Consider the following 230,686-nt stretch of genomic DNA (forward strand, 5'->3'; position numbering starts at 1 on the left):
AATAAGACTTTGACTTAAATCTTGCTTATGCTTAATTTAAGTTTTTGGGAGCGGTTTAATTTTTCAACAATTTTTATTTTTTTAAAATTTTTTTAAAAAAAGAATTTTGTTATCAAGTAAACCAGAATCTTAGTCCCAATCCTGCGAATACTTCCCATCTAAATCCAATCCCATTATTCCAAATGTTCATTCCAAGTCCTGGTGCTATTCGTAAAAATATGTCGAATTTTTTCCTGAATACTGCAATATTTAAAGCCAATGGCAATCTTGCTCCAATGCTCATTGGTCCAGATCCCGATTTACTGCCTCCAAATCTTGAAAACCATATTGTTCCATATCCCCCTGCTCCAACTGAAAAATCCAAAATACTAGCAGCTCCTGGGAATGTATGTATGTAGAAAATATAGTCCAATGCTATAAACAGTGTTTTCCAATCTGAAAATAAATTATTTACTCCGCTGTAAAGACCAATGTCAAGATCAAAGTTTCCTATATTAATCTGTAGAGCAATTGGTAATGGAAGTATAATTCCTGCTCCAAATTTACCCCTTGCAAATTCTTTTGAATTAGAAAATCCTGAGATTGGGGCTAATAAAATAATAATTGACATAATAATTATTTTTGTTCTCATTGTTTTATTATCTCCTAAGTATAACATTCTAGCCTTTAAATCAATTTTAGTTCAATAATTTTTTTTTATCTAAAAAGTTAAAACTATATCTTAAGAGAGCCTTTTATTCCGATAGAAAAATTACCTTTTATTGGAAATATTAAATTTCCGTTGGGTAGTTGGCCAATAAAAATCGATGGTGTTGTTTTTATTATAATTTCAATAATGTCATAATAAGCTTCATATATTATTCCCAAGGGAAAGCCTATTCCGATTTTATAGGTAATCTCAGAAGAAACAGTTGTTAAATTTGGGTTTGTAATTTTGCCTATTTCAAAAAATATGCCAGACCCCAGGAAAAAGATAAAATTTGAATCTTTAATTCTTAAATTTAAGAACATATAGTCACAATATATTTTAAATAGCAATTCTATTGGTGATTTTGGAAAAAATTCTGAGACACTCAATATTGTTACTCCTATCCCAATATCAAAGTTATTAATGCTGAATTCTATTGCAGTAGGATAAGGTAGAATAAAACCAAATTTTATTTTAGTTTTTGTTTTTAAGCTTTCTATTTTTGGGCTAGTTATATTGTTTTTAGATTTTTCGTTTGTGAAAATATTCTCAACATTAAAAAATAATGTAATTATTATTAATAATTTGATTAATTTGTTTTTATTTTGCATTGTTAACTATTTTTATGTGAAATTTAATTCAATAAACTACAACTTTCTACCTTAAATTATAAGATAGAATTCTGCTAAAATTATATTTTTTATTGTTTATCGGAAATTAAATTTTATTAATTTCTAATTTGTATTTATGAATATATGAGGTAATATTAATCTTGATATTAGCATTCTATTTGCGATTTAAATTACATTTAAAGGGGCGTTTATGGGCACAGATTCAGATGTGCAAGATTCTTTAAGTCAGTATCTTTTATTTAGTTTGGACGAACTTTATGCTATTGAGATTAAATATGTTGTTGAGGTTTTAGAATATACTAAGATATCAAAAATCCCAAGAACTCCCAATTACATGGCAGGAATAATAAATAATAGGGGTAAAATTGTTCCAATAATTGATATTCGAAAACAATTTGGAATGAGCGATCGTGTTGTTGATGAGGATGAAAAAAAGAGAAATAAGGGAGTTAACATTTCAAATATTATTATATTAAATTTAGTTTACGAGGGAGATGAATTTAATCTTGGAATTTTAGTAGATTATGTCAATGAAGTTCTTGAATTAGATCCATTTAGTATTGATGATGCGCCTAAGATTGGATCAGGGTTTAATTCAAAATTCATTTCAGGAATTGGCAAGAGTAATGATAAGTTTATTATTATTTTAAATGTAGAAAATTTATTTGACGTTAAAGAGCTTTCTAAATTTAGAAATACAACAATATATGATCCCGAATATCAGCAGCAATAGGAGTTTTTAGTCATGATTTATAGGCCGGAAGGAGAGCTTGTAATAAATAGTATTTTCAAGGTAAAAGAAGATTTGTTGCATATTTTTAAAAAAATGAAAGAAGGGGATACTCTTACCATTGACCTTTCAAATGTTGAAAAAATAGATATTACTTTTATACAAATTTTGTATGCATCTAATAAATACGCTAAGAATAGAAATTTGTTTGTAAAAATTGAGTATCCATCCGATGAGGTTTTAAGTTCATTAATATATGGCGGGTTTTTAGTAGATATTGAAGATGTTGATAGCTTTGATTTGGGACTTAGTTTAGTTGGATTTTAGATTTAAGGAAAGCTTATGGATAGTAGTGATGTGATTGATAAATTTAAGAGTTCCTTTAAGGAAGAATCAATAGAAAATATTTCAGATATTGAGCAAGCACTTCTTAATCTTGAGGTAAGCTCAGATCAAGATATTATTAATTCTATTTTTAGAAATTTACATACCATAAAGGGAAGTTCTGGTATGTTTGGCTTTAATTTTACAGCATCGCTTGTCCACGAAATAGAAACAGTTCTTGATGTTATAAAAAATGGTAAGACTACTTTTAATCAGGCCGCTATTGATGCTACCTTGATGTCTGTTGATTTTATTAGAGAGCTTATTGAAGGTGATGAAGCAATTTCTGAGATCGACTTTGATAAGCGTAAACAGTTTTTGGTAAATGAAATTAAAAAGGTTCTTGAGATTTCTAATGAGGTTAAGGATGCTTTTCAAGAAGCTTTAGAAAATGATTCTTCAAAGTCTGATAACAGCTCGGTTTTGGAAGAGTCTGTTAAAATAAATTTAGACAATAAATTTGATGATGAGGCTTTAAAGTCTGAATTTAAAAGTTACAAAATTCTTTTTTTTCCAGCTAGGGGTATTTTGTTTCATGGGCACAAGCCTATAAATTTATTGAGTAAGTTGATTAATTTGGGTATTGGCTATGTTAAAGCCAAAGTAAACAACATTCCTGATTTAGAGCTTATTTCTCCTGATAATGTTTATGTTGATTGGGAGATAAGGCTAGATACAGAAGAGAATAGAGAGAGTATTGAAGATATTTTTACATTTTTAGATTCTCAATCAAAAATTGATATTCAAGAATTGGATAAATCTTTAGAGCCAGATGAATGCAATAATGTAGAGCTTAAAAATTTTAATTTATTGCGATTAGACAGAAGCAGCACAGATCCTGATAATTCTTCGTTTAAAAAATCGGAATTTATTGGGAAATCCTTTTTCAATGGAGATAAAAACAGATCTAATGTTCAAGATGATACTGCTAGAAGCAAGGTTAATATTGCTAGTATTAAGGTAGATTCTAAAAAGCTTGATCATTTGGTAAATCTTGTTGGAGAGCTTGTTACAATACAATCAAAACTTTCAAAAGAAGCTGAAAATAGGAATAGCAATATTTTAAATTCAATATCAGCAGAATTTTCTTTGCTTATTAATGAGCTTAGAGATTATACAACGGGGCTTAGAACAGTTCCTATTGAGATTTTGTTTGTAAAATTTCAAAGGATAGTAAAAGATCTGTCTAATAGCCTTGGTAAGTCAATTATTTATCATGCTTATGGAGGCGACACTGTTCTTGACAAGAGTATTATTGAAAAGCTAAATGAGCCTTTAGTTCATTTAATTCGCAACTCAATAGATCATGGAATTGAATCGTCTCAAGAGAGAGAAAGTTTAGGGAAAGATCCCAAAGGTATTATTAAGCTTTCAGCCTGTCAATCTGGAGATTCTGTTATTGTTATTATTGAAGATGATGGAAGAGGTCTTGATAAGAATAAAATAATTAAAAAAGCCATAGAGCGCAATATAATTTCTGACTCAGTTGCCAAAACTTTATCAGATATTGATGTTTATAATTTGATTTTTGAGCCTGGATTTTCAACTGCAAGCTCTGTTACTGATATATCAGGCCGTGGAGTTGGCATGGATGTTGTTAAAAAACAGGTTGAATCCTTAAGGGGAAATGTTGTGCTTGAAAGTGAATTTGGCAAATATACTAGAACTAAGTTAATTTTTCCATTGACTTTGGCTATTATTGAAGGTTGGCTTGTCAGAGTAAAAGATGAGCACTTTATTATTCCTCTTTCTAATGTTGAGTCTTGTTTGGAATCTAATAAGTTAATTTCTCAAATAGATGGAGTTGAAACTAAAAACAATGTAATGAATTATAGGGGCAGCATGATTAGTTATATTAGGCTTAGAGAGTTTTTTCAGGTTTCTAGTGAGAAGAGTTTAAATGAGCAAGTTGTTGTTGTAAGTACAAATAGCGGGAAAATGGGCATTGTGGTTGATGAGGTTTTGGGACAACATCAAACCGTTATAAAAGCTTTAGGTAAAATTTATTCTCGAGTAGAAGGGGTTTCTGGAGCTACTATACTTGGTGATGGAAGTTTGGCTTTAGTTGTTGATATAGATGCAATAACTAAACTTATAAAATAAAAAAATGAAAATAAGGATTTTTGGATTTAAAGGTTAAAAAATATTAAAATATAACAATGAAGATATTAGTAATTGATATTCAAGGTCTTATAAAGCAGATTTTTGTTAGGGCTTTTTCTAAAGATAATGATGTTGAGATATTAAATGCTGGTTTCAATTCTTTAAATCTTATTAATGTATTTTTACAAAAGTTTCCAGATTTAGTTATTATTGACGAGAATACAGCAAGATCTAATTTTGGGAATTCTTTAAATAATGTTCTTAATAACATATCTCTTCCGGTTGTATTTATTGCGCAAAATGAAATGTTTCCAAATTTTGGATGTCTTGAGCAAAGCAAGGAAAAGGTTAGATTAATAATAAATAAGCTTAATTTTAAGCTTACAGTTGATTTATTTCGCAGTAATTATTTAGCTTTAATAAAGCTAGAGCTGAAAAATCTAGGCAAAAATAAATTAATATCTTCTTTTGAAGTTAAAAGGATTCATGCACCCGATTTTTCTAGTAATTCTAAAGTAGAGTTAAGAAAAAATAGTTTAAATGATTCAAGTATAAGGAAAAGTTATAGAGTTTCTGATGTTATTAATTTTGCTCCCAAAAATGATCCAGATGTTATTATTAAATATCAAGGCCTTATCAATAAGCACAAAACTGGCAAAATTATTGTTGTAGGCTCTTCAACAGGCGGTACAGAGGCGCTGAGAATTTTTTTAAGGTCTTTTAAAAAAGATTCTCCCCCAATTATTATTGTTCAGCATATGCCGGGAGGATTTACAAGATCTTTTGCAAAAAACTTAAACAATGAGTTTAATATTGATATTAAAGAAGCTGAAGATGGAGACATTCTTCGTCCAGGTCTTGTAATAATTGCCAATGGAAGTTATCATTTGATTGTAAAATATAGTAGTGGAAATTATTTTGTAAGCTTATTAGATGGGCCTCTTGTTAGTAGGCATAAGCCTTCTGTGAATGTGCTTTTTAGGTCTGCGGCAATGTATGCAGGCTCTAATGCTATTGGAGTTATCCTTACAGGTATGGGAGATGATGGTGCTATTTGTATGCTTGAGATGAAAAAAAATGGTGCTTATACTATTGCCCAAGATCAAGAAACTTCTGTTGTTTTTGGTATGCCAATGGAAGCTATAAAAATAGGAGCTGTAGACAAAATCCTTCCTTTAAGCGAAATAGCTGATCATGTTCTGAGGAGATCTTAGCAATGGATAATGACAATAATGGGGTTTTTGATGTCAATGATTGTTTAGCAACATTATTTCATAAACTTGAAGCTTTTGATGAGAGCGCAAGGCATATTTATTCAAATTTAAGCAAATCAATTCCTAAATTAATAGAAAAAATTTCTAAAGATTCTAAGGATTTATCTTTTAGCATTGACTTGATTTCTAATCTTGATCTTGATAATGATGCTTCTTTGAATAATTTTATAGCTAAAATTATAGGGGCATTAGATGATTTTGTTGCTTACTTTAATTCTTCAACAACTTCTCTTGAATCTCAATTTAGCATAATACGAAGTAAGGTTAAAGACATAGAAATACTTGAAGATGTGATTGAAAGAATGAAAAAAAGTTCTCTTGATATGGAAATAATGTCTATTAATACGTTAACAGTTGCTATGAGAGCGGGTAAGGCTGGTGGAGCCTTTTCTTATATTACTAGTGAAATTAAGGTTTTAACCCAATCTATGATCAAGCAGGCAGATCAACTTACCAGCAAGGGGCGTGAAGTTAAAATTGGTTTAGATAGAGCTAAAAATCAAGTATATGAAAGCAATACGGCTGAAAATAAAATTCTTGAAGAATTTAGAGATAATTTAATGAAAAAAATAGATGCCTTTTCAGATGGAATAGGAGGCGTTATTGCTCTTTACGATGATATTTTAAAAGTTTTGTCAGAATTTAAGTTTAAACTTGTAAATTCTATTTCTTATCTTCAGTTCCAAGACAGGCTAACTCAATCTTTGCAACATTTAAATATTATGTATTCTAATATTGATGTTTTTAAATTTAGAGATATAAGCGAGATCCAAAAATTGAAAATTTTATCAGTTTTTACTGATACATCAAAAGTTATAGTAAAAGATGTTCTTGAAAAGCTTGAAAAAAATTATACTGTTTTTGAGAAATTTATTGACGCTTCTCTTAGTTCTATTCAAACTATTAATGATTTAAGATCTGATAATTCTTTATGCATAGATATTCCTAAAATAATAGAACAATTTTCTAGCATTTTGTCTGATCTGCTTAGAAGAATTGATGATGTTGAGAAGAATAATTCTAATTTTTTGAATTTATATTATGAACAGGTTAAGCTTATAAAATCATTAGAATTAATGTTTTCAAATATTTCAGCTATTTCTGCTAGGTTCCAAAATATTAATATAGCCTCAAAGATAGAAGTTGTTAAAAGATCAGAACTTAAAGCCATGGAGGGCAATATTTCAGAAATGTCTAAGATTATCAAAGAAATTGATTCTAATATTACCAAGGGAATAGAATTTTTAGATCAAATAATCTTTTTTCTTGAAAAAGTTGTTAAGGATTATGACAATAGATTTTATCTTGAAAAGAATTATTTTAATAAATTTAAAAAATTATTTATGGAAATTAAAAATGATATTCTTGATATTAAGAATATAGCTATTGATAATGTTTTGTCTTATGAAGTTTTTTCAATTGAATTTATGGAAATATTTGAAGAAATGAAATTAGAAGTCTACAATGTTAGAAATTTAAAAAATTCTCTTTTGGATATAGACAACTTTTTAAGCAATATGGAAAGCAAAATAAATTTCAATCTTAATCTAGAATTATCTAAAGTTGGAATTCAATCTATTGAGATTGAAGATAAAGAATTTGTTAATAGAATTGCTAATCGATTTACTTTATTTGTTCATAAAAAACACTTATTATCTTTGGTAGAAGAAGCTAAGGATGTTCATTCCTTTGATGAGGGTAGTGTAATTTTGTTTTAATTTTTATATACTTTTTGGGAGGGTTTTAGGAGAAAATTAGATGAAAAAAAGAATTTTGGTTATTGATGACAATAGAGCAATAAGGCAAAGCGTTGCTTATATTTTAGAGCAAAACGGTTTTGGAGTCTCAGAAGCAAAGGATGGTTTAGAAGGAGTTTTGAAGTTTAAAGAAGCAGTTGGGCAAGGAGATAAAGATTTTGATCTTGTTATTACAGATATTAACATGCCCAATTTAGACGGCATTGGTGTTATCAAGCAGATAAGAGAATTTGGCAGCTTTGTTCCTATACTTGTTCTTACCACTGAATCTGAACAATCTAAGGTTGATGAAGGTCGTAAAGCGGGTGCTACTGGTTGGCTTGTTAAGCCTTTTAATCCTGAAGCTTTAATGAAAACAATCTCAAAGATATTTTAATTTTATATTTGCAATTAATTTTTAGACTTTAAAGTTTTATTATATAAATTAAAATGATTTTCAATATGTTATCTTTTAGAATAAAGATAACATATTGAAATAATGTTAAATTTTCTTAGCCATAATGGTGTTTAAATTTTTATTAGCAATGCTTAATAATTTTAAAGTTTTTAAAAAAGTAATTAAAATACCGGTAGTCGGAGTCGAACCGACACGAAGTTGCCTTCACCAGATTTTGAGTCTGACGTGTCTACCAATTCCACCATACCGGCATTAACTTTTATTTTACTATAATAGTACCAAAAAAATCATTATTTTTGTTAAAAACTTTTTCTAAGTTTTTAATATCATTTCCATTTACTATGTAAAGGGTAAGCCCAAGTTTTGAAGAGAGTTTTGTTGCTATTGGGTCAAAAGGTAAATTTAAGCCCGGATTCCACTTTTGACCTACAATGTTTTGTAATTGTTCCCAATTTAATTTTTTAAAAGCTGTTGCGTTTTTAAATTTTTTTGGATCTTTATCATAAACCTGATTTACGTTTGTTATGTTTATAATATCTTTTTTATTAAATTTTTCTGCGAATTTTACAGCAATGTAATCTGTTGAAAATCCCGATTTCCATCCAGAAGCAATTAGTATTTTTCCTTTAAAAGAAAAATTTTTTAAGGGATTTGTCACAATTTTGTCTTTACAAAGAGGGTTCATTACTTTACACAGAAATTCTGCGTTTAACTTTGTTGACATTATTCCAATTTCATCAAGCTCACGAGCCTTAAAATCAGGGTTGATTTTTTTATAGGCGTCTTGGTATTCTCTTGCAACTCTTCCTCCACCAACTATTAAAATGATTTTTCTTTTTTCATTTTCTAGTAACCATTTAAAAACAAAGTTTTTAAAGTTTTTAATGAATTCTATGTTGATTTGATTTGAATTTATTACTCCTCCTCCAAGACTTATTATTTCAAGCATTCAAGCTCCTTATTTAGGCTAATGTTTTTTAAATTTTTTACTTTTAATAATATAGCAATTTCTGCTAAACTTTTCATTAAAAATGAGTTTGAAAAAATACAAACTTGTTAATTATATATTACAATTTAATTGTTATGCAAAAAATTAAAAGAATTTATTGTTAAGTGTTTTAGCTTTGATTTTGCTTAGCAGTTTTTATTTTGGAGGATATTGTGCATAAGTATAAAGTTTCTGTTATTATTTGTTTTTTTAATTCGGCTGAAACTCTTGATGCAATGATAAAGGATGCTGTTAATCAAACATTAAAAGATAAGGAAATTATATTAATTAATGATGGTTCTTACGATGGTAGTTTAGAAATAGCAGAAAAATATGCCAATAAGTACAGCTTTATTAAGATTTTTAGTCAAAAAAATATGGGACTTCCTGCTTCTAGAGAAAAGGGACTTTCTGAGGCTCAAGGGGAGTATGTTATTTATTGGGATAGTGATGATTCTGTAGAGAGCACTATGCTTGAAGTTCTATATAATAGGGCAAAAGCAGATAATTCTGATGTTGTTTGTTCTCAATTTTATGTTTATTTTCTTGCAATAAATGTAAAAAGAAAATCTCTACTTCCTTTTCCCAATTATCCATTAACAGGTAAGGAGGCGTTTAAAAATTTGCTTTTTACTGTTTATGCAACTTTTGGAAGGAAAAATTTTGTTGTTGGGACGCTATGGGATAAATTGATTAGACGAGAATTAATCTTAAAGAATAATATTCGTCAGCAAAATGTAGTATTTGAAGATATAGTTTTTGTTATGCAAATTTTTTTAAAAGCCGCTAAGGTTTCTTTTGTAAATAATTATTTTTATACTAATTTCCAAAGAATAGGAAGTATGAGTTCTTCTATTAGCGTTTTACATAAATCTAAATTATCTCTTAATATAATGGAAACTTTATTAAAAAAAGAAGGCATTTTTAACGAGTGTCAACATTTGTATAAAAAATTTTTCTTGCAATTTTATTATTTTATTTCTTTTAAGCAAATTTATATTATTAGTTGGAATATTCCCGACAAGCTTGTTTATAGTGCTTATAAAGAAAAGCTTATTTCTGTTCTTGATGAGATTAAAGGATTATCTGAATTTCAAGATTGTTATGAATATGCAAAAAGTTTTGGATTTAATGAAATTCAAATTTTGCCTAGAATTATGCTAAAAATTTGGAATTTTAGCTCAAGGCTTTATGTAAATTTTTCTATATTTATTTATAAGTTTTTTATAAAAAATTGAATTTATATTTTTGAGGTAATTATTTTTTTATATTTTGACCTTTAACATATTAAGGAGTGTTTATGGCTATTGAGGCTGTTAATGTAGAATTTTCCTATAGAAGAAAAGAAGTCTACTCAGATTTAAATTTAAACATTAAGATCCCTCAAGTCTATTTGCTTCTTGGCAAAAATGGAGTTGGAAAAACAACCTTGCTTAAACTTATAAGTGGGCTTTTAGAGCCCATAAAAGGGAAGGTTTTATTTAACTCTTTAGCAGCTTTTCCAAGAGATCCCTTGAATTTAGTTAATTTATTTTTTATTCCTGAAGAATTTTCACTTCCTAAATTGTCTTTAGCTGAATATAGCAAAGCTTTGTCTATATTTTATCCAAATTTTAATAAGGCAGATTTTAAAAAATATTTATCAGATTTTGATCTTGATATTTCTCTTGATCTATCTTCAGCTTCTTTTGGGCAGAAGAAAAAGAGTATTATTGCATTCTCTCTAGCTACAAATGTTTCTTGCTTGTTATTTGACGAGCCAACAAATAGTCTTGATATTGTTTCAAAAAATGTTTTTAGAAATATGCTTTCCAATTTAAAGGACAGAATCATTTTTATTACAGGTCACAATGTAAGGGATTTGGCAGGAGCTGTAGATTATTTAATTATTGTTGGGGAAAAGTTAATTCTTTTTTCCAATTCAATATCTTATATTAATAAAAATTATAAGATTAAAATTATCAGCGAATTGAATGGGAATGAATTATATTATGAAAAAAATAAGGATGGATTTAAGGCGCTTTATTTTGAGAGTAGTAATGGAGCTGAAGTTGTTGATATTGAATTTTTCTTTTTATATGTTACTAAAAATAAAAAGGAGAGGTAATAAAAGATGCTTAGCTTAAAAAAGATGTTTAGTTTAAAAAGATTTTTGAATTTATTTTATTTTGATTTTATTTATAATAAAAAATTCTATACTTTGTTAATAATTCAAATTTTAGGAATGATATTTATATCTTATTTGCTTGTTCGATTTTATTTCAATTTTTCAGCAACTGATTTTTTAAAATTTTTTGCTCCTAAAATTTTTATTTTAACCTTGATTATATCGATTTTTACTATGTGTGATTATTACAAAGTAATTCACGATCCGTTTAGAAATATTATTTATTTATCTTTGCCTGTTTCAACTTTTGAGCATTATTTTTTCAATTTAATTAAATATTTATTTGCATTGCCTTTGATTTTAATATTTTTTTATTATTTAGGGGTTAATATTTTTTTATTTCTAGATAGTGCATTCTTTTTAAGAGGCGAGAGTACTGCATTCTTAGAATTAAGATATTTTTCTGATTTTTTCTTTTTTCGTTATTTTAATTTTTTATCTATTTTCCCAATCTTTATGTTTTTTAGAATAGCTTTTAAAACGCATCCTTTTGTTAAATTTTTTATATTCTTTTTAGGGACCATTGTGTTATTGTTTTTTTTCACGTCTTTTCTTTATTGGGGTTTTAAATATGTGCCATGTTCTTCAGATTTAATTTTTTCTTTTGATAGATTTTTAGGCGGCCTTTTTTTTAAAATAGTTTATGGTTTGGGATTTTTTTTATATTTAGCTTCATATTTTAAGATAGTAGAGTTTGGAAGTATTAGAAAAAAAAGCAATTTGTTTGCTATTCTTGGATTTTTAGTTTTTTTGGCAATGTTTAATTATTACTATTTAACCAAGGGTTCATTATATTGTTTTGTTAATTATGATTAAAATAGTTTAAAAAATTTAAAACAAGGGCTTAGAAATAACTTTGTAGTTAAGTATTAATAATTTTTATTTTAGTTTAATGTTTTTGCTTTTTTAAAGCAAGTAAGTATTTTTTATTATGATTTCTTCTTAAGTGTAAGCTTAATTGGATTAAAATTTAAAGGTTTAATTTTGGGGTATACATGAAAAAAAACTTAAAAATTTTAGTAATAACAGGAGGCGTGATCTCTGGAATTGGCAAAGGAGTTACATCGGCAAGTATTGCAAGGTTATTTAGATATGATTTTAGGGTTACTCCAATTAAATGTGATGGGTATTTAAATACTGATCCTGGGACTATTAATCCTGTTGAGCACGGAGAAGTTTTTGTGCTTGATGATGGAGGAGAAGTTGATATGGACTTTGGTCATTATGAGAGGTTTTTAAATCTTAATGCAAAGTCTAGTTGGAACATTACAATGGGAAAAATATACAAAAAGATACTTGAAAATGAGCGAAAAGGCAAATATTTAGGAAGAACAGTTCAGCTTATTCCCCATGTTACTGATGAGATCAAGTCTACAATTTTTCAGATTGCAAGTTCTGAGAATAGCGATATGTTAATAATTGAAATTGGTGGAACCATAGGAGATATGGAAAATATTTTATTTATTGAGACAGTAAGACAAATAAGACAGGAGATTGGAAGTGGTAATATTGCTTTTATTCATTTAACCTATGTACCAAGCCCAGCTGGAATTAATGAGCAAAAGTCTAAGCCTACTCAACAGAGTGTTAAAACTTTAAATAAAGCAGGTATTTTTCCCGATTTAATTATTGCTAGAAGCTCTCAAGTATTGACAGATCAAATCAGAAAAAAAGTGGCAATGTTTTGCAATGTTGAGAGCACTTCTATTATTAATAATGTTGATGTTTCTACTATTTATGAAATTCCTATATCTTTTTACAAACAAGGTGTACATGAGATTTTAAGTTCTAAGTTGAATATTAAGGTTGATCCAAAAATAGAAGAGCTTTCAAAGCTTGTAGAAGTTATAAAATCTAATTTTTTTGCGCCTAAAAAAATTATTAATATTGCTATTTGTGGTAAATATGCTGAGCTTGATGATTCTTATGCATCAATTAGAGAGTCTTTGGTTCATGTTGCAGCCAATTTAGACTTGCTTATTAAAAGCACTTTAATTGATTCTAATGATTTAAATGAGAACTGTTTAAAAGAGTTTGATGGCATTATTGTTCCTGGCGGCTTTGGGGGAAAAGGATATAAGGGTAAAATTATGGCTATTAAATATGCGCGTGAGAATAATATTCCCTTTCTTGGAATTTGTCTTGGCTTGCAGCTTGCTATAATAGAATTTGCTCGTAATGTTTGTGGAATACTTGATGCTGATACGGAGGAAAATTTAGTAAAAGACAATCCTTTAAAAAATCCTGTTATTCATTTACTTCCTGAGCAAAAGGGAGTTAAAGATAAGGGCGCTACAATGAGGCTTGGGGGATATCCTGTGATTCTTAAAAAGAATACAATAGCTTTTGAGCTTTATGGCCAAGATCGGATAATTGAAAGATTTAGACATAGGTATGAAGTCAATAATGATTATATAGAGTTATTTGAAAAAAATGGACTTATAGTATCTGGATTTTCAAGTGATTTTAAAATAGCAAAATTAATAGAAATTCCTAAAAATAAATTTTTTGTAGCTTGCCAGTTTCATCCAGAACTTATTACAAGAATAGAAAATCCAGCTAAGCTTTTTTTAGGGTTAATTAAAGCTTGCATTTGAGTGTCTATTTGTTTACTAGTGGGTAGGCAGGTTTTTAAAATCAATGTTTGTAGTGTTCTCAAATTGCAGTATTTTATAGCTTAAAAATAATTTAGAGAATATGGTTAATAATATTATTATTAAAAAGTCAAAAAAAGCATTAGCCATTGTTAAATTAAATGGTCTTTTTTCATAGATTATATCGTTTATTACTTTGGGAAAGTTAAATGCAAGCCAGGTTATGCTAGATATTATTATTGCGGATAATATATTGTAATTTAAGTCTGTTAAGCTTCCAAGAGAGTTGTTAGTAAGAGTTATTAAATTGTTGAATAAATTGATAAGAGCGTTTATTAAAAAACTTTGTAATAAATGATTTAAAGCTAAAACAAAGATAACAATTATTTTGTATTGTTTTTTTTGAGTATTTAATGTGTTGGTACTGGCAACTATTTTTTTTAATAATATTTTTCGGTATATTATTTCTAATAATGTTTTAAATAAAGTCATGCTAACTATTAATATTGGATTAATATTTGAGAACATAAATTTGATTAACATAATTTTCCCTTTCATTTTAGGCAATGATTTAATTATAATTAGTATATAATAAAATATTTTGATTTCTTTAATAATATTCGGATTTCATTATATTTATATAATAGCTTTAATTTTTGGCAATTTTTATTGGGAGTATTGAATGAAAGAAGAAGACATTAGAAAAACAATTTTAATGAAAAGGCTAGTTAAATATTTTTTTGATGAGCTTAAGTATAGAATGAAGATTCCTTGTCTTAGAATAAGCAATAAAGAGATGAGCACCAAGTACATACTTCTCAATCTTTTCAGGAAAATTGCAAATCTTCCTTTTAATAAGCAATATGAGATAGAAGAGCAGTTTGCTCTTGAAGTTGGTGAGAGAGTTGTGCTTACAGATGCTGTTTTGATTAAAAGAATTGATCATGAAAGATGTGTTATTGTTGGGATTGTTGAAGCAAAAACGGACCAAGTTGATCTTGAGTATGAATTTAATAGATTTTTTCTTAAAGACAAAAAAATCAACGTTCTTTTTTGGCAACCCAAAAAAGTTATTCTCAAGCAAGATGATAAATTATTTGCAACAGAATCAGACGATATTTTTAATTTTGACAATGATTTTAACTTGCCAAAAGTTAAGGCTAAATTAGAAGAGTTTATAGATATTTTTTTAAGTTTTTTTTCTTACAGAGATGCTCTTTTTGAGTATAATGAGGTTAGTGGACGTTATTCTTGGGTAAAAAGAAAGTAAATTTAATTTAAAACTAGTTTTGAATTTTATTAAATGGGGAGAATGATTTGTATCTTTAGATGGTTTTATGGTTTAAGATGAAGGCTTAAATTTATTTCAAAGTGGTTAATTTTTACCATTTAAATGTAAAAATATTTTTTGTTTAGCAATGTATTTGATTTGATATTAAAGTTGAAATAATGTATCAAATTAAGTACTTTGGGGCTCTATTCAAAAAAAAGTTTTTATGGTAGAATCCCTTTATGAAAAAATTTTCGTTTTTTAAAAAAAATAAAAAAGTTTTTGATTCAAATCTTTTAAATGTTGTTAGTGATGACAAAAAAGATTTAAGTACTTATGAATATAAAGCTCCTGTTAAGGAAATGCTAAAGGGATTTTACCATACCAAAGCTTCCATTTCTGCTTTAAAAGTAGGATTTGAGTCATTACAAAGAATTTTGTTTTCTGGAATAGAAGATTTTGATCAAATATTTTCCACTCTTGTTGAGATGACAAATAATGCTCGTGATCAAATAGGCGTTATTTTTAGTGATCTTGGTAAAAATAATAAGGAAAAACTAAATCAAATATCTTCTGTTATTGTTGGAATTCAGGGAAGCTTAGAAACAATAAGTAATTTTCTGGGTGCTACCAATATGATTTCTCTTAATGCAAAGCTTGAGGCTGCAAGAGCTAAAGAATATGGTAAAGGATTTTCTGTTGTTGCAGATGAGATTAAGCGACTTTCTGATCAGGCAAAGGGTGTTATGAATATGATTTCTGTAAAGGAAATTGAGGAGGTTTCTAAAGATTTAATTTCTCATAACCTTAAGGATTTGCAGATTGATATTGATAAGTTCTTTGTCGAGATTCTTGAGCAGCTTAATTATCTTGAGAGCATATTTAAACGCTTTTCAAGAAGTCAAGAGGAATTTTCTTCTTTGGTTGAAAATCTTGAGAGCATAGATGCTAATATGGCTTATTATTCAAGGAGCTGTGATTCTTTGATTAGCTCTGATACTTTTATGCTGTCTAATGATGAATTTTTAAAAGAGCTAGAATTTATTCTCTCGGAGCAACTTTCTTGGATTAATAATTTGAGATTGCTAGTTGAAGGACAAAGGGCAATATTTATTCAGACAGATGCTTCCAAGCATGGGTTTGGATTATTTTATAAAGGATTATCTCCCAAGAATGATGCTATTAGGCAGTTATGGGAAGAAGTTTACATTCCTTATTTAAATATTAATAAGTTTGCAGCTGAAATTTTGATTATATTTAGGTTGGAGAATCGCAATGATAGTGCTTTAAGGCAAGCTAAAGATTTTTTGTCTCAAGCTGAGAGTTTGTCCGAAGAAATTGTCAGAAAACTTGAGCACATTAAAAAGATGGTAATTGAATTGGATAATCAAGGAATTAGTATTTTTTCTTGATTATTTTGATAAGATTTGTTGCAATGATTTAAATTAGAGATTTAAAATTATTATGGCTTTTTAAATTTTTATTTATTTGACTAGGGTTTGTTAAAAATCAAGTTTTATTTTGATAAAATAATTTTAGGTATGAGTTTTAGAGCTAGATTTATTCATCTTCATGTTCATTCAGATTATTCTCTTTTGGATGGAGCTGCAAAAATATCAGATATTATATCAAAAGCAAAAAAATGCAATATGTCACATATTGCATTAACAGATCATGGCAATCTTTTTGGAGCTATTAAATTTTATAAAGAAGCTAAAAAAGCAGGAATTAAGCCAATAATCGGTATTGAAGCTTATATGGCAAAAACTTCTAAGTTTTTAAAAAAACAGGACGATCTTGGAAAAATGTCTTACCATTTAATTTTGCTTGCCAAGAATGAGCTGGGTTATAAAAATTTATTAAAGTTGACAAGTATTTCTTATCTCGAGGGGTTTTATTATCGTCCAAGGATAGATAAAGAGGATCTTGAAAAATATTCAGAAGGCTTGATTTGTACTTCAGCTTGCATTGGGGGGCTAATTCCAAGACTTATTTTAGCCAATAGATTTGAAGATGCTAAGAATGAAATTCTTTGGTTTAAAAAGGTTTTTGGTAATGACTTTTATCTTGAGCTTCAAAGGCATGGCATTAAAGATCAAGACATTGTAAATGAAAGGCTTGTTGAATATTCTAGGGAACTTGGAGTTCCTTTAACAGTAGCTAATGATTCTCATTATGTTAACAGAGAAGATGCAGCTGCTCAAGACATTATTGTTTGCATTGGTACTGGTGCTAAGAAAAGCGATGAGAATAGATTAAAAATGGAAACCAATGAATTTTATATTAAATCTCAAGAAGAAATGTGTGAACTTTTTAATGATTTGCCTGAAGCTTTAGAAAATACTGTAAGGATTGCAGAAAAATGCGATGATTTTAAAATAACTTTTCCAGGTCCTATTTTACCTGATTATCAGATTCCTGTTGAATTTAATACTCTTGGTGAATATTTGGAATATCTCACTCTTGAAGGGTTGAAATTTAGATATAAAACTTTGACAAGCAAAATAAAAGATAGAGCTTTTTATGAATTGAGCGTAATAATTGGAATGGGTTTTGAAGGTTATTTTTTAATTGTTTGGGATTTTATTAAATTTGCTCACGATCACGATATCCCTGTTGGAGCTGGGCGTGGTTCTGGTGCTGGTTCAATTGTAGCTTATGCTCTTAGGATTACTGATATTGATCCTCTAAAATATAATTTACTTTTTGAGAGATTTTTAAATCCTGAGCGTATTTCTATGCCCGATTTTGATATTGATTTTTGTTTTGAAGGCAGAGATGAGATTATAAAATATGTTACCAATAAATATGGAGAAGATAAGGTAGCTCAAATAATTACTTTTGGAACCCTAAAGCCTAAGGCTGTAGTTAAGGATGTGGCTAGAGTTTTAGATATTCCATTTGCTGAATCAAATGAACTTACCAAGTTTATTCCTGATGGTCCCAAAGTTTCTTTAAAAGAGGTTTTAGATGATAATTCCTTGAAAGAATATTTTACTAGCAAGCTTGTTTATAAAGAATTAATGAATGCTGCATTGGTTCTTGAGGGAATGAATAGACATGCTTCAACTCATGCTGCAGGAATTGTAATTTCTAAAACCCCTTTAACTGACTATGTGCCTCTTTATAAGGATTATAAGCAAGGCTCTGTTTCTACTCAATACACAATGGATTTGCTTGAAGAATGTGGACTTGTTAAGATGGATTTTCTTGGTTTAAAAACATTAACTTTAATAAAAAATGCAGAAAATCTTATTAGAAGTGTAAATCCAGATTTTAAAATAAAAAATATTCCAGACAATGATGTTAAAACGTTTAAGATGCTAGGAGAAGGAAGAAGTGCATCTGTTTTTCAGTTTGAATCTGAGGGAATGCAGCAAATTCTAAAAGACGCAAAGCCTGATAGCATTGAAGATTTGATAGCCTTAAATGCTCTTTATAGGCCAGGTCCTATGCAATTTATTCCTCAATTTATTGCTGCTAAAAAAGGTGTTAAGAGAATTAAATATCCTCATCCAGATTTAAAGGAAGTTTTAAAACCAACTTATGGGGTTATTGTTTATCAAGAACAAGTAATGGAAGTTGCAAAAATAATTGGAGGCTTTTCTCTTGGCAAGGCTGATATTTTAAGACGTGCTATGGGTAAAAAGAAAGAAGACGAGATGAATGAAATGAAGGTCGACTTTTTAAGAGGTGCTATTGAGAAAGGATATGACAAAGAAATTGCTAGTGAAATTTTTGAACTTTTAAAGCCTTTTTCAGGGTATGGATTTAATAAATCGCATGCAGCAGCATATTCTTTAATAGCGTATCAAACTGCTTATCTTAAGGCTAATTACCCTGAATATTTTATGGCTGCTAATTTGACTAATGAAATTAATAATAATGATAAGCTTTCTTATTACATTGAAGAGTCAAAAGCTATAGGTATAAACGTGCTTAAGCCCGATATAAATCGATCATTTAGGGAATTTCGCGTAACTGATTCTGGAATTTCTTATGGGCTTAATGGGATTAAAAATCTTGGAGGAATTGTTGTTGATTTGATAATTGATGAGAGGGGAAAAAACGGCAAATATAGTTCTTTTGAGGATTTTATTAGACGTGTAGATGATAAAGTAATTAATAAGAAATTTTTAGAATCTGCAATAAAATCTGGACTTTTTGATAGTTTGGATCAAAATAGAAAAACTTTATTTGAAAATCTTGATCGTTTGATTGAAGTTGTTTCAGAAGATAAAAATAATAAAAAACTTGGTCAAAATAGTTTATTTGGTGCGCTTGAAAGTCAAGATCCAATTCAGCAAAGTTTTAATTATCAGACTTTTAAAGAGTATTCTTATTCTGAGCTTTTAGGATTTGAAAAAGAGCTTTTGGGATTTTACGTGTCAGGTCATCCTCTTGATCCTTATAAAAAGGCAATTGATAGTTTTTCTAGTTTAAATGTTTTAAAAGATCTTGCTGCCAAAAAAGATAGTATTGTTCAATTTGCCGGCATTTTAAATGCAGTAAAAATTATTCAAACCAAAAGAAATAACGCAAAAATGGCTTTTGGTGTTATAGAAGATTTTAAAGGTGCAATAGATATTGTAGTTTTTACAGAAATTTATGAAAGGTATAGGAATTTTTTACTTGAAGGCAATGTTATTGGGGTTATAGGTAGGCTTACGTTTAACAGAGATAAATTTTCAATTGTAGTTGAAAAAGTTATAAATATTGAGAGACTTTCCGAGGATAAAATAAATAATATTCATATTAAATTTTTAAATAATAAATTAAATGACTTACAATTACTTAATTCTTTGAAGGAAAGTATAAGCAATTTTGAGGACAATTCTGGATTTTCAAATGTTTATTTTTATTTAAGGGAAAATGGTAAGGATTTAAAATTAAAAATGAATTCAATTTTAAATTTTGTGCCAGATGAAGACAAGCTTGATAAGTTGAGAAAGTGCGCGATAGTTGAAGATGTTTGGGTTGATTAGGAGGTGCTGTGTTGGTTGTTTTAATAGAAATTTTAATGGTATTTTTGCAGATTTATAGGATTTTAATTTTAATTAGGATTCTTCTTAGTTGGCTTGTGTCTTCAGGAATTAATACCAATGTATTTTTCAGATTTGTACATATTGTCACAGAGCCATTTTTATCTTTTTTCAGAAGAATTCCTTTTTTTACATTTGGTATGTTTGATTTTTCTCCAATTGCAGCTTTAATAACTCTATCTATTTTTGAAAGAATGTTGACTTATGGGAATTATAAGCTTTCTACATTTATTATGTTATTCATTATTGAAGTTTGGGGGATATTTAGAAGCATTTTTATTGCTATAGTTTTCTTTTTATTGTTGAGATTGTTATTGTTGCTTTTGAATTTGTTCCAAGACTCAGACTTTTTTAAAACAGTCGATTCATTTTTGATTCCTTTATCTACTAGGATAAGTGGTTTAATTACTGATAAACATATGTCTTATGCTTTACGTTTGATTGTTGGGAGCGCTTTAATGGTAGCATTTATAATTATTATTGAACAAGTTTTATTTGCTATTGGCGTTTTAGTAAAATATTTACCTTTTTAGGAGATTAAAATGTTTTTACATGAGTTTGAATATGAACTTAAAGGTATAGGTGGTCTTGGTGAGAAAGGGTTTGAAAGGTTAAATAATTTGCAAATTTTTAATGTTAAAGATCTTATTGAGTTTTTTCCTATAAAATATGAGGATCGTCAAAATATGCAAACTTTTCCGGATTTTTCTAAGGTGAAAAGTTGCGACATGATGACTGTGTTCACTGTTGTAGGGCATAAAAAATTTGGGGATAGTTCTAAAAAAAATTTAAAGTTAACGGCAAGAAGTGTAAATGATGAGCCTTTTGAAATTCTACTTTTTAATAGGGCTTTTTTAGAGAATGTTTTTAAAATAGATAAAAAATTCTATATTTATTCTAAATTTACTTATAACGATTATAGTGGTTTATGGAGTTGTTCTAATTTTGACAGTGAAGTTTACAGTGAAAAGCCTGAAAGGTTTAAGAAAATTCTTCCGGTTTACTCTTTGACAGAGGGATTAACATCAAAGAAAATTTCATTATATGTAAGGGAAGCTCTTGAATATTTTTTTAAGTTTGGTCAAACAGATATTCCTAAATTTTTAATAAAAAAGTATTCTTTATTGTCGTTAAGCGATGCTTTAAAAGAAATTCACTTTCCAAGTTCATTAGAAATGCTTGAAAAGGCAAAAAAAACTTTAATTTACAGAGAAATTTTCTTGCTTCAGTTTTTTTCAAGGTATAGATCTTCTAAGGTTCTTTTCCGAGAAAAAAGGCATTTATCAAGAGATTTGCTTGAAAAAGTTGTTTCAAGTTTGCCCTTTGAACTTACAGAAGATCAAAAAATTTCTGTTGATGAGATATTCTCAGATCTTAACTCTTCTAAGCCAATGAATAGATTGCTTCAAGGTGATGTTGGGAGTGGTAAAACTCTTGTTGCCTTGCTTTCGGGGTTTCCTTTGATCGAAGCTGGGTATCAGGTGGCATTTATGGCGCCTACTGATCTTTTAGCTCGTCAACATTATGATAATTTATCTAACATATTGTCGTCTTTTAACATTTCGGTGACTCTTTTGACTGGTAGTTTAAAAAAGAAGGATAAGGAGCAAGCATTAGAAAGTATTAAAAATGGAACTTCTGGTTTAATAGTTGGAACACATGCTATTTTTTACGAAAGTACAGAATTTAAAAGATTAGCATATGTTATCATTGACGAGCAGCATAAATTTGGAGTTGTTCAAAGAGAAGAGCTTAAAAATAAAGGAGAAGGGGTGGATATGCTTTTAATGTCTGCAACGCCTATCCCCAGAAGTTTTGCGTTAACACTTTTTGGTGATCTTGAAATTTCGTTTATTAAAACTTTGCCTAAGGGGCGTTTGCCTATTACTACTTATTTAGCAAAGCATGGCAATGAAGATAAAGTTTATGAGTTTTTAAGAAAAGAGCTCTTAAAAGGTCATCAGGTTTATTTTGTTTATCCATTAATTTCATCTTCAGAAAAATTTGAATTAAAAGATGCTAATAATATGTGTTTAAAATTAAAAGAAGTGTTTAGCGAGTATGTTGTAGATATGCTTCATTCTAAGTTGCCATCCGATTTAAAAGAAGAAATTATGAAAAATTTTTATTCTAAAAAAGTAGATATTTTGGTGGCTACTAGTGTTATTGAGGTTGGAATTGATTGTCCAAATGCAACTTGTATGGTGGTAGAGCATGCCGAGCGTTTTGGGCTTTCTACTTTACATCAAATTAGAGGTCGTGTTGGTAGGAGTAATTTGCAATCTTTTTTCTTTTTACTCTATAAAGAGCCTTTAACAAGTGCTAGTAAATTTAGATTGAAAACTATAAAAGAAAATTTGGATGGATTTAAAATAGCAGAGGAAGATTTAAGGTTAAGAGGGCCAGGCAATTTATTTGGGCTTGAACAAGCAGGATATTTAAAATTAAAAATAGCTAATTTTGTTGATGATAGAGATGTCATAGTATTGATTAGAGAAGAACTTGATTTGTTTTTTTATGATAATTCTGCTTACGACAAGCTTGATATTGATTTGTTAGATAATCTTTTTTGCTCTTATTTGAATGCTGGAAGAAGTATTTAGTTTGCATATTTTTCAATTAGGTCAGTAAGATTTGTTTTGTTATGGCTCCAGAATTCAAGAAGCTTATGTTGTAAATTATTAAAATATTTTTTCTGAATAAAGCATGGCTTAGGTCCTATGTATAAGTAGTGCCAAGGCTCTGCTTTATATCCAGTTTCTATTTCATATCCTTTTGGGTATGAAATAGAAAATCCATATTTTAAAGAATTTTCATAAAGCCATTTTCCTTCTTTTGTATTTAGTAAATTATCATCTATATTTATAAAATCTATTGCTGTTCCCATATGATGTTGAGAGTGGCCTGGAATTGCTGATTGAGTTTCTGCAACTTTTCTTCCATAAGTTTTGACATTGTAATCAAATAAAAATTTTTGGTATTCTTGCGTTCTGTAAGCAGATTTGATTTTAATTTCAATTCCATTTTTTTTTGCATCTTTTATTAGTTGAATTAAATCTTCGATTAATATTCTTCTTACTTTAATAGTCTTTGCTCCAATATTTTTAAGCTCTTTAAAATCATCAATATTTATCAGATCAGGTATTTTATAATCCGCAGGAATTGGTATTTTTTTATTTATTAAAGTTAAGAGGTTACTTTTTTCTGCATCTACTAAAGGCTTTATTTCTTGTAAGAATTGAATAGGATTTTTTTCAATAAAATTTCTGCATTCCTTATTCATTGTTTTGGTAATCTTTAATAGTATTTTTAAATCTTTTTTTGAAATGTTGTTGGCTAATAAAGATAAGTTAATAAATATAAATAATAAAACATAAATTGATTTCATATTATTTAATTATAATATATTTTAGTATAATTAATAGTTAATTCTAAATAATGTATATTCTAGATTGGATTAAATTTAGTTAAAAGTAATAAATAAAGGAGATTGTATATAAGGAATATGATCAAAAAGTTTAAAGATTATGATCAGATAATAAAAGAGTTGTTTATTATAGCTATTCCCACAGCTTTTGAATCGCTTTTATTCCAAATGGTAACTTTTTTTGATAATTTTATGATCTCCTATTTGGGTTCTTTTCATGTTACAGGAGTTTCTTTGGCAAATAGAGTAACTTTTCTTTTTTTTATTATTGTGTTTGGACTTGGTACAGCTTTAAGTGCTTACGTGTCACAAGCAATTGCAAAAAAGAAGTTTCTTCAGATAAGGCAATCTTTTGCTTATATGTTATTAATTGGAACTACAATAGGAATGATTTTTTTTATATTTTCATTTTTTTTCCCAAAAAACATTATCAAACTATTTACAGCTAATCAGAATTCTTTAAATTTTGGATCAGAGTATTTAAAAATTATTTCATTGTCTTATGTTTTAATGGCATATTCTTTTTTATCGGCTATGGGGTTTAAGAGTGCTAAAGAAGTAAAAATACCTTTATATGTTACTTCTATTGTTGTTTTAATAAATATTGTTTTTAATTATATTTTTATTTTTGGTTTTAGCATGGGAATAAAAGGTGCTGCATATGCCACTGTGCTTGCTAGAATTGTTGAGTTTGTTTTTTATTTTTCATATAGCCTGATAAGCAATAATTCGTATTATCGGATTAAGTTTGGTGATTTTTTTGCTTCAAAGGTAGTTACTAGGGCTAATTTGAAACTGATTATACCTGTTTTGTCTCACGAGATTTTTTGGGTTTTGAGTATAACTATTTTACATGCATTTTATGCTCGTGTTGGGAGTATTGAATACGCTTCATTTGCTGTTGCATCAAATCTTTTTGACATTTGTTTTGTATTGCTTCATGGTATGGGACTTGCAACAGGGGTTGTTATTGGGCATTTAATGATTTATGATAAGAAACATGTAAGGTCGGTTGGATTTTTTTTATCTTTTTTAGGATTTCTTTTAGGTATTTTTGTAGTTATTTTGCTTATTGGAATATCAAGCTTTGCACCTTATATTTTTAGCAATTTAGATTCTCCCAAGCTTGTTAGTGTGTTTATTTATGTTTTTGCAAGTATTGTAGTTTTTAAAGCTTTTACGGCACAAGTTCTTGTTGGAGTTTTTAGGGCTAGTGGTATACCAAATGTTTGCTTTTTTATTGAATCAGGGGTAATTGTTTTTTATACGCTTCCAGTTGCCTATTTATTAGTGTTTTATACAAATTTAAGTTTGCCAATAGTGGTTTTTATTGTAAATGCTGAAGAGATTATTAAAAATGTATTTATCATAATAGAATTTTTCCACGATGATTGGATACGAGAGATTGATTATGAAGAGCTTGTTTGAGCATGAGATAGCATAATATATTTGGTTTTAATAAAAATTTTAATGATCTTAGTGAATCTAAAATTCATTCTGATTATGCTGATTTAAAAGTAATTTCTTTTGTTTTTATTGCAGGTTCTAATATTTGCTTTACAGAAATCTTGATTTTTTATTTGGAGAAATTTATGTATTCATTAAGTGCATCAAAAAAGGATAAAATTTATAAAGATCTTTTAAAAATTGCAATTCCAACTGCTATTGAGTTTTTTTTATTTAATTTTATTTCTCTTACAGATAATGCTATGGTTGCATATCTTGGCGATTATCCTGTTGCAGGAGTTTCTCTTGCAAATAAATTTTTTGAACTATTTGTTACTATTGGGTTTGCTATGGTAGGAGCTTACAATATAATCGCTACAAGGCAATACAATCAGGGCGATTTTAAGAGTTTTAGAAATACATTTTTTATTAGTATATTTACTATTATTTTATTTTCTTTGCCGTTTATATTTATTTCTAGAGTGAATCCTTTTTTTTTACTTAGATTAATTTCTAATGATGAGCAGGCAGTTTATTATGGGGCTATTTATTTAAACATAACTATTTTTTCTTTCGTACTTGCAATTATAAAAGGACTTATTGCCAATGCTCTTAAGGTTATTGAAATTGTTAAATTCCAAGTTTACATTTCTGTTTTTTCAGTGTTTTTAAATTTAATATTAAATTATGTTTTTATTTTTGTTTTTCATATGGGCGTAGTTGGAGCTGCTATTGCAACAACAGTTATTCGTGCCTTAGAGCTTGTTGTTTATCTTGTTTATACAGTGTTTAACAAGAATTCAATTTTAAATCTTAAGTTTGATGATTTAAATATTAATATTAAGCTGTTTGTTCAGTTAATTAAATTTTTTATTCCAATCCTTTTAAATGATTTTATTTGGTTTTTTGGATATCTTGTGTTGACGTCAATTTTTATAGGAATTGATATTCATAGATATGCTGCTTACAGTATATCTTTTTCTGTTTATTTTATTATCTTTAATATAATTAATTCCTTTTGTATTTCTTTAAATATTATGATGGGCTATGAAATGCATAATAGTAAAAAAGAAATCATGAAAGTTGCAATTTATTTAGGTAAAATTGGTTTAAAACTTGCTTTTTTAACATCTTTTGCATTGTTTGTGTTTTCATTTTTTGCTCCTTATATTTTTTATACATTAAAGTATTCTCAACTTATAGGAATTATTTTAAGATATTCTTCTGTTTCTGCCTTTTTTATGGCTCTTGCTTTTCAGTATCTTTTTGGATTTTTTAGAGCAGGAGCATCTCCAAGTTTTGGAGCTATTATGGAAGGTTCTGTAACTTTTATTTATACTATTCCTATTGCTTTTGTTTTAGCAAATTATACAAATTTGCCTTTTGAAATTGTTGTTTTTATTCCAGCCCTTGAGGATGCAATTAAACTTGCTATTTCGCTTCCTTATTTTTATAGTGAAAGGTGGATTAAATCTATTAAAACAGGCTAGTAGGTTTGATATAATCTTATTGTGCGTTTAGACGAAATTAAAAATTTAAATTTTTTGGTCATGGGCTTAGGTCTTAATGGAGGAGGAGTAGCTCTTTCTAGATTTTTATTAAAGCATGGGGCAAGGTTAGTAATTACTGATCTTAAAAGTGAGGCAGAATTAGCTTTAAGTATTGATTCTTTAAGGGATTTTGATAATCAAATTAGGTATGTTTTAGGTAAGCACGATATAAACGATTTTAAAAATGCTGATATTGTTGTTAAAAATCCCAGTGTTAAACCCAATAATGAATATTTAAAGCTTGCCAAACGAGTTGAAACGGATATTAGCTTATTTTTGATATTCAACAAGAATCCTATAATAGCAGTAACAGGCACCAAGGGTAAATCTACTCTTGTGTCTCTTTTGTATCAGGTTTTGAAAAAAAAATATCCAAGGGCAAAGCTTGGAGGAAATATTGGCTTGTCTCCTTTGAGTTTTTTTGATCAACTTGATGGAAGATCTCCTGTGATTTTGGAGCTTTCTTCTTGGCAATTGCAATCTTTAAATAATTTTAATCCTATCCTTAGTATTATTACAAATGTTTACAACGATCACCAAAACTATTATTTAAATTTTGATGACTATATTATTGATAAGTCAAAAATTTTTGTAAATCAAACTTCAGGAATTGTGATTATTCAGGACAAGGCTTATTACAAATATTTTTCAAAATTTAAATCAAAAGCCAAAGTTATTTTATTTTCTGAATTTAATCCTTGTGATTTTGATCAAGATATTTTTTATTGCAATAAGGGCAAAGTATATTTTAATGACAATTTGATTGGGAGTTTTTCTGAGTCGCAGTTTATGATTTCTAAGTTTATTGCTTTTTTTGTTTCGTATTATTTAAATATAGACCTTAATCATACTTCTCAGATTTTAAATAATTTTAAAGGCATTGAGCATAGATTAGAGTTTGTTAAATTAGTTCAAAATGTAATGTTTTATAACGATACAGCTTCAACTATTCCTGAGTCTACGGTTTTATCTGTTAAAAGTTTAAAAACAAATGATAACCACATTAACTTAATTGTTGGGGGAACTGATAAAGAACTTGATTTTTCAAGTTTTAGCAAGATAATAAATATTGTGAAAACTTGGATCTTGATAAAAGGTAGTGCAACTGTAAAAATTATTAAGATTTTAGAAAAAAGTAGCATACAGTATTTTGTATTTTATTCTTTAAGAGATGCAGTAAATTATTCTTTCAAGATTTCAAGTTCAGGCGACATTGTATTATTTTCCCCTGCTAGTGCTTCTTTTGAGCTTTTTAATAATGAGTTTGATAGAGGTTTGCAATTTAAAAATTTAGTTAATACGCTTGGTTAAATTTTTTTCCTTATTACTTTGTAATAAAAGTATCTGAGTTTCTCAAGATTTGCATAAATCTTATAAATAAAATTTTTATAAGTAAAATCATAACAGCCAATTCTGTGAATAATATTCCCTCCAAATCCTGTTTTAAAGCCAAAAAGACCATATAAAGGATGTTTTTTGTTTGCAATTGGGGAAATTCCTAATAAATCATATTCTTTTATTTCCATTTTTTTTAAAATTTGTATTGCTTTAAATTGCACTGCGTAATTAGGCATTAAATTTCTATATTCTTTGCTGGAGGCCCCGTAAAGATAGACGGCTTTTTCCTTGTAAATTCCCACTATTATGCCAGAAATAATTATGTTGTTGTAAAATGCGAGTATTAATTTTACTTGTGCATTTTTGTCTTGTTTGAATATTTTAATTAGGTTTTGTATATATTCTTCTGAGTGAATAGCAAATTTATCTCTTTTGCTAGTTTCTTTGTAAAGTTTGTAAAATTCATTTAAATGTTTAAATTTATCATCTATTATTATATTTAGATTTTTTTTTGTACTGAGCTTTATGTTGTATCTTGTTTTTTTTTTCATGTTAAGCAAAATATTCTCAAGAGAATTGTTTAAGTTTAATATTGTTGTGTTTGAAGGCTGTATGTCATCAAATGATTTTTTTAGGTATTTGATTTTAATTTTTAGTGGAAAGTATTTGTCATTCAGTGTTCTTTGATAGTAATACATTAAATCGAATCTTAAAAAAATTGTATTTTTATGTAAGTAGGGTTTTATTTTTGTGCTAAATTCTTTAATATTTTTACTTATTTTATCAATATTAATGTTTTCAAGAGTTTTGTTTGAGAATTCTGGATGTGGAATATATGCTAAGTAAAAATTTTTGAACAATCTTCTCTGCATTACAACAATTTTACCAAGAATATCACTTTCAAATGCTATGGCTTTCCAATTGCTGTTTTTTGTTGTTTTTATTAATGCCCACAGTTCGCTTTGAAGATAATTTTCTTCCATTTCTTTTGTTTCTATTTTTTTAATAGTCATTAATAGCTCTTAGCAAACTGTTCCATTTGGAATATCTTTAGACAATATTTTGTTCTTAGAATTTTCTAATATTAAGCTTATTCCGTTTATTTTAAGTTTTCCGTTTTCTGCCACTATATTGGCTTTTAAAAACTTATTTATGTCAATTTTAGGTGGGCAGATAAGATTTTTATTCTGATCGTTTTCAAGTATTATTCTCTCTCCAGCAATAGGATTTTTGATTGAATCTTCTACAATTATAACTTTAAAATTTTTATTTTTGTCCTCAGCAGCTATTAGCATTCCTTCAGATTTTATTCCCCTAAATTTTGCAGGCTTTAAATTATCTACTATTATTATGTGTTTTCCCAAAAGCTCTTCTTCTGTGTAATATCCTTCAAGACTGCTTACTATTTGTTTGTCCTTGTTAGTTCCGTCATCTAGTTTTAATATGAATAAGTTTTTAGCCTCGGAATTTCTTTCTATTTTATTTATTTTTACAACTCTTAGGAGTACTTTTTCTCTAAACAAGTTTTCTGCTTGTTCTTTTTCTATGGGCAAGTTTTCTGCTTGTTCTTTTTCTATGGGCAAGTTTTCTGCTTGTTCTTTTTCTTTCATATTTTTCTCTCCTGAATATTTTAGCTTTAAATTGTTAATTTTTTTTTGCTCTAGCTTATTAAATAGTATTTCTGTGAATTCAATTTTTTTAATTCCCGATTTAGTTCCAAGAATTTTGGTCGAAAATTGATAACTGTTGCCAAAGAATTGTTGTATCTTTTTACTTGTTTCGGGAATGAATGGCATCATTAAGATAGATAAGTCTCTGATTAGGTATATTAAGTTTGAGATTAATTCTTTTGTTTCTTGTGGAGAGTTGTCTTTTTTTTTCCATGGTTCGTTATCTTGAAATATTTTGTTTCCAAGGGACGAAATTTTAAGTATTTCTTTGAGTGCAGATTTTAGTTCTGTCTTTTTAAAAAGATTTAGTATTTTATTATATTTTGGTGTTATTTGTTTCCAAAATTTATTTTGAATTTCTATTGTTTCTATTACATCTCCAAAGAATTTTCTTTGAAATGTTAGTACTCTGTTGACAAGGTTTGAAAAATTATCAATCAGTTCTGTATTTACTCTTTCCATGAGATCTTGCCACATAAATTGAAAATCAGATTTTTCAGGTCTGTTATAATAGATATAGAATCGCCAAATATCAGAAGGGATTCCAGTAGTAATAGCATCGTTTCCAAAAATTCCTGTTCCTTCTGATTTTGAAAATTTAAGATTTTCGTAATTTAGGTACTCGCTTGATGAGAGTTGATTTAATATTGTCCAATTTTCTTTACTTCCAATTTTTATGCAAGGGAATATAATTGTATGAAACAATATATTGTCTTTCCCAATAAATTGTACAAGATTTACTTGATCATTGTTTTTCCACCAAGATTTCCAATTTTTGACAAGGTTTTTAGTAATTGAAATGTATCCTATTGGAGCATCAAACCACACATAAAATACTTTATTTTCATAACCCTTTTTAGGCACAGGAATTCCCCATTTCAGGTCTCTTGTAATTGCTCTTTCTTTAAGCCCATCTCTTAAAAAAGCTTTTGTCATTTTAAGGGCATTGGTATTCCAATTCTTACTAGTAGTTGTGTTTTTTATCCATTTTTCAAGTTTTGTTTTTATTTTGGGAAGATCTAAATAAAGATGATTGGTTTTTTTCAAAATAGGTTTGTTTTTACAAATGATGCATTTTGGATTTATTAGGTCTGTTGGATTTAAAAGCTTAGAACAGTTATCGCACTGATCTCCTTTAGCCATACTTTGGCATTCTGGGCATTCTCCTATTACATATCTATCAGCTAAGAACATTGAATCTTTATTGCAAAAAAACTGTTCAGTTTCTCGCTCTTTTATATAGCCATTTTTTTCTAATTGTAGGAAAAAATTTTGTACAATGTCTTGATGGTGCTTGTTAGTCGTGCGACCGAAGATATCAAATTCAATATTAAACCATTTGTAAATTGATTTATGTATTTCATAATATTTATTGCAAAGCTCTAAAGGGGTGATATTTTCAATTAAGGCTTTGGTTTCTGTGGCTGTTCCATATTCATCTGTTCCGCAGATATAAAGAGTTTCAATTCCTGCCATTTTCGAATATCTTGCAAAAGCATCAGCTGATAATACTTGCACTAAATTTCCAAGATGAGGTATGTTATTAACATAGGGTAGAGCAGCTGTAACCAGATTCATTTTTTTCATTCAGTTTCCCCTTTTTTTAAGCTATTAATATTGTAATACGGATAGGATATTTTTTTTCAATACCTTACAAAAATTCTTTTGAAAGTAATTCGGTTTTGACTTTTTTTTGTAAAAATGGTATAAGTGTTTTTTGACTATAAGGAGCACAAGTTTATGAATAATTTTTTAATAAAATTTTTTCTTTTTGTATTAGTTTTTTCAAACGGATATTTTGCTTTTTCTAAAAATATCAATGTTTTAATAATAACTGCTATGGACTCTGAGGTTGAGCAGATAAACAAGCTTATGTCTAATAAGGAAGAAATAGTGCTTAAGGAGTATGGTCTTAATAAAAAGATTTTAAAGGGGAAGTTATCTAATCGCAATGTTATGACTATTGTTTGTGGGGTTGGTAAGGTTAATGCAGGTATGTGGACTGGCTATATTTTGTCAAAATACAATATAAGTCATGTAATTAATTCTGGAGTTGCTGGTGGTGTTGTTAGTGCTAAATACAAAGATATTAAAGTTGGAGATGTGGTAGTGTCTTCAGAGGTTGCATATCATGATGTTGATCTGACTAAATTTGGATACAAGGTGGGACAGCTTACAGTATTGCCTCAAAAATTTAGTGCCAATAAGAGTTTAATTAATAAAGCTATAGAGGCCGTTAAATCAAGGGTTAAAGGCTCTAATGCATATTCAGGATTAATAGTCTCAGGAGATCAGTTTATTGGTCCAGCTTATATTAGTAAAATTATAGGAAATTTTAAAGATGTAATAGCTGTTGAGATGGAAGGTGCAGCAATAGGGCATGTTTCTTATATGTTTAATGTACCTTTTATAGTTATTAGGTCAATATCTGATATTGTAAATAAAGAAGAAAATGAAGTTGAATATAGTAAATTTTCTAAATTAGCTGCTTTTAATTCAGCTAAAGTTGTACAAGAAATTTTAAGAATTCTTTAGAAAATATTTAATTTTTATAATAGAAAATTATGCATGAGGAAAGATTTTTTATTTTAAAATGTCTTTTTTCATGCATTTATCAATTTATGTTGTAATATTTTTATAGAGTGTTTTCTTTAAAAGATTATGTTTTCAAGAAGGCAAAGATATTCGCAAAAGAGAATAAGCTTAAGGCCAATATAGTTTTTCCTGAAAGTAGTGATTCTAGAGTTTTGAAGGCAGCTGTTGTTGTTTTACAAAAAAATCTTGCAGATTCGATTATTTTGATAGGTAAAAAAGATCCTGTTATTAATTCTTTAAAAGAATTTTCTAATTGTAATAATATTTTAGAAAGAATAGAAGTTGTTGATCCTAATTTTTTTCCAGACATTGAAATGTATTTGGATGAATATTGGAGCTTGATAAAGCTAAAGGGAGCTACAAAGCAAAGTTTAAAGACTCAAGTTTTAGATGAGATTACTTTTGCTATGCTTATGGTAAGATTTGGTTATGCTAAATCTTGTGTTTGTGGGGCGATTTCAACTTCTGCTAAGGTTTTGTCTAATGCTTTAAGAATAATTCCCAAGTTGGAAGGTGTTAAGATTATATCATCTTTTATGATTATGGATACTTTAAGTATTGCTCGTAATGTTGATTTTTGTTTTGGACATAATGGAATTTTATTTTTTGCAGATTGTTCTGTAGTAATCAATCCTGATTCTTTAGAGCTTGCAGAAATTGCATTGCAAAGTGCCAAATCCTTTAAAGATATTTTAAATGCAAAGCCCAAGGTTGCTCTTTTGAGTTTTTCAACAAAAGGGTCTTCCAGCGCTAAAGAAACTGAAAAAGTAAAGAATGCTTTAAATATTGTTAAGAATAAAGAGAGGGATTTGCTTATTGATGGAGAACTTCAGCTTGATTCAGCCATAATAAAAGATGTTGCAGAGAAAAAATGTAGCGAATCTTTAGTAGCAGGTTCTGCGAATGTTTTAATATTTCCTAATTTAGATGCAGGGAATATTGGTTATAAATTAGTAGAGAGGTTTGCATTTGCTAAGGCTTACGGTCCTTTTTTACAGGGTTTTTCTAAACCCGTTAGCGATCTTTCAAGGGGCTGTTCTGTTGATGAAATTGTATTTGCAAGTGCTTTAATGATAAGCATTTAAAGTGTTGGAAATTTGTATAAATTCTTCAACAGAAATGTTTTCAGGTCTTTTGTCTAAATATTCTTTTAAAAAATTTTCTCTCAGAGCAGCTTTATTTGCGATGAAATTAATAATAGTGTTTTTTAATTTCTTTCTTCTGCTTGAAAATACAGTTCTAACCAATTTGTTGAATTCTTTGAAATCTTTTATGTTGTTTTTTTTAGGAATTAATTTTAGTGTTGTAGACTTAACTTTAGGGGTAGGATAAAAATTGTTTTCTCCTATTTCTAATATTTTAATTACCTTGAAGTGTGATTGTACTAAGACTGTAAATGAAGAATAGTTTTTGCTATTTATATTTGCAGTTATTCTGTCGGCTAATTCTTTTTGTACTGTGAATACCATTTCTTTTAAAAAATTTTCTTCAATTAATTTAGATATTACTTTTGATGCAATATTGTATGGCAAATTTGAAAATATTTTATCAATGTTTTTATTTTCGTTTTTGTATTTTTTTAAAAAATCTCCTTTTATCAATTTAAAGTTTTTTAATTTTCCAAATTTTTCATTTAATATTTCTGAATATTTTAAGTCAATTTCAAATGCGGTTAAAAGATTGGTTTTTTTTAATAAAATATCAGTCATTGCGCCAAGACCTGGGCCAATTTCCCATATTTTTTCATTTTCTTTTATATCTAAGCTTTCTATTATTTTTTTCCTCATGCTTTCGTTGATTAGATAGTTTTGTCCCCACAATTTTCTTGGAGCTATTTTTCTTTCTTTTAATGTTTGTTTTATGCTACTTATACTATTATAGTTGATGTTCATAGATAAGAGATATTACCATATTATTTTTCATAATGGCAGCTATTTTTAAATTATTTTGAATTTTTTTTAGTTTCGTTATTATAAATAATGTAAGTTATAAGGAGAATGCTCAATATTAAAAATATAGGTATTTGGTGGTGCTTGACTATAAAAAAATTGCTAAAAAATGTTGCTGTAATTTTTATTATTTGGAATATGTAGGCATTTATCAGGTCAAGGAAAAAAAATAAATTTAAGTTTGAAAAGTAAGTTATTAAGCTTAATATTATTATTAAGAAAATTAATATTAATGGAATAATTATTAAATTTGATAATACTGAGATTGGCGTTAGATTAAAATTGTTAACATAAATTACTGGTGAGGTGAATATTTGAATAAAAAATGTTGTAAGCATTGATGATGCTAGTCTGTTAAGACCGTATCTATTTTTTAGATGAACTGATGCTGATATTCCTATTGTTGCAAGATAGGAGAGTTGAAATCCTATTAAATTTAGTGTTTCGGGGAATGCAAAAGCATTTATTATAAAGCTAATAGACATACAGCTTATTAAATTAATTTTGCCATAAATTAGTTTGTATATTATAAGAGATTCTGTCATTAGAAATGCTCTTAGTGTTGAAGGTGTAAATCCAGTTAATATTAGATAATTTAATAAAATTATGCTTAGCATTAAATATTTTAATTTTTCATTTGTTATTATTAAAAGTAAATAATAACTTATTAAATAAAAATGTATTCCAGACACTACCAAAATGTGGGCAATCCCTGCATTTTGAAATAATGTTTTTTCATATTTTGTTATTTCTGATTTGATATTCAAAATTATTGTTTTTGAAAAATGAGAATAACTAAGATTTAATGTGGCAAAAAAATTATTTAAGGTATTTGTATATTTTTCTCTAAGCTTGGCAAAAAAGGGTCTTTTAATAAGTTTTATTTTTTTGTTTTCAATTTTAATGATATCTCCGATTTTGTAAATATTTTCAATATTTTTGAAGTCAAATTTGTATGTATTTGATTTATTGTCAATTGCTTCAACAATGGTTTTTGAATCTTTTTTAAAATTTTTAATGTTTGTTATTTGGTAAATATTTTCTTTTAATGTTTTAAAATTTAATCTAGCTTGAAAGCCTAATAGCAATATTGTGCAAAAAATAAAACCAAGTGCTAAGTGTTTGTTATTATTTATAATAACAAATAATGCTAGTATTGTGTTAAAATAAATTAAATTGAGTTTTAAATAGTATTGAATTGATAAATTAAGTGAAATAAGGACAAATATTAAAATCATTTATAATATTCCTATTTTTATTTAGAAATAATTATATTTTGAATTTTAATTTGTTTTGATTAATCAATTAATTCATTCGTTGACAATTAATAATTATTTAATTACAATACTTTATGCAATTGTTAAAAAATAAATATTTATTCAAGCGGGCTTTGCTTGATCTTTTTTTGGTCTACGCTGTTGTTTATCTGGCATCTCCTTTTGAAAATGTTAATTCAGAATTTTGGAATGTTGATAAAAACCATTTTTATTTTTGGATTTCAAGATCTTTTTTAATTATTTTTATAATTTATTTTTTTAAACTTATCAGTTCTTATGATGATTTTAGAGCAGAGTTTTTTATTCCTAAATTTAAATTTATTTTTATTTGGGAGTCTGTTTTAATTTTTATTAAAACAATATTGACCGCAATGATAGTCATTTTTTTAATAGCTTTTTTACTTGAATATCTGTTGCCGGAATCGGTACTTGTCTATTATTTTCAAAACAATGCTGGATTTAATTGGAAGATTAGCAGTAAAAAAGCATTTTTTTTAATGACTTTTACTTCTTTTTTTACAGGAGCTTTTGAAGAGTTGTTTTACAGGGCTTTTATTATTACCAAGTTTACACAAATGGGATTTCCTGTTGTAGTTACCGTTATTCTAAGCAGTATGTTTTTTGCTTATGGGCATTTATATTATGGAATTTTAGGATTTTTGGTTACATTTATATTAGGGGTATTTTTTGCTTTTACCTATTTAAGGTATAAAAATGTATATTATGTGATTTTTATACATAGTTTTTATAATATTATTGTTAGTAGTCTGTTGCTTTTTTTAAATTGATTTTAAATTGTTATGAGGGGGATTTATGAGAGATACTGTGCCTAAGCGCTTTAAAGAGGTGGTGGCTCTTTATAGCGAGCTTGATATTTTTATATATAAAGAGGGAGAGTCAAAAAGTTTTAAGAAGCAAATATACGCTGATTTTTGGAATGAGACAAAAAGAGTGGCTTCCGGGCTTTTGCATTGTGGCATTAAAAGGGGAGAGAAGGTTGTAATTATTTCTGATTCTAGAAGGGAATGGATAATAATTGACATTGCTACTTTAGGGTTAGGCTGCGTTGATGTTCCTAGGGGAAATGATTCTTCTGAGGATGAATTAACTTATATTATTAACCATTCTGAATCTACTTTTATTTTTGTTGAAAACAATAAGCAGCTTCACAAAGTTTTATCCAAAAAACATGATCTTAGATTGGTGAGATGTATTGTTGTTATTGATGATGATAAATCTTATGAAGAAAAAATGGGGAATATTACTGTATTTTCTTATAAAAAATTACTAGAACTTGGTGCTGAATATTTAAGAACTAATCCAAAATCATTTGATATGGAGATTGAAAAAGGTTCTTCAAAAGACATTGCAACTATAATATATACTTCTGGCACAACAGGCATGCCAAAGGGAGTAATGTTGAGGCATGAATCTTTTATTTTTCAATTAGATAGACTTTATGATTATCTTCCAACGCTTAAACCTGGCAAAATAATGATTTCTATTCTTCCCCTTTGGCATTCTTTTGAAAGGGCTTGTGAATATATAGTCGCTTTAAAGGGCATAGCAATTGCATATTCAAAGCCCATAGGTCCTGTTTTGTTAAAAGATTTTTTACTTTTAAATCCTCAAATGATTATTTCTGTGCCTAGAATTTGGGAGGGCATAAGAATGGGCATTATTAAAAAGGTGTCAGAATCTTTTATTAAGAAGCTTGTATTTGGAGGATTTTTAAAAATTGGAATTGTTTATGCAAAGCTTAAGGAGAGATTTTTAGGCCTTTCTCCTGTTTATAAAAAGACCAATTTGTTTATTTCGCTTTTTTCAAAAATATTTTTATTTATTGGGATTGTTTTAATTTTTCCTGTTAAATTATTGGGTGATATTTTAGTATTTAAAAAAATAAAAAATGCCCTTGGGCAAAATTTTGAATTTGGAGTTTCTGGTGGTGGGGCCTTGGTCGATTATGTTGATTATTTTTTCAAGACTGTGGGAATTAAAGTTCTTGAGGGCTACGGTCTTACTGAAACGGGTCCTATTTTAAGCGTTAGGCGCCTTAAGAGCCCTGTAGCAAGAACTGTAGGACCTATTTTGCCAGATGTTGAATACAAAGTAGTTGGAATTGATGGTAAGGTTTTGCCTTTTGGAGAAAAAGGTGAGCTTTGGATAAGGTCGCCACAAATAATGAGCGGTTACTTTAAGGATAAGGCTAAGACGAATGAAGTTTTAACAGAAGATGGTTGGTTTAACACTGGAGACTTAGTTAGATTAACAATTAATAATGAAATTTCAATTGTTGGTAGAAGCAAGGATACAATTGTTCTAAGAGGTGGAGAAAATATTGAGCCTGAGCCTCTTGAGAGAGTTTTGGGCAAATCTTTATTTATTGAAAATGTTATGATTGTTGGTCAAGATCAAAAATTTTTGGGGGCTATTATTGTGCCTAATTTTGATAATCTTGAAAAATGGGCAAATTCTAGTGGAGTGTCTTTTTCTTCTAAGGGTGATTTATTGGCCAATGAGGATGTTAACAAACTTTATTCTAAGCATATCTCAGACACTATTAACACTAAATTAGGTTTTAAAAATTTTGAAAAAATAGTAGGTTTTGTTTTACTTCAGGAGCCTTTTTCAATTGGGGAAGAGCTTACCAATACTCTTAAGTTAAAAAGATATTATATAACCAAAAAGTATGAAGATAAAATAAGATTAATTTTTAGCAAAAGTGACTTAGATTTAAACGGATATTAGACAAGAAAATATTACAAAATTTTCTTGTCTACATCTTTAACATATAAGGAATATTGAGTAGGTGCATGCAATTTTTTATTGTTTGTAATATGGCTTTTAAAAATTCGATTCTTGCGGCTGTTAAATCAGTATTGTTTATATCTATTACTTTAACTTCTTGGTAGTATGCGCTAAAATGCTTTGCAAGTGAGTATGAATAGCTGGCAAGTATTGAAGGGTTTAAATCTTTTGCTGCCTTGATTATATTTTCTTCTAATTCTGATATAATTTTAATAATTTCCCACTCTTTTTCATGTTTTAAAAGTTCAAAATCAATTTTTTCCATTATAGGAATAGAAAGTGCATTATATTTCTCAAGAATGCTATTAATTCTTGCTCCAACGTATTGAATATATGGTCCAGAATTTCCTGTGAAAGATAGACTTTCTTTTTTATTAAATACAATATCTTTATGTATAGCTGATTTTAGCAGATAATAGTGAATTGCTCCTAGTACAATATTTAAAGCATTTTTTTTAGCATTCTCTTTATTCTCAATTTTTTGTGTAATTTCAGGCATTATTGATTCCATTAGGTCTAAAATTAAATTATCTGCGTCAATTACATTGCCTTCTCTTGATTTCATTTTACCATCAATAAGATTAACCATTCCGTGTGACAAATGAATAAGTTTTTTGTTTTTAGAAATTCCCAATTTTTCTGATACAAAAAATAAACTTTTGAAGTGCTGAATTTGTTCGTTTCCAACTACATAAATCATTTCTTCAAAATTAAATTCTTTTCCTCTAACTGCTATATTTCCTAAATCTTGGGTAAGATAAATAGATGTTCCGTTTGATCTTAAGAGTACTTTTTGTTTTACTTTAGTGTCTGCTTTTTCGCCTGAGTCAAAGGGTAAGTCAATACATATTGCGCCATCTTCTCGTTTGTAACAAAATCCTTTTTCAAGCCCTTCTAACACGACATTTTTTCCAATTTCAAAAATTTCACTTTCAAGGTAAATTTTATCAAAGAAGGTGTTTGTAATTTTATATGTTTCTTTTATCCCTTCAATTGCCCATTTATTTAGTTTTTCCCAAAGTTCAATTGTGCTTGCATCTTTTTGTTCCCATTTTAAAAGCAGATTTTGAATTTCTTTTTCAGCATTTTCATTTTCTTGCGAGTATTCGTTGTATTTAACATAAAAATCGCCAATTAAATGGTCTCCTTTTTTAAAAGCTTTTTCAGGGGTAATGTCATTTCCAAATTTTTTATATGCAAGCATTGACTTGCAGATGTGAACCCCTCGGTCGTTTATTAAGTTTATTTTTGTAATTTTTGCACCTACAGCTTTTAATATTCTTGACAGACTTTCTCCTATTACGTCATTTCTAAGATGTCCCACATGCAGCGGTTTGTTTGTGTTTGGTGATGAAAATTCCAATATTATTTTTTTATTGTCTAGATATTTACTTGTTCCATAGGTATCTTTTTGGGTATTTACCATTTGTATTGTGTTGCTTATATATTCTTTTCTAGAAATTTTAATGTTTAAGTAAGGCCCTATAGCTTTAATTTCGTATTTAGCTTTAAGAGTTTTTATTATTTCTTCAGAGATAGTTGCAATAGGAAGTTTTAAGGTTTTGCTAAGCTCAAATATTAATATAGAAATATCTCCCAGATCACTTTTTGGAGGTTTTTGAATATTTATATTGATCTTATCTAGCTTTATGTTATTTGATAATGCTAGATTGGCAACTATAATACCAATTTCGTCTTTAATCTTTTTTTTAACACTTTTATTCATTTTTTTCCTCTTTAACGCTTTTATTCATTTTTTTCTCTTTAACACTTGTTATCATATTAATTAATAATAAAATTAAAGACGCTGCAATAAAAATGTTTGAGCTATGGGCTGACATTTTTATATTTATAAGCCCCTTTATTATAGAAATCTCTTTGTTAAAAAGTTTTAAATTCCCTGTGTTTAATATTTCTCTAATAAATGAGATTGTTAAGTTTAAGGTAATGAAAATTAAAATTGGAATTTTAGAATATTTAATTATCATTGATGGATTTTTTAGGATTTTGAAAGGCTCGTTTTTATGAAATGATATTATTATTGCTATTAAAATGGGTATTGAAAATTTAAATTCTTTGTATAAGGTTGGTGTTAAATATAGCATGAATAAGTAAGTTAGGCTAGTAAAAATTCCTATTATTAATAGATATATTCCTAATATATGGCTTTTATGTTTTTTCAGTTCTATTTGATTGATTATTAAGGCAGGAAGTATAATGCATATTGAAATCCAAACAGATATGATGCTAGCATCTAAAAAGTTTTTTGTATAAGCAAAAATAGGAAATAACATTAAATGGCTTTTAAGATATTTTTCAATATTATAAAATGTCTTTTTTTGCATATTATTTCCTTTTAGTCTATTTTATTTGGTTTTAAATTGATTTGTGCTTTCGCTAATTTCAGAAATATGGCTTGAGTTTGTAGTTCCTAAAACCTTAATACGCTCAATTGCTTCTACTAGTTTATTAATTTCTTCTTTTAAACCTTTCATTGAATTTGAGACCGTAATATTAATTTCTCCCAACAGTTTAATAGTGCTAATGATTTCTTTGTTGCCTCTAAACATATCATTTGAACCAATTTTCACTTCATATGTTATTTCCCGCATTGTATTTAAAGCCTTTAAAATTTCTTGGCTACCTATTGATTGCTCTTGCATTGTATGATTTATTTCTTCTATTACTTGAACAACTAGATTGATTGAATCGAATATTTGGTTGAAAGCTTTATTTGTTAATTCAGAGGTGTTTACGGTTTTGGTTATTGAGTCCATTATTTCGTTAATTGATGAAGCAACAGATTCTGATTGTGATGTCACTTGTTCTGCTAGGTCTTTTATTTCTTCTGCAACAATGGCAAATCCTTTTCCGGCCTCGCCAGCGTGAGATGCTTCAATTGCAGCGTTCATTGAGAGTAGGTTGGTTTGGCTTGCTATAGATGAAATTAAAGCGTTTGCTTCTTGTAATCTTGTTGAGTTTTTGAAAATCTCTTTAATTTGAGCAATAACTTCTTCTTGTTTTTTTCGCCCATCATCAGAGAATCTTTTTAGCTCTTCTGTGCTTTTTGCAGCTTTTTGAGTTATTTCTGTTATTGATTGTATTCCCCCTATCATTTCTTCGATAGCCGATGAGGATTGTTCAACGCTTGCGGCTTGAGTTTCAATTGAATTGTCAAGAGATGAAATATTCTTTGAAAGACTTTCAATTATGTTTGTTGTATTAGAGATGAATTCCACCTGTTTTTCTACTTCTTCTTGTGTTTTTTCTATGTATTGATTCGAATTTTTTATTGTATTATGAGTTTTGTTTATTTCGCTAAATAAATGGTCTCCGTTTTCTTTCAGTAGCTTTACTCGTTCTTGTAGTGAATTAATTACATTTTTTAGATTTTCAATAAAATGACCAAAAAGATTTATTGTTGAGCTTATTGAATCTTTACCTTTTGATTCAATTTTAAATGTTAAGTCGCCGTTTTTAACTTTTGGAATGACAACATTAAGTTTATCTATTTTTGATATTATTAAAGTTTTTATGGTTGATATCATTATTAATATAAAAATTATTACCAAAATAAATATAATGGAAAGTGAAACTAATCTCATATTTTTAAATTCTTTTGAAAATATGTTGTTATAATCTATTTTTATTCCTAAGTACCAATGGGATGTTGTGATCCTTGCTAAGGAGATTATTTCATTTGAATTGCTTGTATTGTAATTTGCTTTTCCTTGAGATAATGCATTTAGTATTTCAGTTAATGTTTTTAGGTTAAAACCAAATATGTGCTTTATATTTTTTAAAACTTCGTCTTTTCCTCCAAATGCATCGCCATTGTTGTTTATTAGGTATACATTAAAGTATTTTGATGAGTTTTGGCTACTTGCATTTTGCTCTAATAATGAGTTTTCCAAAAGCAGTAAAAGATATTCTTTTAGTTCTGCAATTTTTTCTGAAATGTCAGCATATAAAATAATATATCCAATATTAGATTTTTTTGAATCTGTTATTTTATATGCTATTGGAATATAAAAATTATTATTTATTTTTGCTAAACTGTTGTGAAGAATTGAAATTTGAAATGTAGTTATAGCTTTGCCCAGAAGCAATTCTTTTAAGCTTATATATTGACCGTTTCTTTTTTTTTCACTTGATGCAATTATGTATCCATCTTTGTTTGCATACTCTATTATTTTAATAAAGGACGGCAGTGTAATTAAAATTTTGTCAGATACTAAGTGCTCTTCACTTTTGTTATTCAGAATTGCAGATTTATAATCATATCTGGCTGTTAATACGCTTAAAGCTTTTATTATTTCTTTAGATTCATCAGAAAAGCTTTTAATCATTGCTTGGTTAATGAATTTTGTAAAGTCTTGAAGTTCTTTTGTTATGATTTTTTTATAACCCTGATCTAGTAGCAAAAAGGTTGTTGCAATAATGATTATTGTATATGCCAGAATTATAAAATTGAATTTATAAAAAAGGCTGGAGTTAAGTTTCTTTTTTTTCACTAAGTCTCCTCAAAGTTTTGTTTTTTGTAAAATTTTTAAAACATTAAATTTTTAGTATTCTATATGTTTTATTATATAATTATATATGCATGTAGCTAAATAATAAAATAATTATTTGCAAATATTTGAAGGATTTAGTCTTTAAGATTGAAGAAGAAAGGTCTAATTTGTCAATTGTTATTAGTAATTATTTATATATGATTTATGAAGGTGAAAGTTTTGTTTTAAGGCTTTAATCATACTAATGTTATATTTGGAGAGCTTTTATGACAGATGAGAATTTAATCGATGTTAATTTGAAAAACACTAAACGATTTCTTTATCTAGTTTTATTTGGATTCCTTTTTTTTAATTTTTTATTTATAGGCTATGCTTATATGAATCATAAAAATGAATATTTGGATCGCTTTAAATTTGATGCTAAGTTGTTTTTAAACAGTGTATCTACTGTTATTAAAGCTAAATATTCGGAATCCTCTAGGTTTCTTGAGGAGCTTGTAAAAGATAGTTATAGGTTTGGGATATTGGTAAATTCTTCAAAGAGCTTTCTTTTGTCTTCAAGTTTAAAATTGGGTGATGGCTTAGATGAAAATAGCGATTTGTTTTTAAAGTCAAGAGAATTTAGTGCTATAGATAAAATTTTTAAAACTATTCCTTTAGCAGAAGATTCACTTGAAGGCATATTTTATATTCCTATAGGAAAAAATGTTTTAATATCAAATTCAAATTTTTCATTTTTAGGTTTAAAAGATGTTAGATTGGATCCAATTTATTCTGTTCCTGTAGAAAAAAATTCTAAATATTATTCAAGATACATGATGATAGATGAGAAAATTTACTCTGTAGTAAGTTTTCCGGTTAGAGATTCTGTTGCAACATTGGGTGTTATAGGGATTTTAGTATGCTTTGATGAATCGTTAGATATTATTGAAAATCAGTTGTATTCTTCTCTTAAATTTAGCAGTAAGAATTATAATTTTTTTATGCTTGACAGAAATTATATGCCCATTTTTTTAAACTTTAACAATCTTCAGGATAAATCTTTTTCTACAGCTTATAGTGAGAATTTTTTTAACAAAGTTATAGCTTATGCTAAAAAAGATTCTTCTGTTTCTCAGTACACTTTTAATTATGAAAGAGATTTTTATTCTTTAAACTTTGTAAAAACCGATGATTTTTTGATTCAGGGGTTGATTTTAAATGTCAATTCCATTCCTATTATGTTTAAATCAAATTGGGTTATATTTTTTACATTTTTATTATTATCTTTTGCAATTATTTTTTATTTGTGTAATACTTTTGCTTTTTCATTAATTAATGATTTTAACAGAATTGTTGATTATCAAAAATTAAAAAGCGATCCTTTTAGTCTTGAGTCTCCCTTAGAGATTAAGTATTCTTCGTCTATTATTTCTTATATTAGTTCAAAGCTAGATAATCTGTCGTCTAAGAGTAACGAATCTTTTGAGAAGATAAAATTTTATTCTAAAGATTTAAATGAGTATTTGGAACAAATAGAAACTGCTATATTAAATACTGAGAGTATAGATTCTAGCATTTTAGCTTACGAACAGCTAAAAGATACTTTTTCTAGATTTGAAAAGTCAATTGTTGATATTTTAAAAGGCTTTGAATCTATTGCTGATCCGATTAATGATCACAATAAATATATATCAGAAATTTCTTCAAATTTTGAGGAAAATGTTAGTTTTTTCTATAGTATAGATAAAAATTTGGAAATTTTTAATAAAGTTGCCACTATAAATTCTACTGATATTGAAAATATTAAAAGTAAGGTTTTTGATTTAAATATTGTTTTTGAAAATGTGAATAAAAATTTTGCAGATCTTTTGTCTCAAACAAATAGTTTGCAAAGTGTAAATAAACTTTTAGTTTCAATTTCAGCCCAGACCAATATGCTTGCTATGAATGCAGCAATTGAAGCAGCAAAAGCAGGTGATGCAGGTAAAAGTTTTGCAGTTGTTGCTGAAGAGATTAGAAAGCTTGCTATTAATTCTGGAAAATATTCTAAAACCATTAAAGATGAACTTAAAACGGTTGACAGCATTATTGCAGTAATTAATTCAGAGATTGATACAATTTATAAAAATTTCATAGACATTCAAGATAATGTAGACAACAATTTTTCAAGACATGAGAAAGTAGATCTTACCCTTGCTAAGCATTTTAAAGAAATTGGCGAGTTTAAAGAAAGATATTTGTCTCACGATACTAAGATCAGAGATGCTAAAAATATATATAAAGAAATATTTAATAACCATTATTTTGTTAGTAGCAAGTTTAACAATTTTAGCCAAGATTTAAAAGAGTTTAAAGTTTCTAAGATGAATTTAGATGCGGTAAGCTCTCTTCAAGAATATTCATCTTTGGTGAAATCTTCTAAGGATAAGATATTAAAGACAAAGCAATTGATTCAAAAGATTAATGATGAGATTAAAGGTGTTCTTTTTTAGTTTTTTTGATTATTTGAATCCTATGTAAAGAACTTCTTCTTCAAGTAAAAGCCCGGTTTTCAAGTAGACCTCAGCTTTTACTTTTTCAATTAATCTTTTTATGTCATTTGCTGTTGCATTATTAATATTGATAATAAAGTTTCCATGATATTTAGATACTGTGGCGCCTCCAATGCTTAGTCCTTTGAGCTTGCACTCTTCAATTATTTGCCCGCTAGGCTTGAGAAATGCTTTATTGTTTTTAAAAGTGCTTCCACTACTTGGAAATAGATAGTGACCCCTATTTATTCTTGCTTGTTTATTTTTATTCATTTTTTCTTCAATAATTTTCTTATTATCTTTTTTTAAATTCAATTCAATTTTTAATATGAGAAAGTTTTTATTTTGAAAAGGTGATACTTTATACTTAAAGTCTTCTTTTTTAAATTCTTTGCAAATCGTTTTTCCTTTATCATTTATAAATGTAATTTTTTTCAGTATTTCAGAGATTTCATTTCCAAAGCATCTAGCATTCATCCATACAGCACCCCCTAGTGTCCCGGGTAGTCCATAGATAAATTCTAGACCACCTAAGCTGTTATCAAGCGCAATTTTACATAAATTTTCAAAATTTGCACCACATTCGGCAATAATTTTATTATCGTGAATTTCTATTTTGTTTAGATATCCGGTATATATTATTGGAAAATCAAGCTCTTTATCGTCATTGACTAAAATATTCGATCCTCCCCCAAGAATAAATAGTTTAATTTTTTCTTCTACTGCTGCTTTAAAAATATTTTCAGCTTCTTGAATATTTTTAGGGATGAGAAATAATTTCGAAATGTTTCCAATTTTATATGTTGTATAGTCAGCTAGATTTTTTGTTTGAGGCTTAATATTGATTTTTTTAAGAAAATTATTTAGGCTTTTAAGCATACGTACTTAATAATAAATTAGATTTTTTATTTTTTCAATTTTGATAAATGTATGATTTTAAAGTTATATAATACTAGAACAAAGGATTTTTCAGAATTAACAAATTTTGATAATGTTAAAGTGTATGCTTGCGGGCCTACTGTTTATAATTATGCTCACATTGGAAATTTTAGAACTTATATTTTTGGAGATTTATTAATTAAAACTTTAAGGTTTTTAGAGTATAAAGTTAATTATGCGATGAATATTACAGATATTGGGCATTTAACAGGTGATCTTGATGATGGAGAAGATAAAGTGGCTAAAACTGCAAGAGAGAAAGGTCTTACAGTTTGTGAGATTAGTGAATTTTTTACGAAAGCTTTTTTTGAGGATTGTAGAAAATTAAATATTGTATATCCTGATAAAGTTCTTATTGCAAGTAAACATATTCCCATCATGATAGAGGTTGTTAAAATTCTTGAAGAAAAAAAAATTACTTATTTTTCTAATGGTAATGTGTATTTTGATACTTCTTGTTTTAAAAGCTATGGTGAGATGGCTGGCATTAATTTGATTGATAAAGACATGACTTTACCCAGAGTTGATGTTGATAAATTTAAAAGGAATAATACCGATTTTGTTTTGTGGTTTACTAATTCTAAGTTTAAAGATCAGGAGATGAAATGGGATTCTCCTTGGGGATTTGGTTATCCTAGTTGGCACTTAGAGTGTGCTGCTATGAATTTGGAGCATTTCAAAGATACGCTTGATATTCATTTAGGAGGAGTTGATCATATTGGAGTTCACCATATAAATGAAATAGCAATAGCAGAGTGTTTTTTGAATAAGAAATGGTGTGATATCTTTGTTCATGGAGAATTTTTGATTATGGATTATAATAAGATGTCAAAGTCACATGGAAATTTTATTACGGTTAAAGACTTGGAAGATCAAAATTTTTCTCCTCTTGATTTTAGATATTTATGTTTGACATCACACTACAGGAACCAATTAAAATTTTCATTGAATAATCTTCAAGCAAGCAAGATTGCTAGAGAAAATTTGATAAGCAAGCTAAGTTATTTTTACAAGTCTTTAGATCTAGTTGATTTAAATATGCTTAATAAGGATTTAAAAAAGTTTAGTTTTAGTGTAGAAAAAGAATATTATGACTCTTTTGTAGAAAAAGTTTCTTTTGATTTAAATGTTTCTCAAGGATTGGCTTTGCTTTGGGAGATAATTAAATCTAAAAATCTAAGCTTTGTTTCAAAGCTTAGATTGGCTTTTATTTTTGATGAGATTATGTCACTTAATCTAAGAGAAGAAATTTTAAAAAATTTAGAAAATCATGATGTAGTTATTGATGAGAATATGAAAACTTTAATTGAAGAGAGAAGAATAGCTAAATGTGAAAAAAATTTTAAGCGTGCCGATGAGATTAGGGATTTTTTTGCCCAAAAAGGTTTTGTTTTGGTTGATACTAAGGAAGGAACCAAGGTTAAAAGAGGCTAGTATTTGGCTATTTTTTTAAAAAACAAGTATTTTTATTTAAGCTTAATTTTTATTATTTTTTTATTTTTATTTGTTTTTTCTGGATTTTTATTTTATTCAAAGCCAATTATTTATGACATATCTCCAATTCCCACCTCACACAAGGATATTATTGTTATTAAAGGAAACAATTTGGGCTACAGTACAGGAGAAATTAATATTAACAATAATTATTTGGTTAAAAGTAGCATTATTAGTTGGAATAACACTAAAATAGTTTTTAAAATTACAGACGAAGTAAATTCTGGACTTATTTTTATAAAAGGCGAAAGGGGTACTAGCAACGAACTTTTTCTTGTTATAAGCAGGCAAGTTCCTGTTAAGCTTAATAGGAAAAATATACCTTTTATTTTTTTAGAGGACAAAATAATCTTAAATGCAAATTCTTCAACTTTATTGCAGGGTATAAATTTGTTTTCACATTCTAGTGCTATTAAAATTTTTCTTGAAACTAAGGACAAACTTTATACAATTTTACCTCAAAATATTTTAGATGTTTCTGAGAATAGAGTAGAATTTATTTCTCCTAAAACTTTAAATTCTGGTGGGAATCTTTATGTTTTATTAGACAATATTCAAAGCAATAAAGTTCCGTTTTCTGTTAAAGATAATTTTTTTAAGTGGATTTTGACTGATTCAAAAGAGTTTAGAATAATTGAAGAGATTTGTTTTAGTCAAGATATTAATAATAATTTTGATTCAAACCCTGAAGATATTAATTTTAATATTTTTTATTTAAGGCCAATTGAGAATGAGCGTCAAAAGATTACAGAGCGCAGTAATGAGCATCTTGATTTTAATATTGGTAATTTATTTTTTAAAAACCTGAAGACAAATAAATTTATTTTTGAGACTAGAATGAAAACTTATAAACTTAATTTGGAATTTTTAGATGCCAAATATTTAGAAAGTATTGAGGTTAATAAAGATATTAACAATCAAGAGTACAAAACGTATGTTCAAGGCAAAAAAAAAGATTATTTATCTTACAATTCTGTTGATTTAATGTCGTTAGATTCTCTAATTTTATCTAAGGCTGCTGGGAATAATTCAGTTTATAAGTTGGCTAAAGCAATTATTGATGTTTTGACTTTAAATTTTAAAATTGTTGAGAATAATTTAAGTTTAAATGATTCTATTAAAGAAAGAAAAATTTCATCTAACAATTTAATAGTTCTTACGAATTTGTTATTTTTAAAGTACGAGATTCCACTGAGAAATATAGTTGGGCTTTATTATGATTCTAATTCTCTTAAATTGAATGAGCATTTTTGGTTTGAATTTTTTTTGACTGGGGTTGGTTTTGTATATTTTGATATAATAAATGCAGTATTATTTAAGGATAGCTCTAAGTATTTTTTAAATATGTCTGAGAACTATATTCAATATGGATGCAAAGAAGACTATGATAAAAATGAGTTTTTTGACGGATATTTAGATTCTGGGTTTTTAAAGTATAAAAGCTTGACAAACGGATCGTATTCTTTAATGCATAGGTTTGTTTTGGAGGATAATTTTTGATGAGAGATGATCAAATATTTAATTTAATTGAGAAAGAAAAATTAAGAGAAAAAGAACATATTGAGCTTATTGCGTCTGAAAATTTTACATCTTTAGAGATAAGGCAGGCTGTTGGGAGTATTTTAACCAATAAGTATGCTGAAGGATATCCTTTGAATCGATATTATGGTGGTTGTTCTTTTATTGATGAGATTGAAACTTTGGCAATTTCAAGAGCAAAAGAGCTTTTTGGTGCAAAATATGTTAATGTTCAGCCGCATAGCGGATCTCAGGCTAATATGGCTGCTATAATGGCTCTTATTAGCCCAGGTGACAGGATTCTTGGCATGCAATTATCTCATGGAGGACATTTAACTCATGGCAGCAGGGTAAATTTTTCTGGCATATTTTTTAACACCTATTTTTATGGTGTTTCTAGAGATTCTGAGCTAATTGATTATGATGAAGTTCTTAAAATAGCTAGAGATTGTAGACCAAATTTAATAATAGCTGGAGCTTCTTCTTATTCAAGAGAAATTGATTTTAAAAAATTTAGAGAAATAGCAGACGATGTTTCTGCTTATCTTTTGTGTGATATTGCGCATATTGCAGGCCTTATTGTTGCCGGTTTTCATAATTCTTCAATTGATGTGGCGCATCTTACTACAAGTACTACTCATAAAACTTTAAGAGGCCCAAGGGGCGGAATAATACTTTCTGGGAAGGATTTTGACAAATTAGTGAACTTTAATGGAAAAGAGAGGCCTTTGTTTAATGCTGTAAATTCTACAGTTTTTCCTGGAACTCAAGGAGGTCCTTTAGTTCATGTTATTGCGGGTAAGGCTATTGCATTCAAAGAGGCTCTTCAAGAAAATTTTAAAGAATACATTGCTAACGTAATAAAAAATACTAAAGTTATGGCTGAATATTTTAAATCGGAAGGATTTCGTATTGTTAGTGGAGGCACAGACAACCATTTGTTTTTAATTGATCTTAGTAGCTCGGATCTTACTGGTGCTGATGCTGAGAAATTGCTTGAGAGTGTAAATATTACTTTAAATAAAAATGCTATTCCTTTTGATAAAAAAAGTCCTTCTTTGGCTTCTGGCATTAGAATTGGGGGCGCTGCTATTACTTCTAGGGGTCTAAATGAAAGTGATTCTTTAAATGTTGCTAAATTTATTGTTAGAGCTTTAAAGGCAAAGTCTGATATTGAATTAAAACAAATAAAAAAGGAAGTTATAAAATTTATTAGAGACTTTGACATGCCTTAATTAAGTTTGGAGGTTATGATCAATAAATGCCAAGCCTAATTAGAATGTTTTTTTTAGTATTGTTGTTTATTTTTATTTTTAATCCTGTTTTAATAGCAATGCTTTTTATATTATTTCCTTTTATATTGATATTATTTAGTTTTTTAGGTGTTTTTAGAATATATTTTACAAGAGATTATTCATATTCTAGATCTAGAGAGTTTGAATTTTATAAACTTTCTTTTTTATTAATGGCTAAATTGCTATCTATTTTAGGAACTGTAACCGGAGAGCAGCTAAATTATGTCAATTTTATTATCAATTCTTTGAATTTGTCTGAACGTGGTAAATCAGAATTGTATACCATCTTTCATTCTGCTATTACTAAGAATAATAATGCTGATAAAATTTTGTATACCCTTAAGCTTGGCTATTTTCAGCATAAAGATCTTTTTATATGGCTTTTTGCTTCTCTTAAAGAAATTAACAGGCTTTCTAGGTATAAAAATTTAGAAGCTGAAAAGTTTATTTCTTATGTTGGTGTTTTTTTAGAACTTGAATCTGATGGTTATGAAGCTTATAAAGATATTAATATTAAAATTGTAAATCCCTATAGTGTTTTGGGGTTAACATATAGTGCTAGTGATGATGAGATTAAAAAGACGTATAAAAGCCTTGTTATAAAATATCATCCTGATAAGTTTGCAAATGATCCTGTAAGGCAAAAGGATGCAAATGATAAATTTATTAAAATTCAAAATGCTTATGAAAAGATTTGCAAAGAAAGAAATATAAGGTAATCAATTGATTAATTGGTCTTTTAAAGAAAAAAAGAAGGGCTTTAGCCCTTCTTTTAATGTTAGCTTCCGCTGTAGGCTATTTTGAATTGCAAGAAAGCACTGCCAATAGCTGCATTATTTGCGTTTTTATTGGCAAGTTCTATAATATTATTTGAATCCCATCCAAGAGAAATTGTTGTAAATCTTATTAGTTTTTCAAGGCTAAGTCCTGTTTTTAAATAAATTTTTGTAGCATCGCTTGAGAGTTTGTTAGAAGGCCCTAAAAGGTATGCTCCAATATAAGGTACTACATATGCTTCTGTTGAAATAGATGTTATTGGAATTGCATAATCAAGATATAAAGCCAAACCGAGCTTCATTGCGTCTTCAAATGTCAGATTAGGTATTGTAGCTTGTTTGCTTATTGAACTTTGTCCAGCTTGATTATTTTCATTAGTGCTTGAAATTACTGTAGGATAGTTTTCTACAGATTTTTGTCTTAAAATATCGTAAAGACCGATAGATGTTATCCATCCTAGTCCATTCATAATTCCCTTTTTGTTGTCTTCATAGCTTGAAATTTCAACATTTAAGCTTTGAAATGCATTTTCAGATATGGTTTTTAATCTTTTTTCTGTATCTTTAGATCTGTAAAGGTTTTGTCCATAACTTATTCCTAATGCAATCCCAGATTTTTTGTCTTGCTCTCCAAATAACCTTGTGCTGTAGGAATCAGATCCTTTAACTTTCCAGGATTCTTTTTCTCCGGTGTCTTTATTCCAAGCAAGTCCTATACTTGCTCCTGTTGAAAATGCAATGCCCAATTCTGTATTTTTGCTGAAATTAAGAGCATTTCCATTTGGATCAAATATATTCTCATCTTTTTTGCTAGGATCTGAGGATGTTCCTTTTTTGAAATTTGCTGCTTTTGATATGTGTCCAAATACAGAAAAATCGCTTGCAAAAGGATCTATTCCTAAATCAGTGCCCATTTGTAAAATAAGATATGTATTTTTATTGTTGATTTTTGTTAATCCGAGCTTATATTGAGCCCCAAAAGATGCTAAAATTGCAGAATTTGATAAAGTTGGACTCAATAAATCGTTGCCAACTACGGATTTATCTTTTAAAGAGTATGTTATTGATGAATTATTGAATGTTTCGTTTCCATAAGCTCCTGACAAGCCAAAATTTAATTCAAAAGGTATTTCTGCAACTACAGATTCAGTATCTTCGTTTTGATCAAGTAGATTTTTTATTGGCTTCCATGTTGCTTGAATTCCATAAAGTATTCCTTGATATGTTTTATTATATGGAGTGTCTTTGTCATTCTCTTGATTTCTGTTTCCAGTACCTGTTCCCCCTATTGCAAATGTAAGGTCGAGTTGTGGGAGTTTGTATCCCAATTGAATTGTTCCTATCTTTTTAGAAGTACCTCTTGCAAGAATTGTCCCTCTTACTATTCTATCATTGCTTGGGAATCCATAGTAAGTGCTTTTAAATCCAGTCATAGGCGCAAAACTAAATAAAGACTCTTTATTAAAGTCAAAATCTGTCATAGTACTTATTTTAATGAAAAAATCGTACATATTGATTTGGGCTGTTATATCTCCTACGTCAATTTTAAATTGATCGCCTTTTTTGCCTTCCGCTTTTAATACAAGATCTTCTACCTTAATGTAAGCTGAGAATGGATCGTCTTTGCCTAATTCGGGATTAGCTTCAAATGGTTTAAGCTTAATGGTAATTTTGCTTTTGTTTTCAAACCCAGGAACAAGCTCATCCATATCTAATCTGAATTCACTTGTGTTTTCAAATCCGAATGTCGGCATCCATGGGTTTATTTTAAATATATCTTTTTCCTTTAATGCGTCTGCTGCAAATATTGCTGCAGATGTAGTTAAAAATATAATTAATTTATATAAAATATGGCTTTTCATAATTATACCTTCCTGTTGTAACTATAAACTTTTATTAGTTCTAGTTATTAATTAAACGTATTAATAAATATATTATACATATGCTATTATATATAATATATTAACATATATATAATATTAAAATATTAGGTAAAAATTCAAGGCCATATTAGTATTTTGTAATTTTTAAATTATTCAAATCTATAAATAAGATTAATTTTAGTATAAATTAATCTTATTTATTTTAAATGATTAATTTATACTAAATAAACTAGCAATCCCGTTGCTAAAATGTAGAATAAGGCATAAATTATTGTTTTTGATAAAAGTTTGCCTTCTTGTCCAATTAATCCAGCAGTTGTTGTTGCTATTGTGATGTTTTGGGGAGAAATCATTTTTCCTCCAGTTGCTCCTGTTGTATTTGCTGCTGCAAGCCAGTAAGGATTTGCTCCAATATTTTCTGCCATTTGTGTTTGCAAAGGTCCAAAAAGAACATTTGAAACTGTGTCACTTCCTGTTAAAAATGTTCCAATAGCTCCAATTAGTGGACTAAATAATGGTCCAAATTTACCTGTTATTATTGATATTCCATTAGCAAGATCTCTTATCATTCCGCTGTGTGTCATTAATCTTGATATTGCAACAATGCATATTATTATAAATGAAGATAATGCCATTTTTTTCAAGGTTAGTGTAAATATTTTTAGCTGCTTTAATATTGGAACTCCTCGTATTGAATAGGATATTATTGTTGCAAGCACAATCAAGAAGCCTGGAGAGATAATCCATTTAAAGTGTAGAGGATTTGCTTCTGGATAAATACTAATAGTGCTTTGAAAAGTTTTTAGGTATTCGTGAATTTTGTTAAAAATAGGAGATACAAGCACTATAAATGTTACTATTAAAATATAGGGTGAGCATGCAATAATTCCTTTTGATAAGGGTATTATGTTTTTGCTTTGGCGGACATTAGTTTCTTTATTTTTAAAAAACTTTGCATAAACTATTGTTATTGTCATAGAAAGAATGCTTCCAAGGATTGCAGGAAGTTCTGGTCCCAAAGCTTTTGATATAAATACTTGAGATATTGCCATTGACATTCCTGAGAGTAGAGTAAGAAGGAATATTCCTTTTAATCCTTTAATGCCTCCTCCTGTAAGAATTACCAGTACAAAAGGTATTATTAAGGTTGGAAGTATTAGTTGGAATGCAATCTCAGATGAAACGATGTTGACATCCAAGTTAGTTGCTTGAGCTAAAGATATTATAGGAATTCCCACAGATCCATAAGCGGTTGATGAGGTATTCATTATTAAGCAGATTAAGCAGGCAAAAAATGGTTCAAATCCCATTGCTATTAATATTGATACGGGGATTGCAACAGCAGTTCCATATCCAGCAACTCCTTCTAAAAAATTTCCAAATCCCCATGCTACTAGCAAGACTATAATTCTTCTATCAGAAGATACGTTTGATAAAATATTTTTAATAGTTTCTATGTCTTTTTGATCTTCTGACATTTTGTATGTAAATATTGCAGCAATAATTACAGTTGCTATTGGCCATATTCCTATTAAGGCGCCTTCAAGCATTGCAAGGCTTGTGTTTACTATTCCCAAGTTTTTATAAAATATAACTATAGCAACAGTGGCTATCAATGATATGGGTATTACATAGTAAGCTGGCTTTTTTATTACTCCAAGTCCAATAATTATTAAGACTATTGGCATTAAAGCTGTTATAAAATCATAAGAATTCATAAAAAATGGCTCCTTTTTAATTGTATTATGATTAACAATCAATAAATAATATATAATTCTAATATTACAACATGAATAGTATCTGTGTTATTGAAAAATTACTATTAACTTTATTTTTAAATTTTTTCCTACTTTGTGATGACCTTTTTGCAGTTAATTTAGATGAGATTAATAAATTATCGAAGCATGCAAAATCAATAGTTTTAATGGATTTTGATACTAGGCGAATACTTTATTCTAAGAAGCCCAATTTGGTTTTTCCTCCAGCATCGCTTACAAAGATTGTTACAATTTATACAGCTTTAATTGAAGCTGAAAAGCGAAATATAAAATTAAAAAGCATAGTTCCTATTAGTGATTCTGCTTCATATTATAATGCACCTCCCAATTCTTCTTTAATGTTTTTGGAAAAGGGGCAAATTGTTAATTTTGAAGAGATTTTAAAGGGGCTTTCAGTTTCTTCGGGCAATGATGCTTCTATTGCAATTGCTGAGTTTGTAGTAGGCGATTTAAATAGCTTTGTTAATTTAATGAATATTAATGTTTTAAATTTAGGGCTTTTTAATATGCATTTTGTTGAACCTTCTGGATATAGCAGCGAGAATAAAATTACAGCACTAGACATGACTTTTTTTGTAAAATCTTATGTAGAGAAGTTTAGATTTATGCTCAATATTCATTCTTTAAAGTATTTTGTTTATCCAAAGAGTAAAAATTTAGGAACTGCTTTGTCATCAAAATTTTTAAACTTAAAACAACGAAATGCTAATTTATTAATATATGATTATCCTTATTCAGATGGTATTAAAACGGGATATATTAAGGAATCAGGCCTAAATCTCGTTGCTACTGCTAAAAAGGGTGAGAGAAGGTTGATAGCAGTTGTATTGGGGGTTGAAAAAGGAATTAATGGATTTGGAGAGAAGATGAGAGCTTTGATTGCAGAAAATTTATTTGAATATGGATTTAATGAATATTCTAAATTTCCTTTAATAGTAAAATTAAAAGAAAAAGTCTATAATGGTACAGTTGATACAGTTACTCTTTTTTCTAAAGAGCCTTTTTATTATCTTTTAACTAAAGATGAATTTGATAAAATTAATATAAGCTATACTGTTGATAAGTTGGTTGCCCCACTTGGTGGGGATGTGCCTGTTGGGAGGGCTGTGATTTTTTTAGAAAATGAAAAAGTAGGGGATGTTGCTTTGTTTAGTGGTAAAGTAAATAAATTAGGGTTTTGGCAAGGTCTTTATAAGAGTTTTATAAATTTTTTTTCAAGAGAGTATTAATTTTATGTTAAATCATTTTAATTTTAAATTAAAACGTGATGTTACAATAATAGTTCCTGGTGAAGCTTTTGTTTCAAATAAAAGAGTTATTTCTACAATTCTTGGTTCTTGTGTTGCTGTTGTGCTTTGCGATGAATCAAGCAATTTAATTGGAATGAATCATTATGTTCTGGTTAAGTCAGATCTTGACATATCTCCTGATCAAAGAGGAAGATATGGGATTTATGCTATTCCTATGTTAATAAATGCAATGTTAGAAAATGGCGCTAATAAAAGTAATCTCAAGGCTAAGCTTTTTGGAGGAACTAATTTTATAGCAAAAGGATCGGTTAAAGTGGGGCTTGAAAATTCAGAGTTTGCCGTTAATGCATTAAATAAGTATCGCATTCCAATTTTAGCTAAAGATTTTGATCAATCTAAGTCGCGAAAGATTTTTGCTTTTCCTGAAAACTTTAAAGTTATTGTGGAATATCCAGACGGAACAAAGGTTTTTTAATCTTGCCTGATGATGATTTTTTTAAAAATTCTCTCAATCAATTTCAATATGAAGCAGTTACTACTATTGAAGGCGCTCTTTTAATTATTGCTGGTGCTGGTAGTGGGAAAACAAGGGTTGTTACTCATAGGATAGCATATTTACTTTTAAAAGGTATTGCTCAGAAGGAAATTTTAGCCTTGACTTTTACCAATAAGGCTGCCAGTGAAATGAAAGACAGAATTAAAAAAATTTTAAAAAGTCCTCTTAGCAATCTTATGGTTTCAACTTTCCATGCTTTTGGGCTTTTCTTTTTAAAAGAAAATTATAAATTGTTAGGGTATAGAAAAAACTTCAGCATTTATGATGACAATGATAGGATATCTCTTCTTAAAGAGATTTTGCTTGATGAGGGTCTTTTGAATAAAAGAGTTTCTTTAAATTCACTTAGCAATGCTATTTCACTTTTAAAAAACGGCATTCTCACTCTTAATGAATTAAAAGAAGAAGATATAAATATTTTTAAGCTTTATGAAGAGCGATTAAGGCTTTATAATTCTTTTGATTTTGATGATTTGATTTTAAAGCCAAAAGAATTGTTAAGCAATAATTCTGATATTAGAAATAAATATTCTAAAAGATATAAGTATGTTTTGATTGACGAGTTTCAAGATACTTCTTTGATTCAATATAATTTTATTCGCCTTTTAATAAATCATAGTAATTTGTGTTGTGTTGGGGATGATGATCAATCGATATATTCTTGGCGTGGAGCCAATTATAATAATATTCTGCAATTTGAAAAAGATTACAACGTTAAAGAAATAAAGCTTGAACAAAATTATCGTTCTGCGAAAAATATTTTAGATGTTGCCAATTCTGTGATTTTAAATAATAAAAATAGAAAAGAAAAGACTTTGTGGTCTTCAAAGATGTGTAGCAAAGTTATAGATGTTTTTATATTTGAGGATGAAATTCAAGAATCTGAGTTTGTTGCAAGTCAAATTATAAAGCTTTCAAGGCTAGAAGGTTTTCAATCTAAAAAGATAGGAGTTCTCATGAGAACCAATGCTCTTTTTAAAAACGTTGAGATGATTTTTAGAAGACAGGGCATAAAATATAAAGTTTCGGGGGGAACATCTTTTTTCCAGAGAAAAGAAATAAAAGATATTATTTCTTATTTAAATGTAATAATAAACCCTAAAAGTGATTATGATCTTCTTAGAATCATTAATGTTCCCAGAAGGGGGATTGGTAAGGAATATTTGAAAAAAATTAGAGATATAGCAGATAAGAAGAGTTGTTGCATTTATGATGCTCTTTGTGACATTGCTTTTTCTTTTACAAATACTTCTAGTTACGACAAAACTTTAAATAAACAGGTAATTGAAAGCATAGAAGATTTTGTATCTTTTATTGAAGAGTATCAATATAAATTTAGTATAACAAAAAACACTTATTCTAATATAATCAAAGAAATGATAGAAAGTGTTGAATATTGGGGATTTTTAGTCAGTGAAAATCCCAATTCAATCAAAGTGGCTGAATATAAATATCAAAATATAGAAGGGTTTTTAAGTATAATTAAAAATTGGGAATCCAAACAATTTGGTGAGTTGAGAGATTTAAGCAGTTTTTTAAATTATATAGTTCTTCAATCTAACGAATTGAGTGAGGAATCTGAAAATATTAATATTAATTTAATGACAGTGCATTCTTCTAAAGGTTTAGAATTTGATTATGTATTTTTTATTGCTGTTGAAGACAATATTATTCCTCATCATAGAATTATTGAAGATAGTGAAGTTGGATTGGAAGAAGAGAGGCGAGTTTTTTATGTTGCATTAACTCGCGCAAAAGATTCTCTTGTTATTACTATGGCTAATAAGCGGAAAAAAGATAAGCAAATCTTTGATCAGCTGCCCTCAAGATTTATTTCAGAAATTCCTAAAGAATTTTTAAATTTTAATTATTATGCAGATTTTGTTGAAAACAAAGCCTAATCAGCATTATTAAATTTATTGAATGAATTTAAAGATTAATTTAGTATATTATATGATTAATTATAAATTAAATCTAAGTATATTTATGAATTTAATTTATTCAAAGGAAAGTTATTATGAGTATTGTAATTGATTTTTTTAAAGAGATATCAAAAATTCCAAGATGTTCAAAAAATGTTAAAGGAATTATTAATTTTATTAAGCAGAGAGCCAAAAAATTTGGTTATTCTTTTAAAGAAGACAGTGTTGGTAATATTGTGGTTCAGATAAAGTCAAATAATAATATTGATATGCATCCTATTATTTTACAATCTCATGTTGATATGGTTTGTGAAAAAAATGAATCCAGTTTACATAATTTTGAAACAGATCCAATTAAAATTGTTGAAGAGGATGGGTATCTTAAAGCAGCAGGAACTACTCTTGGAGCTGACAATGGGATTGGAGTAGCTATGATGCTTGGAATTATGAGTGAGGCCAATAGTTTCCCTCATCCCGATTTAGAACTTCTATTTACTGTTGATGAAGAAATAGGTTTAATAGGTGCTTTTGGTATTGATTCGAATTTATGTAGTGGTAAAAGCCTTATTAATCTTGATGGAGAGGAAGAAGGCTATTTTTTAGTTGGTTGTGCGGGATCAAGACTTGTAGAAATTGTTTTTTCTCCTAAGTATAGCCTTTCAACAAAGAAAACAAAGGTAGAAATTTTGTTTAAAGGGCTTAAAGGTGGCCATTCTGGGGCAGATATTCATTTGGATTTGGCAAATTCTTTAAAATTAATGTTTTTTGCTCTTTTTGAAATTAAAGCAAGTCTTGATTTTGAGATTGAAGGCATTTTTGGTGGGGACAGTAGCAATGCAATTCCAAATGAAGCTAAAGCTTTAATCTTTATAGATGATAGTGATTATGATTTATTAAATAAAGAGCTTAAATTTTTTGCACTTAAAGTTAAAAGCATATATTCTCTTGAAGATGAATTTGATATTGTTGTTAATAAAAAAGAATTTTCACCAGTTGAAGTTCTTGATGAAAATAGTAAGAACAAGCTTTTAAATATGGGAATGGGATTTTTACATGGAGTTCAAAAAGTAGAAAATTATGAAAATAAGCTTATAAAGACTTCTTTAAATTTTTCAAGTCTTTTCAAAATGCAAGGTGACTATATTTTTACTTTTTTAATAAGATCTTTATTAGATTTAGAGAAAGAGTATGTTTGCAATCATTTGCAATCAATAAGTGATTTATCAGGAGCTAATTTGCGTGTAATTTATGACTATCCTTCTTGGAAGTCTGATAAGAATAGTAATCTTTTAAAACACCTTCAAGACGTTTATAAAGAGATGTATTTTAAAGATGCTAATGTTTCCTTAATACATGCAGGGCTTGAAACGGGCATAATATCTTCTAGGTTGGGGGGCATAGAATCTGTTACTCTTGGGCCTTGGATTGAATGGCCTCATACTACTAGAGAAAGAGTAAATATTTCTTCAACTATTAGAGTTTATGATTTTTTGAAAAAAAGCTTAGAAAGATTTTAAAAATTTTAGTTTTAAAAAATTTAATGTTTTATTATAAATTTTTTAATAAAAGTCTTATAGCTTTTATTATTTTTATCTTTTATTGACTTAGGAATTAAATATTTATAAAATATTATAATAATTATAGTCACTAGTTATTGGTGGTTGTAGCTCAGTTGGTAGAGCGTCGGGTTGTGGTTCCGAATGTCGCGGGTTCAAGCCCCGTCAATCACCCTTTAATCAATTTTATTTCTAACTGCATTCATAGCTCAATTGGATAGAGCGGCGGACTTCGAATCCGAAGGTTGCAGGTTCGACTCCTGCTGAGTGCGAAATTGTTATTTATTTAGTAGATTAGGCATACTTGCAAAAGCTTTTAAGTTTTTGTATACTAGTTTGAGTATGAAGTATGCAGGAGTGGTGGAATTGGCAGACACGCTAGACTTAGGATCTAGTGCCTTTGGCGTGTGGGTTCGACTCCCACCTTCTGTAAAAGTGCGAAAGTAACTCAGGGGTAGAGTGTCACCTTGCCAAGGTGAAAGTCGCGGGTTCAAATCCCGTCTTTCGCTTTTTGATTAATAATTATCAATAAGGTTTAATTGAGGCATTAACAGTGATTTTGAGTAAAGATATTAAGCTTCTTCCAGGTTCAAAAGTTGAGGTTGTCATTAGAGTTTCAAAAAGTGTTATTCAGGAAAAATATAATTCATTATTGCAAGATTATTCTTCCCGACTTAAGATTCAAGGTTTTAGAATTGGAAAAGTTCCTATTAGTATTATTGAAAATAAATATTCTGAAGGTTTAAGAGCTTCTGTTTTAGAAGAAGTGATTAATAATTCTCTTAAAGAATTTTTCAAAGAAGAGTTCAAAATGCCTTTAAGCTATGCTCCTCCTACTATAAAGGAAAAGAATTTAAGATTAAATCTTGATAAAGATTTTGAATTTACTTTTGTATATGAGACTTATCCTGAATTTAAAATTCCAAGTTTTGATGATATTGATATTAAAGTGGAGATCCCTGAAGTTTTTATTGATGATTCTGATATTGATAATGAGATTAAGAATCTTCAAATAGAAAATTCAATTATCATTGAAGATGAGGAAGGAGTTGTCAAGAAAGATAGCATTGTTAAAGTTGATTTTGTTGAGCTTGATGACCTTTCAAATGAGATAGTATCAACAAAAAGGCAAGACTTTGTTTTTACGGTTGGAAAATCTGAGACCTATTATGATTTTGAGAAAGATGTAATTGGCATGAGAATAAATGAGGAGAGAGTTATAGAAAAATCTTATGTTGTGGATTACAAATTTGAAAAGCTTGCAGGTTCTTCAAGAAAATTGAAGATTAAGATTAAGAGTATTAAAAAAAGAGATCTCCCTTTAATAGATGATGAATTTGCAAAAGATATTAGCGACAGATATAATACGCTAGATGATCTTAAAAACTTTATAAGATCTGATCTTTTAAACTTTATTGAAGAAAAAAAAGAAACTTTAAAGCTAAATAAATTTTTTTCTACTATTTCTGAAAAATTAGAAATAGACATCCCCCATTCAATGATTGAGGCTGAAATTGAAATTGCCTTTAAGGATGCCAAAAGGCAAAATAAAAATAATATTAGCCTTGAGGAGTTTAAGAGTATGTTTTATTCTTCAGGATCTGTTGGTAGCGATAATTTAAAAGATGAGATTATTAGCAATTTGAAATCTAAGTTGATAATTCAGAAAATGGTAGATTTAGACCCAATTGAAGTTACTGAGAGTGACGTTGAGAATGAGATTGCTAGACAGTCTGAGAATTCAGGTGTAAGCTATGAGGAAATTAAAAAATTTTATGAAGATCAAAATCTGGTTTCTTATTTAAAGGATGATATCAAAAGGGAAAGAGTTAAGAAAAAAATTTTGGAAAATCTTAAAGAAGTAAAGGGTAAACAAGTTTCTTTTAAAGATTTTGTTAATTATAAAATTTGTGAGTAATAAAAATGGAATTTATGTATAATTTAATACCTACTGTGATAGAGAATACGGGGAATTATGAGAGAGTATTTGATATATATTCAAGATTGCTTAGAGAGCGTATAATATTTTTGAGTGGTGAGATTAATGATCCTAAGGCGGATACTGTGATTGCTCAACTTTTGTTTTTAGAATCAGAAGATTCAAACAAAGACATTTGTCTTTATTTGAATTCTCCAGGAGGTAGTATTACTGCAGGTCTTGCGATTTATGATACTATGCAATATATAAAACCCGATGTAAGGACAATTTGCATTGGGCAAGCTGCTTCAATGGGAGCTTTTTTGCTTGCTGGTGGCGCCAAGGGCAAAAGAGAATCTTTGGCTTACTCTAGAATAATGATTCACCAGCCTTGGGGCGGAATAAGTGGTCAGGCTAGCGATATTAATATACAGGCTAATGAAATTTTAAGGCTTAAAAAATTAATAATAGATATTATGTCTAATCAGATAGGGGTTGATAAGGAAAAACTGGCTCTTGATATGGAAAGAGATTATTTTATGACTTCAAGTGATGCTCTTAAATATGGTCTTATTGATAGTATCTTAGTAAGGGAGTAGTTTTATTTTCGGTAAAAGTTTTTATGGCAAGAGTAAAAGGTCAAAAAGTAAAAGAGTGTTCTTTTTGTGGACTTAGCGTTGCTGAGCTTGGTGGCAATGTTGTTATATCTAATGGAGTAGCGATTTGTCCGGAATGTTCTAAAATATGTCACAATCTTTTTAAAGAAAAGTTGTGTAAGCCGCTAGATTCTAAGTCCAATGATTTGCCAACTCCTAAACAACTTAAAGATCATTTAGACATGCATGTTGTTGGGCAAGAAGATGCAAAAAAAGTTTTATCTGTGGCTGTTTATAATCATTATAAAAGAATATTAAAAAATAATAAATATGATAATGGCATTGAGATTGAAAAATCTAATATACTTTTGGTTGGTCCTACGGGCAGTGGTAAAACTTTGCTTGCAAAAACGTTGGCTGCAGAGATGAATGTGCCATTTGCAATAGCAGATGCTACAACTTTGACAGAAGCAGGGTATGTTGGTGAAGATGTAGAAAATATTTTGCTTAAATTAATACATGCTGCTCATGGGGATGTTAGCCTTGCTGAGAAAGGGATTATTTATATAGATGAGATAGATAAAATTGCTAAAAAAAATGAAAACGTCTCAATAACAAGAGATGTTTCTGGAGAAGGGGTTCAGCAGGCTTTGTTAAAGATAATTGAAGGTACCATTGCCAATGTTCCTCCAAGAGGCGGTAGAAAGCATCCTTATGAGGATACTATTGAAATTAATACTCAAAATATACTCTTTATATGTGGTGGTGCTTTTGTTGGGCTTGAAAATATTATTAAGAATCGGATAAATAAAAGTTCTATTGGGTTTTCAGCAATTGAAAAAAAGAATATAAGAGGAGATACTTCATTAAAGTATTTAGAAATGGAAGATTTGATTAAATTTGGCTTAATACCAGAGTTTGTTGGCAGACTTCCTGTGCATTCGTATCTTGAAAAGTTAAATAAAGAAGATTTGTTGAAAATATTGGTTGATCCTCAAAATTCTATTGTTAAGCAGTATTATCATATGTTTAAAATGGATAATGTTGAATTGGTATTTGAAAAAGATGCTTTAGAATCAATTGTAGATGAAGCCATTTTAAAAAATACTGGAGCAAGAGGCCTTAGATCTATTTTAGAGGGTCTTCTTAAAGATGTTATGTTTGAGGTTCCTTCAATTAGTAAGGCTAAGAAGGTTATTGTTACAAAAGAATCTGTTTTAAATGCAGATATTAACCCATTAATTTTGGTTGGAAATGCAATTAAAAAGCCTTGGGCAAAAGAGTTATATGAAATCAATCTTAAATATGATAAAAAATAAAAAAGAAGATCTTCCAATTGTTATTTTAAAAGAAAATGTTCTTTTCCCAAATATTACATTGTGGGTAACCTTTGATAATGAATATGTAATTAATTCCATAGCTCAATCCATGTTAGAGGAAAGATTGATTTTATTTGCTTATCCAAATGAGTCTAATTATGATGATTCTAATAGGGGGGGAGTTAAAAACTTATGTTCTGTAGGCACTTATTCTAAACTTATCCAGGTTATAAAGGTCAGTAAAAATGTAATAAAAGTTTTGGTTGAGTGCCAAAGTAGGGTTCTTATAGGCAGTGTTTCAAAAAAAAATGATTATTTGAGAGCTAAAGTTACTTTTGTGCCTGATGCTGATGGATTAAACAGAGAGCTTTTCACTTACTCTAAATTTTTAAAAGAAACTTATGAAGCTTACAAAAATTCTTTATCTTTAAAATCTTATGATAGTGATAATGAGCCAATTAATTATTTTGAGAATCCAAGCAAGCTTGTAGATATTATAGCCTCTAATTCAAACTTGGAAAGCAGCATAAAATTAGAGCTTTTGCAAGAGCTAAATGTTAAAACTAGAATAGAAAAGTTAATTGTTAATTTAAACATTGAAATTGACCTTTTAGATCTTAAAAAAGATATTAATTCTAAAGTTAGAGCTAAGTTGGATAAGGGGCAGAGGGATTATTTTCTTTCTGAGCAAGTTAAAGAGATACAAAAAAGATTAGGCAAAGATGAAAACGATTATATTGACAGGTTAAATTTCAAAGATATTCCAGAAGATATTAAATCCAAGATTAAAAAAGAAATTTCTAGATTGTCTAAAATGCAGATGAATTCTCCTGATGCTAATATTATTAGAAGTTATATAGAATTAATATTAGATCTTCCATGGAATGAAAACACTGTTATGAAAAATCATTTAAGCGAGATTGAGTTTATCTTAAGAAATTCTCATTATGGTATGGATGAAGCAAAAGAAAAGATAATAAATTTTTTAGCTGTTTATCAAATTAATTCTAAGGTCAAAGCTCCTATTTTATGCCTTGTTGGACCTCCTGGTATTGGTAAAACATCTCTTGTGGAATCTGTTGCAAGATCGCTTTCTAGAGAATTTGTTAAAATATCTCTTGGTGGCTTAAGAGATGAAGCAGAAATTAGGGGACACAGAAGAACTTATGTTGGCTCTCTTCCAGGTGTTTTTATTAGTGCAATGAAAAGATCAGGCAAATCCAATCCCGTTATTCTTCTTGATGAAATAGATAAAATTAATAGTAGTTATAAAGGAAATCCCGAATCTGCTCTTTTAGAAGTTTTAGATCCCGAGCAAAATTATAAATTTATAGATCATTATTTAGAAATTCCTTATGATCTTTCTAATGTTTTATTTGTTACAACAGCTAATTCTCTTAATGGCATGTCAAAGCCGCTTCTAGATAGAATGGAAATAATTAAAGTTGAGGGTTATTCTTATATTGAAAAGTTAGAGATTGCTAAGATTTTTCTGATTCCAAGCATAATTAAAGAGAGTTTTTTAGATAAAGTTTATATAAGAATAGAAGACGATGTTATTTTGAATTTAATTAGAAACTATACTATGGAATCTGGCGTAAGGGGGCTAAAGAGAGTTTTAACTAATTTGATTAGGAAACTTGTAAGGGAATTGCTTTATGAGTATTCTAAAGACCAAATCATCAAAGGCAATTTTTATTCGCCAAGTTCTTTGATACATGGAAATAATTCGCTTTTTACTCATGATCCTGATATTCCAGGTATTTATAAAATAATCAATATTAATAATTATTATAATTATGTTGATACTGAGTATAACTTGGATTTGATTAAGATTGATTCTTCTGGATTTGTTTATGGGCTTGCTTGGACAAATTATGGTGGTACGGTTCTTCCTGTTGAGGCAACTAAGTTTGAGAAAAAAGGAGACATTATTCTAACAGGTAGTCTTGGGGCTATTATGAAAGAGAGCGCACAGCTTGCATATTCTATAGTTAAGACCTATTCTTCTAAACTTAATTTTGATGTAAAGGAAAGCCCTGAAATTCATTTGCACTTTCCAGAAGGAGCAACGCCAAAAGATGGACCTTCTGCTGGTATTACCATTGCAACAGCAATTGCTTCAATACTGTCTGACAAGAAAGTTCCTTTAGATCTTGCAATGACTGGTGAGGTGACTTTAAAGGGCTTTGTTCTTCCTGTGGGCGGCATTAAAGAAAAGGTTTTAGCAGCCTATAGAAACGGTATAAGCAAAGTTATTTTGCCCAAAGACAATAAAAAAGATTATTCTAAGCTTCCAGAAGAAGTTAAGGATAATATAGATGTTAAGTTTGTCTCCAGCTTGGAAGAAGTTTTTGATTATTTGAATATTATTTAAAAATTTACATATTTAAATTTATATTTTAGGAGTAGATATATGAAAGATGGAGTTAGAAAGCCTTCAGGCAGCAGGGTATCTTTTAGTGCTCAGCCCAATGTTAAAGGCTTGAGAAAGAATAACAGCTTTTCTTGTTTTGCTAAGAGTAATTTGGGAAAAAATTTTTTAAAAGGTAAAAAAAAGGGTAAATAAAAAAAGTGGCTTTAATTGGCCACTTTTTGTTTTTTTAATAATGCAGAAATAAAAGATATGTTATGCTCTCTTAGAATAATACTCAACAACCATTTGTTCATTGGCAAGTGTAGGTATCTCGTCTCTTGATGGGGCATGCTTTACTTTTATGTTTAAATCGTCAGCGTTTACTTCTATCCAAGTTGGTAAATTTCTAAGAGACGAAGTTTTTTCTATATTTGATCTTATTAATTTTTTTAGACTATCTTTCTCTTTTATTTGAATTTGATCATTTGCTCTTAGTATTATTGAAGGTATTGTAACTCTTCTTCCATTTAATATAATAATACCGTGAGAAACTATTTGCCTTGCGTGTGCTCTTGAGATGGCAAATCCAGCTCTATATACAACATTGTCAATTCTTCTCTCAAGTATTGAGAGCAAATTGTCACCGGTAACACCGTGATGTTTTTTTGCTTCTTTAAAAGCGTTGGTTAGCTGTCGTTCGCTTACACCATAAGTAAACTTTATCTTTTGTTTTTCTATCAATTGTTTTCCATATTCTGTAATTTTAGCTTTTCTGGCTTTTCCATGCATTCCGGGAGGATGTGGCTTTTTTTTAAGGATTTTGTCATATTTTGGCTGCTCAAAAATGTTGATACCAAATCTCCTTACCAGCTTGCCTTTAGCTATTTGTTTTCTATTCATCAATTCCTCGCATATTAAAAATAAAGCATAGCAGGGATAGGACTCGAACCTATGACCTTCGGGTTATGAGCCCGACGAGCTACCAACTGCTCTACCCTGCGTCTTATAGTTTAAAATGTTAGCATAATTTTATTATGAGTGTCAATTATTTGTTTATTATTAATTTAATTAGAAATTTAATTAGACTAAGAAATATACATCATTTATTTCTTTGTATTCTTGTTTTATGATTTTTCTAATATCTTGTGTTTTATTTATAAAATTTTTAAAGTCATTTTCTGAATTTAAATTTATTTTGATATAAAGCACAAGTTTGTTGCCCTGATTGTGAAAATTAAGTGTTTTAAAGTTTATATGTGAATTTTTCAATGTGTCTTTTACGCTTCTTTTGAGATCTATATTTTGCCTTGAGAGCAAATTGTTTGCGTTATTTATTATTACGTTAAGTCCTTCTTTTATTATGATAAAGCCAATGAATATAGACATAATTTTGTCAAAGCCACTCCACATGTAAGTTGCAAGTAGTAAACTCAGTGTAATTCCACCATGTGAGAATATACAGTTTTTATCAGCTGAAGCTAGCGCCAAGAGAAGTTGATTGTTGTATCTTTTTCCTATTTGGAATTTTGTGAGATATTCTATTATTTTGACTATAAAAAAAATAAAGGGGATTAGTGGTATCCATAAGCTTTTTTTAAGGGATTTATTTGAAAATATTTCTAGTATGTTTTTTTTGTCTTCTTCGCTGTGGTTTTGATCGTGATCGTGATCGTGATCGTGTGAGTGGCTATGTTCATGTTCATGTTCATATATATTATCATTTTTATTTTTGTTTTGGTGTATGTGTAAATTAAATCCAGATTCTCCCCCAAGAGTGATAAATTTATTTAATCCGGTTGTATTTAAAAATAGTGTAAATCCTGCCATAAGTATGATTATTCCCATGATAAAAGCTATTAAGCTTTCCATTAATTTGTGTCCATGGGGATAATGGATGGTTTCAGGTTTGCTTGTAATTTTTAAACTAAAGTAAGTTATTGTAGATAAAACAAAGTCAGCCATGACGTGGAAAGCATCAGCAATAAGTGCAAATGAATTAAACAATATTCCAACAGTAAGCTTAGAGGATATTGATGCTACTTCTGTAAATATAGAGATTGTTCCTATTCCCATTACAAATTTATCTTCTTCTATTTCAGATGCTAATTCTTTTTTATATTGAGAATCTCTATATTCAAATCCTAAGCTTAAAAGCTCTTCTTGTATTTCAATGATTTTGCATAAAATTGTTTTAAATTTGTATTTCTTGCTGTAGTGAATTAAATTGCTAATCATTATTTTTTCTATGCCTTCTGATTTAAAATCATCATCAATATAAAAATGAATTATTTCAATTCGATCAGCTTTTGCTTTTGCTTTAAGATTTGCAATTAATTTTGAATTATTTTCAATATAAACAATGTAGATATCTTCTTTTTTTAAAGGATCCAGTTTTAAATGGGCAAATTTATGAATGTTTTTTAAGCTTATTACCTTGACCATAATTGTAACATTCTCCTAGTTATTGCATAATTTTATTAATGCAGCATTAATGCTACATTTTATCATTTATTAAATTCAAGCTCAATCTTAGTTTGTTAGGGCAAAAGTGAGGGATATTTTATGCGGCAAGCGGATTTTTTTGTGAAAAAATGTAAAAAAATTATTTTAAATAATAATTTGCACAATTTAATTGAGAATATTAAAAATATTTTTTGTGATTTTTTAAAAGAATTTGACAGAAAGTCATTAGAAAATGTATTTGATTATTATTATGAAGCTTATGATTTTAATAATAGTATATACAGCTTTGTAGAAAAATTTGTCCCAATTATTGATTTTTTATTATTTGAGAATTTAGAATACAATTTTAATTCTGATGAGAAAAAACTTATTTTAAATGTATTTGATTCATCTGCCAATACTCTTGAAAGCTATAAATTAAATAGACTTGCAAGTGCTTTGGTTTCTCTAAAGATATTAAATTAAATTAATTTTTTTTCAAGCTCAGAGTATGTTACTCTTCGTAGTTCTTTTTTGTCAAAAGGAGATTTAAGTAAATCTTTTAATGTGTAAATTTTTATAGGTGTTTTGTTTTCACTAAATGATTTAGATTCTGTTATTATTATTTTTGTATCTTGATTAAAAAATTCTGCCATTACTTGCAGGCATATAGCGCATGGAATACATTCAGGACTTGTATTAAGCAATAAAAAATCTATTTCTTGTACGCCAATTTTTGCAATCATATTTAAAATCGCACTTCTTTCTGCGCAACAAGTTGCTCCAAAGCTTGCATTCTCAACATTTGTTCCAATAAAAAAATCGTTTGCTTTAGTCTTAATACAGGAACCTACTTTGAATTTTGAATATGGAGAATATGAATTGTTTCTTGCTTTTTCTGCCATATAAAATGCTTTATCTATATCTTCTTGTTTTAGTTTTTCCACAATTGCCTCACTTGTTATATTTTATTAGCCATTGTGGTTTATTTTATTGAAATATTGTAATATAGTCAATGTAAAATAAGTCAAAAACTTGTTTTACGGAAGGTTTGCGAACTTTATTATGAGAGATGTTATTAATTTTATTAAAAAGTATAATAATTTTATTATTATTGGGCACAAAGATCCTGATTTTGATTGCATAGGTTCGTCTTTGGCTTTATCGTCTTTTCTCTCAAGAATTGGTAAAAATTCTGTTTTGTTAAATGAAGGTCCTTTTGTTAGGAAAGAAATAATTCCTTTTAAGGATAAGTTTTTATCTGAATGGCCCAATATTGATATTTCGGAGTATTCGGTTGTTATTTTAGATTGCTCAATTTTAGATAGGATAGGCGATGAATTTGTATTTTATGTAAAGGATATGCCCATTTTAGTAATCGATCATCATATGTCTGGTGAAAAATTAGAATGTGTAGGCTATATTGATCCTTTTGCCCCCTCTACTACTTTTTTAATTGAAAAATTGATCAGAGAATTTGGATATGATCTTACAAAAGAAGAGGCTTGGTATATTTTAGTAGGATTTTGCACTGATACTGGTTTTTTTAAATTTATTTCAAGAAGTGATCCAGAGCCTTTTGAAATGGTTGCAAGATTAGTTTCAAAAGGAATAAGTCTTAAAGAAGTTTATAGCTATATAGAAACAACCAAAAGTCTAAAGTCAATAGAAACTCTTAAGTTAATGCTTAACAATCTTGAATCTTATTGGAATGGCAAGGTTTTGTTTACATTTTTATCTTCTTCTAGTTTTGGCAAAGATGGTGGCGTTAGTGGAGTCAATGAGCTTTTTTATATGATTTTAAGCAATGTTGAGAATAATGAAATTTTAGGTATTTTAAAAGAAATGGAAGACGGTTCGATTATAGTTGGACTGAGATCTAAAGATTCTTTTAATGTTGGAGAATTGGCAGAAAACTTTGGAGGCGGGGGGCATAAAAATGCTAGTGGGTTTAGAATCAAACAAGGCTCTCTGGAGATCGTAAAAAATCGAATGCTAGCATACATTAAGGATAATATTTGTTTATAATATTTCTTAAAGGGATTGTTCCTTTTGGATTAAAATCATTAGTTAGCGTTAAAAATCCAGATCTAAATGCCAGAGGTGTTGTTCCATAAATAATTACTATGTTTTTTATCCAATTTAATTTTTTAATATATTGAGGCGTAAGAGATACAATTACGCTTATTTTATCTTTATATTCTTTCAAATTTTCTAAATATTTCAAGCTTCCGGGTGTTGATAAACTAAAGATGACTTGCTCAAATTTTTTAATTATTTTTTTTATTTCGTTGAGCTTTTGAGGATTAATGCTGTTTAAGGGATAATAGTTGTAATAATAAGCATATGTATTTTGAAATATTTTTTTGCCTTCTGTAATCATTTTGTAGTAAGGAGATATTATAAGGGTTTTTTTAGTTTTAGATATTTCTTTTTCTATTCTTACTTTTGTAATACCCCTTAATGTGTTTTGTTCAAAAAATTTTTCACCTTCTTTTGAATATATTTTCTCATTTTTATTGAAATTAGGATAAAGATTAGATTTATTTTTATTTTCTTTTAAGTATTCCAATTTTATTCTTAATATTCTTTTATTAGATTCAATAATATTATTTTTTATTTCTGAATCTTTTTTCATTAAGTTTAGTAACATATTGTAAGCATTTTTTTGTATATTTTCATTTAAAGATATTAAAAAAATATCACTTTTGGCTCTAACTATTCTTTCAATTGTATTGTAAATGCTCTCATTATTATATTTTGCTGCGTTCATTAATAAGTCATCAGTAATTATTATATTATTGTATTTTAATTTCTTTCTCAGTATATCTTTAATTATTTTTGTTGAGGATGATGCGGGAATATTTTCTCCATTTGTAAGCTTTGGATATGCTAAATGGCCTGTCATTATTACCGGAATGTTTTCTTGGATTAATATTTTATATGGCAAAAGTTCATTTAAATTTATTTCTAGTAAATTAGAATTTATTATTGGAATATTTATATGGGAGTCAAGAGTGGTATTGCCGTGTCCCGGGAAATGTTTTGCAGTAGAAATTATTCCTCCTTGCTTTTGTCCTTTGTAAAAGGCCAGAGAAAGAAGCGATACTATTTTAGGGTTATCCGAATATGTTCTTGGACCTATTGTGAAATTATTTTCGTCACTATATATATCTACTATGGGCGCAAAATTTAAATTTATTCCAAGCCTACTCAGCTCTTGTGCTATATAATACCCTGTATTATAAGAATCTTTTGGAGAAAGAGATGCTGTAATTCCAAGATTACCAATTGTTTCTGATGTATTTGATTTTATGTGCTGTGTCCATCCACCTTCTTGATCTGTTGCGACAAATAAAGGAATTTTAAATTTATTATTTTGAGATATTTTTTGCGCTTTGTTAATGCTTTCCGCTAAGTTTTTTAAATTTTTTGCGTTCCATCCAAAAATTTTAATTCCTCCAAGGTTTTTTTTACTTATAAAATCAAGAACAAAATTTGTTATTGATTGATTTGGATAGCTTATCATGAACATTTGCCCTAGTAGTTCATGATCTTGCATTTTGTTTACCATTTCATTTATTAGTTTTTCTCTTTCCATCGTATCCCAAAAATCAATGGAAAAGCAGTTGTTAGCTATAAAAAGGATAATAAGATAAAAATTTCTTTTCATTTAACCATAAAATAATAAATGCTAATATATTATCTATGTTTATTAGCAAATCATTTTGTATTATACTTTATAATAGTGCTTTTTAATAATAGCATTGACAAAGCATTATTGAATTTATACACTTAATAAAAGTTTAAGCTGATGTAGCTCAGTTGGTTAGAGCACTCGGCTCATATCCGAGTTGTCGTGGGTTCAAGTCCCTCCATCAGCATTAGGGGTTGTAAATGGTAGTGGGAATTATTCTTGCAAATGGATTTGAAGATATTGAGGCCATAATTCCGATTGATATTTTAAGACGGGGTAATGTTCATATTAAAGTTATCAGTGCAAATGATAACAATGTTGTGATAAGTTCAAAAGGAGTTTCTTTTTTAACAGATGATGTAATATCAAACTGTAAGGAAAATTGTTTTGATCTAATAATTCTCCCAGGAGGCATGCCTGGAGCCACCAATCTTTTTAATTCAAAAGAATTGGATTTGATTTTAAAAGATATGAATGCTAAGGGTAAATATATTGCAGCCATTTGTGCTTCTCCAGTAGTAGTGCTTGCTGCTAAAGGTCTTTTAGGATTTAATAAGTTTACATGTTATCCAGGTTTGGAAAAAAATGTGCTTGATGGTGAGTTTGTAGATAAAAATGTTGTTATAAGTGATAATTTTATTACTTCTAAAGGTGTTGGAACTTCATTTGAATTTGCTTTTACTCTTCTTGAAATTATAAAGGGAAAACAAATAATGGAAGATGTTAAAAAAGCAACCTTACTTTGTTAGAGTTCAGCATAAAACTATTTAAAATGCTTATAATAATAAAATCAAATTTGGGTTTTAAAATTGCAAATTATAAATTTTTTGGAATTAAATTATAAATGTCTTCAAGAATGGTTAATTCTTCGTTTGTTGGTATTACTAGTATTTTTGTTTTGCTCTTAATGGTTGATATTTCGGATTCTAAATTCTTGTTTTGGGCTATTTTATTTTTTGCAAGGTCCAGTTCTATTCCAATTTTTTCAAACCCTTTTAGCGCAAACTCTCTTATTTTATAATCAACAACCCCAATTCCGCCTGTAAAAACTATTGCATCAGCATTAAAGTCAAGAGCAGCAATGTAAGATCCAATATATTTTTTTATTCTATATGTCATTATTTCTACTGCAAGCTTTGATTGATACTCTCCTTCTTCAATTTTGTTCCAAATATCTCTCATATCATTTGATTTTTCAGAAATTCCTAGTATACCGCTTTCTTTATTTAATATTTCTTCAATTTGTTTAGTGCTTTTGTTTAATATTGTGCTCATTAAATTAATAATTGATGGATCTATGTCTCCACTTCTTGTCCCCATTGCAAGGCCTTCAAGCGGAGTAATTCCCATACTTGTGTCATAAGATTTTCCATCTTTAATAGCATTAATACTTGCTCCATTTCCAAGATGTAATATTATTAAATTTAGATTATCTATTTTTTTATTCAAAATTTCTGAGGTTCTTTTTGTTATGTATGAATAAGAAAGGCCATGAAAGCCATATTTTCTAATATTGTGGTTTTTATACCAAGAATATGGAATTGCATAAAGAAAAGCGTGTTCTTTTATAGTTTGATGCCATGAAGTGTCGAAGCACAAAACTTGTTTTGCGTGTGGTAAAATTTTAAGCATTGCTTCTATTGCTATGATTGCATTTGGGTTGTGAAGTGGAGCAAGTTCAGAAATTTGTTTTAATTTATTTAAAATACTGTTTTTAAAAATTACTGAATTTTTAAGGCTTGAGCCGCCATGTACAACTCTGTGTCCTATTATTTTAATTTCACTAATAGTTTTAAGAATTTTTAAATTTCTGTTTAGCAGTATTTTAAACATTTTCTCTATTGCTTTTTGGTGATTTTCAATTCCTTTATCAAATCTTTCTGTTGTTGATCCATCAGTATTTGTAATTTTTATAATTGATTTTTTTGATTTTATTTTTTCAATAATTCCAGATATTAATTTTTTTGAATTTTCATATTGATAAATAGCAAATTTTAACGAAGAGCTTCCTGTGTTTATGATTAATATTTTCATTTTTTCCCTTTTTTATTTGACAAGCTATGTGTCTGTTTTTAGTAAATTAATATTTTTATATATGTAATTTATTTTGTCAGATTTTTCAATATTTTTAAAGCTTAAAAATATTGATTTTTGATACGAGGGATTTAATATTAATAAATTAGGATGTTTTTTAAGTATTTCTATTATTTTCCCCATAGGGATGCTTTCTATATTTTTATATTCTATTTCCAAGGTTCTGTTTGTTTCTTTTAATTTTGTTATGTTTAAATCTTTTGCTAAAATTTTAAGTTCAGCTAACATTAACAAACTATTTATTTCTTTAGGTATTGGGCCAAAGTTGTTGCTGAGTTCTGATCTTATCTTTTTGCTTTCTTCTTCAGTTTGAATTTCAAAGATTTTTTTGTAGATTAGTATTTTATCCTGTTCATTTTTTGCATAATTGTCAGGAATAAAGCCGCTATAGTTAATTTCAATATCAACTTCTTTTTCTGATGAGGCTTTTCCCATTTTCTTTTCAATTGCTTTATTTAGCATTGTTAGATAGTAATCCAATCCAATCGACTCAATTTCTCCATGCTGTTCTCTTCCAAGCAAATTTCCAACACCCCTTATTTCCATATCTTTCATTGCTATTTTAAATCCTGATCCTAGATCTGAAAATTCGGTTATTGCTCTTAGTCTTTCAATAGAGCGTTCATTTAGCTTTTCGCTATCTTGGTATAAAAAATAAGCATAAGCTTTTTTAGATCCCCTTCCAACCCTTCCTTTTAGTTGATATAGCTGTGCAAGTCCAAACTTGTTTGCATTGTTTATTATTATTGTATTTGCATTTGGAATGTCTATTCCATTTTCAATTATTGTTGTTGCCAATAAAATTTGATACGCTTTTTTAATAAAATTGTGCATTATATTTTCAATTTCGTCTCCTGTAAGTTTTCCATGAATTATTGCAATTCTTGCATAAGGAGTTAATTTTTCAATGAGCGTTTTTAAATAATACAGTTCTTCAATATTATGATTTACTAAAAAAACTTGACCATTTCGAGATAGTTCGCTTTCAATTGCATGTTTTATTAAAAGTTCGCTAAACGATTCTAAATAAGCCTCTATTTTTACTCTGTTTTTAGGTGGAATTTTTAAAACAGAAATATCTCTAAGCTTAATTAGGGACATGTGAAGAGATCTGGGAATTGGTGTTGCAGAAAGAGCAAGACAATCAACTGAAATTCTTATTTCTTTAAGCTTTTCTTTTTCTTTTACACCAAATCTTTGCTCTTCATCAATTATTATTAATCCTAAATTTTTGCAGGTGAATTTTTTTGAAAGAATTTTGTGTGTTCCTATGATTATATCAATTTCCCCGCTTTTCAATTCTTTTAAAATTCGGTTTTCTGTGTTATTTTTTATAAATCTGCTTAATACTTCGATTTTGATTGGAAAATTTTTAAATCTTTTTTTGAATGTATTAAAATGCTGTTCTGCTAAGATAGTTGTTGGCGAGAGTACAATAACCTGTTTGTTTCCCATTACAGCTTTAAAAGCGGCTCTCATGGCAACTTCAGTTTTTCCAAATCCAACATCTCCACAAAGAAGGCGATCCATCACTTTGAAGCTCATCATGTCTCCTTTTATTTCTTTTATTGCTGTTATTTGATCTGGAGTTTCATCGTATGGAAATTCAGATTCAAATAACAATTGTAATTCGTTATCTTCTGGGTATTTAATACCTTTAATGCTTTCTCTTTTTGAATAAAGCTCTATTAATTTGTCTGCAATCTCTTTGATTCTTTTTTTTGCGTTTGCTTTGTTTTTTATCCATGTTTTAGAACCAATTTTATCTAATTTGATATTTTTAGGATCACTTCCAATGTATTTTTGAATTAAATTTGTTTGTTCAATTGGAATAAATAACCTTTCTCCTTCAGCGTATTCAATCTCAATATAATCCTTTTCAAGAGAGCTGGTTTTTATTCTCTTTATTTGCCTAAATATACCAATTCCATGGTTTATGTGAACTACATGGCTATTTTTCTCAATCTCAACAAAGGAGTCAATAGCTTTTGTTTTTGAAGATTCAAATACTTTGTTTATTTTTTGTCCCGTATTGAAAATGTTTGATTCAAGAATAATGGCAATTTTTTCTTTTTCTATTATTAAAGAGCTAGATATTTTTAAAACCTCAATTAATACTTTTGGTAATTCTTTGAAAATATATTTAAGTTTTTCTTTTTGCGATTCAGATTCTGCTGCAATAATGATTTTAAATCCATTTTTTAGCCAATTTTCAAATTCCTCTTTTGTAAGCGCTATATTTGAAAAAAAGTTCCTCTCACTTTCGATTTTAAATTCTATAATTTCTTTGGATTTAGGGCTTTTAATCTTTGAAAATAAAACGTTGCTTTTTAGATTGAAGGTTTTAGAATTTAAGAGAATTTTTTTAGGATTAATTATATTTTTACCGACTTCTTTTGCTTCTTTATAAAGCTTTTCGTATTCTTGGTGTATTTTTTCAATTTCTTTTTCTAAATTATTAATTTCAAAATTTACAATAGGTGTTTGTTTTTCAATCTCATCAATTAAGTAGGTATTTGCTACTAGTGGATAAAACATTTCTTCTGTTTTTGTTTCTTTTTTTAAATTTAACTCTTCAAGAATATTTTTATATTCAATAGATTTAATTTTTGTTTTTAAGGTGTTAATAGCTTCATCGTTCCAAATAATTTCTTTTTTTGGAGGAATTTGGAATTCTAAAATTTCATCATCTTGTTTTAGTTGGGTTAAGGGATTGAATTTCTTTATTTCTTCTATTTTGTTAAAATTTAGTACAATTCTTATTGGATTTTGTTCTCCAAAAGGGTATAGATCTATAATTTCTCCTTTTATTGTAAATTCTCCTGGAATTGTTACTCTTAGTGTTTTTTCATATCCCAATGTTATAAGAGTTTTTTCAATGTCTTCTGTATTAATATTGGTATTTTTTTTAATTTTATATATATTCTTTAGTAATGTATTTTTATCAGGTATTTTGCTAAGCAATGATTTTAAGACTGCAATATATATTCCAGGATTTTTTTTATAAAAATTGATTAAGAATTTGATTCTTTCGTTAAAGATCGTACTTTTAGAGCCAATACCCTTGTATACAAGGGGGCTAAAATAGTTAAGCTCAAAGATTTGATTTGTAATTATTTGTAAATCATTTTTAATTTTATCTAATGTGTACTCGTCTTTAACTATTAATATTATTTTCCCAGTTTTACTATATTCTTTGATTTTTTTAATTAAAAAGGCTTTGAAAAATCCTTCATATCCTGTTAATGAAAAAAATGTATTTTGTTCTAAAAATTCTTTCATTTTTTTTAAATTGGAATTATTTTCTAATATTCTTGTTAGTTCTTCATCTATATTCATTTTTTACCTTTTTGTTTAATTAATTTAGTATAATAATATACTATAGGTATTATTACTTTCTTTATATATAATGTGGTTAGGTTTTGAGGGGAGCTTATGAATATTAGAAAATTGCTTTTTTGTATCTTTTTTATAAATATTTCTTTTGTTTTGTTTGCAGGGGATTACAAGGGCCTTGATTTTAAAATCAAGTTTTTTAATCAATCTATTTATCGTGTTAATAGTAATGTTTTTATTGAAGTTTCTCTTAGCAATGCATCTGAGAGTGTTTTAACTTTAGAAATAGGCGATATTAATTCTTTTGGCTTTGATTTTGATGTTACTGATACCACCAATATTAAAGTTAAAAGACCTATTGAATATGTTAAAAAGAGATCTAAAAATGTTGCAATTCCTGTTAGAAATATGAGCTTGAGACCTAATGAAAAGTTTTCTGTAGTTATTAACTTAAATCAATTTGTTAAGTTTAGTAAAGATGGAGTTTATTTTGTTAAGGGCATTTTTTTCCCAGACATTTCAGATCCATCTAAGAAAAAAGAATCTAATATTATTACGCTTTTTTTAAATGATAGTTTTGATGAAAATCCAGGCAGTATAGATCTTATTAATTTGTCTGAAAATAATGATATTCAAGATATCTTGAAAAGGAAAAAATTGTCTCCCGATGAGATTGTCAAATATTTATTAAATGCATTGCAGCTTGGAAAAAAAGAAAAGTTTTTTTTATATCTTGATATTGAAGGCTTGTTATTAAATGACAAAGGCAAGGCATACCTTTATAAGCAAAAGTTATCACCTATTCCTAATAAAAATGTAGTCGAAGAGTATAAAGAATATTTGTGGAATTCTAATAATTCAGATATTTCAAAAGCACCAAATAAATTTTCTCTTATTGAGACGACTTATTCTGATACTTCGGGTAAGGTGATCGCTGATTTATATTTTGACGATGGGCATTTTTACATTTCCAAAAGATATACTTTTTTCTTCAAAAAATATGATTATTATTGGATAATTTATGACTACATTGTTCAAAATACCGGTATTAAGGAAAAGTAAAACTTTTTGTATTTTGCAAATTATAGAACTTATTATATTATTTTATTTTTTAATAATAAGTCCTTCTGATCTTAATGCTGATTTTGAGTATAAGGTTGTCAAAGGGGATACTCTTTTTTCAATTGCGATTAAGTATAAAGCCAAAGTAAACGATCTTAAAAGGATTAATAAACTAAGTGTTGACAATATTAAGGTAGGTCAAATATTAATTATTCCAAGTGATTCTAATTTAAGTAAAAATATTACCCATAAAATCGATCGTTCTTTTAGTTTGCAAGAATCTGTTAATAAAGGGGTAATTTTTTATACTACAAAAGAGGGTGACACTATTGAGAGTATCTCAAAGCTTGTTGGACTAAGTCAAGAAGAGATAATAGCTTGGAATGATTTGCCTTCTAAAGATCTTAAGGTTGGAATGAAGCTTGTATTAACTGAGCCTGATTTTTTAAAGCCTTATGTAGTTAAGAAAGGTGATTCGCTTTCAAAGCTTTCTCAGGATTTTGATATTAGTTCTAAGGATATTTTAAAATTTAATTTTATTAATGATGATAAATTAAAGATTGGCCAACAGCTTTTCTTAAAGAAGGCTACTAAGAATGTTAATTTTCATTATGTTAAAAGAGGGGAAACTCTTGGCAGAATAGCTTATATTTATGGTGTTACTGCTAAGGATCTTGTAGCTCTTAATGGCAATCGGGCTATTAATCTCAAAGCAGGTTCATTGCTAAATGTTTTAAAGATTGTAAATAAGGATTTAGAAAAACCTTTTAAGGGAGATTTAAAAATTGATAAAAAAATAGATAATAAGTTTATCTATCATTCAGTTGCTGTAGGTGAGACTTTGTATAGCATTGCCAGACATTACGGTGTTTTAATTGAGGATCTTAAAAATTGGAATAATTTAAGTAGTAACAATATCATGCACGATCAAAAATTGAAAATTTTTGATAAAAAGCTTTCAATTAATTCTTCTATAATTAAAGCTAAAAACGATTTACATATTAAAAACAAGGTTGATTCTAGCTCTAATTCTTCTAATAAAGTTCAAACAATAGTTAATCTTCCCTCAAGCAAAAACAAAAAGCTAAATTTAAATATTTTTGGAATTGCTGCCAATCAAGATCTTTTTGATATTAGCTCTTTGGTTATTTTAGACCCCAAAATACCGATATTTGAGGTTGTTGGTGATTTTTATTATTGGTATAAACCAAGAAAGATAAGTCAGCCAAGTGAGTTTTATTCAGAAGATTGGCATTCTCCTTTGAATTCTTATAAAAAGGCAACCCAACTTTTCAAAAGTTTTGAAAAGTTGGTAAATTTTAGGTTTAATAAAGGATCAAGACTTAAGGATAAGTTAATAATTCTTGATCCAGGTCACGGTGGTCTTGATCCTGGAGCTATTGTTAAGTCTAGAGATGGTCTTGGGAATGAAGTTTTTGTTGTTGAAGATGAATATGTGTATGATATTGCCTTAAGGCTTTATGTATACCTTAAAAAAGAAGGAGCGAATGTTGAATTTACTATTTTAGCCCCCGACCATTTAATTAGGAATAGTGTTTTTGCTAATAATACTTTTGTTAATGTTAAAAACGAGGTTTACAATGATTATGACCTAAATAAAAATGATACTGTTGACTCCTGGATAAACGGCACTCCATCAGGCCTTAAAAAAAGATTGGTCGTTGTTAAAAACATTGTTAATAAATATAAACATATTAAAGATAAGGATATAGCCTTTTTTAGTTTGCATGCGGATAATAGTGTTGGGGCGCCTAAGAGTATGGGGTTTTATTATCAAAAAGATGACGAGAAAAAATATGATATTCATTCAAAGTCTGCAGCAGAAAAAATTACAGAAGGAATGAAAAGAAGTTTTTATATTAAGGGTCAAAATCTTCATGTTTTAAGAAGCAATATAGTAAGGACTAAGCTTTTAATAGAAGTTAGAAATTTAGCATTTCCAGAGGAAGCTTGGTCTATTAGATCTTCTAAGCTTAGAGATCAAGATTCCCAAATTCTTGCTAATGGGATTTTAAAAATATTGGAAAATAATTGACAAAAATTTTTAAATTTAAGATAATATTTTTAGTGTTCAATTTCCCCTATAGCTCAGTGGTAGAGCGGGTGGCTGTTAACCACTAGGTCGGAGGTTCAAGTCCTTCTGGGGGAGTTAATTAAAGCTAATTGGTTTTTTAGATCTATTTTTGTTATTTTAAAGTAATTAAGTCTTTCTAAGAATTTTTTATTATTTCCATGTCCCAAACAAAGGTGTTTTTGTATTTTTTGTCTCTTTTCTTTTGAGTTTTCTCCTATTATGCCAAGTTCTAACAAATCGCTTAATGTTAATAAATCTTTTTGATTGTCTTTAGATAAAGTTCCAACCCTTTTAAGTATCTTTATTATTTCTGTTTTATTTACCGATTCAACTTCAGTGTCTTTAGTATTAAGATATGCATGTTTGATTTTATTATTTTCTCCTAAATGTTTGACTATTTTTTGTCTAATAACATTTCCAGATTTATCGCTGTCTGTTAAGATTATTATTCCTTTGTATTTTAAGGCTTTTTTTAACAATTCAATAGTTTCAATTTTTAAGGCAAAGCCTTTTGTTTCTATTACTGTGCAGTCAAAAGATTCTTTAATTCTTTTAAGATCATCTTTTCCCTCAACTACAATTATTTCTTTTATTTTTTCCAATTAAATTCCTTTTTCAAAGAAAGCTCTTAGCAATTTAATTGCTTCTATGTGGTCAACTATTGATGCTGTTTCGCGCAAGGAATGCATTGCCCACATTGGTGTTCCAATGTCAATAGTTTCTATTCCTGTTCTTGCATTTGAAATTGGTCCAATTGTTGTGCCTGAAGGAACATTTGCTTTCATTATTATTTCTTGAATCTTAATATTATTTTTAATAGCCAAGTTTTTTAATTTTGCAAATCCTGTTGAAGTTGTTGCATATCTGAAATTGGCGCTATTTTTTACAACTACGCCTTTACCCAGAGTTGCTTGATAGTTTGGATCATGTTTAGATGTATATCCCGGATGAATGCCGTGAACGCTGTCAATCGATATATTAAATGATTTGTTTGTTTTTATTAAATGCTCTTCTCTAGTTAAATTAAGAGCAAGATCGATTCTTTCTAAAACTTCTGATAAAAAATTAGAATCAGCGCCCCTTGAGGTTAAAGATCCTATTTCTTCGTTGTCAAAAAATACAGCTATTTTATTTTTATCATTGCTTGTATGGACATAAGAATTCATGATTGCATGGCATCCTGATTTGTTGTCAAGATTTTTAGAAGCTAAAAATTCTCCTTCAGTTCCTATTATTTTGGAAGGTTGTGATTCTGTAAATATTAAATCACAAGATAAAAAATTTTCACACTCTATTCCAAGTTGTTCTAAGATATTATCTTTTATTGTTTTTTTAGTACTACTGATTACTGTTAAATTGTCATGAGTATTGTATACAAATCCCTCGTTAATTTGTCGATTTAAATGGATTGCAAGGTTTGGAATAATTCCTATGTTTTCAATATTGATTAATTTTGAATCAATATGCTCATTTTTTTTGAAATATACAATTCCTGCTAAACTTAAATCTCTATCAATCCAAGTAGAAATTATTGGACTACCATAAACTTCAATATGGTTGTAAAACACACTACTTGTTTTTTCTGTTGCATCTATTTTTAATTTTAATCCCGGACTGTCTGTATGTGCTGTTGCTATTAGAAACGGCTCATATTTTTTTTCTATATCAATATTAAAGGCAATAAGGCTAGTCCCTTCTTTTTTTATGTAATACGATCCTGTTTTAATTTTCCATTTTTCATCAAGTTTTAATTGTTGTGCATTAAAATAATTTATTAATTTCTCCTCAATATAGTTTACTAAGTGATAAGGGGTAGGGCTATTGTCTAATAGGCTTTGAAAAAATTTTGGTTCTAGTGTTTTATCGTGCACCATAGTTGGTTCTCCTTTAATTTTATTGCTTTATAGTTATATATTCTATTATAATAGTTTTTAACTGTTAGTTAGGAGTTTGTTATGAGAAAGTGTTTTATTAGCTTAAGTTTATTGTTTATTTTTTTTGCTTGCAGCTCTAATGTTGAAATTGAGTTAAATGATGATATTAGTGGTATTGTTTCAATATTTGTTAATGTTAATAGAGAATTTGAAAAAATTAGAAAAGAACTCTTAACAACTTTGGTGGGAGGAGAAATTGCAAATATGCCTCTTTTCCCTGTAGATGAAATAAAAAAATACTTTAAAAATGGAGAGGAAAAGCTTGGGCTTAAGCTTTTGAGTATTAAAACTCAAGGAGATTCTATTAATTTGGTTGTTAAGTTCGATAATTTGATTAAAATTTTAGGCGATTATATGAAAAAAACTGATATATCTGTGTTTAAGATAGAAAAAAAAGATGGTAAAAATATTATTGAACTTGATATTAATTTGGAAAACGCTACTAAGAATATTCATGAAAATAAAGAATATATTAGTGATGCGCTTGCTGCGCTTTTGCCATCTGATGAGATTCCAATGTCTGCCAAAGAATATAAAGATGTTTTGGTTTATTTTTTATCGGATTTTACTTCCAAAGCAAGTGAACTTATTGACAATTCAAAACTTAATCTTATAGTTAAGACTTCTAGAAATGTTCAAGAACAATTTGGATTCAAACAAATTAACTCAAACACACTAAGGTTTGAAATGGATATGGTTAAAGGATTAAGTCTTGAAACGCCAATAAAACTTAGATTAGTTTATTGACTGGGTTCAAGAATATAAACTTAATCGTTTATATTCTTATATTCTTTTTTAAAAATTCCTATTAAAATAGCTGTTATAATAGATCCTACTAGGATAGATGTTATCCATATTAATGGGTTTACTACTATTGGTAGAATAAATATCCCGCCATGTGGTGCTATAACCTCTACTTTGAAAAGCGCAGAAATAAATCCTCCTACAGATGAGCCTAATATGCATGCGGGAATTACCCTTAAAGGATCTGATGCTGCAAATGGAATTACTCCTTCTGTAATAAAGCATGCTCCCAAAAAATAACAAACTTTTCCGGATTCTCTTTCTTCTTTTGAGAATCTGTTTTTAAATAAACTTGTGGCAAGAGCAATTCCTATAGGAGGCGCCATTCCTCCTGACATTATGCTTGCATGAGGAATATAATTTTTTGCAGTTATCATTGCAATTCCAAATGCGTATGCAGCTTTATTTACAGGGCCTCCCATATCTATTGCCATCATTCCTCCTAGCAAGGCTCCAAGTATTGCCATATTAGTTCCGCTAAGTTGATTGAGCATGCTCGTTATTGATTCATTAATAGCAGATATTGGACTAAGCATTGTATATATTAAAATTCCTGAAATTATAACTGATAAAAAAGGATAAGTTAATACTGGATTTATTCCTCTTAAATTGCTAGGAATGATTTTGTCAGATATTTTTTTTACAGCTAGTGTAACGTAGCCTGAAATAAATCCTGCTAAGATGCCTCCTAAAAATCCTGCATTTCCATTGCTCATCATTAATCCTGTAATCATTCCAGGCGCAAGTCCTGGTCTTTCTGCTATGCTAAATGAAATATAGCCAGCAAGTATTGGGATCATTAAAGCAAATGCGCTTCCGCCGCCGATTTGCATCAGAATATCTGCTATTTTATTGTAGCTTGGATCGTTTATGTCAAATGCTTTTATTCCAAACATGAATGATATTGCTATTATTATTCCTCCTGAGACTACAAATGGAAGCATAAATGAGACCCCATTCATTAGATGTTTATAAATTCCCGTTTTTTTGTTTTGTTTTTGGAGAGTTTCAGCGGTTGTGTTTGTATTACTTTTGTAAATTTGAGCTTCGTTTTTAAGAATTGTTTGGATAAGCTCTTTTGCTTTGTGTATGCCGTCTTTTACTCCCACTTCGATTAAAGGTTTTCCTATAAATCTTTCTTTATCGATAGTTTTGCCAGATGCAATAATGACTCCCTTTGCTTTTTTTATTTCTTCTTCTGTTATTGGGTTTTCGGTTCCACTAGATCCATTTGTTTCTACTTTTATGTTTATATTTAATTCCAAAGCTGCTTTTTTAAGACTTTCTGCTGCCATATAGGTGTGAGCTATTCCCACAGGACATGCCGTTACGGCAAGAATGAAATCTTTTTTTGTATTTAAATTATTAAATTCATTCATATTGTCATTACTCATAATTATTTCTAAAAATCTATCTTCATTATTTGTGCTCATAAGCTCATGTCTTAATAAGTTATTGCTAAAAGTATTACTTAGGTATGATATAGCCTTTATGTGTGCATTGCTTGGGGTTTTTTCGGGAAGAGCCATCATGAAAAACAGTTTTGAAAGTTTTTGATCAGAAGAGTTGAAGTCAAATCCATTACCAGTAACTCTTAAAATAGCAATTCCGTGTTTTTTTATGAAGTTACCTTTTGCATGAGGCATGGCTATATGCTCTTCAATGCCTGTTCCGTTAATTTCTTCTCTTTTTTCAATTTCTTTTATAAATGCTTCCATGTCATTTAAGTATCCATTTTCATTGAACATACTAGCCATTTTTCTAATTACATCTTCTTTGCTAGTTGCATTGTAATTTAAAACAATCAAGTTTTTTGAAAATAAATTTTGCATAATAATCACCTTTATATATTATATAGTGTATATACATTTATTAAATTTTACATTTATTTAATTAATTTTATCAATCAAAGGAGATTGTCTTGATATATACTTTAACACTTAATCCTTCTGTGGATTATAAAATAGTTTTAAAAGAATTTCAGGAAGGAAATCTTAGTTATACTATAAATAACAATTTTTTTGCTGGCGGTAAGGGAATAAATGTAAGCACTGTTCTTAAAAATTTTGGAAAGCCCAGCACAGCTTTAGGATTTTTGGGAGGCTTTACGGGTGATTATATAAGATTTTCTCTTGATTCTAAGGGCATAAAAAACGATTTTATTAAAATAAAACATAATACAAGATTAAATATTAAAATGATAGCAAAGGGCAAAGAAACAGAAATTAATGCCAATTCTCCAGATATTTCTGAGAATGAATTTGAACTTTTGAAAGATAGGCTTAAAAGTTTAGCAAATAATAGTATATTGGTGATGTCTGGAAGTGTTCCTACAGCTCTTAGTAAGAATGCATACAATGAAATAGTTAATAGCATCTCTAATGATGTTAAGCTTATTATTGATACTAGTGGCAAACCTTTACAAAAAATTCTTAGATTAAATCCCTTTTTAATAAAGCCCAATATTTATGAACTTCAGGATCTTTTTAATGCTAAATTTAATTCTATAGAAGAATTAATTAAAATCGGGAAAAATCTTGTAGAAAGTGGGGTTCAAAACATTATAATTTCCATGGGAATCGACGGAGCTATTTTTATTGGCAGTAAAAATATTGCTTTTAGGGCTTTTGTTCCAAAGATTAATTCTGTTAGCACTATTGGAGCAGGAGACTCTGTGATTGCAGGATTTGTGTATGCTTTTGATAATGGAAGTACTTTGGAAGATTCATTTAAATTTGGTGTTGCAGCCGGTACAGCTACGGCATTAAAAGGTAATCTTTGCGAATTTCAAGATGTTAAAAAGATGCTTTGTGATATTAGGGTTGAGAGGATTTGTATTTCTTGATTTTTTTAAACGGATTGGGGGGGGTGATTTTGAAACTTTACTGTAGCTTTTTAAAAGCTACAGTATTTAGTTTGCTTAAATTTTTAATTTTGATTTATATAATTTCTTTGTTGCTAGGGCTAATCCTGTAACTACTAGCAATGCAAGTATAGCCATGCTTGCAAAAAAGCCTGTTTTGTTTGTTTGAGATATTTTTGCAGCAATTTCTGTAGTTTGTTCATCGCAAATACAGTTAACATATCCGCATATTGGGCAGATCTCTTCTACTCCAAATTGGCTTAAGTTTTTATTTGGAATTACATTTTCTTTTGCTATTGCGTTGGTTTGTGCGAAAACAGATGTTGAAATCAATAGTAAAGCAGTGAAAAATAGACATTTTTGTAGATTCATTTTACATTCTCCTTATAGATTTTCTTTTTTTTAATTACTTAAATTATAACTTTTAAATTAAAGATTTGTAATTTTTTTTAAAAAATTTGCTAGAGACTCAATAGATTCTCTAAGAAAAGCTGTTGACACAATAAAATGTAAAATTTATCATCGGGAGCGACGGGTCTCGAACCCGCGACCTCCTGCGTGACAGGCAGGCGTTCTAACCATCTGAACTACGCCCCCAAAGCCATTCTTAAAAGATTATAGCGGTTTTTAATTTATTTGTCAATTTCGTTAAATGAGTTTAAGTGTTCTAGTATTTTTGAATCTCTTTTGCTAGATTTTTTGCTTAGCTTAATAATAGTCTCTTTGTTAGAAATTATTTCTAAGCTATCTTTGGCTCTTGTTATTGCAGTATACATAAGTTCTTTTGTCAAAAAAGGGTTATTTTCTAATATTACTTTTATATGTTTGTATTCAGATCCTTGGCTTTTGTGTATTGTTGTGGCAAAGCTGAATTCATAATTTGTTATTAAATCTAAATTTATTTTTTTATATTTTTCATTTTTTCTTTGGAATAAAGCATAAAATTTAGAATTTTCATTAAAAATAACTCCTCGTTCTCCATTAAATAATTTATTTTTATAGTCAGTTTTGGTTATCATTATTATTTGCCCAATAAAGCTTCCATAGGTTTTTTTTAGGTAAGTTTTTATTATTTCATTTAGTGTTTTGGTTCCAAATTTGCCAAAATTCTTTGAACTTAAAATTATATTTTCAAGTAAAGTTTCAAGTATTGTTTCGATTTTTGATTCTTTTAGTAGTTTAAGATTAAAAGTGGGTATTTTTTTATATAAATTGTTTGTATATTCTATTAGATCTTTTTTTAGGTTTATTTTTTCTATTTCTTTTAATTGAATATTTTTATTGTTATTAATGTATTTGCAAATCAAAGCGCTATCTTCTTTGTATATTGCTTTTGAGAGCAAATTTATTTCTTTGTTGCTTCTGAAATTTTCTTTAAGATCTTCTACATTATCGTTATTTATTTTTTTTATTCCCAAAAGACTTGAATATACATTTCCTTCATTTACTGATGGGAGTTGATTTTTATCTCCTACCATTATTAATTTAGTGGTTATTGGTGTTGCTTTTAATAGTTTTAAAAAAGTATATGCATCTACCATTGAAGCTTCGTCAATTATTATTACGTCAAAATTTAATTGATTTTCTTCGTCATATAGATTTTTTTTGTTTATAAATTTGATTCCCAATAGTTTTTGTATTGTATTGCATTCTATTTTTAAATTTTTGAATGAATAGTCAATGCTTGTTTGCAGTCTTAGAGTAGCTTTTCCTGTAGGCGCTGTAATTGCTACTAATCCTTTTTTTTTATTGTTTAATGTTTTATTAATTGCTTTTAAGATGTGGTTAATAGTTGTGGTTTTGCCTGTTCCAGGGCCTCCGCTTAATATAAAGAAGTTGCTTTTTAATGCCTTTCTAACTGATGTAATTTGCTCTTTATTTAAATTATTGGTGTTTAAATTTGATATTATATTTTGTATTTTATTCTCATTTAATTCACTTTTATGGTTTTCTAATCTTTTTATAATTTGTTTTATTAACTCTTCTTCTTCTCTGTAGTTTTTTTGAGTATAAATGTAGATATTGTTTTCCAGAATTAGGGGAGTTGTAATTTTAAGCTTATCAAATTCCATTAGTATGTTGTTTTCCTTTAAAAGCGAAACTATATTCTTAATAGTTTCTAGATTCCCAAATGTTTCTAGCCCTTTTAGCATTTTTATTAATTTGTTGTAACCTTTATTGGTTTTTTCTAGGTTGTCTTTTGTGAATATTATTGTATTTTGAATATCTTTTGCTAATAGATTTATATCAGCTCTTATGTGGCCTTTATCAAAGTAGTTAAATAAAAATATTAAAAATATTACAATATTTTCATTGTTTGTGAACTTTGCAAGTGTTTGCGCTTTATAGCAATTTTTTTTATTGATATTTAAAAGTTCAATTATTTCATAAAGTTTAAGTTCAGGGGTTAAGAATTTCTTGTTTTTATCTTTTAAAAATTCTCTTAATACTAAAAAATCTCTCATAAGTGTCTTTTAATGCTTAATTCTAAGATGATTTTATCTAAATCCACGTCGTTAAATTTTGGAAGATTAAAATAAATGCCATTTTCAAATTTTGACTTTATGCATTCAATATTGTCTTTAAATGCTCTTGTAAAAAGATATATTATTCCACCAAATTTTTGATTATATTCTCTTTTGTTTTTAAATAATATTTTTTTTATTCCAAGAGCATATATTTTATATTGCAAATCATAATATTCCTTTTTTATTGTATTTTCTAAATTTGTTATATTATAATCATCCTTATTTTTTCCAAGATAGTTTGTTTTGTAATCTAGGATATATATTTTATTATTAGCTTTAAATATGAGATCTACTATTCCTTTTAAATATCCATCATTTAGTTTTATATGAAGATCTTCAAAGTGTTTGTCAAAAAGATGTTTTTGTTTTTGAAATTCAGGATTTATTTTTATTAAAAATTCCATTTCTTTTTGTAATTCTTCAATATCACACAGACGAGTATTAATTGCTCCTATATTATAAGTTAGTATGTTATAAATCATTTTAGTTAATGAATTTCGTATTTCTGTTGTATTGAGATTTGAGTTGATTTTTTGTATTTGTTTTTCAATAATTTCAATGTTAATTTTTTTAAAATTATCAAATGTATCTTTTGCTGTGCTAAAGATTATTTCTTCCATTGCGGCATGTAAAATGTTTCCGCTATCTTTTCCTTTAGGCAGAATCTCTTCTAGTCCTGGGTCGTAATCAAGATCTGTTTCTTTTTCGTAATTAATATTTTTAAAATCATAGTTTTCGTAAAATGCCTTATTATGAGCTTGTGCTGTTAAGCTTGAAAAGCTAGACGTATATTCTTTTTTAAACATGTTTTTAATTATTGGTTTTGGTGGAATTAATTTTGTATTTACATTTGTATTGTCTTTTTTTTTATTGAATCTCTTTTGGCCAATAAATTCATTTATGTTAAAGTCATGTTTGATATCATCAATAGTAAAAATTTTTGCTATTTCTAATAATTTGCTAGTTATGCTATTTATTTTTGTAATAAAAAGAGCAAATTTAGCTCTTGTTGCTCCCACATAAAATATATTCTTTTCTTCGCTTAGTATTTTTAGTCTTGCATATTTTTTATTTTCTTCCAATTTAAAAAAATCATATTCAATGTTTCCATCTTGATAAAATTTGTAAAATTGATTTTTTTTTGAAAGAAAACTGCTATTTTCTATTGGAGTTGTATTGATTAAGAATACAATATTCATGCTAAGCCCTTTTGATTTGTGTATTGTCATGAGCTCTATAGATTCATTATCATTATTTATATTATTGGTTTTTTCTTCTATTTCTTCAGACTCTTCGTTTATTATTAGACTTTCTAAGGCAGAGATTAAAGATAGTATATTTTGTTCTTTATGATATATTTTGGAGATGATCTCAAGTGTTGTTTCATAGGTTTTTAAATTTTCAAGCTTGCCTTCTTTAATCAGAAGGCCTTTGTAATTTATTTTATTTTTTGCCCACTCAATAATTTTTTGATCTTTGGTGTCATTTGCAATTTTGATCCATAAGTTTTTTTCAAATAAGATTTTGTTAATTGCATTTATTAATGTTATTTCATTTTTTTCAAGCAAAACTGTTATATTTTCAATAAATTCTTCTATAAGCTGAATTTTGTCTTGTTTTATTAAAATTCTTTGCAAATTCCACGGTACATTTAATATTTTACTGCTTAGAATATAATTTAAGGTTTTAAAACTTTGTTTTCGGTCTAAGCATTTAATAATATAGAAAATTTCGATAAATTCTTTAGTGTTTAATAATTTTTCTTGAGTTTTATTTGTTTGGATTTGCTCTTTTTTTAATGCTTTGTCTATTAAATTGATTTCATTTTTTCCTCTGCAAAGTACTTTAATGTCTTGCATTTTAATATTTCTAATTTTATTGTTCTCAGCAATTTTTCCATATGCAAGCAAATATTTTATTGTTAATGCTGTTTTTTGGTAAATATCTTCTTCGTTTTCTGTATTTGTGGTTATTATATTGATTCCTTCTATTTCTTGTCCGTTGATGAAAATTTTATTATTGTCGTTTTGTTGATTTGGAAGTGAATTGGTAAATTCAATTTTTTCAATTTCATCGGTTATTGCATTATTGTATATATTATTAAAAATTTTATTTAAAGGTCTGATGAGTTTTTTACTTGACCTGTGATTTATTTTTAGTATAATTCTAGCGTCTGTGTTAATTTTATTTTTTATTTCTTTATTGTAAAATGAAATATCTGCTTTTCTAAAGGAATATATTATTTGTTTAGGGTCACCTATGAATATCAATTTTATTCCTGCTGTTTTTAATATTTTAAATATCTCGATTTGAGTTAAGCTTAAATCTTGTGCCTCATCGATTAAAATAATTTTGTATCGATTTTTGATTGCATTTAGAAGCTTTTTGTCTTCTGATTTTAAGTAATTTTTTAAATTTGAAATTATGTAATTTTGATCTATTATGTTTGTTGATTTAATAGTTTTCTCTAGTTCTTTTTCTATATACTTTAGTATTTTGTATTCAACTTTTAAAATAACATATTGCTTTAAATTGTTTCTATTTTTATTTCTATTGTCTTCTGTTTTATATTTTTCATGTTTAATATTAATTCCTAGGCAGATTAAATCATTTTTAATCTTAAGTTCTTGAGGCAATAATTTGGCATTTTTTTTAGTTTCTTTTTCTATTAGAGTTGAAAAAAATTTATTTTTTAATAATGTTTCTGCTATTTTGAATATGTCGTTTTCTTTAGAGTATTCTATTTCAAGTTTACCAGTTTGAATATGTTTATTATAAAAACTTAATATTTCATCTTTTGTCATTTTGTTTAAGTCTTGTATTATCTTGTTGTAATCTTTGATCAGCTCTTCTTTTTTAAGAAGAATGTTTTCAAATGACTTTTGGGTTTTAAGCCAATCTCCAAGTTCTTGAGTTGTATCTCTTTCGTAAGCTTTTTTTATTTTTAAAACAATTTCTTCTGTTTTTTTAACATCAGATTTAAATACGTTAAGTTCATAGTCTTTAATATCAAGAGTTTGAATCAAGCTATCTGATTTTCTTAAAAAGTCATAAACTATTTCATCTATTTCTTTTGAAAATTTTTCTTTAGGGTTGTATTTGGAATAATTTTCTGTTTCAATTTGAAAATTATTTAAGGCATGTAATGCAAATTTATTGATTGTTGATATAAAGAGTTTTTTTGATTGCTCATAAGCTTCTTTTAAAATTTCATTTGTTTTTGAGTTAAAATAAGAATTTTCTATTGATTTTAGTATTCTTGTGTGCATTTCTTCTGTAGCTTTTTTTGTAAAAGTTAATACTAAGATTTCATTTATGGAATATAGTTTGGTTTTTATTAAATTTATAACCATATTTTCAAGTATATGGGTTTTGCCGGTGCCTGCTGATGCTTCTATTAATATTGTTGCGTTATTTTGAATTTTTTCTAAGATTTTGTCCATGAATTTTAATTTTTTGTCCTTACAAATTTAATATAAAATTTTTCTATCAATATTAATAAATTTTCGTCTAACTTGAGATCATGAGTGTCTTTAAATCTGTTATAGTAATCGCAGAGTGTTATTTCGCTAGTTTTTAAAAATCTCTCGTGTGATTTGCTTGTGAAATAAGCCTTGGAAGGATTTTTTATCTGCATTTTTATGAAATTCTTAAAACAATTTGAAAAATTATTTTGATTTATTTTTGTTAAAATTTTAATTATCAAGCTTTGGTAAATTGGAGTTGGATAGCTTGATATGTATGCAAATTGCATAAGCATATTTTCAATGTCATCAATTATTATGTCTTTGTAGTGATAACAAATAGTTGTTTTTGCAGTTAAGCTTTCAAGATCAATTTTTACTTCTGTTAATGAATTGAAATTTTGTATTTCTTTTTTTATTAGCAGACCTGTTATATATAAATCTATTTCATTTTTTATTTTATCTGGGATGCTGCAATAGTCTTTTTTGACAAAATTAAAATAAAAATAATCGTTTTCGACTTTATATACATTCTCAATATCTTTTTTTAATTCAAATTCTATATTTTTTTTTTGAAAATTAAGTTTTATTGTTTGACAAAATTTAATTTTGCTTTTTGTTATTGCTGAAAGTTTTTTTAAGCTTTCAGTAGCATTATATTTTAATTTATTTATCTTTTTTAAGATTTCATTTACAGTAGTTTTTTGATCTATGTTGAAGGGAATGCTTCCTTGTTGTATTTCATATTTAATGTGATTTTTAATAATTTCTATTGTTTTTCTTACATCATCTTTTTTCCCCATTATGTATTCATGTAGCAGTGTTGAATTTTTTATAAGTCTGTAAATAGTTTCAATAACACTAAAAATTTGTTCTTCTTGTTTTTCTTTGATTTCATTTTCTAGCCTTATGTCTTGTATTTTAACGTTTAAAGTTTTTTCATAAAAATGTTTGTAAGGGTTAGAAAGTGCGTTTTTTAATTCGTATAAATTTAGCTTAATTGGGCTTTCTAGTTTGATTTTATTTTGCTTGAACTTAATTGGTTTGGAATTTTGTAGTATTTTTGCGATATTAAAGGCTTCTAGATCATAGTTTATTAAATAATTCTCTTTTGCATCTTTGAAATATGCCAGGTCGTAGTTTTCATTTGGATGCTTTTCTATTTGAAAATTTTTTTCATATTTTTGTATGTGATCAAGTATTTTGTTTATTGTTTTTGATGTGTTAATTTCTGGGCTTAAGTTGTCTTGAAATGAGTAGTAAAGGTAAAATTTTTCTGTTGCTGCAAAAATTAAATTAAAAAGAGCTGTAATTGCTTCTTTTTCAGTGTTCTCATGTTCATAGTATTCATTTAATAAATTCATATTATCATAATTTATATTAGAGTTGAATTTTTGAAATCCCAAAAAATGAATTTCTTTTTTTTGAATATATTCTATTTCTTTGTAATTGGCAATCAATATTCCATTTTTTTTATAGATCACTCCGTATTTTTCTTTTTCAAGACTTTCTTCAAACATAATCTTAAAAAGATAAAATTCAATTTTTATTTCATTAATTTCTTTTAAATAGTTTTTGTAAAGATTGTCATTTAAATCTTTGGGAAAATTTTTAAAGGATTTTATTTTATTTTGTAAATATTCATCAGTTGTATTAAATTCTTCAAGATCAATATATTTTTGAATAAAAATTTCTATTATTTCTGCCCATTCATATACTTTATATACTTTATTTTTAAAATAGTTTATATCTTCGTATAAACTTTTTACTATTGTTATAAGCTTTATTATTGATTCTTGATCTTGAAATTTTGTGCTTTCTTTTTGAATTTCTCCTTCATATTTTTCGTCAAATATTTCAGACATTAAAAATCGATTAAATCCATCTTCCCATGAGTTTAAAAAGTTTTGATCATACTTTAAATTTTCTTTGTGAGTGTTGTTTGCACCAAAACTAATGTTCATAGCATCGCTAAATTCTATTAAATAGTTTAATTCAGATGTTGATATATTAAATTTTTTCATTACTTTATTGTTACTTAGCAGGTCAAATACTTCTTTTCTACTGAAATTGCTAATTGTTCCATTTTTTGATATAAAAAGATCCATTAACCTTTTTAAGGCTATTATACTTTCTCCTCTTGATAAATTGTTGTAACATAGGACGCTATATTCGATTTCGTATTTATTTAGGCATTCTTCTATATATGGTAAATATTCATTAAATTTTTCTTGCAAACAAGTTATTGCTATGTCACTTAATTTTAGGTTGTTTTTTTGCATTGAGTGCACTATCTGATTTGCCAAAATTTCTACTTCACGTTTTTGATTTTTAGCTTCTATTATTTTAAAGCTATCGTCTAATTTTGAAATTGGAGTTTTTGCTACGATATTATTTTTAATGCTTGTTAAAAAATTTTTGCCTTTAAATAATTCAATATCTACTTTTTCTAAAGCTTGATATTGAATTGGGTTGATTTTTGTTTTTGTTAACAATAATTCTTTAACAAGGGTAGATTCATAGTTGAGCAAATCTTCAAAAACTAACACATAAACTTCAAAATCAAAAATTTTTTCTAAAGAGTTAAGAATTTTTTTCTCAATTTCTCTATTATTGCCAATAAATATTATTTTTTTAATTTCAATTTCTATATTTTTTGTTGGTTTTTCCTGAATTATTTTTTTATGTAAATTAAAAATATTTTTTTGCTTTTCAAAGAGTTTTTTAAATAGTTCTTTTTGCATATTCTCGTAGGGTTTTAAATTTTCTTCTTGAAATAAAGATCCATTGTCTTCCCAAGTTTCAATTAATTTTGAAAATTTTGAGTAATAATGGTGGAATAAATCTATTATTTTTGATGCAAAAAAGTACCTATTTTTTGTTGATTTAAAATTTTTTATGTATTTTAGTTTTTCAGTTTTTAATATGTTATATAAAATGAATTTTTCTGTTTCCAAGTAAAATGAAAAAGTATTCTCTTCTATGTATTTTTTTATATTAGGATTTTTTAAAGAAATTTCATATATGCTTTTTACGGCATTTTTTTTAATATTTAGATTATAAGAAATCTCATTTAGTTTTGCTATATTTTTTTTAATTTCTTCTTTTAAGAGATTATTTTTTACTATAATGAGTGTTTCTTTTTTAAAGATGTCGTCGTTTTGAGTTAATTCTTTAATTTTATTATAAATTTTATTTACTTTGTTAGTTTTATATATATACATATATTAATTGTTTTTATTATCTTTTATGAGCTTATTTTTTAACTTTCTTAAGTTTTTACTGATGCTTACTTTATATATGTGGGGATTAATTATTCTTCTGTACGTATGCTCAAGTTTTCTTAAGTCAAGCCTTGTTTTATTCCTAATATTGTTTAAGCTAGGCTCATAGCCTTTGCAAAGTTTTCCATTTTCTAAGACAGTGTGAATCAAAAATTCAAAATCATCATATTGTTTGATGATTTTGAAAGCGTTATCTTGTATTGGATGAAAAATGGCAAATTCTTTTTTTGAATTTAGATGATCTTTTATTTTATCTTTTTCTTCTTTTAAAAATATAAAATCGAAGATCATCTGGCCATTTAAATAGATTCTTGCAACCTCTTTTTGGGCAGGCAATGTTGATTTTTCTGCGTTATTTGATATTTTTATTTTTGGTATAAATTTTCCATTTTTTTCTATAGAGATCATTTTATATACTCCTGAAAGATTTGGATCTCCTTTTGCTGTAACTAGATTTGTTCCAACGCCCCAAATATCAATTGGAGCATTTATTGAATTTAAGTACATGATAATATTTTCATCAAGCTCATTAGACGCAATAATTTTTACATGATTTAGTCCATTTTCGTTTAATTCTTTTCTTGCTGCTTTGCTTAGATATTCAAGATCTCCACTATCAATTCTTATTGAAAAATTATTTTGTTCCTTTTGTTTTATTTCCTTAAATATTTTAATAGCATTTTTTAATCCACTATTGAGTGTGTCGTAAGTATCAATTAGCAAGCTTACTTTATTTGGATATGTTTTTGCATATTCTCTGAATGCTTGCTCTTCGGTTTCAAAGCTCATTACCCAACTATGAGCCATTGTTCCTGTTACTGGTATATTGTATTTATATCCAGCAAGCATATTGCTTGTAAAGTCTGCTCCCCCTATGTAGGCAGCTTTGCTGGCAGATAGCGCTCCATTTATTCCTTGTGCTCTTCTTAATCCAAATTCTGCTAAAATTTTTGCACCAGATTCTTTTATTCTGGCGGTTTTTGTTGCTATTAAACTTTCAAAATTTATTATATTTAAAACCAATCCTTCTATTAATAGTAATTCTATTAGATTCCCTTCAATCACAACTACTGGTGCGTAGGGGAAAACCAGGCGACCTTCTTCTATTGAGCTTATTTTTATGTTTAGTTTTAATTTTCCAAGAAAGTTTAAAAATTGTTCGTCTAATATATTTAAGCTTTTTAAATATATTAGTTCATTTTCTCCAAAATGAATATTTTTTAACTCATTAATTAATGTATTTATCCCGGCTAAAACAATATACCCATTTTTAAAAGGTGTTTTCCTAAAAAATACTTCAAATTTTGCTTTAGGATTAATGCCTTTTGTAAAATAAGCATTCATCATTGAAATTTCATAAAAATCTGTAAATAGTGATAGATTTTTCATTCTCCTTATTATATACTAGTTTTGTTTGTAAAAAAAATGATATTTAATTTAAGCTTAACTTTTATTTGTTTCTATTGTTAATATTTATGTATATGGTTTTTGCAAAATATAATAAATTGACCAGATTGGACTAAATTCTATGAAAGAAAAAAGTGTTTCTAATTTTGATATTGTAATTTTTGGAGTTACAGGGAATTTGTCTAGAAAAAAGCTTATTCCTTCACTTTTTAATTTATTTAAAAATAAATGTATTAGCAATTTTAGGGTTATTGGTTTTTCTCGTAAAATTTTTACAGATAAAGAATTTAGATTATATATTAAAGATTCTTTATGGCAAGAAGAGACCGATTCTTTGATTGAGATTTTTTTAAATTTTTTTGTTTATGTATTTGGTGATTTTAATGAAAAGGAGCCTTATAAAAATTTATTTAAATTTTTGGATAAAAGGCGAGAAACAATATATTATCTTTCGACGTCTCCTACATTTTATGGGCCTATAATTAATCATTTGAAAAAGTATTTTTTAAGTGAAAGATTGACTTTGTCAAAAATAGTTCTTGAGAAGCCTTTTGGCTCTAGTCTTGAGACAGCAAAAAAATTAAATAGCTTGCTTTATTCTGCTTTTAAAGAAGATCAAATTTATAGAATAGATCACTATTTAGGTAAAGAAACGGTTCAAAATATTTTTACATTTAGATTCGGCAATTCTATTTTTGAAAATATTTGGAATAATCGTTATGTAGATTTTGTTCAGATTACGGTAGCAGAAGAATTGGGTCTTGATGGAAGAGTAGAATATTACGATTCTGTTGGAGCTTTGAAGGATATGGTTCAAAATCATATTTTACAATTATTAAGCCTTGTTGCAATGGAGTCTCCTATTAAATTTGATTCTCAGTTTATTCATGATGAAAAAGTAAAAGTTTTAAAAAGTTTGAGGAAAATTAGCAAAGAGGATATTAAGAATTACATTGTTAAGGGTCAATATATAGGTTCACAAGTTCAAGGGGTTTTTAAAAAGGGATATAAAGATGAAACAGAATTTTTGGGAAATTCAAATACTGAAACTTATTTAGCTATGAAAGTGTTTATTAATAATTGGCGTTGGTCGGGTGTTCCTTTTTATCTTAGAACTGGAAAAGGGCTTGCTAGGAAATTTTCAGAAATATATATTCAATTTAAAAAACCAAGCTTTACTCTTTTTAATAATAGTTCTGTTGATTTTTCTAATGCTTTAATATTTAGAATTCAACCAAGGGATGGAATTGAAATTAAATTCAATACCAAAAAGCCTGGATATAATTATGAAATTCAAACTGCTAATATGGAATTTTCATATCATGGGACATTTAAAAGATTGTTTGATGAAGCTTATGAGCGGTTATTGTTAGACGCTTTTTTAGGGGATGGTACTTTATATGCGACAAGTGACGAGATTGAAAGTTCTTGGGAATTTGTTTCAGATATTGCAAATAAATGGGCAGATATTGAGATTTGTAATTATTTTTATGGGTCTGAAGGACCAAAAGAGATAGACTCTATTTTGGAAAAAGATCATTTTTGGCGTAAAATTTAATTTTCTAGTTTTTAAAAGATATTTTTTAAAAAGACAAATGAGATAAATAGATAAAAATTTTTTATATAATTTATTTCTATTCCTTTTAATGCTTGCCTTATGTATATTTATAATTAGCGTCTTCAGATTTTTATTTTTTGCGATTTAGTAGTAAGGTTTTTAATAAATTTTATTTTTCTTTTTAAATATTTTTATATAATTGGGGATTTTTACTCTTGAGTTGATTACAAATTTATGCATCGATTAATAATTTGAGTTATCATTAAAAATATAAGTAATCTTTTTTTTTAAAACAGTGCTTATATTTAAAGGATGTATATGAAAAATATTGAAGTAAGAGGTCAGCCAAATTTTTTTGGACTTATTCCTTTTTTTGTTTTTATTATTATGTATTTAGGCACAGGAATTTATTTAGGAGTTCTTGGCGTAGAAATGGCCTTTTATCAACTTCCGGCTAGCGTTGCAATGTTTTTTGCTTCCATTGTTTGTTTTTTAGTGTTTAAAGGAAAATTTTCCGACAAAATTCACATATTTATTAAAGGAGCTGCACAGTACGATATTATACTAATGTGTCTTATTTTTATGCTTTCAGGAGCTTTTTCTTCTCTTTGCAAAGAAATAGGCTGCGTTGAAGCTTTAGCAAATTTGGGAATTAAATATATTAATCCTAATTGGATTGTTTCTGGTATATTTTTTGCAACTTGCTTTCTTTCTTTTTCTGCGGGTACTTCTGTTGGAGCTATTGTTGCAATTGCTCCTATTGCTTTTAATATTGCTGTTAAAAGTACTATTAATCCGAACTTAATAGCAGCATCCGTAATGTGTGGAGCCATGTTTGGAGATAATCTTTCTTTAATATCAGATACAACTATTGTTTCTAGTCGAACTCAAGGTAGTAGTATCTTAGATGTTTTTATTAGTAGCAGTTTTTATGCTTTTCCATCTGCTATATTAACTTTTTTTTCTTTTTTCTTTCTTTCTAGAAATTTGCCTAATGCTACAAACTTTTTACATGAAGGTTCAATAGATTTGGTGAAAACTGTGCCTTATTTGATGATTATATTTTTTTCTTTAGCCGGAATGAATGTTTTTATAGTTCTTTTTTTAGGCATTTTTTCTATATGCCTTATTGGTATTTTGTATGGTAATTTATACTTTTTAGATGTAATGAAAAATATTAATAATGGGTTTTTAAATATGGCAGATTTAATTTTTCTCTCAATTTTAACAGGGGGAGTTTCTTTTGCTGTGATTCATAATGGAGGCTTTAAATGGCTACTTGTTAAATTGAAATCTTTGATTAGAGGAAAAAGTTCGGCGGAATTTTCTATTGGAGCTTTTGTTTCAATAGTTGATGTTTTTCTTGCTAATAACACAATTGCCATACTTATTTGTGGCAAAGTAGCAAAAAATATAGCTTTTGAAAATAACATTAGCTTTCAAAGAAGTGCTTCTATTTTAGATATGTTCTCTTGTATTTTTCAAGGCATTATTCCTTATGGCGCTCAAATGATTATTTTAGTGGGCTTTTCAAATGGACTTGTGTCGCCAATTAGTGTTTTGCCATTTTTAATTTATTTTGGATTTTTATTGTTTTTTGTTATTTTATCTATTTTGGGTTTTGATATAAAAAAAGTTTTTTTATTTTTTTTAAAAAAATAAAAATTTTGAAAATTTTATGATTTGCATTGTTTAATTTTTTTGATTTTATTTAGAATAAATTGTTCTTAATTTTATTATATGATTTAGGAGGTTTAAAATTGGAAAGAGATTTGAAATTGGAAAGAGAAACCAATGTAGTTCCAAATTTTTGGGGACTTATGCCTTTTTTTCTTTTTATAGGGATTTATATTGGCACAGGACTTGTTCTTTATTTTAATGGTGTAGAAAGGGCATTTTATCAAATGCCTCCCGTGGTTGCTATGTTTATTGCTATTGTTTTGACATTTATTAGTTTTAGGGGATCTTTTTTAGCAAAAATGAATAAATTCATTGAGGGGTGCGCTCAACAAGATGTTATTTTTATATCTTTAATATTTATGTTATCTGGTGCTTTTTCTGCTGTTTGTAAGGAAATAGGAAGTGTTGATGCTGTAGTAAATATTGGTCTTAAATATGTTCCATTGAATTTGATAGTATGTGGTATTTTTTTAATTACTCTTTTTTTGTCTTTTTCTACTGGAAGTTTTATGGGGACTATTGTTGCTGTTGCTCCTATTGCTTTAGAGCTTGCAGATAAGGTAAATATCCCTCTTCCATTGATTGCCGGTGCTATTCTTAGTGCTGGTGCATTTGGAGACAATATGTCTTTAATATCAGATACTCCTATTATTTCAAGTCATACTCAAAAGGTTAATATTATTGATGTTTTTAAAAATGGAGCTTTTTATACGTTTCCAGCAGCAATTTTGGCAAGTATTGCTTTTGCATTTTTAGGTTCTTATTATTGCAAGACCAATAGTTTTGTTATTGAGCCTAGTGAGATAAATTTTTTTAAAATTGTTCCATATATTTTTGTTATGGTTGTTGCAATTTCAGGCTTTGATGTATTTTTAGCCTTGTTTTTAGGTATTGTTGTTGCTAGTATTATTGGAATTTATTACTCAGATATTACTTTTTTGTTGTTGGCTAAAAAAATCAATGAAGGATTTTTAGGCCTAGGAGAAATGTTTATTCTTGTTGTTTTTACGGGTGGAATTTCTTATATGGCAGTTAAGTATGGAGGGTTTGATTGGTTGCTCTTAAAATTGCAAAAAATGTCAAAGTCTAAAAGAACTTCGGAATTTGTAATTATTGTTTTAGTTGGCATTTTGACTGTGTTTCTTGCAAATAATGGGCTTGCTATTTTAATGAGTGGTTCTGTTGTAAGGTCGATAGCTAAGGAGAATAATTTAAATTCAAAGCGTATTGCGGCTTTACTTTGTATGTCTTCGTGCTTTTTTTTAAGTATTTTACCTCATAGCATGCATGTTATAGCTCTTATAGATTTTACAAAAGGCAAGCTTTCTCCTTTTGACATTTTTCCATTTTTAATTTATCAAGGATTTTTGATCTTATTAATTGCTTTGTCTGTAATTGGACTTGATATAAAATTAGTATTTAAATTTTTCCTAAATAAATCCAAGAATCTTAAAAGCTTTAAATTTTAAAAGCTTTTAAGATTCTTTTTGCATTTAAATATTTAAGAAGATAAATTTAAATATATTTTGAGAATTTCTTCTTTTATTTTTTTAGGTATTTTTTTAAAAATTTCAAATTTGGAAAAATCTTTTGGTAAAAATTTTTCTTCTAAATATAATTTCATTTTGGGGTTATTTTTTGCTTCTTTTTCTATTCTTTTTATTACATTTTTATTTGGAGAATTATATCTAGTTTCTTTGAAATTTTTATAAGATGGTTCATTTTCGTATAGAAAGTTTATGAATTTGTAAGCCAAATTTTTATTTGGAGCATCAATAGGAATTACAAATGCGTCTATCCATAGATTGGTGTTGTCCGGCGCATAAAAATCTAAGTTTTTGTCTTTTAGCATAGCGTTTTGTGCTTCGCCGCTCCATGTGAGTTGAATAGATGCTTCTCCATTTAGCATTAATGATTTTGCAGGCACATCTGAGAAATATCCAATTAATAGTGGGTTTTGGATTTTTAGAAGTTCCCCGGCTTCTTTAATTTTATCTGTATCATGTTCATTTATTGAGTATCCAAGTTTTTTTAAAGCAACCCCAATATTGTCTTTAGGAGAATCTAGCATTGTAATTTCTTTTTTATATTTTTTATTAAATAATATGTCAAAACCTTGCATGTCATTTAAATCTATTTTAGTTTTATTGTAAAGTATGCCCATTAATCCCCAGTAAGCTGGCACTGAATAAAGATTGCCAGGATCATGTTCTAAGTTTGTAAGATTTTGAGTAATATTTTTTGTTACATTTGGCAATTTTGAGTAATCTAATTTTTCAATTTTGCCTTCATCAATTAATTCTTGGATTAAATATTCTGATGGGACTATTATATCGTAGTAGTTCTTTGTATTGTTAAATTTAGCCATCATTTCTTCATTGTTATGAAAGATTTCATAATTAATTTTTATATTGTTTTCTTTTTCAAATTGATCTAATAAAGTCTCGTCAATATATTCTGCCCAATTAAATACGTTTAAAGTTATTGTGTTTTTTTTAGTGCAAGTAAAAGCTGTGAGAATCGTTATTAATATAAAAATTTTTTTCATAAATACTCCTTTTTTTATTTTAAAGCTCAGCATCTGTTGTTAATTTTTTAATTCCTATAAATTTATTAATAATAAACAAAAGGCTTAATATTGTAAAAAACAATATAGCAGAAATAGCATTTATTATGGGCTTGATACCTCTTTTTGTTAGTGAGTTTATTAGAATAGATAAATTATTAAATCCTTGCCCAGTAGTGAAAAATGATATCAAAAAATCATCTATTGATAATGTAAAGGCAATAAGAGCTCCAGTTGCTATACTACCAACGATTTCTGGATAAATTATATTGAAGAATATCTGAATTTCTGAGGCTCCAAGATCTTTTGCAGCATCAATAATATTGCTGGGAAGAGAATATAATTTTGGTAAAATTATTATTACTACGTATGGTGTTGAAAAAATTATATGTGATATTAGCATTGTGGAAAATCCCAATTGCATTTTTATTGCAGAATAAAATGTCATTAAGCTTATTCCTGTTACGATGTCTGGATTAATTATTGTTATTTTATTTGCTGATAATAGTATTGTTTTTAATTTTTTGTTTTCTGATTTGTAGATTGCATAAGCACCAATAATTCCAATAATAACAGAGGTTAAAGATGAGATTGTGGCTATTAAAATAGTGTTAAATATTGCTGATTTTATTTGACTTGATGCAAAAATTTCTTTATACCATTTTAGACTAAATCCTTGCCATATAAATCCACTGTCACCAGAGTTAAAGGAATAAATTATTAAGATTATTATTGGAAGGTAAATAAAGCTTAGTATTAGAAATAAAAAAATGTTTTTAAAAACTCTAAACATATTTTACTCTCCATTATTTTTTCTCATTAATTTTATTATTATTAAATTAAAAATTAATATTACTAACATTAAAATAAATGAAATTGCAGATCCAGTATTCCAGTCTTCTATAAAAAGAAACTGTTTGCTTATTAGATTTCCTATCAAAATTTGTTTAGAGCCTCCTAGCAAATCTGAAATTATAAATACCGTAATTGAAGGAATAAATACCATAATTATTCCTGTTGCTAGGTAAGAGAGCGTTAAGGGTACTTTTATATAAAGTAATATTTGCCACATTCTTGCTCCAAGATCTTGTGCTGCTTTAATATATTCTGACTTAATTTTTAAAAGTCCTGTGTATATTGGCAAGATCATGAAAGGCAAAAAATTGTATACCATGCCTATTGTAACAGCCTGTTCATTGTAAAGAAGATCTAAAGTGCCAATTCCTATCTTTTCAAATAAGTTGTTGATGAATCCGTTTTTTCCAAGTATTCTCATCCAGGCATAAGTTCTAAGCAATGTATTTATCCACATAGGAAGTATTATCATGATTATTAATTTGTTTTGAGCGCTTTTTTTTGATAATGAAATTAGCCAGGCAGCAGGATAGCCTAATAAAATGCAAAAAATTGTTGCTATTGTTGCTAGTTTTAGACTTCTTGAAAAGATACTAAGATAACTTGGTTTTAAAAGCTCAATAAAATTATGGATTGTAAATTCGTGTCTTTCATTTAAAAATCCCAACAATATTATTATTAGTAAGGGAAGAATACTAAATGTTAATAGGAATATAGAGTATATGATTAATATCAATTTTTTCACAACCATTATTCCTTGTGCATAACATGAATATCATCAGGTTCTAAGAATATGTCAACCTCTTCTCCAACTTTTGTAAGTCTTGTGCTTTGGACTATCCAATTTGTTTTTTGAATTTCTAGAGTCATTTCATAATGAACCCCTTGAAAAATTGCTGATGTTATAGTTCCGCTTAAATGTCCTTTTCCTTTTGGAAGCAGTTTTACGTCTTCTGGGCGTATTACAAGGTCAACTGCTTCCTCAGCTTCAAATCCCTTGTCAAGGCATTCAAATTCATGGCCTAGCAAACTTACAACCAGCTCCTTTTTATATGTTCCATCAAAAATATTACTTTCTCCAATAAAATCGGCTACGAATTTTGTTTTAGGCTCATTGTAAATTTCTTCAGGTGTTCCTACTTGTAAAATTATTCCTTCATTCATTACAACAATTCTATCACTCATTGTCAATGCTTCTTCTTGATCATGAGTAACATATATGAATGTGATTCCAAGTTGGCGCTGTATTTTTTTTAATTCTTTTTGCATTTCTTGTCGCATTTTTAAATCAAGCGCAGAAAGCGGTTCATCTAGCAATAAAAGCTTAGGTTCCATTACTATTGCTCTTGCTATTGCAACTCTTTGTTTTTGTCCTCCTGATAGTTCGTTAATATTTCTGTATGCATATTTTGGCATTCCTATTAATGAAAGAGATGCTTTTACTTTTTCTTTGATTATATCTTTTGGTGTTTTTTTCATTCTAAGTCCAAATGAAATATTGTCAAAAACATTCATATGTGGGAAAAGTGCATAATTTTGAAATACAGTATTAATTTCTCTTTTGTTTGGGCTGGTTTTAGATATTTCCTTAGAAAAGAAATAAATTTCTCCATTTTTTTGATTTAAAAAGCCACCCAATATTTTTATTAATGTTGTTTTTCCACATCCAGATGGGCCTAATAATGTAATAAACTCATTTTTTTTAATTTTTAAATTTATGTTATCTAAAGTTTTGTTTGTATTGTTATCATAGTAATGACTTAGATTTTTAATCTCTAGGATACAATTATCCAACTAATTCCAACCTCCTTATGGCGGTATTAATACAAATCAAGATTATACTTAATATTATTATTTATGTAAATGCCCTTTTTAAAAGGCGCTATAATTCTTGTCAAGAATTATTTTTCCAAATTTACCTTCTCTGAATTCTTTAATTAATATTTTTGATGCTTTCTCAAGGTTAAGTTCATTTTTTTTGTGGATTAATTTTCTTGCTTTTGCAAAATTTTGTAGAATATCAAGTGAATTTTTATGATATATTTCGTATTTTTTTAGTAAAATATTTTTATTATTTTGATCCATTATTTCAAGCAAATACAATGCAAGATCTATATTGTCTACTATTTCATTTTTGATCATGTCCAATATTACAAGTTTTTTTGCAATCGATTGGTCTACTAAATTATGCCATAAAACCCCTGGCATATCAAAAAGATTGATTTCTTCATTTATTTTTACTATTTGTATATTTTTAGTATATCCAGGTTTATTAGCAACTTTTGCGCTTTTTTTACCAGATAATAGATTTATTATTGAAGATTTTCCAACATTTGGGACTCCAATAATCAAAACCTTTATTTTTTCTTTATAATTTTTTATCTTTTTAACAATGGCTAATTTTTTAATAATATCTATTATTTGCTTGCGCATTCCTTTTTTGTAAATATTGCTTATTATTACGGTATTGCCAAGATTTTCAAAATATTTTTTCCATTTTATAATTTCAGTTATTTGAGCAATATCAGATTTGTGTAAAAGAATTATTTTAGCTTTATTTTTAATAATTTTTTCAGTTAATGGATTTTTACTACTAAATGGAGCTCTAGCATCAAGTATTTCTAGCACAATATTAGCTTTTTGCAAATTATTCTTTATTAGGTCTAAGGCCCTTTTCATGTGGCCAGGAAACCAGTTGATTTTATTTACCATGCCTAAATTATAGCTTAATGTGTATTGAATAATAAGTTATTTTTGTTTTTATGTTGTGAATTTATGTTAATTTCCTTTAAAAGAATTGTTTTTTTTAAAGAAAAAATATAATCTGTATTTGAGTTTTTATATTTTTTTAAAAAATAAATTTTATAGGAGGTTTGATTATTATTGCAAAAATCAAAAGAGGGTTAATAGTATCTTGTCAAGCTCTTGAGAACGAGCCTTTACATAGTAGTTTTATTATGTCTAAGATGGCTTTAGCAGCTAAAATAGGTGGAGCTATTGGAATAAGAGCCAACGGAGTTAATGATATTAGTCAGATTAAGTTAGAAGTTGATTTGCCAATAATAGGTATTATTAAAAAAAATTATAATAATTGCGATGTATTTATTACTCCTACTATGAAAGAGATTGATGAGCTTTGTAATGAAGGGGTAGATATAATTGCCCTTGATGCCACTTTTAGGAATAGGCCCAATGGTGTGCTACTTAATGATTTTTTTGAAAATATTAAAAAAAGATATCCAAATCAGCGTTTAATGGCAGATATTTCTTCTTTAGATGAAGCTATTAATGCTGATAAATTGGGGTTTGATTTTATTGGAACAACTTTATATGGTTATACAAAAAGTACTAATGGTTTAAATATTGCAGACAATGATTTTAATTTTTTAAAAACTTTGCTTAATTCTAATTTGAAAGCCACTTTAATAGTGGAAGGGAAAATAGATACCCCATTAAAGGCTCAAAAATGTTTTGAAATGGGGGTTGATTTAGTAGTTGTGGGGGGGGCTATTACAAGGCCCGCTGAGATTACTAAAAAATTTGTAGAAAAAATAAATCAGGTTAAAAAATAATTTTAAACTTAGGGGTTAATTTATTTTTTATTTTAGGAGGATTTTATGCTAAAGGGTTTTGAACAAGCCCAAAAATTTGGGCGTTCTTTTATGCTTCCCATTGCTATTTTGCCAGCAGCAGGGCTGCTTTTAGGAATTGGAGGCTCTCTTTCTAATCCAGAAACTGTTAAGTCGTATTCTTTTTTGAATATATTTTTCTTACAATCAGTTTTCAAGATAATGAGTGCGTCAGGTTCTATTATTTTTTCAAATTTAGCACCAATATTTGCTATTGGAATTGCTGTTGGACTTGCCAAATCAGATAGGGGTACATCTGGAATTGCAGCATTTATTGGCTACCTTGTAATGAATGCTACTATTGGAGTTTTAATTGATGTGTCAGGCAAAGCGGAGTCTTTCTCTAGTGGTGCTGTGGGCTTTGTTCTTGGAATTAAGACTTTAGAAACAGGGGTTTTTGGTGGGATTGTAGTTGGTGTTTTGACCTATTGCCTTCATTCTAGGTTTAACAAGGTAGATTTGCCCAAGGTTCTTGGATTTTTTTCTGGATCTAGATTTGTGCCGATTATTGTTTCTTTTTCTAGTATTTTTCTTGCTGTCATTATGTTTATTTTTTGGCCATTTGTGCAAAGTGGAATTAATAAAGTAGGAGGCTTAGTAGATTCTACCGGTTATATTGGAACACTTATTTATGGAATTTTTTTAAGGATGCTTGGACCTTTTGGTCTTCACCATATATTTTATTTACCATTTTGGACAACAGGTCTTGGGGGATCTGTTATTATTGATGGAAAGTTGATCGAAGGGACTCAGAATATCTTCTTTGCAGAACTTGCTGCTCAAGGTACAAATAGATTTTTTATTGGAACTAGTCGTTTCATGAGTGGTCGATTTATTACCATGATGTTTGGTTTGCCCGGAGCTGCACTTGCTCTATATTACACCGCAAAGCTCGAGGAGAGAGCAAAAGTTTTTGGTCTTTTAATGTCTTCAGCTCTAACATCGTTTTTAACGGGCATAACAGAACCTCTTGAATTTTCTTTTCTTTTCGTAGCTCCTATTCTTTATGTTATTCACGCTACATTTGATGGATTTGCTTTTATGCTAGCGCATATTCTTCAAATTACAATAGGTCAAACGTTTTCTGGAGGATTTATTGATTTCATTCTTTTTGGTATTTTGCAGGGAAATTCAAGAACTAATTGGCTGTTGGTGCCGGTTGTAGGCATTGTTTGGTTTTTTCTTTACTACTTTGCTTTTATATTTTTAATAAATAAGTTTGATTTTAAAACTCCCGGTAGAACACAAGATTTAAATTCTGAAGATTCTCCAAATTCTAAGAGTAGTGAGTTTGAAGAAAATTATGCTACTAAGGTTATCATTGGGCTTGGTGGCGCTTCAAATATTGTTGAGCTTGATTGTTGTGCAACTAGGTTAAGAATTACAGTAAGAGATGTTCTTAAAGTTTCTGAAAAAATTTTAAAAAAAACTGGTTCTAAAGGAGTAATTATTAAAGGCAATGGAGTTCAGGTGGTTTATGGACCAGGTGTTAGTGTTCTTAAGAATGAAATAGAAGAATTACTAGATGATTGATTTTTTTAAATAAGTAAATAGCCTTAAGCTATTTACTTATTTATCTTGTTTATGAAATCAACTGCATACTTTGTAAAGTATGATGTGTTTTGGGCGCTTTTGTAGCTTTGGTTCCCAATATGTAAGTGTGCGTGTGAATTTTCAAGAAGTATAATGGGAATATCTTTTTTTTCACCTCCATAATTTTTTATGAATTCGTTTATTTTTACCGGGTCTACTGTATGATCATTGGGCGTGTGGGTTATTATTAAAGGTGTTTTGATTTCATCGAAATTATATGAATTTAATAATGTTACAAGGCCCATCATTGCAATAATTGCGTCTACATGTTGTACTTTCGAAGAGTAGCTTTTTATAGTCATGTGTTCCTTTCGTTTATACTCTTTTGTTTCGAATTTATTGTAGCCACCTGTTATAAGATATGCAATTTGTCGTCCCCAGGGATAGTAAATGATATTTGTTCTCTTGTCATAAGGGAATATATTAGGAGAAATTAATACCACTGAGTTTATTTCATTTGGATAGTTTGCTAAAGCCCAGATGCTAGCAGTGCCCCCATTAGAGGTGCCAATTAATATTAATTTATCACCTATCAATTTGCCAATGTTAATAGCCTCATCAATATCTCTCAGCCAATCTTGGGTAGTTATCCCCCGAAACGCGTTTTTATTGTTAATTCCGTGTCCTTTAAGTCTTGTAAAAAAAATATTTGCATTAAGAGCTTTTGCAATATTATTTGGAACTGGATAAATTTCATTTTTTGATGCTCCAAATCCATGAATATAAACCACAGAATATTTTGTTTTTTGTGCTTTTTCTTTATACCAGATTATTTCTTTTTTTGTATTGTCTTCTAAATTAAATTGTAATTCTTCTTTTAATAGGTAATTATCAATTTCTTCTATGTTTTTAGGAATTGTTTTTTTTGAAAATTCATTTTTAAACTTTATCCTTGGACTAACTAGTATTAATAGTAATAAGAATATAATTATAAAAATGATATTTTTTATATTCATATAGAGATTCCCTTGTTATCTGGGACATTGTTGTTGCTATGGGTATCTTTTTTGTAACAATTATTGCAATGCCCTGAATAAATTATTTCAATAGATTTTGTTTCCCAGTTTTCTCCAAGTTTGTCTTTCAAAATATCTTTAATATCGTCAAGTTGAATAGGGTGGACTTGATTGCATTTGTTGCATTTAAAGTGAGCTATTGTGGAAGCCAAGCTTAGATAAAATTTTGTTTCTTTTTGATCGGTAGTTTTTATATCTTTTAGTATATTTCTTTCTTTTAGAATATTTAATGTGTTGTATACTGTTGCTTTTGATAGGCTTGGAATTTCTTTTACAAGTTTGTTATACACTTCTTTTGCCGTAAAGTATTCTTTTGGGTTTGATGCTATATAGAGAATGATTCTGTTTCTTGAATGAGACGCTTTCATTCCTAATTCTGATGTTAAATTTTTCAATAATACAGGATCGTTTGTAATGCCAACTTTTTCCAAGGCGGAATGGACGTCTATTATGTTATCGTTCATATATTATACCTTTTTATTTAAATTAAAGATTAAATACTTTTTATGTTCTCATTAAGATAATTTTATACCCAGTTATTAATATTTTACTACTTATTATTTATTTATTTTCATATTTTTTTATATTAGTATAAAAAATTAAATTTTTTATTTTTGAATTCAGTTTTATTTTGTTATCAAAATTATTATTTAATGGTAGTATCATTAAATTTAGTGTTTGAGAGTAATTTATTACATCTTGGATCTTTACTGTGTTATAAGAACCCCCTATATTTAAAATTAACCATTTTTTAGAATTTATTTTTTCAATTTTATAATTAATTGTATGAATGATATGTTTTTCAACATTTAAAAAGCTTATAAAAAAATTACTGTTTTTATCATTTCCTTTGGATATCAAAAATTCTGTACCATTAATGTAGCCTTTGGGATTGTTTTTAGTTATTATTATTTTTTCATAAGTATCAAGATCGCTGTATTTTGCTGTTATTTTTAAATTAGTGCCTTTTGTAATTTCAAAAACAGGTATTTCAAGAGCCGAATATTCAAGAAGATAATCAGGATTGCATTTTTTTAATGTTTTTTTATCTAGATTGATTTTAGAAGGCCATTTTATTTTAATGGATATAAAGAAGCTAGAGATAGTCTCATCTATAAAAAAATCAATTGTTGATTTTTTAGCAGAGTTAAAAGCTAAATATTGTTTTATTCCTAAAATTTTTTCATTTGAGAAGGAAAATGAGCTTTCAATAGATGCTTCTTTTATTAACTCTTTTTTTGATGAAACTTTAAAATAGGTTCTAGATGTGTTGAGAAATTCAACTTTTTTATCTTTAAATTTTATTTTATTTAATTTTCCATTTTCGAATTTGATATTGTATTGATCGTGAGATAGTGTGAAATTCCCTTCCATATTGTATTCCAAATTCTTAGGCACAATTGATTCTGAATTTTTGATAATTTCATCTTGGTGTTTATTTATCAAAAATTCTCTTAAACTTTTTTCGTTAATTTGATAATCTTTGAGTCTTTTGTTTTGAAAATTTATTATTGGCTCTTGCTCTTTCAGGGAGTTAAATTTCGGAATCTCTAGTAGTTCGGTAGTCAGTTTAGATCCTTCTAGATTTTGTATCTTAATGCTGTGTAAGTTATTTTCTAATGCTTTTAAATAAAGTAAAAAATTTTTTAAGTCTTGATTATCATAAGTTTCTTTGATTTCATAAAAATAAATAAGAGTTTCTACGTTGCTTTTTGGAGAATCTATTTTTTGGACTTCATATAAATATTGGCAGTTATTTTTATAAAAAATTAAGTAATTTTTATTATTTTTGCTCTGCCTTATTCCTTCTGTATAATTGAAATTAAGCTTTCTATAAAGCTCAGTCACTTTTTTTCTAAACTTTTCTATGTTGTATATATAAAACATAATAGGCGTATTTTGAAATATGTCTTTATATCCACTTTTGAATGGATTTTTTAGTGCCCAATACAAATCCAAATGTATCTCATCGTGCAGCATATATTCATGAGGGCTTCCACTGTAAGTTCCAGGCATATATATATCTATGTTGGTTTTAAATCTTTCAAATAGCCATTTATTCAATTCCTCGTGTTCTCTTAGAATTTCAAAAAAGTATATTGGAAATGTCCAATGTATTTTGTAAGCTAGCTGTTTGTGTTCAATCAAATATTTTATATTTGATATTATTAATAACAAGTTATTCTCTGAAAATTTAGTTATTGAAATAATAACAATATAAGTTTTTGATTTTTTTAGTTTTCTAAACATAAATTCTTTGTTTTTATAATATAAAGATTAGTCAATATTTACATTATATAATAAAAATTTGTGCTGGTTTTGTATATTTTGTATTTTTTGATATATAGAAGCAATATGCTATAGCGAATGTATTAAGTTTATGTTAATCTTATAATGTTAAATATAAATTATTTTATTTATATAAAGGGGTAAAATTTTTATGGCTAAAGACATATATTTTAATGAAGATGCTAGAAAAAGCTTACTTAGCGGCGTTGAAAAATTATCCAATGCTGTAAAAGTAACTCTTGGGCCAAAAGGGAGAAATGTTCTTATTGATAAAAAGTTCGGTTCTCCAACGGTTACAAAGGATGGGGTTAGCGTTGCTCGTGAGATTGAGCTTGAAAATCCGTTTGAAAACATGGGAGCACAGCTTTTAAAGGAAGTTGCTATTAAAACAAATGATGTTGCTGGTGATGGAACAACAACCGCTACTGTTCTTGCTTATGCTATTGCAAGAGAGGGTCTTAAGAATGTCTCTTCAGGAATTAATCCTATTGGAATAAAAAAGGGAATAGATCATGCTGTAAATTTGGCTGCTGAGAAAATTCGTCAGTCTGCAAAAAAAATTACAACAAAAGAAGAGATTGCACAAGTAGCTTCAATTTCTGCTAATAATGACAGTTATATAGGTGAAAAAATTGCTGAGGCAATGGATAAAGTTGGAAAAGATGGTGTTATAACAGTTGAAGAATCAAAGACTTTTGATACTACGATTTCTTATGTTGAGGGTATGCAGTTTGACAGAGGATATCTTTCTCCTTATTTTTCCACCAATAAAGAAAATATGAGCGTTAGTTTTGATGATGCTTTTATATTAATATATGAGAAAAAGATTAGTTCTATTAAAGAGCTTTTACCAGTTCTTGAGAAAGTTTTAGGAACAAATAAGCCTTTATTGATTATTGCTGAGGACATTGAAGGGGATGCTCTTGCTGCTCTTGTTTTAAACAGTGTTAGAGGAGCTTTAAAAGTTTGTGCAATTAAATCTCCTGGTTTTGGTGATAGACGAAAAGCAATGCTTGAAGATATTGCGGTGCTTACTGGCGGTGTTTTAATTAGTGAGGAGCTAGGTCTTACTCTTGAGACAGTTGAGATTGAGCAACTTGGGCAGGCTAAAACTATTAAGGTTGATAAAGACAATACTACTATTATTAATACCGGCAATAAAGAACAAATAAAGGAACGATCAGAGCTTATTAAAAAACAAATTGAAGATTCAACATCTGAATATGATAAAGAAAAACTTCAAGAGCGTCTTGCAAAGCTTGTAGGCGGAGTTGCTGTTATTAATGTTGGAGCTGTTACTGAAGTAGAGCTTAAGGAGAAAAAGCATAGAGTTGAAGATGCTCTTTCTGCAACTCGTGCTGCTGTTGAAGAGGGTGTTGTGCCTGGTGGTGGATCAACTCTTATTGAAGTTGCCATGTATTTAGATACAATAGATACAAGCAAACTAAGCTATGAGGAAAAGCAAGGTTTTGAGATTGTAAAAAGAAGCCTTGAAGAGCCAATGAGACAGATTATTTCAAATGCTGGTTTTGAAGGATCTATTTATATTCATCAAATTAAAACCGAGAAAAAAGGGCTTGGATTTGATGCTTCCAGCTTTAAGTGGGTAAATATGATTGAGAGTGGAATAATTGATCCTGCCAAGGTTACAAGAAGTGCGCTTCAAAATGCTGCTTCGATTGCTGGACTTTTATTAACAACAGAATGTGCAATCACCGATATTAAAGAAGAGAAAAATACTTCTGGTGGTGGTGGTTATCCTATGGACCCAGGAATGGGGATGATGTAAATTAAAAGTTTCGCCGGCGAACTTGTGTTTTTGCCGGTGAATATTTTATTATTCAAAGGAATTATTTTGAGTGAGGATGAGTTTGTTTTTTGTATAGGCTATGATTGTTCAAAAGCAATAGTAGATAGACAGCTTTTAAAAGAAAATAAAGGTAAAAGTGTTAAAGAACTTTTTGAACTTGGACTTTACAGAAGTGCTTTTAGTAAAGCTCTTTATAGAAATGACGATGTTCTTATCAATTATTTAATTGAAGAATATAATAAAATAAGTAATTCTAATTATACTAAAAAAGACGATTTCAAGCTTTTATTTGGAGTAGTTTATCCTGATGATATTAATAAGATAAAAGTGACATATATATAGTATAGGGGGTTTTGTGTTTTTATTGCAAGAATTTAGCGGCAATAGTAGCTTTTTACGAAGTTTGTTAGTTTTTGTGCCTGTTATTGCTATATTTTGGTTTTTAGTGATATCTCCTCAGCGCAAGGAAGAAAAGAATAAAAAGGAAATGATAAAAAATCTAAAAAAAGGCGATAAGGTATTAACAATAGGTGGAATTTTTGGAGTTGTGAAAAAATTAGGTGATACGGATGTTATTTTAGAATTAAGCCCAAATAACGAAGCGGTATTCATAAAAAACTCTATTGATAAGGTTTTGTCTGAAAAAAATGAAGTTAAAAAAGGTATTGTTTAAAAGTAAAATTAGAACTGTTAGCTAATAATGGTATTTTTTTAAAATTTTAAGGATTTGTATAATGAAAAAAGGATCTAAGCTTATATTGATATTGTTGGTGACGTTTTTTGCATGTCTTTTAATATTCCCGACTTTAAAGTGGTATTTTTTAATGAGCGTTGAGGATAAAAAAATAAGCTCATATTCACAAGAAGCTTTAAGGAATTATTCAAAGAAAAAAGCTTTAAATGATCTTGTTAAGCTTAAAGAGTTGTATAATAAAGATCCAAATAGCAGCATTCCAGCTAGTCTGTCTTATTTGATTCCTATAGCAAAAAATAATTATAAGTCTTCAATGAAAATTCCACCCAATATTTTTACTGCTAAAACCTTGCGTGAAGGATTTTTAACCGATTCAGATATGGGAGAAGTAAGCTTAGAGATTTATAGGTATTATGAGAATATAAAGAAGGACAAAAGTAGAATAATACATCTTGGGCTTGATTTGTCTGGAGGGATGAGCGTTGCCATTTCTCTTGATTATTCAAGTGTTGAAAAAAAATTAGGTCGTTCTTTGACTTTTGCTGAGAGAGAGGATGCTATTTATCGTATAATGCAAATTCTTAAGGATAGGGTAGATAGGTTTGGGCTTACAGAGCCTAAAATCGTAAGAGAGGCTGGTGGAAATAAAATTTTCTTAGATATTCCTGGAGAAAAAGATGAGAGTAGAGTAAGCACTCTTTTGAGTGGAAAAGGAAATTTAACTTTTTATGTGGTTGATGACGAGTCTACATCTCTTTTGCATAGAAAAATATTAGAAGCAGGCTCTTTTTTTTCTATTTCTGAAATTCAAGCAAGCATGAACCTTCCAGATAGTAAGCAAATTTTTCCTTGGTATGTTAAAGATTCTTATGGGGTGGATGATGAGTTATCAGTTCGTTATTATGTAGTTGATGCAAGTCCTGAAAATTCATTTGATGGTGCTCACATTAAAGATGCTGGGGTTTCTAATGATCCTAGAACGGGTCGAGATACTGTTGCCTTTAGTCTTGATGTTGATGGAAGTGAAAAATTTTTTAAATTTACTCAAAAAAATATTGGAAAGTCTTTGGCCGTTGTTATGGAAGGTAAAATTAAGTCTGTGGCAGGAATTGGGTATGCTATTACCGGGGGTAATGTTTCAATTCAAGGTGACTCTTTTGATAAAAAAGAGGCCTTAGATCTTGCTTTAGTTTTTAAAACCGCAGCTTTTCCAGTTGATATTAAAATAGATGATTTGAGAATAATAGGCCCTACTCTTGGTGCTAGGACTATTAACCTTGGTATTAAAGCTTCTGCGCTTGCTCTTTGTTTAGTTTTTTTGTTTATGTGTGTTTATTATGGTTTGAGTGGCATTGTAGCTGGATTTTCGCTTGTTATTTATAATATATTTTTAATTTTAGCAATATTGTCGGCCTTTAATTTTACTTTAACTTTAACAAGCATTGCAGGTCTTATTTTAACAATGGGTATGGCCGTGGACATAAATATAGTTATTTATGAGAGAATTAAAGAAGAAATTAGAGAGGGTAGGAAATTTGAAAATGCCTTTGAAGATGGTTTTAAAAAAGCTTTTTTATCAATTATGGATGCAAATATAACGACATTTATTGCAGTGATTTTTTTAACTCTTCTTGGAACAGGGATTATTCAAGGTTTTGCTTGGTCTCTTTCTGTTGGAATTGTAGCATCCCTTTTTAGTAGTTTGATTTTTTCAAGATTTATTTTGGAATTTATCATATCTGTTAGAAAGAGCAAATTTATAGGTATATCTTGGAGTTCAAAATATGCAAAGAGTAATTAATTTTTCAAAATATGGAAGCAATGTCTTAATTGTTAGTGTTGTTTTGATTTTGATTGGGCTTATTTATACTTTTTTTTATCATGGTGGATACAATTGGGGAATAGATTTTTCTTCTAGGGTTAATATTAATCTTTCAATAGAAAAATCAAATATTAAAGAAAATGAAATTAAAGAAATATTTTCTCCTATTTATAAGACTTTAGATGTTAATAGTATTTTTTCACCAAATGAGAATAAAAGCGAATTCTCTATTATGGTAAAGTCTGATGTCATTGATTATGCTTTTAAAACAGAAGTTCAAAAAACAGTGCTAGATGAACTTAAAAAAACATTTAATACTAATATTGAAGTTTTAGATTCTTATTTTATTGATTCAAGTTTTTCTTCTACTTTGAGAATTAGGTCAATATTTTTGGTATTAGGAACATTTATCCTGATTTTGATTTATATAACTTTAAGATTTAAATTAAGTTATGCTATTGCTTCGATACTTTCAATATTTCATGATATATTTTTTATAGTTGCTTTTTTAGGGGCATTTAGAATAGAGATTAATAGCTATATTATTGTGGCAATACTAACCATTATTGGATATTCTTTAAACGACACAATAATTATTTTTGATAGGATTAGAGATAATGTTAAGCGATTAACCGATAATACATTTTTAAATGTATTAAATATAAGTATTAGTCAAACTTTATCAAGAACTGTTTTGACGTCAGTTACAACATTTGTTGCAGTATTTTCTATTTATGTGTTTACTGAAGGGTCTATAAAAGATTTTTCTTTGGTATTTATGGTAGGGGTAATTGTTGGAACTTATTCTTCTGTATTCATAGCGTCTCCAATACTTTTAAATCTATATAAAAAGATAAAGTAAATCTTAAATAAGAAGATATTGTAGCATGAAGTTTTTTGATTTTGGTTCATTAGGATTTTATAGATTTTTTGATTTTCAAAAATATCTTAATTTTAGTATTTTTAGGTATAGTTTAATAAATTATTATTCTTATCGAGAACAATCAAGTCTTATTAACGATGCTAATTTGCTAAAAGATAAACTTGTGTTTTTGGATAAGATTTATAGAGATTTTAATCCTAGTATCAATAAATCTTGGGAGGCCAATAAAGCTATTTTTTTAGATACTTTACTTATTATTAAAAATTTGATAAGAAAATATCATCCTAATTCCCAATTTTTAGACATTCATGAAGATGAATTGTTAGAAGATGTTTCCTGTTTTAATAAATTTTTGGACAAGCTTAAATATTTAAATTTTAGAGTAGATCTTAAACAAAAAATTGAAAATTTTGAAAAAAAGAGTAAAGCTCCATTTTCTTGCATAAGAATTGCTACGTTCTTTATTCAAGAAGAATTTTTAGATCGACTTAGCAATTCATTGAATTTTTTCTCCAATGAGGCCAATAGTAATAATTTAGATGTAATTAATAAAGAAATTAATGATTATTATGAAAAAGTGGAACAAATTAAAAAAAGTAGCAATATTAAAGAAACTCATAAAAAATTTATCATAGATCACACAAAAGAGAGAATTGATAAAATCATGAAAGATCATAGTCTTGACATTTCTAAACTGCTTATAAAAATTGCTTTGCTTGAAATTACAATTCAATGTTTTGATAGCTATTATTTAAATTTATTAGAAATTTTACAAATTCTTTTATCTATCAATAATATAATTGAGATTGGTTTAAACGAATTACCAGATGCTATTTTTAATGAGTGGAATGAGCTTATTTATTTACGAAGAAAAGAGTTTCAAAAATTTGTTTTAATTTCTGATTATGTTTTCCAAAAAAGAATTGTATCTACTATAAATTCTGGAAATTGGAAATTTGCCTTTTTTACTCTTGCCCCCAGACAAGGGGATGTTTTTCAGTTTTCAGTGGATATTGCTAAAAATTTTGATAATATTGAGGATGGAATCAAAGAATATGAATTGAAAATAAGTAAATTTAATGAATATAGGTCGGGCTGGGAGGCAAATTTAAAAAATTTTGGTCATTTATTTTTAGAAACACTTTAACTGTATATCTCTTTTAATCTTTCATAAATAATTTTTACTTCATTATTTATTATTTTGGGAATTTTTACTATCAATGTGACTTTAAGATCCCTTTTTGAGCTGCTTCCAATTATGGGCATTCCCAGTCCTTTTAAGTTAAGAATTTCTCCATTTTTTGCATCCGAAGGAATTTTAAGTTTTATTTTTTTCCCTTCAATTGTTTCAAATAGCTTTTCGCAACCTAAAGCTATTTCCCAGGGATAAACCTCTATTGCTGTTTCTAAGGTTTTTCCATTCAGTTTAAAATTTTTATAACTTGATATATTAAATTTGACTATTAAGCTCCCTTTTATTCCAGAAATTGGATTAATAGAACCTTTGTTGTTTATTTTTATTTTAGTTGTTTCTAATGTCCCTTTTGGGATTATTATCTCGATTTTTTTGTTGTTTATAAGTACTATTTTTTTACTTCCCATATAAGCATCATAAAGTGAAATATTTACAGTTATTTCTCTGTCTGCTGTTTGTCTTGAAGATCCTCCAAATATTTTGGAAAAAAAATCTAAATCTTCAAAATTGCTAAATCTTGTACTATTAAATTCTCTTTCAAAATGGTCGTTGTTGCCATTAAAATTAGTGCTACCCAAAGAGTCGTAATTTCTTTTTTTATCAGGAGAAGATAAAATTTCATAAGCTTCATTTATTTCTTTAAACTTTTCTTCAGCTATTTTGTTTCCCTTGTTTTTGTCCGGGTGATATTTTATTGCCAATTTTTTGTAAGCTTTTTTGATTTCTTCATTACTAGCATTTTTTTGTATTCCAAGTATATTGTAGTAGTCTTTGGTCATTAAAAATCTCCTTCAAATCTCCCTTATTTATTATATTTTTTAAATATATTTTACTATTTGTACTTTATATATGTTATAATTAAACCTAAATTTTTAAAAGACCAATTATGAGAGTAGATCTTTTACCTCTTATCGAGTTAAGCCTTTATATTAATGTGTCATTTTGTTGTAAAGATTTTAGCATTTTTAATAGAATTTTAGAGGAATTAAAATGCCATTTAATTTTGCTGGGTCATCCAATTATAAAAACACTTTACATTAAGCATATAGATTTTTGTTTATGCAGGCAAGATAATTTAAAATTTATTTTCACTTCTTTGTCCAAATATATTAATTTGGCTTTATTAGAAGAATTTACTTTAGAAATTATTCCAGGTTATGTTGATTTTGAAACATTAAAACTTTTGGATGAATTTTGTATTACTCGAATTAATCTTAATGTTCAAAGTTTTTCTTTAGAATTTAGAAAGATTGTAGGGATGCCTGAAATTTCTTATGAAAAATTGAATATTTTGATTAGCAATATTAGAAAATTTCCTTTTGATTTAAATATTGATATGGCTATCAATATGCCTTTGCAAAAAAAATCTCATCTCAAGCGTGATTTGAAAGAATTGCTTTCATATATTCCTGAGCATATTTGTTTTGGTGATTTTATATGTGAAGAGGAGGGCTTTATTATCTTGAGAGATTTTGATAACGGTATTAATTCGGAAAAGCTTTGGTTTTGTGCTCTTGAGTGTCTAGAATCCAATGGCTACATTAATTATGAAATTACTAATTTTGCATTAAAGGGTCATGAGAGTAAGCACAATAAGCTAAATTGGGAGTTAAAACCGTATTTAGGATTAGGATTGCATGCTGTAAGCTTGCTCTTTTGTAATGATAAGAATAATAATGTAAGAGCTTTGATTAGAAAAGATTTTGGTTTTGTTAAAGCAAATAATCACTTGGTAACGTTTAAATTTTTAGAGGATTTAGAGTTTTTTATTTATCATTTTATTCAAGGGCTTGGAACTATTCAAGGTGTTAGCATGCGATCTCTTAAGCTTAGATTTGAGTATAATGAAAAACAATTTATTCAGTTTATTGATTACTGCTCAACTTTAGGTAAAAAGTTTGTTTTTAATGACAATATTATTTTATTAAAAGGGCATGAAAGGTTTAAGTTAGATTTTTATTTAGTAAAAATTATAAACTATTTTGATGATAACTTTTTTAAAGTGAAGTTTAGGCTTCCTTGATTTGTTTGTTTTGGTAATAAACTATTTTTGTGTTTTTATGGTTGAATATTCCAATCTCAAGTATACCTGGAAATAGCTTGAAGTATTTTTCTGTTCCTTCAGGATTTTCTACGTGCATTTTTACATCTAAGATATAATTATTGTTATCAGTTATAGTAGGTCCTTTTTTTTCGTTACAAATTCTTAAGGTTGTGTCTAAATTCATTTCTTCAAGTCTAGTCATAATAAATCCAACAGCACTTTGTGCAACTTCTATGGGAATAGGCATTTTTGTTCCCAATTTTTTTACAATTTTTGTTTCATCTGCTATTATTAGTAATGTTTCTGAATTGTAAGCTATTACTTTCTCCATTAGATGAGCGCCCCCCATTCCTTTTATTAAGCTTTTTTTTTCTAATAGAATTTCATCGGCTCCATCAATTGCAATGTCTAGATTTTTGTTAAGTTTTGAAAAATTTGATTCATAGGGAATTTGTTCTTTTGAGAGTAAATATTTTGTATCACTACTTGTTGTATAGAATTTTAAATTTTTCAAGCTGCCCGATTTTATCTTTTCGCTTAAATATTTTATTGCATAATAAATAGTTGTACCTGTTCCGATCCCAAGGTTCATATTGTTTTTGATGTAGTGATCAATTGCATATTTTGCTACCAAACTTTTTTGATTTTCCATAAATTCTTTTCCTTGCTTGATGAACTTAAAGCTCAATATATTTTAAAGTATATCATTATTTAATTAAGGTTGAAATCTTGACTAGATTTTGTGCTAATTTATAATTATTAGTATTAGTAAATAAAATAATATGCTAGGAGATTTTATGTATAAATTAGTTTTAGTAAGACATGGAGAGAGTGAATGGAACAGAGAAAATCTTTTTACTGGTTGGACAGATGTTAAACTTTCTAATAAAGGTATCGATGAGGCTGTAGAGGCAGGTTTGCTTCTCAAGCAAGAAGGTTATTCTTTTGATATTGCCTTTAGCTCTTTATTGTCAAGGGCTAATGACACTTTAAACATTATTTTGCGAGAACTAGGTCAATCTTATATTAGTGTAAAAAAAACCTGGAGATTAAATGAGAGACATTATGGGGCTTTGCAGGGTTTAAATAAGTCAGAAACAGCTGCAAAATATGGGGAAGATAAAGTTTTAATTTGGAGACGTAGTTATGATGTGCCACCAATGTCTTTGGATGAGTCTGATGATCGTCACCCCATAAAAGATCCAAGATATAAATATATTCCTAAAAGGGAACTTCCTTCAACAGAGTGTCTTAAAGATACTGTTGCAAGGGTTATTCCTTATTGGACAGATGAAATTGCAAAAGAAGTTCTTGAAGGTAAAAAAGTTATTGTTGCTGCTCATGGTAATTCTTTAAGAGCGCTTGTTAAATATCTTGACAATTTAAGCGAAGAAGATGTTTTAAAGCTTAACATTCCTACAGGCATTCCTTTGGTTTACGAATTAGATAAAGATTTAAACCCCATTAAGCATTACTATTTAGGTGATGAAAGTAAGATTAAAAAGGCAATGGAATCTGTTGCTAGTCAAGGAAAGTTAAAGTAACGATTTATTTGTATTAAAGTGTTAATAAGTCATATAATTATGGCTTATTTTTTTATCATTTTAAGGCTTGAATATATTTACTTACAATCTTTTCAAAGCGATCAATACCAATTATTTTGATAAATCCAGCTAATTTAGGCCCTTTTTCTTTGTCGATTAAAATTTTATAAATTTGTTTAAAAAATAAAGCAGGTTCTATATTATTTTCTCTTGAAATTTTATATATTTCGTTTTGAATGTCTTGTTCTGTAGCAACTTCAAAATTTTTCTTTAAAAAATCCAAAAGTTTATTAATTGCTTTTTTGCTATTTTCTTCTAGTATTTCTATATTGTCAAATTTAGATCTTAATGAAAATTTGAAATCTTCAGGTGCAAAATCTCTTATCCAATTAATTGCACAGTTTATTTTATTTATTAGTTTGTCTTTTTGATCTTCTTGAACGTTTTTCAAGTAATTTAGAATTTTATTTATATTATTTTCAAATATTTGACAGATTACACTTAAATGTCTAAATCCGATTTGATAAGGGATTTTTTTGCTTGGCATGTATGGTTGAGATAGCTCGTAAATTCTTTTAAATGATCTTTTTTTTTCTTCTTTTATATCTTCTACTCCATAGTAAATTCTCTCAAACTTGTCGTAATCTTCGTATATTTTGATTACGTCAAGATCAAATGAGATTGAAAATTCAGTATTTGGCTTTGTAGCGGCAAATAAAAATCTTGTGACCTCAGGCGTGTAAACCTCAAGAACATCTTTGAGCGATATGACATCTCCTGATGAGGAGGATATTTTCCCTCCACGGCCTTTTATTGAAATAAAATCATATTGAAATGTTACAGGTGGGCTACCTTGAAAAATTTTTACAATATTTTTAGATGTATCAAAACTACCGCCACTGCTGTGGTGGTCTTTTCCTGCAGGTTCAAAGTCAACTTTTTCATATTTCCATCTCATAGGCCAATCTATTCTCCAGGGAAGTTTAATCGCCCATGTAGTTCTTATATCTAGAGATTCTTGATTTCCACATTCACATGAGTATTCAACAGAGTAATTATTGTCATAATTATTTACAGTTGTTGTATCCCTATTACATTTTGTACAAAATATACTGATTGGATACCAATTTTCTTCAAGCTTTGAAGTTCTATATTCGTTTAATGATTCAGAGAGTTCTTTTTTATGATCAAGTGCAAATTTTATTTGGTTTGCATAAGCACTGTTGGTATATTGTTTACTTTGGTCAATGAATTCAGGATTGATTCCTACTATAGGCAGATATTTTTCAAATTCAATTTCATTAGCCCTTGCATAACTTGTTTTGTGGCTTCTTGTATCAGGGACTCTTGTTATTGCCTGCCTTAAATAAGTTGTAAGAAGTTCTTGTTCTGGCATATTTTTGGGAACTTTTCGAAATACGTCGTAATTATCCCAAGAATAAATAAATCTTACTTTTGATCCAGAGCCTCTTAAAGCTCTTGCTACAAGGTCTACCGAGATAACTTCTCTAAAATTGCCAATGTGCACAGTTCCAGATGGAGTAATTCCTGATGCTACTGTGTATAAGTTTTTTGGACCTTTTTCTTTTTTTATTTTTTCTGCGTAAAAATCTGCCCAATGCGCTGTCTTCACATTTTATTCCTAATTTAAATTTAATTAAATTTTAGCATTTTGTTTTTAAAGTTTCAAGAATTTAGAAAATTGTAGTTAAATGTTAATTTATAAGTCTTTTAATTAGCTTGTCTTCCTTGTTCCAATTTTTTTTAAGCTTTACCTGTAGGAATAGGTTGCATTTTGTTTCAAAAATTTTTGCAATTGTTTTTCTTGCTCTTTCCCCTATTGATTTTATTTCTTTCCCGTTTTTTCCTACAATTATTCCTTTTTGACTTTCGTTTGCTACAAAAATATTTGCCCTGATAAAAAGACTTCTTTTTTTATTTTCTAAGGTATCAATATCCACATATAAAGAATAGGGAAGCTCTTCTTTTAGGTTTTCAATAGCTTTTTCCCTTATTATTTCACTAATTCTAAAATTTATTTCTTGATCCGTGTAGTATTCTTGTGGATAATAAAGTGGTCCTTCTGAAAAATTTTCATAAATTTTATTTTTTAATTCTTCTGTGTTAATTTTTTTTTCAGCAGATATTTTAATTATATTATTATCTTCTATTCCTTTTTCTTTTAGAAATTGTGTTATTTCTTTTATTTTTGTATTTTTAAGGTCAATTTTATTAAGTAGTACTAAAAATTTAATTTTAGAGTTTTTAATTATTTCTAACATTTTATTTTCTTCTTCTCCAGGTTTGTCTTGAATGTCTATTGTGTATAAAATAAGTCCAACTTCTCCTATTGAAGAGTGTATGTTTTTCATCATTGCAATATTAAACTTTTTTTTACTCAGATGAAATCCCGGTGTGTCTATAAAAATAATTTGTCCCCTGTTGTCCGTAAAGATTCCTTTTATTTTGTTTCTAGTTGTTTGCGGAATGGGGGATATGATTGATATTTTATGTCCGCATATTGAATTTAAAAGGGTAGATTTTCCAGTTGATGGTCTACCAAGTATTGCTGCAAATCCCGATTTCATGTTTTAGCATTCCTTAAATATATAATATTCATACATTTTTTATTATAATTAATTATATAGCATTTTAAATGCTTATTTTTAAGTAAAATTTAAGGAATTTTAGTTTGGCAAAGATAAATTTTGAAGTTTTTTGTGAGCAATGTGGTGAAAAAGTTGGACTTAATAGGTCTGTTTGTCCTAACTGTGCTGCTAAGCTTGGTGATATCGAATGTCCAAATTGTAGGCATGTAGGTCCAGTTTCTGCTTTTGGAGAAGGTTGCCCTAATTGTCACTACAGTCCTTTTCAAGAGCTTAAAGAAAAACCCTTTAAAAGAAAAGAAAGAGCAAGAATGGTAAATGATAGAGCAGCTTCTAAGGTCTTTGTAAGGCTTTTCCATTTTGGGATTAATGTTAGTATTTTGCTTTATTTATTTTCAAGTTTTTTATTTGTTATACTTTTTCTTTATATTGTTTATGGCTAAAGGCTTTTTATGGGTATTACAGTTTTTTATTTATTTTCTATTTTTACCTCTTTTGTTATGGGTTCTAGCATGGAGTCTGTTAAAGATAATGTTCTCAAGAGTACTATTTTTTATTATGATGTTGAAGAAGTTGAATTTCCTTATGCTAGGAAGCAGACTTTGCAATTTATTGCTAAAACCCATTTAAAATATGCTGTTTTTAATTTTGACAAAAATAAAATGTTTTCCTACACTTTTGTTTTTGATAAAAAATTAATATCTCAGTATTCAATTTTTATTGAGGTAAAGAAAAAGTTTGGTGAGGCTACGCTGGTAACGCCTTTGAATTATTTATGGGATCTTGGTGATTGTATTATTGTTTTAAATAAAAATATTTTAAGAATGACTTTAAAATCTTATATTTCAAATTATAATAAATGATTTTTAATAGGGCTGATAATTGAAAAAAATTTTAAAATGGTTTTTATTTTTAGTTTTGCCGATGTCTTTTTTGTCTTTTACTGATCATTTTTATGATAAAGAAGTTGTGATAAATGGGGTTAAGTTTTTTGTTAAAATAGCATCTAATAAGCTTGATAGGGCAAAAGGTTATATGGGTACTGAAAAAGTTGAATATGGCAATGGAATGCTTTTTGTTTTTAAAAAAGAGCAAAATTTATCTTTTTGGATGGAAAATACACCTTTGTTGCTTGAAATAGCTTATATTGATTCAAATGGAATTATTAAAGAGATTTATGATTTAGAACCGTACTCTAGGGCAAATGTTAATTCTCTTTATAAGGCAAAGTATGCTCTTGAGCTTCCAAGAGGCTCATTTTCTAAATTTCAAATAAAAATTGGTGATAAGGTGTATTTTTGCTTTGATATTAATTCTTTGTCAGTAGAATGATTTTAAAATCATTGAGCTTTGATTTCTTGAAGTTCTTCTTCTATTTGATTTTCTTTAAGTTCATTTTTATTAGATTCTTTTGATGAATTTGTTTCTTCTTGCTTTAAGGTAGACTGCTCACTTGATTCATTTATATTCTTATTTGTTTTATTATTCTCAATGCTTTCGTTGTTGGTTGTTATTATTTTTTTAAAAATAGTTATTGTTGAGGCAATCTCGTCAATTGCATCAAGCAAAAATGTTTCACTTGCAAATTCTTCTGCTTTTACGATATATATTAAAGAGTTGATTCCTCTTTCTGCATTATGAATAATTTCCCATGATCCAAATACTCTGTTATTATAGCTGTCGCTCATAAGGGATTCAGATATTTCTTTTATTTTTTGTGTGCTTATGTCAAATACTTTGACAATTCCAAATATTTCTCTTATCTTTGAATTTTTATATAAGTTTAGCCTTGACCTGATGATTATTTCTTCTCTTTCGTTATTGTTTATATCTTTAAATGCTATAAAGTCATTTTCTGAGTCTATTTTATATTCAATTTTATTTTTATCTAAAAATTTTTTAATTCTCTTGTCATACTGTATATTCTTATAATTGCAAGAAATGAATGTAAAAATGATAATAATCATGCTATAGAATAATGTATCAATATTCATTATTCTTGCAAATAACATTGTATTATTTGGCATATGATTATTATAATTTAATTGTAAGGATTTTAAAAGTAATTTATGCGTCTTCCAGGTAGCGGCTATTCATATACTGTTATTCAATCTAAAAATAATTATTCACAAAAATCTTCTTTTGGAATTTCTTTTGTAATATTAAGCAGAGGAACAAAAATTTTTAGAGAAGATTTGTTTGAATTTTTATCCAATTTTGACTTTATAAGAGAAATAATTTCAATTGAAAAACAGAGCAATAGAAGTTCTTTGCAGTTTATCTCAGAAAGTTATGATAAGCTAAAATTTATTTTACTTTCTGATGATTTGAATTCCGGGGAAAAGGTTAATTTAGCAATGAAAGAATCCAGTTGTGATTTTGTTTTTGTTTTGCAAAGTGATATGTACTTGTTAAATCCTTTTTGGATTCCAAATATATTCGATGAAATAGTTAAAAAAAATGTTCTTCTTGTTGGGGGCGAGTTTTTTGATAAAGAAGAGGAAATGATTCCTTCAATTTTTCTTCCCAGTATAGATAAAAAACAAAAGTTTAAGGTAATTTTAGTAAATTCTGAGAAAGACTATGAAAAAACTTTAATTACCATGGATTATTGCGGACTTTATTCTAAAGAGAAGTTTTTACAACTTGGAGGTTTTGACGCAAGGATTCAAAATGAATATTTTCAAAGAATAGATTTTGGACTAAGAGCTGTTTATTTTGGGGAACATGTTTATATTTATAGAAAGCTCAGAATTCAGTATACTGCATTAAATTCACCAGAAAATTTAACCAAAAATAAAAGTTTTTTGATTTTTTTGCTTAAGAATTATGTTCCAATTTTTGTTGGAAATGGTGTTGTTTTTTCTTTTTTAAGGTTTTGTAAAATTTGTTTAAAATACAAAATTAATCCTTTTCTATTCCAAAAAGAGTTTAAGGAGATAAAAGGAGAGATTGCTAAAAATAGCTTAAGATTCAAAGGAGACTTAAAGAGTGCCATTGAGCTTTGGGAAAATGATATTATTGATTGATTTGATTTTGTTTTCATATTTAAGCTTGTATTCCAAAACCCTTGATTATTTAAATGTTCTTGATTTTTTTGATGCTAATGTTTTTAAGTTCGATTTTAACATTGAAAATGATGTTTTTACAATTGAAAATGATAAAGGATATTTAAAGTTTAGGGTAGGTTTTGAATATGCGCTTACATCTTCTGGTTATTATATGTTTGTAGATCCAATTATTGACATTCGTGGAGAAATTTTAATAAGTCAAAAGGTATTAAAACAAATTAAAAATTATTTCAGTTCTCTTAAAAGTTATAATAAGCCTAGAATTACTTCGATAATTATTGATCCTGGACATGGCGGACGTGATTCTGGTGCGGTTGTGACTTTAAAGATAGATGGTTATGATGTTGTGCTTCAAGAAAAAGATTTTGCATTAACCTATTCTATATATCTATCTAAAATTTTAAGCAATTATTTTGTAAATAAAAATATTTTGTTAACTCGTGTAAATGACGTTTATTTAACTTTAAAAGAACGGTCGGAATTTGCAAATGCAATAAAGCCAAATTTTCCAAATAATGTCATATTTTTATCCATACATGCTAATGATGCTCCAAACAGCGAAGCTAGAGGAGTTGAGTTTTGGTATCTTCCCAAAGGTTCAAAAAGAGAGGTTATTAAAGATTTTAAGGGATATGATATTAAAGGTAATAGATACTTAAGCGAGCTTAATGATATACTAGATATTAAATATAAATATGAATCAAAAAGATTGGCTGAAATTTTGTATAAAGTGTTTAAAAATGAGTTAAGCGAAACTAATATTAGGCCAATTAGAGAAGAACAATGGTTTGTGATAAAAAACAGTAGTATGCCTGCTGTGTTGATTGAAATGGGCTTTTTGTCTAATATTTCAGATGCTAAATTAATTTTGGATTATAATTACATGAGCAAGTTTAATATTCTAATACTTAAAGCTTTAATGGAATTTATAAATTTTTATGAAAAATAATATTTCAGATGTATTTTTTAAGTATGATGCGGCGATTTATAAATTTTTAAATTTGAAAAAAGAACATATGGTTAGAGTGCTTTTGGGGTTTTTAGCAGCAAGCTTTTTGTTTTCTATTTTTATGGTTTTTTTAAATTATGATAATCTTTTTTCAAAAAAGGTTTTTTATTTTCGTTCTAGCAAGGGATTTGTTGCTAATTTAAGGTATTTAAGAGATGAAAAAAAATTGAAAGATAATTTAGATCTTTTAGCAAAAGATTTCCTTTTGGGAAGCAATGAGGGTTTTTCTTTTGGATTTTTATTAAGTGATGCAAGATTTTTATATTCTTTTTTAAAGAATGGAGTTTATTATATAAATCTTTCAAGAGAATTTTATGATTCTTTTAATAATGGTGATTATAATGAATCTTATGAATCTTTTGATGTTAAGGTTAATCTATTTGCTATGTCTTTAATAAAAACAATGCGCTTTAACTATCCTGGCAAGATAAAAAAGCTTGTTATTCTTGTTGAAGGGTGTATCTTGAAGGAGCAAAGTTGATGAATTTGATTTTACTAATAACAACAATTAAAAAATGAAAATTTTATAAAAGCTTTATATATATAAGGAGTTGGTTTACATGAAAAGGAAAGCTAAAAGTATTTTATTTTTTTTATTATCCACTGTTCTTTTTGCTCAAGAGACTGATGGATTAAAAGAAGGTTCTAAAAGGTCAGAGCCTGGAGAATTAGTTTTAGATTTTGCCGAACTTGCAAGAGACCCAAGTTCAACTAAGCTTGACCTTACAAATTATGTTGATTATGTATATTCAGGTGCTTCTGGTATTGTTAAACCGGAAGATATGGTTGTAGATCTTGGGATAAATAATTGGAGCGTTTTGCTTACTCCTTCTGCAAGGTTGCAAGCCTACGTTAAAAATTCAGTTGTTGCGCCTGCTGTTGTTAAGAGTGAGTCAAAAAGGTACGCAGGTGATACTATTTTAGGAGTAAGAGTTTTATTCCCAAGTTATTCTCAATCATCTGCTATGATTATGCCGCCATTTAAAATTCCTTTTTATTCAGGGGAAAGTGGTAATCAATTTTTAGGCAAAGGTCTTATTGATAATATTAAAACTATGAAAGAGATTAAGGTGTCAGTTTATAGTTTAGGGTATGAGATAGATCTTGAAGTTTTATTTGAAGATATGAATGGTATGGAATATGCTTACTCCATGGGGACTTTAAAGTTTAAAGGGTGGGCTGATTTAATTTGGTCAAATCCTAACTATATTCCTAATATATCATCTAGAATAATTAAAGACGATGTTCCAAATTATCCTCTTGCTTCAAGTAAAATGAGATTTAAGGCTTTTAGAGTTTCAAAATCACATAGTTCAAAAGAGCAAAATTTTATCTTTTATGTTAAAGATTTAAGAGTTCTTTATGATAAGTTGAGCGTTTCAATAGATTCTGACATTGATAGTGAGTCTGTATTTAAAGTTTATGAGACCAGTGGAACTGAATCCCTTCGCAAATTAAAGGCTCACGAAACTTTTAAAAGAGTTTTAAAGCTTAGAGAAAAAATTTCTATGCCTGAAGGCTCTTTCCAAAACTTTGTAGAAAAGGTTGAGAGTGAAAAACCCGATGAATCATCTCCAAAAAAGTAAGTTTAAATTAATATGTAAAGCTACCTAAAAGGTTGGCTTTACATATATAAGATAGTAATAGGAAATAGTATGGAAATATTAGATTTGGAAAATGAAGAGCTTTTAGGGGTTTTTTTTGAAGAGGCTCAAAACCTTGTAGATATTCTTGAAGAGAATATTATGTCATTAGAGGATGATCCTAATAATTCTGATACTATTGATGAAATATTTAGGGCAGCCCATACTTTAAAGGGAAGTTCTGCTTCTCTTGATATGATGGAGCTATCTGATTTTACTCATATTGTTGAAGATGTTTTTGATGCTATTAGAGATGGCAAAGTAAATATAAATAATGATCTTGTTGATTTGCTTTTAAGCTCATTAGATATTATTAAGGAAATGCTTGCGCTTCGTATTGATGGCAAGGTTTATTTGAATGATATAAGTGATCTTAAAAGCAAGTTAAAGCAATTTTTAGCAATTTATGATCAAACTCGTATTAAGAGATTTGAAGAAAATTCAACTAAAAATAATTTTTGTCTTTCAAAATCAGATCTTGAAGAAATAAGAGAAGGCTTGGGAATTGGACAAAAGGTTTTAAGGGTTAGTGTTATTTTTAATTCAAATATTAATTCTGAAGTTGAAAATGGTGGATTAAAAATATTTAATATTTTAAAAAATTTAGGGTCCGTGCTTCATACAATTCCTAAATATGAGCAAATCATAGAGGATAAATTTTTAACAAGAGTAGATTATTATCTGATATATTCAGATACAGCGGGCGTGAAAAAAAGTTTAGATTCTTTGAGTTTAATTGAAAGCTATTTGGTTGATGAGTTTAACGTAGAAGAAGAATTAAAAAAGCTTGCAGATAAAGAGATTAAAGATGTTGATTCAGATTCCAATCTTGTTTTAACTGATAGTTTTGATTTTACAGAGGATGAGATTTCTGATTTATTGCTTGAAGTTGAAAATCAAAAGTTATTTAAAGTTAGATTGGATTTTGCAAAAGACAATCCTATGGCTACGATTAGTGGGCTTCAAATGCTTCAAGCATTAAAAAGTCTTGGTAAAATTTTCAAGTCTCTTCCAGATTCTAGCGAATTATTGGCAGATAAGTTTTTTGATTTTGTAATATATTATTTAATATCAAATACCAGTGCAGACAGTATTGCTAAAAAGATTAATTTACCAGATGTTGTTAGTCATTTTGAAATCAAAAATATTAATTTAGAATCTTTAAAGAATGTAGGTCTAAAAGAAAATGATGAGGCACCTATTAAGGAAAATAAAAGTATTAAGAAAAATAATCCAATTAGTGTTAATTTAATTAGAATAGATAGTAAAAAAATAGATTACATATTAAATCTTGTCAGTGAGGCTGTAATAAGTAAATCATCTTATAATCAAATAAATTCAGAAATGATTACATTATTTTATAATTTTAATTATTTTTACGATTATCAAGAAAGCTTTCAGAGAAACTTTTTAATTGATTTAAAGATAATTTTCAAAGATGCAGGCTTAACATTAGAAGATGAGATTGAATCACATATTAATTCTTTGATGAGTCTTAAAATGGAAAAGGCTCTTAATGATATATCTGAATTGAGAAATTCTTTTTTTAGACTTCTTCAAAATTTTAAAATGACTTCTGGACGACTATCTAGAATAATTACAGATTTGCATGAGAGTGTTTTAAAAACTAGAATGTTGCCAATATCTAATATATTTTCAAGGTTTACAAGAGTTGTAAGAGATCTTTCAAAGAAATTAAATAAGATTGTAAATCTTAAAATGGAAGGAGAGGAAACCGAGCTTGATAAGTCTGTTATAGATGATCTTGTAGATCCTTTGATGCATTGTGTTAGAAATTCAATGGATCATGGCCTTGAAACAGTTGAAGAGAGAGTTAAAAAGGGAAAGAGCAAAGCAGGTGCTATAATTTTGCGTGCTAAGAATGAAGGCAATGTAATATCAATTGAGATTGAAGATGATGGGATTGGTATAGATCCAAAGGTCATTAGGCGCAAATTAATTGAAAAGGGAACAATAAAAGAAGATGCAATTTACTCTGATTTTGAACTTATTAACTTAATTTTTTCTCCTGGGTTTTCAACAGCAGTTCAAGTAACAGACCTTTCAGGTAGAGGAGTTGGGCTTGATGTTGTGAAAAAAAGCATTGAAAAGCTTAATGGAACTATTTTAGTGGAATCAGAAATTGGTCTTGGAACAATTTTTAAAATCAAGTTGCCATTAACATTAGTAATTATACAAGGCCTTTTAGTAAAGTCAGGGCCCGAGACTTATGTTATTCCTTTGAATAATGTTCTTGAAACTCATAGAATAACCGAGCATGATATAAAATTGCTTGAGAATTATCATGAAGTTTATAATTTAAGAGATGAGGTCATTTCTGTTCTCAGGCTTGATAAACTTTTTAACATAACAAGAGATGATTCATTAATAGAAAAATTTTTAATAGTTGTTAATACTAGCAACGTAAAGACAGCAATTGTTGTAGACTCTATTCTTGGTGAGGAAGATTTTGTAGTAAAGCCAATTAAGGATAAATTTTCATCAAGCACGGGTATAGTTGGGGCTACTACGCTTGGTAATGGTAAGGTTGTATTAATAATTGATGTTTTTAAACTTTTTGATTTACAAAAGAATACTAAGGAGTGAATTTCTTGTGCAAATAAAAGAAATTTATTTTGGACCCAAAATTTTAGATGATAAAGATTGTAATTCTAAATTGACTAATTTTGATTTTAAGGTTGTTTCTTTTGAGCTTGGATCGGATCATTATTTAGTAGATATTATGCAGGTTAAAGAAATTAGAAAATCTAGTAATTTTACTTATATTCCAAATGCTAAAAAGTATGTAGCTGGGCTTGATAATTTACGGGGCGAAATAATTCCTATTATAGATCTTAGAATAATGTTTAATTTAGAATTTAATAAAAAAGATCTTGAAGATATTATGGTTTTAAAAAACGAAGACCTTCTTATAGGGGTAATTGTTGATAAAATTAATAATGTTTTTTCAATAGATTCTAGCCTTATTCAAGATCCACATCCAGTTTTATCTCAAGATTCTTTAATAAACTATATAAAAGGTGTTGTAGATTATAACGAAAAACTTTATATACTTCTTAATGTTTTAAAAATTTTTAATTATAGCGAAGAAGAAAAGGTGTTAAAACCCGGTCAAAATTTTGTTGAAAAAAGTGACTTTGTAAGCGATTGTGATAATTTAGACATGCTAGAGAATTGTAAAAGTGATTTTTCCAATAATGTTTTTTCAAAAAATGGTGATAACAATGAAAATTCAACTCTAAACAATGCTTCAACTTTTAATTTAGAAAATATTAAAAAAAATCTTTTGAAATATTCGTTTAATGCTTCTTTGGTAAATGATGTGTTTTTGGAAAAAGTTGGAGTAAAATTTAATATGGTTGATGCTGATTACTTGCCTTACGATAGTTTTTTAAATGAATTTTATTCAAAATCATCGGGAAATTTGTGGGGAGCTGATTTTTTGGAAGAATTTAAAAATGAAATTGTTAAGAATCGCTTAAGTTTTATGGATAACTTAAATTCTATTTTTAATGTATTGGAAATTGGTTGTGGCAGTGGAAAAGAAACTATGGCTTTAGCCAATGCTTTGTCTGAATATTATGTAAAGCCGTTTAAGTTGGTAGCTATTGATAATGATTTATCAAAAGTTGTTGAAACTTCTAGGTTGATGTTTTTAGAGTCAGAAATTGGTATTAGTGAAATTTATCGTAGGAACTCTTTTGAACAAAGTTCTGGAGTTTATAAATTTAAGTCAAAAATTCTAAGTAATGTTTTGTTTGAATATTCCGATGCTCTTTTTTCAGATTTGCCTGATAATTTGGGAATGGTTTTTTTAAAAGATGTTTTATGTTTCTTAGATAGTAAAGATCAGAGTTTAATTTTAAATATCATTGCTTCCAAAACTATTAAAGGGGCTCTTTTGGTTTTGGGAGATAACGAAGAACTTAAAAATAATGATGTTTTTATAAAAGAGAAATCCACAAAATATTTTAACCTGTACAGGAAAGTCTAAAGGAGAAATTAATGAGAATAGATTATATAGAGCCATTTTTGGATGCTGCTTCTTCGGTTTTAAGAGATATGTTGCTTGTTGAGAATATAGAAATGGGTAAACCCGGGCTTAAGTCAATAAATCAAAAGATAAAAGGTGTTTCTGTAATAGTAGGACTTGCTGGGTCTGTTGAGGGTAGTATAATTATTGATATGGATATAGAAACAGCTCTTTTTGTTGCTTCTAAGTTAAATTTTGAAGAGTATGATAATTTTGATGATGAGGAAACAAAAGAGATGGTCGCTGCAACTCTCACTGAGGTTGGCAACATTATTGCTGGAAATTTTGTTACTACCTTACATGCTAAAGGTTTTGTATTTGATATAACTCCGCCAGCTTTTATTTATGGAGAAAATATGAAAATAAGTAATAAAGGTTCTGAGGCTTTAATTGTTCCTTTTTCTTTGCCTGATGGTAAAATTATAGAAGTTAATATTGCAATAAGAGAGAGGGTTTGATATGAAAAAAAATCTTTTTATTAGAAAAGAGAGGTTAATATGATCCAAAAGACTACAATTGCTGCAGATTCTTCATCTAAGCCTAGAGGAATCAATTATGACACAGGCATTCCTTTTAACGTTTTAATTGTTGATGATTCTGTTTTTACCGTAAAGCAGCTTACTCAAATTTTTACATCAGAGGGTTTTAATGTTATTGACACGGCAGCTGATGGAGAGGAGGCTGTGATAAAATACAAGAATCATTATCCTAATATTGATATTGTCACCCTTGATATTACTATGCCCAAAATGGATGGAATAACTTGTCTTTCTAATATTATGGAATTTGATAAAAATGCTAGAGTGATAATGATATCCGCTTTAGGCAAAGAGCAATTAGTTAAGGATTGCTTAATAAAAGGAGCAAAAACATTTATTGTCAAACCATTAGATAGGGCAAAGGTTCTTCAAAGAGTAATGTCTGTATTTGTTAAATAAATTATTTACAAAAAAAGTTCAAGCTTTAATTTTATTATTTTTATTCCTTTGGGGAAAAAATCATTTCATTACTTATTTTATCTAAATTCTTTAAAAAATAAGTAATGTTAAGGTTGAATATTTTTATAGGTTCTGTATTATTTTCTATGTAAAGCTCTAATTTGTAAAATCCTTTTTTTGTGTATATTAGTGAATAGCTTTTAAAAATCCCATTTATATTTTTAATTTTAAATATTTTATATTTTAAAAATTTTTTATCAATAAGTTCGCTTTCAATTAGATATTTATTTGCTTCTTTGTAGTTTGAATTTAATAAGTTATAGTCAGCTTTATTGAGCATTATGCTTTTTACAAAATGCTCGGTTAGTTTATAAATATTTTTTTCTATTTCGCTTGTTGGAAAATTAGTATAGTATTCTTTTTCTAAAATTAAATTGTAAGAAGAATATTTTTTTATTTCTTCGCTTGCTCTTTTTTCAATTGAGATGTTCAAAAGTCTAGCATTAAGTGGAAAATCTAACAATATAAGTAGTACTATAATTATTTGAATTTTCATTTTATTTCCTGGTTTTTATTAATTATTTTTTTTACTTTTTCAATTTCTAAAGGTATTTTACTTTTTCTCTTTGAATTTAGTTTTTCTTTTAGTAAAAGATTGTTAAATAATTTTGCAAGTTCATATACTTTTTCTTCGCTTAAGGTAAAAGGAATTTGAATTTTTCGATATTCTAATGGATCTTGTAAAATTTTTGTCATTAAAATAATGGGATTTAAAAAGCTTGCTTTAAAAAATTTATAAAAATTCATTAAAAAAATAGTAAATGATGCAAACAATGTAAATAGAAAAATTCCAAGAATAGAATCGCTTTTTCTTTGTAAATATTTATCTATATAAAATTTTGTTTTCTCTATTTCTATTACTCTGTATTCACTAGGGCTGTAGTAAACAAATATTTCGTCTGATTTTGAGTATATTATGTCATCTTTTTCCTTGATTATTAATATGAAGGGATATTTTTCTTTAATGTAAGCTTTTTCATTTATTATTGATATATTTTTAATAATATTAAATTCTTGTTTTTCTGGCATTGAATTTACAATTTTTGAGCTTGATATTATTATAAAAAATGTAAATGGTATTAATAAGCTCATTGAAAATGTTCTAGCAAATGCTATTAGTATTAGGTTCTTTTCTTTTGAATTGTAATATATTTCTATTATTAGGTCGTTAAACCTAAGAAGTCTTAAAAATCTTAGTTTGAAAAGTGATAGCATTATTGGATTTAATATTGTTTCATGATCAACAATTATGTTTTTAAGCTGATACGAACTATAAAATGCTAAAGGGATAAGACAGTGAATTATATCGAAGAATAGATTGTTTCTGACGTAGATTTCTAATCTTTTGGAAAGGTAAGCCTTGGTTATTTTGTATAAAAAAATGAAAATAAAAATTGTGTCAAATAAAAAACCAAGAAATATTAGTGCAAATCGTATTTTGTATGGCAAGAAAAGAATTATTGATAGCTCTTCGATTAAAAGTTCAAATATTGAAAAAATTATTATTGCTTTTAAAAAAATTGAAAATTTTTTTACCATTTATTTCCCTTGGCTATTTCTAATAATTCTTTAATTATTCTTGAATCATATTCTTTAGAGCCTGACTGTTTTATTGAAAACCAACTTTCATCATACCCAATAAAACCTTTGACCGGATTGTTTTTGTATTTTGGAATTCTTGCCCTAGCTGAAAAAATGGCAATTAATGTTGAAATTGGAGACATTGTTTGTAAAGTCTCATATTTAAAAAAGCTTTCAATTATGAGTTTGGCTGTTTTTTCATCTAGAAAATCGGTATCATTGCTTATTGCTTTTGAAGTCGATTCAATATTTTTGATAGTAAGCTCTATTCCTTTTTCAAAGCAGTATTTAATTACCAATACTTTTAAGAGAAGCAATATCTTTATATAATTTTTTATGATGTCTGATGAATAAAGTGCTTTATTTTCCTTTTGTATTAAGTATATTGTATAAGAGTTTTTTCCTTCAAATAGTTTATTTATATAAAAAGTAATGTATCCGTTGCTTATAGTATTAAAATTATAAAAGAATTCTTTTCTTAAAGACGAGTTGACTTTAACAAAGTTAAATATCAAATTTAAGTCGTTTTTTGTCAATTCTTTGGTAAAAAGAGGCTTTACAATGTTAAAATCAATAGCTTCAATGCCAGATAAAACAAATGGAGTAATCATTATATCTGTTTTATCTTTGACGTATTGAATTAGGTCTTTTAGTTCTGATTCAAAATCATTTTTAATGAATGTAGTAATAGTTTTTTTGTTTTCTTTTAAATAGTTGAGCATTTCAATTTCTTTTTCTATAGCAGATAAACTTTTTATGCTTTCATGATTGAATAGATAATGATATAGGTAAGGAAAATATGGCTTTGCATTCATTTGATTAGGCCCAATAGTTCAAGTGGTTTGTGTATTATATGTTTTGCTCCATTTTCTTTTAGTTCTTGAACGCTTCTAAATCCCCAAGAAACCCCTATTGGTATAAATCCGGCGTTTAGTGCAGTTAGCATGTCTACATCGCTGTCTCCAATATATGCAATTTCTTCTTTTCGGATATTTAATTCTAATATCATATCAAGGGCATTCTCAGGATCTGGCTTTGGTGGAAATTTTTTTGAATAGCCTCTGATTTCAAAAAAAAATATATTTTCAAAAATATTTTTTACTAAATTTATTAATTCTTCGTGGTTTTTATTGCTTAAAATTCCAATTGGAATGTTAAGCTTATTCATATTTTTTAGAAGGGTTTTTATGTTTTCGTATGGTTGTGTTTGAGATGAAAGGTTTTTATTGTATTCTTTTACAAATTCTTTGTAAAGTTTGTCTTGTAAATTAGGATTATTATATTCAAGAGATAATAACTTTAGAGTGTCTATTACAAACTTAGTAAATCCTCTGCCAATAAGAGTATTGAATTTGCTTAGTTCTATTTGATTGTATCCTAAGTTTGAAAGAGCAGAATTCATTGAGAATGCAATATCCATGATGCTATTTACCAGGGTTCCATCCATATCAAAAATACAGGCTTTGATTTTCATAGTACTCTCTTTTATAATAGTTTATTTATTCTTTTATTTTAGCATTAATTTGTTGTCTTTATTAAGGTTTTTATATTTTAAGCATTTTTTATTTACTAGCAATTAATTTTTATAGATAATTAATTTTGTTTATTAAAATTTAAAATGCTATTGAAAATATAAACTTTAAGTTTTATTATAATTCATTAGAATAGAATATTGTAAGTCATTTGTTTTGATATTTATTAGGATTAAAGCTTAATGAAAGAAGATGTATTAGTATTAGAAAATATTACAAAAAAGTACGGCGATTTTATTGCTAATGATAATGTTTCTATTAAATTTAAGGCAGGTGAAGTTCATGCTATTCTTGGAGAAAATGGTGCTGGAAAGACTACCTTAATGAAGACTATTTACGGGATTCATCAAGTAAATAGTGGTAGAATTATTTTAAAAGGTCAAGAAATAAACTTTAAGGATTCAAGCGAGGCTATTCGAAATGGGATTGGAATGGTTTTTCAACATTTTATGTTGATTCCACAATTTACTGCTGTTCAAAACATTATTTTAGGATATGAAAATTCAAAATTTGGTTTTCTTGATTACAAACAAGCTAGAAAAAAGATAAGTTATCTTTCAGAAAAGTATGGTTTAAAGATAGATTTAGAAAAAAAGGTTGAAGACTTGAGTGTTGGTATGGAACAAAAAATAGAGATATTGAAAGTTCTTTATCGAAATGCAGATATTATTATTTTTGATGAACCTACAGCAGTGCTTGCTCCAAGTGAAGTTGATGATTTTATAAATATTTTAAAGGTACTCACTCAAGAGGGTCATACTGTAATACTTATTACTCATAAAATAAAAGAAATTAGATCTATTGCAAAAAAATGCACAATTATGCGTCTTGGGAAGGTTGTGAAAACTGTTAATGTTGCTGAGATTGATGACATAGATCTTACAAAATTAATGATAGGTAAAGAGATTGCGCTTCGATCATCTAAAATTAAATTTGAAAATCATTTTAATGTGCTTGAAATAAAGAATTTAAGTGTTAAAGATGAAAGAGGTGTTTTAAAAGTTAAAGACGTTAATCTTGATCTGAGAAATGGAGAAATTCTTGGGATATCAGGTATTGAGGGGAGTGGTCAGGAGGATTTAGTTGATGCAATTTTGGGGTTGAAAAGCATATTTAAGGGCGATATTTTTAAAAAAAATTCTTCAGGAAATTTAGAATCTTTAAAAGGTTTAACGATTAAACAAATAATAGATAAAAAAATTGGCAACATTCCTTCAGACAGGCAAAGGCATGGTCTTATTTTGGAATTTAATGTTATGCAAAATATTGGACTTAAGAGCTTTGATAATCCTGATTATTTGAGGTTAAAAAAAATTCATTCAAAGAGTAATTTTGATTTAAAATTTAATTTTTTCAATTTTATTAAAAGACAATTTGATAAGATTAAAAGACAATTTGTGGGGTTTGATCTTAATATTTTAAAAAAATTGAGCAATCAACTTGTAAATTATTTTGATATTAGACCAAGAGATACCTTAAATAAGGTAAAGTATTTATCTGGAGGCAATCAGCAAAAAGTTATTGTTGCTCGTGAGATTAGTTTAGAGCCAGATATTCTTTTAGCTATTCAGCCCACAAGAGGTCTTGATGTTGGAGCTGTTGAGAATATTTATAAAAAAATAATAGAGCAAAGAGATGCAGGTAGATCTGTTTTATTGGTTTCTCTTGAACTTGATGAGCTTGTTAATGTTTGTGATAGGATAGCTGTAATGCATGGTGGAAGGATAGTGGGTATTTTAGAAGACAATTTTGATATTGATGTTATTGGTAAAATGATGATAGGTTTAAGCTAAATGACAATTAGTAAAAACGTATTCAGTAAATTTATGTTGAAGTTTTTAAATTCTTCAGCATTTGTTAGTTTTTTTGCCCTATTTGTTGGATTTTTAATTGTTGGGTTAGTGGTGATGGGGCTTGGGCATTCTCCTTTTAGAATGTATTTTATAATATTGGAGATTATATTTTCTTCTCCCAAACATTTAGGTTATATTTTAAGTTATGCAGCTCCTTTGATTTTTACAGGTCTTTCTATTGGCATTTCTTTAAAAGCAGGTCTTTTTAATATTGGGGTTGAAGGTCAGTTTATACTAGGATCTATTGTTGCTTTAATAGCATCAGTTTTCCTTGATTTGCCTCCAATTTTACATGTAATTACTGTTTTTGTTATTACTTTTTTAGCATCAGGTAGTTTGGGAATTTTAATTGGATATTTAAAAGCTAAATTCAATATTAGTGAAGTGATTTCAGGAATAATGTTTAATTGGATATTATTTCATTTAAATAATATAATTTTAGATTTTAGTTTTATTAAAAGAGATAATAGTGATTTTTCAAAGCCCATTAAAGAAAGTGCATATATTGATTTTTTAGGCTCTTGGAAGCTTTCACCAGAAGGGCTTGCTTATAGATCTTCTCATCCTTTTGTTAATGAGCTTTTAAAAGCGCCTCTTCATTTTGGAATAATTTTAGGTATAATTTTTGCTATTTTAATATGGTTTTTGCTTAATAAAACTATTATTGGATTTAAAATAAGTGCTACAGGAAGTAATATTGAAGCTTCAAGATGTATGGGAATTAATGTAAAGGTTGTGCTAATTTTTTCAATGTTTCTCTCAGCAGCTGTTGCAGGTCTTGCTGGTGCTATTCAGATTATGGGTGTTAATAAAGCTATATTTAAGCTTTCTTATATGGAAGGAATTGGTTTTAATGGGATAGCTGCTTCTTTGATGGGAAACAATTCGCCAATTGGCATAATATTTTCTAGCATTCTTTTTTCTATATTACTTTATGGAAGCAGCAGGGTTCAAAGTTTAATGGGCCTTCCATCTTCAATTGTATCTTTGATGATGGGAATAATTGTTCTTGTAATTTCTGCTAGCTATTTTTTAAATAAAATTGTTTTAAAAGGTGTTAAGCGTGTCAAATACAATAATATTCTTGATTAGTGAAACTCTAATAAATTCTCAAACCTTAATTTTAGCTGGTCTTGGGGGTCTTATAAGCGAGAAAAGTGGAATTATTAATATTGGACTTGAAGGAATAATGACAATAGGAGCATTTTCAGGAGCTACGGTTGCATATTTTACAAATGATCCATTGTTTTCAATTTTTGCTGGCGGACTAGCGGGGCTTGTGCTTGCCATTTTGCACGCTGTTTTTACAATCTTTTTAAAATCAGATCAAATTATAACTGGAATGGCACTTAATTTTTTAGGACCTACTATTGCTATTTTTATAAGTACTTTGATTTTTTCTTCTATTTCAACTCCGCCTATAGAAATAAAGTTGCCGATACTTTTTGATGGAATTTTAAACAAAACATCTTTTATCTACCAGATTTTTGGCAAAAGATATTCTGTATACATTGCAATCCTAGGTGTGGTTTTATTTCATATTATTTTCAAATACACTAAAATTGGGCTTAGAATTAATGCTAGTGGTGAAAATCCAGAGGTATTAGAGTCTGTTGGAGTTAGTGTAAATAAAATTAGATTTTTTTGTGTTCTTCTGAGTGGTTTTTTAGCAGGGGTTTCAGGCGCTGTTCTTACAACAGTGGTTGCATCAAGTTATGTGCAAGGGGTTACAGGTGGACAAGGTTTTATTGCTATTGTAATGTTAATTTTTGGAAAATGGACGCCTTTGGGAGTTTTAATGGGTAGTTTTTTGTTTTCATTTGTGAAAACTTTAGCAATTGTTTTAGCTCAATCGCCTTTTTTGTCTTTAATAATGTCTCCCAAAATGTTAATTATTGCTCCATATTTAATTATTGTTTTAAGTCTTATCTTTTTTTCAAAAAGAAATTATGCGCCTAAGTTTTTAGGAATACCTTATAAAAAGTATTAGCAGTCAATAATAGCTTATAAGTTGTTTTTCATATTGTTAAAATTCTTTTAATTTTTTAAGAGTTTTTGATTTTTTGCTGTAAGTTTTTTTTTGATACTCTTTAGTCTTTAGTTTGTTTGATTAAGTAAGTAGATGATTTATGAGGTGGTTTATTATGTTGTTGAAGCTTAAATACAGGTTCGTTGGATTTTTATTATTGTTTTTAATTTTTATACTATTACTTTTTTCCATGATTTTTAATTTTGTTTTATGCGGTTATTTAGAAGATTATTATAAACAACTTACAAGAGCTCAAGTTAGAAGAGCAGCTTTTTCTACGCAATCTTTTTTAGACACCTTGTATGTCATAATAAATGGCGCAGCTTCTAATTTGGCGCTTGAAACCATATCAGAATTTGCAATTTCTGAGAATAGAGGAAAAGATTTCTCTGAGTCTGAATTGGTAGATTTAAGAAAAAATTCAAAATTTGTTATTGATTCTGTAAAGGTAAGTAAAAAATACCGACAATACTTATACAATTTTATGTCCAATCTTAAGAATGATACCTTTTTTGAAGAATTCGCTTTTTTTGATTTTGAAGGGAGAATAATTGTTAGCACAAGACATGAGAATAATATGGATTTTGGTCATTCTGAGGCTAATACCAATTATTTTAAAAAAGCTGTTGAGGATTATAAGCAACACCAATTAAAATTTATAGGCTGGTATTCAAATCTTTCTGAAGGAATATCTGCAGAAGTTGCTATTAGGTCTAAACAAAGCGAAAAAAAGGCTTTTGCAATAATTGTGCCTGTATACTCTCCAGAAGATAAACTTGTTTGTGGGTATTTGGCTGGATATCTGCTTAATGATGTTTTAGCAGATAGTTTTGATAGATTTAGATTCGGTTTTTATAAAAGAGGCAATTTTATTTATGTGGATCCTAATAATATAGCAGTTAATCCTTTTGAAGAATACAATGAAACTAGTAGAGTTAGTTCTAAATTTTTAAATGTTCTTAAAGATGTTTTTTCTAAGCCGCCTCTTTCATCAAATGTTTCTACTGAAGTGTCGGTTTACACTATTGATAGAATATTTTTATCCGAAATGGAAGAAGAGTGTTACTATGCACTGTTGCCCATAAGTAGTAAGTTAGGAGATAAGAGCGGGGTGCTTATTGCTCGACTTCCCTATAAAGATATTTATGGAGTAATATCTAGTCTAAGATTTCAATATATCTTATATTCTGTCTTAGGTATTGTTGTATTAAGCCTTGTTCTTTTAATAAGAATAGATAAGATTATTAGTTTCCGATTAAATGCAATTAGAGTTTTAGTTCAAGATATGGTTAAAGGGAATTTAGATAAAGATTATGCTCTTGATGATGATAATGTTTTTGACGAGCTTGGAATGTTGAGTCTTCAGGTTGTGAAAATGAAAAAGGCTATTTCTGTAGCGATTGCAAGTGTTTTGAGAAATATTAGCTATGTAAATAAGGCAAGTTTAGAAGTTGCCAGCTCAAGTCAAAATTTAAGTTCTAGTGCGTTACAGCAGGCATCTGCTCTTGAAGAAATGTCAGCTAATGTTGAGCAAATAGCCTCAGGTGTCAATATGAGCGCCAATAATTCTTATGAAACAGAACAAATAGCTTTAAAGACAAATGAAAATTCTCATATAGGTGGTAAGGCTGTAGAAGAATCTGTTATTGCTATGCAAGACATTGTAGAGAAAGTTAGCGTTATTGAAGAAATAGCCAGAAAGACCAATTTACTTGCTTTGAATGCAGCTATTGAAGCTGCAAGAGCGGGCGATGAAGGAAAAGGATTTGCTGTTGTGGCTAGCGAGATTAGAAAGTTAGCTGATCTAAGTAAAATTTCAGCTCTTGAGATTGGAGAGTTAGTTGAAGATAACTCTAGGGTAGCAACTGAAGCAGGGGTGATCTTTAAAGAAATGTTACCTGAAATTGAAGAAACAGCTAATCTTGTTAAAAAGATTTCAGAAGGCAGCTCTAAGCAGAGCGATCAGATTGCTCAATTTAAAATGGCTTTAGATCAGGTTGGAGAAGTTGTTCAGTCTTCAGCTTCAAGTAGTGAGCAACTTTCTAGCATGTCCGATAAAATGTTGGAGAAGTCTAAAGAGCTTAGAAAATCTGTATTGTTTTTCAAAATTAAAGATTCTACTATTGAGAATCTGGAAGAAGACGATTATGATTTCAGGTTAATGGATTGTCTTGAAAATTCTTTTAAAGATGAAAATAAAAATTTGAAAAGTAATGGAATTTCGACTTTAAATGGCAGTAGGCATAATAATCATTCTTTAGATATTGAGAGCGAGCCTTCTGTAAGAACTATTAATAAGCGAGTTGATCCTAAAAAAGCTATCGATATTGCTGATAAGGATTTAAATTTCGATGATGATTTTTCAGAGTTTTAGAATTTATTTTTTGTGAAAGAGGTGGTTAGTATGAAGCTGAAAGCTAGGATGTTGCTACTTGTTCTTATTCTTATAGCATTCTTTATATCAATTCTGTTTTTTATTTTTGGAATGTTGATTAATGGTAAATTGGTAGATCAGCAGTTTGATCTTATGATAAATCTTATTGGAAACATTAAAAATTCTTTTAACCTTTATATTTCTTCAATGGAAGAGAAAGTTAGGGTTAGTTCTATGTATTTCAATTCTGCTGAAAAATTTAATGGGGATAGTAAAATTAAATCTAAAAGGCTAGGTTTTATTTCAGATCAATCTGAAATTCTTATTCAAACCGGTAGTAATATGATGGTTACAAACAAAGAAGGTGAAATAGTTTTTACTACGGCTGTTAAGGATAATAGTGATTTTGGTAAATCTATTGGCGATAGAGAATATTTTACAAAACTTAAAGAGTCTCAAAGCATTGTTTATAATTCCTTTGTCATGTTGGCAGATCCTGGGTCTATTGAGGAGTCTTTAGTTAAGGATATCTCCAAGATAAAAAATAAAAAAGGCCAGATTCCTTACATATTAATAGGTATACCATTAAGAGATTTTGGCACAGGCGATATTTTTGGTTATTTTATGTTTTTTTATTCAATGGATTATATATATAGGTCTTTTAGAGGAATTAATTTTGGAATACTCTTTAGCGGTCGTGCGCTAGCTTATGATACTACGGGTAGATTATTAGTTCATCATACAGTATTGCCAGGCGATGTTTTGACTGATATTAGTGCCTCTTATTCCAATATTATTAAGAAAACATCTGAAGATTTGTTACAAAAAAATAAAGAAATTTCAACCGTTTATTATTATGATCCTAATAGCAGTAAAAAATATGTGGGAATTAGTCAAAAGGTGTTATTAAACTTGTCTAATAATAGATTTATTCTTTTAATAAGAACCTCAGAAGATGATTTTCATTACATGTCGCGAGTTACATCTTTAATCTTAGGCATTAGTTTTGCATTTACATTGCTTATTCTTGCTATTGCAACTCTTTATCTTGTGAAAAAGTTGGGCTCTTCTTTGAATAAGATATTGGAATATTCTGAGCGACTTGCTTCTGGTAATTTTACTGCTGATTTTAATTTTGGTAAATGGGATAGTGTAGAGTTGTATAGCTTGTACGAAGGTCTTGAGCAATTGAGAACTAATTTTTCTTCAGTTGCAAAAGGAGTCATTGAAAATCTAGATTATCTTTATGAAAATGCTATTCAAATAGCAAATGCAAGCCAAAATTTAAGTTCTGGAGCTGTTGAGCAGGCCTCTACTTTAGAGCAAATGACAGCAAATATTGAGCAAATATCACAAGGTGTTTCTGAGAATACTGAAAATGCATCTACTACTGAAAAAATTGCTGTTAATACTAATGAAAGGACAAAAGAGGGGCATAAATCTGTTGTTAAAGCCATTGAGGCAATGACTGTTATTACTGAAAAAATTGGAATTATTGATGAGATAACAAGACAAACTAATTTGCTTGCTTTAAATGCCTCGATTGAAGCTGCTCGAGTAGGAGAAAAAGGCAAGGGGTTTGAAGTGGTGGCTGCTGAGGTTAGAAAGCTTGCGGATCAAAGCAAAGAATCAGCAAGAGAGATTATTGATATTGCAAACAGAAGCTTAACTGTTGCAAGTCGTGCTGGGGAAAATTTTGAACAAATAGTTCCTGGTATGGAGCAAACGGCCAGACTTGTGAAAAATATTTCTAATGAAAGTTCTAAGCAAAGCGTTCAAATAGAACAATTTAAAAATGCAATAGAGCAGGTTAGTCAGTTAGTCCAGACTACAGCTTCAAGCAGCGAAGAGCTTTCTGCAATGTCTGAAAAAATGTTAGAGAGTGTAAAAGATTTAAAAGAATCTGTTGATTACTTCAAGATCGAAAAGTAAGTATAAGATTGAAAAATCTTCTCTAGCTTTTTGGTGAATTGTTATTCTATGATTTTAAAAATTTTAGCACCCCCTAGGCATTCTGTATTTTTATAAAAAATTGCAAATTGCCCTGGAGAAATTCCATGATCTTTTTTATTTAAAGAAATTTCCATTAAGTTATTTTTAATAAGTTTTAATTTGCATGAGTATTTTTTTTCGCCATGTCTTATTTTAATTTTGAAATTTTCAAAATTTGAAGGTTTGTCGTTTATCCAATGTATTTCGTGAACTAAAAATTTGCGTTTTGCTTGTTTTAAATAATTTTCATTATGGGAGATGTATATAATATTTTTTTCTAGGTCTTTTTCTATGACAAACCATGGCCCGTTACTAAGCTTTATTCCTCTTCTTTGCCCAACTGTAAAAAACCAATATCCATTGTGAATTCCTATTATTTTCCCTGTTTCTTTTTCAATTATATTTCCTTTTTTCTCGCCAAGATGATATTTGATAAATTCGTTATATTTAATTTTTCCTAAAAAGCAAATACCTTGACTATCTTTTCTATCTTTGTTGGGTAAATTTATGCTTTTAGCTATTTGTCTTACTTCGCTTTTAAGCAATGTGCCTAAGGGGAAGTATAGTTTTGACATTTGTTTTTGAGAGAGATGAGATAAAAAGTAGCTTTGATCTTTAATTTTATCTTTTGCCTGTTTTAAAAAAAAATTGCTTTCTTTTCTTTGTATTTTGGCGTAATGCCCTGTTACAACTAAATCAAATTGGCTGTTGATTTTCTCAAAAAATGCTCCAAACTTTATTCTTTGATTACAAAAAATATCTGGACTTGGGGTATTGCCATTTTTAAGTTCTTCAATAGTATAGCTTACTACTTTGTTATAATATTCTTTTTGAAAGTTTATTATTTCATACGGTACATTAAATTTGTTGCATATAGCTTTAACATAATTTAAATCTTCTTGCCAAGGGCAGTTTCCAATATAAGACAGTTCATCTTCAACCCAAATTTTTAAATAGTAGCATTTTATATTTGAATATCCTTTATTTATAATTCTATAAAGGGCAACAGAGCTGTCAACTCCCCCAGATAAAAGTACGGCTATTTTCATAAACTTCCATTTTTAGGTTTCATTATATAAGATTTTGCTAATTTTTGTAAATTATAATATAATACTTATGTCCATTAATGCATTGAGGAATATATGAAAATAGGTATTAGTGATATTAGGATTTTTTTGCCTTTAAATTATTTAGATTTTTCTGTTCTTTTGGAAAATCCTTTATATTTTTCTAATGAAGTTCTTTTTAAGAAAATCAATAGAGCAATAGATGCGACCTTGCAAAAAGGTTTTAGGTTTACCAGTCCCAATGAGGATAGTGTAACGATGGCAAGTTCGGCTGTTAAGCTTATTTTTGACAATAATAATCTTGATTTAAGCAAAATTAGAATGCTTTTGGGTGGAACTGAGACAGGCGTTGATCATTCAAAAGCAATTTCTTCTTATGTTTTTGGAGCTTTAAAGCAGTCTGGCATTTGTCTGGGAAATAATTTTCTAACTTTCCAAGTTCAGCATGCGTGCGCTGGTGCTGCTATGTCTTTGCACACTGTAGCAAGCGTTTTAAGCCATTCTAATAATTCTGAATATGGCATAGTTTTTTCTTCAGATATTGCACATTATAGCAATCTTACTACGGCTGAGATTACCCAAGGTGCTGGTGCAACTGCAATTTTGATTGAAAAAAATCCAAAGCTACTCTCGATTAATTTATCTGAATTTGGGGTTTATACCGATGATGTTGATGATTTTTTTAGGCCATTTGGAAGCGTTGAAGCTAAGGTGAGAGGTCAATATTCAGTTGAATGTTACAATAATGCAAACGAAAATGCTTTAAAAGATTTTGCTTTCAAAAAGCAACTCAGTATGAAAGATTTATTTTCTAATTATAGATTTGTTTTGCATGTTCCTTTTGCTAAAATGCCAATAGATTCAATGCATTATATTTTGAAAAAATATTACAGTGATGATGAATCTGTTAGAAATGCTTATTTAGAATCAATAGATTTTTACGATGGTGTTGAAGCTGCTATGGAAGTGGGGAATTTGTATACGGGTTCAATTTTTCTGTCTTTAGCATTTTATTTAAAAAGAGTATTTTCTAAGAAAAATATTGCGGGGGAAAAGATATTATTTTGTTCTTATGGATCTGGCAATATTATGATTATTTATGAACTTACCATTGAAAAGAGTGCTTTTGATGTTGTTAAATTATGGGATCTTGATGGGCTTATAAAAAATAGAAATAATGCAAATTTTGAAGAATATAAAGATTTTTTTCAAAATAAAATAGTTCCTGGTGAATCTAGAGGATTTTATTTAAAAGAACTAAGGAATGATGGATACCGAGTTTATGGGTATCGAGCCTAATATATTAGAAAATAAAAAAAGGCATATTGAGATTTGTTTAAATAAAAACGATGTTAAAAGTGGCTGCAATTTCTTAGAGTTTATTAAGCTAAAACATAATGCTCTTAGTGATCTTAATTTTTCTGAGATAAACACAAAAGAAGAGATATTCGGATACAATGTTAGCATGCCTGTTTTTATTTCTTCCATGACAGGAGGCAGTAAAGAGGGGAATAACTTTAATAAATCTTTAGTTAGAATTGCAAACTATTTAAAAATTCCTATGGGCTTAGGTTCTTTTAAGCTTTTGTTTAAGTATCCCGAGTACATAAAAGACTTTACTCTTAAGAGGTATGCTTATAATATTCCTTTGTTTGCCAATGTTGGCGCTGTTCAGATTGTTGAGTTTGGTATTTCTAAAATAGCTGAAATGATCAAGAGATTAGAAGTTGATGCAATTATTGTTCACCTTAATGCAGGACAAGAATTGATGAATGTTAATGGAGAGAGAAATTTTAAAGGAATAAGAGAATCAATAGCTAAATTGTCTGACTTTTTAAATGTCCCATTAATTGTCAAAGAGACAGGTTTTGGAATTTCGCCAAAAGACGTTAAGGAATTATTCAGCCTTGGAGTTTCTTATATTGATCTTGCGGGGAGTGGTGGAACTAATTGGATTTTAGTAGAAGGCATGAAGAGTAACAATCTAAACATTGCATCTTGTTTTTCTGATTGGGGTATTCCTTCTATTTTTACTTTACTTAGCGTTGATGATTCTCTAAAGGCTAATATTTTTGCATCTGGTGGATATGAGACGGGTATGGATATTGCTAAAGGCATTGCCCTTGGAGCTAGACTTATAGGTGTTGCAGCAGTTGTTCTTAGGGCTTTTTATGATTCAGGAGAAGATGCTGTATTTAGTCTTTTTTCTGATTATGAATATGTTTTAAAAATGTCTATGTTTTTAAGTGGAAGCAAAAGTTTATCAGAACTTAGAAATAATAAGTATTTTTTGAGTAGTTATTTGCTTTCTGAGCTTGGAGTCTTTAAGCAGTTTTATGGAACTTAGTAAAAATTTTAGACATAAAAGTGTTTTAGAAAAAAGGCAAGAGATAAAAAGTTTTTTGGGATTATCTTTTAAAGATTTTTTTTATAATAATGCCAATGAAGATTTTCTTTTTAATATGATAGAAAATTATATTGGATATTTATCTTTTCCTATTGGAATTGTAAAAAATTTGAAAATAAATAACAAATACTATTCTTTGCCAATTGCAACCGAAGAATCTTCTGTTGTTGCTGCCTTAAATTTTGCAGCAAAAATTCTTGAAAATGCTGATTTGAGGTATTCTTTGGATGAAGTTTTGGGAATTTCTCAAGTTTATATAAAATCGGGAAAAGATTTAAGTAAAATTTTTGTTGATCTTGGCGATAAAATCAAGACCTGGATTGAACCTCTTTTAGCCAATATGAATCGAAGGGGGGGTGGATTTAGAAGATTGTCAACTAGGTACATTAAAGAGCTTGGTATTCAAAAATTAAATCTTTATATTGATACTTGTGATGCTATGGGTGCTAATTTGTTAAACTCAATTGCAGAGCGTGTAGCAGAATTTATTTTTTTAGAATTTGGATATGAGTGTGTTTTAAAAGTTTTAAGCAATGATATTGGTGAATTTACAGCCAAAGCCCGTTTTGTTTTAGATTTTAAGCATTTGCTATCAGGTAAAGAGGATTCTTGGAATTTGGCTAAAAAAATTGAACTTATTTCTAGCATAGGTTTTTACGAAGAGGAGCGAGCTGTTACTAATAATAAAGGTATTATGAATGGAATTACAGGGGTATGTCTTTCAACTTTTAATGATACAAGAGCGCTTGAGGCCTCTGTTCATAAATTTGCTTCAAAAAGTGGTAAATATCTTCCCCTTAGTAAATTTTACACTACTGACAATGCTTTGGTTGGAGAAATTGAAATTCCTTTGCAAGTTGGAACTAAAGGCGGTGTTATATCTTTTGCTGAAGCTTCAATTTTAAGTTTTAGAATTATGAATGTAAATAGTAAAAGTGAATTTATTGGTATTCTTTCTTGTGTTGGACTTGCTAGTAATTTTGCAGCATTAAGGGCTCTTGCATTTAATGGGATTCAAAAAGGTCACATGAGATTGCATGTTGATAAAATACTCTACCTTTTAAAGACAAAATATAATATTTCTGATTTCGAGAAATACAAATTATTATTGGAAATGGAAAGAATGAATATTTATTCTTTTGATTTTGCTTTTAAAATTTTAAAGAAAATAAGGTCAGAAAATGCAAGTAAAGTGTAAGGCTTATGCAAGCCTGGCTTTAATCAAATATTGGGGCAAGAAGGATGTTTTTTTAAACATTCCAGCGACTTCTAGTCTTGCTGTTAGTGTTGATAAGTTTTATTCAATAAGTGAGCTTGAACTTTCAGATCGAGATGAAATAATTTTAAATTCAAAGCCAGTTATATTGAAAAATAGAGAAAAGGTGTTTTTTGATTATGCAAGAAAAATTCTTGGTGAGCCGAATGTTAGATTTAAAATTAAAAGTGAAAACAATTTTCCAACAGCAGCAGGCCTTGCAAGTTCAAGTTCAGGTTTTGCTTCTATTGCTGCTTGTATTTTGAAATATTTTAATAAATATTCTTGCAATAGTGCATCTAATCTTGCAAGAATAGGATCAGCTTCCGCAGCAAGGGCTATTTATGGGGGGTTTACTATTTTAAAAGAAGGCTCAAAAGAATCTTTTCAATTAAGAGATCAATCTTATTTTAATGATTTGCGCATAATATTTGCCATAATTGATAGCAATGAAAAAGAATTGTCTTCAAGAGTTGCAATGAATATTTGCAAACAGCATGAATTTTATTATGATGCTTGGATTGCCTCTAGTAAAAAGATTTTTAAAGATGCTTTATATTTTTTTTTAAAAAAAGATTTTATACATTTTGGATCAAATATTGTAAAAAGTTATCAGAATATGTTTGCTTTAATGTTTGCATCTTCTGTTTTTTATTTTAAAAGTAGTACAATAGATTTAATTAGGTATGCTGCTAATTTGAGAAATGAGGGGATTTTTGTATTTGAGACAATGGATGCAGGCCCCCAAGTAAAGTTTCTTTGTTTGGAGAAAAATTTAAATACTATTTTAAAAGGACTTAAGCAAAATTTTACTGGCATTGATTTTATTGTTTCAAAGGTTGGGCGTGGCTTAGAATGGATTTGATTAGTTTTTCTGTACCTGGGAATTTACTTTTAATGGGGGAGTATACTATTTTAGAGGAAAAGGGATTGGGGCTGGCAATTGCCATCAACAAGAGAGCATTTTTTTCTTTTAAAAAGAGCGATTCTTGGCGTTTTTTTAGCAAAAAGAAAGAGATAGACGATTTTTCTTTAATAGAAAATAGAAATGATTTTGTTTTTAAAATGTTTGCTTACTTGAGTCAAAATTATTTTTCTAATTTAGAGAGCTTTTCATATGATGTATATATTGATACAAGTAATTTTTTCTTTAATGATGGAACAAAAAAGGGATTTGGCTCAAGTGCTGTTGTTGCTATTGGTATAGTGTGTGGACTTTTTTTAATTTATAATGCTACTAATGTTGTCGATAAGGTTGAAATTTTTAAATATTGTTTGGAAGCCTACAGGCACTCTCAAGGAGGAATAGGTAGTGGATATGATATTGCTACTAGTATTTTTGGGGGTGTTGTTGAGTTTGAAGGTGGTTTTAATCCTAAATTTAGACAGTTGAGCGCCGTAAAGTTTAATGATTTTTATTTAATGCAGGGTTTGCGAGCAGTTAAAACCACTACTTCTATTTGTGAATACAATAAACACAGAGATTCTATTTTAGATTTTATATTGAAATGCAATTTGGAGATGAAAAAACTTGTTTTAAGTGTTAGTAGTTCTAAATCCGAATTAATTTCTAGTTTAAGAAGAGCTAAAGAATTGGGATTGGCAATCGGAGAGGCAATAGGAGTTTCAGCGGCTTTGCCTTCAAGTTTTAATCATCTTTTGGGTCAATGTGATTTGATTAAAGCTTTGGGAGCTGGAAATGAAACTTTTTTAGTTTACAGGCCTAATATTGAAGCTTTTGATTTGTCGAAAATTATTCCAATTGTTTTAGAGTACGAAGGTATTAAGTTTGAAATCGATAAATGCTAAGAATAAGAAAGCCTGCTAAAATATTGTTCTTGGGTGAACATAGTGCTGTTTACGGGTTTCCAGTTATTGGAGCCACAGTTCCTATTTATATGGATCTGGTATACAGTGTGTCTAAAAATTGGAAATATTTAGGAAAATCCAGTACAAGATTAAATAGCCTTATAAGCTTTATTGTTTCAAATTATAGCAAAGTTAATCCGATTGAGTTTGCTATAATTTCTGAAATTCCTATTGGAGTTGGTCTTGGTTCTTCTGCTAGTCTTAGTTTATGTTTTGCAGAATATATTATAAGTCATTTTGAATATAAAGATTGTAATAAAATTTTGTTGGCAAATCAAATTGAAAATATTTTTCATGGCAAATCTTCTGGAATGGATATTGGACTAATTGATCTTGGTGGAACTTTTTATTTAGAGAAAAAAGAAGATGTTTTGCATTCAAAAAAAGTAAAAGATTCTGGTTTTTATTTTTTAATAGGAGCTGTAAAAAGAGATTTTACGACTAAAGAAATAGTGGTTAATTTAAAAAAACATTTATTATCCGACACTGATTTATTTATTTTTATTGAAAAGCTTGGTCTTACAGTAAACAATGCTTATGTTTCTTTTCAGAATAAGGATGTGTATTCTTTAGCAAATGAAATGAATATTGCGCAATATTGTTTAAGACGTTTAGGGTTGTCTAACGATACTCTTGATTGGCTGATAAGTAGGGGAATCGAATTGGGCGCTCTTTCTGGCAAGTTAAGTGGTTCTGGTAAAGGGGGAGCGTTTATTTTTCTTTTTGAAAGTCTCAAAAAAGCCAATATAGTACAAAAAGAATTAAATAATATACTTAAAAATTCTAAAATAAATTTGCTTTTAGAGCTAAAAGTAATTGAGGTTTAGATTATTTTTGGGCCCAGAGAGATTCGAACTCCCGACATCCTGCTTGTAAGGCAGGCGCTCTGACCAACTGAGCTATGAGCCCTTTTACTACTAATAAGTAGTATACAGCATAATCTTTAATGGTGTCAATTCTTATATTTTCTTTTTCCAAAAAGAACTACAAATATATCTATATTGTCGGCTGTTTTTAATCTATAGCCACCTATTTTATCAGTATCTGTATTAACAAGAGCTTCTTTGTGGCTTGGACTATTAAGCCATGCATTAACTACTCTGTTAAGATCAATTCCTGATGCTAGTATTTCTCTTGTTAAATTAAAGGATTTGTCGTATTTATGTATTCTTTCCATTGGGGTTGTGCCAAAAAGGGTATGAGTTATCGTTCTATTTTCCCCCAGTTTAATGGCATATTCTTTTGCAACTTTTTCAAGAGTATCATCTATTTCTAGGTGGTTTAGATTTAATTTTTTTCTCAATTCAGCAATTTCTGAATATAAGATTTTCATATCTTCTTTTGTATCTATTGGGTGCACTGTATTTAAATTGCACGCTTGAGATAAAAACAGTGTAAAAATAAAAATCAATTTTTTCATTAAATATCCTTTTTATTTATTATGTGATTAAAATCATAATTATATCTCATTATGTATTATAATGATTATATAAAGGAGCTGGTTATGGAAAAGTATTTAAGCTATATAAAAAAGGACGATTTAGAAAAAATACATTTAAAATTACAAGAATTATTAGCAAGTTTGCATATTTTTTATTCTAATTTAAGGGGTGTTCATTGGAATATAAAAGATACTAATTTCTTTGTTATTCACAAAGAAACCCAAAATCTTTATGAATATATTGAAAAGATTATTGATATTGTTGCAGAACGCTCAAGAATGCTTGGTTATGATTCTGAATTTAGATATTCTGAGTTTTTAAAAAAATCCTTTATTAAGGAGCTTGATATTGAATCAACATCTAATTTTTTGCCTTCAATGCAAAGCATTGTTTGCAGTCTTTCTGAGATTTTGAAAAATATTTTTGGAATGAGAAAATTGATTGATACTGCTTGTGATTATGGTACTGCTAATATTATGGATGATATCATGAGTGACCTTGAGAAGCATTTATGGATGCACAAGGCGTTGCTTGAAAATTGTGGTTGTTTTTGTCACGATGAGAATGAGAGCAAATGTTGTGAGTGCGATACCAAATAACAATTTTATTAAAAGGTTTAACTTGTACTAATGAGTTTATCTGCATTAAGGCTATAGTTGTTGTTGGGGATTTATGAGTATTAGAAATATTGGAATTATGGCTCATATTGATGCTGGCAAAACTACTACCACAGAAAGAATTATTTATTATACTGGCAAAAGTCATAAAATGGGGGATGTAGATTCTGGAAACACTGTTACTGACTGGATGCCTCAAGAGCAAGAAAGAGGAATTACTATTAGTTCGGCTGCTATTACTTGCCATTGGAAGGATTGCCAAATAAATATTATTGATACTCCTGGGCATGTTGATTTTACGGCAGAAGTTGAAAGATCTCTTCGAGTTCTTGATGGGGGTGTTGTTATTTTTAGCGCTGTTGATGGAATTCAAGCCCAAACAGAAACTGTGTGGAAACAGGCAGAAAAATATGAAATCCCACGACTTGCTTATGTTAATAAGATGGATAGAATAGGCGCCAATTTTTTTAAAGTTGTGGGAGATATTGAAAATAAGTTTAAAACTATTCCTTTAATTTTGCAAATTCCAATTGGAAATGAAAGCAATTTTGAAGGAGTAGTTGATATTATTTTAAATAAAGAGCTTCATTTTTCAATGGAAAATGGAATTCCAAAATTAAATTATAGTCAAATTAGAGAAGAATTTGTTGAAAAAGTGATTTTTTTTAAGAAAAAGTTAATAGATATTCTTAGCCAATTTAGTGAAGAAATTACTCAATTATTTCTTGAAGATAAAGAGATTGGTTTAGATATTATTAAAAGAGAGATTAGAAGAGGTACTATTTCTAGATTTATTATTCCTGTTTTAATGGGAACTAGTTTAAAAAATATTGGAATAGAACCTTTGATTGATTCGATTGTAGATTACTTGCCGAGTCCTTTTGAAAAAAGTTTTGGTGCTTTTTCTTTAGATACAAATAATAAAATTTTAGTTGATCCTAATGAAAATAAAAAATTGTCAGCTCTTGTTTTTAAAGTTCAATATTCAAGCGTAATTGCTGCTCATCTTTATTTTGTTAGAGTTTATTCTGGCGAGATTAATTCTAATAAAAAAATTATCAATGCTTCAAATGGCAAGCGTGAAAAGTTTACGAAAATTTTTAGAGTTTTTTCAAATAAAAATGAACAAATAGATTGTGTAAAAACAGGCGATATTGGTGCTGTTTTGGGATTAAAGTTTTCTGTTACAGGAGATACTCTTGTTGAAGAAAGTAATAATATTTTACTTGAATCTGTTATGTTTCCAGAGCCGGTTGTTTTAATGTCTGTTGAGCCTGAAAGATCATCAGACGAGATTAGGCTAAAGGAAATTTTTGAAATAATATCTAAAGAAGATCCTACCTTTAGTTATTCTGAGAGCAAAGAAACAGGTCAATTGATTATATCTGGAATGGGCGAATTGCATCTTGAGATTATTTTAACAAGAATTAAAGATGAATTTAATCTTAATGTTTATACAGGAAAACCTCAGGTAAGTTATAGAGAGAGCGCAGGCAAAATTGTAAAAGAAGTTTTTGAGTTTAACAATATTTTTGCTGGCAAAAATATTGATTTTAAAATTGGAATGATTATTAAACCTTTGTCACGGGGTGAGGGAAATAAAATTGATTTTGAATGTGTTATTGACTCTACAATTAAGTCTGCAATATTGAGGGGAATTACAGCCGCATTTGTAAGTGGAGTTTTTGGATATCCTATTATTGATATTAATATTAGTATTTTTTCTGTTGTTTGTGGGACTGGTAAGATTAGCGAGAGTGCCTTTGAGTCAATTTCAGGATTTGCTTTTCATAGTATTTTTCAAAAATCAGATCCTATTAGACTTGAGCCAATAATGTTATTAGAAATTAGAACACCTATTGAGCATACAGGAGAAATTATTTCTACATTAAATGTTATAGGGGGCGCCATTCATTCAGTTGGCAATATTGGAGAGTATGATTTGATAAAATCAGAGGCGGCGTTTGAGAGGCTTTTTGGGTATGCTTCTATTTTAAGAAGTTCTACTAAAGGAAGAGGTAGTTTTACTATGGAATTTTCTTATTTTAAGGAAAAAAATAAGTTAATTAAGGTTATTAGTTTTTAAGGAAAATGGCTTTTCTTGTGTTTATTATTTTTAAACCCAATTAATTTTTATTGATGAGTTTTTATGTAAAAATGATTTTATTCCCTTTTTTGTCAAGCTTTAAGTTTATGAATGTGATATTATGATGTAAAATATTTTTAGCCTTAATATAGAGGCATTTTTGTCTTTTGTGAATAGATATAATATTGTATTGGTTTTTTCAATATGATATTTTATAATATTTTTTTATTTTAAAAATAAAGGAGGTGTAATATGCAGGGTGAAAATATGGTTTCAATTAGAGGCGGAAATAGAAGAAAAATTCTTCTTAGTCTGAAAAATATGCAATATTCAAGAACAGACTTAGCTCGTAAGTTGGCCTTGACAAATGCTGCAGTTACTATTTTAACTAATCAAATGATAAAAGAAAATCTTTTGATTGAAGTTGGCTCTAGGGTGTCTGATGTTAAAAAACATGGGCGAAAAGAAATACTTCTTGACATTAATAAAGATTATGCATATTCAATGGGAGTTATTATTTCTAGCAATTATTTTCAAATAGGTATTGCTAATCTTAAATGCGAGGTTTTAATAAGCGAGACTCATTCTTTTGAGCCCCCAGTTAGTGCTTATGATATTTTAGAAAAAATAAAAGATCATATGATAGAAATTATTTGGAAACATAATTTCTCAAGAGATAAATTTATTGGCTTAGGCTTTAGTATTACGGGGTTAATAAAGGATAAAGAATTAGGAATTGTTAATGACAGTTATGGAGCATGGATTGAAAAAGATGTTCCTGTCAAGAGAATACTTGAGGAATACTTTTCGCTTACAGTTTATCTTGAAAGCTATGTTAAAAATTTATCTCTTGCTGAATTTATGGGCAAGAATATAGATAATATTATGTTTTTTGATTACACAGATACTGCTGAACTTTCGATTTGGTCAGATGGCAATGTTTATCCTGGTTTTAATAATAAATCAGGCATGGTTAGTCACATGATAATTGATTATGAAGGAGAAAAAAATTGTCCAACTTGTGGTAATAAAGGTTGTGTTAATATGCTAATATCTAATTTTGCTTTGCAGAGATTGATTTCAAAAGAGTTTATGAATGGTGAGATTCCTGAGCTTTATGAAAAGTATGAGGGTAGATTAAAAAAGGTTACAATATATGATATTTTTTCTCTTTATGAAAAATATGATTTTATAAATAAAATTATGGAAGATACTGTTAAATATTTGGCAATAATTATTGTCAATATTCAAAGAATGCTTGATTTTAATTATTTAGTACTCTATGGTCAAAGTTTTAAATTAAAAGCTTTTTTTGATTTGTTAAAAGAAGAGATTAAAAAGCGCAATAAAGAAAATATAGTATTAAAGCTTAGTTCATTAGATACCGAAGTTTCTGTTGTTGGGCCTGCTTCTAGTGTTATTTTTAATAAATTTTATTTGACTGGAGGAGATATTGATTAATATTGCCTTTTTTTGTATCTTATATTTGACAAGATTATTTTTGAGAATAAGGGTTGTTTTTAATGCTTGAAAGTTTGGGGTCAAATTTTAGGAATTTTATAAACTATCTTTCTGGAAAATCTACAATAAATGATAAAAACATTGCAGAGGCTATTGAGATTATTAAAAATTCTTTAGTTGATGCTGATGTTAACTTAAGAGTTATAAGGCGTTTTTTAAATTCTATAATTGAAGAATCCAAGGGAGTAAAAGTTTTAAGGGGTATTGATCCTAAATCTCAATTTATTAAAATTGTCAATGATAATCTTGTTAAATTTTTGGGAGGCAAAAGTTGTGAGCTTAATTTACATCCTGCCAATAAGCAATCTTATATTCTTATGTTGGGACTTCAAGGTTCTGGCAAGACTACAACATGCGCCAAGCTTTCTTTAAAGCTTAAAAAGGAAAATAGAAAAGCACTTCTTGTAGCTGCTGATACATTTAGAGCAGCGGCCGTAGAGCAGTTAAAAATATTGGGTGGTCAAATAGGTGTTCCAGTATTTTCAATTGAAGGGGAAAAAGATCCTATTAAAATTGTTAAAGCGTCTATGAAGTTTGCTAAGTCTAATTTTTTTGATTCTGTAATAGTTGATACTAGAGGACGGCTTGAGGTTGAATCTTTATTACTCGAAGAGATAAAAAAAATCAAGGAGATTTTGCAGCCCGCAGAAACCATTTTAGTGGTAGACTCTATGATGGGGCAAGTTGCTGTAAATATTGCTAAGGAATTTAATGAGAATGTTGGACTTACTGGTGCAATATTTTCTAAGTTTGATTCAGATACCAGAGGGGGTGCTGTACTGTCGTTTAAAAGCATTTGTGCAGTTCCTATTAAATTTATTGGCGTTGGAGAGAAAGTTGAAGATTTTGATTCCTTTTACCCAGAAAGAATTGCTTCTAGAATTCTTGGTATGGGGGATGTTGTTAGTCTTGTAGAAAAGGTCCAAAGCGTTGTTGACAAAGAAGAGGCTATTAAGCTTGAAGAAAAAATTAATAAAGCTAGTTTTAATTTTGAAGACTATTTAAGCCAATTTAGGCGCATTAGACAAGTAGGAGGGTTTTCTAATTTTGTAAGTTTTTTGCCAGGTGTTTCAAAATCAATGCTGAATAGCAATAATTTAAATGAAGAAAGTTTTAATAAAGAAGAAGCTATTATTCTTTCTATGACCAAAAAAGAAAGAATAAATCCAGTAATTTTGAACAATCCTTCAAGAAAAAAAAGAATAGCTTTGGGAAGCGGAACAACTGTTTTTGATGTTAATAAGCTCATAAAAAAGTTTAGTCAAACAACTTTGATTATGAAAAAAATGAAAAATAAAGATTTTCAAAATAAGATTGCATCCCTTTTGGGAAAATAAGGAGGAATAAATTTGAGCGTTAAGATAAGATTGAAGAGAATGGGAGCTAAAAAAAGGCCTTATTATAGGATTGTAGTTATGAATTCTATGTCTCCTAGAGATGGTAAAGCAATTGAAGAGCTTGGCTATTATCATCCTGTTGAAAAGCAAAAACAAATAAAAATTAAGGAAGATAGAATGAAAGATTGGATAAGCAAGGGAGCAATTTTAAGTGATACAGTGAAAATGCTTTTAAATAAAAACAACTTGAATGCGAAAAGTCAGGAGGTTTAGATGAAAGAGTATGGGAATGAGATCGAACTTATAGAGTTTATAGTAAAGTCTCTTGTAGATAAAGAAGATGAAGTAAAACTAAATGTAATTGAAGGGGAAAAATCAACTATTTTAGAATTAAGGGTTTCCCAAGGTGATGTAGGCAAGATAATAGGAAGACGGGGCCGTATTGCGCGGGCTATTAGAACTTTGCTTGGAGCTTGTGCTGCTAAAACCAATAGGCGAGTACAATTGGAAATTTTAGATTAATTTATGTTTATTAAAGGCGTGATATTGTCGTCTTATGGAGTTAATGGGTATGCTAGGGTTAAAAGCATATCCAATAATTTTTGTGATTTTATTAATCTAAAAAACAATAAAGTCCTTTTAAAAAAAAACAATGGTTCTGCTATTGAAATTAAGGTTGCAGATGTTAATATAAAGGGTAATTCTTTATTTTTGAAGTTTGAAGGGATTAATACTCCAGAGTCAGTTAAGCCTTTGATTGGTTTTGAATTATGGGTTGATGATTCGCTTGCATCTAGTTTAAAAGAAGGTGAATATTATTTAGGAAAACTGATTGGTTATGCTATTGTTAATGACAATAGAAATCTGGGAGAAGTTGTAGCTTTTTTTGAATATTTAAATAGTGTATTTCTTGAGGTCAAAGTGGGCATTAAATTTTTCTTTATTCCCTTTTTGAGCATTTATATTGGAGATATAAATGCTAGAGAAAAAACAATTGAGCTTAAGGTTTTAGATCTTTTAAGATGAAATTTACAGTTATATCCCTTTTTCCAGCAATAATTAAACCATTTTTTGAAAATTCAATAATGAAAAAAGCTATTAACAAGGGAATAGTAAGTTTTGAGCTTGTTGATGTTAGAGATTTTTCAAAAGATAAACATAAAAGATGCGATGATTTGCCTTATGGAGGCGGTGCTGGGATGGTATTAAAGGCTGAACCCATTTCTTTTGCTCTTGAGCATGTAGAGGCTGCTAAGAAAACAACAATATTTTTAAGTCCTTCTGGGATAAAGCATACCCAAGAGTTGGCGTATTCCTTGTCAAAAAAAGAAGAAATTGTTATAATTTGTGGAAGATATGAAGGAATTGATCAACGTATTATAGATTTGTATGTTGATTTTGAGATTTCTATTGGAGATTATGTTTTATCTTCAGGAGAGATTGCAGCCCTTGTTTTAATAGATAGTGTATATAGGTTGCTAGATGGAGTAATAAATCCTAATTCTTTATTAGAAGAATCATTTGGTGTAAAAAATGGATTGCTTGAATATCCCCATTATACTAGGCCTTATAGTTTTATGGGGATAAAGGTTCCAGAAGTTCTTATTTCAGGGCATCATGAAAATATAAAGAATTGGAGGCTTGTTAAAGCTAGAGAAAAAACTAAGAAAAATAGATATGATTTATACCTTAAATATTTAGAGATAATAGGAGAAGATAATGGATTTGATAAGAAAAATTGAAGCTCAGAATAAAAAAAATGAAGCTTTTGTCTTTAATGTGGGAGATACTGTAAGGGTTGTCTATAAAATCATTGAAGGTAGTAATGAAAGGTTGCAGAGTTTTGAAGGGATTGTTATTTCTTTGCAAAACAAGGGAATTGGCAAAACATTTTTGGTTAGAAAAATTTCTTCAGGAATAGGTGTTGAAAAAATTTTCCCAGTATATTCTCCTATTATAGAAAAGGTTGAAGTTTTAAGAAGGGGAAAGGTTAGAAGGGCAAAGCTTTATTATATGAGGAATAGAATCGGTAAGGCTGCTATGAAGATAAAGGAGCGTCTTAATATTAAAAAAAGTTAAGCATTAGTTTTTAGGTTATTTTGAATATTTTAGCAAATTGGGCCATAAGATGAATCAAATTAGATTGAGATTGAAAATTATTTTTTGATTGATCTTTTGTTTTGTAAATTTTTATTCAAGATTTAGCAGGATTTTTGCTGTTTTAAGAAAAATTTTGGCAAGCTTGGTTATGTATTTGTTATAATTAAAAACATTAATTAATTATTATTATTAAATTTCAATGTTGGTTTAATTGTACTTTTGTCTTTAAAAAGCTAAAGATTTAAAATTTTAATTTGTTTAAAAACTTTCAAGCTATGCGAGTGATTTTGTACTTAAATTTTTGTTTTTCTTTTTTTATATAGTAAATATTTATTTTTTGTCGTTAAGGAGAGTTAATTTTGAAATATACTCAAGGTAAGTTTAAGAGTAGTAATTTTCAGAAACACAATAAACGTTTTTATGGTTTTAAGAATAAAAGATTAAATTCTGAGATTAAAAGTCAAAATGTTGCCTCGCCAAACAGTTTTAATAATAGATCGACTATTTTGAATGCAGATAAACAAAATGTTTCTAAAGGTAAATTTAGAAGAAAAAGTATAAAATTTAAAACAAGAATAAATCTTGATATTGCTTGTGCTATTTGTGAAAAAAAAATAAATGATATTGTTTTTAGTATGTCTTTAAAGGTTGAAAATGAAGATAAGCCTGTTCATTTTGATTGTGTTATCAATAAATTAACAGTTGAAAATAATCTTTCAAGTAATGAAAAATTGGTTTATAGAGGTGCTGGTAAATTTTTTATTGTGGATACAGCTTCTAGAGGAGAATATTTATATTTCAAAATTATTAAAGAGATTGAATTTGAAAATTTAGAAGAACAACCAATATGGCGTAAAAAAATTCTTAAAGATATTAATAGGGGATTTAGGCTTTCTTGATATGAAGGTGGCGGTTTTTCCAGGATCTTTTGATCCAATTACCTGGGGCCATATTGATTTAATTAAAAGATCCTTGGCCATTTTTGACAAAGTTGTTGTTTTGGTGGCTAAAAATAAATCAAAAAAATATTTGCTAAGCGATATTGAGAGGTTTGGTCTTACAAAAGATGTTATTTCGTCTTTAAATTTTTCAAATGTATCTGTAGATATGTATAGCGGGTTTATTGTTGATTACGCATTAATTAATTCTATTAAATTTATTGTTAGGGGAATTAGGGCTTTTAATGATTTTGATATAGAGTTTGAAAGATATCTTGTTAATAATAAGTTAAATTTTAAAATTGATACTATATTTTTACCAAGTAGTGCAGAACATTTATATGTAAGGTCAGATTTTGTAAAGGAATTAATGAGTAAAAAGGATGTTGATCTTTCTAATTTTGTTCCAGAATTAGTGTTTAATAGATTAAAATCTAAGTTTATTGACAAATGACTTGGTTAATATATATATTATTAAGATAATTTAATGTAGTTTAAAAGTAGTTAGGAGAAAATAATGGCTGTTCCAAAATTTAAGCCTTCAAAATCTAGGAGTAGAACAAGGCGTAGTATAAATATGAGGAAGAAAGTTCCGCAATTTCAAGAATGTTCTAATTGTGGTAATCTTGGAGTGAGACATAGGATTTGTTTAAAGTGTGGGTATTATAGGAATAACCAATATCTAGAAATAGGTTTGTAGCTTGTAGTAAGGAAGGTGTATTCATGGATAATGATGAAATTTTTAGCAAGGTTAGGTCTATTATATCTGAGCAACTTGATAAAAAAGAAGATGAAATTACTATAGACTCTAGATTTGTTGAGGATCTTAATGCAGATAGTCTAGATATTTATGAGCTTTTGTATTTGCTTGAAGAGGCCTTTGATGACAAGATTCCAGAGAACGAAGCCAATGAATTTGAGACGGTAGGCGATGTTGTTAATTTTATTAAAAAGAGAAAAGGTTGATGAAAAAAAATTCTTCCGATTTTTGTTTTGGCAGTGAAAGAAGGGCTCAATTAAGTGAATTTTTGGAAAATTTGAGCATTGATTTTAGTAATTTTGATTTATTAAATACAGCATTGAGCCACTCGTCGTATTCTAATGAGTTGGATCAAAAATCTAGCAATAATGAAAGATTAGAATTTTTGGGCGACTCTGTGCTTAATTTGATTATTACAGATCATCTTTATAAAACTTATCCAAATAAAAGTGAAGGAGAGCTCAGCAAGGCTAGATCTTATATTGTCAGTGAAGATTCCCTATCTAATATTGCTAGGGAGATTAATCTTGGTTCTTATGTTTTACTTGGCAGAGGAGAGGAGAGTAATGATGGCCGCAACAAAAAAGGCATTCTTGCAGATGCTATTGAAGCTTTTGTAGGCGCTATTTATCTTGATAGTGGGTTTTCAAAGGCAACAGAATTTGTGGTTGGACTTTTTGACATGTCTATAAGATTGATGTTTAATAGGGGTGATTTTAAAGATTATAAGAGCTTGTTGCAAGAATATGTTCAAAAGAAATATAAAATCTCACCAAGCTATAAGCTAGACAAGGAAATAGGTCCAGATCATGATAAAGTTTTTTGCGTTGAACTTTATGTTGGGGAAAATTTTATATCAAACGGAAGGGGTAAATCTAAAAAAGAAGCCGAAATGAGAGCTGCTGAAATAGCTTTAAAAACTATGGAAAATATTAGCCTTTAAGGTTGTAATTTTTTTTATAAGATAATTTTTAGTATTAAGCTTGGGATTTTCAATTACACAGCTTAGTAGTATGTTTAAAATTTTACCTATATTTTTATTTTCTATTTGTTCTAGATTTTGAATATCTTTTCCGTTTATTTTTAAATCTTTTAAAGAGAGAGGATTTTTTAGTAATTTTTTCCTTTTTATGTTTTTTATTATAAATAAATATTTTTTCTTTTTTCCTTTGAGTGCCTTGTATATATCAATTATTTCTTTATAATGTTCTCTTGTGCTCTTGCTAAGCAAGTGTCTAATATCACTTAATTTTTTTACATTAAAAATATTATTGTTATCAATTATACTTCTATAAAATAAAATTAGCTTAATTTCTTTATTTGAGAATTTAAGTAAGGTTAATTTTTCCTTTAGTTCTTTTACGGGTTTTTTAATTGTCAATATTGTGATTGCCTTTAGATAAAATTTGTCTTTATCAAGCAGGACAATTTTTTTGATTAATTTTGTTTTTATTTCTAGATTGAAAAAATTCTTAAAAAAATCAACTTTTTTAAGATAATAAATTCCTTTTTGTATATTTGCGCCCTCTAACAATTTATGAAATTCATTTTTTATTCTTTCTTTTGAAATCATTAAAATATTTTCTTTTTTATATTTCATTGAAATTAAAGTATTTTTTTCAATGTCAAAATTAAGTGTGGATGAAAATCTTGCTGCTCTAAGTATTCTAAGGGCATCTTCTTCAAGTCTTTTATTTGGATTTCCTATACATCTTATTGTTTTCTTATTAAGGTCTTTTTTCCCATCATAGCAATCTATTATGTTGAAGTTGAAAATATTCATTGCAATTGCATTAATTGTAAAATCCCTTCTTTCAAGATCTTTAATTAAATTTTTAGTATATTCTACTTGTTTAGGAGCTCTGTTATTTTCATATTCTTTTTCTATTCTGTATGTTGTGATTTCAAAGATTTTTTTATTAAAAATAATGCCAATTGTTCCATGTTTTATTCCTGTTTTAATGTTATTTGGAAATAATTTTATTATTTCTTCAGGAGTTGCATTTGTTGCAAAATCAAAATCGTAGGGTTGTTTATTAAGTAGTAGGTCTCTTAAAGCGCCCCCAACTAAATAAAATTCGTAGTTGTTTTTTTTAAATATTTTACCAATTTTAATTATATTTTGATTATCTTTGCCTAGATTCATATAAAATTATATTATAGTGTAAATAATTTTTTTCTAAAATTGATTTACAATTTTAATTTATTTGAAGTATGTTATAAGTAGTACTTTATTTTTAAATGGTTTTATTGGGGTTTTATGAGTGGTAATAACAATAGTGTATATAATTCCATAGGTCAACTTTCAAAAGAGACTAAAAATAGGTTGATGAATGATATAAAAAAAAGCTTAGGTTTAAATTCTTCCGAGTTTGTTTTACCCAATAGTAGCAATGAGCCTTATGTTGATTCTCAGCTTGAAAAATTTCTTTCAGGGCGTTTAATGGAAGAATCATTTTTTATTAGAATGTGGTTAACTATTTTAAATTTTTTTCAGAAAGATAAAAGCAAAGAAGATATTTATAAAACTTATGTTATAAAAAACCTAGAAAATCAAATTAATGAAATGTATAAAAATCCAGTAATAGATTTTAAGAAGGAATGTTTGCATGTTGGTTTTGTAGAAATGTTTTTTGGTGTTTATCGATATTCAATGGAGTTGAAAGAATTTTTTAGGAAATTAGAAAAAGGCGGCATTGTTGTTGAGCAAACTATTTTAGAAATTATTCAAAGTAAAGTTCTTAATTCTAAGAAAAATTTGGAAGATTTTTTAGATGAAGGCAAATATGAGCTCTTTTTGAAAAGAGAAAAAACTCAAAACGATTTAGAAGAATCTCTTAAGGTCAAAATAAATGACTATATTAATTCTATTCCATCTAATACTTATAGAATTGTTTCTGATATGTTTGAGTTTTATTATGTTTTTAATAGTTTGGCGTTTTTTCCTTACAAATCTTTTTTTTCATTTTTCAATGTAGATCTTTTAGATAATGCTGAAAATATTAGCATTGTTGACCTTGAGGTTGGATTTGGAACCAGCTTTTCAAGTGTTAGTAAGTATTTAAATTATTTTTTTGATATTTTGTATACATTAAAAGATATTGAGATAGATGAAGATATTGTTAAAAGCATTATATCAAATTATTTTTTAATATCTGATGATATTAGTAATTCAGAGACAATTTCAAGAGAAGATCATATGTCTAGAGTAGAATATGTATTGAAAAATGTTTTATCGATTTTATCTAAGATCGTTGGCTTGTCAAGAACTTTGCCTTATTTAGATGTTTTTAGAGTATATTGCAAAAATCCTGTTGCATCTCCTAAAAAATATGTACCTTTTTTTGATGTGAAAAATTTTTATGAGAACATTTTATTTTTAAATGTTATGGGTCAGGCTATTAAAAAGCGTGATAGCTCTTTAAAAGTTCTTGTAATTAAAGAAATAAAAAGCCTTGTTAGAGATCCTAGTGTAATTTTAAATTTAAAGGGCGAGATTTTTAATGAATTAAATCTTAGTCATTATAGTTTTAAAAAGTTGTATTTTCTTAATGATTTTTTTAAAAACATATATGATGTTAGAATGATGGAAGTTTTAAGAACTATAAATAATGTCGTATTAATTAATAATCATGATTTGAGAAATATATATGTTGATATTGAAAATAATATTGCTGCTTTAAAAAAAGAAATTTATAATATTTACTTTGAGATTGATTATAAAAATGAAGAGTTTGAAAGGTATAAAAGAGAGAGTAAAATTGATGATCCTTATAAAGAAAGGATTTTGAAGTGGTGTTTGAATGAATCGGTTTCTATTGATAAGGTTTCAAATAGATTTGTAGATTATTTTATTGAGCTTAAAAAGAGATGTTTAGCTCTGTTGGAAAATCATAATGTTTTTATTCGAAAATCTTTAACAGTTTCTTACAAATCAATGGTAAATGAAGATAAAAAAATTACATTAGCTGATGTTATTGGCAATCTTTTAGAAATTATTAATCAAACACTTTTTATAGTCAGAAATTTATAAATTTCATGAAGGCTTTTAAAGTAAAAAATCTAAGACGTTTTTCAAATTTTATTAGAATCTTGGTTATTGTATTGTTTTTAAATTCTTTATTGAGTTTATTTGTGTTTTTGGCTGGTTCTTACAATATGTTCGTTTATAATTTTCAGAAATTTTATCTTGATCTTACTATTATTTTAAGTTCTGTTTCTTTTGGGCTTGAATCTACTAGGTTAATATTTTTTTATTTATTGAGAAATAAAAAAATTAATTATTATTTAATTTTAATTTTTAGTTTTATGATTTTTTTTTGTGCTCTTGTTTTTAAAATTTTTCTTTCTGGCAACAAATAGGTTGATAGAAATATTGCATTAATTATTTGTAATTATTCTATTGACTAATGAATTTTATTTTTATAAACTAACTATTAGTTTATTATTTGCCGACTTAGCTCAGCTGGCCAGAGCAGCGGTCTTGTAAACCGCAGGTCGTCGGTTCGACTCCGACAGTCGGCTTTTAGGGGCGGTACCGAAGTGGTTAACCGGGGCAGACTGTAAATCTGTTGGCTTTGCCTACGTGGGTTCGAATCCCACCCTCCCCAATTTAGTAGAATTGTAAGTGTTGGCCTTTTTATAATTTTGATTGTGATCTTTTAAATGTGTTATATCGTTTCATTTTGCTTCTTATGCTTTTGTCTATTTAGAAAAGTTCTTATATTGGTTATAAAATATTATGCTAGCTATCAATTAAAAATTTTAATTGATAGCTAAAGTGTAATTAGCAAAGACCTTTGTTTAGCTAGGAGATTTTTGTGCTTATTAAAATTGGTAAAGCATTTATTTTTTTCTTCTTTTTAGGATCTGTTTTGTCTATTTTTATATATTTTTTAAATTTATCTTCTTTGGCAAATGGCTTGGCTTATGAATTTAATGTTGAGAAAGGTTGGGGAGTTAAAAAAATAGCTAAAGAATTGAAAAAACGAAAATTAATTAAATCCGAACTGCTTCTTGTTTTTATTTCATATATTTTTGGTAGTGACAAACAATTTAAAGAGGGAAGATATTTAATTAATGGTGATTTTTCTACATTTGAAATATATAAAGAGTTTTTAAAGGGATCTTCTAATGTAAATATTGATGTTACAATACCCGAAGGATATACTAGCAGAAGAATTGCTTTTAAGCTTAAGGAATTTTCTGTTATTGATGATGTTCAAGATTTTATTTTTTTAATCAACAAAAAATCATTTATTTATGAGCTTGGCCTTGATTACGACTCTCTTGAAGGATTTTTATTCCCAGATACTTATAAATTTTATAAAGGTATAGAAATAAAGAATGTGGTTCGTATGTTTGTTGATAATTTTTTAAACAAGCTTAAATCTATAGGTGTTGTTCTTAGTGATTATTCAAGTAAAGAGCTTTACAATAGGGTAATAATAGCATCTATTGTTGAACGTGAGTATAGGGTTAAAAGTGAGGCCTCAATAATGTCTTCGGTTTTTTATAATAGAATAAAATCTGGTATGGCATTACAATCTTGTGCTACTATTGAATATGTTATTACAGAGGAGCTAGGACGAAGCCATCCTAAGAGAATTTATTTTTCAGATTTAGAGATAAATTCTCCTTATAACACATATATTAATAAAGGATATCCTCCTACTCCAATTTCAAATGCCGGTATTATTTCCCTGCAAGCAGCTTTTTTCCCAAAAAATACGCAATATTTATTTTTTGTGGTAAAAGACTCTAAGTTAGGCACACATCAATTTTCGTCAGATTATTCTTCACATCTTTTAGGGGCAAAAGATTATATTAAAAATTTTATTACTAAGGATTAAGAAGTATGAATTACTTACAAACGGCAGCTTCAATTAAAAGTAAATTTGATATTGTAGCTATTGTAGAGCATTATATTAAGCTTGTTAAATCGGGATCTACTTACAAAGGTCTTTGTCCTTTTCATGCTGAGAGAACTCCCTCTTTTTTTGTAAATCCTTTGCAAGGATATTTTTATTGTTTTGGATGCAAAAAGAGTGGGGATGTTATTGGATTTTTAATGGATATGGAAAAAATCAATTACAATGATGCTCTTAAGATTTTATGTGAAAAATCTGGTATTTGTTATGATGATTTAAAAATAAGTAGAGAAAGTGAAAAAAAAAATGAAAATAAAGATATAGTTTCAAGAATTTACTTTTTGAATTCTAGATTAATTAATACCATTAAATTTTTTTTGAATAAAAACAAAAAAGCTTTAGATTATGTTTTAAAGAGTAGAGCAATATCTAAGGAAGTCGTTGATTTATTTGAACTTGGTTATTTGCCATTTAGTGTTAAAAATGGTTTAGAGCTTTATGATTTTTTAGTTTCAAAAGGATACTCTTTTGAAATACTTAGAAAAAGTGGCTTATTTTCAAAAACAAACCCCAAAGCTTCTATTTTATCTCAAAGATTAATTTTTCCAATTAAAGATTTTAAAGGAAATGTTGTTGGTTTTGGGGGTCGAGATTTAGATGGGAGAGGTTCTAAGTATATTAATTTAAGTGAAACTGAAGTTTTTAAAAAAAAGGAGCTTCTTTATGGATTTTATGAGGGGTTTGATGAGATTAAATCTGCAAAATCAGTTATATTGGTAGAAGGATATATAGATGTTCTTGCTTTTTTTACATCTGGGATTAAGAGAGCTGTATCTACTCTTGGCACTGCTTTTTCAAAAGAACATCTGGCTTTGATTCAAAGATATGCTGATGAGATAATATTTTCTTTTGACGGGGATGATGCTGGACTTTCTGCAACTTTAAAAGCTTATCAAATTTGTTTGCCATTTAATATCAATGTTAGTGTTGTTAGAATGGATTTTGGTCGTGATCCTGCGGATGTTCTTAAAAGTGAGGGTGTAGGCTCTTTGCAAAAAATTTTAAATAATAGATGTGATGCTTTTGAATATCTTTTAGATGCTTATTTTAGCAAATATGATTTAAATAAAACTGTAGATTTGAATGCCATGATTAATTTATTTTTAAATTTGATAAATTTATCAAAAGTGGATACTCAGAAAAAAATTTTTTTAGATAAGCTAAGCAATAAACTTGGTATTGGTGTGACAACTTTATTAAAAGATTATTATAGAATAAAAGAAAGATTTGTAGTTGACAATAGTAAAAGAAATTTGTATGCTCATAATGATGATTCTTATGAGAGGTATCTAATAGTAGCTTTGTTGAAAAATTTTAGTTATTTTAGTATAGTAAGGCGCAATATTATTGATAGTGATTTAATTAATATCGATGCCAGAAAAATTTTTATGTGCTTTGAGAATTTATTTGAAAATAATAAAGATTTTTCATTAATGGATTTAAAAAAAAAATTAAAGGATACCTATAAAGTTAGTGAATTTTTTTTTGAAGAAATTTTAAATTCTGAATTTGAAGTGGATAATGAGATGCTCGTTCATATTTTACTTGCAATCAAGAGAAGAAAATTGGATTCTCGTGTTTTGCTTTGCAAAAAAAGATGTGATGGGGACTCTTTGGTAGATGCTAGGATTCAAATAAATGAGTTAATGTTTTTAAATATGCAGAGAAAAAATTTAAAAATCTACATAAACGATATTCCAGGGAGTTAGGTTTTGTCGGATTTTGAAAAGAAATATTCGAAGCTGGTAGAGGGTATTATTACTCATTTGGGAGATAAAAAATCTCTTAGTTTTGGTGAATTATCAAATTTGCTTCCCGATGACATATTAGAACCAGAGATTCTTGATTGTATTTGCTCGATGCTTGAGGATAGGGGAATAAGATTGGTTAATAAAATTTCTGAATTAGATCTGGTTGGCAGCGAAGATGGAAATGATGAAGAGGAAGAGGTTGAAATTGAATCTGATAGAAATTTTATGATTTTAGATGATGGTTTTCAAAGCGATGAAGAAGATATTGATATTGATGTTAAGCTGGATGATTGTGATGAAGAAGATATTTCTGTTAAAGATGATTTAGGTTCAGGGTATATTAAAAGCAATGTTTTGAAAGATAGTCACTCAGAAGATCCAATTAAGCTTTATTTAAAGGAAATAGGAAAAGAATTTTTATTAACAGGAAATCAAGAAGTTGAACTTGCAAAGCAAATGGATTCTGGGGAGAGTATAATTGAGAATATTCTTAAGAATGAAGGGCTTGTTATAGAAAATTATTATAATCTTGTAAATACTATTTACTCAAGAATGGAAAGGGAAGAGTTTTTTAAAAGAGAAAAAGATAAGGACAAAGAGAGTAGCCCAGATTATTATAATAAAAAAAAAAGAATTGCCTCTTTTTATAAAATTCCTTTAAAGCCAATTCAAGATCGTTTAATAAGTTATGTAGATAATAAGCATAGGGTATATGAGCTTGGGGGGGATATTTTTGAAAAGAATTTAAAAAATGAAAGATTAGCTCTAAAAGAGCTTTTAAGAGACATCCCTTTGTATCAAGATGAACTAAGGATTTTTTCAGATGATTATATTGATTCTGCTAACAAAATAAAGGATTTGCAAAGACAGCAAAGAATAATTCTAAGCAGGTTAAAAATTGAAAAAATAAGAGACTTGAGGGTGCTTGGAAGAGATTTGACTATTACTGAAAAAAAAATAGAGATAGAAAAATCTCTCAAACTTAAAGAAGATGCTATTAAAGAACAGATTACAGAGGCTCAGCTTGCTCAAAAAGAACTTGAGAGAATTGAGATGTATTATGAATATCCAACAGATAAAATAATAAGCATGTCAGAAGAGATCGCTAAAGGGAAACAAATGATGCAGCACGCTAAAGATCAGTTGATTAAAGCTAATTTAAGGCTTGTTGTAAGTATTGCTAAAAAATATGCAAACAGAGGTCTTCATTTTTTTGATCTTGTTCAAGAAGGCAATATTGGATTGATTAAAGCTGTTGAAAAGTTCGAATATAAGAGGGGTTTTAAGTTTTCAACTTATGCTACTTGGTGGATTAGACAGGCTATAACAAGATCTATTTCTGATCAAGCTCGCACAATTAGAGTTCCTGTGCATATGATTGAACAAATAAATAGGCTTAATAGAGAAACTAGATATTTAATTCAAGTTTTAGGGAAAGATCCCACAGATGAAGAGCTTTCAGACAGACTTGGATGGGAGCTTAAAAAGGTTAAAACTGTAAAAAGTGTTTCAAGAGAGCCTGTTTCTCTTGAAACACCAATTGGAGAAGAAGAAGATTCTGTTCTTAGCGATTTTATTGAGGATAAGGCAATAAAAAATCCTGCAAATCACACATCCTTTGTAGTTTTGCAAGATCAAATAAGAGCAATTCTTGGAACTCTTCCTGAAAGAGAACAAGAAGTTGTAAAAATGAGATTTGGACTTGAAGATGGCTATTCTTTAACTCTTGAAGAGGTTGGACTTCATTTTAATGTTACAAGAGAAAGAATTAGGCAAATTGAATCTAAAGCATTAAGGCGGCTTAAAAATCCCAAAAAAACTCAAAAATTAAAAGATTATCTTGAAGATTTAAATTGAACAGGAGGATTGATGGAAAATAATATTGATACATTAAAAAAACTTGAAGTTATATATAAGTCTAAGTTTGAGCTTGAAGAAAGGCGAAAAAGTATTCCCAAGTATTTGGAGACGAAAAAAAATCAGATTGAAGAATTATCAAAAGTTCTTGTTGATTTGCAACAAAAGTTTAAGGAATATCAAAAAGAAGACTCTGCTTTAAAGTTAGATATTCAAGATATTAATTCAAGAAAGAGCAAGGCAGAAGAGAAAATTGATAGCATTAAAACGCAAAGAGAATATGAAGCTCTTGAAAAAGAACTTCAGGTTATTATTGACGATGAAGTTACAATTAGAAAAAAGATGACACATGTTAATGGGCTTAAAACTAAAATAGAAAAGGAAATATTAGATGTCAACGAGAAGCATAGCAAAGAAGAAGAATGTTTTAGGGCTGAAAGTAGTAGTTTTGAGTTAGAGCTTTTAGAAATTCAAAATAAACTTTTAGAAATAGAAAGAGAAGAGTTAAATTGTTCTTCTAAAATGAATGAAGATTTTTTGTTTAAATTTCAAAGAATAATAAGAAATAAATCAAATGGAGTTGTGCCTTTGATTAATAATGTTTGTAAAGGTTGCCATATGATACTTCCTGTTGAATTTGCAAATAAAGTAAGACGTGAGCCCAACGATATTAAATTTTGTCCTTATTGCAGTAGAATACTTTATTATCAGGATAAAATTAGAATAAGTGATGAAATAATTCCTGGTAGTTTAGCAGACCTTGTTGAATAAAATTTATTAATTTGATAATTTTTATTTAAGCTGACAGTCAGTCATCGCTTAGTTTTATAATAATTAAAGCTTAAGAGGAAAGTCCGAGCTCCAATAAGAACATAATGCTAGGTAATGCCTAGGGGTTTTAAACCTAAGAAAGTGTCGCAGAAAATTACCGCCGTAAAAGGTAAGGGTGAAAAGGTGAGGTAAGAGCTCACCGCTTATTTAGTAATAAATATGGCAAGATAAACCTCATTAGGAGCAAGATCAAGTATGTAAGCACTCTTTGTTCTTGAGGATATGCTTACGGGTAGATCGCATGATTTTTTTAGCGATAAAAAAACAAGAGAGATGATGGCATAGTACAGAACTCGGCTTATGGGTGTCAGCTTAATTTTATTAGCCTAAAAGAGAGTTTTAAATGGAAATAAGATATTTAAGATATATTTTTTACTCATTTATGATTTTCATTTTTATTTTTTTAATTTATTATATTTTATCCTATTTTAAATCTTTTTCTAGTTCTTATTTAAAAGCAGGTCCAACAGAGGTCGATTTACTTTTACTGTGGGATAAAAAAGAATATAAAGAAATAATAGATTATGCTGAGAATGATATTAAAAATCATAGATTTGATTTTAATTTAAATTTGCTTTTGGGATTTTCATATTTTTATTATTCTTTAATAGTAAATGAAGGATATTTAAAAGGAGAATTTCTAGATAAATCCATAGAAAGATTAAGATTTTTAATTTCTATAAATGACGGAGTCTCCATAAGCCCTTTGTATTATATATTAGGAAAGGCATATTCTCATAAAGGAGAGTTTTATAGTGAGCTTGCTGTAAAATTTTTAAAGAAGGCTTTAAGTACTGATAATTTTGATTTCATGAACATTAAAGAAGATATTTTTGAATATTTGGGATATTCGTACCAGCTTTTAAGAGATTACAAGTCTAGTTTAAAGTTTTTTGAAAAAGCTTATAATGAAAATAAATCTGATTTAGTGCTTTGGAGTTTGGCTTATGTTAATTATAAGTTGAATGATATAAACAAAAGCATTGAGTATATAAAAAAAATAATAGAAGAAGAGAAAAGAAAATTGTCAAAGGGTGAGAAAACGGATGAAAATTTAATTCAAAAGGTATATTTGCTTTATGGAGATATTCTATTAGATAAAGGCGATTATGATAATGCTTTTAATTACTATAATAAAGTTCTAGAAATTAATAGTTCAAATTCTAGCGTTTATGTTAAAATAGGAGATATATATAGAAAGAAAGATAAAAATTATCCTAAAGCTAGAAAATACTGGAGAGAAGCTCTCAATCTTAATCCTTATTTAGAAGCAGCAAGAGAGAGACTTGGAATTACTTTGGAAGACTTTTAGGGAGGTTGATTTGAATTTGTTTAAGTCTTTTTTGATAGATATTGGCATTGATCTTGGAACATGTAATACATTGGTTTATATTAAAGATTATGGCGTGGTTATGAGTGAGCCTTCTGTTGTTGCAATAGATATTACCAAAGGTAATAAAGTTGTTGCAGTTGGCAGAAATGCTAAAAAAATGCTTTGGAAAACTCCAGAGAATATTAAAGCTGTGCGACCTCTTAGAGATGGAGTTATTGCTGACATTGAGAATACAGAGAAGATGATTAAATATTTTATTAATCAAATTTTTTCTCGTAAAAAATTGTTTTTTAAGCCAAGAATGGTAATAGGTGTTCCTACTTGTATTACAGAGGTTGAGCGAAGAGCTGTAAAAGAGAGTGCAATGAATGCTGGTGCAAGAGAAGTTAAGGTGATAGAAGAATCTCTTGCAGCTGCTATTGGATCTGATATTCCTATTTTTGAACCTACAGGTCACATGGTGTGTGACATTGGAGGTGGAACTACAGAAATATCGGTTATTTCTCTCGGCGGAATGGTTGTAAGTAGGGCAATTAGGACTGGTGGGGATGAATTTGATGAGAGTATAATAAAATATATGAGAAATTCTCACAATATTATAATTGGTCAACAGACAGCAGAAAAATTGAAAATTAAGATAGGAAATGTATATCCTGATATTCAAAATTTAAGGGTAGAAAAAATAGATATTAAGGGTACAGATGCTGTAACTGGTCTTCCTAGAAAGCAACTTGTTGATTCTATGGAAGTAAGAGAGTCTTTACAAGAGCCTATAAATGTTGTTGTGGATGAAGTTAAGCGTACTCTTGGTGCAACGCCCCCAGAGCTTGCTACAGACATTGTTGAGCGTGGCATAATTTTGACAGGAGGAGGAGCTCTTCTTAAGGGTTTAAATAGGCTTCTTTCGAAAGAGACTGGAGTTCCTGTTTATGTTGCAGATAATCCGCTTCTCTCTGTGGCTGTTGGTGCCGGATTATTTTATGATTATGCCAATAGAATAGATATTAGCAAGAATATTTACAGTTTTATCAATGAATAAGTTATGAATTTTCTTGTCAAATTCAAGAATTTTATCAAAGTACTTTTAGTATTGATAGTTTCTCTTGTTTTTATGATTTATGATTCAAGCAGTATTCAAAAGAGAAGATCTGATAATTTTTTGTTTTTTACTTTTAACTCTTATATTCAAAGCAGAATGCATGGGTTTTTTAGTTTTATTTCCAATGTTTTTAAAACTGTAAATGAATACAAAAATTACAAGGACAAGATAGAATTTTATAAAAAAAGAATACAACAGCTTGAAATAGTCACTCAGAATATACAGTCACTAAGGCAAGAGAATGTTCGTCTTAAAGAGCAATTAAATTTTTATTCGTCAAGTTCTAGCGATTTTATTTCAGCAGAGATTATATATCTAAACTATTCAAACATATCGACTTTAATGGCTATTAATAAAGGATTCAATGATGGGATAGAAAAGGATATGATAGCAGTTGCATATCAAGATGGATTTAGCGGTCTTGTAGGTAAAGTTGTAAAGGTTTATTCTAATACTGCTAAAATTTTGCCTTTGACCAATTATGAAAATTTTGTGTCCGCAAGGATTCAAAGTAGCAGGTTTATAGGTCTTATAGAGGGTAATGGTTATGGTAAAAAACTTGAAATGAATTATGTTAATAGGCTTGCTGAAAAAGATTTAAAGATAGGAGATTCTATTGTTACTGCTGGGTTTAGTGAATATCCAGTTGGCATTTATATTGGAAAGATTACAAATTTTCATATTCTTGACTACAATTCTCTTTTAAAAATAGAAGTAGAGCCAGCTATAGTTTTAGATAAGCTTGAGTATGTTTTTCTTGTTAAAAATAACAAAGAGATTGGTGAATAATGGCAGCATTTTTTACATATTTTATTTCTAGTGCATTTTTAGGTAAAATTTTTCAACACTATTTTGCAACTTATTTTTATTTTTCAATAGATATTTTTTTAATTTTTCTAGTTTTTAATTCTTTAAATTTTATTTTTAATATAGGATTATTATCTAGTATTTTATATGGCCTTCTTATGGATTATTTTACAGGATTACCACTTGGATTTTTTGTTTTTGGATATACAATAATATTTTATTTTAATAATAAAATAAAGTTATTTATGCCTAAAAATATGCTTAGCATGGCAATATTTTTTATTTTTTCAAAAGTTATATTATGGTTTTTAGCTATTGTATTTTATGATTTTATAGATTTAAAATCTTTTAATTATTCAATCTTCAACCTTGATCTTATTGTAAATATAATGTCTATTAACTTTTTATATCCAATTCAAAATTATTTTACTAGAAATTTTTATTCTTTTAAAGAGGATTATTAGTGGGTGTTATAACAAATTTTAGATATAAGTTCGGCATATTTTTTTTAATAGCAATTATGGTGCTTTATTTGGCAATTTTATTTCAAATGCAAATTGGTAAGCATTTATTTTACGACAGAGAAGCCAATGTTTTTTTATCAAGATTGGAAAAAATCAATGCCTCAAGGGGTGAAATTTTAGATTCTAATTCCAATATTTTGGCAAATAATTTAACTATGTTTATTTTAAAGATAAGTTTGCAACAGTATTATAATATGCCTGTTGCTACTAGAATTGAGATGATAGACTTTTTATCAAACACGCTAGGCATTGATAAATCAATTATTTTATCTAAGCTTCAAGAGCCTGGTGGATATCTTAAAGATGTTGAAATAATTGAACTTACTCCAAAGATGTTGTTTAAAATTTCTGAAAAAAAGTTTTATTATCCTGCTCTTTTGTGGACTTATTCTTTTAAGCGCAACTATTTGGTTGACGATTCATATTCACATTCAATCGGTTATGTTGGGCAAATAAATCAAAGAGAGCTTAGAACGTTTTATAATGTTAGTGGGTATGATAATACTTCTACGATTGGAAAGTTGGGCATTGAACAGGTTTATGATAATTACATTAGAGGGCAAGAAGGCTTAATAAAATACAAAGTAGACTCCAAAGAGAGAAGAATAGACGATGGCTCTATTATAAGAAATATGGTACCAGGTAATGATGTTGTGCTTAATATTAATAAAAATATTCAAGATCTTGCCAATAATGCTTTAGGCAAAAGGTATGGTTCTATTGTGGTATTAAAGCCATCAACAGGTGCTGTTCTTGCTCTTCACAATTATCCTTATTATTCTATGAGGGATGTTTACAATAAATATAATAAGGAAGATTACTCTTTTTTAAATAAAGCAATTCAATCTGTTTATCCGCCGGCATCTATTTTTAAATTAGTTGTTGCTGCTGCTATTCTTGAAGAGAGAGTTATAGATAAAGATCGTAAAATTTATTGTCCTGGATATTTTAAAGTTGGAAATAGAATTTTTCATTGTTGGAAGCCTGGTGGTCATGGGTATGTTAATTTAGAAGAGGCGATTGCACATTCTTCTAATGTTTATTTTTATACACTTGGGCTTAAGTATCTTGGGGTTGATAGAATTAGAAAATATGCAAAAGAATTTGGGTTTGGAGAAAAAACAGGAATTGATTTGCCAAATGAAGTAGCTGGTCTTCTTCCTAGTCCTGAGTGGAAAGAAAAAACTTTTAATCAGCCTTGGGTAGGAGGAGATACTGTAAATTTTTCAATAGGTCAAGGGTTTTTGAATGCTACTCCTATGCAGATTGTCAATATGGTTGCTATGATTGCAAATGAAGGTGTTGTATATAAGCCTAGAATTGTAAATAAAATTTTAAAGGGCGGTACGAATAAAGTTATTCTTGAGAATAAACCAGAAATATTAAGAAAGACAAATCTTATTAGTAAAAACACATTTAAACTTCTGAAAAAATATATGAGAAGTGTGGTAACTTATGGTACAGCAAGATATGCAGTTCTTACGAAAGCCGTTAAGGTTGGAGGCAAGACAGGCACTGGTCAAACTGGTATAGATGGTTTTGAAAATAGTTCTTTTGTTGGACTTGCTCCTTATAATGGTTCATCTGATAATCAAATTATTGTTTTTAGTTTGGTTGAGGCAAAGAGTAATGTAGATTGGTGGCCTGCAAAATCTACAGATTTAATAATGCAAGGCATTTTTGCAAATCAAAGTTATGAAGATATTCTTAAAGGTTATAGACCATGGTATATTAGGTAGGTTAATGGTTTTTAGAAAAAATTATGATTATTTAGCTTTGATAAGCTTATTTATAGTTTCTTTTGTTGGTATATTGTTGATTTATTCTAGCGATTATAATATTAGCGGATCTTTAACTAAGAATGAATATATAAAACAAACCTTTTGGGTAATTATTGGATTTTTTCTAATTTTTATAGTGGGTAAATATGATTTAAAATTTGTTTATAGCATAGTATATCCTTTATATTTTTTATTAATATTGGCTTTAATTTTTACTGCATTTTTTGGAATGACTGTAAACGGAGCAAAGTCTTGGATTGGTATATGGAAACTTGGAGGACAGCCTTCTGAATTTGGTAAAGTTATTATTATTTTGACCCTTTCAAAATTTTATACTGAAAAAAAGGGTTATAATGAATTTTTTACCTTTATTGCTGCATTTTTATTAATTTTCCCATCGGTAATTCTTATATTGTTGCAACCTGATTTTGGTACAGCAATAGTATATTTAACCATTTTTATATTTATTTCTTTTTTTGCAGGAATAGATTTGCATTATGTTTTAGCATTTGCGTTGATAGGTTTTTTTTCTTTTGTTTTTGCGATTTTGCCGGTTTGGTATGAATATAGGGTGAATATGGGTAATGTATTTTATCTTATTTTCTCAAATTCTTTTTATTTTAGAATAATAATAGGGGTGCTGCTTTTAATACTTTTGATTTCTGTTTTAGGATTTTTTATTGCTAAGTATGGTTTGAGTATTAAAATAATTTATTTTTATGTATTTTTTGCAAGTTCTATTTTATTGATTTCAATAGTGTTTTCAAAAGTCCTTTCAAAGTTAATGAAGACTTATCAGATTAAACGGTTTTTAGTATTCTTAGATCCAGCTATTGATGCTAAGGGTGCTGGTTGGAATTTAAATCAGGTTAAAATAGCAATTGGTTCTGGCGGTCTTTTGGGTAAAGGATTTTTAAAGGGGCCTTATACCCATGCTAATTATGTGCCTTCTCAAAGCACAGATTTTATTTTCTCTATTCTTGCTGAAGAGTTTGGGTTTTTAGGCGTTAGTACTATTTTAATATTATTTTTTTTTCTTTTTTTTAAATTTTTGATAATAATGAATAAAAGTAAAGATAGATATATGGCCTTAGTAATATCTGGAATTTTGGGACTTTTATTTTTTCATACCTCTTTTAATGTTGGAATGTCTTTAGGAGTTCTTCCGATTACTGGAATTCCTTTCCCTTTTCTCTCTTATGGAGGTTCTTCTACTATTACATTTTTTTTAGCAATGTCTTTTTATTTTAATATTGAATCAATAGTTGCTATGGATTGAGAATTTATTTTCAGTTTTTTGTTTTCTTATCTCTATTTTTTTAGAAAATTTTTTTGTATATTTTAATTTAGTAATTATAAATATTTGAGGTGCGTATTTTTGCGTAAAAGTGATGAATGTGAATTTTAATTTTTTAATAAAAATCGAAAGGCTAAAGGTATTGTTGTGAGCAAAGATTTAGATAAAGAAGATATTCTTTACAAAAAAAGACACTCAATAGCTCATGTTATGGCAGAAGCTGTGCGTGATTTATTCCCAAATACCAAGATTGCAATAGGTCCTCCTATTAAAGATGGTTTTTATTATGATTTTGAATTTAAAAGGCAAATTACAGAAGATTCTCTTTTAGATATAGAAAATAGAATGAGGGAGATTTTAAAGACCGGGAGTTCTTTTGAAAAAGAGGTAATAAGCGTAGAACAGGCTCTTGAAATTTTTAAAGATGAACCTTATAAGATTGATTTGATTAAAAATTTTGATTTACAAAATGAAGTTTCTATTTATAAGAGTCACAATTTTATTGATCTTTGCAGGGGTCCTCATGTTGAGAATATGAATAAAATTGATCCAAAGGCATTTAAGCTTACTAGTATTGCTGGAGCTTATTGGCGAGGCAGTGAAAAAAATCCAATGCTTACCAGAATTTATGGAACTTTATGGAATAATGAAAAAGAGCTAAGATCTTATCTTAATTTGAGAGAGGAAATAAAAAAAAGAGATCATAGAAAGCTTGGAAAAGAGCTTGATTTATTTTCTATTCATGAAGAGATTGGCCCAGGACTTGTTTTTTTTCATCCCAATGGTGCTAAAATAAGAGCTTTAATAGAAGATTTTTGGAGAGAAGAGCACTCTAAAAATGGGTATGATATTCTTTTTACTCCTCATGTTGGTAAATCTTGGCTTTGGCAAACTTCTGGTCATTTAGACTTTTATAAGGACAGTATGTTTGAAAAAATAGAAATGGATAAAAGTGATTATTATCTTAAACCTATGAATTGTCCTTTTCATATTGCAATTTATAATACAGGCAAGCATTCTTATAGAGATTTACCATTTAGATGGGCCGAACTTGGCACTGTATATCGTTATGAAAAGATAGGCGCCTTGCATGGCCTGATGAGAGCTAGAGGATTCACTCAGGATGATGCTCATATTATATGCACTCATTCTCAAGTTGTAGATGAGATTAAAGAAGTTCTTAGGTTTGCTATTTATATGTGGAGTAAATTTGGCTTTAGCAACTTAAAGGCATATCTTTCTACAAAGCCTGACAAGTCTGTTGGAAATGATGCTGATTGGGAAATGTCTTTAAAAGTTCTTGAAGAGACCTTAAGCGATTTTGAAGTTCCTTATGAAATTGACAAAGGGGGAGGTGCTTTTTATGGGCCTAAAATTGATCTTAAGATAGTTGATTCTCTTGAGCGAGAGTGGCAGATGAGTACAATTCAATTTGATTTTAATCTCCCTGAGAGATTTAATATGACTTATACTGCTGAGGATGGTAAAGAAAAAAGACCATTTATGATTCATCGAGCTTTGCTGGGATCTATTGAAAGATTTTTTGGAATTCTTGTAGAGCACTATGGTGGAGCGTTTCCTTTATGGTTGTCTCCTGTTCAAGCAGTAATAATTCCTGTTAATAATATTGTAGAAGGTTATGCTATTAAAGTTTTTAATAAATTTAAAAATGAAGGGATTAGAATAAAACTTGATAATAGTTCCTCAAGAATGAATGCTAAAATTAGAGAATATCAGGCTAAAAAAATATCTTATATGTTCATAATTGGCGAGAGAGAGGCAGCAGAAGAGAGAATATCTATTAGAACAAGAACAAATGAACAAATAAATGGAATTAAACTTGATGAAGCTCTTAAATTTATTTTGCTTAAAATAAGGGATAAGGAGATTTGATAAATTGAATAATTTAATCAAGTTCATTACCCCCAATAAAATAACATTAGCTAGGATTATGCTTTCCTTTATCATATTAATTTTATTTTTTTTGGAAAATGTATTTTTTTCGTATTTGTATTTTGGAATTATTTGGTTTTTAATCATTTTCAATGAATTTACTGATTTTATTGATGGATATCTTGCAAGAAAATATGATCTTGTTAGCAATGTAGGTAAAATTTTAGATCCTTATGCGGATGTTTTGCAGCATTTAACATATTTTGTTTTTTTCTTTTACAAAGGAATAACCCCTTATTATTTTTTCGTAATATTTATTTATCGTGAAATTTCTATTGGGTTTGTTAGAAATTTAATTATTCAGTTTAATGTAGTTCAACAAGCAAATTTTTTGGGAAAATTAAAGTCACTTCTTTATGCTGTTTGCACTTTTGCAAGCCTTTTGTTTTATACTTTAAATCAACTCAACTTTACAGAACCTGTTCAAAATTTTATTAGCTACATTTTTAATTTTGAATTTAAATTTTTATTTATTGTTCAAATGGCGTATGTTTTTGCTGCTTTTTTTGCAATTTTATCATTTTTAGAATATGTGTTAATATTTTTTAATGTAAAGAAATATGAAAATAAATAAGACATTAATTTTGCTATTTTTATTTACAAAACTTTCTTTTATTCAAGCTCAAGTAAGTCAAATATTAACAGAAATTAGTTCCTTAAGTATTTTAAACAAAAATGGGAAAGGAAGTATTTATTTAAAAGTTAACAAATCTTCTGATTATATTTTAAGGTTAGATAAGAGTTCAAATTCCGATTTTGTTTTTAGAATTTATGATATTTCTAATAAAAAATACATAACTGATAAAGTAAAAAGAAGAGATTTTAAAATAAGGTTAGATAAAAATTCTCTTTATGCAATAATATACGTTGGTACTAAAAATGAAAATATAAAGTTTTCGCTTGCAGATTTAGATTTTTCAATTTTAAGTAGCGATTTCCTGAAAGCTAAAACATCTAAGATTGAAAAAGAAGATTTATTTTTTACTTTAAAAGATTTACCTGTTTTAAGTTTAACTACCAAGCTTAAAAAGTATATATTAAGGATTTATAAAGGCAATATTTATATTGCTTATCAGTTAGAAAATAGCGATGACATTAAAGTTGCTGAGTTTATTGAGAATGTTGGTTGGTTTAATCTTGATTCATCTGTTAATGGAAATATTACTAATATAGTTAATTTTGATTTTTCAATTAATTCAAAAGGAAATTTATATATTGCTTTTGTTACGAAATCAGGGTCTGATTTTGCCAGTGAGCTTATAGTTAAAAAATTTAATAGTAGAAAATGGATTGATATTAGTCCTGGTCACATAGAAAATTTTGGATCTTTATTAAATATTAGCATTGATTTAAAAGATAGGTTGTATTTGGCATATTTAAGAGAAATTGGAAGTGAATATAAAATCAATTTAATCTCAAATATGGGCTATGGAAGTATTTGGACCGATGTAATACATGCTTATTTAAGCAAGGGTGATTCTAATGTTAATTCATCAAACATTGGGCTAATATCTGAACCTTTTTTGGGTATTTTTTATAATTATAAGTCAAATAATGAGATTAAATCCGAATTTATTATAAACAATGAGAATGCTTGGGTAAATGCAAATATTCCTTCTGTTTATATGGCTAATTTTATTAAAGGCTTTTTTGATTCTAATTTTAATCAAATAATTATGAGTTTTGTTTCTGAAAATAGGCCCATTGTAAATATTTGTCCCTTGAAAAGCAATAGGTGGATTAATATAAGCCCTAATGTTGAAATGGAAGGTTTAAGTACTGATATTGGGCTTTATAAAAATAATTTGTTTTTAGCCTTTGAAGATAATAATAATGTGAGATTAATTTATTTTAAGAATAAAAATTGGTATTTTTTAAATAAGTTGGAGAATTTTAAAAGTGATGTTACTAGTCCCCAGATTGGAATTTATAGTAATCAAGGGCTTGTAGTCTCTACTTTAAGCTCTAATTCCAATGAATTATTTTTTACTTTGGTTTGCCAATGAGAGTAATTCAGAGTAAGGTCTAGTTTCAAGGTTTTCTTTTAGTCCAAATTGGTTGATTATGTTATCAATTTCTTTTTTTGCCAAGTCTATATCATTTTGATTGTTAATAATTTTTTCTATTTCTAAAAAAAATCCAAGATTTTTTATTTCGTTTATCTCTACATTTAAATTATTGGTTTGATAAATTAAACTTTTTTTTATCTTTTTGTATAGCTTTTTAAATTTAAGCTCTTTTATAAGGATTAAAAAATTGTTAATACTATCTATTTTGAATTCCACCTCTTTATTAATTTCTATAGTATTATTGTTATCTAATATTTTTTTTTTAAATGTAACAATTTTTTCTAGATTATTTAATTTTCTTATTCTTATAATTTTTTTTTGGTTTGAGTAATAGATGTCAGTTTTTATCTCTTCTTTAATAAACTTAAATTTTTTATTTGCCAAATTAACAATTCTTTTTAACTCTTTTGGAGGAATAAATGCTTTTGATTCTATTTCAAACATATATTAAAAATAATGTAATTATGATAATATTTCAATGTTAAAATATTATGCTATATAAGATGGCTTTTTAATAATTTAAACAACTTTTTGTATGATATGTTGAAATTTGAATTTAGCGACAGGTTTTTACTTTTTAGTTATTTTATTTTAATTATGTTTATAGGCTCTCTTTTGTTAATGCTGCCTATTTCCTGGGAAGGTGATGGCAAATTGACATATATTGATGCTCTTTTTACTGCTGTTTCTGCTGTAAGTATTACAGGCCTTATAACGGTTAAAATGGAAGGTTTTTCTACTTTTGGATTTATTTTGATAATGTTGCTAATCCAGCTTGGGGGACTTGGATTTATAAGTATTACTACTTTTTATTTGCTTATACCTAAAAAGAAAATGAATTTAACAGATGCAAGAATAATAAAGCAGTATTCCCTTTCAAATATAGAATATAATCCTATTAGAATTTTAAAAAGCATATTGTTTATAACTTTTTCAATTGAAATGATAGGTTTAATATTAATACTCATTTGTTTTAAACTTAGGGGAGTTAATATTTCGTTCTTAGAGGCTTTATTTACGACAATTTCTGCTTTTTGCAATGCGGGTTTTTCTATGCATTCTGAGAGTATTTATGCATGGCGAGATGTTCCTGAAGCTATAGTTATAGTTTCTATTTTAATAATTTGTGGTGGTCTTGGGTTTATGGTCTATAGAGATGTAAAGAATACTATTAAGAACAAAAAAAAACTGTCACTTCATGCCAAAATAGTTTTTTCTTTAAGTTTTTTTTTAATTATAATTGGTTCAATTTTATTTTTTTTTACAGAGATGCATAAATTAAAAGCTGGTTATTCAATGAGTACTCTAATATTTAATTCAATTTTTTATTCGATTAGCACTAGAACAGCTGGTTTTAATTATCTTGATAATTCTTTAATAAGCGGAAGAACCCAAATAGTTTCTTTGCCATTCATGTTTATTGGTGGCGCACCCGGATCAACTGCAGGAGGAATTAAGATTACAACATTTTTTTTAATTGTATTAGCTGTTTTTAAAAATCAAAACGGCAATGGATATATTATTGGGTCTTACAAGGTTTCAATAGATAGCATAAGATTTGCACTTTTATTTTTTGCAAGAGCTATTTTTATTTTAAGTTTTTCCTTTTTTATGCTTCTTTTTTTTGAGGGAGGATCTGGCAATTGGAAAGTTATTGATTTGGGGTATGAAGTATTTTCTGCCTTTGGAACGGTTGGTCTTTCGGTTGGAGTAACTCAGGATTTGTCATTTTGGGGGAAAGTCATTATAATTTTTACTATGTTTGCAGGACGAATAGGACTTTTTTCAATGGCTGTTTTTGTTTCAAGAAAGTCACGTTTTGAAGAATTTACAAGGCCAAGGCAAGATATTTTGGTTGGTTGAGGCATATGAAAACATTTGTTATTATTGGACTTAGTAATTTGGGAATTCACTTGCTTGAAGATTTAAGCAGACTTGATTGTCAAATTATTATTATAGATACATCTAAAGAGCTTATTGAAGAATATGACGTGATATCTACAGAAAGCTTTGTTGTTGAGCAATTTACTAAAAATGCTTTAAAAAGAATAATTCCTGTAGATACAGATGCTGTTGTTATTGACTTTGATGATGATCTTGGCAAAAGTGCTCTTGTTACTCACTATTGCAATCTTTTGGGTTTGAAGGAAATATGTGTTAAGACAGAAAATAGGGATGATGCTGAAATATTAAAAACGCTTGGCGCAACAAAGATTATATTTCCAAGTAAAGATGCTGCAAGAAGATTAACCCCGTTATTAGTATCTCCGAATCTTTCAACTTACAATATTATTGGGTATGATATTATTGTTGCTGAAACTGTTATTCCCAAAGAATATGTTGGCAAAACTCTTTTTGAAGCTGATCTTAGAAGAGAATGTGGTATTACAGTTATTGCTGTTAGGAATTTAAGTAATTCTAGGTATGAATTTGTTGATGGCGATTATTTTTTTTTAAAAGATGATAAAATTGTAATTTGTGGCAAACCAGATAGTATTGAAAATTTTACAAACAATAAAGATTTAATTAAAGATTTAATTTCAGGCTCTAAAGAGGATGAAAATTTAAATAAAGATGCCGATAAGAAATCGAGATTTTTAGGGATTTTTAATTTTATGAAAATTTTTCAAAAAGAGCGTAAGGATAATTAGGATTTAAGAATGACTAAAATTATTCCTGTAGCAAGTGGCAAAGGCGGTGTTGGAAAAACATCTTTTGTTGCAAATGTTGGTTATAAGCTTTCTAGTTTAGGTAAAACTGTAATACTTGTTGACCTTGATCTTGGTGGCTCTAATCTACATACGTGTTTGGGAGTTAAAAATAAGGGTGTGGGCATTGGTTCTTTTATTAATAAAAGGAATAAAAGTTTTTCAGATTTAGTATGCAAAACATCTTATGATAAGCTTTATCTTATTCCAGGTGATGCTCTTTATACAGGAACAGCTAATCTTCCTTTTTCCATTAAGAAAAAGATTATAGAATCCATTCAAAAAGATCTTATTGCCGATTTTATTTTTTTAGATTTAGGATCTGGAACTTCTTATAATACAATAGATTTCTATTTGGCATCTTATAGTGGTGTAATTGTTACAATACCAGAAACCCCTTCCATACTTAATGCTTATTCTTTTTTAAAGAATGCTCTTTATCGTCTTTTATATTTGGGATTCCCGCAAAAAAGCCCCGAACGGGATTATATTGGTAATTTTTTTAAAGATAAGATTGAAGGGACAAACCTTGGATTTAAAGATTTGATTGTTGGAATTGAGCTTATTTCTTTGAGTTCTTCTTTGAAAGTTAAGAGGATGATGAATAATTTTTATCCTAGAGTTGTGTTAAATAGAATAGAAACTAGCGAAGAGATTGCTATGTGTGAAAATTTAATTAATGTTGTTAAGAATAATATTAATATACCAATAGAGTTTATAGGCTTTGTACCTTTTGCAAAAAGTTTTAGAGAGGCTATTAATAATAGAGTGCCATTTATTGATTTTGAGAAGAATTCAAAGTTGAATAAATATTTTGAATTTATAGCTGGCAATTTAATTAAATCTCCTATTGAAGGGTCTCCTTATATTTACGATGACATATACGATATGATTAAAGATCAAAGTAGATTTATTAGAAAATAATTAGGCTATAATTCTATAAAGGAGTATTTGGTGTATAGAATTAAAAATGAAAATTTAGATTTTAAAATAGATATTTTAGGAGAATGCAAGCAAAACAATCCTTTGATTGATTTTTATGCTAGTGAGGGTTCTTCGCATTTTGTTAATGAAAAAAATAAAATAAAGTTTAGTGTATATAGGAATGAGGATGAGGGAGATAGGTACGAAGATGTTCTTTTAGAGAAAGCCGGACCTAGAGAAAAAATTTATTTTGTGCCCAGACATGTTAAAGCTGCTATTACTACTTGTGGTGGTCTTTGTCCTGGCTTTAACGATGTTATTCGTTCTATTGTGAGAACTTTATGGAAAATTTATGGAGTTCGCAATATTTATGGAGTAAAATTTGGATATCAAGGACTTCTTCCTGAGTCAAATTCATCTTTTATTAATCTTAATCCAGATGTTGTTGATGATATTAATAAATTTGGAGGCACTATTCTTGGCTCTTCAAGGGGTGGCATTAAACCTGTGGAAATAGTTGATACTTTAGAGAGAATGAATATTAATATGATTTTTAACATTGGTGGGGATGGTACTCAAAAGGGGTCTCTTCTTATTGCTGAGGAGATAGAAAAAAGAAATTTAAAAATAGCAGTTGTGGGCATTCCTAAAACTGTAGACAATGATTTTATGTTTGTTCAAAAATCTTTTGGATTTGAGACTGCCGTAGAACAAGCCGTTGCGGCTGTTGCTGGTGCTCATTTTGAAGCTAATAGTGCTTATAATGGCATTGGACTTGTTAAAGTTATGGGAAGAGATTCTGGTTTTATTGCTGCTCATACTGCGCTTTCTTCTAATGATGTTAATTTTTGTTTAATTCCAGAGCTTGATTTTGACATAGAAGGTCCTAATGGGTTTCTTGTCCATCTTGAAAGACGACTTTTAGAAAAAGAAAGCCTAGAAGAGATTCCTCATGCAGTAATATTGATAGCAGAAGGAGCAGGTCAAAAATATTTTGATCATTTCCCTAAAAAGAAAGATGATTCTGGGAATTTGCTTTATGAGGATATTGGGCTTTATATTAAAGACAAAATTACAGAGTATTTTAAAGCAAAAAATATACAATTTACCCTTAAATACATTGATCCTAGCTATATTATTAGAAGTTCGCCCGCTAATGCTAGTGATTCGCTTTATTGTGCTAGGCTTGGGTCAAATGCTGTTCATGCTGCAATGGCTGGTAAGACAAAAATGTTGATTAGTTTGTGGAGTACAAAATTTGTGCATATACCGATTAAGATGGCAGTAATTGACAGGAATAAGGTTAATCCAAATGGTTCTTTTTGGAGAGATGTTCTTTCAAGTACAGGACAACCAATTAATATGAAGAATTAAATTAATTAATTCTTCCTATTTGGCAGCATTTCCAGCAATATTTAATATATCCCAGGTTCTTGAGAATGGTGGAGAATATGAGAAATCCATCATCCCTAATTCTTTTGTTGTAAGTTTTGAATAGATTGCAATTGCTAAAGCATGGATTCTTATTACGGCTCCATTTTTTCCTATTGCTTGTGCTCCAAGGATTATTTTGGTATTCTCCTCATAAATTAATTTAATATAAAGATCTTCTTGGCCTGGATAATAATTTGTATGATTTTTATCCTTTACAAAAATCGTTTTATATTTTATTTGAAGCTTTTTTGCATCTTTTTCTGTAAGTCCTGTTCTGGCAGCTTCTAAGGATAGTATCTTAATTGAAGCTGAGCCCAGTGTGCCTTTAAATGCTACATGATTTCCAGCTAAATTTTCACCAACTATTTTTCCAAGTTTGTTGGCTGTTGTTGCTAGGGGTATGTATTCATTTTTTTTGCTTACTATATTATAAATAGTTGCACAATCTCCTGCAGAAAAAATATTTTTTATACTAGTTTCACCATATTCATTTACAATTATTGCTCCATTTTCAGTAGTTTTAAGCTGGTTTTCTAAAAATTCAGTAGCAGGTTTTATTCCAGTAGCAAGTATAACAACGTCGGCTTGATAAGTATTTTTATTTGTTACTACTCCTTCTACCTTTTTTTCTCCTATTAAACTTTTTACAAACTCATTTGTATGAAGATCAACTTCTTTTTTTATTAGCTCTTCTTCCATTATTGTAACTATTTCTTCGTCAAAGGAATCTGTGAGGATATGTTTGTCTAGTTGAATTAATCTTACATTTTTTCTTTTATTTTTTGCTGCCTCTACCATTTCAATTCCAATGTATCCAGCACCAATTATCACTATATTTTTAATCTCTTCTTTATCCATTAAATTTTTTATTTTTTGACCGTCTTCTAAATTTCTCAGTGTATAAAAATTTTTTAGATTGATATTATTGATTGGCGGAATAATAGGTTTTGCGCCAGTTGCTATCATAAGTTGGTCGTAAGTATTGTTAAAAATACTTCCTGTTTTTTGATTTTTTATTACAATTGTATTGCTTTTTGTATCTACTTTGATAACTTCCTGGTTAGTTTTAACAGAGATTCCAGTTTTTTCAAATTCTTCTTTTGTTCTTGAGATCATTTTATTTGGATTGTCAAAAAATCCCCCCACGAAGTAAGGTAGGCCACAGGTTCCAAAAGATACAATATTTGTTTTTTCATAGATAGTAATGTCTAGCTTTTTGTTTAAGCGGTTTGCTTTAGCTGCGGCACTAGTTCCTGCTGATGTGCCTCCAATAATTATTATTTTCATCATTGTTTTCCTATTTATCTGTTTACAAGCTATTTTTGGTTGTATATATTGTGGTTGAATTGTTTAAGTTGTTTGGCAGATATAACGCCTGCAAGCATTGAACCGCCCACATTAACAGCTGTTCTTCCCATGTCAATTAAAGGTTCAACAGATATTACAAGTCCGACCAATCCCACTGGAAAGTTTATTGCTGAGAGTACCATTAGTGAAGCTGTTGTTGCGCCTCCGCCAGCTCCAGCAGCTCCAAATGAAGTTATTATTATTAATCCAAGAAGTGTGAGTATAAATGAAATATCTGTAGGGTTTATTCCTTGAGTTGGCGCTATCATTATTGCAAGCATAGCAGGATGGAGTGCTGCACAACCATTTTGCCCAATTGATGCTCCAAAGGAGCTTGATAAATTTGCTATTCCTTCGCTTACTCCTAGGTTTTTAGTTTGAATTTCTATATTAATAGGTATAGTTGCTGCACTAGACCTAGATATGAATGCAAATGTTAGTGCTGGAGATATTTTTTTTATAAAAGTAATTGGGTTTAATTTGTTTATTGCAATTAATGTCATATGCATAAGAAATGTAAGACCTATTGCAATGTAGGAAGCAATTACAAATTCCCCAAGCTTTATTATGCTTTTGATTTCGCTGGTTGCTGTAATTTTTGTCATTAGAGCTAATATAGCATAAGGTGTTAGTTTTAAAATTAAAGTTACTATTCCTAATATTATGTCTTGAAGCGTTAATATTATTTTTTTAAAAAATTCTATTGATTCTGGCTTTTTTATAGATGTTTTAAGAGCGGCTATTCCTATGATGGCTGAGAATATAACAACTCCGATTGTTGAGTTTTTTCTAAGTCCTGCTAAATCTTCAAATATATTTTGTGGAATAAGCTCTGTGATTTTTTTTGTGATTGGTGTTTGATTTAATATTTCAAGTCCTTTTTGCAATTTTTCACTTTGTAAAATTTCGCTGGTTCCCGCTTGTAGTCCTTCAGCTGTTAATCCTAATATTAAAGCAGTGAAAATGCCAATTATAGCAGCAATACCCGCTGTAAATACAAGTATTAATATTACAAGTAAGCTCATTTTTCCAACATCTTTACTGTTGGTTAATTTTATTATTGCAGAGATTATTGATGTTATTATTAAGGGGATTATAACCATTTTAAGAAGCCTTATGTATCCATCACCCACAATATTTATCCAATTTATAGTTTCGTTTGTTATAGATGAATTTGTGCCATAAAAATGTTGGATAGTCATTCCAAATGCTATTCCTATTGCTAATGATATAAACACTCTTTTTGTAAAAGAGACATTTTTTCTTTTACAAAGATAAACTATGCTTATTAGAATAAGCATTATTGTAATATTAATTAATGTATATAATATACTTATCTTATCCATTATTACCTCTTGTATAAGCTTAGTGCATTCTTTTTTAAACTTAAGGATATATATTTAAAATTAATTAATTTTGTTTTAAAATTTTTTTAGAATAAGATTCTATTACTTTATCTTCAAAGGTGTCGTTTTTTAAAATTTGATTTGCAATAATTTTTCCCAGCTGAACTCCTTCTTGGTCAAATGAGTTTATATTTAATAAAAATCCCTCAAACATTACTTTATTCTCGTAATGGGAGAGTATTGCTCCTATTGCATAAGGTGTTAATTCTTTTGAATATATTAGTGCAGAAGGCCTCTCGCCTTTAAAATTTTTATTTTTATTATCATTTTCTTTGCCTTTTGAAAATGCTATTATTTGGGCTATTAAATTTGCTTTTAATTTGTCATTGCTTGAGCTATTATCAGATATTACATCTTCTTTAAGTTGTGTTTCATTAAACCCTATGAAATCCATTGGAACTATATCTGTTCCTTGATGAAGCATTTGAAAGAACGAGTGTTGAACATCCGTCCCAATGCCTCCCCAAATTATTCTTACAGTTTTGTAGTTTATTGTTTCGTTAAACCTGTTTACACTTTTTCCATTACTTTCCATTTCAAGTTGTTGTAAGTGAAGATAAAAATTTTTCATTGCTTTAGAATAAGCAATAATGCAGTTGCTACTGTAGTTTAGAACATTTCTTTCATATATGCTAATTAGTGCTGCCAAGAGAGAAGCATTGTCTTTTACGTTTTTGCTTAATGATTTTTTGTCAGCCCTATTGGCTCCCTTTATAATTTCTTTTACAATTTTTTCTGTGAAGCAAAGAGTAAGTAGTGTAAGTCCAACTGCTGATGTTGGGGAAAATCTTCCACCTATTGAATCATGCATGAAAAAATATTCAAGATATCCTTTTTCTTCTAGTGCTAACATACTATCTTTTAATGTTATAATAACCATTTGTTTTTTATATTCTTTTATGCCATTTAATTTTAATTTGTTTATTAAGAATTGCATATTGGCTTTGGTTTCTAATGTATTTCCACTTTTTGATACAATAATAAAAAGCGTTTCATCAACATTAATGCTGCTTAATACTTCTTCTGATTCGTCTGGATCAATGTTTGAAATAAAATAACCGTTCATTAAGGCTAGATTGTGTTTTTTTGCATAATTTTTTATTGAGCTATAAAGAGCTTTTGGGCCTAGGCTGGATCCACCAATTCCTATTTGAACTACATTTTTAAACTTTTTACCATTTGCGCTTTTAATGTTACCAGAATGGATTTGCTTTGCAAAATTATATATTTTTTCAAGTTCTGATTGGAAAAATTCTCTCATATTTTCTTTATTATCTTCTATTACGTCCTTACCAATTTGTCCTCTTGTAAGGTGATGCAGGACTTTTCTATTTTCACTAATATTGATCTTTTCTCCATCAAGTACTTCTTTATATTTTTCTATTAAATTTGCTTCATCGCTTAAATTTTGAAAAATTTTAAGGTGGTTTTCATTAATTTGTTTTGAAGCATAGTTATAATGTACACTATCTCCTTCTATTGTAATGTCGTATTCTTTTATTCTTTTTTCAGTTAATGCCGTTTTGAGCACTTCTGGAGCAATTCCTTCAAGGATTTTAAAATTTTCAAGTTCATTAAGATTTTTGTAATTTATCATAAACTCACCCCTTTGTTATAGTTTAAATTTTTTTATTTTTTCCTTTTACACATGTTTTTGATTTTTAAGATAATAAATTTAAGGAATCTTATTATTATATTGCTTTCAGAATAAATTTTTAAGTAAGCTTCTCCCTCGTTTGCCTCACTTTTTGTAAATGATTTTCTAACATTATTCTCATCAAGTTCAATTTCAAGTAAATTTTTTTTGTTTTCAATTGAGATTACTTTTACTTCAACTTCTTTATAACCGATTTCTTTTAAAGCTTGATATCTTCTAAGTCCTGCTATCAAATTTTTATTTTTATCTATTATTATTGGATAAATTAACCCATGTTTTATAATACTGTTTTTAAGAGTTTCAATGTCTCCTATATTTTTTCTAATTCTTTTTTTTATTTTTATTTGATCAATATCTATTAACATATTCTTTTAATCCAATTGGATATCTTCTCCATTGACGTCTTTATTGTTAATTTTCTCATTTTCATTGTTGTTTAAATTTAATTCTTTTGTGTTTTGTGCTTCTGTGTTTGTTTCATTAACAATGACTTCGTTTTCAATTTCCTTGGTATTTTCAATAGGCATTTCCTGGTTATTATTGTTATTATTTATTAAATCTTGTTGTGAGTTTTTATTTTCTATTTCATTTAAGGGTTCTTTAATGTTCATTTCTATTTCATCTTCATTTTTATTTTCTTCATTGTTATTAATGCTCTCAAGATTATTATTGTTTAGGCTTTCAAGATTATTATCAAGATATTCAAATTCAGGAGTGTCAAAATTTATTTCATCGTTATTATTAATCTCATCAATTCCATATATGTTAAATTCTATTGTATTTTTAAATTCTAGTTTATTTTCATAATATTTTGATTTTTCAACTGGCTGAGTGCCGGAAATAAATAGTTCATTTATTATTTTCTCATCAGCAATTTCTTCTGGTAGCAGGCCTGTTTCTGCTTGCACAGGGATACTAATTATTCCTGCAGGCTTTACAAAAACCTTTTTAGGTAAATTTTTGTGATATTCTGCCATGAATTCTCCCCAACTAGGTCCTGCTAATCCTGTTCCTGTTCCAGATATTCCTAGTGAATATCCTTTTTTGTCAAATCCAACCCAAAATGCTGTTGTTATATAAGGAGAGTATCCTATTGCCCATCCGTCTGCCCAATTTTGTGTTGTTCCCGATTTTCCAGCAATGTCAGATTTAAAATTTTTGAGATTTGTATATCTTTGATTTGCTAAGGTTCCGTATTGAATTGTTGATTTCATCATATCTGTGATGATGTATGCAGTTTGAGGAGACACTATTTGAGTTTGATCTTTGCTTTTTATTTTAGCCAATATGCTTGCTTCTTCATTTGTTATTATTCTTCCAGCTCTGTCTTCAATGTATCTTATTCCATAAGGTTCGATTTTGTTACCACTATTTCCTAAAATTGCAAAGGCTCTTGCCATTTGGATTGGAGAAACTGATATTACACCTAGTGCTAGTGGATAAACTTTTGGAAACGTTTTTTCTATTTCTTTTGGATCTGTTATTCCTAGTAGTTTTGAAGAGTAGCTAATTGCAGAGTCAAAACCTAGTTTGTCTAATATTCTTAATGCTGGAATATTCAAGGACAAGGCTAATGCTTGGCGTGTTAAAACGTTGCCCCTCCATTTGCCACCATAATTTTCTGGAGCATAAACTTCTCCGTTTTTATTTAGAAATGCTACCGGAGAGTCTGAAAACATTGTAGCAGCTGTTATTTTTTTTAGATCAATTGCGGCTGCAAAATATAATGCTTTGAATGCACTTCCAGGTTGGACTTTTGCTTGTGTGGCTCGATTAAATTCATTGTCTTTAGTATGTCCACTTCCTCCAACCATGGCCCTTATTGCTCCAGTTGTTGTATCTATTGCTATCATTGCCCCTTCAGGTTGTGCAATAAGTTTTGGTGTTAATTTATTTTTGATAATATATTCTTTTGTTGCCTTATCTATTTTATCAATTCCAAGTATAGCTCCAAAGCTTGCAATTAGATCAATATTATCTTCGTAAAATTTTCTTTTTCTTAGTTTTTTATATTGTCTTCCATTTATTCTTAAATTTTTAATTCCTAATAAATCTGATATTGCATCTACTACAGGAACAATTTCTGAATTAATAATTATTGTTTCAGATGATCTGTTTAAATTATGCATTGTTCTTGCTTTATTAATCATATCGTTTGTAACTTTATCTGCGTATTTTTGTGCCTCAAGGTCAAGAGTTGAATATATTGAGTATCCATCTTTATATATGTTTGCGCCATCTGGTAAATATTTTAGTATTTTTTGCCTTATATATTCAGAGAAATAAGGAGCTTGGTCTTTTTTGTTTGAAATTGCAGATGTGTCGGCCATTCTAGTCCAATCGTAATTTTGCCAGTATTCATTAAATTCTTTTTCAGCAATTTCAGCTTTGACTATTCCATTTGATACAACTTGGTTTAAAACTGCACGTTGTATTTTTTTTGAAAATTTCGGATTGTAAAGAGGTGAATAAAGTTTTGCATTTGGAAGTTGAATTATCATCATCACGGATTCTGCTGTATTAATTTTATTTACACTTTTGCCAAAAAAGAATTTTGATGCTGCAACTATTCCATAGTTTCCGTTTCCAAAATAAACTTTATTAAGGTACTTCTCTAATATTTCGTATTTTGAGAGTTTTTTTTCAAGTTGGATTGCCCACCATATTTCATGTAATTTTCTCAAGATAGATCTTCTTGCTTGATTTGTGTAGAGAAGCTTTGCAAGTTGTTGAGTTAATGTGCTGCCGCCTGAAAAATATCTACCAAGAACAATATTAAATGCAGCTCTAAATATCCCTATCAAAGAAAAACCTCGATGAGAAAAAAACCCAATATCTTCTCGTATTAAAAGCGTATTAATTAGATTGTCAGGCATTTTTCTCAAAGGCATTAATTCTCTATTCTCATCAGATATAAATTGAGTTATTTGTTTCCCATTAATATCTAAAAGCCTTGAAGGAACTGCTGGGTTTACATATCCAAAATTTTTATCTTTTTGTATGTTTATAGTCTTAGATACTGCTAATGATAGTGTGATAATAGAAAAGCTAACTGCGAAATATGTTAAATAAATAAGCAGTTTATGTGTATTTATTTTTTTAAAATTAGGGCTATTTAATTTCATACTTTTTACTAAGTATACTATAAGTGTATAAGAATTAATAATGTTATAAGTTGATTGTTATAGTGTAAAATTATTGTTATAATCTTACACTATGTAAGCAGCATTTTTTAAGTTTTGCTAATTAAACAAATGTTGTGAAGGGTGGGTGATGGTATGTCTTTGACTTTAATACTAGATTTATTGATTGTTGATTAAGCATTTTTACAGGTCAATTGTTTTAAATTTTTATTGGTGTAAAACTGTTTAAAACAGTTTTAAGCGTTGTTTAGTATTTTTATTTTTTATATTAAAAAAGGAGAAAGGAGAGGTTTATGCTTTTATCTAGAAAAATAAGAGATTACGGGGCTAAGTATAAGGGCAAAGAGATTAAAATGAGCACAGAGATAAATAGTTTTTTAAATCTTCGCAATACTATTGAGATGAGGATAAGCTCTTATACTGTTTTTGGAGTAATTTATTCTATTTCTATGGATTCTCTTAAGCTTATTTTTCAAGAAGATACTGTATTGCCTGCTTTGGCTAAAAATAAAAATTTAGGTTCTATTCAACTTAAAAAAAATTTAGATTCTAAGAGTAGTGCTGCTTTTTTTCCCTTTTTATCTGTGAAACTATTAAGTGCTTCTTCTTATTCTTCTCAGAATAAAGAATACAATTTATTAACATTAGAATTTTTATCTCCTGCGCCAGAAGAGATTGCTATTAAAGTTGGAAAGCTTCTTGATTTAAAACTTGGGCAAAATCAGAGAATTCATGAGAGAATTATTGTCGATAAAGATTCTATTAGAAAGCTAAAAATTGATTCTGATAAAGCTTTTATCAATTTTAATGGGTCAAAACATAAATGCTTAATAAAAGATTTATCTTATGGGGGCGCTTTAGTAATTTCTTCTTTTGATTATAGAGATGTCGAGGAAGATGTAATTGATTTGATTTTTAGTTTTGAATTTATGGATGAAGAAATTTTTATTGAGGGTAAATCAAAAAGTTTAAGTGTTATTCAGACGCCCAATGGGAAGGTTTTTGCGCTTGGTATTGCTTTTGATGAAGACAAAATACCGCTTGAGTATACTATGTTAATTCATGATTATTTCAATTAATCAAAAGATTGAAATTTTTCTTATGTGATTATTCGAAAATTTGCTCGCAATATTTAGCTTGAGTCTTTGTTGGTTATATTTGCTGGTTTTATTGGGTGAAGTATTGCATTATGGTTTTAGACTTTTACTTTACATTGTTTTATTAATGAATGTTTATGCTTTTAAAATTTTTAAGTAATAATTTGACATCATTTTTTGTTAATGAATCTATTCGAACTGGCTTTTCTGATTCTATTGTTTATTGAGTATCCAAGTTCTTCATCTTTTAAGAACTCACTAAGGATTTGTTTGTAGTTGTTTTCAGAATTTACCAGCTCTTTGTAAAGATTTTGTGCATACTCTTCAAGAGTATTAAATACTGTAATATTTTTTTTATCCCATAAAAAATTAAATAAATAGGATTTTAGAGTAGCTTTTGTGATAAGTATTTTTGTATCTTTGTTTAAATATCTTCTTATGTTATCTTGACTTTTAAATAAATAGACGGGAATTTTTGGTTTGTAATGTTCTATTATGTTCCCGGGTGATTTTTCTAGTTCTATTTTTGTTTCTGCATAATTTACTGTATATTTACCTTGAAGTTCATTTTCTATCATTTTTTTTGTTATTGCACCCGGCCTTAATATTAGTACGTTATCTTTTAGGTCAAATCCAATCACGGTTGATTCGATTCCAATATTAAAGTCTTTATTCTCTTCTGTTTTTATTATTCCTTTTACAAGTCCATTTAATTCTTTTAAGGCCATTTCGAAATTTGTTGAGCTTGGTCTTTTTGATATATTTGCAGATGGTGCTACTATAGGGACTTTAGATGCTTTGATTAAGCTTAAAGCTGTTTTGTTTGCAGGAATTCTTATTGCCACTGTATCTAGGTTGCCACTTACAAATCTAGATATTTTTATTGATTTTTTAAGAACATAAGTTAAAGGGCCCGGACTAAATTTTTTGATTAACATAAGAGCACTTTTGGGAATATATTCTGATAAGTCTTTTATTTTTTTTACTGTATCAACGTGCACTATTAAAGGATTGTTAATAGGCCTTTTTTTTACTAAAAAAATCATTTTTACGGCATCCTCATTGTAAGCATTTGCGCCAATTCCGTAAACTGTTTCTGTTGGGAATACAACAAGCTCTCCCATTTTAATAAGTTTTGCTGCTTTTTGTATTTGGCTACTGCGAATTATTTTTGTTGATATCATTTTTTAGACTTTTTTCTTTTTATAATTAAATCAAAAAAAATGTAAATAAGCAATTTGCAAGTTTAATTGTTTATTGAAATATGTTTTTATATTATAATAAACATTATGAGAATTTTGATTGATGTCATCTTAAGAGATAATAGAAAATTTGTTTTTCTCTTTGTATTTTTTTTTATTGCTTCTCATGTAAATTCTGCTACAGTAGGACTTGCTTCATGGTATGGCGAGGCTTTCCACGGTAAAATTACTGCTAATGGCGAAAAATTTGATATGATGGCTCTTACTGCTGCTCACAAAGAATTGCCCTTTAATACTACTGTAAGGGTTACAAATCTTTTAAATAATAGATCAGTTGTTGTAAGAATTAATGATAGAGGTCCTTTTAGGAAGGATAGAATAATCGATTTATCAAAACATGCCGCTGAGAAGCTTGATTTTTTGGGAATAGGGGTTGCTCCTGTAAAAATTGAAGTAATTAGTGCGAATGAAAAAAGACCTTCTGTATCAAAATCTAGCAACTTTAAAAAAACATTTAATACTTCTGAGGTTAAAGAAGAAAAAAAAACAAAGCAATCAGAAGGGAATATTTCTGTTGAAAATAAATCTTCAGATTTGTCAGCAGATTATTCAGTTTCTGCTGACAAAGAAGCAGATTTTTACATACAAGTTGGATCTTATAAAAAAAAAGATTATGCTGATAGGACTTATCGAATATTAAAAAAAGCGGGTCTTTTTGTTGTAGTAAATTCTCACGGGCCGTTTTATACTGTTTTTATTCCCACTAATGCTGATGATGTTCAAAGAAATATAGAGCTTATTAAATCTACTGGATATAAAGATACTTTGATAAGAAAAACAAAGGTTCCAGGCGAGAGTCTTGTTATGGATTGATTTTTTAAATTATTTTTTTTATTAAAATTATTTATTGACTTTTTTAAATTTTATGATTATATCCTTTATTGTCAATTCCTTTGTGGTATTTTTTTATTTTAAAAATTGCAATATTCTTTTTAGAAATCTAAATTTATTAGGCGACTGTTTTACTTTTCTTAAATTTGTATTTTATTATTATATAGTTATTTTATGAACTTTTTATTTGATATTCCTCTTCCAATTATGATTTTAGCTCCGATGGAAGACGTTACCGATACTGTTTTTAGAAATTTAATTCATTTAATAGGATCTGAAGAAGGAGAACCTCATATTTATTTTACCGAATTTATTTCTACAAAAGGAATTTTAAATGGATCAAAACAATCCATTCAACATATTTTTTTAAAACCCAACGAACTTAATAGGCCTTTAATTGCTCAAATTTGGGGCAATGTTCCTGAGCAATTTTATAGAGCAATAGAAATGTTGGGAGGTATGGGGTTTTGGGGAATTGATATTAATATGGGTTGTCCTAAGAATAAAATAATTAAAAAAGGAGTTTGTTCAGCTTTAATTAATAATAAATCTTTGGCTAAAGAGATAATTCTTGCAAGCAAAGAAGCTTGTGTGAGATTTAATTTGCCTCTTAGTGTTAAGACCCGGCACGGATTTTCATATCCAGAAGTTAATGATTGGCTAGGGTTTTTGTTAGGCCTTGGAATTGATATGTTAACGGTTTATCCAAGGCTTGCTGTTAATCAGAGCAAAGGTCCTGTTAATTTTGATATTTTTTATGAACTTGTTAAATTGCGAAATAATCTTAGTCCTTCTACTCTGATTATTGGCAATGGAGATGTTTTGAGCCTCAGGGATGCTAGATATTATGTTGATAAATATTTAATTGATGGGATTATGTTTGGTCGTGGAATTTTTAATAATTTAAATTTATTTAAGCCCTCTTCAAAACACTTTTTAGATAGTAATTTAAATTTTAGGTTAAATATATTAAAATTCCATATAAAGGATTTCCATGCTACTTGGGGACTTGGAAAAGATTTTAATAAACTTAAAAAATATTTTAAGATATATTTTACTGAAAATGAAAGACAGAGTAAATATTTCTCAAATCTTATAAATTCAAAAACTTATGAAGAGCTTTTTGAAAATTTAAAAGTTATTGACATGGTAGGAGATTTTTAAACGATGAATTGTAGACCTTTTGAAAAATATGATCCTAAGGCATTTGAAGATGAAATTTACATTAAGTGGCTTAAAAATAATGTTTTTTTACCAGATAATTCTTTATTTGAAAAATTTAGTATGGTTGCGCCTCCTCCTAATGTCACTGGTGTATTGCATATGGGGCATGCTCTTAATTTTGTTTTGCAAGATGTTCTTGTTAGGTATAAAAGAATGAAAGGTCACAATACTTTATGGCTTTTTGGCACAGATCATGCAGGAATAGCAACTCAGGCTGTTTTTGAAAGGCATCTTAAAAAGATTGGTAAAAGCAAGGATGATTTTAAAAGAGAAGAGCTTGTTCAAGAAATTTTTAAATTAAAAGATAGGCATAGATGTATAATTGTTAATCAGATAAACAAACTTGGGGCGTCTTATGATCACTCAAGAGAAAGATTTACTCTTGATGAGAGTCTTTGTAAGGCTGTTAACAAGGTTTTTAAGGACTTATATTCTAAAGGGTTGATTTATAGGGGCGAGTATCTTGTTAATCTTGATCCTGGATCTGGGAGTGTTGTTAGCGACGAAGAGATTGAATATAAAGAAGTTGATGGCAAGCTTTATTTTGTTAAGTATTTTATTGATGGCTCTTCTTTTATTGAGATTGCAACAACTAGGCCTGAGACAATGTTTGGGGATACTGCTATTGCTGTTAATCCCAATGATGAGAGATATAAGTCTTTAGTTGGCAAAGAGGCTACAATTCCTTTGACAACTAAAAAGATAAAAATTATTGCAGATTTTTATGTTGACAGCGCTTTTGGCACTGGTGCTTTGAAAGTTACTCCTGCGCACGATCCTAATGATTTTGAAATTTCAAAAAGACACAATACTCCCAAGGTCAATATTTTAACTCAAGATGGAAAACTTAATAAAAATGTTCCTTTACAATACCAAGGATTAAGTGTGAAGGATGCGAGATTTAAAATTGAGGCAGAATTAAAGGAAAAAGGCTTTTTGCAGGATGTTAAGAAGTATAAGCAACAGGTTGGGCATTGTTATCGGTCAGGTGAGATTATTGAACCTTATTTGTCTACTCAGTGGTTTGTGAGAATGAAGCCTTTGGCGGACAAAGCTTTAAAGGCTTTAGAGAATGGAGAATTAAGGTTTTACCCTAAAAAGTGGGAAAATACATATAAATATTGGTTGTCAAATATTAGAGATTGGTGTATATCAAGACAGCTTGTTTGGGGGCATAGAATACCGGTTTGGTACAATGTTGATACATCTGAACTTATTGTTAGTGATACTGATCCTTCTTTAGATGAAAAGAATGTGGGCAAAAGGTTTGTTCAAGATCCAGATGTTCTTGATACTTGGTTTTCTTCTTGGATATGGCCTTTTTCTTCGCTTGGATGGCCCAATATTACTGTTGATTTTAAAAATTATTACCCAACAAATACCTTAATAACAGCTTACGATATAATATTTTTTTGGGTTGCAAGAATGGTGATGGCAGGATTAGAATTTACAGGGCAAATTCCTTTTAAAGATGTTTATATTACCCCTCTTTTGCGTGACAAACAAGGCAAAAAAATGTCAAAGTCCTTGGGCAATGGGATAGATCCTCTTGATATTATTCATGAGTATGGAAGTGATTCTTTGAGGTTTACTTTATCTTTTTTGTCTGTTCAAGGCCAAGATTTAAATATTGACTCTAAAGATTTTATGTTTGGCGCTAAGTTTGCAAACAAAGTTTTTAATGCTTCTAAATTTATTCTTTTAAATTTAAAAAATAGAGAAATATTAAATGATTTGAAATTTAACGACATTGACAAATGGTTGCTTACAAGCTTAAATTCAACCATTCTTGGTGTAGAGTCTTCTTTTGCAAATTATAAATACAATGAAGCTTCAAAATTCGTTTATGAGTTTTTTTGGAATGATTTTTGTGATTGGTATATTGAAATTAGCAAAATTGATTTAAATAGTGAAAATATTGATATTCAAAATATGGCTATTTCTAAGTTGCTATTTTTTCTTAAAAAAGCATTGTTAATTTTACATCCGTTTATTCCTTTTGTTACAGAAAAAATTTATTCCGAATTTTCAAAAAAGGGAGATATTTTAGCCTTAAATGAATATCCAAGTTTTGATATTGCTAATAATTTTCAAAAAGAATTTGAAAGTTTTAAAGTATTGAAAACTTTCATTATAGCTATTAGAACACTTAAGAGCGAATTTAATATACCTGCTAGCATTGAAATTGATGTTGCTTTGAAGTTTGATGCTGATTTTAAATATGAGGAGTACTTTAAGACTAATGAAAGTATTGTAAAAAAAATGATTAATTTTAAAAATATATTTTACAATGAAAATTGTGATGGCATGCTTGGTGTAGCTGCAGTTGGTTTTGAAATTTATGCCGATGTTAAGTCATTGATAGATAAAACTAAAGAGTTGGTAAGGCTTGAAAAACAGCTTGAAAAGTACAAAATGCTTAAGATTTCTGTTTCAAAGAAACTTGAAAATAAAAATTTTTTAATGAATGCTCCTAAGGAAATTATTGAATCTGAAAAATTAAAATTTGTAGAATTTTCTTCTTTAATTAATAAAATAAATAGTTATATTATTAATTTAAAAAATTTGTAAAAAAAAGTTGAAAAATTATTATGTAATTGAATTGGTTATAGGTAACTTTTTGGCAAAATGCTATTTCTAATAGCATTTTAAACTTTTAATCGTCATTTAATATTTGAGAAGATAAGAAGTTTGGATCTTGTAGTTTCATGAAACTGTTTATTATTGTTGATACATCTTCTTCTTTAATATAAATTGATGGAAACGTTTTTCTTTGATCAAAGAGAAAATTGAAATCAAGAATTAAATAAATTTGATTGCTTTTGCAAGTTGCGCTCAGCTTTAATTCAAAATCATCATCGTCTTTGTACCGTTTATAGGGATTTTCTTTAATCATTTTTGTTTCTAATAATATAATTTCATTTTCTTTAATGCTTTTTGGTCTATTATTAAATAAGCTTAGACTTTTGATTATATTGCTAGTATTTAAAAGATTGAAAAAGCTGAAATTTCTTCTATATCCGCTTTCTTTTAGGATAAGCTTAACTTCTGAATCGTGATCTTTAATGTATGGTCCGTTATGTTCAATTTCAATAATGCCTTCAAGGCTTGCATTATTTAGAACCTTGGAATATTTTTCTTTTTTTATTAGTATATCTTGTATAAAGAACAAATCTTTGATTGTGTCTTTTGCAAAAACATAATTATTAGATATTGAAAAGATTAAGACTATAACAAATTTTTTTCTTGTCATTAAAATTCTCCTTTAGTTATTTGATAGTATATCATATTTGTTTGTCTTGTTTTTTAACGGTTTATTTTAAAAGCAAATTTTCAATTTTTTTGAGCTTTTATCATATGTCTTTTATTTCCAAATCCTTTTTCTATGTGAATGTGTTTGAAATTAGCAAGTTTTAAGCCATCTTTTACAATTCTTGCAGAGGAAAATGTTGAAAGCTTGCATTCTGAATTGCTTTTCTTAGAAATTAAATTAAATATTTCGTTGCTCCACATTTCAGGATTTTTTTTAGGATTAAATCCATCTAAAAACCAGTATTCTACATTTTTAGGAATTTCTTTGATTTTTATTTTAGCGTTTCCAATTAAAATTTTTAAATTGACATTTTCCGTTATTTTTAGTTTTAAATTTTTTTTGGGAATTTTAGGGTAATGTTTTAACATTAATTTAAAATAAGGGGCTTCTTCAACGAAAAACTTTGAAATTTGCATTATTGTTTTTTTTTCGAGTGGAAATTTTTCTATAGAATAATAATTAATTTTTGAGGTTATGTTGTTTTCTTTTATGAATTTTAAAAGACATATAAAGTTTAATCCTGTTCCAAATCCCAACTCTGCTATTAAAAGATTTTCTTTTGTTTTTAATTCTAAGTCTAGATTACAACCTTTAATAAATGTATAAAAACTCTCTTCAATTCCATGCTTTGGATTGTAATAGATGTCATCGAATTTACTTGAATATATAGTTTTATCTTTAAAAGTTGGCTTTTTCATTTAATTTCATTTTTTCAAGCTTACAACATTTTGTAAGCTTGAAATTTTTAATTTGATTGATCAGAATAATAAGTTTTTATGTATAAATTTGTGATTTTTATTAAATATTGCAAGTTTTAATAAAAAGTTTGACTTATAAATATTTGCAAATTCTTCTTTTAAAAAAACAAAACTTTCTATCATTTCTGCTTTCTCTTTAAGTTATGGCAACTTTTTTATTCATGCTGTAACTCGAGCATTATTTTTCAATAATCTTTATAAAATATTTTTTATAAAGATTAAAGCTAAGTAGCTAAACTTAGCTTTTTACTCTTCTATTATTGCAACTATTTCTTTTGCTTTTAGTATTAAATGTTCTTTATTCTCGATTTTTACAGCAGCTCCTGCATACTTTTCATAAAGTACAGTGTCGCCAACTTTTACAGTGATTTCTTCTTTGTTAGAACCAACGGCTATAACTGTCCCAATATTTGTTTTTTCTTTTGCATTTTCTGGTATGTAAAGTCCTGAGATTGTTTTACTCTCAGCTTCTTTGATTTTTATTAAAACTCTATCAGCTAACGGCTTAATATTCTTCATTTCAAACATCTCCTTATGTTAATAATATTAAATATACGAAAAAATTTAGAGTTGAGTCAATATATTTATATGGTGCTTGAAAATTAAATTAATTTTCAAGATAATTTTGTTATTAGAATATCAATTTTAGGCAGGGTAATGGTTTGATAACTGTAAGTAATTTAGAAGTTGCATTTGGAGAGAGAGTTTTATTCAAAGACGTAAATATTAAATTTTCTCCTGGAAATTGTTATGGAATAATTGGTGCTAATGGGGCAGGAAAAAGCACTTTTTTAAAAGTATTAGGGGGAATGATTGAAGCTAGTAAGGGTGAAATATCTATCCCTAAAAATCAAAGATTAGCAGCCCTTGAACAAGATCAATTTGCCTATGATGCATATAAGGTTATAGATACTGTTATTATGGGGCACAAAAGACTTTATTCTGTTCAAAAAGAAAAAGATGAAATTTATAATAAGCCTGATTTTACCGATGCGGATGGGATTAGAGCCGGTGAGCTTGAAGCAGAATTTTCAGAGCTTGGAGGATACGAGGCTGAATCTGCTGCAGCAGTTCTTCTTAAGGGTCTTGGAATAGATGAGTTAATTCATAATAATTTAATGGGTGATATTGAAGGGTCTTTAAAGGTTAGAGTTCTTTTAGCTCAAGCGCTTTTTGGCGAGCCTGACATATTGCTTCTTGATGAGCCTACCAATAACCTTGATCTACAATCTATTAAATGGTTAGAAGAGTTTTTGATTAATTTTGAAAATACAGTTATTGTTGTATCTCACGATAGACATTTTTTAAATCAAGTTTGTACTCATATTGTTGACATTGATTATGGAAAGATTCAAGTATATCTTGGAAATTATGATTTTTGGTATGAAACAAGTCAGATTTTAAATAAGCAACTAAAAGATGCTAAAAAGCGATCTGAAGATAAAATTGCCGAACTTAAGACATTTATTCAAAGATTTTCTAGTAATGCATCTAAGTCTAGACAAGCAACATCAAGGAAAAAGTTAATTGAAAAAATAAAGGTTGAAGATTTGAAGCCTTCTTCAAGAAAGTTTCCTTATGTTAATTTCAAAAGCGAAAGAGAACTTGGCAAGAATGTTCTTACAATTAAAAATTTAATAAAAGAATTTGAAGGGAATTTAATTTTAAATAAATTTAGTATTATTATTGAACCCCAACAAAAAATTGTTTTTTTGGGAAATCCCATGTTTGCAACTTTTTTGTTTGATATCATTACAAATGAAGATAAAAATTATAAAGGTCATTATGAATGGGGATCTACCGTTAATTTTTCATATTTTAATAAAGATAATGGAAAATATTTTGATTTAGATTTGAATTTAATTGATTGGTTGCGTCAGTATTCAAAAGAACAAGATGAAACTTATATTAGAGGATTTTTAGGTCGAATGCTTTTTAGTCAAGATGAAGCTTTAAAAAAGGTAAATGTTCTCTCAGGAGGAGAAAAAGTAAGATGCATGCTTGCTAAGGCTATGCTTAGCGGAGCTAATGTTTTAATACTAGACCAGCCCACAAATCACTTAGATCTTGAAGCAATTACATCTTTAAATGCTGGGCTTAAAGAGTTTAAAGGAGTTGTTCTTTTTACATCACATGATCATCAATTTATAGATACTGTTGCTAATAGAATTATTGAGTTTACTCCCAACGGAATAATTGATCGATATATGACTTTTCCCGAGTATGTTGATGATACTAAGATTAGAGACCTGAGAAATAATCTTTATGGCAATAATGCTGGTTTTAGGCTTTAGTGGTAGTTTTTAGAAGCCCAAAAGGTTTTTTATTTTGAGAGGTCTACTTTTTATATTTGTGTTTTCAGCTTCTTTTTTAAGGCTTTATTCTGGTATTAATTTATATTTTCAAAAAGCATTAACTGGTAAAGTTGCAGGCAATCCAATTATTGATGAAAAACGTGATACTATTACGGTTTTAACAAAAGACAGATGGTTAACTACTTATACAATGTCATTTGAGAAAAGATATTCTTATAGACTAAATAGAATGCCATATCCTTATCTTTTGAAAGATTTTGATAATGGGTATTATGTTGTTACAGTTAGAAATGAAGTTCAAAAGATCAGAAGAGGAAAGCTTGTTTGGAAATATAAGCTTGATTTTTCACCTTTGAGTGCTCCTGCCATAGGGAATGATAGCATTTTAGTTCCCCTTGTTAATGAAAAGGTCGTTTCTATTGATTTAAGTAGTGGAGAAAAAATGTTTGAGGTTGATATAGGTGGCAGACCTACTACTTCTCCTGTAGTTTTTGATAATGGTGATTTTTGTATTGCAAGTGAAAATGATGAAATATTTTTGTTTGATTCTTTGGGCAATAAGAAGTGGTTTTCCAAGCTAGTTGCTTTCCCTTTTTTGTTAATGATAAATACAAAAAAAGATGTAGTTGTTGGGCATAAGTCAGGCCATATTGTTGCTTATGGGAGAGATTTTGGGGAGGTTGTTAGTTCTATTAAGTTAGATTTTCCTATTAATTTTTTGTTTGAAAAGTTTAATGGTGAATATGTAGCAATTTCAAGTGTTGGCATGTTTTTTGATTTGAATAGAAACTTTAAGCTTAAATTCAAAAAAAAAATGAACTTTGAGATTGATAAAGCTGTTCTTTATAATAATAGAAATCTTTTAATTTCAACCAAATCAAATGGAGTTTTGTCTTTCAAGGAAGATTTTGATATATCTTTTTCAGATGCTAAACTTAAGGATTTGTCAGGACTTAGTGCTAATTCAGGTATTATTGTCTTAGGGGGAGATGATTGGGTTCTTAGCACTTATTATTACGAATACGACAAAGAGCTTGATGTTAGCGTTTGGAACCATTTTGGAGGTAATAAATATAATCAAGGCAGAATAGATTTAAAAGAAAAACGTTTTGTGGATTATGATAAAAATTATTTACTTCTTGAAGAGATCCTTAATTCTAATTATAGTGATGTTTCTTATAATAAATTTTTGGAGATTTTGGATTGTCTTGCAGCTGAACATGAAAATTTTCCTACAAAATATTTAAATTTATATGAAAAAGCTTTTAATGTGTGGCTTTTATCAGAAAAGAGGTTTGATAGAATTGCTTCAAGGGGCAAGCTTTATAGATATTTTGTATATGTTAATGATGAAGCTTCGATTAAGAGTTTTATTAATTTGGCAATTAGAGAGAGAGATATTAATAATATAATTACCATAGTCCAAACTATTACTAAATTTGAAAGTTATTATGGGCAAGATTGTATTATATACAATTACATCCAAAATATAGTGTTAAATTATCAAGGCAATTTAGAAATAGCTTATTCTGTGATTTTAAATTTGAGAAATATAATTTTAAATTCAACAGCCGAACTTCTTAAACTTTGTAAGCATAAGTATATAAAGTTATTAATGTTTATGAGGCGGCAAAATTTTTCTGAAAATATTAACAAGTACATTAATGAAATTATTTCAAGCATTCAAGATATTTCGGGCACGCAAGATTGAATTAGCTGTTTTGCATATAAATCCGATTGTGTTAAAATTAGGTTTAAATTGGTGAATTTAGTTGGTAAGGTAGATTATAATTAAATTTATAGGAGAATTTCTTTTATGAAAAAAATGTTACTAATCTTTAGTTTTTTCCTTATTTTTTTGAATGGATTTCCTCTTAATGCAAGGGAAGTTGATAAGAAAAAATTAAAGGACTTTGTTAATATGGATCTTGAGTTTGTAAATTATAAAGGTCCTTATGATTCTACAAATACATATGAACAAATAGTGGGTATTGGGGAGTTTTTAGCAAGACCGTTGACCAATTCCAATAGCAACTCAAGTTATTATGGTAAATATTTTATTAATAGATTTATTGATGATCAAGATAAAAAAGCAAGTGTTGATGTTTTTTCTATTGGCAGTAAGTCAGAGCTTGACAGTATATTGAATTTAAGAAGAATTCTTACAGGGTATTTAATAAAGTCTTTTGATTATGATAGGTCTAGCGCAGAATTAATTGCTAAGGTTATTACAATATATAATGCTGTTTATAGAGGAGATTTGGATTATTATAAAGGGTTTTATATTGAGACTGCTTTGAAGTCTTTAACTAAAGAAAATGCAGGTCTTTCTAGGGTGTATAGTCAGTGGGCTGGAAAGACTCAAATATTTATTCCTCTTAAAAAAGATATTTTATCTGGAAATATTGAGTCTGACATTGATATTGACAGTTTGGTTACAGACAAGGTGGTATCAGCTCTTTTAAGTGAAAATGAAGCAGGTGTTAACTTTGCAAGAGATATTACAGACATTCAAGGTGAAACTCATAAAGCAGATCAAGATAAAATTGATATTGAATTAGATAATATTCATGAAAGTGATTCTAATATAACAGAAACTATTGAAAATTTAAGGGATCAGCTTGAAAAAGCTACAGATGAAGAGCATAAAAAGAAGATTGAAAGTCAGGTTGATGCTAAAAAGAAACAAAAAGAAGAACTGGATAAAAAGGCAATCAATCTTGATAAAGCTCAGCAAAAATTAGATTCTGCTGAAGATAATTTAGATGTTCAAAGAGATACTGTTAGAGAAAAAATTCAAGAGGATATTAACGAGATTAATAAGGAAAAGAATTTACCAAAGCCTGGTGATGTAAGTTCTCCTAAGGTTGATAAGCAGCTGCAGATAAAAGAGAGTCTAGAAGATTTGCAGGAGCAGCTTAAAGAAACTAGTAATGAAAATCAAAAAAGAGAAATTGAAAAGCAAATTCAAAAAAGAGAAATTGAAAAGCAAATTGAAATCAAAAAAAGTGACGAAGAACTTTTAAAAAGTAAAGATGATAAAGCATTAGATCTTGATCTAGAATTAAATTCTAAAGCTTCTAGTAAAGAAGAAAGTAAAGGCAAGGAGGAAAAAATAATCAAAGGTAAATCACGGGCAAACTTAGGCGATTTAAATAATGATAAAAATCTTATGATGCTAGAAGATCAAAAATTACCTGAAGATAAAAAATTAGATAGTAAAAAGGAATTTAAGCCCGTTTCTGAGGTTAAGGAATTAGATGAGATTTCCAAGCCTAACAACAATAAGATTAATGAATCATCACCGTTAGATAGGCCTTCTTATAATGACATTGATTCAAAAGTTGAGGCAGATAATAAAGATGTTAATTTGCAAAAGACCAAGCTTCAAGTTAAAGATCAAGCCACTTCTTTGAATAAAGATTTGACTACTATGTCTATAGATTTCAGTAGTCCTGTATTTTTAGAGGTTATTGATCCAATTACAAATTTAGGAACACTTCAACTTATTGATTTAAATACTGGTGTTAGGCTTAAAGAAAGTAGTCAGCAAGGCATTCAGCGGTATGGAATTTATGAACGTGAAAAAGATTTGGTTGTTATTAAAATGGATTCAGGAAAAGCTAAGCTTCAGATACTCAATAAACTTGAAAATTTAAAAGTGGTATCAGAGTCTAGTTTTGAGATTAATAAAAATTCATCTCTTTATGTTGACTCTAAAATGATTTTAGTAGCTGTTAAGGATAAGAATAGTAGCAATTCTTGGAGATTGGCTAAATTTTCTCCTAAAAATTTAGATGAGTTTATTCTTTCAGAGAATAAAATTTTGCCTTTTACTAGTTTTTCTGTGAGAAAAAATTTTATTTATTTGCAAGATGAGTCTAAAAGTCTAGTTATTTTAGATTTAAATACTTTAAAGAAAGTTAAATAACTTTACAGTTTGATTAAATTTGTATAAATTGTTAAAAAACTAAAAAAGCTAAAAACAAAAGTTTTTAGCTTTTTTAATATTTTTTCGGGATGGTGGGATTCGAACTCACGATCCCCTGCTCCCAAAGCAGGTGCCTTAGCCACTAGGCCACATCCCGAATGAAGCGCACCAATTAGGACTCGAACCTAAAACCTACAGATTAGAAGTCTGTTGCTCTATCCAATTGAGCTATTGGTGCATTTTAAATTCTAATGATGAGTATATCATTTTGAAAAATCCTTGTCAATAAAGTCTAGATACCTTTATTTTGTATGTTTTTTATTTTTGTTTTGTGGTTATAATGTTTTATAATTTTTTTATGATTAATCTTGATTTGATTGTTGATGAAACTTTGTTTAGATACCCTGATGTTAAGCCTTTTTTAAATTATAAAAATAATTATGAACTTTTAATAATGGTTATTTTAAGTGCAAGAACAACAGATAATTTGGTGAATAAAATTTCTCCATACCTTTTTGAAAGGTATGAGAATTTTGAAAGTTTATCAAGAGCAAATGTTGGAGATGTTGAAAAATTAATTTATAAGACTGGTTTTTATTCAAGGAAAGCCAAAAATATTATAAATTGCTCTATTGATATTTTGGAAAAATTTAATGGTGTTATTCCAAATAATATTTTTGATCTTGTTAAGCTGCCTGGAGTAGGTCGAAAAACAGCAAATGTTATTCTTGGATCTGTTTACAATAAGCCTGCAATTATTGTAGATACTCATTTTAGTAGAGTTATTACAAGACATGCTCTTTCTTTGGAAAATTCTCCTATTAAGATTGAATTGGATCTAAAAAGAAGAATAAAGCCTTGTAAGCAATATAGATTTTCTATGGCTATCAATAAGCATGCAAGAGAAATTTGTACTTCTAGAAGTGTGAGTTGTGTTAATTGTTTTTTAGAAAAATTTGCTCCAAGAGTTTGTTAATTTTTTATTTAAGATGATATTAAATGTTTCATTTTTTTTCTCAGCCTAAAATTTATCATTGCTAGTATTATGTTTATGCCTATTAATATAAGTAAGGGGTTGATCCATATCCATAGATATTTATTGCCCATTTGCATATAGTTGAGTAGTTCTCCAAGGCTGGGGTATAGATTTTTATCTTGTTTTTGTAAAAAGCTTACTACTTCAAAGGTAGTAAGGCTTCTTCCCATTTGTAATGGAATTATAGATGATATTGATGAGAATACTTCTGGAAAAATGTGATGCAATATTATTCTAATTTTGCTTGCCCCCATAGCTTCACTGGCTTTAACATAATCTAAATTTTTTATTATTAATGTATTGTTTCTTGCAATAAAAGCAAATCTAATCCATCCATGAATCAATGCTAATAGTGTTGCTGCTTGAAGCATATTGTAAGTTTTTTGTTTTAAAAAGTAATAAAAAACTAGAGACACGATGTAAAAAAAGGGCAATGTTTGCAATGTTTCTATTAGTTTTGAAATTAGCATGCAAATTTCAAAACTAAACATGCCTATTATTGTTCCAATAAAGATTCCAATTATTGCAGAAATTGTTGCGTAGCTTAGCGAAAGTAGAATAGAGTTTCTGGTTGCAATTATTAGTCTTGCCATAATATCTCTTCCCATTTTGTCTATTCCTAGTGGGTTGTCTTTTGTGGGTGGCATAGGTATGTTTTTGGTAGATTTTAAATAAACTTTATTTGGATCTTTTTTATAGATTGCAATTTTTGAATTTTCATTAACCAGTGACGGAGTAATAATTAGCAATACAATAAATATATTGAAGATTACGATATAAATTTTTTTTATTATTGTATCTGTTTTCATTAGCTTAGGGTGTCCTTATATGGGTTGATTTTGTAAATTAGTATATCTGTTATTATATTTGGAATAAGCATAATGAAAACACCAATAAAAATTAAATCTTTAGAAATAGCATAATCGTTGAATTTCAAAGCATTTAAATATAAGGCTCCAATTCCATTAATTTCAAACATTGATTCAATCATTGATGCTCCAAAAAAAGCAGTTGTAAGAATAGGTCTCATGTTCGTGAGCAGTGGTGTTATTGATGGAATTAATGCATGTTTTAAGATTATTTGCAATTTATTTATTCCTCTTGATTTTGCAGCTTTTATGTAAAATTCTGATAAAGTTTTGTCAAGAGATTGTTTAAAAATTACAGAATTAAATATGAAGAATGAAAAAAACCATGCAAATCCACCTATTATTAAATTTTTAGGATTTAAATTAAGGTAATATATTAAAGACAATATTAAAAATACTGTTAAATTTCTTGGCATGGAGTGGAGCAGTAGCATTAAATATTCTAGAATATTATTTATTAGGTTGTTTTTTATGTAAATTTTCCAAATTACAATAAGGACTATTGCTACAATATAAGAGAGTAGGGCGCCAGGGATTGAGACTTTTAAAGTATTGAATATTTTTTGAAAAATTATTTTAGTAGTTGGCTTTCCTTTACTCAGTAAAGAGTACCGATGATCACCCCACAGTATTCCTTCATTTTTTGTTTTGTATATTATATATGAATTGCCAGCTATGTGCTTTAAAAAGCAATCTTTTTCTAATTTTGATTTAGGGTTGAAGTCATGTATCAGGGTATATCTTTCTATGCTTTTGTATATTCCAATGTATTGCAAGTATTTTTTTAGGATATTTGTTTTAACAAAAGGAGTATACTGTTGTTCATTTGAAAAAAAATTTACTAACGATATGCAAAAAAATGATGCACAAATTAAATTGATTAATAAATATATTATATTTTTAAAAATAAATATTTTCAATAAATACTAATCCTTAGAGTTTATTGCTTTTTGTAATTTTTTTGGTTTGGATAATGCAACTTGATAAAAAATAATAAATTAAACCTATTGCTATTGATATAAGGTAAAAATTTTGATTCTTGGAAAGGGGTTTTTGTAAAGTTAATATTTGCCCTTGGTTATATTGATCTATATTCTTGTTGATTTTTATTACTGTTGAGTTTTTTGGGTAGTAGCCCAATTTTTTTGCTTCTTTTAGAATTTCTGATTTAGATACTTGCAAGTTAATATATTTTGCTTTTAATTCTTCTTGAATTTCTTTTAGTTTTTCGATGTGATTTTTTATTAATGTTAAGTTGTTATCCAATTTTTGATAATTAACAAATCCTCTCTCTCCAAATATGGGAGCTATTATAAAGTAGCTTAGTATTCCTGAATAAAAAGAGATTGCAATTTTTTTATAAATAGTCATATAGCTTGTAATTATATTCTTAATATACTATATTTACAAGTAGTTAAAGTTGGTTTAGATTGTATTTCTATTGATTAGTTTTGGAGAGCAAGTTTGGCATGAAGGAAAGTATTTTTTTTATCAAAGAAGGTCCTAAGGAAGTTAATTTTGATATTGAAAAAGTATTTTTAAGAAGTGAGTCTGTTGATATTGTTTCTACAGCCTCAGATAATCTTAAAACTCTTTTAGATGAAAAGCTGTTAAAACTTGATAATATATTAAAAGAAAGGCACGGTGAGTTGATTAATTGTTTAAAGGACGTTGAGCTTCGTGTTGAGAGAGTTGAAAAAGAAATGCTTGATAATGGCCTTAAGTTTGTTCAAAGAGATTTTGTTGTTTCTGATTCTAAGGATTTTGAAAAAAAGCCATCTGAGATTGATGATTCTTTTTCTAAAAAAGAAGATAATTTGCCTAATATTTCTATTGGTCAAGAAGAATTAAATGCACTGCTTGAAGGTATCAATTATGCCCCAAAAGAAAGTGAAGAAGTTCATAACGATGTTAAATTTAATAGATATAAAGATTTGAATTTGACTAGCAATTTGCATGTGGCTGATAATTTTTCTAATAATTTTATTAAAAAAGAAGGTATTGATATTGGCAGTGATAATGTGCCCGTAGGAAATATGGAGTTAAATAATAATAATGATCATAATGAAAAATTAGAAAGTTTTGCTACAGAGTCAGATAAATATTTAGATTCTGTTGATAAAAATTTGGATAATAGTTCTTCTTTGGAATATAAAGTTCGTGGAGAAGATCACCATTCTATTGCTAATTGTGATAACTCTGAAAAATTGGAGGACTTTGTAGATAATAAACAACGGTTAGATTTAATTGATGAGAGTGTAAACATTGACCATGAGAATGGTGGTAATTGTTCGATTCTTGAGGACTCTGGTGAACGTTTTGAGTTGAAAGAATTTGATGACTTTGAAAATATTTTAAAAGAGGGCCTAGATTCTAAAGTTGCCGAGAGCTTTTTTCCTAATGATGGAGAGAAAAATTTGCATGATAATTTGATAGATGAAGCAGGTCAAGGCCAAAGCAATGATATTACTAATTGTGAAAAGCCTAGCTCTCAAAATATAAATAAGGATCCTTCTTTTTTAAATTTTAATGCTGTTGAAAAGGTTGTGAGCAAATTTAATGCTGAAGAATCTTTAAGTAATGTTGTGCTAAATAGCGATGAAAAAGCTATATTAATAAATTTTATTGATAGGATAGAAAGTGAGCTTGAGTTAAATCCTAATAGAAATATTTTTAAAATTAAACAAGAGTATGAAGTTTTAAAAAAAGTTAAATTTTTACTTACTAAAGGTTGAAAATCTACTCGTTTAAATTCTATTTTTTATAAAAATTCTTAAATTAATTTTTGATAGCTGGATGGGTTTTTTTGTTTTAACTTATTAATTTTAATTTAAAAGATAAACTTATCGTAAAGCTAAACAACATCTTATCTTTTGATAAAATGTTGTCTTTGCTAAGGTTACATTTTGATTATATTTATTTTTATATGTTTTATATGCTTTTTAATACATTGCAAGATTAATCTGCATTGATGTGATGTTCATTATGATCTTCTTGATTATCATTGCTAGAAATATTATCTTTTTCTATTAATTTTTTTTCTAAGTTAAATACATCAAAAAAAGTCCATTTGCTGGTCATGTAGTAATATTCATCTTTATCTTTTTTGATTAATATGTCTTTGTCATTTTCTTCGTTTTTATTAAAATAAATTTCAATATTGTTTACACTTTTATTGCTCCATTTGACTTCAATTTTGTATTGAAGTTTATAGTCATCTATTTTAGATTTATCAATTTCAAGCCCATCAGCTTTAAATTCAGCAATAATATTTAAAGGCCTTTCCTTTGTCATTTTTTGGTTATTTAAAAAATAAAGGCCATCTTTAGTGGTAATCTCATAGTTATTATTTATATTATTTTCATTTTCTTTGTTTAATTTTCTTATTATTTTGAATGATAAATTTTCTAATTTTGTGTTTTTTTCTTGGAACAAGGTAGTATCTGAGAATGTATTATAAGAATTCCCTTTATATGATAAGAAAATATTTTTTGTTAAGTAAACATTTTCGTCACTACCTTTGATGTATGCCAATCTTGAATCGCCTTCTCCCGATTTTCCAACAAAAATTTCTGTTAATAGCTTGTTATTATTGTCAAATAATTTGAAGCTTGGGATTTCCCCAATTCCTAGTTCTTTGTGTTTTTTTTGATCCCTACTTACAAGTTTATTTTTTTGAAGCTCATCTAATGCTTTGATTAGAGAGTTAACTTTTTTATTGTCGACAGGAATATTTTGTTTATTATATGTTAACATCCAATCTTTGCCAAGTTTTGTTAGTGTTCCTTCAAGCTCTGTTTCAATTTTAGAAATTAAATTCAAGTCAAAATCAAAAAATTTTTCTTCTAGAATCCTTGCTACTTTGTTTTCATTTGAAAAAATTATTCCCAATAAGAATGTAGATGTTAACACTATTATTATCAATATTTTTATATTTTCTTTATTGATTGAGAATATTTTTGGTTTTGTCATAAACACTCCTTTATTCTTAATTTGCTTTTCTTTTTCTAGTAAATCTAACAAGTCCAAATATTAATATTATTGTTGGAAGAATAATTAAGTTAACAATTATTAATGAAAACTTTGCATTGACCATTTCGTTTGAAGAGCTTGTAAATTTTAATTTAGCTCGTACTTCTCTAGACTTAATATTGAAAAATTCTTCCTTTTGCATTAAATAATCTGAAATTCTTCCTGATAGTTCAAAGTTTGATGGAGAACCGTTGTACATATAATCACTAAATATCATGCTTGATCCTGTTAGGATTATTTTAGAATTTTTGGAATATTGATCTTTATAAGGACTTTTAATTTTCCCTTCAATTACATATCCTAGTATTTTAACTTTATTCTCTTCAAATTTATTTGGAACTTCAAATGCATTCAAAGATATGTTTGAAAGATTAGGCTCTTTAACTTGCCATGATTGTTTAGAGCTTGCAAATAGAGGTAAAAATTTTACTTCTGCTTCATCTTTTTTTATAAGTTCTAATGAGCTGCTCCAAGGAATTGTAGCAGTATAAAAATTTTTCAGTAATGGCATGTCTTTTTTTACAATGTTGCTTTTGTCTATTAAGATCCATGGATAGTAAGTTTGAAAATTGCCACCTAAAAAGATTGTGGGTGCTCTTTTATCAAGAATAATATTATCATTGTATTTTATGCCATAACTTTCAAATAGATCAAATAGGTTGGATTTAATAGGAGTTATGCCATATGGATTTTGAGGATTGTAGTCAATTGCGCTTGTTGCAACAAATATTTTTCCATCATTAACAATAAAATCGTCAATTTTTTTTACAATCTCTTCATCAATTTCTTTAGCGCCAATAATGAATAATCCATTTATTTCTTTTCTTATGTCTTCTAATTTTTCAGTTTTTAAATCTATTTCTTTTATTTCAATTCCAAATGCTTTTTTCATTATTTCGGAAAAGTTTTTGTGTGCTTCTTTTAAAGTGCTGTCTCCAAAAGCAAGTCCTAGAACTTTTTTTGTATTGTTTATTAACTTGTCAAGCCCATTTGCAAGGTCATATTCTAAATTGCTGATTTCTGTTACAACCGGTATTACTTCTCTTTTGCCTTCATAAATAATTTCAATTCCTGAGTATATTTTGAGTATTGAGAGCTGATTAATATCTCTTAAGTCAATTTGCTGAGAAGGAATACCAATGTGCTCTAATGGTGTTGAAATTTTATCAGCATCAATTTCTTTATAAATTACCTTGCCTTTTGAGGCATCAGAAAAACTTATTAAAAAATTTTTTATTTGGTTTGGAAAAGCAAAATAGTTTTCAAGACTTCCTGAATTGTAGTATGTTATATATATTGTTTCATTTGCACTTGAGAACAAATTTTTTGTAACTTTAGATATTGTAAAAGCTTTGTGTTTTGTAAAGTCTATTTTAAAAATGAAAATAGATATATTACAAAAAATCAAAAGGATTATTGTAAGGTTTAAAGTTAGGTTTAAAACTTCATTTTCTTTATTTTTCATAAATTTATCTCCATTTTTTTAGTGTTATGCTGTATATGCTTAGTACGAGAAATGTGATTGTAAATGTAATAAAATAAATAAAGTCTGATAAGTTTAGTATGCCCATATTAAAATAGCTAAAGTGATTAGTTATTGAAATAAAATTAAGCATTTCCCCTATTATATTTTCTTTTCCAAAGATCATAACCAATTTTCCAGAAAATAGTATTAATATCAGTGTAAATACGGTTAGAATGTAAGAGACTATTTGACTTTTTGTAATAGAGGATATAAATGTTCCCATGCTTAGCACGGAAAGAGAATAAAGAATTATTCCTAGATATTGAAGCAAGATTATCCCAAGATCAAATTCGCCCATGAAAATTGTCATTATTGTAAGAGGTAAGGTAAGTGAGAATAATATTAAGGTAAATATTTTAAGCGTAATAAATTTACCCAAGACTATCTCTTGAGGGCTTAGTGGTAGAGCATAAAGAAGTTCAATGCTTCCTGTTTTATGTTCCTCTGAGAATACTCCCATGCTAAGTGCTGGCAGCACTAACATCAAAATAATAGGCATTGAAGAGAAATAAGAGGTAAGAGATGCATTGTCTTTAATAAAAAATCCTGATAAAAAAATAAATGAAAAGTTTATGAATATTAAAAAAAATAGCATTACAACGTATGCAGTTGGAGTTCCAAATAATATTTTTAGTTCTTTTTTAGAAAGCGACAAAGATTGCTTTAAATCTATTTTCATTTTTCTCTCTCCTTGGTTAATTTGCTAAATATCTTTTCAAGGCTTTCATGTTTTGGGATCATTGCTTTTAAGATTATATTATTTTTTACTATGTAGCTAAAGAGATCTTCTTCTGTTTTGCCTTGAGATAGTTTTAATAAAATATTTAAGTCTTTTTCGTGTTCTTCAAGTTGTATTAATGTAAAAATATCATTTTTGCTATTGAAAAAATTTTTTTCATTTTCAGATTTTTTTAGAACTATTAATTCTATTTCAATTTCTTTAAGTTTATTTTTAATAATATTTTCTTTTGTGTCATCAGCAACAATTGCTCCGTTGTTAATAATAATTATTCTTTTGCAAATAGATTCTACTTCGCTTAATATGTGTGAAGAAAATAATATTGTACTTTCTTTTGTAAGCTCTTTTAAGAATTCTTTAAATTCAATTATTTGATTTGGATCAAGACCGTTTGTTGGCTCATCAAGTATTACAAGTTTGGGATTGTTTATTAAAGCGCCAGCTATTCCTACTCTTTGTTTAAATCCTTTTGAAAGTTGAGAAATCAGCTTATCTTCAACTTCTTTTAATTTAAATATGCTTATTACTCTGTCAATTTCTTTTTTAAATTTTTTAACACCTTTTATTTCTGATATAAACTTTAAATATTCCTTAACAGAAAGCTCTGGATAAAGAGCTAGTTTTTCAGGAACATATCCTATTTGTTGTAGTATTTCTTTTGAATGCTCTACAATGTCTTTTCCAAAAATTTTTACATTACCTTTGCTTGGATAATGAAATGATGTTAAGATTTTGATCAATGTGGACTTTCCAGCTCCGTTTGGGCCAAGTATACCAAGCACTTCGCCTTCATCAACCTTAAAGCTAACATTAAATAGTGCTGTAAATGGTCCATACATTTTAGTAACTTTTTCTACATTTATCATATATCCTCCTATTTAATAATAAAGTTATTTTTATTTGCTTCAAGTATCATTCCATCTCTTGTTAAAAAAATTTCTCCATCGGGATATTCCAATTTTGCCTCCTTTAGTAAGTTTTCAAGATCTTTTCTTAATGTATATCTTTCGCTAAAATGAATAAGCCCTGTTTGTAAAACTTTTGCTTGCTTGACAATATTTGCAGCCCCACCAGCTGTTAAGTGAAGTTTTTTATCTGCTTCCTTTTTAAGCTCATTTTTAAATGTGCTCTCAATTATTACAAGGTTAAAATTTTTGATTTGCTGTATGAGTTCCTTAAAATAACCAGTATCTGTAATGTATGCAACTTTTAGTCCTTTTTTAGATTTTCCAAGTATTTCTGATGGCTTTATAATTTTCCCGTTTACCAATATTTCTTTTCCATCTTGTAAGGCTTTTCTAATAGGTCCTTTAGGAATATTTAACTCTTCTGCTTTTTCTGTATTGAATTTGCCAGGTTTATCTTTTTCTATAAATAAATATCCAACACATTCTATTGAATGTTTTAGTTTGGTGTATTCAATTTTTTTTGTTTTATCTTCATATATTATTTTTTCGGTTTTATCTATTATTATTTCTTTATAAATTATTTCATAGTTTTTATATATTTTAAGCATATCTATATTAGTTTTTGTATAGTTTTTTATTCCAACAGGTCCAGCGATTATTAATGGGTCTTTTCTTGTTTCTCCGCTTTGTGACATTAGCATCACTATTCCAAGTAGCCCTGTGATGTGATCAGCATGTAAGTGTGTAATACAAATCATTTTTATTTTTTGCCAAGATATTTTTTGTTTTCTTAAAGACATTTGAGTTCCTTCTCCACAATCGAATAAAAAATTATCTCCATTGTATTCTATTAGTATAGACGACAAATATCTATTATGGAGCGGTCTTGTTCCTCCAGTTCCTATAATGTTAATATTAAATCCCAAAGATTGTTCTCCTGGTTTGTTCTGAAAGTATTAATTTTAATTGCTTTGTTAAATCTTGCTTCACTTTTTAGTTTCTCTTTGGATAAGAATTATTTTAGCTTAACTTAAATATTATATTATTTTTTCCTGAATTTAGAAATATTAAGAGATAAAATCGCTTGTCAGCATGGATTTAAAAATTTTGATTTTAAGAATTATCCAAAATATTATGATATTTTTCATATCTTTTAATATTATAATGATTTGGAATTTTGTCAATTTTCTCAATATTATTAACCAATAAATTAGACAAGTATGGTGCCATCGATATACCTCTTGTTCCAAAACCATTTAATATGAAGATATTTTTATACTTAGGGTGTTCTCCTAAGAAAGGCTCTCTGTCAAGCGTTGAAGGCCTTATGTGTGCTTTTTGACCAATAACTTTGCATTTTAGATTTGTTATTTTTTTAAATTTTTCCAATAATTCTAATTTTGCCCATTCGTTTGTAAGTGTATTCCAAGTATTCCATTCGTAAGTGCCTCCAAGGTAAAATATATTGTCTTTTAGGTGAATTAAAGATACGTGTCTATTGTAAACTTCTTTAAAATTTAATTTTTTGCATTCTAATATAATGATTTCGCCTTTTGCAGGCTCAAATGGGAGATAAGAAAAAAATCCTTTGAGTTTTTCTTTATATCCTTTTGCAAATATTAATTTTTCAAATTTGAAATCTTCTATTTTGAAAAAACTTTCTCCAAGTTTAATTTTATTTTCGTCTATATTTTTGTTTATATATGATTTTGTTTTGATTAAATATTTTTTAATATTTTTTATATAGATTTTTGTATTAATCTTTGCGCCTTTTATTAGCATTCCGCCGTTAGAGTCATTTGAGAAATTGTAAATTTTTCCATCTTGTATTTTTAAAATAAAGTTTTTAATGTTTTTATCATTTTCAAGTTTATCAATCAGTTCATTTTTTTGATTTTTAGTAGTAAAGGGTCTAAAGATATTTTTTTCTATAAAAAAGTTGGATTTAGTGGTTTTTTCAATTTCTTGATAGTAGGTTTTTGCAAACTCAAAAATATGTGATTCTTTCCAGGCAATGTTCATTTTTCTACCCATAATAGGATTAATAAGTCCGCCTGCTACTATTGTTGCTTTTGTATCTTCATCATCAAAAAGAATTACTTTTTTATTTCTTTTAAGCAGTTCGTAAGTAACAGTACTTCCTGCTATTCCTCCCCCAATAACCGCAAATTCATGGTTCATTATAAGCTCCTTTTTGAATTTTACTTATTTATAAATTTAGAGTATTTTTTGACTTTAATGAAGTTTAATTAAAGATTTATTAGTCTTTTATTTTTCAGAAATTAAGTGTAATTGTTTAGTTTTTATGCTTTTTTATCATTTAAAAATCTTTTATTTTTAATTATAATATATCATTATGCTTTTGCATAAGGGATGTTTTATGACCGAGAAAGAATATAATGATGCTTATATTTCGCATGATAAATCATTGAAATTGGTTTTAAAGAGCAGATCAATAGTTATTGCTGGTGAGATTACTAAGGATGTTTCTAGGCTTTTTCAGGAAAAAATATTATTGTTAGAGGCTTTAGATTTTAAAAAGCCCATATTTGTGTACATTGATTCAGAAGGGGGAGATATTGATGCTGGATTTGCTATTTTTAATATGATTCGTTTTGTTAAGCCTAAAGTTTTTACAGTTGGAGTAGGGCTTGTTGCTAGTGCTGCTGCTTTAATTTTTTTGGCTGCAAAATTAGAAAATAGATTTTCACTACCTTTTGCCAGGTATTTGTTGCACCAACCCTTGAGTGGATTTAAAGGAGTTGCTACAGATATTGAGATTTACACTAATGAGTTAAATAAAGTTAAAAAAGAACTTAATAATATTATTTCAAAAGAAACAGGTCAAAAGATTTCTAAAATAGAAAAGGATACTGATAGAGATTTTTGGTTAGACAGTGGCGCTGCAAAAAAGTATGGACTTGTATTTGAAGTTGTTGAGACAAAATGTCAGCTTGAAAAGTTTATTTCTGCTTAGTGTTTTATTTTTTTCCTGCAATTTTGTAGATACAGATTTTAGTGTTTTGGAGCTTAAGGTTGCAAATTTTAATTTAAATGATAATTCTTCTCAAGAGTTATTGGATTCTGCTTATAATATTCTAAATCAAAGCTTTGATTTAATAATTATTAAGAACCTTGAGAATAAAAATGTACTTGATTTAATTAATAATAGAATTTTACTTAAAACTTTTAAGAATGCTTATTTTATTGATCAAGGGAATGAACTTTCTGTTAGCATTCTTTCTAAGCGCCAAATAAATATTAAAGTTTTAAGCGTAATGCAAGATTCTTGCGATTCAAAATTAGGATTGCTTGTGGATTTTAAATTTAAGGGTAATCACTATGGTATTGTTATTTATAATTTAAGCAATGATTTTATTAAAAATCCTACTAGTTTGCAAATTAGTGAGCAAATTTTATATTTAAAAGCCCAAATAGATAAATTAATGTTTATTTTAGATGAATCTGAATTTGTTATTTTTGATTTATTAATCAAAAATGGATTTTTTAGCTTAATAAATGATTCAGATAATATTCCAATGTTAGCAAATAAAATTGATTTTAGAGTTTTTTCTAATTTTTTTGCTAAGGTTTCTTTAAATTCATTTATGTTTGTAATTACAGATTATTTGCATAGCAATTATGTTATTGAGAATTTTCCTCAAAAAATAGTTATCAATTGATTTTTTATATTTATTTTCTTATTTAACTTGACATTGCAATATATTATTATTTATTATATTATTCTATGCCGAAGTGGTGGAATTGGTAGACACACAGGACTTAAAATCCTGAGGAGGAAGCTCCGTACCGGTTCAAGTCCGGTCTTCGGTATTTTTAAATTTTATATTTCTCAGCCAATTTTTTGTTTATAAGCATTCCCATTATAAATGACATTCCTAAAGATGTAAAAGATGTAAAGCTGATTTTAAAGTTCAATTTTAATACGATCAATATCATTTGTAGAATTGATCCAAAAATTAATCCTTTTGATAAATAAATAAAATTATTTAAGTGATTATCTATTATTTTCTTTATTATTAGTATTGATGTAACTATTCCTATTGTTGCAGCTGTTGCAAATATTGTAATAAGAGTAATGTTAAATTCGGATATAATAAGTATTATTTCTTTGTAAAAACCAAGTAGCAAAAGCATCGCAGATCCGGAGATTCCTGGCAAGATCATTGATGCTCCGCTTATTGTTCCGGAGGATATTAATAATAAGTAATATTTTATTGAGTTTTTGTTTTTGGGTATTGTACTTTGCAATTGTATGTTAGATTCTTTGATTATTAAGAAAAGTACAATAATAGTCATGCCAATGAAAAACAACAAAGTATTTAATATTTTTGTATTACTATTTATTTCTTTTATAGATATTTCTGTTTTTAGTGTTAGTATATTTCCAAATGTTAATCCTATGAAAAATACTATTAGTAGTGCTTCTGTTATTCCATTGTCAAAAGCATAAGCTTTAAATATTTTTGCAGCCAATAATATTGAGGTTAACATTCCTGTTGCCAAAATAGTTAAAAACATTAAATTTTTTTTAATTTCTGTGAGTTTTAAGATTTCTGAGATAGAGTTTATTATTTTGTAATAAATTTTTAATATTAAAGCTAGCGTTCCCCCAGAAACTCCTGGGATTATGTTTGCAATTCCAAGTAAAATTCCCTTGAGATAAATATTAAGCATTTTTATTTTTAGACTTTAAGTATTTTCAATTTAAAGCTCTATCTGTCATCACCTTCGCCATTTATTGTTCCATTTTCATGTCGCTTTTGTATTTTTTTTAGGTTTGTAAGGGCAACATCTTCAAGCGTAATGCCTAAATTGTTACTTAAACTTGATAAGTACCATAATACGTCTCCAAGCTCTTTTTTAATTGATATTAAATACTCATCATCAATAATGTAATTTTTATCTCTTCCTAGTTTTTTTATTTTTTCAACAACTTCTCCAGTTTCACCAGCAAGACCAAGTGTTGTTAAAATTAATTCTTCTTTTTTATTTTTGTATTTAGCAGTTTTTTTTGCTCTTTCTTGGTATTCGTTTAGCTCCATGTTGAGAGACAGTTTATTACAGTTTGTTATTATTTACAAGTCCAAACATGATTTATTTTTTTTATGTTTTTTATTATATTTGACTAGTTAATCGTAAAAGAATTTGTAGTATGAGTAAAACTTTTTTGTTATTTAGGGTAGCTTTCTTTTTTTTTAAAATAATTTGTGTTTTTTCTTATCCAGAAATAAAAAATTTTTCAAGAAAAGATCCTATTTTTTCTGATCTTAAAATTAAAGTTTTAAAATATAACAAAAAACAGCATATTCCCCTGTTTTTTTACGTGTATAAAGTAAAAAAAGGAGATACTTTTTTTAAAATTGCTAATAAAATAAATGGATGGCAGTTTGGTATTGCTACTGTTAATTTATTAGATTCTCCTGTTGTGAGTGTTGGGCAAGAGATTCTTATTCCTAGCAAAAAAGGAGTTTTTGTTTTTGATAGTAAGGATTATAGGTTTAATAATTTGCTTTTAGCAACAAGAGATCTTACTAAGGCTGAAAAAGTAAAAATTAAAAGAAATGACAAAGTTTATGAGTTTTATTTTTTTGATTTTATCAAGAATCCAGATTTTGGGCTTTTTTCAGGCACAGAGCTACTTTTTTTTTTAAATACCAACTTTATTTTCCCTTTAAAAAAATTTATTGTTAGTTCTGATTTTGGATTTAGAAATGATCCTTTCACCGGTAATAAAAGTTTTCATACGGGAATAGATCTTGCAGCTCCAATGAATACGGAAGTGTATTCCTCTTCTTCTGGAATAGTTATTAAAGTTGGATACAATGATCTTTATGGTAATTTTGTTGTAGTTGGTCACAAAAATAATATCAAATCTCTTTATGGTCATTTAAATTCGTATTCTGTAAAGATGGGGGATTTTGTTAAATCGGGTGAATTTATTGGAAGAGTGGGGCAAACGGGGCGTTCAACAGGCCCTCATTTGCACTTTGAAATATTAAAAAAAAATATTCCCATTAATCCATTAAAGTTTTTAAAGTAAGGCTAGCTACAAGCCAGTTAAATATATAATATTATCAAATTGTATTGATTATTAATCAATAATGATGTATAATTATTCTTTCTATAAAAATATTTTTACACTTTTGCACCAAGATTTTAAAAGAAAGTGTTTCATTTTAATATAATTATTGGCATTAAAAAATTTTTTGGTTTCAAAACTATACATTTAATTTAAAGCAATATTATTTTTTTGTATTGATTATAATTTTATAATTTAAAATAAATTTTATTGATCAATGTTATATTCGATTATTTTATTGTGCAAAGTTTTTCTTCCTATTTTTAGTATTTCGGCGCATTTACTCTTGTTGTTTTTAGAATGAAAAAGAGTTTGTTTTATTATTTCTTTTTCAGCCTCTTTAAGGCTGATTCCTATTGGTAGTGTTATTTTAAATATAAGATTTTCATTATTTTTGATTTTTGCCGGTAAATCTTCTTTAGTGATTTGTTTGCCTTTTGATAATATTAATGCGCTTTCAAGTACATTTTTCAATTCTCTAATATTTCCTGGCCAATCGTAATAATAGAGAGCTTTCATTGCATCATTAGAAAGAGTTTTTTCTTCTCTATTGTTTTCTTTTGCAACTTCTTTTATTAGTATGTTTGTTAAATGGGATATATCATCTTTTCTTTCTCTTAAAGGTGGTATATTTATATTAATGATATTTAATCTATAAAATAAATCTTCTCTAAATTTTTCCTTTTTAATTTCCTCTTCAATGTTTTTGTTAGTTGCAGCCAGAAGCCTGATGTCAACTTTAATTGTAGTTTCTCCACCAACACGCTCAAAGGTTTTGTTTTGCAGTACTCTTAAAAGTTTAACTTGAATTTCAGGTGAAATTTCTGCTATCTCATCAAGAAAAATTGTGCCCTTGTTTGCAAGCTCAAATCTGCCTTTTTTTTGGGAAATTGCGCCAGTAAATGCTCCTTTTTCATGGCCAAAAAGCTCGCTTTCAAGGATGCTTTCAGAAAGTGCAGCGCAATTTACTTTTATAAATGGTTTGTCATTTCTATTTGAAAGATCAAAAATAGCATCGGCTATTATTTCTTTACCAACACCGCTTTCGCCCGTTATAAGAACAGATGCATTTGATTTTGCTATTTTTATTACAAGTTCAAAAATTTTTTGTATTAATAATGATTTTCCCATGATTTTTTCATAGTATTTTAGGTCTTTTCTTATTAGTATATTTTCTAAGTTGGCATTTTCGGCATCGTTATTTTCTTTTTTATTTAACGATCTTTTTATTATTAGTAAAAGTCTTTCAAGGTCTAAGGGTTTTATTAAAAAATCGTAAGCACCCTCTCTCATTGCATCTACAGCAGAATCAACTGTTCCGTGGGCCGTTAGAATAATAAAAGGTATTTCTAAGTTTTTTTCTTTAACTATTTTGAGCAATTTTTCTCCAGATATATGAGGCATTCTCAGGTCAGATATTATTACATCAAGATTTTCATTTTCAATTGTTTCAAGAGCCTCTTCTCCGTCACTAGCAGTGAAAACAAAATATCCTTCATCCTCAAGATAAGTAGCAATTCCTTCTCTAATATTCTTTTCATCATCAGCTACAAGTATTTTGCTCATTTTCAATACCCTTCAATTAAAATATTTTTTTTATTTAGTTTAGGAAGTGTAATTGTAAAAATAGTGCCTTTGCCTTCTTTGCTTTCCATAAAAATTTCACCTCCAAGCTCTTTTATTATTTTATAAGAAATGGTAAGTCCTATTCCACTTCCTTTTTCTTTTGTGCTAAATTGAGGTTTAAATATTTCCTCTTTGACTTCATCTTTTATTCCGCTTCCATTATCTTTTATATTGATATGTATTTTATTGTCTTTTTCGAAAAGAAAAATTTCTATTTTTTTTAGTTCTTTTTTTGTTTCAAGTAGTTCTTCTTCTGCGTTTTTAACGATGTTTATAATAACTTGTTTTAATAGTTTCTCATCAATGAGGATATTGCTTGTTTTATTTAAATTGAGTAACAGTTTTATGTTTTTGTTTTCTAATTCAGGATTTAACAATTCGCATACACTGCCTATTACTTGTTTAATGTCTTTTTCTTGTAAGTTGATTTTTATTGGTCTGACAGTTAATAAAAATTCTGTTACTATTTTATCTACTCTGTTTATTTCTTCTTTTATTACTTTAAAGTAATTTTCAGCTTTGCCATTTTTTATTTTTTGTTTTTCAATCTCCTTTTTTAGCAGTTGTAAATTTATATCGATTGCTCCAAGCGGGTTTTTGATTTCATGAGCAATATTTCTTGCATGTCTTGTAAAAGAGGCCAAAGCTTCAACTCTTCTAAATAG

The 230,686-nt window shown here is 28.2% G+C and carries 195 protein-coding genes, 15 tRNA genes and 1 other RNA gene (1 of these 211 cut by a window edge); 133 read left to right on the forward strand and 78 right to left on the reverse strand.

What is annotated here, in order from left to right:
* Positions 1–112 precede the first annotated feature (112 nt).
* Both Bmayo_RS02820 and Bmayo_RS02825 read right to left on the reverse strand, forming a co-directional pair.
* Complete coding sequence (locus Bmayo_RS02820) at positions 113–631, reverse strand: DUF3996 domain-containing protein (protein WP_075552226.1); 519 nt, start codon at positions 629–631, stop codon at positions 113–115.
* 83 nt (positions 632–714) lie between these two features.
* Entirely contained in the window at positions 715–1,299 is a 585-nt protein-coding gene (locus tag Bmayo_RS02825) for a BAPKO_0422 family outer member beta-barrel protein (protein ID WP_075552227.1), read from the reverse strand.
* Positions 1,300–1,510: 211 nt separating this feature from the next.
* Between Bmayo_RS02825 and Bmayo_RS02830 the strand changes: the two genes are divergently transcribed.
* The 6 genes from Bmayo_RS02830 to Bmayo_RS02855 are packed head-to-tail and all read left to right on the forward strand — an operon-like array spanning position 1,511 to position 7,944.
* Positions 1,511–2,053 carry a chemotaxis protein CheW gene (locus Bmayo_RS02830; protein ID WP_075552228.1) on the forward strand — a complete coding sequence of 181 codons (543 nt, stop codon included), beginning with the start codon at positions 1,511–1,513 and terminating at the stop codon, positions 2,051–2,053.
* Between the two features lie 12 nt (positions 2,054–2,065).
* The gene (locus Bmayo_RS02835; RefSeq protein WP_075552229.1) at positions 2,066–2,377 is read left to right on the forward strand and encodes an STAS domain-containing protein; all 312 of its coding nucleotides are present in this window, start codon (positions 2,066–2,068) and stop codon (positions 2,375–2,377) included.
* Between the two features lie 15 nt (positions 2,378–2,392).
* Complete coding sequence (locus Bmayo_RS02840; protein ID WP_075552230.1) at positions 2,393–4,537, forward strand: chemotaxis protein CheA; 2,145 nt, start codon at positions 2,393–2,395, stop codon at positions 4,535–4,537.
* 56 nt (positions 4,538–4,593) lie between these two features.
* Entirely contained in the window at positions 4,594–5,751 is a 1,158-nt protein-coding gene (locus Bmayo_RS02845) for a CheB methylesterase domain-containing protein (protein WP_075552231.1), read from the forward strand.
* Positions 5,752–5,753: 2 nt separating this feature from the next.
* On the forward strand, positions 5,754–7,529 hold the full coding sequence (locus Bmayo_RS02850) for a BB0569 family chemotaxis protein (protein WP_075552232.1): 1,776 nt from the start codon (positions 5,754–5,756) through the stop codon (positions 7,527–7,529).
* Between the two features lie 40 nt (positions 7,530–7,569).
* The gene (locus Bmayo_RS02855) at positions 7,570–7,944 is read left to right on the forward strand and encodes a response regulator (RefSeq protein WP_002557158.1); all 375 of its coding nucleotides are present in this window, start codon (positions 7,570–7,572) and stop codon (positions 7,942–7,944) included.
* 188 nt (positions 7,945–8,132) lie between these two features.
* Here the strand turns inward: Bmayo_RS02855 and Bmayo_RS02860 are convergent.
* Together Bmayo_RS02860 and pyrH are read right to left on the reverse strand one after the other, a co-directional pair.
* Positions 8,133–8,216: transfer RNA gene (locus tag Bmayo_RS02860), tRNA-Leu, on the reverse strand.
* 8 nt (positions 8,217–8,224) lie between these two features.
* Positions 8,225–8,914, reverse strand: a complete 690-nt coding sequence (gene pyrH / locus Bmayo_RS02865) for a UMP kinase (RefSeq protein WP_075552233.1) — start codon at positions 8,912–8,914, stop codon at positions 8,225–8,227.
* A gap of 200 nt (positions 8,915–9,114) precedes the next feature.
* Here pyrH and Bmayo_RS02870 point away from each other — a divergent pair, with 200 nt between their 5' ends.
* From Bmayo_RS02870 to pyrG, 4 genes are all read left to right on the forward strand, one after another.
* Entirely contained in the window at positions 9,115–10,191 is a 1,077-nt protein-coding gene (locus Bmayo_RS02870; RefSeq protein WP_075552234.1) for a glycosyltransferase family 2 protein, read from the forward strand.
* Positions 10,192–10,253: 62 nt separating this feature from the next.
* On the forward strand, positions 10,254–11,060 hold the full coding sequence (locus Bmayo_RS02875; protein ID WP_075552235.1) for an ATP-binding cassette domain-containing protein: 807 nt from the start codon (positions 10,254–10,256) through the stop codon (positions 11,058–11,060).
* Between the two features lie 24 nt (positions 11,061–11,084).
* Positions 11,085–11,936, forward strand: a complete 852-nt coding sequence (locus tag Bmayo_RS02880; RefSeq protein ID WP_075552499.1) for a hypothetical protein — start codon at positions 11,085–11,087, stop codon at positions 11,934–11,936.
* A 179-nt stretch (positions 11,937–12,115) separates the two neighbouring features.
* Positions 12,116–13,717, forward strand: coding sequence for a glutamine hydrolyzing CTP synthase (pyrG, locus tag Bmayo_RS02885; RefSeq protein WP_075552236.1), 1,602 nt, complete (start codon positions 12,116–12,118; stop codon positions 13,715–13,717).
* Positions 13,718–13,732: 15 nt separating this feature from the next.
* Here pyrG and Bmayo_RS02890 read toward each other — a convergent pair whose 3' ends face one another.
* Entirely contained in the window at positions 13,733–14,257 is a 525-nt protein-coding gene (locus Bmayo_RS02890; RefSeq protein WP_075552237.1) for a DUF1761 family protein, read from the reverse strand.
* 139 nt (positions 14,258–14,396) lie between these two features.
* Here Bmayo_RS02890 and Bmayo_RS02895 point away from each other — a divergent pair, with 139 nt between their 5' ends.
* The 5 genes from Bmayo_RS02895 to recG all read left to right on the forward strand — a co-directional run bounded on the left by Bmayo_RS02895 (position 14,397) and on the right by recG (position 22,629).
* Entirely contained in the window at positions 14,397–14,984 is a 588-nt protein-coding gene (locus tag Bmayo_RS02895; RefSeq protein ID WP_075552238.1) for a hypothetical protein, read from the forward strand.
* A gap of 242 nt (positions 14,985–15,226) precedes the next feature.
* Positions 15,227–16,396 carry a methyl-accepting chemotaxis protein gene (locus tag Bmayo_RS02900; RefSeq protein ID WP_075552239.1) on the forward strand — a complete coding sequence of 390 codons (1,170 nt, stop codon included), beginning with the start codon at positions 15,227–15,229 and terminating at the stop codon, positions 16,394–16,396.
* An 87-nt stretch (positions 16,397–16,483) separates the two neighbouring features.
* Positions 16,484–19,969 (forward strand): DNA polymerase III subunit alpha, encoded by a 3,486-nt coding sequence (gene dnaE, locus Bmayo_RS02905; protein WP_075552240.1) that lies wholly within the window; start codon positions 16,484–16,486, stop codon positions 19,967–19,969.
* Positions 19,970–19,980: 11 nt separating this feature from the next.
* Complete coding sequence (locus Bmayo_RS02910; protein ID WP_145924609.1) at positions 19,981–20,559, forward strand: YggT family protein; 579 nt, start codon at positions 19,981–19,983, stop codon at positions 20,557–20,559.
* A gap of 9 nt (positions 20,560–20,568) precedes the next feature.
* On the forward strand, positions 20,569–22,629 hold the full coding sequence (gene recG / locus Bmayo_RS02915) for an ATP-dependent DNA helicase RecG (RefSeq protein ID WP_075552242.1): 2,061 nt from the start codon (positions 20,569–20,571) through the stop codon (positions 22,627–22,629).
* Here the strand turns inward: recG and Bmayo_RS02920 are convergent.
* The gene (locus Bmayo_RS02920; RefSeq protein WP_075552243.1) at positions 22,626–23,414 is read right to left on the reverse strand and encodes a M15 family metallopeptidase; all 789 of its coding nucleotides are present in this window, start codon (positions 23,412–23,414) and stop codon (positions 22,626–22,628) included. The genes recG and Bmayo_RS02920 overlap by 4 nt on opposite strands.
* 117 nt (positions 23,415–23,531) lie before the next feature.
* Between Bmayo_RS02920 and Bmayo_RS02925 the strand changes: the two genes are divergently transcribed.
* The 3 genes from Bmayo_RS02925 to murD all read left to right on the forward strand — a co-directional run bounded on the left by Bmayo_RS02925 (position 23,532) and on the right by murD (position 27,760).
* The gene (locus Bmayo_RS02925) at positions 23,532–24,881 is read left to right on the forward strand and encodes an MATE family efflux transporter (RefSeq protein ID WP_075552244.1); all 1,350 of its coding nucleotides are present in this window, start codon (positions 23,532–23,534) and stop codon (positions 24,879–24,881) included.
* A 164-nt stretch (positions 24,882–25,045) separates the two neighbouring features.
* A complete protein-coding gene (locus Bmayo_RS02930) occupies positions 25,046–26,389 on the forward strand; it encodes an MATE family efflux transporter (protein ID WP_075552245.1) in 1,344 nt (447 codons plus the stop codon).
* Between the two features lie 21 nt (positions 26,390–26,410).
* Positions 26,411–27,760 carry a UDP-N-acetylmuramoyl-L-alanine--D-glutamate ligase gene (murD, locus tag Bmayo_RS02935; RefSeq protein WP_075552246.1) on the forward strand — a complete coding sequence of 450 codons (1,350 nt, stop codon included), beginning with the start codon at positions 26,411–26,413 and terminating at the stop codon, positions 27,758–27,760.
* On the opposite strand, the gene Bmayo_RS02940 is transcribed toward murD, so the two are convergent.
* The gene (locus Bmayo_RS02940) at positions 27,757–28,800 is read right to left on the reverse strand and encodes a lipid II:glycine glycyltransferase FemX (protein ID WP_075552247.1); all 1,044 of its coding nucleotides are present in this window, start codon (positions 28,798–28,800) and stop codon (positions 27,757–27,759) included. The genes murD and Bmayo_RS02940 overlap by 4 nt on opposite strands.
* Before the next feature lie 9 nt (positions 28,801–28,809).
* Positions 28,810–31,044, reverse strand: coding sequence for a methionine--tRNA ligase (metG, locus tag Bmayo_RS02945; protein WP_075552248.1), 2,235 nt, complete (start codon positions 31,042–31,044; stop codon positions 28,810–28,812).
* Between the two features lie 153 nt (positions 31,045–31,197).
* Here metG and Bmayo_RS02950 point away from each other — a divergent pair, with 153 nt between their 5' ends.
* Both Bmayo_RS02950 and pta read left to right on the forward strand, forming a co-directional pair.
* Complete coding sequence (locus tag Bmayo_RS02950; protein WP_075552249.1) at positions 31,198–31,992, forward strand: 5'-methylthioadenosine/adenosylhomocysteine nucleosidase; 795 nt, start codon at positions 31,198–31,200, stop codon at positions 31,990–31,992.
* 107 nt (positions 31,993–32,099) lie between these two features.
* Entirely contained in the window at positions 32,100–33,137 is a 1,038-nt protein-coding gene (pta, locus tag Bmayo_RS02955) for a phosphate acetyltransferase (RefSeq protein WP_075552250.1), read from the forward strand.
* Here the strand turns inward: pta and rsmA are convergent.
* Positions 33,120–33,944: a 16S rRNA (adenine(1518)-N(6)/adenine(1519)-N(6))-dimethyltransferase RsmA gene (gene rsmA, locus Bmayo_RS02960; protein WP_075552251.1), complete on the reverse strand. Its 825-nt coding sequence runs from the start codon at positions 33,942–33,944 to the stop codon at positions 33,120–33,122. The two genes, pta and rsmA, sit on opposite strands and share 18 nt — an antisense overlap.
* A 50-nt stretch (positions 33,945–33,994) precedes the next feature.
* Positions 33,995–35,239: a ComEC/Rec2 family competence protein gene (locus Bmayo_RS02965; RefSeq protein ID WP_075552252.1), complete on the reverse strand. Its 1,245-nt coding sequence runs from the start codon at positions 35,237–35,239 to the stop codon at positions 33,995–33,997.
* 113 nt (positions 35,240–35,352) lie between these two features.
* On the opposite strand from Bmayo_RS02965, the gene Bmayo_RS02970 reads away from it, so the two are divergent.
* Both Bmayo_RS02970 and Bmayo_RS02975 read left to right on the forward strand, forming a co-directional pair.
* Positions 35,353–36,066 carry a CPBP family intramembrane glutamic endopeptidase gene (locus tag Bmayo_RS02970; protein WP_075552253.1) on the forward strand — a complete coding sequence of 238 codons (714 nt, stop codon included), beginning with the start codon at positions 35,353–35,355 and terminating at the stop codon, positions 36,064–36,066.
* Positions 36,067–36,091: 25 nt separating this feature from the next.
* Entirely contained in the window at positions 36,092–38,029 is a 1,938-nt protein-coding gene (locus tag Bmayo_RS02975; protein ID WP_075552254.1) for an AMP-binding protein, read from the forward strand.
* Between the two features lie 28 nt (positions 38,030–38,057).
* Here the strand turns inward: Bmayo_RS02975 and argS are convergent, their stop codons facing one another.
* The 3 genes from argS to Bmayo_RS02990 are packed head-to-tail and all read right to left on the reverse strand — an operon-like array spanning position 38,058 to position 42,603.
* Complete coding sequence (gene argS / locus Bmayo_RS02980; RefSeq protein WP_075552255.1) at positions 38,058–39,815, reverse strand: arginine--tRNA ligase; 1,758 nt, start codon at positions 39,813–39,815, stop codon at positions 38,058–38,060.
* Positions 39,808–40,434 (reverse strand): hypothetical protein, encoded by a 627-nt coding sequence (locus Bmayo_RS02985; protein WP_075552256.1) that lies wholly within the window; start codon positions 40,432–40,434, stop codon positions 39,808–39,810. Before Bmayo_RS02985 ends, argS begins: the two co-directional genes overlap by 8 nt.
* Before the next feature lie 21 nt (positions 40,435–40,455).
* On the reverse strand, positions 40,456–42,603 hold the full coding sequence (locus tag Bmayo_RS02990) for a methyl-accepting chemotaxis protein (RefSeq protein ID WP_075552257.1): 2,148 nt from the start codon (positions 42,601–42,603) through the stop codon (positions 40,456–40,458).
* Positions 42,604–42,869: 266 nt separating this feature from the next.
* Between Bmayo_RS02990 and Bmayo_RS02995 the strand changes: the two genes are divergently transcribed.
* On the forward strand, positions 42,870–45,077 hold the full coding sequence (locus Bmayo_RS02995; protein WP_075552258.1) for a methyl-accepting chemotaxis protein: 2,208 nt from the start codon (positions 42,870–42,872) through the stop codon (positions 45,075–45,077).
* Between the two features lie 9 nt (positions 45,078–45,086).
* Here the strand turns inward: Bmayo_RS02995 and murB are convergent, their stop codons facing one another.
* On the reverse strand, positions 45,087–45,995 hold the full coding sequence (murB, locus tag Bmayo_RS03000) for a UDP-N-acetylmuramate dehydrogenase (protein WP_075552259.1): 909 nt from the start codon (positions 45,993–45,995) through the stop codon (positions 45,087–45,089).
* A gap of 51 nt (positions 45,996–46,046) precedes the next feature.
* Here murB and Bmayo_RS03005 point away from each other — a divergent pair, with 51 nt between their 5' ends.
* The 4 genes from Bmayo_RS03005 to Bmayo_RS03020 are packed head-to-tail and all read left to right on the forward strand — an operon-like array spanning position 46,047 to position 51,081.
* Positions 46,047–47,489 carry a cysteine--tRNA ligase gene (locus Bmayo_RS03005; protein WP_075552260.1) on the forward strand — a complete coding sequence of 481 codons (1,443 nt, stop codon included), beginning with the start codon at positions 46,047–46,049 and terminating at the stop codon, positions 47,487–47,489.
* 3 nt (positions 47,490–47,492) lie between these two features.
* Positions 47,493–49,049 carry an IPT/TIG domain-containing protein gene (locus Bmayo_RS03010; protein WP_075552261.1) on the forward strand — a complete coding sequence of 519 codons (1,557 nt, stop codon included), beginning with the start codon at positions 47,493–47,495 and terminating at the stop codon, positions 49,047–49,049.
* Positions 49,049–50,302, forward strand: a complete 1,254-nt coding sequence (gene glyA / locus Bmayo_RS03015; RefSeq protein ID WP_075552262.1) for a serine hydroxymethyltransferase — start codon at positions 49,049–49,051, stop codon at positions 50,300–50,302. Before Bmayo_RS03010 ends, glyA begins: the two co-directional genes overlap by 1 nt.
* 26 nt (positions 50,303–50,328) lie before the next feature.
* Positions 50,329–51,081: a J domain-containing protein gene (locus Bmayo_RS03020; protein ID WP_075552263.1), complete on the forward strand. Its 753-nt coding sequence runs from the start codon at positions 50,329–50,331 to the stop codon at positions 51,079–51,081.
* A 59-nt stretch (positions 51,082–51,140) separates the two neighbouring features.
* On the opposite strand, the gene Bmayo_RS03025 is transcribed toward Bmayo_RS03020, so the two are convergent.
* Together Bmayo_RS03025 and Bmayo_RS03030 are read right to left on the reverse strand one after the other, a co-directional pair.
* Positions 51,141–53,000 carry an integrin-binding adhesin P66 gene (locus Bmayo_RS03025; RefSeq protein WP_075552264.1) on the reverse strand — a complete coding sequence of 620 codons (1,860 nt, stop codon included), beginning with the start codon at positions 52,998–53,000 and terminating at the stop codon, positions 51,141–51,143.
* 236 nt (positions 53,001–53,236) lie between these two features.
* Positions 53,237–54,739, reverse strand: a complete 1,503-nt coding sequence (locus Bmayo_RS03030) for an L-lactate permease (protein WP_075552265.1) — start codon at positions 54,737–54,739, stop codon at positions 53,237–53,239.
* A 71-nt stretch (positions 54,740–54,810) separates the two neighbouring features.
* Between Bmayo_RS03030 and Bmayo_RS03035 the strand changes: the two genes are divergently transcribed.
* The 13 genes from Bmayo_RS03035 (at position 54,811) to Bmayo_RS06990 (ending at position 66,485) form a co-directional block, all read left to right on the forward strand.
* The gene (locus Bmayo_RS03035) at positions 54,811–56,028 is read left to right on the forward strand and encodes a D-alanyl-D-alanine carboxypeptidase family protein (protein WP_075552266.1); all 1,218 of its coding nucleotides are present in this window, start codon (positions 54,811–54,813) and stop codon (positions 56,026–56,028) included.
* 4 nt (positions 56,029–56,032) lie between these two features.
* The gene (cheD, locus tag Bmayo_RS03040) at positions 56,033–56,524 is read left to right on the forward strand and encodes a chemoreceptor glutamine deamidase CheD (protein ID WP_075552267.1); all 492 of its coding nucleotides are present in this window, start codon (positions 56,033–56,035) and stop codon (positions 56,522–56,524) included.
* A 2-nt stretch (positions 56,525–56,526) separates the two neighbouring features.
* Complete coding sequence (locus Bmayo_RS03045) at positions 56,527–58,506, forward strand: ATP-dependent helicase (protein WP_075552268.1); 1,980 nt, start codon at positions 56,527–56,529, stop codon at positions 58,504–58,506.
* A 116-nt stretch (positions 58,507–58,622) separates the two neighbouring features.
* The gene (pepD, locus tag Bmayo_RS03050; protein ID WP_075552269.1) at positions 58,623–60,044 is read left to right on the forward strand and encodes a beta-Ala-His dipeptidase; all 1,422 of its coding nucleotides are present in this window, start codon (positions 58,623–58,625) and stop codon (positions 60,042–60,044) included.
* Between the two features lie 140 nt (positions 60,045–60,184).
* Positions 60,185–60,257 (forward strand) — tRNA-His (locus tag Bmayo_RS03055).
* A gap of 24 nt (positions 60,258–60,281) precedes the next feature.
* A tRNA-Arg gene (locus Bmayo_RS03060) sits at positions 60,282–60,355 on the forward strand.
* Between the two features lie 79 nt (positions 60,356–60,434).
* Positions 60,435–60,515, forward strand: a tRNA-Leu gene (locus Bmayo_RS03065).
* A 5-nt stretch (positions 60,516–60,520) separates the two neighbouring features.
* Positions 60,521–60,592: transfer RNA gene (locus tag Bmayo_RS03070), tRNA-Gly, on the forward strand.
* Between the two features lie 44 nt (positions 60,593–60,636).
* Positions 60,637–62,001 (forward strand): trigger factor, encoded by a 1,365-nt coding sequence (tig, locus tag Bmayo_RS03075; protein ID WP_075552270.1) that lies wholly within the window; start codon positions 60,637–60,639, stop codon positions 61,999–62,001.
* A 14-nt stretch (positions 62,002–62,015) separates the two neighbouring features.
* Positions 62,016–62,600, forward strand: a complete 585-nt coding sequence (gene clpP, locus Bmayo_RS03080; RefSeq protein WP_145924589.1) for an ATP-dependent Clp endopeptidase proteolytic subunit ClpP — start codon at positions 62,016–62,018, stop codon at positions 62,598–62,600.
* 23 nt (positions 62,601–62,623) lie between these two features.
* Entirely contained in the window at positions 62,624–63,916 is a 1,293-nt protein-coding gene (gene clpX / locus Bmayo_RS03085) for an ATP-dependent protease ATP-binding subunit ClpX (RefSeq protein ID WP_075552272.1), read from the forward strand.
* Positions 63,903–66,293 (forward strand): endopeptidase La, encoded by a 2,391-nt coding sequence (lon, locus tag Bmayo_RS03090; RefSeq protein WP_145924590.1) that lies wholly within the window; start codon positions 63,903–63,905, stop codon positions 66,291–66,293. The genes clpX and lon overlap by 14 nt, the downstream gene beginning before the upstream one ends.
* A gap of 39 nt (positions 66,294–66,332) precedes the next feature.
* A complete protein-coding gene (locus tag Bmayo_RS06990) occupies positions 66,333–66,485 on the forward strand; it encodes a hypothetical protein (protein WP_145924591.1) in 153 nt (50 codons plus the stop codon).
* Between the two features lie 60 nt (positions 66,486–66,545).
* Here Bmayo_RS06990 and rpsD read toward each other — a convergent pair whose 3' ends face one another.
* The 3 genes from rpsD to Bmayo_RS03105 form a co-directional block, all read right to left on the reverse strand.
* Positions 66,546–67,172 carry a 30S ribosomal protein S4 gene (gene rpsD / locus Bmayo_RS03095; RefSeq protein ID WP_075552274.1) on the reverse strand — a complete coding sequence of 209 codons (627 nt, stop codon included), beginning with the start codon at positions 67,170–67,172 and terminating at the stop codon, positions 66,546–66,548.
* 28 nt (positions 67,173–67,200) lie between these two features.
* Positions 67,201–67,273, reverse strand: a tRNA-Met gene (locus Bmayo_RS03100).
* A gap of 79 nt (positions 67,274–67,352) precedes the next feature.
* Complete coding sequence (locus Bmayo_RS03105) at positions 67,353–68,714, reverse strand: cation diffusion facilitator family transporter (protein ID WP_075552275.1); 1,362 nt, start codon at positions 68,712–68,714, stop codon at positions 67,353–67,355.
* Positions 68,715–68,834: 120 nt separating this feature from the next.
* Between Bmayo_RS03105 and Bmayo_RS03110 the strand changes: the two genes are divergently transcribed.
* Positions 68,835–69,200, forward strand: a complete 366-nt coding sequence (locus Bmayo_RS03110) for a hypothetical protein (RefSeq protein ID WP_075552276.1) — start codon at positions 68,835–68,837, stop codon at positions 69,198–69,200.
* Here Bmayo_RS03110 and cdd read toward each other — a convergent pair.
* Positions 69,197–69,661, reverse strand: coding sequence for a cytidine deaminase (gene cdd / locus Bmayo_RS03115; RefSeq protein WP_075552277.1), 465 nt, complete (start codon positions 69,659–69,661; stop codon positions 69,197–69,199). The two genes, Bmayo_RS03110 and cdd, sit on opposite strands and share 4 nt — an antisense overlap.
* 118 nt (positions 69,662–69,779) lie before the next feature.
* Between cdd and Bmayo_RS03120 the strand changes: the two genes are divergently transcribed.
* Complete coding sequence (locus Bmayo_RS03120; protein WP_075552278.1) at positions 69,780–70,742, forward strand: DHH family phosphoesterase; 963 nt, start codon at positions 69,780–69,782, stop codon at positions 70,740–70,742.
* On the opposite strand, the gene Bmayo_RS03125 is transcribed toward Bmayo_RS03120, so the two are convergent.
* Complete coding sequence (locus Bmayo_RS03125) at positions 70,720–72,315, reverse strand: glycoside hydrolase family 3 N-terminal domain-containing protein (RefSeq protein WP_075552279.1); 1,596 nt, start codon at positions 72,313–72,315, stop codon at positions 70,720–70,722. The genes Bmayo_RS03120 and Bmayo_RS03125 overlap by 23 nt on opposite strands.
* A gap of 209 nt (positions 72,316–72,524) precedes the next feature.
* On the opposite strand from Bmayo_RS03125, the gene Bmayo_RS03130 reads away from it, so the two are divergent.
* Positions 72,525–72,598: transfer RNA gene (locus tag Bmayo_RS03130), tRNA-Met, on the forward strand.
* A gap of 13 nt (positions 72,599–72,611) precedes the next feature.
* Positions 72,612–73,160, forward strand: coding sequence for a DJ-1 family glyoxalase III (locus Bmayo_RS03135; RefSeq protein WP_075552280.1), 549 nt, complete (start codon positions 72,612–72,614; stop codon positions 73,158–73,160).
* A 67-nt stretch (positions 73,161–73,227) separates the two neighbouring features.
* Here Bmayo_RS03135 and Bmayo_RS03140 read toward each other — a convergent pair whose 3' ends face one another.
* Positions 73,228–74,445, reverse strand: a complete 1,218-nt coding sequence (locus tag Bmayo_RS03140; RefSeq protein ID WP_075552281.1) for an acetate kinase — start codon at positions 74,443–74,445, stop codon at positions 73,228–73,230.
* A 24-nt stretch (positions 74,446–74,469) separates the two neighbouring features.
* Positions 74,470–77,844, reverse strand: a complete 3,375-nt coding sequence (mfd, locus tag Bmayo_RS03145; protein ID WP_075552282.1) for a transcription-repair coupling factor — start codon at positions 77,842–77,844, stop codon at positions 74,470–74,472.
* A gap of 96 nt (positions 77,845–77,940) precedes the next feature.
* On the opposite strand from mfd, the gene Bmayo_RS03150 reads away from it, so the two are divergent.
* The 3 genes from Bmayo_RS03150 (at position 77,941) to Bmayo_RS03160 (ending at position 81,073) form a co-directional block, all read left to right on the forward strand.
* Positions 77,941–78,903 carry a hypothetical protein gene (locus Bmayo_RS03150; protein ID WP_075552283.1) on the forward strand — a complete coding sequence of 321 codons (963 nt, stop codon included), beginning with the start codon at positions 77,941–77,943 and terminating at the stop codon, positions 78,901–78,903.
* Positions 78,863–80,959, forward strand: coding sequence for a LysM peptidoglycan-binding domain-containing protein (locus Bmayo_RS03155; RefSeq protein WP_075552284.1), 2,097 nt, complete (start codon positions 78,863–78,865; stop codon positions 80,957–80,959). The genes Bmayo_RS03150 and Bmayo_RS03155 overlap by 41 nt, the downstream gene beginning before the upstream one ends.
* Positions 80,960–81,001: 42 nt before the next feature.
* Positions 81,002–81,073 (forward strand) — tRNA-Asn (locus tag Bmayo_RS03160).
* Here Bmayo_RS03160 and rnmV read toward each other — a convergent pair.
* Both rnmV and Bmayo_RS03170 read right to left on the reverse strand, forming a co-directional pair.
* Positions 81,055–81,600, reverse strand: coding sequence for a ribonuclease M5 (gene rnmV, locus Bmayo_RS03165; RefSeq protein ID WP_075552285.1), 546 nt, complete (start codon positions 81,598–81,600; stop codon positions 81,055–81,057). The genes Bmayo_RS03160 and rnmV overlap by 19 nt on opposite strands.
* Positions 81,601–82,872 carry a M18 family aminopeptidase gene (locus Bmayo_RS03170; RefSeq protein ID WP_075552286.1) on the reverse strand — a complete coding sequence of 424 codons (1,272 nt, stop codon included), beginning with the start codon at positions 82,870–82,872 and terminating at the stop codon, positions 81,601–81,603. It abuts the gene before it with no gap.
* Between the two features lie 81 nt (positions 82,873–82,953).
* Between Bmayo_RS03170 and Bmayo_RS03175 the strand changes: the two genes are divergently transcribed.
* Positions 82,954–83,679 (forward strand): hypothetical protein, encoded by a 726-nt coding sequence (locus Bmayo_RS03175; RefSeq protein ID WP_075552287.1) that lies wholly within the window; start codon positions 82,954–82,956, stop codon positions 83,677–83,679.
* 20 nt (positions 83,680–83,699) lie between these two features.
* Here the strand turns inward: Bmayo_RS03175 and Bmayo_RS03180 are convergent, their stop codons facing one another.
* On the reverse strand, positions 83,700–85,568 hold the full coding sequence (locus Bmayo_RS03180) for a fructose-specific PTS transporter subunit EIIC (RefSeq protein WP_075552288.1): 1,869 nt from the start codon (positions 85,566–85,568) through the stop codon (positions 83,700–83,702).
* Positions 85,569–85,657: 89 nt separating this feature from the next.
* On the opposite strand from Bmayo_RS03180, the gene pfkB reads away from it, so the two are divergent.
* On the forward strand, positions 85,658–86,581 hold the full coding sequence (gene pfkB, locus Bmayo_RS03185; RefSeq protein WP_075552289.1) for a 1-phosphofructokinase: 924 nt from the start codon (positions 85,658–85,660) through the stop codon (positions 86,579–86,581).
* Between the two features lie 75 nt (positions 86,582–86,656).
* Here the strand turns inward: pfkB and Bmayo_RS03190 are convergent, their stop codons facing one another.
* The 6 genes from Bmayo_RS03190 to Bmayo_RS03215 form a co-directional block, all read right to left on the reverse strand.
* On the reverse strand, positions 86,657–86,971 hold the full coding sequence (locus tag Bmayo_RS03190) for a hypothetical protein (protein WP_075552290.1): 315 nt from the start codon (positions 86,969–86,971) through the stop codon (positions 86,657–86,659).
* A 151-nt stretch (positions 86,972–87,122) separates the two neighbouring features.
* A tRNA-Asp gene (locus Bmayo_RS03195) sits at positions 87,123–87,196 on the reverse strand.
* 35 nt (positions 87,197–87,231) lie between these two features.
* Positions 87,232–89,064: an exodeoxyribonuclease V subunit alpha gene (recD, locus tag Bmayo_RS03200; protein ID WP_075552291.1), complete on the reverse strand. Its 1,833-nt coding sequence runs from the start codon at positions 89,062–89,064 to the stop codon at positions 87,232–87,234.
* Positions 89,061–92,570 carry an exodeoxyribonuclease V subunit beta gene (gene recB / locus Bmayo_RS03205; RefSeq protein ID WP_075552292.1) on the reverse strand — a complete coding sequence of 1,170 codons (3,510 nt, stop codon included), beginning with the start codon at positions 92,568–92,570 and terminating at the stop codon, positions 89,061–89,063. The genes recD and recB overlap by 4 nt, the downstream gene beginning before the upstream one ends.
* Before the next feature lie 5 nt (positions 92,571–92,575).
* Complete coding sequence (locus Bmayo_RS03210; RefSeq protein WP_075552293.1) at positions 92,576–95,815, reverse strand: PD-(D/E)XK nuclease family protein; 3,240 nt, start codon at positions 95,813–95,815, stop codon at positions 92,576–92,578.
* A 3-nt stretch (positions 95,816–95,818) separates the two neighbouring features.
* Positions 95,819–97,264 carry a nicotinate phosphoribosyltransferase gene (locus tag Bmayo_RS03215; RefSeq protein WP_075552294.1) on the reverse strand — a complete coding sequence of 482 codons (1,446 nt, stop codon included), beginning with the start codon at positions 97,262–97,264 and terminating at the stop codon, positions 95,819–95,821.
* A 139-nt stretch (positions 97,265–97,403) separates the two neighbouring features.
* Here Bmayo_RS03215 and zwf point away from each other — a divergent pair, with 139 nt between their 5' ends.
* The 3 genes from zwf (at position 97,404) to Bmayo_RS03230 (ending at position 101,989) form a co-directional block, all read left to right on the forward strand.
* Positions 97,404–98,840 carry a glucose-6-phosphate dehydrogenase gene (gene zwf, locus Bmayo_RS03220; protein ID WP_075552295.1) on the forward strand — a complete coding sequence of 479 codons (1,437 nt, stop codon included), beginning with the start codon at positions 97,404–97,406 and terminating at the stop codon, positions 98,838–98,840.
* A 318-nt stretch (positions 98,841–99,158) separates the two neighbouring features.
* Positions 99,159–100,502 carry a Na+/H+ antiporter NhaC family protein gene (locus Bmayo_RS03225; RefSeq protein ID WP_075552296.1) on the forward strand — a complete coding sequence of 448 codons (1,344 nt, stop codon included), beginning with the start codon at positions 99,159–99,161 and terminating at the stop codon, positions 100,500–100,502.
* A gap of 98 nt (positions 100,503–100,600) precedes the next feature.
* Positions 100,601–101,989, forward strand: coding sequence for a Na+/H+ antiporter NhaC family protein (locus Bmayo_RS03230; RefSeq protein ID WP_145924592.1), 1,389 nt, complete (start codon positions 100,601–100,603; stop codon positions 101,987–101,989).
* A 32-nt stretch (positions 101,990–102,021) separates the two neighbouring features.
* Here Bmayo_RS03230 and Bmayo_RS03235 read toward each other — a convergent pair whose 3' ends face one another.
* The 5 genes from Bmayo_RS03235 to ylqF all read right to left on the reverse strand — a co-directional run bounded on the left by Bmayo_RS03235 (position 102,022) and on the right by ylqF (position 106,653).
* Positions 102,022–103,068: an ABC transporter substrate-binding protein gene (locus tag Bmayo_RS03235; RefSeq protein ID WP_075552297.1), complete on the reverse strand. Its 1,047-nt coding sequence runs from the start codon at positions 103,066–103,068 to the stop codon at positions 102,022–102,024.
* A 19-nt stretch (positions 103,069–103,087) separates the two neighbouring features.
* Positions 103,088–103,879, reverse strand: a complete 792-nt coding sequence (locus tag Bmayo_RS03240) for an ABC transporter permease (protein ID WP_076342428.1) — start codon at positions 103,877–103,879, stop codon at positions 103,088–103,090.
* Between the two features lie 3 nt (positions 103,880–103,882).
* On the reverse strand, positions 103,883–104,686 hold the full coding sequence (locus Bmayo_RS03245) for an ABC transporter permease (protein WP_075552501.1): 804 nt from the start codon (positions 104,684–104,686) through the stop codon (positions 103,883–103,885).
* Positions 104,687–104,691: 5 nt separating this feature from the next.
* On the reverse strand, positions 104,692–105,735 hold the full coding sequence (locus tag Bmayo_RS03250) for an ABC transporter ATP-binding protein (protein WP_075552299.1): 1,044 nt from the start codon (positions 105,733–105,735) through the stop codon (positions 104,692–104,694).
* Between the two features lie 78 nt (positions 105,736–105,813).
* Positions 105,814–106,653: a ribosome biogenesis GTPase YlqF gene (gene ylqF / locus Bmayo_RS03255; RefSeq protein ID WP_075552300.1), complete on the reverse strand. Its 840-nt coding sequence runs from the start codon at positions 106,651–106,653 to the stop codon at positions 105,814–105,816.
* A gap of 161 nt (positions 106,654–106,814) precedes the next feature.
* Here ylqF and Bmayo_RS03260 point away from each other — a divergent pair, with 161 nt between their 5' ends.
* Entirely contained in the window at positions 106,815–107,513 is a 699-nt protein-coding gene (locus Bmayo_RS03260; protein WP_075552301.1) for an N-acetylmannosamine-6-phosphate 2-epimerase, read from the forward strand.
* Positions 107,514–107,558: 45 nt separating this feature from the next.
* Positions 107,559–109,103: a maltose/glucose-specific PTS transporter subunit IIC gene (locus Bmayo_RS03265; RefSeq protein ID WP_075552302.1), complete on the forward strand. Its 1,545-nt coding sequence runs from the start codon at positions 107,559–107,561 to the stop codon at positions 109,101–109,103.
* 32 nt (positions 109,104–109,135) lie between these two features.
* Here the strand turns inward: Bmayo_RS03265 and Bmayo_RS03270 are convergent, their stop codons facing one another.
* From Bmayo_RS03270 to Bmayo_RS03280, 3 genes are all read right to left on the reverse strand, one after another.
* Positions 109,136–110,119 (reverse strand): lipase, encoded by a 984-nt coding sequence (locus tag Bmayo_RS03270; protein WP_075552303.1) that lies wholly within the window; start codon positions 110,117–110,119, stop codon positions 109,136–109,138.
* A complete protein-coding gene (gene bosR / locus Bmayo_RS03275; protein ID WP_075552304.1) occupies positions 110,116–110,643 on the reverse strand; it encodes an oxidative stress transcriptional regulator BosR in 528 nt (175 codons plus the stop codon). The genes Bmayo_RS03270 and bosR overlap by 4 nt, the downstream gene beginning before the upstream one ends.
* Before the next feature lie 97 nt (positions 110,644–110,740).
* Positions 110,741–112,429 (reverse strand): histidine kinase, encoded by a 1,689-nt coding sequence (locus Bmayo_RS03280; RefSeq protein WP_075552305.1) that lies wholly within the window; start codon positions 112,427–112,429, stop codon positions 110,741–110,743.
* A 190-nt stretch (positions 112,430–112,619) separates the two neighbouring features.
* Here Bmayo_RS03280 and groL point away from each other — a divergent pair, with 190 nt between their 5' ends.
* The 6 genes from groL to Bmayo_RS03310 all read left to right on the forward strand — a co-directional run bounded on the left by groL (position 112,620) and on the right by Bmayo_RS03310 (position 118,824).
* On the forward strand, positions 112,620–114,257 hold the full coding sequence (gene groL, locus Bmayo_RS03285; protein ID WP_014653826.1) for a chaperonin GroEL: 1,638 nt from the start codon (positions 112,620–112,622) through the stop codon (positions 114,255–114,257).
* Between the two features lie 66 nt (positions 114,258–114,323).
* Positions 114,324–114,620 (forward strand): hypothetical protein, encoded by a 297-nt coding sequence (locus tag Bmayo_RS03290; protein WP_075552306.1) that lies wholly within the window; start codon positions 114,324–114,326, stop codon positions 114,618–114,620.
* The gene (yajC, locus tag Bmayo_RS03295) at positions 114,613–114,951 is read left to right on the forward strand and encodes a preprotein translocase subunit YajC (RefSeq protein WP_145924593.1); all 339 of its coding nucleotides are present in this window, start codon (positions 114,613–114,615) and stop codon (positions 114,949–114,951) included. The genes Bmayo_RS03290 and yajC overlap by 8 nt, the downstream gene beginning before the upstream one ends.
* Positions 114,952–115,012: 61 nt before the next feature.
* Entirely contained in the window at positions 115,013–116,773 is a 1,761-nt protein-coding gene (gene secD / locus Bmayo_RS03300) for a protein translocase subunit SecD (RefSeq protein ID WP_075552308.1), read from the forward strand.
* Positions 116,757–117,656: a protein translocase subunit SecF gene (secF, locus tag Bmayo_RS03305; protein WP_075552309.1), complete on the forward strand. Its 900-nt coding sequence runs from the start codon at positions 116,757–116,759 to the stop codon at positions 117,654–117,656. Before secD ends, secF begins: the two co-directional genes overlap by 17 nt.
* Before the next feature lie 25 nt (positions 117,657–117,681).
* The gene (locus Bmayo_RS03310; protein WP_075552310.1) at positions 117,682–118,824 is read left to right on the forward strand and encodes a hypothetical protein; all 1,143 of its coding nucleotides are present in this window, start codon (positions 117,682–117,684) and stop codon (positions 118,822–118,824) included.
* On the opposite strand, the gene Bmayo_RS03315 is transcribed toward Bmayo_RS03310, so the two are convergent.
* On the reverse strand, positions 118,821–119,651 hold the full coding sequence (locus Bmayo_RS03315) for a DnaJ domain-containing protein (protein WP_075552311.1): 831 nt from the start codon (positions 119,649–119,651) through the stop codon (positions 118,821–118,823). The genes Bmayo_RS03310 and Bmayo_RS03315 overlap by 4 nt on opposite strands.
* A 107-nt stretch (positions 119,652–119,758) precedes the next feature.
* Between Bmayo_RS03315 and psgB the strand changes: the two genes are divergently transcribed.
* Positions 119,759–120,895, forward strand: a complete 1,137-nt coding sequence (psgB, locus tag Bmayo_RS03320; RefSeq protein ID WP_075552312.1) for a HemN-related non-iron pseudo-SAM protein PsgB — start codon at positions 119,759–119,761, stop codon at positions 120,893–120,895.
* Here psgB and rpiA read toward each other — a convergent pair.
* Positions 120,882–121,568 carry a ribose 5-phosphate isomerase A gene (gene rpiA, locus Bmayo_RS03325; RefSeq protein WP_075552313.1) on the reverse strand — a complete coding sequence of 229 codons (687 nt, stop codon included), beginning with the start codon at positions 121,566–121,568 and terminating at the stop codon, positions 120,882–120,884. The two genes, psgB and rpiA, sit on opposite strands and share 14 nt — an antisense overlap.
* A 145-nt stretch (positions 121,569–121,713) precedes the next feature.
* Here rpiA and gpmA point away from each other — a divergent pair, with 145 nt between their 5' ends.
* Positions 121,714–122,460: a 2,3-diphosphoglycerate-dependent phosphoglycerate mutase gene (gpmA, locus tag Bmayo_RS03330; protein WP_075552314.1), complete on the forward strand. Its 747-nt coding sequence runs from the start codon at positions 121,714–121,716 to the stop codon at positions 122,458–122,460.
* A 55-nt stretch (positions 122,461–122,515) separates the two neighbouring features.
* On the opposite strand, the gene lysS is transcribed toward gpmA, so the two are convergent.
* Positions 122,516–124,093 carry a lysine--tRNA ligase gene (gene lysS / locus Bmayo_RS03335; protein WP_075552315.1) on the reverse strand — a complete coding sequence of 526 codons (1,578 nt, stop codon included), beginning with the start codon at positions 124,091–124,093 and terminating at the stop codon, positions 122,516–122,518.
* 82 nt (positions 124,094–124,175) lie between these two features.
* Positions 124,176–125,048: a GTPase Era gene (gene era, locus Bmayo_RS03340; protein ID WP_075552316.1), complete on the reverse strand. Its 873-nt coding sequence runs from the start codon at positions 125,046–125,048 to the stop codon at positions 124,176–124,178.
* 104 nt (positions 125,049–125,152) lie between these two features.
* Between era and Bmayo_RS03345 the strand changes: the two genes are divergently transcribed.
* From Bmayo_RS03345 to Bmayo_RS03355, 3 genes are read left to right on the forward strand one after another with little or no spacing between them, the layout of a single operon-like run.
* Entirely contained in the window at positions 125,153–125,509 is a 357-nt protein-coding gene (locus tag Bmayo_RS03345; RefSeq protein ID WP_075552317.1) for a hypothetical protein, read from the forward strand.
* 9 nt (positions 125,510–125,518) lie between these two features.
* A complete protein-coding gene (locus Bmayo_RS03350) occupies positions 125,519–125,929 on the forward strand; it encodes a hypothetical protein (protein WP_075552318.1) in 411 nt (136 codons plus the stop codon).
* Positions 125,930–125,948: 19 nt separating this feature from the next.
* Positions 125,949–126,398: a DUF192 domain-containing protein gene (locus tag Bmayo_RS03355; RefSeq protein ID WP_075552319.1), complete on the forward strand. Its 450-nt coding sequence runs from the start codon at positions 125,949–125,951 to the stop codon at positions 126,396–126,398.
* A gap of 8 nt (positions 126,399–126,406) precedes the next feature.
* On the opposite strand, the gene Bmayo_RS03360 is transcribed toward Bmayo_RS03355, so the two are convergent.
* Positions 126,407–127,078, reverse strand: coding sequence for a hypothetical protein (locus tag Bmayo_RS03360; RefSeq protein ID WP_075552502.1), 672 nt, complete (start codon positions 127,076–127,078; stop codon positions 126,407–126,409).
* Between the two features lie 57 nt (positions 127,079–127,135).
* On the opposite strand from Bmayo_RS03360, the gene Bmayo_RS03365 reads away from it, so the two are divergent.
* The 8 genes from Bmayo_RS03365 to Bmayo_RS03400 all read left to right on the forward strand — a co-directional run bounded on the left by Bmayo_RS03365 (position 127,136) and on the right by Bmayo_RS03400 (position 135,781).
* A complete protein-coding gene (locus Bmayo_RS03365; RefSeq protein WP_075552320.1) occupies positions 127,136–128,095 on the forward strand; it encodes a glycosyltransferase family protein in 960 nt (319 codons plus the stop codon).
* A complete protein-coding gene (locus tag Bmayo_RS03370) occupies positions 128,088–129,086 on the forward strand; it encodes an N-acetylmuramoyl-L-alanine amidase (protein WP_075552503.1) in 999 nt (332 codons plus the stop codon). Before Bmayo_RS03365 ends, Bmayo_RS03370 begins: the two co-directional genes overlap by 8 nt.
* Positions 129,076–129,627: a flagellar filament outsheath protein gene (locus Bmayo_RS03375; RefSeq protein WP_075552321.1), complete on the forward strand. Its 552-nt coding sequence runs from the start codon at positions 129,076–129,078 to the stop codon at positions 129,625–129,627. The genes Bmayo_RS03370 and Bmayo_RS03375 overlap by 11 nt, the downstream gene beginning before the upstream one ends.
* A gap of 79 nt (positions 129,628–129,706) precedes the next feature.
* Positions 129,707–130,732 (forward strand): flagellar filament outer layer protein FlaA, encoded by a 1,026-nt coding sequence (flaA, locus tag Bmayo_RS03380; RefSeq protein WP_075552322.1) that lies wholly within the window; start codon positions 129,707–129,709, stop codon positions 130,730–130,732.
* A gap of 69 nt (positions 130,733–130,801) precedes the next feature.
* On the forward strand, positions 130,802–133,396 hold the full coding sequence (locus Bmayo_RS03385; protein ID WP_075552323.1) for a chemotaxis protein CheA: 2,595 nt from the start codon (positions 130,802–130,804) through the stop codon (positions 133,394–133,396).
* A 7-nt stretch (positions 133,397–133,403) separates the two neighbouring features.
* Positions 133,404–134,804 carry a CheR family methyltransferase gene (locus Bmayo_RS03390; protein ID WP_075552504.1) on the forward strand — a complete coding sequence of 467 codons (1,401 nt, stop codon included), beginning with the start codon at positions 133,404–133,406 and terminating at the stop codon, positions 134,802–134,804.
* Positions 134,805–134,815: 11 nt separating this feature from the next.
* Positions 134,816–135,301: a chemotaxis protein CheX gene (locus tag Bmayo_RS03395; RefSeq protein ID WP_075552324.1), complete on the forward strand. Its 486-nt coding sequence runs from the start codon at positions 134,816–134,818 to the stop codon at positions 135,299–135,301.
* A 39-nt stretch (positions 135,302–135,340) separates the two neighbouring features.
* Positions 135,341–135,781: a response regulator gene (locus Bmayo_RS03400; protein ID WP_044052270.1), complete on the forward strand. Its 441-nt coding sequence runs from the start codon at positions 135,341–135,343 to the stop codon at positions 135,779–135,781.
* A gap of 40 nt (positions 135,782–135,821) precedes the next feature.
* Here Bmayo_RS03400 and Bmayo_RS03405 read toward each other — a convergent pair whose 3' ends face one another.
* The 4 genes from Bmayo_RS03405 to Bmayo_RS03420 are packed head-to-tail and all read right to left on the reverse strand — an operon-like array spanning position 135,822 to position 138,896.
* A complete protein-coding gene (locus tag Bmayo_RS03405; RefSeq protein ID WP_075552325.1) occupies positions 135,822–136,337 on the reverse strand; it encodes a hypothetical protein in 516 nt (171 codons plus the stop codon).
* Positions 136,334–137,380: a hypothetical protein gene (locus Bmayo_RS03410; RefSeq protein ID WP_075552326.1), complete on the reverse strand. Its 1,047-nt coding sequence runs from the start codon at positions 137,378–137,380 to the stop codon at positions 136,334–136,336. Before Bmayo_RS03410 ends, Bmayo_RS03405 begins: the two co-directional genes overlap by 4 nt.
* Positions 137,374–138,237 carry a hypothetical protein gene (locus Bmayo_RS03415; protein ID WP_075552327.1) on the reverse strand — a complete coding sequence of 288 codons (864 nt, stop codon included), beginning with the start codon at positions 138,235–138,237 and terminating at the stop codon, positions 137,374–137,376. Before Bmayo_RS03415 ends, Bmayo_RS03410 begins: the two co-directional genes overlap by 7 nt.
* Positions 138,234–138,896 carry an HAD family hydrolase gene (locus Bmayo_RS03420; protein WP_075552328.1) on the reverse strand — a complete coding sequence of 221 codons (663 nt, stop codon included), beginning with the start codon at positions 138,894–138,896 and terminating at the stop codon, positions 138,234–138,236. The genes Bmayo_RS03415 and Bmayo_RS03420 overlap by 4 nt, the downstream gene beginning before the upstream one ends.
* 240 nt (positions 138,897–139,136) lie before the next feature.
* Between Bmayo_RS03420 and Bmayo_RS03425 the strand changes: the two genes are divergently transcribed.
* The 5 genes from Bmayo_RS03425 (at position 139,137) to Bmayo_RS03445 (ending at position 147,142) form a co-directional block, all read left to right on the forward strand.
* On the forward strand, positions 139,137–140,747 hold the full coding sequence (locus Bmayo_RS03425; RefSeq protein WP_075552329.1) for an ABC transporter ATP-binding protein: 1,611 nt from the start codon (positions 139,137–139,139) through the stop codon (positions 140,745–140,747).
* Complete coding sequence (locus tag Bmayo_RS03430; protein WP_145924594.1) at positions 140,748–141,899, forward strand: ABC transporter permease; 1,152 nt, start codon at positions 140,748–140,750, stop codon at positions 141,897–141,899.
* Positions 141,871–142,797 carry an ABC transporter permease gene (locus Bmayo_RS03435; protein WP_075552330.1) on the forward strand — a complete coding sequence of 309 codons (927 nt, stop codon included), beginning with the start codon at positions 141,871–141,873 and terminating at the stop codon, positions 142,795–142,797. The genes Bmayo_RS03430 and Bmayo_RS03435 overlap by 29 nt, the downstream gene beginning before the upstream one ends.
* A gap of 154 nt (positions 142,798–142,951) precedes the next feature.
* Positions 142,952–145,210 carry a methyl-accepting chemotaxis protein gene (locus Bmayo_RS03440; protein WP_075552331.1) on the forward strand — a complete coding sequence of 753 codons (2,259 nt, stop codon included), beginning with the start codon at positions 142,952–142,954 and terminating at the stop codon, positions 145,208–145,210.
* 30 nt (positions 145,211–145,240) lie between these two features.
* Positions 145,241–147,142, forward strand: coding sequence for a methyl-accepting chemotaxis protein (locus Bmayo_RS03445; protein ID WP_075552332.1), 1,902 nt, complete (start codon positions 145,241–145,243; stop codon positions 147,140–147,142).
* A gap of 41 nt (positions 147,143–147,183) precedes the next feature.
* Here Bmayo_RS03445 and mnmA read toward each other — a convergent pair whose 3' ends face one another.
* Complete coding sequence (gene mnmA / locus Bmayo_RS03450; protein ID WP_075552333.1) at positions 147,184–148,251, reverse strand: tRNA 2-thiouridine(34) synthase MnmA; 1,068 nt, start codon at positions 148,249–148,251, stop codon at positions 147,184–147,186.
* A 93-nt stretch (positions 148,252–148,344) separates the two neighbouring features.
* Between mnmA and Bmayo_RS03455 the strand changes: the two genes are divergently transcribed.
* From Bmayo_RS03455 to mvk, 6 genes are read left to right on the forward strand one after another with little or no spacing between them, the layout of a single operon-like run.
* Complete coding sequence (locus Bmayo_RS03455) at positions 148,345–149,568, forward strand: hydroxymethylglutaryl-CoA synthase (protein WP_075552334.1); 1,224 nt, start codon at positions 148,345–148,347, stop codon at positions 149,566–149,568.
* Positions 149,552–150,616 (forward strand): type 2 isopentenyl-diphosphate Delta-isomerase, encoded by a 1,065-nt coding sequence (gene fni, locus Bmayo_RS03460; protein WP_075552335.1) that lies wholly within the window; start codon positions 149,552–149,554, stop codon positions 150,614–150,616. The genes Bmayo_RS03455 and fni overlap by 17 nt, the downstream gene beginning before the upstream one ends.
* Entirely contained in the window at positions 150,606–151,874 is a 1,269-nt protein-coding gene (locus tag Bmayo_RS03465) for a hydroxymethylglutaryl-CoA reductase, degradative (protein ID WP_235633172.1), read from the forward strand. The genes fni and Bmayo_RS03465 overlap by 11 nt, the downstream gene beginning before the upstream one ends.
* Positions 151,858–152,796 carry a diphosphomevalonate decarboxylase gene (mvaD, locus tag Bmayo_RS03470; protein WP_075552337.1) on the forward strand — a complete coding sequence of 313 codons (939 nt, stop codon included), beginning with the start codon at positions 151,858–151,860 and terminating at the stop codon, positions 152,794–152,796. Before Bmayo_RS03465 ends, mvaD begins: the two co-directional genes overlap by 17 nt.
* Positions 152,787–153,740: a GHMP family kinase ATP-binding protein gene (locus tag Bmayo_RS03475; protein WP_075552338.1), complete on the forward strand. Its 954-nt coding sequence runs from the start codon at positions 152,787–152,789 to the stop codon at positions 153,738–153,740. Before mvaD ends, Bmayo_RS03475 begins: the two co-directional genes overlap by 10 nt.
* Entirely contained in the window at positions 153,734–154,627 is an 894-nt protein-coding gene (gene mvk, locus Bmayo_RS03480) for a mevalonate kinase (RefSeq protein ID WP_075552339.1), read from the forward strand. The genes Bmayo_RS03475 and mvk overlap by 7 nt, the downstream gene beginning before the upstream one ends.
* A gap of 8 nt (positions 154,628–154,635) precedes the next feature.
* On the opposite strand, the gene Bmayo_RS03485 is transcribed toward mvk, so the two are convergent.
* Both Bmayo_RS03485 and Bmayo_RS03490 read right to left on the reverse strand, forming a co-directional pair.
* A tRNA-Val gene (locus Bmayo_RS03485) sits at positions 154,636–154,709 on the reverse strand.
* Positions 154,710–154,752: 43 nt separating this feature from the next.
* Entirely contained in the window at positions 154,753–155,220 is a 468-nt protein-coding gene (locus tag Bmayo_RS03490) for a BB0689 family surface lipoprotein (RefSeq protein WP_075552340.1), read from the reverse strand.
* 84 nt (positions 155,221–155,304) lie between these two features.
* Between Bmayo_RS03490 and Bmayo_RS03495 the strand changes: the two genes are divergently transcribed.
* From Bmayo_RS03495 to rnc, 14 genes are all read left to right on the forward strand, one after another.
* Positions 155,305–155,841, forward strand: a complete 537-nt coding sequence (locus Bmayo_RS03495; protein ID WP_075552341.1) for a Dps family protein — start codon at positions 155,305–155,307, stop codon at positions 155,839–155,841.
* Positions 155,842–155,914: 73 nt separating this feature from the next.
* On the forward strand, positions 155,915–157,945 hold the full coding sequence (fusA, locus tag Bmayo_RS03500; RefSeq protein WP_075552342.1) for an elongation factor G: 2,031 nt from the start codon (positions 155,915–155,917) through the stop codon (positions 157,943–157,945).
* Positions 157,946–158,197: 252 nt separating this feature from the next.
* Positions 158,198–159,406 (forward strand): host adaptation transcriptional regulator BadR, encoded by a 1,209-nt coding sequence (badR, locus tag Bmayo_RS03505; RefSeq protein WP_075552343.1) that lies wholly within the window; start codon positions 158,198–158,200, stop codon positions 159,404–159,406.
* Between the two features lie 62 nt (positions 159,407–159,468).
* On the forward strand, positions 159,469–160,803 hold the full coding sequence (gene ffh / locus Bmayo_RS03510) for a signal recognition particle protein (protein ID WP_075552344.1): 1,335 nt from the start codon (positions 159,469–159,471) through the stop codon (positions 160,801–160,803).
* A gap of 12 nt (positions 160,804–160,815) precedes the next feature.
* Positions 160,816–161,076: a 30S ribosomal protein S16 gene (gene rpsP / locus Bmayo_RS03515; RefSeq protein ID WP_075552345.1), complete on the forward strand. Its 261-nt coding sequence runs from the start codon at positions 160,816–160,818 to the stop codon at positions 161,074–161,076.
* Positions 161,077–161,325 carry a KH domain-containing protein gene (locus Bmayo_RS03520; protein WP_075552346.1) on the forward strand — a complete coding sequence of 83 codons (249 nt, stop codon included), beginning with the start codon at positions 161,077–161,079 and terminating at the stop codon, positions 161,323–161,325. It abuts the gene before it with no gap.
* A 3-nt stretch (positions 161,326–161,328) separates the two neighbouring features.
* Positions 161,329–161,829 (forward strand): ribosome maturation factor RimM, encoded by a 501-nt coding sequence (gene rimM, locus Bmayo_RS03525; protein ID WP_075552347.1) that lies wholly within the window; start codon positions 161,329–161,331, stop codon positions 161,827–161,829.
* The gene (gene trmD / locus Bmayo_RS03530; protein ID WP_075552348.1) at positions 161,826–162,545 is read left to right on the forward strand and encodes a tRNA (guanosine(37)-N1)-methyltransferase TrmD; all 720 of its coding nucleotides are present in this window, start codon (positions 161,826–161,828) and stop codon (positions 162,543–162,545) included. The genes rimM and trmD overlap by 4 nt, the downstream gene beginning before the upstream one ends.
* The gene (rplS, locus tag Bmayo_RS03535; RefSeq protein WP_075552349.1) at positions 162,523–162,882 is read left to right on the forward strand and encodes a 50S ribosomal protein L19; all 360 of its coding nucleotides are present in this window, start codon (positions 162,523–162,525) and stop codon (positions 162,880–162,882) included. Before trmD ends, rplS begins: the two co-directional genes overlap by 23 nt.
* A gap of 380 nt (positions 162,883–163,262) precedes the next feature.
* The gene (locus tag Bmayo_RS03540) at positions 163,263–163,802 is read left to right on the forward strand and encodes a hypothetical protein (protein WP_075552350.1); all 540 of its coding nucleotides are present in this window, start codon (positions 163,263–163,265) and stop codon (positions 163,800–163,802) included.
* A 1-nt stretch (position 163,803) separates the two neighbouring features.
* Entirely contained in the window at positions 163,804–164,295 is a 492-nt protein-coding gene (coaD, locus tag Bmayo_RS03545) for a pantetheine-phosphate adenylyltransferase (RefSeq protein ID WP_075552351.1), read from the forward strand.
* A gap of 63 nt (positions 164,296–164,358) precedes the next feature.
* Entirely contained in the window at positions 164,359–164,541 is a 183-nt protein-coding gene (rpmF, locus tag Bmayo_RS03550; RefSeq protein WP_075552352.1) for a 50S ribosomal protein L32, read from the forward strand.
* 23 nt (positions 164,542–164,564) lie between these two features.
* Positions 164,565–164,807, forward strand: a complete 243-nt coding sequence (gene acpP, locus Bmayo_RS03555) for an acyl carrier protein (RefSeq protein WP_004789379.1) — start codon at positions 164,565–164,567, stop codon at positions 164,805–164,807.
* Positions 164,807–165,544, forward strand: coding sequence for a ribonuclease III (rnc, locus tag Bmayo_RS03560; RefSeq protein WP_075552353.1), 738 nt, complete (start codon positions 164,807–164,809; stop codon positions 165,542–165,544). Before acpP ends, rnc begins: the two co-directional genes overlap by 1 nt.
* Here the strand turns inward: rnc and Bmayo_RS03565 are convergent.
* Positions 165,515–166,747 (reverse strand): CCA tRNA nucleotidyltransferase, encoded by a 1,233-nt coding sequence (locus Bmayo_RS03565; RefSeq protein WP_075552354.1) that lies wholly within the window; start codon positions 166,745–166,747, stop codon positions 165,515–165,517. The genes rnc and Bmayo_RS03565 overlap by 30 nt on opposite strands.
* A gap of 114 nt (positions 166,748–166,861) precedes the next feature.
* Between Bmayo_RS03565 and Bmayo_RS03570 the strand changes: the two genes are divergently transcribed.
* From Bmayo_RS03570 to Bmayo_RS03655, 18 genes are all read left to right on the forward strand, one after another.
* Positions 166,862–168,634, forward strand: coding sequence for a DUF5312 family protein (locus Bmayo_RS03570; RefSeq protein ID WP_075552355.1), 1,773 nt, complete (start codon positions 166,862–166,864; stop codon positions 168,632–168,634).
* Positions 168,635–168,639: 5 nt separating this feature from the next.
* The gene (locus Bmayo_RS03575) at positions 168,640–168,963 is read left to right on the forward strand and encodes a hypothetical protein (RefSeq protein WP_075552356.1); all 324 of its coding nucleotides are present in this window, start codon (positions 168,640–168,642) and stop codon (positions 168,961–168,963) included.
* An 88-nt stretch (positions 168,964–169,051) separates the two neighbouring features.
* Positions 169,052–169,125, forward strand: a tRNA-Thr gene (locus tag Bmayo_RS03580).
* 4 nt (positions 169,126–169,129) lie between these two features.
* A tRNA-Tyr gene (locus tag Bmayo_RS03585) sits at positions 169,130–169,211 on the forward strand.
* A 210-nt stretch (positions 169,212–169,421) separates the two neighbouring features.
* On the forward strand, positions 169,422–170,453 hold the full coding sequence (gene mltG / locus Bmayo_RS03590) for an endolytic transglycosylase MltG (RefSeq protein ID WP_075552357.1): 1,032 nt from the start codon (positions 169,422–169,424) through the stop codon (positions 170,451–170,453).
* A 5-nt stretch (positions 170,454–170,458) separates the two neighbouring features.
* A complete protein-coding gene (gene dnaG, locus Bmayo_RS03595; RefSeq protein ID WP_075552358.1) occupies positions 170,459–172,240 on the forward strand; it encodes a DNA primase in 1,782 nt (593 codons plus the stop codon).
* 3 nt (positions 172,241–172,243) lie between these two features.
* Entirely contained in the window at positions 172,244–174,139 is a 1,896-nt protein-coding gene (rpoD, locus tag Bmayo_RS03600; protein ID WP_075552359.1) for an RNA polymerase sigma factor RpoD, read from the forward strand.
* 12 nt (positions 174,140–174,151) lie between these two features.
* Positions 174,152–174,910: a zinc ribbon domain-containing protein gene (locus Bmayo_RS03605; protein WP_075552360.1), complete on the forward strand. Its 759-nt coding sequence runs from the start codon at positions 174,152–174,154 to the stop codon at positions 174,908–174,910.
* 26 nt (positions 174,911–174,936) lie between these two features.
* Positions 174,937–175,289, forward strand: an RNA gene (rnpB, locus tag Bmayo_RS03610) — RNase P RNA component class A.
* A 24-nt stretch (positions 175,290–175,313) separates the two neighbouring features.
* Positions 175,314–176,282: a tetratricopeptide repeat protein gene (locus Bmayo_RS03615; protein WP_075552361.1), complete on the forward strand. Its 969-nt coding sequence runs from the start codon at positions 175,314–175,316 to the stop codon at positions 176,280–176,282.
* A gap of 10 nt (positions 176,283–176,292) precedes the next feature.
* The gene (locus tag Bmayo_RS03620; RefSeq protein WP_002557301.1) at positions 176,293–177,342 is read left to right on the forward strand and encodes a rod shape-determining protein; all 1,050 of its coding nucleotides are present in this window, start codon (positions 176,293–176,295) and stop codon (positions 177,340–177,342) included.
* 3 nt (positions 177,343–177,345) lie between these two features.
* A complete protein-coding gene (gene mreC / locus Bmayo_RS03625) occupies positions 177,346–178,191 on the forward strand; it encodes a rod shape-determining protein MreC (protein ID WP_075552362.1) in 846 nt (281 codons plus the stop codon).
* The gene (gene mreD, locus Bmayo_RS03630; RefSeq protein ID WP_075552363.1) at positions 178,191–178,673 is read left to right on the forward strand and encodes a rod shape-determining protein MreD; all 483 of its coding nucleotides are present in this window, start codon (positions 178,191–178,193) and stop codon (positions 178,671–178,673) included. The genes mreC and mreD overlap by 1 nt, the downstream gene beginning before the upstream one ends.
* The gene (mrdA, locus tag Bmayo_RS03635) at positions 178,673–180,472 is read left to right on the forward strand and encodes a penicillin-binding protein 2 (protein ID WP_075552364.1); all 1,800 of its coding nucleotides are present in this window, start codon (positions 178,673–178,675) and stop codon (positions 180,470–180,472) included. The genes mreD and mrdA overlap by 1 nt, the downstream gene beginning before the upstream one ends.
* A gap of 4 nt (positions 180,473–180,476) precedes the next feature.
* On the forward strand, positions 180,477–181,793 hold the full coding sequence (rodA, locus tag Bmayo_RS03640; protein ID WP_075552365.1) for a rod shape-determining protein RodA: 1,317 nt from the start codon (positions 180,477–180,479) through the stop codon (positions 181,791–181,793).
* 165 nt (positions 181,794–181,958) lie between these two features.
* Positions 181,959–183,704, forward strand: a complete 1,746-nt coding sequence (gene thrS, locus Bmayo_RS03645) for a threonine--tRNA ligase (RefSeq protein ID WP_075552366.1) — start codon at positions 181,959–181,961, stop codon at positions 183,702–183,704.
* Positions 183,705–183,708: 4 nt separating this feature from the next.
* Positions 183,709–184,338: a CDP-diacylglycerol--glycerol-3-phosphate 3-phosphatidyltransferase gene (gene pgsA / locus Bmayo_RS03650; protein WP_075552367.1), complete on the forward strand. Its 630-nt coding sequence runs from the start codon at positions 183,709–183,711 to the stop codon at positions 184,336–184,338.
* The gene (locus Bmayo_RS03655) at positions 184,325–185,770 is read left to right on the forward strand and encodes a hypothetical protein (RefSeq protein ID WP_075552368.1); all 1,446 of its coding nucleotides are present in this window, start codon (positions 184,325–184,327) and stop codon (positions 185,768–185,770) included. The genes pgsA and Bmayo_RS03655 overlap by 14 nt, the downstream gene beginning before the upstream one ends.
* Here Bmayo_RS03655 and cyaB read toward each other — a convergent pair.
* Positions 185,744–186,277: a class IV adenylate cyclase gene (gene cyaB, locus Bmayo_RS03660; protein WP_075552369.1), complete on the reverse strand. Its 534-nt coding sequence runs from the start codon at positions 186,275–186,277 to the stop codon at positions 185,744–185,746. The genes Bmayo_RS03655 and cyaB overlap by 27 nt on opposite strands.
* A 96-nt stretch (positions 186,278–186,373) precedes the next feature.
* Here cyaB and Bmayo_RS03665 point away from each other — a divergent pair, with 96 nt between their 5' ends.
* Genes Bmayo_RS03665 through Bmayo_RS03680 form a run of 4 tightly spaced genes read left to right on the forward strand, consistent with a single transcriptional unit; the run spans position 186,374 to position 190,839 of the window.
* Complete coding sequence (locus tag Bmayo_RS03665) at positions 186,374–187,696, forward strand: TrkH family potassium uptake protein (protein WP_075552370.1); 1,323 nt, start codon at positions 186,374–186,376, stop codon at positions 187,694–187,696.
* Positions 187,697–187,701: 5 nt separating this feature from the next.
* The gene (locus Bmayo_RS03670) at positions 187,702–188,484 is read left to right on the forward strand and encodes a potassium channel family protein (protein WP_075552371.1); all 783 of its coding nucleotides are present in this window, start codon (positions 187,702–187,704) and stop codon (positions 188,482–188,484) included.
* Between the two features lie 9 nt (positions 188,485–188,493).
* Positions 188,494–189,465, forward strand: a complete 972-nt coding sequence (locus Bmayo_RS03675) for a MinD/ParA family protein (RefSeq protein WP_075552372.1) — start codon at positions 188,494–188,496, stop codon at positions 189,463–189,465.
* Between the two features lie 30 nt (positions 189,466–189,495).
* On the forward strand, positions 189,496–190,839 hold the full coding sequence (locus tag Bmayo_RS03680; protein WP_075552373.1) for an ATP-dependent 6-phosphofructokinase: 1,344 nt from the start codon (positions 189,496–189,498) through the stop codon (positions 190,837–190,839).
* A 15-nt stretch (positions 190,840–190,854) separates the two neighbouring features.
* Here the strand turns inward: Bmayo_RS03680 and Bmayo_RS03685 are convergent, their stop codons facing one another.
* From Bmayo_RS03685 to Bmayo_RS03705, 5 genes are all read right to left on the reverse strand, one after another.
* Positions 190,855–192,186 (reverse strand): CoA-disulfide reductase, encoded by a 1,332-nt coding sequence (locus Bmayo_RS03685; RefSeq protein ID WP_075552374.1) that lies wholly within the window; start codon positions 192,184–192,186, stop codon positions 190,855–190,857.
* A gap of 29 nt (positions 192,187–192,215) precedes the next feature.
* Positions 192,216–193,592 carry an L-cystine transporter gene (locus tag Bmayo_RS03690; RefSeq protein WP_075552375.1) on the reverse strand — a complete coding sequence of 459 codons (1,377 nt, stop codon included), beginning with the start codon at positions 193,590–193,592 and terminating at the stop codon, positions 192,216–192,218.
* A 64-nt stretch (positions 193,593–193,656) separates the two neighbouring features.
* Positions 193,657–195,249, reverse strand: coding sequence for a glucose-6-phosphate isomerase (locus Bmayo_RS03695; protein WP_075552376.1), 1,593 nt, complete (start codon positions 195,247–195,249; stop codon positions 193,657–193,659).
* Between the two features lie 32 nt (positions 195,250–195,281).
* A complete protein-coding gene (locus Bmayo_RS03700; RefSeq protein WP_075552377.1) occupies positions 195,282–195,674 on the reverse strand; it encodes a ParB N-terminal domain-containing protein in 393 nt (130 codons plus the stop codon).
* Between the two features lie 6 nt (positions 195,675–195,680).
* Complete coding sequence (locus Bmayo_RS03705; RefSeq protein WP_075552378.1) at positions 195,681–198,434, reverse strand: penicillin-binding protein 1A; 2,754 nt, start codon at positions 198,432–198,434, stop codon at positions 195,681–195,683.
* 311 nt (positions 198,435–198,745) lie between these two features.
* Here Bmayo_RS03705 and plzA point away from each other — a divergent pair, with 311 nt between their 5' ends.
* On the forward strand, positions 198,746–199,531 hold the full coding sequence (gene plzA, locus Bmayo_RS03710; protein WP_075552379.1) for a c-di-GMP-binding receptor PlzA: 786 nt from the start codon (positions 198,746–198,748) through the stop codon (positions 199,529–199,531).
* Between the two features lie 188 nt (positions 199,532–199,719).
* Here the strand turns inward: plzA and Bmayo_RS03715 are convergent, their stop codons facing one another.
* Positions 199,720–200,733 (reverse strand): L-threonylcarbamoyladenylate synthase, encoded by a 1,014-nt coding sequence (locus tag Bmayo_RS03715; protein ID WP_075552380.1) that lies wholly within the window; start codon positions 200,731–200,733, stop codon positions 199,720–199,722.
* Between the two features lie 105 nt (positions 200,734–200,838).
* Here Bmayo_RS03715 and Bmayo_RS03720 point away from each other — a divergent pair, with 105 nt between their 5' ends.
* The 3 genes from Bmayo_RS03720 to valS all read left to right on the forward strand — a co-directional run bounded on the left by Bmayo_RS03720 (position 200,839) and on the right by valS (position 205,437).
* Positions 200,839–201,624: a septal ring lytic transglycosylase RlpA family protein gene (locus Bmayo_RS03720; RefSeq protein ID WP_075552381.1), complete on the forward strand. Its 786-nt coding sequence runs from the start codon at positions 200,839–200,841 to the stop codon at positions 201,622–201,624.
* A 192-nt stretch (positions 201,625–201,816) separates the two neighbouring features.
* Entirely contained in the window at positions 201,817–202,806 is a 990-nt protein-coding gene (locus tag Bmayo_RS03725; RefSeq protein ID WP_075552382.1) for a tRNA dihydrouridine synthase, read from the forward strand.
* Between the two features lie 3 nt (positions 202,807–202,809).
* Complete coding sequence (valS, locus tag Bmayo_RS03730; protein WP_075552383.1) at positions 202,810–205,437, forward strand: valine--tRNA ligase; 2,628 nt, start codon at positions 202,810–202,812, stop codon at positions 205,435–205,437.
* 85 nt (positions 205,438–205,522) lie between these two features.
* On the opposite strand, the gene Bmayo_RS03735 is transcribed toward valS, so the two are convergent.
* From Bmayo_RS03735 to groES, 3 genes are all read right to left on the reverse strand, one after another.
* Entirely contained in the window at positions 205,523–206,119 is a 597-nt protein-coding gene (locus Bmayo_RS03735) for a hypothetical protein (RefSeq protein WP_075552384.1), read from the reverse strand.
* Positions 206,120–206,199: 80 nt separating this feature from the next.
* Positions 206,200–206,877 (reverse strand): tRNA (5-methylaminomethyl-2-thiouridine)(34)-methyltransferase MnmC2, encoded by a 678-nt coding sequence (gene mnmC2 / locus Bmayo_RS03740; RefSeq protein ID WP_075552385.1) that lies wholly within the window; start codon positions 206,875–206,877, stop codon positions 206,200–206,202.
* Between the two features lie 306 nt (positions 206,878–207,183).
* Complete coding sequence (gene groES / locus Bmayo_RS03745; RefSeq protein ID WP_002557327.1) at positions 207,184–207,456, reverse strand: co-chaperone GroES; 273 nt, start codon at positions 207,454–207,456, stop codon at positions 207,184–207,186.
* 143 nt (positions 207,457–207,599) lie between these two features.
* On the opposite strand from groES, the gene Bmayo_RS03750 reads away from it, so the two are divergent.
* From Bmayo_RS03750 to Bmayo_RS03760, 3 genes are all read left to right on the forward strand, one after another.
* Positions 207,600–209,231 (forward strand): ABC-F family ATP-binding cassette domain-containing protein, encoded by a 1,632-nt coding sequence (locus Bmayo_RS03750; protein WP_075552386.1) that lies wholly within the window; start codon positions 207,600–207,602, stop codon positions 209,229–209,231.
* Between the two features lie 34 nt (positions 209,232–209,265).
* Positions 209,266–210,963 carry a PQQ-binding-like beta-propeller repeat protein gene (locus Bmayo_RS03755; RefSeq protein WP_075552387.1) on the forward strand — a complete coding sequence of 566 codons (1,698 nt, stop codon included), beginning with the start codon at positions 209,266–209,268 and terminating at the stop codon, positions 210,961–210,963.
* 105 nt (positions 210,964–211,068) lie between these two features.
* The gene (locus Bmayo_RS03760) at positions 211,069–213,183 is read left to right on the forward strand and encodes a P83/100 family protein (protein ID WP_075552388.1); all 2,115 of its coding nucleotides are present in this window, start codon (positions 211,069–211,071) and stop codon (positions 213,181–213,183) included.
* Positions 213,184–213,267: 84 nt separating this feature from the next.
* On the opposite strand, the gene Bmayo_RS03765 is transcribed toward Bmayo_RS03760, so the two are convergent.
* Together Bmayo_RS03765 and Bmayo_RS03770 are read right to left on the reverse strand one after the other, a co-directional pair.
* Positions 213,268–213,340 (reverse strand) — tRNA-Pro (locus tag Bmayo_RS03765).
* Between the two features lie 7 nt (positions 213,341–213,347).
* Positions 213,348–213,421, reverse strand: a tRNA-Arg gene (locus Bmayo_RS03770).
* 102 nt (positions 213,422–213,523) lie between these two features.
* Here Bmayo_RS03770 and Bmayo_RS03775 point away from each other — a divergent pair.
* Positions 213,524–214,159 (forward strand): endonuclease III domain-containing protein, encoded by a 636-nt coding sequence (locus Bmayo_RS03775; RefSeq protein WP_075552389.1) that lies wholly within the window; start codon positions 213,524–213,526, stop codon positions 214,157–214,159.
* An 8-nt stretch (positions 214,160–214,167) separates the two neighbouring features.
* On the opposite strand, the gene Bmayo_RS03780 is transcribed toward Bmayo_RS03775, so the two are convergent.
* The 3 genes from Bmayo_RS03780 to Bmayo_RS03790 are packed head-to-tail and all read right to left on the reverse strand — an operon-like array spanning position 214,168 to position 216,459.
* Complete coding sequence (locus Bmayo_RS03780) at positions 214,168–215,028, reverse strand: ABC transporter permease subunit (RefSeq protein WP_075552390.1); 861 nt, start codon at positions 215,026–215,028, stop codon at positions 214,168–214,170.
* A complete protein-coding gene (locus tag Bmayo_RS03785; protein WP_075552391.1) occupies positions 215,028–216,008 on the reverse strand; it encodes an ABC transporter permease subunit in 981 nt (326 codons plus the stop codon). Before Bmayo_RS03785 ends, Bmayo_RS03780 begins: the two co-directional genes overlap by 1 nt.
* 13 nt (positions 216,009–216,021) lie before the next feature.
* On the reverse strand, positions 216,022–216,459 hold the full coding sequence (locus Bmayo_RS03790; RefSeq protein ID WP_075552392.1) for a septum formation initiator family protein: 438 nt from the start codon (positions 216,457–216,459) through the stop codon (positions 216,022–216,024).
* Between the two features lie 98 nt (positions 216,460–216,557).
* Here Bmayo_RS03790 and Bmayo_RS03795 point away from each other — a divergent pair, with 98 nt between their 5' ends.
* Positions 216,558–217,823 carry a hypothetical protein gene (locus Bmayo_RS03795; RefSeq protein WP_075552393.1) on the forward strand — a complete coding sequence of 422 codons (1,266 nt, stop codon included), beginning with the start codon at positions 216,558–216,560 and terminating at the stop codon, positions 217,821–217,823.
* Positions 217,824–218,046: 223 nt separating this feature from the next.
* On the opposite strand, the gene Bmayo_RS03800 is transcribed toward Bmayo_RS03795, so the two are convergent.
* From Bmayo_RS03800 to Bmayo_RS03825, 6 genes are all read right to left on the reverse strand, one after another.
* Entirely contained in the window at positions 218,047–219,060 is a 1,014-nt protein-coding gene (locus Bmayo_RS03800; RefSeq protein ID WP_075552394.1) for a DUF4340 domain-containing protein, read from the reverse strand.
* Positions 219,061–219,076: 16 nt separating this feature from the next.
* Positions 219,077–220,585: a GldG family protein gene (locus Bmayo_RS03805; RefSeq protein ID WP_075552395.1), complete on the reverse strand. Its 1,509-nt coding sequence runs from the start codon at positions 220,583–220,585 to the stop codon at positions 219,077–219,079.
* A 4-nt stretch (positions 220,586–220,589) separates the two neighbouring features.
* A complete protein-coding gene (locus tag Bmayo_RS03810) occupies positions 220,590–221,324 on the reverse strand; it encodes an ABC transporter permease (RefSeq protein ID WP_075552396.1) in 735 nt (244 codons plus the stop codon).
* Entirely contained in the window at positions 221,321–222,250 is a 930-nt protein-coding gene (locus Bmayo_RS03815; RefSeq protein WP_075552397.1) for an ABC transporter ATP-binding protein, read from the reverse strand. Before Bmayo_RS03815 ends, Bmayo_RS03810 begins: the two co-directional genes overlap by 4 nt.
* Positions 222,251–222,258: 8 nt before the next feature.
* Positions 222,259–223,218 (reverse strand): ribonuclease Z, encoded by a 960-nt coding sequence (locus Bmayo_RS03820; RefSeq protein ID WP_075552398.1) that lies wholly within the window; start codon positions 223,216–223,218, stop codon positions 222,259–222,261.
* Between the two features lie 187 nt (positions 223,219–223,405).
* On the reverse strand, positions 223,406–224,473 hold the full coding sequence (locus Bmayo_RS03825) for an NAD(P)/FAD-dependent oxidoreductase (protein ID WP_075552399.1): 1,068 nt from the start codon (positions 224,471–224,473) through the stop codon (positions 223,406–223,408).
* A 199-nt stretch (positions 224,474–224,672) separates the two neighbouring features.
* Between Bmayo_RS03825 and Bmayo_RS03830 the strand changes: the two genes are divergently transcribed.
* From Bmayo_RS03830 to Bmayo_RS03840, 3 genes are all read left to right on the forward strand, one after another.
* Positions 224,673–225,269, forward strand: coding sequence for an ATP-dependent Clp protease proteolytic subunit (locus Bmayo_RS03830; protein ID WP_075552400.1), 597 nt, complete (start codon positions 224,673–224,675; stop codon positions 225,267–225,269).
* A 46-nt stretch (positions 225,270–225,315) separates the two neighbouring features.
* Positions 225,316–225,975: a hypothetical protein gene (locus tag Bmayo_RS03835; protein ID WP_075552506.1), complete on the forward strand. Its 660-nt coding sequence runs from the start codon at positions 225,316–225,318 to the stop codon at positions 225,973–225,975.
* A 67-nt stretch (positions 225,976–226,042) separates the two neighbouring features.
* Positions 226,043–226,126, forward strand: a tRNA-Leu gene (locus tag Bmayo_RS03840).
* Between the two features lie 3 nt (positions 226,127–226,129).
* On the opposite strand, the gene Bmayo_RS03845 is transcribed toward Bmayo_RS03840, so the two are convergent.
* Together Bmayo_RS03845 and Bmayo_RS03850 are read right to left on the reverse strand one after the other, a co-directional pair.
* Positions 226,130–226,990 (reverse strand): DUF368 domain-containing protein, encoded by an 861-nt coding sequence (locus tag Bmayo_RS03845; protein WP_075552401.1) that lies wholly within the window; start codon positions 226,988–226,990, stop codon positions 226,130–226,132.
* Positions 226,991–227,028: 38 nt separating this feature from the next.
* On the reverse strand, positions 227,029–227,358 hold the full coding sequence (locus Bmayo_RS03850) for a nucleoside triphosphate pyrophosphohydrolase family protein (protein ID WP_075552402.1): 330 nt from the start codon (positions 227,356–227,358) through the stop codon (positions 227,029–227,031).
* Between the two features lie 110 nt (positions 227,359–227,468).
* Here Bmayo_RS03850 and Bmayo_RS03855 point away from each other — a divergent pair, with 110 nt between their 5' ends.
* The gene (locus Bmayo_RS03855) at positions 227,469–228,356 is read left to right on the forward strand and encodes a LysM peptidoglycan-binding domain-containing M23 family metallopeptidase (RefSeq protein ID WP_075552403.1); all 888 of its coding nucleotides are present in this window, start codon (positions 227,469–227,471) and stop codon (positions 228,354–228,356) included.
* A gap of 246 nt (positions 228,357–228,602) precedes the next feature.
* Here Bmayo_RS03855 and Bmayo_RS03860 read toward each other — a convergent pair whose 3' ends face one another.
* Together Bmayo_RS03860 and Bmayo_RS03865 are read right to left on the reverse strand one after the other, a co-directional pair.
* The gene (locus Bmayo_RS03860) at positions 228,603–229,961 is read right to left on the reverse strand and encodes a sigma-54-dependent transcriptional regulator (protein ID WP_075552404.1); all 1,359 of its coding nucleotides are present in this window, start codon (positions 229,959–229,961) and stop codon (positions 228,603–228,605) included.
* 2 nt (positions 229,962–229,963) lie between these two features.
* Positions 229,964–230,686, reverse strand: the 3' portion of a protein-coding gene (locus Bmayo_RS03865; protein ID WP_075552405.1) for a two-component system sensor histidine kinase NtrB. The gene runs 426 nt beyond the window's last position; the window shows 723 of its 1,149 coding nt (coding positions 427–1,149); its start codon lies beyond the right edge, outside the window — the gene reads right to left on this strand; it ends in the stop codon at positions 229,964–229,966.

Source organism: Borreliella mayonii (genome assembly GCF_001945665.1).
Lineage (GTDB): Bacteria > Spirochaetota > Spirochaetia > Borreliales > Borreliaceae > Borreliella > Borreliella mayonii.

What these genes read in the sequence shown, in the direction of transcription:
- Bmayo_RS02820 (WP_075552226.1), bottom strand. Translation starts at nt 631, where the DNA reads ATGAGAACAAAAATAATTATTATGTCAATTATTATTTTATTAGCCCCA.
- Bmayo_RS02825 (WP_075552227.1), bottom strand. Translation starts at nt 1,299, where the DNA reads ATGCAAAATAAAAACAAATTAATCAAATTATTAATAATAATTACATTA.
- Bmayo_RS02830 (WP_075552228.1), top strand. Translation starts at nt 1,511, where the DNA reads ATGGGCACAGATTCAGATGTGCAAGATTCTTTAAGTCAGTATCTTTTA.
- Bmayo_RS02835 (WP_075552229.1), top strand. Translation starts at nt 2,066, where the DNA reads ATGATTTATAGGCCGGAAGGAGAGCTTGTAATAAATAGTATTTTCAAG.
- Bmayo_RS02840 (WP_075552230.1), top strand. Translation starts at nt 2,393, where the DNA reads ATGGATAGTAGTGATGTGATTGATAAATTTAAGAGTTCCTTTAAGGAA.
- Bmayo_RS02845 (WP_075552231.1), top strand. Translation starts at nt 4,594, where the DNA reads ATGAAGATATTAGTAATTGATATTCAAGGTCTTATAAAGCAGATTTTT.
- Bmayo_RS02850 (WP_075552232.1), top strand. Translation starts at nt 5,754, where the DNA reads ATGGATAATGACAATAATGGGGTTTTTGATGTCAATGATTGTTTAGCA.
- Bmayo_RS02855 (WP_002557158.1), top strand. Translation starts at nt 7,570, where the DNA reads ATGAAAAAAAGAATTTTGGTTATTGATGACAATAGAGCAATAAGGCAA.
- pyrH (WP_075552233.1), bottom strand. Translation starts at nt 8,914, where the DNA reads ATGCTTGAAATAATAAGTCTTGGAGGAGGAGTAATAAATTCAAATCAA.
- Bmayo_RS02875 (WP_075552235.1), top strand. Translation starts at nt 10,254, where the DNA reads ATGGCTATTGAGGCTGTTAATGTAGAATTTTCCTATAGAAGAAAAGAA.
- Bmayo_RS02880 (WP_075552499.1), top strand. Translation starts at nt 11,085, where the DNA reads ATGTTTAGTTTAAAAAGATTTTTGAATTTATTTTATTTTGATTTTATT.
- pyrG (WP_075552236.1), top strand. Translation starts at nt 12,116, where the DNA reads ATGAAAAAAAACTTAAAAATTTTAGTAATAACAGGAGGCGTGATCTCT.
- Bmayo_RS02890 (WP_075552237.1), bottom strand. Translation starts at nt 14,257, where the DNA reads ATGTTAATCAAATTTATGTTCTCAAATATTAATCCAATATTAATAGTT.
- Bmayo_RS02895 (WP_075552238.1), top strand. Translation starts at nt 14,397, where the DNA reads ATGAAAGAAGAAGACATTAGAAAAACAATTTTAATGAAAAGGCTAGTT.
- Bmayo_RS02900 (WP_075552239.1), top strand. Translation starts at nt 15,227, where the DNA reads ATGAAAAAATTTTCGTTTTTTAAAAAAAATAAAAAAGTTTTTGATTCA.
- recG (WP_075552242.1), top strand. Translation starts at nt 20,569, where the DNA reads ATGTTTTTACATGAGTTTGAATATGAACTTAAAGGTATAGGTGGTCTT.
- Bmayo_RS02920 (WP_075552243.1), bottom strand. Translation starts at nt 23,414, where the DNA reads ATGAAATCAATTTATGTTTTATTATTTATATTTATTAACTTATCTTTA.
- Bmayo_RS02925 (WP_075552244.1), top strand. Translation starts at nt 23,532, where the DNA reads ATGATCAAAAAGTTTAAAGATTATGATCAGATAATAAAAGAGTTGTTT.
- Bmayo_RS02930 (WP_075552245.1), top strand. Translation starts at nt 25,046, where the DNA reads ATGTATTCATTAAGTGCATCAAAAAAGGATAAAATTTATAAAGATCTT.
- Bmayo_RS02940 (WP_075552247.1), bottom strand. Translation starts at nt 28,800, where the DNA reads ATGACTATTAAAAAAATAGAAACAAAAGAAATGGAAGAAAATTATCTT.
- metG (WP_075552248.1), bottom strand. Translation starts at nt 31,044, where the DNA reads ATGAAAAAAATGAATCTGGTTACAGCTGCTCTACCCTATGTTAATAAC.
- Bmayo_RS02950 (WP_075552249.1), top strand. Translation starts at nt 31,198, where the DNA reads ATGAATAATTTTTTAATAAAATTTTTTCTTTTTGTATTAGTTTTTTCA.
- rsmA (WP_075552251.1), bottom strand. Translation starts at nt 33,944, where the DNA reads ATGAACATCAACTATAATAGTATAAGTAGCATAAAACAAACATTAAAA.
- Bmayo_RS02965 (WP_075552252.1), bottom strand. Translation starts at nt 35,239, where the DNA reads ATGATTTTAATATTTGTCCTTATTTCACTTAATTTATCAATTCAATAC.
- Bmayo_RS02970 (WP_075552253.1), top strand. Translation starts at nt 35,353, where the DNA reads ATGCAATTGTTAAAAAATAAATATTTATTCAAGCGGGCTTTGCTTGAT.
- Bmayo_RS02975 (WP_075552254.1), top strand. Translation starts at nt 36,092, where the DNA reads ATGAGAGATACTGTGCCTAAGCGCTTTAAAGAGGTGGTGGCTCTTTAT.
- argS (WP_075552255.1), bottom strand. Translation starts at nt 39,815, where the DNA reads ATGAATAAAAGTGTTAAAAAAAAGATTAAAGACGAAATTGGTATTATA.
- Bmayo_RS02985 (WP_075552256.1), bottom strand. Translation starts at nt 40,434, where the DNA reads ATGCAAAAAAAGACATTTTATAATATTGAAAAATATCTTAAAAGCCAT.
- Bmayo_RS02995 (WP_075552258.1), top strand. Translation starts at nt 42,870, where the DNA reads ATGACAGATGAGAATTTAATCGATGTTAATTTGAAAAACACTAAACGA.
- murB (WP_075552259.1), bottom strand. Translation starts at nt 45,995, where the DNA reads ATGCTTAAAAGCCTAAATAATTTTCTTAAAAAAATCAATATTAAGCCT.
- Bmayo_RS03005 (WP_075552260.1), top strand. Translation starts at nt 46,047, where the DNA reads ATGATTTTAAAGTTATATAATACTAGAACAAAGGATTTTTCAGAATTA.
- glyA (WP_075552262.1), top strand. Translation starts at nt 49,049, where the DNA reads ATGAGAGATGATCAAATATTTAATTTAATTGAGAAAGAAAAATTAAGA.
- Bmayo_RS03020 (WP_075552263.1), top strand. Translation starts at nt 50,329, where the DNA reads ATGCCAAGCCTAATTAGAATGTTTTTTTTAGTATTGTTGTTTATTTTT.
- Bmayo_RS03025 (WP_075552264.1), bottom strand. Translation starts at nt 53,000, where the DNA reads ATGAAAAGCCATATTTTATATAAATTAATTATATTTTTAACTACATCT.
- Bmayo_RS03030 (WP_075552265.1), bottom strand. Translation starts at nt 54,739, where the DNA reads ATGAATTCTTATGATTTTATAACAGCTTTAATGCCAATAGTCTTAATA.
- Bmayo_RS03035 (WP_075552266.1), top strand. Translation starts at nt 54,811, where the DNA reads ATGAATAGTATCTGTGTTATTGAAAAATTACTATTAACTTTATTTTTA.
- cheD (WP_075552267.1), top strand. Translation starts at nt 56,033, where the DNA reads ATGTTAAATCATTTTAATTTTAAATTAAAACGTGATGTTACAATAATA.
- pepD (WP_075552269.1), top strand. Translation starts at nt 58,623, where the DNA reads ATGAGTATTGTAATTGATTTTTTTAAAGAGATATCAAAAATTCCAAGA.
- clpP (WP_145924589.1), top strand. Translation starts at nt 62,016, where the DNA reads ATGTATAATTTAATACCTACTGTGATAGAGAATACGGGGAATTATGAG.
- clpX (WP_075552272.1), top strand. Translation starts at nt 62,624, where the DNA reads ATGGCAAGAGTAAAAGGTCAAAAAGTAAAAGAGTGTTCTTTTTGTGGA.
- lon (WP_145924590.1), top strand. Translation starts at nt 63,903, where the DNA reads ATGATAAAAAATAAAAAAGAAGATCTTCCAATTGTTATTTTAAAAGAA.
- Bmayo_RS06990 (WP_145924591.1), top strand. Translation starts at nt 66,333, where the DNA reads ATGAAAGATGGAGTTAGAAAGCCTTCAGGCAGCAGGGTATCTTTTAGT.
- rpsD (WP_075552274.1), bottom strand. Translation starts at nt 67,172, where the DNA reads ATGAATAGAAAACAAATAGCTAAAGGCAAGCTGGTAAGGAGATTTGGT.
- Bmayo_RS03105 (WP_075552275.1), bottom strand. Translation starts at nt 68,714, where the DNA reads ATGGTCAAGGTAATAAGCTTAAAAAACATTCATAAATTTGCCCATTTA.
- Bmayo_RS03110 (WP_075552276.1), top strand. Translation starts at nt 68,835, where the DNA reads ATGCGGCAAGCGGATTTTTTTGTGAAAAAATGTAAAAAAATTATTTTA.
- Bmayo_RS03120 (WP_075552278.1), top strand. Translation starts at nt 69,780, where the DNA reads ATGAGAGATGTTATTAATTTTATTAAAAAGTATAATAATTTTATTATT.
- Bmayo_RS03125 (WP_075552279.1), bottom strand. Translation starts at nt 72,315, where the DNA reads ATGGAAAGAGAAAAACTAATAAATGAAATGGTAAACAAAATGCAAGAT.
- Bmayo_RS03135 (WP_075552280.1), top strand. Translation starts at nt 72,612, where the DNA reads ATGGTAGTGGGAATTATTCTTGCAAATGGATTTGAAGATATTGAGGCC.
- Bmayo_RS03140 (WP_075552281.1), bottom strand. Translation starts at nt 74,445, where the DNA reads ATGAAAATATTAATCATAAACACAGGAAGCTCTTCGTTAAAATTTGCT.
- mfd (WP_075552282.1), bottom strand. Translation starts at nt 77,844, where the DNA reads ATGAATATAGATGAAGAACTAACAAGAATATTAGAAAATAATTCCAAT.
- Bmayo_RS03150 (WP_075552283.1), top strand. Translation starts at nt 77,941, where the DNA reads ATGAATATTAGAAAATTGCTTTTTTGTATCTTTTTTATAAATATTTCT.
- Bmayo_RS03155 (WP_075552284.1), top strand. Translation starts at nt 78,863, where the DNA reads ATGACTACATTGTTCAAAATACCGGTATTAAGGAAAAGTAAAACTTTT.
- Bmayo_RS03170 (WP_075552286.1), bottom strand. Translation starts at nt 82,872, where the DNA reads ATGGTGCACGATAAAACACTAGAACCAAAATTTTTTCAAAGCCTATTA.
- Bmayo_RS03175 (WP_075552287.1), top strand. Translation starts at nt 82,954, where the DNA reads ATGAGAAAGTGTTTTATTAGCTTAAGTTTATTGTTTATTTTTTTTGCT.
- Bmayo_RS03180 (WP_075552288.1), bottom strand. Translation starts at nt 85,568, where the DNA reads ATGCAAAATTTATTTTCAAAAAACTTGATTGTTTTAAATTACAATGCA.
- Bmayo_RS03190 (WP_075552290.1), bottom strand. Translation starts at nt 86,971, where the DNA reads ATGAATCTACAAAAATGTCTATTTTTCACTGCTTTACTATTGATTTCA.
- recD (WP_075552291.1), bottom strand. Translation starts at nt 89,064, where the DNA reads ATGAGAGATTTTTTAGTATTAAGAGAATTTTTAAAAGATAAAAACAAG.
- recB (WP_075552292.1), bottom strand. Translation starts at nt 92,570, where the DNA reads ATGGACAAAATCTTAGAAAAAATTCAAAATAACGCAACAATATTAATA.
- Bmayo_RS03210 (WP_075552293.1), bottom strand. Translation starts at nt 95,815, where the DNA reads ATGTATATATATAAAACTAACAAAGTAAATAAAATTTATAATAAAATT.
- Bmayo_RS03215 (WP_075552294.1), bottom strand. Translation starts at nt 97,264, where the DNA reads ATGAAAAATCTATCACTATTTACAGATTTTTATGAAATTTCAATGATG.
- zwf (WP_075552295.1), top strand. Translation starts at nt 97,404, where the DNA reads ATGAAAGAAAAAAGTGTTTCTAATTTTGATATTGTAATTTTTGGAGTT.
- Bmayo_RS03225 (WP_075552296.1), top strand. Translation starts at nt 99,159, where the DNA reads ATGAAAAATATTGAAGTAAGAGGTCAGCCAAATTTTTTTGGACTTATT.
- Bmayo_RS03235 (WP_075552297.1), bottom strand. Translation starts at nt 103,068, where the DNA reads ATGAAAAAAATTTTTATATTAATAACGATTCTCACAGCTTTTACTTGC.
- Bmayo_RS03240 (WP_076342428.1), bottom strand. Translation starts at nt 103,879, where the DNA reads ATGTTTAGAGTTTTTAAAAACATTTTTTTATTTCTAATACTAAGCTTT.
- ylqF (WP_075552300.1), bottom strand. Translation starts at nt 106,653, where the DNA reads ATGGTAAATAAAATCAACTGGTTTCCTGGCCACATGAAAAGGGCCTTA.
- Bmayo_RS03265 (WP_075552302.1), top strand. Translation starts at nt 107,559, where the DNA reads ATGCTAAAGGGTTTTGAACAAGCCCAAAAATTTGGGCGTTCTTTTATG.
- Bmayo_RS03270 (WP_075552303.1), bottom strand. Translation starts at nt 110,119, where the DNA reads ATGAATATAAAAAATATCATTTTTATAATTATATTCTTATTACTATTA.
- bosR (WP_075552304.1), bottom strand. Translation starts at nt 110,643, where the DNA reads ATGAACGATAACATAATAGACGTCCATTCCGCCTTGGAAAAAGTTGGC.
- Bmayo_RS03280 (WP_075552305.1), bottom strand. Translation starts at nt 112,429, where the DNA reads ATGTTTAGAAAACTAAAAAAATCAAAAACTTATATTGTTATTATTTCA.
- groL (WP_014653826.1), top strand. Translation starts at nt 112,620, where the DNA reads ATGGCTAAAGACATATATTTTAATGAAGATGCTAGAAAAAGCTTACTT.
- secD (WP_075552308.1), top strand. Translation starts at nt 115,013, where the DNA reads ATGAAAAAAGGATCTAAGCTTATATTGATATTGTTGGTGACGTTTTTT.
- secF (WP_075552309.1), top strand. Translation starts at nt 116,757, where the DNA reads ATGCAAAGAGTAATTAATTTTTCAAAATATGGAAGCAATGTCTTAATT.
- Bmayo_RS03310 (WP_075552310.1), top strand. Translation starts at nt 117,682, where the DNA reads ATGAAGTTTTTTGATTTTGGTTCATTAGGATTTTATAGATTTTTTGAT.
- Bmayo_RS03315 (WP_075552311.1), bottom strand. Translation starts at nt 119,651, where the DNA reads ATGACCAAAGACTACTACAATATACTTGGAATACAAAAAAATGCTAGT.
- psgB (WP_075552312.1), top strand. Translation starts at nt 119,759, where the DNA reads ATGAGAGTAGATCTTTTACCTCTTATCGAGTTAAGCCTTTATATTAAT.
- rpiA (WP_075552313.1), bottom strand. Translation starts at nt 121,568, where the DNA reads ATGGAAAATCAAAAAAGTTTGGTAGCAAAATATGCAATTGATCACTAC.
- gpmA (WP_075552314.1), top strand. Translation starts at nt 121,714, where the DNA reads ATGTATAAATTAGTTTTAGTAAGACATGGAGAGAGTGAATGGAACAGA.
- era (WP_075552316.1), bottom strand. Translation starts at nt 125,048, where the DNA reads ATGAAATCGGGATTTGCAGCAATACTTGGTAGACCATCAACTGGAAAA.
- Bmayo_RS03350 (WP_075552318.1), top strand. Translation starts at nt 125,519, where the DNA reads ATGGGTATTACAGTTTTTTATTTATTTTCTATTTTTACCTCTTTTGTT.
- Bmayo_RS03360 (WP_075552502.1), bottom strand. Translation starts at nt 127,078, where the DNA reads ATGTTATTTGCAAGAATAATGAATATTGATACATTATTCTATAGCATG.
- Bmayo_RS03365 (WP_075552320.1), top strand. Translation starts at nt 127,136, where the DNA reads ATGCGTCTTCCAGGTAGCGGCTATTCATATACTGTTATTCAATCTAAA.
- Bmayo_RS03375 (WP_075552321.1), top strand. Translation starts at nt 129,076, where the DNA reads ATGAAAAATAATATTTCAGATGTATTTTTTAAGTATGATGCGGCGATT.
- flaA (WP_075552322.1), top strand. Translation starts at nt 129,707, where the DNA reads ATGAAAAGGAAAGCTAAAAGTATTTTATTTTTTTTATTATCCACTGTT.
- Bmayo_RS03385 (WP_075552323.1), top strand. Translation starts at nt 130,802, where the DNA reads ATGGAAATATTAGATTTGGAAAATGAAGAGCTTTTAGGGGTTTTTTTT.
- Bmayo_RS03395 (WP_075552324.1), top strand. Translation starts at nt 134,816, where the DNA reads ATGAGAATAGATTATATAGAGCCATTTTTGGATGCTGCTTCTTCGGTT.
- Bmayo_RS03400 (WP_044052270.1), top strand. Translation starts at nt 135,341, where the DNA reads ATGATCCAAAAGACTACAATTGCTGCAGATTCTTCATCTAAGCCTAGA.
- Bmayo_RS03405 (WP_075552325.1), bottom strand. Translation starts at nt 136,337, where the DNA reads ATGAAAATTCAAATAATTATAGTACTACTTATATTGTTAGATTTTCCA.
- Bmayo_RS03410 (WP_075552326.1), bottom strand. Translation starts at nt 137,380, where the DNA reads ATGGTAAAAAAATTTTCAATTTTTTTAAAAGCAATAATAATTTTTTCA.
- Bmayo_RS03415 (WP_075552327.1), bottom strand. Translation starts at nt 138,237, where the DNA reads ATGAATGCAAAGCCATATTTTCCTTACCTATATCATTATCTATTCAAT.
- Bmayo_RS03420 (WP_075552328.1), bottom strand. Translation starts at nt 138,896, where the DNA reads ATGAAAATCAAAGCCTGTATTTTTGATATGGATGGAACCCTGGTAAAT.
- Bmayo_RS03425 (WP_075552329.1), top strand. Translation starts at nt 139,137, where the DNA reads ATGAAAGAAGATGTATTAGTATTAGAAAATATTACAAAAAAGTACGGC.
- Bmayo_RS03430 (WP_145924594.1), top strand. Translation starts at nt 140,748, where the DNA reads ATGACAATTAGTAAAAACGTATTCAGTAAATTTATGTTGAAGTTTTTA.
- Bmayo_RS03440 (WP_075552331.1), top strand. Translation starts at nt 142,952, where the DNA reads ATGTTGTTGAAGCTTAAATACAGGTTCGTTGGATTTTTATTATTGTTT.
- Bmayo_RS03445 (WP_075552332.1), top strand. Translation starts at nt 145,241, where the DNA reads ATGAAGCTGAAAGCTAGGATGTTGCTACTTGTTCTTATTCTTATAGCA.
- mnmA (WP_075552333.1), bottom strand. Translation starts at nt 148,251, where the DNA reads ATGAAAATAGCCGTACTTTTATCTGGGGGAGTTGACAGCTCTGTTGCC.
- Bmayo_RS03455 (WP_075552334.1), top strand. Translation starts at nt 148,345, where the DNA reads ATGAAAATAGGTATTAGTGATATTAGGATTTTTTTGCCTTTAAATTAT.
- fni (WP_075552335.1), top strand. Translation starts at nt 149,552, where the DNA reads ATGGGTATCGAGCCTAATATATTAGAAAATAAAAAAAGGCATATTGAG.
- Bmayo_RS03465 (WP_235633172.1), top strand. Translation starts at nt 150,606, where the DNA reads ATGGAACTTAGTAAAAATTTTAGACATAAAAGTGTTTTAGAAAAAAGG.
- mvaD (WP_075552337.1), top strand. Translation starts at nt 151,858, where the DNA reads ATGCAAGTAAAGTGTAAGGCTTATGCAAGCCTGGCTTTAATCAAATAT.
- Bmayo_RS03475 (WP_075552338.1), top strand. Translation starts at nt 152,787, where the DNA reads ATGGATTTGATTAGTTTTTCTGTACCTGGGAATTTACTTTTAATGGGG.
- mvk (WP_075552339.1), top strand. Translation starts at nt 153,734, where the DNA reads ATGCTAAGAATAAGAAAGCCTGCTAAAATATTGTTCTTGGGTGAACAT.
- Bmayo_RS03490 (WP_075552340.1), bottom strand. Translation starts at nt 155,220, where the DNA reads ATGAAAAAATTGATTTTTATTTTTACACTGTTTTTATCTCAAGCGTGC.
- Bmayo_RS03495 (WP_075552341.1), top strand. Translation starts at nt 155,305, where the DNA reads ATGGAAAAGTATTTAAGCTATATAAAAAAGGACGATTTAGAAAAAATA.
- fusA (WP_075552342.1), top strand. Translation starts at nt 155,915, where the DNA reads ATGAGTATTAGAAATATTGGAATTATGGCTCATATTGATGCTGGCAAA.
- badR (WP_075552343.1), top strand. Translation starts at nt 158,198, where the DNA reads ATGCAGGGTGAAAATATGGTTTCAATTAGAGGCGGAAATAGAAGAAAA.
- ffh (WP_075552344.1), top strand. Translation starts at nt 159,469, where the DNA reads ATGCTTGAAAGTTTGGGGTCAAATTTTAGGAATTTTATAAACTATCTT.
- Bmayo_RS03520 (WP_075552346.1), top strand. Translation starts at nt 161,077, where the DNA reads ATGAAAGAGTATGGGAATGAGATCGAACTTATAGAGTTTATAGTAAAG.
- rimM (WP_075552347.1), top strand. Translation starts at nt 161,329, where the DNA reads ATGTTTATTAAAGGCGTGATATTGTCGTCTTATGGAGTTAATGGGTAT.
- trmD (WP_075552348.1), top strand. Translation starts at nt 161,826, where the DNA reads ATGAAATTTACAGTTATATCCCTTTTTCCAGCAATAATTAAACCATTT.
- rplS (WP_075552349.1), top strand. Translation starts at nt 162,523, where the DNA reads ATGGATTTGATAAGAAAAATTGAAGCTCAGAATAAAAAAAATGAAGCT.
- coaD (WP_075552351.1), top strand. Translation starts at nt 163,804, where the DNA reads ATGAAGGTGGCGGTTTTTCCAGGATCTTTTGATCCAATTACCTGGGGC.
- rpmF (WP_075552352.1), top strand. Translation starts at nt 164,359, where the DNA reads ATGGCTGTTCCAAAATTTAAGCCTTCAAAATCTAGGAGTAGAACAAGG.
- acpP (WP_004789379.1), top strand. Translation starts at nt 164,565, where the DNA reads ATGGATAATGATGAAATTTTTAGCAAGGTTAGGTCTATTATATCTGAG.
- rnc (WP_075552353.1), top strand. Translation starts at nt 164,807, where the DNA reads ATGAAAAAAAATTCTTCCGATTTTTGTTTTGGCAGTGAAAGAAGGGCT.
- Bmayo_RS03565 (WP_075552354.1), bottom strand. Translation starts at nt 166,747, where the DNA reads ATGAATCTAGGCAAAGATAATCAAAATATAATTAAAATTGGTAAAATA.
- Bmayo_RS03570 (WP_075552355.1), top strand. Translation starts at nt 166,862, where the DNA reads ATGAGTGGTAATAACAATAGTGTATATAATTCCATAGGTCAACTTTCA.
- Bmayo_RS03575 (WP_075552356.1), top strand. Translation starts at nt 168,640, where the DNA reads ATGAAGGCTTTTAAAGTAAAAAATCTAAGACGTTTTTCAAATTTTATT.
- dnaG (WP_075552358.1), top strand. Translation starts at nt 170,459, where the DNA reads ATGAATTACTTACAAACGGCAGCTTCAATTAAAAGTAAATTTGATATT.
- Bmayo_RS03605 (WP_075552360.1), top strand. Translation starts at nt 174,152, where the DNA reads ATGGAAAATAATATTGATACATTAAAAAAACTTGAAGTTATATATAAG.
- Bmayo_RS03615 (WP_075552361.1), top strand. Translation starts at nt 175,314, where the DNA reads ATGGAAATAAGATATTTAAGATATATTTTTTACTCATTTATGATTTTC.
- mreC (WP_075552362.1), top strand. Translation starts at nt 177,346, where the DNA reads ATGAATTTTCTTGTCAAATTCAAGAATTTTATCAAAGTACTTTTAGTA.
- mreD (WP_075552363.1), top strand. Translation starts at nt 178,191, where the DNA reads ATGGCAGCATTTTTTACATATTTTATTTCTAGTGCATTTTTAGGTAAA.
- rodA (WP_075552365.1), top strand. Translation starts at nt 180,477, where the DNA reads ATGGTTTTTAGAAAAAATTATGATTATTTAGCTTTGATAAGCTTATTT.
- Bmayo_RS03655 (WP_075552368.1), top strand. Translation starts at nt 184,325, where the DNA reads ATGAAAATAAATAAGACATTAATTTTGCTATTTTTATTTACAAAACTT.
- cyaB (WP_075552369.1), bottom strand. Translation starts at nt 186,277, where the DNA reads ATGTTTGAAATAGAATCAAAAGCATTTATTCCTCCAAAAGAGTTAAAA.
- Bmayo_RS03665 (WP_075552370.1), top strand. Translation starts at nt 186,374, where the DNA reads ATGTTGAAATTTGAATTTAGCGACAGGTTTTTACTTTTTAGTTATTTT.
- Bmayo_RS03670 (WP_075552371.1), top strand. Translation starts at nt 187,702, where the DNA reads ATGAAAACATTTGTTATTATTGGACTTAGTAATTTGGGAATTCACTTG.
- Bmayo_RS03675 (WP_075552372.1), top strand. Translation starts at nt 188,494, where the DNA reads ATGACTAAAATTATTCCTGTAGCAAGTGGCAAAGGCGGTGTTGGAAAA.
- Bmayo_RS03685 (WP_075552374.1), bottom strand. Translation starts at nt 192,186, where the DNA reads ATGAAAATAATAATTATTGGAGGCACATCAGCAGGAACTAGTGCCGCA.
- Bmayo_RS03690 (WP_075552375.1), bottom strand. Translation starts at nt 193,592, where the DNA reads ATGGATAAGATAAGTATATTATATACATTAATTAATATTACAATAATG.
- Bmayo_RS03695 (WP_075552376.1), bottom strand. Translation starts at nt 195,249, where the DNA reads ATGATAAATTACAAAAATCTTAATGAACTTGAAAATTTTAAAATCCTT.
- Bmayo_RS03700 (WP_075552377.1), bottom strand. Translation starts at nt 195,674, where the DNA reads ATGTTAATAGATATTGATCAAATAAAAATAAAAAAAAGAATTAGAAAA.
- Bmayo_RS03705 (WP_075552378.1), bottom strand. Translation starts at nt 198,434, where the DNA reads ATGAAATTAAATAGCCCTAATTTTAAAAAAATAAATACACATAAACTG.
- plzA (WP_075552379.1), top strand. Translation starts at nt 198,746, where the DNA reads ATGCTTTTATCTAGAAAAATAAGAGATTACGGGGCTAAGTATAAGGGC.
- Bmayo_RS03715 (WP_075552380.1), bottom strand. Translation starts at nt 200,733, where the DNA reads ATGATATCAACAAAAATAATTCGCAGTAGCCAAATACAAAAAGCAGCA.
- Bmayo_RS03720 (WP_075552381.1), top strand. Translation starts at nt 200,839, where the DNA reads ATGAGAATTTTGATTGATGTCATCTTAAGAGATAATAGAAAATTTGTT.
- Bmayo_RS03725 (WP_075552382.1), top strand. Translation starts at nt 201,817, where the DNA reads ATGAACTTTTTATTTGATATTCCTCTTCCAATTATGATTTTAGCTCCG.
- valS (WP_075552383.1), top strand. Translation starts at nt 202,810, where the DNA reads ATGAATTGTAGACCTTTTGAAAAATATGATCCTAAGGCATTTGAAGAT.
- Bmayo_RS03735 (WP_075552384.1), bottom strand. Translation starts at nt 206,119, where the DNA reads ATGACAAGAAAAAAATTTGTTATAGTCTTAATCTTTTCAATATCTAAT.
- mnmC2 (WP_075552385.1), bottom strand. Translation starts at nt 206,877, where the DNA reads ATGAAAAAGCCAACTTTTAAAGATAAAACTATATATTCAAGTAAATTC.
- groES (WP_002557327.1), bottom strand. Translation starts at nt 207,456, where the DNA reads ATGAAGAATATTAAGCCGTTAGCTGATAGAGTTTTAATAAAAATCAAA.
- Bmayo_RS03760 (WP_075552388.1), top strand. Translation starts at nt 211,069, where the DNA reads ATGAAAAAAATGTTACTAATCTTTAGTTTTTTCCTTATTTTTTTGAAT.
- Bmayo_RS03775 (WP_075552389.1), top strand. Translation starts at nt 213,524, where the DNA reads ATGTTTTATAATTTTTTTATGATTAATCTTGATTTGATTGTTGATGAA.
- Bmayo_RS03780 (WP_075552390.1), bottom strand. Translation starts at nt 215,028, where the DNA reads ATGAAAACAGATACAATAATAAAAAAAATTTATATCGTAATCTTCAAT.
- Bmayo_RS03790 (WP_075552392.1), bottom strand. Translation starts at nt 216,459, where the DNA reads ATGACTATTTATAAAAAAATTGCAATCTCTTTTTATTCAGGAATACTA.
- Bmayo_RS03795 (WP_075552393.1), top strand. Translation starts at nt 216,558, where the DNA reads ATGAAGGAAAGTATTTTTTTTATCAAAGAAGGTCCTAAGGAAGTTAAT.
- Bmayo_RS03800 (WP_075552394.1), bottom strand. Translation starts at nt 219,060, where the DNA reads ATGACAAAACCAAAAATATTCTCAATCAATAAAGAAAATATAAAAATA.
- Bmayo_RS03805 (WP_075552395.1), bottom strand. Translation starts at nt 220,585, where the DNA reads ATGAAAAATAAAGAAAATGAAGTTTTAAACCTAACTTTAAACCTTACA.
- Bmayo_RS03810 (WP_075552396.1), bottom strand. Translation starts at nt 221,324, where the DNA reads ATGAAAATAGATTTAAAGCAATCTTTGTCGCTTTCTAAAAAAGAACTA.
- Bmayo_RS03815 (WP_075552397.1), bottom strand. Translation starts at nt 222,250, where the DNA reads ATGATAAATGTAGAAAAAGTTACTAAAATGTATGGACCATTTACAGCA.
- Bmayo_RS03825 (WP_075552399.1), bottom strand. Translation starts at nt 224,473, where the DNA reads ATGAACCATGAATTTGCGGTTATTGGGGGAGGAATAGCAGGAAGTACT.
- Bmayo_RS03830 (WP_075552400.1), top strand. Translation starts at nt 224,673, where the DNA reads ATGACCGAGAAAGAATATAATGATGCTTATATTTCGCATGATAAATCA.
- Bmayo_RS03845 (WP_075552401.1), bottom strand. Translation starts at nt 226,990, where the DNA reads ATGCTTAATATTTATCTCAAGGGAATTTTACTTGGAATTGCAAACATA.
- Bmayo_RS03850 (WP_075552402.1), bottom strand. Translation starts at nt 227,358, where the DNA reads ATGGAGCTAAACGAATACCAAGAAAGAGCAAAAAAAACTGCTAAATAC.
- Bmayo_RS03855 (WP_075552403.1), top strand. Translation starts at nt 227,469, where the DNA reads ATGAGTAAAACTTTTTTGTTATTTAGGGTAGCTTTCTTTTTTTTTAAA.
- Bmayo_RS03860 (WP_075552404.1), bottom strand. Translation starts at nt 229,961, where the DNA reads ATGAGCAAAATACTTGTAGCTGATGATGAAAAGAATATTAGAGAAGGA.